Source organism: Rheinheimera sp. MMS21-TC3 (assembly GCF_032229285.1).
Lineage (GTDB): Bacteria > Pseudomonadota > Gammaproteobacteria > Enterobacterales > Alteromonadaceae > Alishewanella.
In genome coordinates, this window is sequence record NZ_CP135084.1 from 1,088,549 (window position 1) to 1,319,234 (window position 230,686).

At 41.1% G+C, this 230,686-nt stretch carries 206 protein-coding genes, 3 pseudogenes and 1 riboswitch (2 of these 210 cut by a window edge); of the genes and pseudogenes, 136 read left to right on the forward strand and 73 right to left on the reverse strand.

Translation table 11 applies throughout. The features are described from left to right. The 22 genes and pseudogenes from RDV63_RS05580 to RDV63_RS05680 all read left to right on the forward strand — a co-directional run. Nucleotides 1-60, forward strand: partial view of a terminase small subunit gene (locus tag RDV63_RS05580; RefSeq protein ID WP_313908519.1) — the end only. It extends 480 nt beyond the left edge of the window; only the last 60 of its 540 coding nucleotides appear in the window; the start codon falls outside the window, past its left edge; its stop codon occupies nt 58-60. Nucleotide 61: 1 nt separating this feature from the next. Continuing rightward, nucleotides 62-1,564: a hypothetical protein gene (locus RDV63_RS05585; protein ID WP_313908520.1), complete on the forward strand. Its 1,503-nt coding sequence runs from the start codon at nt 62-64 to the stop codon at nt 1,562-1,564. A 4-nt stretch (nt 1,565-1,568) separates the two neighbouring features. Beyond that, the gene (locus RDV63_RS05590) at nt 1,569-3,797 is read left to right on the forward strand and encodes a hypothetical protein (RefSeq protein ID WP_313908521.1); all 2,229 of its coding nucleotides are present in this window, start codon (nt 1,569-1,571) and stop codon (nt 3,795-3,797) included. Then, nucleotides 3,797-3,970, forward strand: a complete 174-nt coding sequence (locus RDV63_RS05595) for a hypothetical protein (protein WP_313908522.1) — start codon at nt 3,797-3,799, stop codon at nt 3,968-3,970. Before RDV63_RS05590 ends, RDV63_RS05595 begins: the two co-directional genes overlap by 1 nt. 100 nt (nt 3,971-4,070) lie before the next feature. Next, nucleotides 4,071-4,955: a hypothetical protein gene (locus tag RDV63_RS05600; RefSeq protein WP_313908523.1), complete on the forward strand. Its 885-nt coding sequence runs from the start codon at nt 4,071-4,073 to the stop codon at nt 4,953-4,955. A gap of 14 nt (nt 4,956-4,969) precedes the next feature. Next, complete coding sequence (locus RDV63_RS05605; protein ID WP_313908524.1) at nt 4,970-5,989, forward strand: N4-gp56 family major capsid protein; 1,020 nt, start codon at nt 4,970-4,972, stop codon at nt 5,987-5,989. A 66-nt stretch (nt 5,990-6,055) separates the two neighbouring features. Further along, nucleotides 6,056-6,514 carry a hypothetical protein gene (locus RDV63_RS05610; protein WP_313908525.1) on the forward strand — a complete coding sequence of 153 codons (459 nt, stop codon included), beginning with the start codon at nt 6,056-6,058 and terminating at the stop codon, nt 6,512-6,514. A 5-nt stretch (nt 6,515-6,519) separates the two neighbouring features. Continuing rightward, the gene (locus RDV63_RS05615; protein WP_313908526.1) at nt 6,520-7,164 is read left to right on the forward strand and encodes a hypothetical protein; all 645 of its coding nucleotides are present in this window, start codon (nt 6,520-6,522) and stop codon (nt 7,162-7,164) included. Beyond that, the gene (locus RDV63_RS05620) at nt 7,164-8,771 is read left to right on the forward strand and encodes a hypothetical protein (RefSeq protein WP_313908527.1); all 1,608 of its coding nucleotides are present in this window, start codon (nt 7,164-7,166) and stop codon (nt 8,769-8,771) included. Before RDV63_RS05615 ends, RDV63_RS05620 begins: the two co-directional genes overlap by 1 nt. 5 nt (nt 8,772-8,776) lie before the next feature. Continuing rightward, on the forward strand, nt 8,777-9,403 hold the full coding sequence (locus RDV63_RS05625; RefSeq protein ID WP_313908528.1) for a hypothetical protein: 627 nt from the start codon (nt 8,777-8,779) through the stop codon (nt 9,401-9,403). A gap of 1 nt (nt 9,404) precedes the next feature. After that, nucleotides 9,405-9,866 carry a hypothetical protein gene (locus RDV63_RS05630; RefSeq protein WP_313908529.1) on the forward strand — a complete coding sequence of 154 codons (462 nt, stop codon included), beginning with the start codon at nt 9,405-9,407 and terminating at the stop codon, nt 9,864-9,866. 3 nt (nt 9,867-9,869) lie between these two features. Further along, nucleotides 9,870-10,823, forward strand: a complete 954-nt coding sequence (locus RDV63_RS05635) for a hypothetical protein (protein ID WP_313908530.1) — start codon at nt 9,870-9,872, stop codon at nt 10,821-10,823. A 202-nt stretch (nt 10,824-11,025) separates the two neighbouring features. Further along, the gene (locus tag RDV63_RS05640) at nt 11,026-11,367 is read left to right on the forward strand and encodes a hypothetical protein (RefSeq protein WP_313908531.1); all 342 of its coding nucleotides are present in this window, start codon (nt 11,026-11,028) and stop codon (nt 11,365-11,367) included. Between the two features lies 1 nt (nt 11,368). Further along, entirely contained in the window at nt 11,369-13,174 is a 1,806-nt protein-coding gene (locus RDV63_RS05645) for a LamG domain-containing protein (RefSeq protein WP_313908532.1), read from the forward strand. 95 nt (nt 13,175-13,269) lie between these two features. Then, a complete protein-coding gene (locus tag RDV63_RS05650; protein WP_313908533.1) occupies nt 13,270-14,637 on the forward strand; it encodes a hypothetical protein in 1,368 nt (455 codons plus the stop codon). Next, on the forward strand, nt 14,634-15,086 hold the full coding sequence (locus tag RDV63_RS05655; protein ID WP_313908534.1) for a GNAT family N-acetyltransferase: 453 nt from the start codon (nt 14,634-14,636) through the stop codon (nt 15,084-15,086). Before RDV63_RS05650 ends, RDV63_RS05655 begins: the two co-directional genes overlap by 4 nt. Nucleotide 15,087: 1 nt before the next feature. Further along, nucleotides 15,088-16,029: a hypothetical protein gene (locus RDV63_RS05660; protein WP_313908535.1), complete on the forward strand. Its 942-nt coding sequence runs from the start codon at nt 15,088-15,090 to the stop codon at nt 16,027-16,029. A gap of 5 nt (nt 16,030-16,034) precedes the next feature. Then, a complete protein-coding gene (locus RDV63_RS05665; protein ID WP_313908536.1) occupies nt 16,035-16,589 on the forward strand; it encodes a hypothetical protein in 555 nt (184 codons plus the stop codon). A gap of 105 nt (nt 16,590-16,694) precedes the next feature. Next, nucleotides 16,695-17,537 carry a hypothetical protein gene (locus RDV63_RS05670; RefSeq protein ID WP_313908537.1) on the forward strand — a complete coding sequence of 281 codons (843 nt, stop codon included), beginning with the start codon at nt 16,695-16,697 and terminating at the stop codon, nt 17,535-17,537. A gap of 54 nt (nt 17,538-17,591) precedes the next feature. Then, nucleotides 17,592-18,362, forward strand: a complete 771-nt coding sequence (locus tag RDV63_RS05675; RefSeq protein WP_313908538.1) for a hypothetical protein — start codon at nt 17,592-17,594, stop codon at nt 18,360-18,362. Nucleotides 18,363-20,428: 2,066 nt separating this feature from the next. After that, a pseudogene (locus RDV63_RS15250) lies at nt 20,429-20,947 on the forward strand (hypothetical protein); the annotation flags it as partial. A gap of 243 nt (nt 20,948-21,190) precedes the next feature. Continuing rightward, nucleotides 21,191-27,373, forward strand: coding sequence for an LPD5 domain-containing protein (locus RDV63_RS05680; protein ID WP_409934852.1), 6,183 nt, complete (start codon nt 21,191-21,193; stop codon nt 27,371-27,373). Here RDV63_RS05680 and RDV63_RS05685 read toward each other — a convergent pair. Then, nucleotides 27,363-27,581: a hypothetical protein gene (locus RDV63_RS05685; RefSeq protein WP_313908540.1), complete on the reverse strand. Its 219-nt coding sequence runs from the start codon at nt 27,579-27,581 to the stop codon at nt 27,363-27,365. The two genes, RDV63_RS05680 and RDV63_RS05685, sit on opposite strands and share 11 nt — an antisense overlap. A 132-nt stretch (nt 27,582-27,713) precedes the next feature. Between RDV63_RS05685 and typA the strand changes: the two genes are divergently transcribed. The 3 genes from typA (at nt 27,714) to RDV63_RS05700 (ending at nt 31,501) form a co-directional block, all read left to right on the forward strand. After that, the gene (gene typA / locus RDV63_RS05690; RefSeq protein WP_313908541.1) at nt 27,714-29,534 is read left to right on the forward strand and encodes a translational GTPase TypA; all 1,821 of its coding nucleotides are present in this window, start codon (nt 27,714-27,716) and stop codon (nt 29,532-29,534) included. 144 nt (nt 29,535-29,678) lie between these two features. Next, entirely contained in the window at nt 29,679-30,539 is an 861-nt protein-coding gene (locus tag RDV63_RS05695; RefSeq protein WP_313908542.1) for a virulence factor BrkB family protein, read from the forward strand. 50 nt (nt 30,540-30,589) lie between these two features. Then, entirely contained in the window at nt 30,590-31,501 is a 912-nt protein-coding gene (locus RDV63_RS05700; protein ID WP_313908543.1) for a bifunctional GNAT family N-acetyltransferase/hotdog fold thioesterase, read from the forward strand. Here RDV63_RS05700 and rlmF read toward each other — a convergent pair. From rlmF to hutC, 5 genes are all read right to left on the reverse strand, one after another. Further along, nucleotides 31,491-32,387 (reverse strand): 23S rRNA (adenine(1618)-N(6))-methyltransferase RlmF, encoded by an 897-nt coding sequence (gene rlmF / locus RDV63_RS05705; protein WP_313908544.1) that lies wholly within the window; start codon nt 32,385-32,387, stop codon nt 31,491-31,493. The two genes, RDV63_RS05700 and rlmF, sit on opposite strands and share 11 nt — an antisense overlap. A gap of 84 nt (nt 32,388-32,471) precedes the next feature. After that, on the reverse strand, nt 32,472-34,499 hold the full coding sequence (locus tag RDV63_RS05710; RefSeq protein ID WP_313908545.1) for a methyl-accepting chemotaxis protein: 2,028 nt from the start codon (nt 34,497-34,499) through the stop codon (nt 32,472-32,474). 145 nt (nt 34,500-34,644) lie between these two features. Continuing rightward, on the reverse strand, nt 34,645-36,180 hold the full coding sequence (gene hutH, locus RDV63_RS05715; protein WP_313908546.1) for a histidine ammonia-lyase: 1,536 nt from the start codon (nt 36,178-36,180) through the stop codon (nt 34,645-34,647). 18 nt (nt 36,181-36,198) lie between these two features. Continuing rightward, the gene (hutU, locus tag RDV63_RS05720) at nt 36,199-37,872 is read right to left on the reverse strand and encodes a urocanate hydratase (protein WP_313908547.1); all 1,674 of its coding nucleotides are present in this window, start codon (nt 37,870-37,872) and stop codon (nt 36,199-36,201) included. After that, the gene (gene hutC / locus RDV63_RS05725; RefSeq protein WP_313908548.1) at nt 37,872-38,600 is read right to left on the reverse strand and encodes a histidine utilization repressor; all 729 of its coding nucleotides are present in this window, start codon (nt 38,598-38,600) and stop codon (nt 37,872-37,874) included. Before hutC ends, hutU begins: the two co-directional genes overlap by 1 nt. A 131-nt stretch (nt 38,601-38,731) precedes the next feature. Between hutC and hutI the strand changes: the two genes are divergently transcribed. Then, a complete protein-coding gene (hutI, locus tag RDV63_RS05730) occupies nt 38,732-40,000 on the forward strand; it encodes an imidazolonepropionase (protein ID WP_313908549.1) in 1,269 nt (422 codons plus the stop codon). Nucleotides 40,001-40,133: 133 nt separating this feature from the next. Here hutI and RDV63_RS05735 read toward each other — a convergent pair whose 3' ends face one another. Further along, nucleotides 40,134-41,192: a formimidoylglutamase gene (locus RDV63_RS05735; RefSeq protein WP_313908550.1), complete on the reverse strand. Its 1,059-nt coding sequence runs from the start codon at nt 41,190-41,192 to the stop codon at nt 40,134-40,136. Nucleotides 41,193-41,234: 42 nt separating this feature from the next. Next, nucleotides 41,235-41,720 carry a ribonuclease E activity regulator RraA gene (rraA, locus tag RDV63_RS05740; RefSeq protein WP_313908551.1) on the reverse strand — a complete coding sequence of 162 codons (486 nt, stop codon included), beginning with the start codon at nt 41,718-41,720 and terminating at the stop codon, nt 41,235-41,237. 163 nt (nt 41,721-41,883) lie between these two features. Here rraA and RDV63_RS05745 point away from each other — a divergent pair, with 163 nt between their 5' ends. Continuing rightward, entirely contained in the window at nt 41,884-43,890 is a 2,007-nt protein-coding gene (locus RDV63_RS05745) for a bifunctional diguanylate cyclase/phosphodiesterase (protein ID WP_313908552.1), read from the forward strand. Here the strand turns inward: RDV63_RS05745 and RDV63_RS05750 are convergent. The 5 genes from RDV63_RS05750 to priA form a co-directional block, all read right to left on the reverse strand. After that, the gene (locus RDV63_RS05750) at nt 43,887-44,273 is read right to left on the reverse strand and encodes a DUF971 domain-containing protein (RefSeq protein ID WP_313908553.1); all 387 of its coding nucleotides are present in this window, start codon (nt 44,271-44,273) and stop codon (nt 43,887-43,889) included. The two genes, RDV63_RS05745 and RDV63_RS05750, sit on opposite strands and share 4 nt — an antisense overlap. Nucleotides 44,274-44,275: 2 nt before the next feature. Beyond that, nucleotides 44,276-45,616, reverse strand: a complete 1,341-nt coding sequence (gene hslU / locus RDV63_RS05755) for an HslU--HslV peptidase ATPase subunit (RefSeq protein WP_313908554.1) — start codon at nt 45,614-45,616, stop codon at nt 44,276-44,278. An 11-nt stretch (nt 45,617-45,627) separates the two neighbouring features. Further along, nucleotides 45,628-46,146, reverse strand: a complete 519-nt coding sequence (gene hslV, locus RDV63_RS05760) for an ATP-dependent protease subunit HslV (RefSeq protein ID WP_313908555.1) — start codon at nt 46,144-46,146, stop codon at nt 45,628-45,630. A 61-nt stretch (nt 46,147-46,207) separates the two neighbouring features. Next, the gene (locus tag RDV63_RS05765) at nt 46,208-46,777 is read right to left on the reverse strand and encodes an SPOR domain-containing protein (RefSeq protein ID WP_313908556.1); all 570 of its coding nucleotides are present in this window, start codon (nt 46,775-46,777) and stop codon (nt 46,208-46,210) included. Nucleotides 46,778-46,859: 82 nt separating this feature from the next. Further along, entirely contained in the window at nt 46,860-49,034 is a 2,175-nt protein-coding gene (gene priA / locus RDV63_RS05770) for a primosomal protein N' (protein WP_313908557.1), read from the reverse strand. 209 nt (nt 49,035-49,243) lie between these two features. Between priA and rpmE the strand changes: the two genes are divergently transcribed. Together rpmE and RDV63_RS05780 are read left to right on the forward strand one after the other, a co-directional pair. Further along, complete coding sequence (gene rpmE, locus RDV63_RS05775) at nt 49,244-49,456, forward strand: 50S ribosomal protein L31 (RefSeq protein ID WP_313908558.1); 213 nt, start codon at nt 49,244-49,246, stop codon at nt 49,454-49,456. A gap of 308 nt (nt 49,457-49,764) precedes the next feature. Next, on the forward strand, nt 49,765-51,006 hold the full coding sequence (locus tag RDV63_RS05780) for a malic enzyme-like NAD(P)-binding protein (RefSeq protein WP_313908559.1): 1,242 nt from the start codon (nt 49,765-49,767) through the stop codon (nt 51,004-51,006). Nucleotides 51,007-51,093: 87 nt separating this feature from the next. Here RDV63_RS05780 and metJ read toward each other — a convergent pair whose 3' ends face one another. Then, nucleotides 51,094-51,429, reverse strand: a complete 336-nt coding sequence (metJ, locus tag RDV63_RS05785) for a met regulon transcriptional regulator MetJ (protein WP_313908560.1) — start codon at nt 51,427-51,429, stop codon at nt 51,094-51,096. Nucleotides 51,430-51,793: 364 nt separating this feature from the next. Between metJ and RDV63_RS05790 the strand changes: the two genes are divergently transcribed. The 7 genes from RDV63_RS05790 to argH all read left to right on the forward strand — a co-directional run bounded on the left by RDV63_RS05790 (nt 51,794) and on the right by argH (nt 61,824). Further along, entirely contained in the window at nt 51,794-53,119 is a 1,326-nt protein-coding gene (locus RDV63_RS05790) for a hypothetical protein (RefSeq protein WP_313908561.1), read from the forward strand. Between the two features lie 205 nt (nt 53,120-53,324). Then, nucleotides 53,325-56,324 carry a diguanylate cyclase gene (locus RDV63_RS05795; protein WP_313908562.1) on the forward strand — a complete coding sequence of 1,000 codons (3,000 nt, stop codon included), beginning with the start codon at nt 53,325-53,327 and terminating at the stop codon, nt 56,322-56,324. 109 nt (nt 56,325-56,433) lie between these two features. Further along, on the forward strand, nt 56,434-57,471 hold the full coding sequence (gene argC / locus RDV63_RS05800) for an N-acetyl-gamma-glutamyl-phosphate reductase (RefSeq protein ID WP_313908563.1): 1,038 nt from the start codon (nt 56,434-56,436) through the stop codon (nt 57,469-57,471). Continuing rightward, the gene (gene argB / locus RDV63_RS05805) at nt 57,468-58,265 is read left to right on the forward strand and encodes an acetylglutamate kinase (protein WP_313908564.1); all 798 of its coding nucleotides are present in this window, start codon (nt 57,468-57,470) and stop codon (nt 58,263-58,265) included. Before argC ends, argB begins: the two co-directional genes overlap by 4 nt. Nucleotides 58,266-58,306: 41 nt before the next feature. After that, nucleotides 58,307-59,221 carry an ornithine carbamoyltransferase gene (locus RDV63_RS05810; RefSeq protein WP_313908565.1) on the forward strand — a complete coding sequence of 305 codons (915 nt, stop codon included), beginning with the start codon at nt 58,307-58,309 and terminating at the stop codon, nt 59,219-59,221. Between the two features lie 9 nt (nt 59,222-59,230). After that, nucleotides 59,231-60,439 (forward strand): argininosuccinate synthase, encoded by a 1,209-nt coding sequence (locus RDV63_RS05815; RefSeq protein ID WP_313908566.1) that lies wholly within the window; start codon nt 59,231-59,233, stop codon nt 60,437-60,439. A 5-nt stretch (nt 60,440-60,444) separates the two neighbouring features. Continuing rightward, entirely contained in the window at nt 60,445-61,824 is a 1,380-nt protein-coding gene (gene argH, locus RDV63_RS05820; RefSeq protein ID WP_313908567.1) for an argininosuccinate lyase, read from the forward strand. A 72-nt stretch (nt 61,825-61,896) separates the two neighbouring features. Here the strand turns inward: argH and RDV63_RS05825 are convergent, their stop codons facing one another. Next, a complete protein-coding gene (locus RDV63_RS05825; protein WP_313908568.1) occupies nt 61,897-64,365 on the reverse strand; it encodes a PBP1A family penicillin-binding protein in 2,469 nt (822 codons plus the stop codon). Between the two features lie 306 nt (nt 64,366-64,671). Here RDV63_RS05825 and RDV63_RS05830 point away from each other — a divergent pair, with 306 nt between their 5' ends. From RDV63_RS05830 to RDV63_RS05870, 9 genes are all read left to right on the forward strand, one after another. Beyond that, nucleotides 64,672-65,751, forward strand: a complete 1,080-nt coding sequence (locus RDV63_RS05830; protein WP_313908569.1) for a pilus assembly protein PilM — start codon at nt 64,672-64,674, stop codon at nt 65,749-65,751. Then, on the forward strand, nt 65,739-66,335 hold the full coding sequence (locus tag RDV63_RS05835; protein ID WP_313908570.1) for a PilN domain-containing protein: 597 nt from the start codon (nt 65,739-65,741) through the stop codon (nt 66,333-66,335). Before RDV63_RS05830 ends, RDV63_RS05835 begins: the two co-directional genes overlap by 13 nt. After that, a complete protein-coding gene (locus RDV63_RS05840) occupies nt 66,332-66,931 on the forward strand; it encodes a type 4a pilus biogenesis protein PilO (RefSeq protein ID WP_313908571.1) in 600 nt (199 codons plus the stop codon). Before RDV63_RS05835 ends, RDV63_RS05840 begins: the two co-directional genes overlap by 4 nt. Next, nucleotides 66,928-67,467: a pilus assembly protein PilP gene (locus tag RDV63_RS05845; RefSeq protein WP_313908572.1), complete on the forward strand. Its 540-nt coding sequence runs from the start codon at nt 66,928-66,930 to the stop codon at nt 67,465-67,467. Before RDV63_RS05840 ends, RDV63_RS05845 begins: the two co-directional genes overlap by 4 nt. 18 nt (nt 67,468-67,485) lie before the next feature. Beyond that, nucleotides 67,486-69,552: a type IV pilus secretin PilQ family protein gene (locus RDV63_RS05850; RefSeq protein WP_313908573.1), complete on the forward strand. Its 2,067-nt coding sequence runs from the start codon at nt 67,486-67,488 to the stop codon at nt 69,550-69,552. 165 nt (nt 69,553-69,717) lie between these two features. Then, entirely contained in the window at nt 69,718-70,236 is a 519-nt protein-coding gene (gene aroK, locus RDV63_RS05855; protein WP_313908574.1) for a shikimate kinase AroK, read from the forward strand. Nucleotides 70,237-70,266: 30 nt separating this feature from the next. Continuing rightward, nucleotides 70,267-71,337 carry a 3-dehydroquinate synthase gene (aroB, locus tag RDV63_RS05860; RefSeq protein WP_313908575.1) on the forward strand — a complete coding sequence of 357 codons (1,071 nt, stop codon included), beginning with the start codon at nt 70,267-70,269 and terminating at the stop codon, nt 71,335-71,337. Next, nucleotides 71,324-72,691 (forward strand): SPOR domain-containing protein, encoded by a 1,368-nt coding sequence (locus RDV63_RS05865; protein WP_313908576.1) that lies wholly within the window; start codon nt 71,324-71,326, stop codon nt 72,689-72,691. The genes aroB and RDV63_RS05865 overlap by 14 nt, the downstream gene beginning before the upstream one ends. Before the next feature lie 5 nt (nt 72,692-72,696). Beyond that, nucleotides 72,697-73,533 carry a Dam family site-specific DNA-(adenine-N6)-methyltransferase gene (locus RDV63_RS05870; RefSeq protein WP_313908577.1) on the forward strand — a complete coding sequence of 279 codons (837 nt, stop codon included), beginning with the start codon at nt 72,697-72,699 and terminating at the stop codon, nt 73,531-73,533. A gap of 1 nt (nt 73,534) precedes the next feature. On the opposite strand, the gene RDV63_RS05875 is transcribed toward RDV63_RS05870, so the two are convergent. Both RDV63_RS05875 and RDV63_RS05880 read right to left on the reverse strand, forming a co-directional pair. Further along, nucleotides 73,535-73,732 carry a DUF2970 domain-containing protein gene (locus RDV63_RS05875; RefSeq protein ID WP_313908578.1) on the reverse strand — a complete coding sequence of 66 codons (198 nt, stop codon included), beginning with the start codon at nt 73,730-73,732 and terminating at the stop codon, nt 73,535-73,537. A 7-nt stretch (nt 73,733-73,739) separates the two neighbouring features. Beyond that, on the reverse strand, nt 73,740-73,988 hold the full coding sequence (locus tag RDV63_RS05880; RefSeq protein ID WP_313908579.1) for a hypothetical protein: 249 nt from the start codon (nt 73,986-73,988) through the stop codon (nt 73,740-73,742). Nucleotides 73,989-74,177: 189 nt separating this feature from the next. Between RDV63_RS05880 and rpe the strand changes: the two genes are divergently transcribed. The 17 genes from rpe (at nt 74,178) to RDV63_RS05965 (ending at nt 91,352) form a co-directional block, all read left to right on the forward strand. Then, on the forward strand, nt 74,178-74,852 hold the full coding sequence (gene rpe, locus RDV63_RS05885) for a ribulose-phosphate 3-epimerase (RefSeq protein WP_313908580.1): 675 nt from the start codon (nt 74,178-74,180) through the stop codon (nt 74,850-74,852). Nucleotides 74,853-74,908: 56 nt separating this feature from the next. Next, nucleotides 74,909-75,913 carry a tryptophan--tRNA ligase gene (gene trpS / locus RDV63_RS05890; protein ID WP_313908581.1) on the forward strand — a complete coding sequence of 335 codons (1,005 nt, stop codon included), beginning with the start codon at nt 74,909-74,911 and terminating at the stop codon, nt 75,911-75,913. 62 nt (nt 75,914-75,975) lie between these two features. Next, nucleotides 75,976-76,578 (forward strand): aminodeoxychorismate/anthranilate synthase component II, encoded by a 603-nt coding sequence (locus tag RDV63_RS05895; protein ID WP_313908582.1) that lies wholly within the window; start codon nt 75,976-75,978, stop codon nt 76,576-76,578. Between the two features lie 68 nt (nt 76,579-76,646). Then, nucleotides 76,647-77,774: an HDOD domain-containing protein gene (locus RDV63_RS05900; protein ID WP_313908583.1), complete on the forward strand. Its 1,128-nt coding sequence runs from the start codon at nt 76,647-76,649 to the stop codon at nt 77,772-77,774. A 226-nt stretch (nt 77,775-78,000) separates the two neighbouring features. Then, nucleotides 78,001-79,017 (forward strand): arginine N-succinyltransferase, encoded by a 1,017-nt coding sequence (gene astA, locus RDV63_RS05905; protein WP_313908584.1) that lies wholly within the window; start codon nt 78,001-78,003, stop codon nt 79,015-79,017. A gap of 13 nt (nt 79,018-79,030) precedes the next feature. Next, a complete protein-coding gene (astD, locus tag RDV63_RS05910; RefSeq protein ID WP_313908585.1) occupies nt 79,031-80,500 on the forward strand; it encodes a succinylglutamate-semialdehyde dehydrogenase in 1,470 nt (489 codons plus the stop codon). Nucleotides 80,501-80,582: 82 nt separating this feature from the next. Continuing rightward, nucleotides 80,583-80,930, forward strand: a complete 348-nt coding sequence (locus RDV63_RS05915) for a DUF3802 family protein (protein WP_313908586.1) — start codon at nt 80,583-80,585, stop codon at nt 80,928-80,930. Between the two features lie 78 nt (nt 80,931-81,008). Further along, a complete protein-coding gene (locus RDV63_RS05920; RefSeq protein WP_409934820.1) occupies nt 81,009-81,422 on the forward strand; it encodes an OsmC family protein in 414 nt (137 codons plus the stop codon). A gap of 66 nt (nt 81,423-81,488) precedes the next feature. After that, on the forward strand, nt 81,489-82,295 hold the full coding sequence (gene speD / locus RDV63_RS05925; RefSeq protein WP_313908587.1) for an adenosylmethionine decarboxylase: 807 nt from the start codon (nt 81,489-81,491) through the stop codon (nt 82,293-82,295). Between the two features lie 27 nt (nt 82,296-82,322). Beyond that, nucleotides 82,323-83,348 carry a tRNA dihydrouridine(20/20a) synthase DusA gene (gene dusA / locus RDV63_RS05930; protein ID WP_313908588.1) on the forward strand — a complete coding sequence of 342 codons (1,026 nt, stop codon included), beginning with the start codon at nt 82,323-82,325 and terminating at the stop codon, nt 83,346-83,348. A gap of 171 nt (nt 83,349-83,519) precedes the next feature. Continuing rightward, nucleotides 83,520-83,879 (forward strand): hypothetical protein, encoded by a 360-nt coding sequence (locus RDV63_RS05935; RefSeq protein ID WP_313908589.1) that lies wholly within the window; start codon nt 83,520-83,522, stop codon nt 83,877-83,879. Between the two features lie 246 nt (nt 83,880-84,125). After that, a complete protein-coding gene (locus RDV63_RS05940) occupies nt 84,126-84,323 on the forward strand; it encodes a PspC domain-containing protein (protein WP_313908590.1) in 198 nt (65 codons plus the stop codon). Between the two features lie 115 nt (nt 84,324-84,438). Further along, nucleotides 84,439-84,885 carry a copper chaperone PCu(A)C gene (locus RDV63_RS05945; protein ID WP_313908591.1) on the forward strand — a complete coding sequence of 149 codons (447 nt, stop codon included), beginning with the start codon at nt 84,439-84,441 and terminating at the stop codon, nt 84,883-84,885. A gap of 9 nt (nt 84,886-84,894) precedes the next feature. Beyond that, on the forward strand, nt 84,895-85,872 hold the full coding sequence (locus RDV63_RS05950) for a DUF2333 family protein (protein ID WP_313908592.1): 978 nt from the start codon (nt 84,895-84,897) through the stop codon (nt 85,870-85,872). Nucleotides 85,873-85,880: 8 nt separating this feature from the next. Then, complete coding sequence (locus RDV63_RS05955; protein ID WP_313908593.1) at nt 85,881-86,636, forward strand: TIGR04219 family outer membrane beta-barrel protein; 756 nt, start codon at nt 85,881-85,883, stop codon at nt 86,634-86,636. 54 nt (nt 86,637-86,690) lie between these two features. Then, nucleotides 86,691-88,862, forward strand: a complete 2,172-nt coding sequence (locus tag RDV63_RS05960) for a response regulator (protein WP_313908594.1) — start codon at nt 86,691-86,693, stop codon at nt 88,860-88,862. Between the two features lie 276 nt (nt 88,863-89,138). Then, nucleotides 89,139-91,352, forward strand: coding sequence for an EAL domain-containing protein (locus tag RDV63_RS05965; RefSeq protein ID WP_313908595.1), 2,214 nt, complete (start codon nt 89,139-89,141; stop codon nt 91,350-91,352). Between the two features lie 72 nt (nt 91,353-91,424). Here the strand turns inward: RDV63_RS05965 and ppa are convergent, their stop codons facing one another. Together ppa and RDV63_RS05975 are read right to left on the reverse strand one after the other, a co-directional pair. Beyond that, a complete protein-coding gene (ppa, locus tag RDV63_RS05970; protein ID WP_313908596.1) occupies nt 91,425-91,952 on the reverse strand; it encodes an inorganic diphosphatase in 528 nt (175 codons plus the stop codon). 59 nt (nt 91,953-92,011) lie between these two features. Next, nucleotides 92,012-92,983: a class 1 fructose-bisphosphatase gene (locus tag RDV63_RS05975; protein ID WP_313908597.1), complete on the reverse strand. Its 972-nt coding sequence runs from the start codon at nt 92,981-92,983 to the stop codon at nt 92,012-92,014. Between the two features lie 143 nt (nt 92,984-93,126). Between RDV63_RS05975 and mpl the strand changes: the two genes are divergently transcribed. From mpl to RDV63_RS06005, 6 genes are all read left to right on the forward strand, one after another. Continuing rightward, complete coding sequence (mpl, locus tag RDV63_RS05980; protein WP_313908598.1) at nt 93,127-94,491, forward strand: UDP-N-acetylmuramate:L-alanyl-gamma-D-glutamyl-meso-diaminopimelate ligase; 1,365 nt, start codon at nt 93,127-93,129, stop codon at nt 94,489-94,491. Then, a complete protein-coding gene (locus RDV63_RS05985) occupies nt 94,484-95,128 on the forward strand; it encodes a flavin prenyltransferase UbiX (RefSeq protein ID WP_313908599.1) in 645 nt (214 codons plus the stop codon). Before mpl ends, RDV63_RS05985 begins: the two co-directional genes overlap by 8 nt. A 10-nt stretch (nt 95,129-95,138) precedes the next feature. Next, nucleotides 95,139-96,065 carry an ABC transporter ATP-binding protein gene (locus RDV63_RS05990; protein WP_313908600.1) on the forward strand — a complete coding sequence of 309 codons (927 nt, stop codon included), beginning with the start codon at nt 95,139-95,141 and terminating at the stop codon, nt 96,063-96,065. After that, nucleotides 96,062-96,835 (forward strand): ABC transporter permease, encoded by a 774-nt coding sequence (locus RDV63_RS05995; protein WP_313908601.1) that lies wholly within the window; start codon nt 96,062-96,064, stop codon nt 96,833-96,835. Before RDV63_RS05990 ends, RDV63_RS05995 begins: the two co-directional genes overlap by 4 nt. A gap of 131 nt (nt 96,836-96,966) precedes the next feature. Further along, nucleotides 96,967-98,604 (forward strand): pyridoxal-dependent aspartate 1-decarboxylase PanP, encoded by a 1,638-nt coding sequence (gene panP / locus RDV63_RS06000; protein ID WP_313908602.1) that lies wholly within the window; start codon nt 96,967-96,969, stop codon nt 98,602-98,604. Nucleotides 98,605-98,687: 83 nt separating this feature from the next. Beyond that, nucleotides 98,688-99,326, forward strand: coding sequence for a DUF2959 domain-containing protein (locus tag RDV63_RS06005; protein ID WP_313908603.1), 639 nt, complete (start codon nt 98,688-98,690; stop codon nt 99,324-99,326). A 126-nt stretch (nt 99,327-99,452) separates the two neighbouring features. Here RDV63_RS06005 and panC read toward each other — a convergent pair whose 3' ends face one another. The 6 genes from panC to dksA form a co-directional block, all read right to left on the reverse strand. After that, nucleotides 99,453-100,295, reverse strand: coding sequence for a pantoate--beta-alanine ligase (gene panC / locus RDV63_RS06010; RefSeq protein ID WP_313910387.1), 843 nt, complete (start codon nt 100,293-100,295; stop codon nt 99,453-99,455). Continuing rightward, a complete protein-coding gene (panB, locus tag RDV63_RS06015; protein ID WP_313908604.1) occupies nt 100,295-101,092 on the reverse strand; it encodes a 3-methyl-2-oxobutanoate hydroxymethyltransferase in 798 nt (265 codons plus the stop codon). Before panB ends, panC begins: the two co-directional genes overlap by 1 nt. Before the next feature lie 75 nt (nt 101,093-101,167). After that, nucleotides 101,168-101,662 carry a 2-amino-4-hydroxy-6-hydroxymethyldihydropteridine diphosphokinase gene (gene folK, locus RDV63_RS06020; protein WP_313908605.1) on the reverse strand — a complete coding sequence of 165 codons (495 nt, stop codon included), beginning with the start codon at nt 101,660-101,662 and terminating at the stop codon, nt 101,168-101,170. 2 nt (nt 101,663-101,664) lie between these two features. Further along, on the reverse strand, nt 101,665-103,131 hold the full coding sequence (pcnB, locus tag RDV63_RS06025) for a polynucleotide adenylyltransferase PcnB (protein WP_313908606.1): 1,467 nt from the start codon (nt 103,129-103,131) through the stop codon (nt 101,665-101,667). A 104-nt stretch (nt 103,132-103,235) separates the two neighbouring features. After that, nucleotides 103,236-104,123: a tRNA glutamyl-Q(34) synthetase GluQRS gene (gene gluQRS, locus RDV63_RS06030; protein WP_313908607.1), complete on the reverse strand. Its 888-nt coding sequence runs from the start codon at nt 104,121-104,123 to the stop codon at nt 103,236-103,238. Between the two features lie 2 nt (nt 104,124-104,125). Continuing rightward, nucleotides 104,126-104,575 (reverse strand): RNA polymerase-binding protein DksA, encoded by a 450-nt coding sequence (gene dksA / locus RDV63_RS06035; RefSeq protein WP_313908608.1) that lies wholly within the window; start codon nt 104,573-104,575, stop codon nt 104,126-104,128. A 276-nt stretch (nt 104,576-104,851) separates the two neighbouring features. Here dksA and pepB point away from each other — a divergent pair, with 276 nt between their 5' ends. From pepB to mrcB, 3 genes are read left to right on the forward strand one after another with little or no spacing between them, the layout of a single operon-like run. Continuing rightward, nucleotides 104,852-106,144, forward strand: coding sequence for an aminopeptidase PepB (pepB, locus tag RDV63_RS06040; RefSeq protein WP_313908609.1), 1,293 nt, complete (start codon nt 104,852-104,854; stop codon nt 106,142-106,144). A 55-nt stretch (nt 106,145-106,199) separates the two neighbouring features. Continuing rightward, a complete protein-coding gene (gene hrpB, locus RDV63_RS06045) occupies nt 106,200-108,668 on the forward strand; it encodes an ATP-dependent helicase HrpB (protein ID WP_313908610.1) in 2,469 nt (822 codons plus the stop codon). Then, entirely contained in the window at nt 108,665-110,923 is a 2,259-nt protein-coding gene (gene mrcB / locus RDV63_RS06050; RefSeq protein ID WP_313908611.1) for a penicillin-binding protein 1B, read from the forward strand. The genes hrpB and mrcB overlap by 4 nt, the downstream gene beginning before the upstream one ends. Nucleotides 110,924-111,015: 92 nt before the next feature. Here mrcB and hemL read toward each other — a convergent pair whose 3' ends face one another. From hemL to RDV63_RS06070, 4 genes are all read right to left on the reverse strand, one after another. Continuing rightward, nucleotides 111,016-112,296, reverse strand: a complete 1,281-nt coding sequence (gene hemL, locus RDV63_RS06055; protein WP_313908612.1) for a glutamate-1-semialdehyde 2,1-aminomutase — start codon at nt 112,294-112,296, stop codon at nt 111,016-111,018. Between the two features lie 63 nt (nt 112,297-112,359). Further along, nucleotides 112,360-113,370, reverse strand: a complete 1,011-nt coding sequence (locus tag RDV63_RS06060; RefSeq protein WP_313908613.1) for an aspartate carbamoyltransferase — start codon at nt 113,368-113,370, stop codon at nt 112,360-112,362. A 96-nt stretch (nt 113,371-113,466) separates the two neighbouring features. Then, a complete protein-coding gene (locus RDV63_RS06065) occupies nt 113,467-113,898 on the reverse strand; it encodes a CopD family protein (RefSeq protein ID WP_313908614.1) in 432 nt (143 codons plus the stop codon). Further along, nucleotides 113,895-115,631: a chloride channel protein gene (locus RDV63_RS06070; RefSeq protein ID WP_313908615.1), complete on the reverse strand. Its 1,737-nt coding sequence runs from the start codon at nt 115,629-115,631 to the stop codon at nt 113,895-113,897. The genes RDV63_RS06065 and RDV63_RS06070 overlap by 4 nt, the downstream gene beginning before the upstream one ends. Before the next feature lie 133 nt (nt 115,632-115,764). Between RDV63_RS06070 and erpA the strand changes: the two genes are divergently transcribed. Further along, entirely contained in the window at nt 115,765-116,106 is a 342-nt protein-coding gene (gene erpA / locus RDV63_RS06075; protein WP_313910388.1) for an iron-sulfur cluster insertion protein ErpA, read from the forward strand. A 44-nt stretch (nt 116,107-116,150) separates the two neighbouring features. Here erpA and RDV63_RS06080 read toward each other — a convergent pair whose 3' ends face one another. Beyond that, nucleotides 116,151-116,324 carry a hypothetical protein gene (locus tag RDV63_RS06080; RefSeq protein ID WP_313908616.1) on the reverse strand — a complete coding sequence of 58 codons (174 nt, stop codon included), beginning with the start codon at nt 116,322-116,324 and terminating at the stop codon, nt 116,151-116,153. A gap of 246 nt (nt 116,325-116,570) precedes the next feature. Between RDV63_RS06080 and RDV63_RS06085 the strand changes: the two genes are divergently transcribed. Then, a complete protein-coding gene (locus tag RDV63_RS06085) occupies nt 116,571-116,813 on the forward strand; it encodes a helix-turn-helix transcriptional regulator (protein WP_313908617.1) in 243 nt (80 codons plus the stop codon). A gap of 31 nt (nt 116,814-116,844) precedes the next feature. On the opposite strand, the gene RDV63_RS06090 is transcribed toward RDV63_RS06085, so the two are convergent. The 5 genes from RDV63_RS06090 to RDV63_RS06110 form a co-directional block, all read right to left on the reverse strand. Continuing rightward, nucleotides 116,845-118,173 (reverse strand): AmpG family muropeptide MFS transporter, encoded by a 1,329-nt coding sequence (locus tag RDV63_RS06090; RefSeq protein ID WP_313908618.1) that lies wholly within the window; start codon nt 118,171-118,173, stop codon nt 116,845-116,847. 62 nt (nt 118,174-118,235) lie between these two features. Further along, on the reverse strand, nt 118,236-118,556 hold the full coding sequence (locus RDV63_RS06095) for a hypothetical protein (protein WP_313908619.1): 321 nt from the start codon (nt 118,554-118,556) through the stop codon (nt 118,236-118,238). A 53-nt stretch (nt 118,557-118,609) separates the two neighbouring features. Then, nucleotides 118,610-119,218, reverse strand: a complete 609-nt coding sequence (locus RDV63_RS06100) for a peptidylprolyl isomerase (protein ID WP_313908620.1) — start codon at nt 119,216-119,218, stop codon at nt 118,610-118,612. Nucleotides 119,219-119,221: 3 nt separating this feature from the next. Further along, a complete protein-coding gene (locus RDV63_RS06105) occupies nt 119,222-119,779 on the reverse strand; it encodes a YajG family lipoprotein (protein WP_313908621.1) in 558 nt (185 codons plus the stop codon). A gap of 3 nt (nt 119,780-119,782) precedes the next feature. After that, nucleotides 119,783-120,943: a methyltransferase gene (locus RDV63_RS06110; RefSeq protein ID WP_313908622.1), complete on the reverse strand. Its 1,161-nt coding sequence runs from the start codon at nt 120,941-120,943 to the stop codon at nt 119,783-119,785. A 207-nt stretch (nt 120,944-121,150) separates the two neighbouring features. On the opposite strand from RDV63_RS06110, the gene bolA reads away from it, so the two are divergent. The 13 genes from bolA to RDV63_RS06175 all read left to right on the forward strand — a co-directional run bounded on the left by bolA (nt 121,151) and on the right by RDV63_RS06175 (nt 134,291). After that, nucleotides 121,151-121,465 carry a transcriptional regulator BolA gene (bolA, locus tag RDV63_RS06115; RefSeq protein ID WP_313908623.1) on the forward strand — a complete coding sequence of 105 codons (315 nt, stop codon included), beginning with the start codon at nt 121,151-121,153 and terminating at the stop codon, nt 121,463-121,465. Between the two features lie 110 nt (nt 121,466-121,575). After that, a complete protein-coding gene (gene fabV / locus RDV63_RS06120) occupies nt 121,576-122,769 on the forward strand; it encodes an enoyl-ACP reductase FabV (RefSeq protein WP_313908624.1) in 1,194 nt (397 codons plus the stop codon). Nucleotides 122,770-123,101: 332 nt separating this feature from the next. Beyond that, the gene (locus RDV63_RS06125) at nt 123,102-124,442 is read left to right on the forward strand and encodes a Na(+)-translocating NADH-quinone reductase subunit A (RefSeq protein ID WP_313908625.1); all 1,341 of its coding nucleotides are present in this window, start codon (nt 123,102-123,104) and stop codon (nt 124,440-124,442) included. Nucleotides 124,443-124,444: 2 nt separating this feature from the next. Further along, nucleotides 124,445-125,656 (forward strand): NADH:ubiquinone reductase (Na(+)-transporting) subunit B, encoded by a 1,212-nt coding sequence (locus RDV63_RS06130; protein WP_313908626.1) that lies wholly within the window; start codon nt 124,445-124,447, stop codon nt 125,654-125,656. After that, complete coding sequence (locus RDV63_RS06135) at nt 125,649-126,434, forward strand: Na(+)-translocating NADH-quinone reductase subunit C (protein ID WP_313908627.1); 786 nt, start codon at nt 125,649-125,651, stop codon at nt 126,432-126,434. The genes RDV63_RS06130 and RDV63_RS06135 overlap by 8 nt, the downstream gene beginning before the upstream one ends. Continuing rightward, entirely contained in the window at nt 126,427-127,056 is a 630-nt protein-coding gene (locus RDV63_RS06140) for an NADH:ubiquinone reductase (Na(+)-transporting) subunit D (RefSeq protein WP_313908628.1), read from the forward strand. Before RDV63_RS06135 ends, RDV63_RS06140 begins: the two co-directional genes overlap by 8 nt. 10 nt (nt 127,057-127,066) lie before the next feature. Further along, nucleotides 127,067-127,675 (forward strand): NADH:ubiquinone reductase (Na(+)-transporting) subunit E, encoded by a 609-nt coding sequence (gene nqrE, locus RDV63_RS06145; RefSeq protein ID WP_313908629.1) that lies wholly within the window; start codon nt 127,067-127,069, stop codon nt 127,673-127,675. 18 nt (nt 127,676-127,693) lie between these two features. Further along, nucleotides 127,694-128,926 carry an NADH:ubiquinone reductase (Na(+)-transporting) subunit F gene (gene nqrF, locus RDV63_RS06150; protein WP_313908630.1) on the forward strand — a complete coding sequence of 411 codons (1,233 nt, stop codon included), beginning with the start codon at nt 127,694-127,696 and terminating at the stop codon, nt 128,924-128,926. A 59-nt stretch (nt 128,927-128,985) separates the two neighbouring features. Further along, the gene (locus tag RDV63_RS06155) at nt 128,986-130,011 is read left to right on the forward strand and encodes an FAD:protein FMN transferase (RefSeq protein ID WP_313908631.1); all 1,026 of its coding nucleotides are present in this window, start codon (nt 128,986-128,988) and stop codon (nt 130,009-130,011) included. Between the two features lie 13 nt (nt 130,012-130,024). Next, nucleotides 130,025-130,237 carry a (Na+)-NQR maturation NqrM gene (gene nqrM, locus RDV63_RS06160; protein ID WP_313908632.1) on the forward strand — a complete coding sequence of 71 codons (213 nt, stop codon included), beginning with the start codon at nt 130,025-130,027 and terminating at the stop codon, nt 130,235-130,237. A gap of 121 nt (nt 130,238-130,358) precedes the next feature. Next, nucleotides 130,359-133,004: an ATP-binding protein gene (locus RDV63_RS06165; RefSeq protein ID WP_313908633.1), complete on the forward strand. Its 2,646-nt coding sequence runs from the start codon at nt 130,359-130,361 to the stop codon at nt 133,002-133,004. A 15-nt stretch (nt 133,005-133,019) separates the two neighbouring features. Then, a complete protein-coding gene (locus RDV63_RS06170) occupies nt 133,020-133,436 on the forward strand; it encodes an HIT domain-containing protein (protein WP_313908634.1) in 417 nt (138 codons plus the stop codon). Nucleotides 133,437-133,448: 12 nt separating this feature from the next. Beyond that, nucleotides 133,449-134,291: an HDOD domain-containing protein gene (locus RDV63_RS06175; RefSeq protein ID WP_313908635.1), complete on the forward strand. Its 843-nt coding sequence runs from the start codon at nt 133,449-133,451 to the stop codon at nt 134,289-134,291. A 17-nt stretch (nt 134,292-134,308) separates the two neighbouring features. On the opposite strand, the gene RDV63_RS06180 is transcribed toward RDV63_RS06175, so the two are convergent. Together RDV63_RS06180 and RDV63_RS06185 are read right to left on the reverse strand one after the other, a co-directional pair. After that, nucleotides 134,309-135,208 carry a recombination-associated protein RdgC gene (locus tag RDV63_RS06180; protein ID WP_313908636.1) on the reverse strand — a complete coding sequence of 300 codons (900 nt, stop codon included), beginning with the start codon at nt 135,206-135,208 and terminating at the stop codon, nt 134,309-134,311. Nucleotides 135,209-135,253: 45 nt separating this feature from the next. Beyond that, nucleotides 135,254-137,002 (reverse strand): HAMP domain-containing sensor histidine kinase, encoded by a 1,749-nt coding sequence (locus RDV63_RS06185; RefSeq protein ID WP_313908637.1) that lies wholly within the window; start codon nt 137,000-137,002, stop codon nt 135,254-135,256. A gap of 279 nt (nt 137,003-137,281) precedes the next feature. Between RDV63_RS06185 and RDV63_RS06190 the strand changes: the two genes are divergently transcribed. The 5 genes from RDV63_RS06190 to ung all read left to right on the forward strand — a co-directional run bounded on the left by RDV63_RS06190 (nt 137,282) and on the right by ung (nt 143,380). Continuing rightward, nucleotides 137,282-137,647 (forward strand): response regulator, encoded by a 366-nt coding sequence (locus tag RDV63_RS06190; protein ID WP_313908638.1) that lies wholly within the window; start codon nt 137,282-137,284, stop codon nt 137,645-137,647. 377 nt (nt 137,648-138,024) lie between these two features. Next, nucleotides 138,025-140,445, forward strand: coding sequence for a bifunctional aspartate kinase/homoserine dehydrogenase I (gene thrA, locus RDV63_RS06195; protein ID WP_409934853.1), 2,421 nt, complete (start codon nt 138,025-138,027; stop codon nt 140,443-140,445). A gap of 3 nt (nt 140,446-140,448) precedes the next feature. Next, a complete protein-coding gene (thrB, locus tag RDV63_RS06200; RefSeq protein ID WP_313908640.1) occupies nt 140,449-141,417 on the forward strand; it encodes a homoserine kinase in 969 nt (322 codons plus the stop codon). 8 nt (nt 141,418-141,425) lie between these two features. Then, nucleotides 141,426-142,709 (forward strand): threonine synthase, encoded by a 1,284-nt coding sequence (gene thrC / locus RDV63_RS06205; RefSeq protein ID WP_313908641.1) that lies wholly within the window; start codon nt 141,426-141,428, stop codon nt 142,707-142,709. Continuing rightward, a complete protein-coding gene (gene ung / locus RDV63_RS06210; RefSeq protein ID WP_313908642.1) occupies nt 142,709-143,380 on the forward strand; it encodes a uracil-DNA glycosylase in 672 nt (223 codons plus the stop codon). The genes thrC and ung overlap by 1 nt, the downstream gene beginning before the upstream one ends. A 73-nt stretch (nt 143,381-143,453) precedes the next feature. Here the strand turns inward: ung and RDV63_RS06215 are convergent, their stop codons facing one another. The 3 genes from RDV63_RS06215 to tal form a co-directional block, all read right to left on the reverse strand. Continuing rightward, on the reverse strand, nt 143,454-143,627 hold the full coding sequence (locus tag RDV63_RS06215; RefSeq protein WP_313908643.1) for a DUF3545 family protein: 174 nt from the start codon (nt 143,625-143,627) through the stop codon (nt 143,454-143,456). A 124-nt stretch (nt 143,628-143,751) separates the two neighbouring features. Beyond that, entirely contained in the window at nt 143,752-145,374 is a 1,623-nt protein-coding gene (gene pgi, locus RDV63_RS06220) for a glucose-6-phosphate isomerase (protein WP_313908644.1), read from the reverse strand. Nucleotides 145,375-145,433: 59 nt separating this feature from the next. Then, on the reverse strand, nt 145,434-146,387 hold the full coding sequence (gene tal / locus RDV63_RS06225; RefSeq protein ID WP_313908645.1) for a transaldolase: 954 nt from the start codon (nt 146,385-146,387) through the stop codon (nt 145,434-145,436). A 197-nt stretch (nt 146,388-146,584) separates the two neighbouring features. Here tal and RDV63_RS06230 point away from each other — a divergent pair, with 197 nt between their 5' ends. Together RDV63_RS06230 and yaaA are read left to right on the forward strand one after the other, a co-directional pair. Next, nucleotides 146,585-148,207: a response regulator gene (locus RDV63_RS06230; protein WP_313908646.1), complete on the forward strand. Its 1,623-nt coding sequence runs from the start codon at nt 146,585-146,587 to the stop codon at nt 148,205-148,207. A 14-nt stretch (nt 148,208-148,221) separates the two neighbouring features. Next, nucleotides 148,222-148,998 (forward strand): peroxide stress protein YaaA, encoded by a 777-nt coding sequence (yaaA, locus tag RDV63_RS06235; protein WP_313908647.1) that lies wholly within the window; start codon nt 148,222-148,224, stop codon nt 148,996-148,998. 53 nt (nt 148,999-149,051) lie between these two features. On the opposite strand, the gene RDV63_RS06240 is transcribed toward yaaA, so the two are convergent. The 3 genes from RDV63_RS06240 to srmB all read right to left on the reverse strand — a co-directional run bounded on the left by RDV63_RS06240 (nt 149,052) and on the right by srmB (nt 153,157). Then, the gene (locus RDV63_RS06240; protein WP_313908648.1) at nt 149,052-150,683 is read right to left on the reverse strand and encodes an FMN-binding glutamate synthase family protein; all 1,632 of its coding nucleotides are present in this window, start codon (nt 150,681-150,683) and stop codon (nt 149,052-149,054) included. Between the two features lie 47 nt (nt 150,684-150,730). Beyond that, on the reverse strand, nt 150,731-151,804 hold the full coding sequence (locus RDV63_RS06245) for an LD-carboxypeptidase (protein ID WP_313908649.1): 1,074 nt from the start codon (nt 151,802-151,804) through the stop codon (nt 150,731-150,733). Between the two features lie 141 nt (nt 151,805-151,945). After that, nucleotides 151,946-153,157 carry an ATP-dependent RNA helicase SrmB gene (gene srmB, locus RDV63_RS06250; RefSeq protein WP_313908650.1) on the reverse strand — a complete coding sequence of 404 codons (1,212 nt, stop codon included), beginning with the start codon at nt 153,155-153,157 and terminating at the stop codon, nt 151,946-151,948. 77 nt (nt 153,158-153,234) lie between these two features. On the opposite strand from srmB, the gene RDV63_RS06255 reads away from it, so the two are divergent. After that, complete coding sequence (locus tag RDV63_RS06255; protein WP_313908651.1) at nt 153,235-153,981, forward strand: tRNA1(Val) (adenine(37)-N6)-methyltransferase; 747 nt, start codon at nt 153,235-153,237, stop codon at nt 153,979-153,981. On the opposite strand, the gene fldB is transcribed toward RDV63_RS06255, so the two are convergent. After that, nucleotides 153,965-154,483, reverse strand: coding sequence for a flavodoxin FldB (gene fldB, locus RDV63_RS06260; RefSeq protein ID WP_313908652.1), 519 nt, complete (start codon nt 154,481-154,483; stop codon nt 153,965-153,967). The genes RDV63_RS06255 and fldB overlap by 17 nt on opposite strands. A gap of 136 nt (nt 154,484-154,619) precedes the next feature. Here fldB and xerD point away from each other — a divergent pair, with 136 nt between their 5' ends. From xerD to RDV63_RS06295, 7 genes and pseudogenes are all read left to right on the forward strand, one after another. Beyond that, nucleotides 154,620-155,564, forward strand: a complete 945-nt coding sequence (gene xerD / locus RDV63_RS06265; protein WP_313908653.1) for a site-specific tyrosine recombinase XerD — start codon at nt 154,620-154,622, stop codon at nt 155,562-155,564. Nucleotides 155,565-155,649: 85 nt separating this feature from the next. Further along, nucleotides 155,650-156,372 (forward strand): bifunctional protein-disulfide isomerase/oxidoreductase DsbC, encoded by a 723-nt coding sequence (dsbC, locus tag RDV63_RS06270; RefSeq protein WP_313908654.1) that lies wholly within the window; start codon nt 155,650-155,652, stop codon nt 156,370-156,372. A 5-nt stretch (nt 156,373-156,377) separates the two neighbouring features. Continuing rightward, a complete protein-coding gene (recJ, locus tag RDV63_RS06275; RefSeq protein WP_313908655.1) occupies nt 156,378-158,120 on the forward strand; it encodes a single-stranded-DNA-specific exonuclease RecJ in 1,743 nt (580 codons plus the stop codon). Nucleotides 158,121-158,271: 151 nt separating this feature from the next. Continuing rightward, a protein-coding gene (gene prfB / locus RDV63_RS06280; RefSeq protein ID WP_313908656.1) for a peptide chain release factor 2 occupies nt 158,272-159,370 on the forward strand; the annotation gives its coding sequence in 2 pieces (ribosomal slippage) (nt 158,272-158,346 and nt 158,348-159,370; 1,098 coding nt in all). Nucleotides 159,371-159,419: 49 nt separating this feature from the next. After that, entirely contained in the window at nt 159,420-160,940 is a 1,521-nt protein-coding gene (lysS, locus tag RDV63_RS06285; RefSeq protein WP_313908657.1) for a lysine--tRNA ligase, read from the forward strand. A gap of 344 nt (nt 160,941-161,284) precedes the next feature. Beyond that, nucleotides 161,285-162,120 (forward strand): annotated as a pseudogene (gene aadA1, locus RDV63_RS06290) (ANT(3'')-Ia family aminoglycoside nucleotidyltransferase AadA1). A 554-nt stretch (nt 162,121-162,674) separates the two neighbouring features. Further along, a complete protein-coding gene (locus RDV63_RS06295) occupies nt 162,675-163,763 on the forward strand; it encodes an NAD(P)-dependent alcohol dehydrogenase (protein ID WP_313908658.1) in 1,089 nt (362 codons plus the stop codon). A gap of 10 nt (nt 163,764-163,773) precedes the next feature. On the opposite strand, the gene RDV63_RS15255 is transcribed toward RDV63_RS06295, so the two are convergent. Then, complete coding sequence (locus RDV63_RS15255) at nt 163,774-163,896, reverse strand: helix-turn-helix domain-containing protein (RefSeq protein WP_409934821.1); 123 nt, start codon at nt 163,894-163,896, stop codon at nt 163,774-163,776. Between the two features lie 297 nt (nt 163,897-164,193). On the opposite strand from RDV63_RS15255, the gene RDV63_RS06300 reads away from it, so the two are divergent. The 9 genes and pseudogenes from RDV63_RS06300 to RDV63_RS06335 all read left to right on the forward strand — a co-directional run bounded on the left by RDV63_RS06300 (nt 164,194) and on the right by RDV63_RS06335 (nt 169,851). After that, nucleotides 164,194-164,481 (forward strand): helix-turn-helix domain-containing protein, encoded by a 288-nt coding sequence (locus tag RDV63_RS06300; RefSeq protein ID WP_313908659.1) that lies wholly within the window; start codon nt 164,194-164,196, stop codon nt 164,479-164,481. Nucleotides 164,482-164,517: 36 nt separating this feature from the next. Further along, nucleotides 164,518-164,805, forward strand: coding sequence for a DUF1330 domain-containing protein (locus RDV63_RS06305; protein WP_313908660.1), 288 nt, complete (start codon nt 164,518-164,520; stop codon nt 164,803-164,805). A 325-nt stretch (nt 164,806-165,130) separates the two neighbouring features. Continuing rightward, nucleotides 165,131-165,325 (forward strand): DUF4177 domain-containing protein, encoded by a 195-nt coding sequence (locus RDV63_RS15260; protein ID WP_409934822.1) that lies wholly within the window; start codon nt 165,131-165,133, stop codon nt 165,323-165,325. An 83-nt stretch (nt 165,326-165,408) separates the two neighbouring features. After that, the gene (locus RDV63_RS06310; protein ID WP_313908661.1) at nt 165,409-166,146 is read left to right on the forward strand and encodes a hypothetical protein; all 738 of its coding nucleotides are present in this window, start codon (nt 165,409-165,411) and stop codon (nt 166,144-166,146) included. Nucleotides 166,147-166,253: 107 nt separating this feature from the next. Further along, nucleotides 166,254-167,054: a DODA-type extradiol aromatic ring-opening family dioxygenase gene (locus RDV63_RS06315; RefSeq protein ID WP_278355337.1), complete on the forward strand. Its 801-nt coding sequence runs from the start codon at nt 166,254-166,256 to the stop codon at nt 167,052-167,054. A 106-nt stretch (nt 167,055-167,160) separates the two neighbouring features. After that, nucleotides 167,161-168,051, forward strand: a pseudogene (locus RDV63_RS06320) (DUF4747 family protein). Nucleotide 168,052: 1 nt separating this feature from the next. After that, nucleotides 168,053-168,682, forward strand: coding sequence for a hypothetical protein (locus tag RDV63_RS06325; protein WP_313908662.1), 630 nt, complete (start codon nt 168,053-168,055; stop codon nt 168,680-168,682). A gap of 552 nt (nt 168,683-169,234) precedes the next feature. After that, on the forward strand, nt 169,235-169,525 hold the full coding sequence (locus RDV63_RS06330; RefSeq protein ID WP_141686177.1) for a hypothetical protein: 291 nt from the start codon (nt 169,235-169,237) through the stop codon (nt 169,523-169,525). A gap of 113 nt (nt 169,526-169,638) precedes the next feature. Then, entirely contained in the window at nt 169,639-169,851 is a 213-nt protein-coding gene (locus tag RDV63_RS06335; RefSeq protein ID WP_313908663.1) for a hypothetical protein, read from the forward strand. 100 nt (nt 169,852-169,951) lie between these two features. Here the strand turns inward: RDV63_RS06335 and RDV63_RS06340 are convergent, their stop codons facing one another. Together RDV63_RS06340 and RDV63_RS06345 are read right to left on the reverse strand one after the other, a co-directional pair. Further along, a complete protein-coding gene (locus RDV63_RS06340; RefSeq protein ID WP_313908664.1) occupies nt 169,952-170,356 on the reverse strand; it encodes a ribonucleotide reductase subunit alpha in 405 nt (134 codons plus the stop codon). Nucleotides 170,357-170,568: 212 nt separating this feature from the next. Beyond that, on the reverse strand, nt 170,569-172,827 hold the full coding sequence (locus RDV63_RS06345; RefSeq protein WP_313908665.1) for a nitric-oxide reductase large subunit: 2,259 nt from the start codon (nt 172,825-172,827) through the stop codon (nt 170,569-170,571). 353 nt (nt 172,828-173,180) lie between these two features. On the opposite strand from RDV63_RS06345, the gene RDV63_RS06350 reads away from it, so the two are divergent. After that, the gene (locus RDV63_RS06350) at nt 173,181-174,974 is read left to right on the forward strand and encodes a DEAD/DEAH box helicase (protein WP_313908666.1); all 1,794 of its coding nucleotides are present in this window, start codon (nt 173,181-173,183) and stop codon (nt 174,972-174,974) included. Nucleotides 174,975-175,093: 119 nt separating this feature from the next. Here RDV63_RS06350 and nrdD read toward each other — a convergent pair whose 3' ends face one another. The 8 genes from nrdD to RDV63_RS06390 all read right to left on the reverse strand — a co-directional run bounded on the left by nrdD (nt 175,094) and on the right by RDV63_RS06390 (nt 186,657). Beyond that, nucleotides 175,094-176,902, reverse strand: coding sequence for an anaerobic ribonucleoside-triphosphate reductase (nrdD, locus tag RDV63_RS06355; RefSeq protein WP_313908667.1), 1,809 nt, complete (start codon nt 176,900-176,902; stop codon nt 175,094-175,096). Between the two features lie 18 nt (nt 176,903-176,920). Then, nucleotides 176,921-177,373 carry an anaerobic ribonucleoside-triphosphate reductase activating protein gene (gene nrdG, locus RDV63_RS06360; RefSeq protein ID WP_313908668.1) on the reverse strand — a complete coding sequence of 151 codons (453 nt, stop codon included), beginning with the start codon at nt 177,371-177,373 and terminating at the stop codon, nt 176,921-176,923. A gap of 300 nt (nt 177,374-177,673) precedes the next feature. Beyond that, the gene (locus RDV63_RS06365) at nt 177,674-178,876 is read right to left on the reverse strand and encodes an alginate export family protein (RefSeq protein ID WP_313908669.1); all 1,203 of its coding nucleotides are present in this window, start codon (nt 178,874-178,876) and stop codon (nt 177,674-177,676) included. Between the two features lie 199 nt (nt 178,877-179,075). Beyond that, a complete protein-coding gene (locus tag RDV63_RS06370; RefSeq protein WP_313908670.1) occupies nt 179,076-179,843 on the reverse strand; it encodes a peptidylprolyl isomerase in 768 nt (255 codons plus the stop codon). 100 nt (nt 179,844-179,943) lie between these two features. Beyond that, nucleotides 179,944-180,633, reverse strand: coding sequence for a respiratory nitrate reductase subunit gamma (gene narI / locus RDV63_RS06375; RefSeq protein ID WP_313908671.1), 690 nt, complete (start codon nt 180,631-180,633; stop codon nt 179,944-179,946). A 10-nt stretch (nt 180,634-180,643) separates the two neighbouring features. Beyond that, complete coding sequence (narJ, locus tag RDV63_RS06380) at nt 180,644-181,384, reverse strand: nitrate reductase molybdenum cofactor assembly chaperone (RefSeq protein WP_313908672.1); 741 nt, start codon at nt 181,382-181,384, stop codon at nt 180,644-180,646. Between the two features lie 4 nt (nt 181,385-181,388). Further along, nucleotides 181,389-182,924 carry a nitrate reductase subunit beta gene (gene narH / locus RDV63_RS06385; protein WP_313908673.1) on the reverse strand — a complete coding sequence of 512 codons (1,536 nt, stop codon included), beginning with the start codon at nt 182,922-182,924 and terminating at the stop codon, nt 181,389-181,391. 16 nt (nt 182,925-182,940) lie between these two features. Then, entirely contained in the window at nt 182,941-186,657 is a 3,717-nt protein-coding gene (locus tag RDV63_RS06390) for a nitrate reductase subunit alpha (protein ID WP_313908674.1), read from the reverse strand. 341 nt (nt 186,658-186,998) lie between these two features. Here RDV63_RS06390 and RDV63_RS06395 point away from each other — a divergent pair, with 341 nt between their 5' ends. Further along, nucleotides 186,999-188,786: a HAMP domain-containing protein gene (locus RDV63_RS06395; protein ID WP_313908675.1), complete on the forward strand. Its 1,788-nt coding sequence runs from the start codon at nt 186,999-187,001 to the stop codon at nt 188,784-188,786. 86 nt (nt 188,787-188,872) lie between these two features. On the opposite strand, the gene RDV63_RS06400 is transcribed toward RDV63_RS06395, so the two are convergent. Next, the gene (locus RDV63_RS06400) at nt 188,873-190,489 is read right to left on the reverse strand and encodes an MFS transporter (RefSeq protein ID WP_313908676.1); all 1,617 of its coding nucleotides are present in this window, start codon (nt 190,487-190,489) and stop codon (nt 188,873-188,875) included. Nucleotides 190,490-190,808: 319 nt separating this feature from the next. Between RDV63_RS06400 and narL the strand changes: the two genes are divergently transcribed. From narL to yegQ, 4 genes are all read left to right on the forward strand, one after another. After that, entirely contained in the window at nt 190,809-191,459 is a 651-nt protein-coding gene (gene narL, locus RDV63_RS06405) for a two-component system response regulator NarL (protein WP_313908677.1), read from the forward strand. Further along, nucleotides 191,459-192,706: a molybdopterin molybdotransferase MoeA gene (moeA, locus tag RDV63_RS06410; protein ID WP_313908678.1), complete on the forward strand. Its 1,248-nt coding sequence runs from the start codon at nt 191,459-191,461 to the stop codon at nt 192,704-192,706. Before narL ends, moeA begins: the two co-directional genes overlap by 1 nt. A gap of 36 nt (nt 192,707-192,742) precedes the next feature. Continuing rightward, a complete protein-coding gene (modA, locus tag RDV63_RS06415) occupies nt 192,743-193,507 on the forward strand; it encodes a molybdate ABC transporter substrate-binding protein (RefSeq protein WP_313908679.1) in 765 nt (254 codons plus the stop codon). 123 nt (nt 193,508-193,630) lie between these two features. After that, the gene (gene yegQ, locus RDV63_RS06420) at nt 193,631-194,938 is read left to right on the forward strand and encodes a tRNA 5-hydroxyuridine modification protein YegQ (protein ID WP_313908680.1); all 1,308 of its coding nucleotides are present in this window, start codon (nt 193,631-193,633) and stop codon (nt 194,936-194,938) included. Here the strand turns inward: yegQ and RDV63_RS06425 are convergent. After that, complete coding sequence (locus tag RDV63_RS06425; protein ID WP_313908681.1) at nt 194,918-195,451, reverse strand: DUF924 family protein; 534 nt, start codon at nt 195,449-195,451, stop codon at nt 194,918-194,920. The two genes, yegQ and RDV63_RS06425, sit on opposite strands and share 21 nt — an antisense overlap. A 209-nt stretch (nt 195,452-195,660) precedes the next feature. On the opposite strand from RDV63_RS06425, the gene RDV63_RS06430 reads away from it, so the two are divergent. The 3 genes from RDV63_RS06430 (at nt 195,661) to RDV63_RS06440 (ending at nt 197,591) form a co-directional block, all read left to right on the forward strand. After that, a complete protein-coding gene (locus RDV63_RS06430; RefSeq protein ID WP_313908682.1) occupies nt 195,661-195,855 on the forward strand; it encodes a 4Fe-4S binding protein in 195 nt (64 codons plus the stop codon). Nucleotides 195,856-196,017: 162 nt separating this feature from the next. Continuing rightward, nucleotides 196,018-196,779 carry a thiol:disulfide interchange protein DsbG gene (gene dsbG / locus RDV63_RS06435; RefSeq protein ID WP_313908683.1) on the forward strand — a complete coding sequence of 254 codons (762 nt, stop codon included), beginning with the start codon at nt 196,018-196,020 and terminating at the stop codon, nt 196,777-196,779. Then, the gene (locus RDV63_RS06440) at nt 196,779-197,591 is read left to right on the forward strand and encodes a TlpA disulfide reductase family protein (protein ID WP_313908684.1); all 813 of its coding nucleotides are present in this window, start codon (nt 196,779-196,781) and stop codon (nt 197,589-197,591) included. The genes dsbG and RDV63_RS06440 overlap by 1 nt, the downstream gene beginning before the upstream one ends. A gap of 19 nt (nt 197,592-197,610) precedes the next feature. Here RDV63_RS06440 and modC read toward each other — a convergent pair whose 3' ends face one another. The 10 genes from modC to RDV63_RS06490 form a co-directional block, all read right to left on the reverse strand. Beyond that, nucleotides 197,611-198,690 carry a molybdenum ABC transporter ATP-binding protein gene (modC, locus tag RDV63_RS06445; protein WP_313908685.1) on the reverse strand — a complete coding sequence of 360 codons (1,080 nt, stop codon included), beginning with the start codon at nt 198,688-198,690 and terminating at the stop codon, nt 197,611-197,613. Further along, the gene (gene modB, locus RDV63_RS06450; protein ID WP_313908686.1) at nt 198,687-199,385 is read right to left on the reverse strand and encodes a molybdate ABC transporter permease subunit; all 699 of its coding nucleotides are present in this window, start codon (nt 199,383-199,385) and stop codon (nt 198,687-198,689) included. The genes modC and modB overlap by 4 nt, the downstream gene beginning before the upstream one ends. Nucleotides 199,386-199,441: 56 nt before the next feature. Beyond that, the gene (moaE, locus tag RDV63_RS06455) at nt 199,442-199,888 is read right to left on the reverse strand and encodes a molybdopterin synthase catalytic subunit MoaE (RefSeq protein WP_313908687.1); all 447 of its coding nucleotides are present in this window, start codon (nt 199,886-199,888) and stop codon (nt 199,442-199,444) included. Between the two features lies 1 nt (nt 199,889). Beyond that, nucleotides 199,890-200,165 carry a MoaD/ThiS family protein gene (locus RDV63_RS06460; protein ID WP_313908688.1) on the reverse strand — a complete coding sequence of 92 codons (276 nt, stop codon included), beginning with the start codon at nt 200,163-200,165 and terminating at the stop codon, nt 199,890-199,892. A 16-nt stretch (nt 200,166-200,181) separates the two neighbouring features. Beyond that, the gene (moaC, locus tag RDV63_RS06465) at nt 200,182-200,697 is read right to left on the reverse strand and encodes a cyclic pyranopterin monophosphate synthase MoaC (protein ID WP_313908689.1); all 516 of its coding nucleotides are present in this window, start codon (nt 200,695-200,697) and stop codon (nt 200,182-200,184) included. A 1-nt stretch (nt 200,698) separates the two neighbouring features. After that, entirely contained in the window at nt 200,699-201,241 is a 543-nt protein-coding gene (locus RDV63_RS06470; protein ID WP_313908690.1) for a molybdenum cofactor synthesis domain-containing protein, read from the reverse strand. Between the two features lie 23 nt (nt 201,242-201,264). Next, entirely contained in the window at nt 201,265-201,846 is a 582-nt protein-coding gene (locus tag RDV63_RS06475) for a molybdenum cofactor guanylyltransferase (RefSeq protein ID WP_313908691.1), read from the reverse strand. A gap of 3 nt (nt 201,847-201,849) precedes the next feature. After that, nucleotides 201,850-202,821, reverse strand: coding sequence for a GTP 3',8-cyclase MoaA (moaA, locus tag RDV63_RS06480; protein WP_409934823.1), 972 nt, complete (start codon nt 202,819-202,821; stop codon nt 201,850-201,852). Further along, nucleotides 202,813-202,962: riboswitch (molybdenum cofactor riboswitch) on the reverse strand. Its footprint overlaps the gene before it by 9 nt. A gap of 111 nt (nt 202,963-203,073) precedes the next feature. Further along, nucleotides 203,074-203,943, reverse strand: a complete 870-nt coding sequence (locus RDV63_RS06485) for a LysR substrate-binding domain-containing protein (protein ID WP_313908693.1) — start codon at nt 203,941-203,943, stop codon at nt 203,074-203,076. Nucleotides 203,944-204,030: 87 nt separating this feature from the next. Further along, nucleotides 204,031-204,372 (reverse strand): hypothetical protein, encoded by a 342-nt coding sequence (locus RDV63_RS06490; RefSeq protein ID WP_313908694.1) that lies wholly within the window; start codon nt 204,370-204,372, stop codon nt 204,031-204,033. 179 nt (nt 204,373-204,551) lie between these two features. Between RDV63_RS06490 and RDV63_RS06495 the strand changes: the two genes are divergently transcribed. Then, nucleotides 204,552-206,804, forward strand: coding sequence for a heavy metal translocating P-type ATPase (locus RDV63_RS06495; protein WP_313908695.1), 2,253 nt, complete (start codon nt 204,552-204,554; stop codon nt 206,802-206,804). Between the two features lie 328 nt (nt 206,805-207,132). Here RDV63_RS06495 and RDV63_RS06500 read toward each other — a convergent pair whose 3' ends face one another. Then, complete coding sequence (locus RDV63_RS06500) at nt 207,133-207,696, reverse strand: gamma-glutamylcyclotransferase (protein ID WP_313908696.1); 564 nt, start codon at nt 207,694-207,696, stop codon at nt 207,133-207,135. Between the two features lie 261 nt (nt 207,697-207,957). Between RDV63_RS06500 and RDV63_RS06505 the strand changes: the two genes are divergently transcribed. Genes RDV63_RS06505 through gmhB form a run of 5 tightly spaced genes read left to right on the forward strand, consistent with a single transcriptional unit; the run spans nt 207,958 to nt 212,703 of the window. Further along, nucleotides 207,958-209,010: a hypothetical protein gene (locus RDV63_RS06505; RefSeq protein ID WP_313908697.1), complete on the forward strand. Its 1,053-nt coding sequence runs from the start codon at nt 207,958-207,960 to the stop codon at nt 209,008-209,010. 15 nt (nt 209,011-209,025) lie between these two features. Continuing rightward, complete coding sequence (locus tag RDV63_RS06510; protein WP_313908698.1) at nt 209,026-209,595, forward strand: SIS domain-containing protein; 570 nt, start codon at nt 209,026-209,028, stop codon at nt 209,593-209,595. Further along, a complete protein-coding gene (gene hldE / locus RDV63_RS06515; RefSeq protein WP_313908699.1) occupies nt 209,592-211,037 on the forward strand; it encodes a bifunctional D-glycero-beta-D-manno-heptose-7-phosphate kinase/D-glycero-beta-D-manno-heptose 1-phosphate adenylyltransferase HldE in 1,446 nt (481 codons plus the stop codon). The genes RDV63_RS06510 and hldE overlap by 4 nt, the downstream gene beginning before the upstream one ends. Before the next feature lie 5 nt (nt 211,038-211,042). Continuing rightward, entirely contained in the window at nt 211,043-212,146 is a 1,104-nt protein-coding gene (locus RDV63_RS06520) for a glycosyltransferase family 9 protein (RefSeq protein WP_313908700.1), read from the forward strand. Continuing rightward, complete coding sequence (gene gmhB, locus RDV63_RS06525; RefSeq protein WP_313908701.1) at nt 212,146-212,703, forward strand: D-glycero-beta-D-manno-heptose 1,7-bisphosphate 7-phosphatase; 558 nt, start codon at nt 212,146-212,148, stop codon at nt 212,701-212,703. Before RDV63_RS06520 ends, gmhB begins: the two co-directional genes overlap by 1 nt. A gap of 16 nt (nt 212,704-212,719) precedes the next feature. Here gmhB and RDV63_RS06530 read toward each other — a convergent pair whose 3' ends face one another. Then, nucleotides 212,720-213,088, reverse strand: a complete 369-nt coding sequence (locus RDV63_RS06530) for a c-type cytochrome (protein ID WP_313908702.1) — start codon at nt 213,086-213,088, stop codon at nt 212,720-212,722. A gap of 173 nt (nt 213,089-213,261) precedes the next feature. On the opposite strand from RDV63_RS06530, the gene RDV63_RS06535 reads away from it, so the two are divergent. The 11 genes from RDV63_RS06535 to RDV63_RS06585 all read left to right on the forward strand — a co-directional run bounded on the left by RDV63_RS06535 (nt 213,262) and on the right by RDV63_RS06585 (nt 225,027). After that, nucleotides 213,262-214,029 carry a helix-turn-helix domain-containing protein gene (locus RDV63_RS06535; RefSeq protein ID WP_313908703.1) on the forward strand — a complete coding sequence of 256 codons (768 nt, stop codon included), beginning with the start codon at nt 213,262-213,264 and terminating at the stop codon, nt 214,027-214,029. A gap of 75 nt (nt 214,030-214,104) precedes the next feature. After that, complete coding sequence (locus tag RDV63_RS06540) at nt 214,105-215,280, forward strand: hypothetical protein (RefSeq protein ID WP_313908704.1); 1,176 nt, start codon at nt 214,105-214,107, stop codon at nt 215,278-215,280. A 55-nt stretch (nt 215,281-215,335) separates the two neighbouring features. Beyond that, nucleotides 215,336-215,728, forward strand: a complete 393-nt coding sequence (locus RDV63_RS06545; RefSeq protein WP_313908705.1) for an iron-sulfur cluster assembly scaffold protein — start codon at nt 215,336-215,338, stop codon at nt 215,726-215,728. Nucleotide 215,729: 1 nt separating this feature from the next. After that, a complete protein-coding gene (locus RDV63_RS06550; protein WP_313908706.1) occupies nt 215,730-216,914 on the forward strand; it encodes a cysteine desulfurase family protein in 1,185 nt (394 codons plus the stop codon). Then, entirely contained in the window at nt 216,907-218,589 is a 1,683-nt protein-coding gene (locus RDV63_RS06555) for a fatty acyl-AMP ligase (protein ID WP_313908707.1), read from the forward strand. Before RDV63_RS06550 ends, RDV63_RS06555 begins: the two co-directional genes overlap by 8 nt. 22 nt (nt 218,590-218,611) lie before the next feature. Further along, nucleotides 218,612-218,884: an acyl carrier protein gene (locus RDV63_RS06560; RefSeq protein ID WP_313908708.1), complete on the forward strand. Its 273-nt coding sequence runs from the start codon at nt 218,612-218,614 to the stop codon at nt 218,882-218,884. Nucleotides 218,885-218,888: 4 nt separating this feature from the next. Beyond that, nucleotides 218,889-219,959: an NAD(P)/FAD-dependent oxidoreductase gene (locus RDV63_RS06565; protein WP_313908709.1), complete on the forward strand. Its 1,071-nt coding sequence runs from the start codon at nt 218,889-218,891 to the stop codon at nt 219,957-219,959. After that, nucleotides 219,956-222,289, forward strand: a complete 2,334-nt coding sequence (locus RDV63_RS06570) for an efflux RND transporter permease subunit (protein WP_313908710.1) — start codon at nt 219,956-219,958, stop codon at nt 222,287-222,289. The genes RDV63_RS06565 and RDV63_RS06570 overlap by 4 nt, the downstream gene beginning before the upstream one ends. Then, a complete protein-coding gene (locus tag RDV63_RS06575; RefSeq protein WP_313908711.1) occupies nt 222,286-223,098 on the forward strand; it encodes an outer membrane lipoprotein-sorting protein in 813 nt (270 codons plus the stop codon). The genes RDV63_RS06570 and RDV63_RS06575 overlap by 4 nt, the downstream gene beginning before the upstream one ends. A 32-nt stretch (nt 223,099-223,130) precedes the next feature. Further along, the gene (locus RDV63_RS06580) at nt 223,131-224,309 is read left to right on the forward strand and encodes a hypothetical protein (protein ID WP_313908712.1); all 1,179 of its coding nucleotides are present in this window, start codon (nt 223,131-223,133) and stop codon (nt 224,307-224,309) included. Between the two features lie 40 nt (nt 224,310-224,349). Continuing rightward, a complete protein-coding gene (locus RDV63_RS06585) occupies nt 224,350-225,027 on the forward strand; it encodes a 4'-phosphopantetheinyl transferase (RefSeq protein ID WP_313908713.1) in 678 nt (225 codons plus the stop codon). Between the two features lie 288 nt (nt 225,028-225,315). Here RDV63_RS06585 and RDV63_RS06590 read toward each other — a convergent pair whose 3' ends face one another. From RDV63_RS06590 to RDV63_RS06605, 4 genes are all read right to left on the reverse strand, one after another. Then, complete coding sequence (locus RDV63_RS06590; RefSeq protein WP_313908714.1) at nt 225,316-225,822, reverse strand: DUF3087 domain-containing protein; 507 nt, start codon at nt 225,820-225,822, stop codon at nt 225,316-225,318. 29 nt (nt 225,823-225,851) lie between these two features. Beyond that, a complete protein-coding gene (locus RDV63_RS06595) occupies nt 225,852-228,917 on the reverse strand; it encodes an efflux RND transporter permease subunit (RefSeq protein ID WP_313908715.1) in 3,066 nt (1,021 codons plus the stop codon). Then, entirely contained in the window at nt 228,914-230,008 is a 1,095-nt protein-coding gene (locus RDV63_RS06600; RefSeq protein ID WP_313908716.1) for an efflux RND transporter periplasmic adaptor subunit, read from the reverse strand. The genes RDV63_RS06595 and RDV63_RS06600 overlap by 4 nt, the downstream gene beginning before the upstream one ends. A 205-nt stretch (nt 230,009-230,213) precedes the next feature. Beyond that, a protein-coding gene (locus tag RDV63_RS06605; RefSeq protein WP_313908717.1) for a TonB-dependent siderophore receptor crosses the window boundary here: on the reverse strand, nt 230,214-230,686 show its end. Its footprint extends 1,606 nt past the window's final position; 473 of the gene's 2,079 nt are visible here — the last part of the coding sequence; the start codon falls outside the window, past its right edge; it ends in the stop codon at nt 230,214-230,216.

Below are 230,686 nucleotides of genomic sequence, written 5' to 3' on the forward strand. Positions count from 1 at the left end.
GACAGGCCAATGGTTTACGTTAAAGACATGACGGGCCGTAAGAAAAAAGGGGCTGAATAGTGTGCAGCAAACGTATGAGTTTCATGTTGCAGCGCAAGGTGATGTGCTGCAGCAGTATATGGAGCTTAGGGGTCGCAACACTTTTATTATGGGGCCTATTGGTTCTGGTAAAACATACGGCAGTGCTATGCGTGTGTTTGACCAGATGTGTGAGCAAGAGCCAAACCAAAGCGGCATCAGGCGAAGCAGATGGGTCGCAGTACGGAATACCTACCCTGATTTAAAGGGTACAACGATTAAAGACTGGTGCGACCTTTATCACAACGAAGATGTAAAGCTCGGTAAGCTAAATCAAGACTTTCCACCAACGCATTACTTAGATTTTGATTTACCTGACGGCACAAGAGTCGTATCAGAATTAGTTTTTATGGCGCTAGACAGGCCAGATTCAGTTAGAAAGCTGCGTGGATTACAGGCTACCGGCTTTTGGCTTAACGAAGTTAAAGAATTAAGTAAGTCGATTGTCGATATGTGCGATGGTCGCCACGGACGCTACCCAAGCGCGATTGATGGCGGCCCTAGTTGGCATGGCATGATTGGCGATACTAACGCGCCTGATACAGACCACTGGTACTACGAGCTAGCAGAAGAAGTTAAACCAGCGGGATGGACATTCTTACGTCAGCCTGGCGGTGTAATTGAAAAAGTTACAGGCAGCGGCGTTAACAGAAAGTCGGAATGGCTTGTTAACCCTAAAGCAGAGAACTTAGCTAACTTGCCTGATGGCTATTACATCAATCAGGTTCAAGGCAAAAAAGACGACTGGATAAAAGTTAACCTGGCGAATCAATATGGCAGCGTCAGCGACGGAAAGCCAATTTATCAGGGTTCGTGGGACGACATTAAGCATACGTCGAAGTACAACCTATCCGCTATGCCAATAGTGCCTAAGCTGCTTATGGGCTTTGACTTTGGCCGAACACCAGCTTGTATTATTGGCCAGCTAATGCCTAACGGTAAGCTTAGAGTTATCAAAGAGTTGATAGCTACAGGTATGGGCATTCGCAAGTTTATGGACGAGGAAGTACTACCTTGTTTAAAGAAAGATTTTAAAAAGTTTAAACGCTCAGATATTCAAGCCTTTGGTGATCCGTCTGGTATCGCTAAGTCAGGCAATGACGAGAATAGCCCAATAGGTATTCTTAACGATGAATACAACATAGATACCTACCCAACAAGCACCAACATTCCACTGCGACGGTGGGAGTCAGTTAACGCATTTTTAGATAACGACATTGACGGTAAGCCAGCATTTGAGCTTAGCGCGGATTGTCACATTCTTAGAAAAGGGTTTAACGGTGGGTATCAATTCAGACGGTTAAATGTAAGAGGCGAGAAATACGCCGAAGCTGCAGACAAAAACAGCTTTAGTCACCCGCATGACGCACTTCAATACTTAGCACAAGGCGCACAAGGCGAGATTAACTTTAGCTGGCGTGATGCTCATGTAGATGCAGGCCAGAACAGACAAACAATGATTGCCGACTCGGTAACAGGATATTAAGCACATGAAAATAGCACCAAAAGAATACGGGCATGAATACGACGAAGATAGCCCGTTAGATGCGTTGGCTGTGGAGCTTGAGCGAAAGTTATCGCAAACCATGAGTGACAGAACAGCTATTGATCATGAAATGGTTATCGACCTGCGCAATTACCATGGCCAGTACGATGCCGCTACGCTGGCGGCAATGAAAGAGGCTAAGCGAGCCAACCCGTTTATTAAAATGACTCGCGCTAAAACCAATGCGGCTGAATCGCAAATTGTTGATTTACTGTTTCCTAACGATGATAAGAATTGGGGCATAGCGCCTACGCCAGTGCCAGAACTTGCAGATCAGGCCAGTAACGAACAAGAAGTGCTGGACGACAACGGCGAACCCTACACCACAACAGACGGCGAACAAGTTACCGAAGGCATGTTAGCAGCGCGAGAGCTTGAGCAAATTAAAGAGCGCTGCGACAAGATGGAATTACTGATTGAAGATCAGCTTGTTGAATCGCGTTTTAATGCCGTTGCTCGGCTGGCAATACACGACGGTTGTGTCGTAGGCACTGGCATTCTGAAAGGGCCGGTTGTTGTCAATAAGATGGATAAATCATTTACTAAACAGGGTGATGCCTGGGTAGTTGAAATGCGCCAAAGTATTACGCCAGCGGTTGAGGTAGTGCGGCCTTGGGACTTTTTCCCTGACCTATCTGCATCACGCATTGAAGAAGCTGAATTCATCTTTGAACGTCGCTATATGAGCAAGCAGCAAATTAAAGGCTTGATTGATAAGCGTGGCTTTCCCAAAGCTCAAATCAAAAAAATAATGCAAATGTCACCACAATCTACTCAGCATAGCAGTACCTACATGGACGATGTACGAACGCTAGCAGGGCTAAGTGATAACTTAAACGATACACGCTATGAAACGTGGGAGTATCACGGACCTATTCCTTATTCAGTGCTGTTTGATTTAGGTGTTATTGATCTGCCATCTGATGAAAAAGAAGCGCAACTATTTATTCAAGACATGATGCACGAAGAAGTAATGGCAACCGTGTTTTATTGCGGTGGCATTGTGCTGGGTGCAAAGTTGCACATGATGCACTACGAAAATTACATGCCTTACCGAGTGTGGAATTGGGAGCAAGACGACAGTTGTATTTTTGGTTACGGCTTACCGCGCATTGTGCGTGACGAGCAGCGGATCATTAATAGCACTTGGCGCATGATATTGGATAACGGCAGCATAACAGCTGGTCCGCAAGTGATATTTGATAACAAATACATTCGACCCGCAAATGGTGACGCAACGATAGAGCCGTTTAAGCAGTGGCACCTATTAAAACCAGTGGACGATGTTCGAAAAGTTTTCTCTACGATTGAATTTAATAGCCATTTACCTGAACTGCAGGGCATTTACAGCATGGCTAGGCAGATGATGGATGAAGTTTCCGGCGTGCCAATGCTTAACCAAGGCGAGCAAGGCCAGTCTACGCAAACGCTGGGCGGCATGAGCATGCTAATGAATGCAGCTAATGCGGTACGACGCAGACAGATTAAGCAGTGGGACGACAATATTACAGCGCCACTCATTACTGACTTCTACGCTTGGAATATGGAGTACGAAGAAGATAATGACGTAAAAGGCGACTATCAAGTTGATGCCCGTGGCACTAGCGCATTACTGGTGCGCGAAACGCAAGCCGTTGCATTAACTAATTACCTAAGCATGGCAGGTAGTAATCCTGTGTTCGCGCCAGTTATCCAGCTTAAGGCAATTGAAAACCTACGCCAGTGGGTGAAGCTGCAAGGCTTGCCAGCAGACTTAGTGCCAACTAATGAAGAACTAGAAGCCTACCAGCAGCAGCAAGCAGAGCAGCAAGGCGAGCAGCCACAAGATACCGCCATTGCCGTTGAGCAACTGCGTATACAGCAGATGCAAGCTAAGCAAGAATTTGAGATGCAGATGTTCCAGCGCAAAGCTGAATTAGACATGCAAGAAAATGAAGCTAGCCGAAACTTAAAGGCGCAGCAAATGCAAGCAGATCTAATGGCCAATGCTAGCAAAGAGCGCATAGAAATAATGAAGCTTGAGCAAACCGGCAAAGTGAATACTGAAAAACTATTGGTCGAACTGAAAAAAGTGCAGATGCAAACTGATAAAGAAATGCAGCAGTTTATGACTGAGCTAAAACTTAAACAAGTAACGGGTAATTACCGTGCTAACGATGGGTTGGCACAATAATGATTATTGATACCCGTACCTGGGAAGCCATCACAGCATTACTTGAGTCAGACAGGCAAGATGCTATTCAGCGGCTTATACATTCAGACAGCGACCAAGCCAGAGGCGTGATTAAATTTATTGACGAGATACTAGAGCGCTACCCGTTTGAGCTTAAAAGCAAACCAGATTAACCCCGCTTAGCGCCCGCTAACCGGAGTACCAGAACCCACACATTGTTGTGGGTTTTTTTATGACTGCGATTTAGGTCGCACTCAACCAGCGAGAAAACCCATGACGATTGAAAACGAAAACCCGCATTCAGACTCGCAAGATGATGAAGCGGTCAGCATGTTTAATCAGTTAACTGAACAAGACTCTAATAATGACTCTGATTCGGATGATGAAATGCTGGATCAGGAGAATGACACTGGCATGGACGACGGCGGTGATGATGGTCAAGACGACGGTGAGCAAGAAGCAGATCCGTGGGCTAATGCACCTGAGACACTACGCCAACAGTTTCAACAACTCCAACAAAGTCACCAGCAGCTTAACGCTAACTATAACGCAACCGTAGGACGGTTAGCCCCAACGCAACGGGAGCTAGAAGCCTTGCGCAAGCAAATGGCCGAGCGTGAAAAGCAAAATGGTGGCGCTGATGAAAACTCAGATATGCCAAGTGCAGAGGACTTAAAGGGTAAGTCTTTTTCAGAAGTTGAAGAAGAATGGCCAGAAGTCGCAGAGTTTTTAAAGCATCAAATCCAACAAGCTAAGCAAGAAATCACGCAGCAGCTTACGCCATTGCAGCAGCGTTATGAACTGCAGCAGCAGCAAGAGCAGCAGCAGCAGCAACAGGCAATTATTCAGCAAGAGTATAACCGGCTTGCACAAGCACACCCTGATTATCAACAGGTGGTAAGCAACCCGGCATTTAACCAATGGCTGAGTAAACAACCGCCAGCACTGCAGAAAATAGCGCAAAGCGATAGCGCAGATGATGCCAAGTTTGTGTTGGACCAATACAAAGGCGCAAGCGGTAAGTCTAGCCGCAACAAGCGCAACAACCTTGCAGACCATGTATCACCGCCCCGCCAGGGTGCCGGTCGTGCAGCTACGTCGCAAATCTCAGACGACATTGATCCAGTCGATTTATACAACCGATTAAATCCTAGTTAATTAAGGAGCCTATCATGGCTAATAAATATGGCGACATTCCAGTCGCAGCTGGCGTTAAAGCCGAAATAGAAGCATTAAAACACGCTGCACCAATTCTTGTTTTAAATAAAATTGGTAAAGCAAAAGGCTTAGGCCGCAATGAATCTGATACGTTGAAGTTCCGTCGTATTATTCCATTAGCCCTAGCAACAACGCCTTTAACAGAGGGCGTTACACCTACTGGCACTGACTTTCGTTATGAAAACGTTAATGCTGTATTAAAGCAATACGGCGATTATATGCCTACAACCGACAAGGTATTGGACTTACACGACAACCCAGTCGGTAAGGACATGCTAATCGCAGCGTCAGAACAAGCAGCTCAGACTATTGAGCAGGTTACTTACGGCGTAGTTATTGCTGGCACTAACGTGGCGTTCGCTAATGGCGCAGCGCGTAACGCAGTAAATACATTTTTAACCAAGAGTCTGCAGCAGCGCGTTACCCGTACACTATATCGCAACAAAGGCAAGAAAATGCGTAGCATCTTGTCTGGCTCTACAAATATCGGCACTCAACCGATTGAAGCCGCTTACATTGCGTTAGCACATACTGACTGTGCGCCGTCTATTCGTGCAATGGAAGGTTTTGTGCCGGTAGCTAAGTACGGCACACGCCAAGCATTGTGTGACGAGGAATTAGGTTCGGTAGATGATGTTCGTTATATCCTAACGCCGTGGGCTGCTCCGTTTGCTGATGCAGGTGGCGCAAAAGGTACTGCAGGCGCAGTGGATGAAGCAATGTCAACCACAGGCACTAATGCTGACGTTTACCCTGTGCTTTTCTTTGCAGAAGAAGCCTTTGGTGTGGTTGCATTAAAGGGTACACCAGCTTACGGCGGTGCCATTAAGCCTACCGTTGTTCACCCTAAACCGACGTCTAGTGATCCATTAGGGCAGCGCGGCTCAGTGGGTTGGAAAACGTATTACGATGCGTTAATACTGAACGATTTATGGATGGTTCGCGCAGAAGTTGCGGCACCGCAAAACCCATAAGCTAGCTGTTTAACATGGCAAACCAAGGGCCGTAATTTGCGGCCCTTTTTTATTGTGAGAATAAACATGAAAAAGATTAATGCGTCTAGCACTAAACCAGAAATTACCGCTTATGTATCTGAAACATTTGGTGTTGAGCTTCCAGACTCTATGACTAAAGCAGAAATGTTTGAAGAAGCTAACAAGTTAATGAAAGAAAACGGCATTGCTACTTTTGATACTGACGCGCCAAGCAAGCCAGAGTCTAGCGCAAATGGCAAAGCCGAACGCTCAATTAAAGGTTATGTCATTCAAATTGAAAAGCCAGCCGATACCAGTTTTGAAGAATTTGTTTGCTGTGCCAATGGCCGTAATTACCAGGTTAAATACGGTGAGCCAGTTAAAGTGCCGCCAATTGTTGTTGAGCTATTAAAGCTGGCTGTAATAGATGTGCCAGATTACAAAACGCCGGACGGTAAGCTAGTACCAGCGCATAAAAAAAGCCGATTTGTGTGGGGCATTCGTGAAACTATTTACGCTGAGTAATTGATATGACATTCCTAGAGTTGTGCAATCGCGTGCGGCAAGAGTCCGGTGTTTCCGGCGGTGACTTGCTAACAGTGGTCAACCAACAAGCGATACTCGCTAAAATTGTTGAGTGGGTACGCCAAGCAGACATTGATATAAAAGGCTTACGCAGTGATTGGAATTACTTATGGCGCACGGCTAACACTTCTCTAGTTGTCGATCAGCGTTTATACAGCATGCCAGACCTAGCGTTGTTTGATGCTAATGAACTGCTATCTGTATCAATTAACAGTAACGAGCTAAGGCCGATGGATTGGCAAGAGTTTAAAGCACAAAAGTACCACACTGCACCAGATAAGCGGCAGCCTAGCGTTTACACTTTCAGGCCAGACGGTTTGCTGATGGTATTCCCTGTACCTGATGCGGCTTATGCCGTTGATGTTGAGTACAGCAAAACGGTTACACCAATGCTTGCCGATACTGATGTATCAGATATACCAACGCATTTGCACGACGCCATATTACAAAAAGCGCTGATGTACTACGCCAGCCATGAAGAAGATAACTCTTTGTACGGTGTAGCAAATACACGCTTTGAAGAATATATGACGAAGATGGCAAGCGAGTGTTTGCCTGCAATTAAATTTAACCGCAGCAGGTTATTCTAATGGCTAGCAATACTAGCGTGCCAGCTATTCCCTTAACGGGTGGCTTAAATTTAGCGGTTAACTCGCAACAAATAGCGCCAGGCGAATGTACCGAGCTAACCAATTATGAAGTAACAACCGTTGGCCGGTATCAGCGTACAGGGGGCTATGAGCGTTACGACGGCCAGCAGGCGCCATCTAGCGTATTGGCTGCAAGCTTGCCAGGCTTTCCCTTTGCTACGCCAGAGGAAACGATAGCAGCAGTTAAAGCCGAGCAAGCCGTAAAGCGCGGTTTGATACAGCCCGTGCCTGGTAGTGGTCCTGTGCTTGGCGTGCTGTTATTCAAGGGCGAGCGTTATGCGTTTAGAAACACAGCAGACGGTAGCGCAGCTAAGATGCACAAAGCAACAGGCACAGGCTGGCAAGAAGTTACCACACCAGCATTGCAGCCTAACGGCGTGTATGAATTTGTTGAAACTAACTTTACCGGCTCAGCAAGCACAATTGAAGTTGTTGGCGTAGACGGTAACAATCCAGCCTTTCGCTTTGACGGCACAACCTTTACGCAGATAACCAGCAGTATTACGCCAGATCAGCCTATTCATATTGAGGTGCTACCAAGCCAAGTATTGTTACTCGCGTTCCGTGGTGGCTCATTCTTGCATTCTGCAGTGGGTGATCCAGCCAAGTTTAGCGCAGTCGATGGCGGCGGTGAAATTGCAGTAGGCAGCGAGATAACCGGCATACAAGTACAGGCAGATGCAACGTGCGCGGTATTTACCCGCAACCGCACATTTATGCTTTATGGCAGCAGCGGCGGCACAAGTGGCGACTTTCAATTAAAAGCACTGGCATTGCAATCAGGTGCTATTGCAAAAACATTGCAAAGCATGGGTAGTGCGGTTTATTTAGACGACAGAGGTTTAACTCGGCTAGATAGAGTGCAAAGCTTTGGTGACTTTGATAGCGCCGCTATTAGCCAAAAAGTACAACCCTTGCTACTACTAAAAATACTTAGCGTTAACTGCAGCATGACACTGCGCAGCAAAAACCAATACCGATTGTTTTTTAGTGACAGCACAGTGTTAACTATGACGATGTACGGCAATGAAGTGCAAGGCTTTAGTGAGCTGCGCTATAACTTTATTGCTAACTGCACTTGCTCAGGCGAGGACAATAACGGCAAAGAGTTGTTCTTTGTTGGCGGTGTTGATGGCTATGTATACCAGCTAGACAAAGGAAGCAGCTTCGACGGTGACGCATATTCAAGCTCATTGCAAACCGGCTTTATGACACTAGGCCAGCCCGAATATAAAAAGCGGTGGCGCAAGTTAGTGATTGAAGCAGACAGCGTTACTCGCATTGATGCAACCTATCGCTGCTTTTATGATTTTGCAGATCCGAACATTCCACTTGGTAAAGTGATGCTTGGCTCAGGTAGTAAGTGGGACCTATCCGATTGGGATATTGCCACTTGGGGCGGCAGTTCAACGTCATGGTCAGACTTATACATTGATGGCGTAAGTAGAAGCATAGCGATAAACATTGCCAATACGTCTGATTACTACCCACCACACACACTTAGCCAACTTTACTTACACGCCAGCCCAAGAGGGCGCAGGAGATAAGCACTATGCCGTTTTCACCCTGGCAATTTACAGCGCCTTACATATCGTACACGCCTATTCTTGCGCCTGAAATGAACGGTAATTTAGGCGGTATAAGTGTTAGCTTAAAGTACGTTGCTGATGAATTAAATAACTTTATACCGCGACTACCGCCAAATTTCACGGGTAGCAATAAGCTGCCTGTATCGAGCTATCACAATACCCTGATAGGTATTAGTGGCGAGGGCGACTTAGAGTTAATAGATAAAGCAGCCTTTGGCTTGCTGTCTGGCCGCGACTTAACCATTGTTAAAACGCTAGATGCAGCCCTAAACATTGACGGTAACAGCCACGCGAATTTCTATTACTGCCAGCATGAAGATGCAGATCCTGAAGTGGTAACGGCGGTAACCGTTAATGAAGCCACAGCCACGGTAGAGGGAACACCAACATTTTCTTCTGGTACTGTTGTTTTTTTTACGCAAGTATCAGACACGCCACTGGTTTTTGTTGAAGCGCCTGGCGTTACCGTTATTACACCTGGCTTACTAAAAGCGTTCGGCAAAGGCAGCACGGTAGCGTTGGTGTCAATAGACTTAAATACATGGGTAATGGTAGGTGATGTTTATCCGGCTACGGTAGTGGTGCCTTAGCATGGCTTCTTCTAAGTACATGCAAGCTTTGCTAGGTGTACTGGCAAGCGGTAGGCGCAGGAAGCCTGTTTACATTCGGCAGCAGGCGTTGGTATCGCATCTTTATCCGTATTACATAGAGCCTGACCAGCTTAATATTACCAATGATGTGTTTGATATTGAGCTAACTCAAATTGCAAAATACCTAAATTCAAATGACTCCATTGGGATATTGAATGGGGTGTTTGATATTGAGTTGGTCAGTCAACGTAAAGACATTGACGACTTAACGGATAATTTAAACATAACCAACGGTGTGTTTGATATTGAGCTTAAATCCGTATTGCGACAAGTCCCTGTAAGTGACCAGTTAAATATTACCAACGGTGTATTTGACATAGAGATGCGAGCAGTTGGTGTTTACAGCGAGTCAACAGACGCTATCACCATGACAAATGGTGTATTTGATATTAGTTTGGGGTAAGTTATGATAAAAAATAGAATGAAAGGCGAGTTTCAGTTTTTCAATAAAAGGAACGGTGAGCTTATTCCGTTGCTTGATGGTGCGGTTAGTCGTAACTTGATTGTTGACCAGTTTTTTGAGTGCCTTGGTTCAGGGGTTAACGGGGGGAGTAATTCATATATATCTTTTTCACCGTCAACGGCGTCACTACAAAGTTCCGCTAATCGTTGGTTTATTGTCGGTACTGGCACAACCCCTCCGCAACCTACAGATACTGGCCTAGAAAACCAACTGGCTAGTACAGGTACTGTTATAGATCATACTCATTCATACAGTTATGACGAACAAACAGACGCTTTAATTTTTACCACTGTAAGCACTCGGAGTTTTTCTTTAGGCGGGGTTGTTGGTAATATTTCTGAGGTGGGTGTAGAATTTTACGGACTCACTCCTTGGGACAGCAGGTCATTACAATCACGCGCGTTAATAAAGGACTCGCAAGGGGACCCCACAACAATAAGTCTCGGTGAAGATGATCAACTTGTTGTAGTTTATACACTAACCCGTGTATGTAATCGTAGTTTTACCGGAACAGTAAATGATATAGGTTACGAAGGTAAATTGGTAGGCTACACAAGCGCGGGAAATAACATAGGTCAAGGGACCTTAAATGCTATCTCCCCTACAACCAATAGTAGAGTAACGGATCAGGATTGGGCTTTCCCTGCATTTAATGGTAACACTTTTCCAAATACTACCTCTGTTTCTCTGTCAACTGTATCGGTTCAAAACAGTAACACCAAACACAGCAGGGTGCGATTGCGCTTGCCATTAGCTGTAGGTAATTATGTAGAGGGTTTAAAAGGTGCTTATTTTGGTAATTTAAACCTTCAATTGAAATTCGACCAGCCGATAATGAAAACCAATCAAGATATTCTGGACATTGAGTTTTTCACCAGCTTTGAGAATATGGCATGATTCCGCAGCATCCAAACTGGTCAAGCCTTACAGATGTTAAGGGTTATCCGCACCCCAGTTTTGTAAAGCCCCCTGTGCCTGCAGATATTGCTGCGGTAGCTCTTGGGCCTGTAGAATTAAATGTTTCGCAGGGCAAGCTGAATAGTAGGTACTGGCTGGTAACACAAGAAGCGGGGCAAGTAACAATTAGAGGGTCAATATTATGAGTGATGTAATTCTTTCAGTTACAGCCGCTAACGCTGCCTTAAATACGTTTCAAATTGATCAGGTATCATTACATAGTGATAACCCATCTACTACAGGCGATAACGAACTAAATAGCACAGGCTACGCTAGACAGCCTTTTAGCTTTAACGCTGCAGTTAATGGCCAGCGACAAGCAGAGGTAAATGCTGTATTTGATTTAACCGCAGGTGATGAAGTTAGTTGGGTTAGTTATTGGTATCAGGGTAATTTTACATTGGCTAAGCAAGTAACACCTGCACTTGTGTTTAATCAGGATGGTACTGCTACTTTAGATACTAATACTCTACTGGAGCTTTAATATGTCAGACGCTTTTTGGGATGATGTAATATCTCTACTGAATTTTGAGGATGGTCTGAATGACGTCAAGGGTGGTGCATACACATTAAATTCAGGCGCCGCATTAGTAACCACTCCTGTTAAATTCGGTGAGTGGGCTGTTTCAATCCCTACCGGAAGCGCATCGAATATAGTAAAAAGTATCACCCCAAATTTAAGTACGTCTACTAATTGGACGATAGAGCTATTCCTAAGAGTTTCATCAGTTCCTACATCTTTGATATTAGGTGTCCTGTACTTCGGCAATCCGGCTAGCAATAATAATCGGTTTATGCTGCAAATTAACACATTGGGGCAAATAGCATTATATCTACAAAATGGCTCCGGCACCGGTGCAACGCTAGATGGCCCTGTTATCCCTTTGAATGAATTTAATCATGTCGCCCTAGTTAAAGCTGGCAATACATTCACCTTGTACCTCAACGGCGTAGGAAACAGCATAACGTACTCTTTGCAATCCATAGCAACAGATATGCTTTATTTTGGAACAGCTAGAAGTGGCGGGCAGATGAACCCGCTTCAGGGGTTTATTGATGAAATAAGGGTAACTCAGGCTTTAAGATATACCGAAGATTTTACACCACCAAATGCCGCATACTACACAGGACCACAACAAAGAACCATTACTCAAGTTGTGAATCCTTCAATAGATATAAACCAAGTTGTATTAAAAGCGTTCGATATAAGTGTGCCAAGCAAATTAGGCATTAATTTATCGCAAGTGTTTTATAAAAGCATCCCTGGCTACGGCCCAGCGACGATACTATTTAATGAACCGGAACCGATAGAGCAAATATCACTAACCTTTGACCAACTCGGAAGGTCATTGGTGTTTTACCGTACCGGTGCTGACACGCTTAAACTTTACTGGTACGACCCTGTATTGGCTGAATCTGTTAATGTAGCGATAGCTACAGGCGGGGACCCATTAGCTTGCTTTGATTTTCCGCAAGATACCGGACAGAGCTTCAGTGATGCACTGCTGTTTTATGTGCGTGATCAGCAAGTCTATATGCGAATACAGCGTGATAGGTTTGATATTGAGTATGCTTGCCCTGCTAATCAGCCGGGTATAACTATAACTAGCGCTGGGTTGCGTGTAGATAACCGCTTGCAGGTGGTTTACCAGTACCCTGCAGCGGATTACGTACCGCCGATAGTGCCGCCACCGGTAATACCTGTTACTGGCGATTATTACTACCTGAATAGCTGGGGCAGCTGCCTGATCAGCAACTACCGGCTTGATGTAGTGACACAGCCGTTTAAGCTGGGCTTTAAAGTGCGTGATGCGCATTATCCGCGAGGGCCTTCGCAATATATGTTTGGCTCTGATGATCGGCGACAACTGTACTGTAGTATGGGTTCTGGCTCAGTCACCATATACAGGGGTTATCGCTGGGGAGCTGCTCGACTAATCGTGCCAAACGAAGATTTTAACGGCGAGTGGGAGTTTGAATTTTTTGGACTTAGTGGCAATGTACTCATTAAAAAAGATGGTGCCATACTTTTTAATGACAACCTTGTATACCCACAGCCAGATAGAACCAAGCTAACTAATGTTGTTTTTGCTGGCTCTGGAACTAGCCCAGGCGCAGAAAGTTTATCATTCCACGGCTGTGTGTATGACTGCTGGATAGAACACAACGGCAACCGTATTGACTGGGCGGTGCAAACCCGTGGTGAAGCGGTGCAGCCATCTGTACCGGCTGGTACCGATATGACAATTCATAATCACCGTGTTCAGAACTGGAAGTTTATAGAGAGCTAATAGTTTGCTTTTTAAACGCATTAGCTTATTATTTACTAATACTGCCAATAGACCGCCTTTCTTAAACTTGTATCCTTTTTTGGGGTAACACCACAATGCAAACCTTTAAACAACCAACTGCTAATCAGCAGGGGGCGATTACGCTATTGCCCCAGCAAAAAAAAGTAACTAACCAAGCTTTAATGCCGTCACCTCAACCTATTAGTCAGCCTACACAAAGAACGCAACATACAACCGACAAGCTAGGGCTTGAACCAACAATGCACACTATGGGTCAATCTATACCCGCAACAAGCGGCAACATGAAGCCTGTTATGCACACAACAACAAGTGCTGGCGGCTTGCTTGGCAATGCAAATAAAAGCAGTGCAGCACAAGCTATGCCGCAACCTACTGCAACAGCGCAGCCAACAACTACAGCTACACAGCAGCAAAGCAGTGGAATGACCGGCACCATAACTCAGCCTGTTAAACCTAACTCGCCAGAGTTTACTTATAGCGCGAGTCAATATAATCCTACTGGCTACACGGGTGTGCAAGGAAACACTGAATACAACCATGATCCGCGCAGTGAATCATTGGTACAAAATCAGATAACCGGCCTGCTTGACCCAAACAGCCCAATGATGCGCAAAGCCATTGCGCAAGCGCAGGGTTATAGTGCGGCTCGCGGTTTGCAGTCGTCATCAACAGGTAGCGAAGTAGCATTGTCTAGCATGATTGATAAAGCGTTACCAATCGCACAACAAGACGCTCAAACTTACGGCAATGCAGATCAACTTGGTTGGCAGCAAGGTTTTCAAGCAGACCAAGCTAACCTTGGTCGAACCCATGACGCAAGTATGTTAGATGCGCAAGGCTCACAGCGCATGCAAGAGCTTAATGCACAGCAAGGCTTTCAAGCGCAAATGGCAGACTTACAATATAAGCAGCAACTTGGCGTATTAGATTACCAAGGCCAGCAGCAGCTACAGCAAATGGACCGTAACGCTCAACTAACTAAAGAGCGCGATCAGCTGATGCAAAGCTTTGATATGAGTAAACTAGATAAAACATTCTTAATGGACTTGGAGAAAACCAAAGCCCAGTGGGAGCGCGACGACTTTACTTTTGCGCAGAATGTTGACGCTAACACTCGACTGCAGTATCAGAACGCATCAGCAGAATCGTATAACCGTTATTTAGAGCAAGTTGCAGCAATATACAATAATCCGGAAATGACGCCGGATCAGCAAGATCTAGGCGTTGCACGGCTAAAGCAAATGTTTGAAGCCAAAGTGTCAGCGCTGGAGGCCATTTATGGTTTCGCGGCACCAGTGCAGCCAGGTGGCGGTGGTGGCGGCGGTGACGACGATAACAGTGGCATCAAGCCAGAAGATACCAATGTAATACAATATCCAGATAACCCCAATCCTGGTGGTGGTGGTGGTGGTGGTGGCGGTGGTAGGATGCAGCAAAAATGATCCGCAACGGCACACACGCGGATATACCCGCGATCATCAGCATAGGCCAGCAAGTTATTGACCGCAGTAAAACCTATGACGCAACGGTTGATCCAGCCAAAGCGGCTTACATGCTCAGGCGAGCAATAAACGATAAAAAGATGGAGCTATTTGTAGCAGAGAAAGCCGGACAATGTGTCGGTTTTTTTATTGCGTTAATAGACGAGCATTGGTATGCCAAAAGCTACTACGCAACTGATATAGCTTTTTGTGTACTGCCAGAGCATGCAGAACAGGGCGTGTGGTTACTGCGCAGATTTATGCGCTGGTGCAAAGCTAACAACATTAAGCAGGTTCAGCTAGGACTTAGCACTGGATTAGATGCAGACGGGCGCACAGGCAGGTTATACGAGGCGCACGGATTAACATTAGTTGGCGGTATTTACGCCACAATTAAACAGGTGGTTTGATATGAGCGGTATCGGTAAAGCATTTAAAAAAATATGGCGACCTATTGAAAAATTCCACACCAAGCTAACCAACGTATCAACGTTAGGCTTACACAAGAAGTGGAAAAAAGTTCGACACAAAATTGTGAAATCTAAAATATTTAAAGTCGTGGTTGCAGCGGTGGCTATCTATTTCGGTGGCGCGGCATTGCTCAGCATGGCATGGGGGGGTACGGCATCAGCCGGTATTGGCTCGGCATGGGCAGGTGCGCAAGGTGCAACGTCGGCAGTGATGGCCGGTAACTTTTCTGGTGCAGCATCAGCATTAGGTACGGGTTTTACTGGCGGCTCAGCAGCAGGAGCAGGGGCAGGCTTTGCAGCAGGACAAGCAGCAACGCAAGCGACTATTGCAGGTAATGCAGCGGCAGCAAGCGGAGCGGCAGCAGGCGGAGCTACGGCAGCAACAACTGGAGCAACAACAACCGCACCAACATCGGCGGCATTGCAGCAGCAAATGAGCGCAGGGTTAATGGAAGGCGTTAGTACGGCAGGATTATCTAACGGCACATTAACAGCGGGTGCAGGAAGCGCAACCAGCGGCGCAATGGGTACTGGTGGTGCGTTAGGTACTGGTGGCGGTGGCGGCGCAACATCGGGCGGCGGTTTATTGTCTGGAGCTTGGAATAGCTTAGGTGATGCAGGTAAAAGCGCGCTAATTACTAGCGGAATAAATATGGCTGGCCAAGCGATACAAGGTAAAGCAGAGGGTGAAGCAGCAGAAGAAGAACGCAAGCGGCGGACTTATTGGGGTATGGATGGCGACGGTAATCAAGCAGCAGGTGTCGGCCCTAACTTTTCCTTACTGAACCCGAATAACTTTGCGAGTAATGACTTTACCCCGAAGTTTGAACCGTCGCACTTAGACGACTTAATTGCGCAGCGCAAACAATTATTAGGGGGCTAACAGCTATGCAAAACCAGAAAACAAAACCAATGCCGCAACAACCAATGCAGCAAGGTGGCAGTGAAGAACAAGCAACCGATGAAGAACAGCAAGCGCTTGAGCAGGCTTTTGATATTGCTTTAGAAATGATACACGGCGATGGTCAAGCTGGTGATCAAATAGCAAGCATGGTTCAAAACTCACAAGATATTGTGCAAGGCATTGGCCAAGCCGTTGCTACGGTATTAATCGGTGTAGAGAAAAAAGCAGGTGGCTTAGCGGATGATATGAAAATTCAGCTAGCCACTGAAATAGCCGGTGAACTTACAGAGCTAGCCGTTAATGCTGGTGCTTTAGCAGAAGATGAAGTTAACGACGCTTTCATTCAAGAAATGATACAGGCCGCTTATGCTGCTTATATTGAGTTTAAGGAAAGCATGGGCGAACTTGATCCGCAAGAGCTAGAGGCTAGTGTGGCTGATGCAGAGCAAGTAATGGGTGGCAGTGTTCGCAACCAAGCGCAAGGCCAAGCAATGCCACAGCAACAGCAGCCGCAAGGCCGTGGCTTACTAGGCGTTTAACCAGTAAGCAGTTATATTGCTATTGTGGCTAGGCTGATCCCCGAAAAGCCGGACTTCGCATCCGGCCTGCCACACCAACTAATGCGAATCACTTGCGAGGTGAATATGAAAAACATTCCACAAGATATGCTTCCTGGTAGCGTTCATGAAACCAAGAACTACGGAAGAATAAAAGTTATAAGCTACGAAAATAAAAGAAAGGTTACCGTTAGGTTTGCTTGCACTGGCTATGAAACATCTGCAGAAGCTACACATATAAGAAGCGGTGCGGTAAAAGATTGGTCCAACGTGCAAGTTGGCGCAATATATTCAACCAATAACTATGGAGACATGGAAATTGTTGAATATCACAACGCCTTAAATGTCTCAGTTAGATTTTTAAATACCGGCAACATTGTTAAAGCCAGGCTGTGCAATATAATTATAGGGTGTGTGAAAGACCCCTTGGCCAGAACTGTTTGCTCAGTTGGTTATCTCGGCAATGGTTATAATCAAAACCACAAGGGCGCCCAAACAAGGGCTATCTATTCAAGATGGATAGATATGATTAAGCGGTGCTATGACCCAAAAAAGCAGGAAAGACATCCAACTTACAAAGGTTGCTCCGTCTGCGATGAGTGGCACAACTTCCAGAACTTTGTGAAATGGTTTGAAGCTAATCACCCGAAAGACGGTAAGTATTACGAACTGGATAAGGATATTATAGTTACCGGCAATAAAGTTTATTCGCCTGAAACCTGTGTCTTTGCAACGCGCAGTGAAAACACACTGGAGATGGCTGACAGAAACTACGCCAAGACTTATATCTTCACTAACCCATGCGGTCAAAGAGTCGTAATTAGAAACCTTAGAAAGTTCTGTCGTGAAAATAACTTAGATCAATCTGCAATGATTAAAGTTGCGAAACATGGACAAGCATTTCACAAAGGCTGGCGAACTGCTGCTTAGCCTTACTTAAATAAAACAAACCCGCTACGGCGGGTTTTTTATTGGGAGTTACATATGTCACTTTTACTAGGCTTTGGCCGTGGGCTATCTCAAGCCAGCGGTATGTTAGCAGCCGGAATGCAGGAAGATAGGCAAGTTGCCCGTCAAAAAGAAATTGAAGCTATGCGCGAGGCTAGTATAGAACGTCGATGGGCGCGTGATGTAGCGCTTAGACAGAGCGAGCGCGCAGAAGATAAAGAATTAAGAGCCAGTGAACGCGCAGAAGATATGAGCTTTAGGCAGTCTGAAAGCAACCGCCAAGCAGGTCAGTTTGACAGGCAGCAAACCGTTAGAGAAAAGCAAGTTATTGAGGGGAACCTAGAGGGAATAATGCAGCAAGAAGCACGGTCTGCCGATAAAATACGACAGGCTTACGACAAGCAAATGCAGTCGGGCATGGGCGATCCGCAGCTACTAACCGAACAGTACAACGAAGCGATAAAGAAAAATAGTGAATTCTTTAGTGAACAATTGAATAACATGGTTAAAAGCTATGGTTCGCAGTTGCAAGGCACCGGTTATGAATACTTGTTAAGCGCTCAAGCAGCTGAGGAAGAAAATCGCGACCCTGACAATATAACCGGCACGGAAACCCAAGGCAGCAATGAATTATCAGACTATATAAAGCAGTGGAATTTAGCTAAGCCAAAAAGCTCACAGCCAAGTTACTTACCTAAAAAAATAGAAGCTGACCCGATTAAAGCTAAGCTTATGCCGCAAATAGGTTTAATTGACGGCGTTGGCTCTAGAGACTTTCAAGAATTTTCTTCTTGGCTTAAAAAATAATAATACAGCCGCTATCCAGCGGCTTTTTTAATCCCGCACATAATTAAATCAAAGGGCTTTTCATGGCTAACATTCCTAATTACTTTAAGCGCGAACCACTAGCAATACCTACACCAGCAGCCAGCGCACCACCACAACAGCAAGGCCGGTTCGGTGATGCGGTTGACGCATTTCAAGCAGGTGGCTTGTCGGCCGTAGGCGGTATATTCGACTTTGTTGGTGCCGATGGCATAGCCAAGCAGTTCTATGGCTGGTCAGATGCGCAGCAAGATACAATGTCTGATCGCGGCAAGGCAGCAATGGGAAAGTCTTTCTTTGATGAAGATGAAAACGGCAACCTAAAAATTGGCGAGGGCTTAACCGACCTAGATACTTGGATGCTAACCCTTGCAAATGTAGCTGGGCAGTTTGTGCCAACTGCGATACCAGGTGCGGGTGCAGCGGGTGCGGCCACAAAAGCATTAACACTTGGTTCGCGAGGTAAGGCCGTTGCGCAAGGCGTGGCAATGGGTGCTACAGGTGGTGCAGCCGCTACCGGACAAGGCATGGAAGAAGCACGAAACGAAGTGCGTAACATGCCTAACGCCATCTTGGCGCAATCTGAATTATTCCGTGATGTGTTTCGCGGCATACACGATAGCAAGCCGGACTGGACAGATGAACAGAAATGGAACGCTGCAAAAGATACCATTGCTGCTAAGGTGGCAAGCGATGTGCGTAGTGATCCTAAAGCATTACTGGCAAACTTTGCAGGCTCGGCCATTGGTGATCCGATAATTGGCCGCGCATTAATGGGCGCACGCTTAGCAAAATCTGGTGCCATGCGCTCAGCCGCTAAAGGCTTTGCTGCCGAGGGTATAACCGAAGCAGGTCAAGCGGCGGTTCAGCAGTACGGCATTAATGAAGCGTTACAGCAAGTAGATGGCCGAGACGAATGGCAAGGCGTTAAATCAGCAGCATTAAACGAGGGCTTAGCCGGTGGTGGTTTTGGTGGTGCAGCCGGGTTAATTGGTGGTATTGCAAACAGACAACCAGCGCAGCCTAAACAACCCGCACCAGTGGCAGACCCAACAGCCGACGCGATACGCGACAGCAACCCTGAGTTAGCCAGCGCCTTTGATGATGCAGCAACACAAGCTGCAAGCAACCAAGATGCGCTTGATAGCGTTATCAGTGGCGCTAACGATATTAACTATGACCTACCCACTGCAGCGCAACCCGCGCAAGTAGGTAGCGAGTATTGGCAATCAAATGGCGGCCTGTTATCTGACTTTATGCCACCCGCACAAAACGCACCACAGCAAGAAGCACCGGCAACCAGCACGCTAAACGATGCACGCAAGCAGTTAACCGATAGTTTGGTTGAACAAGCACTAGCTACCGAGATAACGCCAGAAGCTACCGACTTCCAAACTATTGATGGCCGCATGGATAACCGCGCCTTTGGCCAGATACAAAAAGCGATTACTGATGCAGATCAAATGGTTGCTAGCTCCAGTAAGTCGCAGCAGCAGCCAGCACCTGGCACCGTTAACCTGATGCCATCAGGCAAGCCATACCAATCCGAGAAAGGCGCACTATCTAGCAAGAAAGCGCGAGACGCACGAAAGGCAGGCATTGAAATTGAAGCAGTCCCGTTTGCTGATGGTTTTGGTTGGCAGGCAGTTAGTAAGCCAGCAGTCGACTTAGCGGGTGATGCTATTGATAGCGAATGGACAGCCTTTGCAGATGATACCGGAACAAAGAAAATACCCCGCGCTGAAATGCCGCAAATTAAAGCAGAGCATCGTGGCGCTTTAGTTCAGTTTATGAAAGGCCGTGACATTACGCATCAGCAAGAAACAGTGCCAGCTGACTCATTAAAGCCAACACAAACAGAATTTAGCCCAGCCAAAGTTAAAAAAGCTATGGCATTTGAAGGTGGCGATAGGTCTATATTAGTTTCGGCTGACGACTATGTACTGGACGGGCATCATCAGTGGTTAGCTAAACGAGAGAAAGGCGAGCAAGTTAAGGTTATACGTTTAAATGCGCCTATTGATCAGTTAGTGCCATTAGCTAAAGAAATGCCAAGCACAGAAACATCAGCAGATCAGGCAGCAGTGACGCCAAGCCCTGAACCTGTTACGTCCCCGTCAAATGCGCAGGAAGTGCAGGCGAAGCCAGTTGTTAAAGGAAAGACAGCCCGTACATATACCCCATCGAAAAACATTACAGCGGATGTTGAATACCGCATTGTTGAAGTTGACGATTTAATAACCTCTAATGATTTTAGTGGCGCAATTAACCCTAACTACCCGCAAGAATTACAACCAAGAGATCGCGACCAAGATAAATACATTAAACAGGTTCGCAGCATTGCCAAAAATCCAGATCCAGCACGACTAGCCGATAGCCGAGAAACAGATCGCGGTGCGCCTATTGTGCGTGATGGCATTGTCGAATCAGGCAATGGCCGCAGCATTGGATTGCGTGAAGCGTACCGAACAGGTAATGCAAATAACTATCGTCAGTCATTAACCTATATGGCCGGGCAGCTAGGCATTGATCCGCAGTCTTTCGCTAACTTTAAAAACCCTGTATTAATCCGCGAGCGCACGAATGATTTTAATGCTGCACAGCGATTAGAGTTTGTGCAAGACAGTAACCGCAGCGCAACAATGGACCAGTCACCGGTTGAAATTGCTAAGGCTGATGCGCGGATTATTGACGACAACTTAATTAAGTTACTAGCCATACCTGAAAACGGTGATGTACTAGCCGCATCAAACGACCGCTTTTTAAGGGGATTTGCAAACAAGCTTGGCAATAATGAAATTGGCTCTTACATGACTTCGGATGGTCAATGGAACAAAACCTTTAAAGACAGAGTACAGAACGCAATATTTGCAAAAGGCTATGATGATACCGACTTACTAAGCAGTATTAGCGAGTCAACTAACCCTGACAGTAAAAACTTACTAGCCGCACTTATGAATGTTGCCGGTAAGCTTGGTTCAATACGGGCAATGGATGCCGATATTGGCAAAAATTTATCTAGCGCATTTACGCAGGCGGCAAGTTTGTTTGCAAAAGCTAAGCGCGATGGCACAACAGTTAAAGCAATTGACGCACAAGCAGACATGCTAACCGGCCACACTGATGCTGATATTGTTGCGCTAGCCACAGCACTAGAAAGTGCAACGCGTAGCGGCAAGCGAATGACCGCACTATTAAACGATATTGTTTCAACCGTGTTGACCGATACGCAGAATATGGGTCAAACTGATATATTTACCGGCAAGCCAGGCGCACGCCCAAACCCAAATGAGGTTATCCGTAATGCAACAGAGCAACAACAGCAAACCGACACAACAGGAGCGACAGGCTTATTTGACGGCACTCAAGACAGGCAAGCCGACACCACAGAGCAGCCAAGCATTCAACAAGATACTGAATCAAGCGAAAGCGAAAGCAGACCAAGTGAAGTAAGCCCGCAGGCTGAAACAACCAACCAGACCCCGGCCGATGCTGGGGTTTCTGTTTCTGAGTCGGAGCAAATTGAAAGCGCCGAGCAGTCCGCACCTATAGAGGACTTTGGCGAGAAGCTGGGCGGCGCTAGAAAAGATGTCTGGGGTGGTTTTGCTGATGCTGTTACCGATGAAATAAACACTCGCGAACTGCCGCTATCAAAAGCATTCCCTGAGCCGGACTATGTGAAAATGGCCGCTGATGGCGTGCCTATGGAAACGCTGGCAATCATTGCGGCTATGCGTGCAGAGATCCCCGCTAAGCCTAGAGTAGCTTACAAAGTAAACCGGTGGGCTGAAAACGTAGATATTTTCAGAGACTTTGCAAGTCAGCTAGTTAATGGCGAAGTTACACCGCAAGAAGCAATAAAGGCGATGAAGTTAAAAGGCAATCCGCTTAATGAAATTGCTGATGCTATTCCAGCTATAGCCAAAGCTAACCCTGAGCAATTAAAGCTAGCAGCAAAATACCGGGTTGGCTCTGGTTCGTTTGGTATTTTCCGTGGTGTAACGTATAGCCCCAACAAAGTGTTTTACTTTCCTAAGCTTGGCAACACTGAAATGCTAAGTATTGCCAGTGAAAACAAGCAAGATGCGCTGGATAACCTAGAAAGTCTTATAGCAAAAGAGGCCGAAGTTAACCCAACGGGTGCAGCGATAAAGAAAAGTAAGATAAGTGTTTACTCTGATCGCTATACCAAGCAAGTTTATTTAGGTTGGAAAGGCAGTTCTGGCGTGCTGAGAATTCAAGAATTTGACTCAATACAAGCTGCGCGTGATCACCTTAAAAATAATCGCGACGATGTTGAGGCTAAGCTAAAGCAAATAAAAGAAACTCCATCTATGCGACGGCCTGAAAACCAAGACAGAATTGGCCCTGAAAGGTTTGCTGGCAATGTCACACCGTCTATTTTTGCTGATACCTTTGGTTTTAGAGGTATAGAGTTTGGCAATTGGGTAGAGCAAGGCCGTAGGCAGAAAGATTTAAACGAAGCATACGACGCACTAATGGATCTGTCTGATGTACTTGGTGTGCCGCCTAAAGCATTAGCTTTGAATGGTGAATTAGGTATGGCGTTCGGTGCGCGTGGTACTGGGGGTAAGCGTGGCTTTAAAGCGCACTACGAACCTGACTATGTTGCGATCAACCTAACCAAAGGGCAAGGGGCAGGATCATTAGCGCATGAATGGTGGCATGCAACCGATAACTATTTTTCAAGAATGGCTGGCAAGCCTACTCGTTATTTAACCGAGGGCTCTGGTGTTCGCGGTGGTGATTTGCGGCCAGAAGTTCGCATGGCCTTTGATGAATTAATGACAGCCATTAAAAAAACCGATGTCATTGACCGGGCGGCAAACTTAGACAAGCGCCGCAGCAAATCTTATTGGTCAACTAACGTTGAAGCGTCAGCTAGATCATTTGAAGCCTTTATTATTGACGAGTTAGCAAAAAAAGACTTTAACAACGATTACCTTGCTAATATTCTTGAGGCAGAAGCTTGGGATGCCCTAGAAAGCATGAATGGTAATTTGCCTAATCAAACATACCCGTACCCAACTAAAGCAGAACAAGAGACAATAAACCCCGCCTTTAGAAAACTATTCGAAACACTACAAGTAAAAGAAACCGATAAAGGCACGATGCTGTTTAGCAAAGCCAACTACGACAAAATGCGCAACCAGAAAGCCAAAGGCGTACCAGCCGCACAGATTGAGCGCATGGTTAGCCAGTTTATGAAAAAGTTAAACGGTGCCAGTGGCATTAAAGTTAAGGTGCTACGCAACCAGTCGGAAGCAGAGCTTGCTTTTAATATGTCACTGTCTGGTAGCATTGTTCGCGGTGCGTATGACGATAAAACCAAAACCGCATTTTTAATAGCTGAAAACTTTGAAAACTTAGAGCATGCAAAGCGCACTCTGGCGCATGAAGTTATTGCGCATGGTGGCTTGCAATCAGTTATTGGCGTAGCTACTTACAACCAATTTTTGCAGCGTGTAAATAGCACCAGAACCAAGGCTTCATTCCGTGGCAGATGGTCAGGGATTATGAACGACTACGGCGACCTAACACCAGAAAAGCAGGCAGAAGAATTCTTTGCTCGGTTCGTTGAAGATCAGCCAGATAACGGCAGCTTAAAGTATTGGTGGCAGTCAATGTTACGCTGGCTTAACAACCAATTAGCTAAAGTAGGCATTACCCGTGCCGGTGATCCAGATATTGCAGCCATGACAAATATGGTTGATAGTATCGTCCAAGGGTTTAAAAGCGGTAAAGCACCGCGCAGGCAGGTAGGTAAAGCAGTGGCGTTTGATCAGCAAAGTCAAACCAATACCGAGGCATTTAAAAAATGGTTTGGTGATAGTAAAGTTGTGGATGAAAACGGCGATCCTAAAGCTGTATATCACAACACCAACTCAGAATTTTCTACGTTTAAAGCCGGCGAGCGAAGCGGGCTTAGCGGAAAGGGAATTTATTTTTCCGACTCGCCATTACCACAGTTTGGCAAAAGGCAGATTAAAGCCTATTTGAAGATAGAAAACCCTATAACAAGAAAGACTGAATTACCTGGAATGAGGGAGATAAATTCGTCTGGCATGCCCACTAAGTTTATAGATGATATTTTTGAAAAGTTCCCTGAATTTGACGGAATCATTAACAGAAGTGAGATAGTAGTTAAGCATCCAAGCCAAATAAAATCAGCCACCAACAACAATGGCGACTTTGATCCTGACAATCCAGATATTATGTTCAGCCGCACAGCTAACCCAACTGCAGATCAAGACACCAGCTTAGCTGACCGAATTGCCAAAGCGGTAAAGCCTAAAGACCGTTTTGCTAAATCAAAAAAGCCTGAATGGGAAGCGCTAAACGCCAAGCTGCGCGAGTCCGATAAAACACTAGGCAGTAAAATTAAAAAGGAATTATCACGCTGGATTATGCCTGGCGGCAATATGCCAGAAGTGGTTAAACAGGCTGTTCGTGGACGCGACCGTGATGTTACTGTGCATGAATTTGATATTTCAATGTTAGTTGGCAAGCTGGACGAAGCCATAAAAGCAGGTGGCGTTAACCCGAACAAGTTAACCGATGCGCAGTGGGAAAAATATCACAGCTTTATTACTGGACAAGACAGCGTTACTGGCTTGTCTGACGCAGAGCGTAATGCCTTAATACTAATGCGGCAGCATATTGACGGCCTAACGCAAGACTATGTTGGTGCTGTTACCAACAAGCTGCAGCAACGGCTTGAGCAGGACGGAAAAGATGATCCGGCAGAAATGGCAAGGCTGGAAAAAATGATAGGCAACATTGGCAAGTATTTAAACCGAAGCTACAAAGCGTTTGATGATAAAGAATGGTTTAAGAAAATACCGACTGATGTTATTGATAACGCCAGGGACTACCTGATTAATCAGTACACGCAATCAGGTGACAGCCAAGCAGAAGCAGCACGAAAGGCCGAAGTAACTATCAATGAGATAGTAAAAACTGGCACGGCCTACGACAGCCTGGGTGCGTTTATATCTGAAAGCAAGTTAGGCTCTAAAGATTTATCGACACTTATACAGCGCAAAGATATTTCACCAGAAATACGAGCGCTGCTTGGCGAGTACCGCGATCCGCGAATTAACTATGCTAAGTCGGTTTCAAAAATGTCGGCAATGATAGCTAACGACAAGTTGCTTAGCACTATACGCGATATGGGTATGGGGTCGTTCCTGTTTGAAAAAGACAACAGGCCACCAGAAGCAACTGTGCAGCTAGCCGGTGAAAGCTCAGACACTTACGCGCCACTTAACGGAGTGTGGACAACGCCAGAAATTAAGCAGGCGTTTGAAGATGCAATGGGCGGCAAGAAAGGCGAGGGTTGGCTTGAAACAGCTATTAGAGTTAACGGCTTTATCAAGTATGGCAAAACCGTACTGTCACCAACTACTGCTATGCGTAACGTAATGTCGTCTTACTTTTTTACTGTAGCTAACGGCCACTTTAATCAAAAGTACATGAAACAAGCGGTAGCCGCTTTTAATGCACAAGTAAAAGGCAAGGTTACTGATGGCGAGTCTGATTACATGAAGCGCTTAATAAAGCTTGGTGTTATTTATGACTCAGCTAACGCGGGTGAAATGGTCCGCATGATGACAGATGGCAAAGTAAGCGAGTGGCTAGAGGGTAAAAGCGGCGCAGCATTTGACGGTTTGCGCTGGGTAACTAATAAAGCGACTGGATTTTATCGGTTTGGTGATGACTTTTGGAAAATTGTAGGCTTTGAAAACGAAAAGGCTGCATTAATTCGGGCGGGCATGGCAGAGCCAGAAGCCGAAGCGATGGCAGCAGAGCGCATTCAAGACACCTACCCAACCTATAGCCGCGTTGGTAAAGCGGGAGTGAGGCTATCCCGCTTCCCGTTGGTTGGTACATTCGTATCGTTCCCGGCAGAGATAATTCGCACCACTGGCAACCTTATTAAATTGGCCGCAAGTGAAATTAAATCTGATAATCCTGAAATACGGGCTATGGGCGCAAGGCGTATTGTTGGCATAACCTTATCAAGCGGCGGCATGTTTGCTTTGTCTGCATTAAGTGCTGCAATGTTTGGCGTTGATGATGACGACGAAGAAGCACTGCGAGATATGACAGCTGACTGGCAGAAAAACTCTACCTTTATTTATGCAGGTCGCGATAAAGACGGTAACCTAAGATATTTTGATATGTCATTTATTGATCCGTATGGCTACTGGAAAAGGCCAATTGAAGCAATGATGCGTGATCAGCCAGTAGATAAAGCAATAGCATCGTCTATGCGCGATATGTTATCGCCGTTTTTTGGTGTTGATATTTCTGCTGGTAAAATATTTGAAGTGTTAAGCAATAAAAAAGAAAGTGGCGGTAAAGTGTTTAAAGAAAACGATTCTGTTTTGCGTAAATCAAGTGATATTGCCAAGCATGTTGCACTAGGTCTAGCGCCTGGTGCAGCTAATAACGCATGGCGAATAGCAATGGCAGCAGGCGACGTTAAGCGCTCAACCGGGAAGCCTTATAGTATGTCTGATGAAATGCTGGCTTTAATGGGGTTCCGCAGCTCTACTTTTGACCCTAAAGTAAGTTTGTATTACCGGACTTTTGATTTTAATAGTTCAGTAGCAGAAGCACGCCAAGAGCTTAGCGGTGTATTGCGCGACCCTAACAAAGTGTCTGACAACGATATAGCAGCAGCTAAGAAGCGTGCAGAGCGCAAACAAGAGGCAGCATTTAAAGAAATGACAAGGCTGGTTAGTGCAGCTCAAACGGGAGGATCATCAAGAGCAGAGGTAATACAGATATTGCGCTTAGCTGGCATAAGCCAAACTAACGTAGGCTATTTAATGAGTGGCAGAGTGCCACCAGTTAATTTATCTGATACTTCATTTGATAGCGCAGTTAAACGAGCGCAATTAATAATGAACGATGAAGCAGCTAAAGAGGTTAGATCTAGATTTAGCCGGATAGTTAAGCAGTAACCCCACCAAGTAACAAAACAATCATGCAGCCAAGGCCGAGCAAAAAGAATAATCCTTCTTGCTGTTCGCGCCAGGTTGCTGATCCTTTCCCGCCAAACTGAAAACATAGCAAGCCGATTGCTATGACTGGCAAACCTAAAAGCCAACCAACATTCTCACCTAACGAATACCCAGCAATAACTAAAGCCAGCATTAAAATGATGTGCATAGAGTAATTCTCAAATAAATTACAAACAGCATAGCAAAGTAGGGTAAAATAACACAACTAAAGTGATGTACTTCTATATGTGTGTACATACTGGTGTACATAACTAAATTTTAAAGCAGCGAGTAAAAGTAAATGTCTAATGATTTGAATATGTTACGGAATATAGCAATTATTGCCCACGTTGACCACGGCAAAACAACTTTGGTCGATAAATTATTACAGCAATCAGGCACTTTTGATGCTCGCGCTAAATTAAAAGAGCGAGTGATGGACTCCGATGCGCAGGAATCTGAACGCGGTATCACTATCTTAGCCAAAAATACTTCAGTACGTTGGAATGGTTATCACATTAACATTCTAGATACCCCAGGTCACGCCGATTTTGGTGGTGAGGTTGAGCGTGTATTATCAATGGCTGACTCTGTTGTATTATTGGTAGATGCAGTTGATGGCCCTATGCCACAAACCCGCTTTGTTACTCAAAAAGCTTTTGCTCATGGCTTAAAACCAATTGTTGTGGTTAATAAAATTGACCGCCCAGGCGCACGTCCAGATTGGGTAATTGACCAAGTATTCGATTTATTTGATAACTTAGGTGCCACAGATGAGCAGTTAGACTTTCCAGTTGTGTTTGCTTCAGCATTAAATGGTTGGGCTACTTTAGATTACAATGTTAAAAAAGAAAACATTGATGACTTATTTGCTGCCATCGTTAAACATGTTGCGCCACCGGCAGTAGAGTTAAATGGCGAAACCCAAATTCAAGTATCACAGTTAGACTACTCTAGTTACTTAGGTATTATCGGTATTGGCCGTATTAAGCGCGGTACTTTAAAACCAAATCAACAAGTGACTATTCTTAGTGCTGATGGTAAAAAGCGTAATACTAAAGTAGGCCAAGTATTTGGTTACTTAGGTTTAGAGCGAGTTGAAACCGATGAAGCTACTGCAGGTGATATTGTTGCTTTTACCGGTTTAGGTGAGCTGAAAATTTCAGATACAATTTGTGCAACAACTAAACCAGAAGCTTTACCACCACTGACCATAGATGAACCAACAGTAACGATGACTTTCCAAGTTAATACTTCGCCGTTTGCGGGTAAAGAAGGTAAGTTTGTTACATCTCGGCAAATTTTAGACCGTTTACATGCTGAGTTAAAGCATAACGTAGCTTTACGGGTTGAAGAAACTGAAGATGGTGATAAGTTCCGCGTTTCAGGCCGTGGTGAATTGCACTTAGGCGTATTAATTGAAAGTATGCGTCGTGAAGGTTACGAGCTAGCTGTATCACGCCCTGAAGTTATTATGAAAGAAATTGATGGCCAGAAAATGGAACCAATGGAAAACGTTACCATTGACTGTGAAGAACAGCATCAAGGTTCAATCATGGAAAAAATGGGCGAGCGTAAAGCTGAGATTACTAACATGCAGCCAGATGGTAAAGGCCGTATTCGTTTAGACTTTATGATGCCAAGCCGTGGTTTAATTGGCTTTAGAACAGACTTTATGACTATCACTTCTGGTACTGGTTTAATGTACCATAGTTTTGATCACTACGGTCCTTATAAAGGCGGTACTATTGGTCAGCGTATGAATGGCGTTATGATTTCTAATGCTATGGGTAGAGCCGCAGGTTATGCGATTTATTCGCTACAAGAACGTGGCCGGATGTTTATTGGCCATGCCGAAGAAGTTTATGAAGGCCAAGTTATTGGTATTCATACTCGGACTAATGATTTAACTGTTAACTGCTTAAAAGGTAAACAGTTAACTAACGTACGTGCTTCAGGTACTGATGAAGCTATTACTTTAGTACCACCTATTCGTTATACCTTAGAACAAGCGCTAGAGTTTATTGATGATGATGAACTTGTTGAAGTAACGCCTAAGTCTATTCGTTTACGTAAACGTCATTTAACCGAAAATGAGCGTAAGCGCGCTAATCGTGGTTAATTTAGCCTCCTAGCTGTATTTAATATTAAAAACCGGCCTAAGTGCCGGTTTTTTGTTACTTAGCAACCTAAGAAAGATAGAGTTGCTGGTTGCTAGCTAGCTTTTCTTGTATCCTTTTACTGTATTGGAAATAAAGGACACCTTATGCTTCCCGACTGGCAAATTAAATTCGATAACGTTTTGCGTTTTATTAAACTGTATATTCAGCGCTGTCAGCAAGATCAAATTACCATGATCGCCGGTTACCTTGCCTATATCTCACTATTGTCTTTGGTACCTTTTATCGCGGTGATGTTTACCATGCTGCGAGCCTTTCCTATGTTTAGTCAGTTTAGACAGAATATAGAAGACTTTATTTACGCTAATGTTATTCCTTCGCGTGGTGACGAGATCCAGCAATATGTTAGCCAATTTATTGGTAATACAGGAGGAATGACCGCAGTAGGTATTGCAGCCTTAGTGGTTGTAGCCTTGTTACTAATTAATAATATAGATAAAACTTTAAATAAAATATGGCGAGTCAGCAAAAGACCTAGACCTATCATTTCCTTTTCTATTTACTGGATGATATTAACCTTAGGACCAATTTTATTTGGCTCATCCATTGCCCTTAGCTCTTACTTAGTCGGGCTAACTCGCTTTGCTGATGATTATACCCCAGGTTTTTCAACGGCAATTTTAAGCATAGTGCCATCTTTGATGTCATTATTAGCATTTTTTATTTTATATCTAGTAGTGCCTAATATTAAAGTGAGGGTTAACCATGCTATAGCAGGAGCATTTTTGGCAACAGTGCTGTTTGAGTTCTTTAAGCGTGCTTTTGCTTTTTATGTCACAAACTTTCCATCATACGATACTATTTATGGTGCCTTAGCCTTAGTGCCAATTTTATTTGTTTGGGTTTACTTGTCTTGGGTTGTAGTGTTACTAGGCGCAGAGCTAACGGCATTACTGCAACAGCTAGATGCCGATAAACAAGCACAAGAAAGTGATGATACGGCTTAGCGAGTGCGAATAATTTAGTTACTTTTAACCTTATTGATTGGAAAAAAACAATGAGACACTGGCAATTACGCGAGCCACAAACAAGCCAAGAGTGGCAACAATATTATCAGTTACGCTGGCAAGTGTTACGACAACCTTGGCAGCAGCCGCAGGGCTCAGAGCAAGACGACTTAGACGCTACAGCTTATCATTTATTATTGATTAATGAAGCTGGTGATATTGCTGCGGTAGGGCGTATACATCAGTGCCAAGATAAAACCGCGCAAATTCGCTATATGGCTGTGGCTGAGGCTTATAGAGGTAAAGGAGCAGGACGGCGTATTTTACAAGGGTTAGAGCAGCAAGCTGTTTTATGGCAATGTGTAAGTGTTATCCTCAATGCCAGAGAGTCTGCTATCGCCTTTTATCAAGGCTTAGGTTATCAAGCTAAGGGAGAAGCGGAAGCTCTGTTTGGTATTGCTCATACTAAAATGGCCAAGGTAATAAAATTAGCGGCAACTAGGGCAGAATTTTCGCAGTGGTGCCAACAGCTAGGGCAAACCTGGCAGCAGACCATCCCTATGAGCCAGTTTATGCAAATAAGCATTAATGGCTTTGATGGTAATACCTTTAGTTGCCAAGCTCCTTTAGCACCCAATATAAACCTGCATCAAACCATGTTTGCAGGCAGTATCTACACATTGGCAACTTTAACCGGCTGGGGCATGTTATATTTACAGCTACAAGCTCAAAACCTAAGCGGTGATATGGTTTTAGCTGAAGGCAATATTCGTTATTTTGCACCGGTATCGATAAACCCTGCAACTCGTTGTCAATTACAGCACTGTATTGGTGATCTTACCCCGCTGGCTAGCGGTAAAAAAGTATCACAAAGGATAACAGTGACTGTGTTATCTGATAATAAAGTGGCAGCAGAATTTAGCGGCCGTTATGTGGTGCTACCTAAAAAGGCTAGTCAGTAAAACGCCAAGCTAAGAGTAAGCTGGTTTTTTGGCCTTGCTGCATTTTCTGCTGCTTTATAACCACCTTGTTATATTTAGCTAATAAGGCCAATAAAGGTTTATGGTGCTGGCGCTGGGAAACTAGGGTTGTAAACCAACCTACCTGTTTAGAAAATAGATAACTTTCTGCAATCATATTACTAATAAAGTTAAGTTCACCACCTTCACACCAAAGCTCGCTGGCGCTACCTTTGAAGTTGCGGCCTTGATTAGGTTTACCTAGTTTTTGCCACTTTTGTTTATTAACGGCAGTGGCTTCTTTGGCTGAACCATAAAAGGGTGGGTTACAAACGGTTAAACTAAAATACTCATTAGGTTGAATAATGCCCTGAAAAATATGCTGACTTTGTTTTTGTTGGCGCAGCGTGATTTTCTGCTGCAAATTTTTATTGGCATTAATAATAGTTTGCGCCACTTGTAATGCTTTAGCATCAATATCGCTACCTATAACCTGCCAGCCAAAGCTTCGACTAGCCAAAATGGGATAAATACAGTTAGCACCACAGCCAATATCTAACATTTTAATAGAAGACTTAGTTTGGTGAGAAACCGCTGGTAACTCTGAAACTAAATCAGCCGCATAGTGTAAGTAATCGGCTCGCCCTGGAATAGGTGGGCATAAATACTCCTCAGGTAGCTGCCAAAAATTCACTTGATAATAGCTAGCCAGTAAGGCTGCATTTAAACTTTGTACTGCTTGAGGATTGCTAAAATTAATGGTCTTTAGCCCAGCCGGGCTGATTTGGATAAAAGATGTTAAAGCCGGATACTTTTGGCAAAGTAGAGTTAAATCATAGCGGCCCTGATGTGGGTTGTTAGGGTGTAAAAGGCTAGGTTTGATGCTCATAGTTTGCAGTAATAATCACTTTGTCTCTAGTGTAATGGAATGGCTGACAGGCTGCGACTAATATCAGCCTTGTTGGGGCATTAGTTAATGGATTTTAAAGGCACTAGTGTCTTGTTTTAATTGCGTGGCTAACTTCGCCATATCATCACTATGCGTTAAACTGCGTTGCGCTTTTTGGCTACTATCTTCGGCAATCATGACCATTTGCTGCATATTATCATCAATAGCTTGGCCTAATTTGAGTTGAGTTTCTGTTGCAGTGGCCACTTGATTGCTAAGATGCCTTGTTTGTTTTATGGCTTGATTAACTTCAGTTAAAGAAGTAACTAAAGTTGTCATTTGCTCTACGCATTTATCGGCATCTTGTTTACCTTGCATTATGGCAGATACCGCTTGTTTACTTTGTTGTTGCAAGGTTTCAATCATAGAACGGATCTCAGTAGTGGCAAGCTGGGTTCTACTGGCTAATGAGCGCACTTCATCGGCTACTACGGCAAAGCCACGGCCTTGTTCGCCAGCTCTAGCCGCTTCAATAGCGGCATTTAGTGCCAATAAATTAGTTTGCTCGGCAATCTCTCTAATAGTCGCTAAAATGCTACCTATATTATTGGCTTCTTCATTTACACTGTTCATCACGCCGCTAGTATTGGTCAACTGTAGCGCTAAACTATTAATTAAAGTATTGTTTTCGCTAGAAATACCATCAATAGCTGTACTTTGTTGCTGGGCAAGTTGCATAGCTGCTGAGGCCTCTGTAGATCTGCTAGCTATCTCACGGGTACTTTGGGCTAACTGTAAAGTAATATCACTGACTAAGGCAATTTGTTGTTGTTGCTGCTGTAGTGATTGATTAATCTCATCAACTTCAGAGCGAGATAAATTGGTGAACTGATCTAGTTCAAAAGCATTATGTTGAATAGTCACAATTAAGCCGCTTAAAGCTTGGGCTAGACTGTTTACTTTTGATGCTAAAGCGCCAAACTCATCTTTTTGGGTTACATTTAGTAGCCGTGTCAGATCACCTTTGGCTATTTCACCTAATATTTTGTTGATACCAGCAAGGGGTTTAAGCATAACATTGATGGTGAAATAGGCAGTGATAATAGCTAAAATAATTAATATTAGCGTTAAACCTGATGTTAGATTAGTGCCAGAGCTGACAGTACTGGTCATTTGTTGTTGTAAGTGACTAAGTTGGCTATCGGCAGCGCTAAGTAACGAGTCTAAGGCATTAATGGCAAGTTCTACTTTTTGTTCTGAAATAGCAAATTGCTGCCGAGCAAGGCTCTGCTGGATTAATTGCTGAGCTTTCATAGTGGCTAAGTTATTTTTATTTTGTAACCTCTGCCGTATCTCTTTGATTTGCTTTATAAACTCTGGCCATACACCAGCAGTATCTTGTTTTATTAATAAGTTGGCTAAATAGTCGATATTAACTTGCATATCGCTTAAAGAAAAGTTGATATTACGCTCATTACTTTCAGCTTTTTTCGGGTCTGTATCAGTTGTGACTTCTCTTAAGGTGTTCATTAAACCAATCAGTTGGCCATCTATTATATTGGCACTGCCGGAAATTAACTCTGCCAGTTGCTCATCTTTAAGTTCTATATATGAAATATCAAGTAAATTAGCGCCAGCCTTATCTATTAGCTGTTGTAGCTCTGAGTATTCGCTGTTTGTCCGCTGCTGAAAATCAATAGCTGCATGTCTAGCCTTAAACATAGCTAAAGCGGCCGTATTATAGTCTTTATAATGGAGTTGAAAGTTTTTTAGAATATTAACAAACTGCTTTTCGTCTGTTGTTAAGCTACTTAGTGCCGTTAATTGTTTATTTAGAGCTAATTCTGCGTTGTTAAACAACTGTTGATATTGGCTAATCTCAGTAGCGCCATCGGCGGTGTAACCTAAGGCAGATTGCTTGGCAAGTTTTAATAATTGAATTTGGCTGCTGTTGCTGTATTGCTGAATAGGAACGGCAATTTGAGTAACTTGTTGGTTAGAGTCATCTATATGTGAAAAGCTAACTAAAGCAAATCCGCTTGATAGCAGCAGCAATAAGGAAATAAAGCTAAAACCGATAATTACTTTATGGGCAACTGTCAGATTAGGCATTTACACGCTCCAAAATAAACTTACTTAAAGATAATAGAGCTTTGTGCTTGAGGATACAAATACTTAGATGGAAAATAGGTGGAGTTTGAAAACTACCTAAAACGATAGCTAGCTTATTTCGCTACCGTTTTAGGCTGTAAATAACTTAAAAGCTGCATAATACCTTAGCAGGCAATAAGCTATTTAATTGTTGTTGGCGCAGTACTTCTGCACTGCTATCTATGTCTGGTGCAAAATAGCGATCTTGCTGATAAAAACTCACCTTTTCACGCAAAATTTGCTTAGCTTGCTCTAATAAAGGTGTTGTTTTTAAAGGTGCTCTAAAGTCTAAGCCTTGAGCAGCAGCTAAGTATTCAACGGCTAATACACCTAAGGTGTTTTCAGCCATATCCGCTAGCCTGCGAGCTGCGAAGGTGGCCATAGAAACATGATCTTCTTGGTTAGCCGAAGTGGGTAAGCTATCAACAGAAGCTGGATGCGCTAGCGACTTATTTTCTGAAGCTAAGGCTGCAGCTGTGACTTGGGCTATCATAAAGCCACTATTAACACCGCCATTAGGCACTAAAAATGGTGGTAATTTACTTAAGGTCGCATCTATCAATAACGCCATACGACGCTCTGATAAGGCACCTATTTCAGCAATCACTAAAGCTAAGTTATCAGCCGCCATAGCAACTGGCTCAGCGTGGAAGTTACCGCCTGAGATAATGTCATTATCGTCCGCAAATACCAGCGGGTTATCGGTTACGCCATTGGCTTCAACTTCTAATACTGATGCAGCATGGCGAATTTGAGTTAAGCAAGCGCCCATAACTTGTGGCTGACAGCGTAAGCTGTAAGGGTCTTGTACTTTTTCACAGTTCGCGTGCGACAAACCAATTTCTGAGCTGTCTTGTAATAGGTGGCGATAAACAGCAGCAGAATCAATTTGACCTTGTTGGCCACGGGCCTGATGAATACGATCATCAAATGGCGAGCGACTGCCCATAGCTGCTTCTACGCTCATGGCGCCAATAACAGATCCAGCGGCAAATAAATCTTCCGCTCTAAATAAGCCTTCTAACGCAAACGCAGTTGAGGCTTGAGTACCATTTAATAAGGCTAAACCTTCTTTGGCGGCTAGAGTTACCGGCTCTAAATCAGCAAATTTTAAGCCTTCACGGGCATCATAAATTTGCCCTTTATAGCTAACTTCGCCTTCACCAATTAAAGGTAAAACTAAATGGGCTAAAGGGGCTAAGTCGCCTGAAGCGCCCACTGAACCTTTTTTCGGAATACAAGGGTAGACTTCGGCGTTAACCAGTTTAATTAAGGCTTCTATAACCTCTAGGCGAATGCCTGAAAAGCCGCGGGCTAATGAATTTATTTTTAACACTAGCATTAGACGCACCGTGCTATCGTCCATTAAGTCGCCATAGCCTGCCGCATGAGATAATACGATTGAGCGTTGTAATAGCTCTAATTCTTCGGTTTTAATTCGGGTGTTGGCTAATAAACCAAAGCCGGTATTAATACCATAAACCACGCGGTTTTCTTTAAGCACAGTGGCAACGCAGGCGGCTGATTTTTCAATACCTGCAATAGCTGAAGGATCTAAGCTTAATTGCACGGCTTGTTGTTGTACTTGGCGTAACTGGGCCAAGCTAAGCTTGCCTGGTACTAAATTTAATGAAAAGCTCATTCTATGTCTCCGTTACCTTTAACCATTAATCATTGGTAGGTCTAAATTTTGTTGTTTAGCGCAGTCTTTGGCAATGTCGTAGCCGGCATCAGCATGGCGCATAACTCCTGTACCTGGGTCATTCCATAATACGCGGCCTAAGCGGGCTTCAGCTGCATCAGTACCGTCGGCAACAATAACTACGCCGCTATGTTGGCTGTAACCCATACCAACACCACCACCGTGATGCAACGACACCCAAGTCGCGCCGCCTGCGGTATTTAATAAGGCATTTAATAATGGCCAGTCAGATACGGCATCTGAACCATCTAACATGGCTTCTGTTTCTCTATTTGGGCTGGCAACAGAGCCTGAGTCTAAGTGGTCTCGACCGATGACAATAGGGGCAGATAATTCACCACTTTTCACCATGTCGTTAAAGGCTTTAGCGATACGGGCCCGATCTTTTAAGCCAATCCAGCAGATACGCGCTGGTAAGCCTTGGAATTGGATCCGCTCGCGCGCCATATCAAGCCAGTTATGTAAATGCGGATCATCAGGGATCAATTCTTTCACCTTGGCATCCGTTTTATAGATGTCCTCAGGATCACCCGATAACGCCACCCAACGGAAAGGCCCTATGCCTTGGCAGAATAAAGGACGAATATAAGCAGGAACAAAACCTGGGAAGTCAAAGGCATTTTCTACGCCCATATCTTGGGCCATTTGGCGAATATTATTGCCATAGTCTGTTGCCACAGCACCGCGCGTTTGCATAGTTAAAATGGCTTTTACTTGCACCGCCATGGAGTTTTTAGCAGCTGTAACGACTTCATCTGGTGCGACTTTACGTTGCTCTTGCGCCTGTTGCATAGTCCAACCTTGTGGCAAGTAGCCATTAAGCGGATCATGGGCCGAGGTTTGGTCGGTAACCACATCTGGTGTAATGTTACGTGCTACTAATTCAGCAAATACATCAGCGGCATTGGCTAATAAACCGATAGAAATAGGTTTGCCATCTGCTTTAGCTTGTTCAAGCATGGCTAAGGCTTCATCTAGGCTCTGGGCTTTTTTATCGACATAACCGGTTTTTAAACGAAAATCGATCCGGCTTTCATCGACGTCACAAGCTAACATATGGAAGCCCGCCATGGTTGCGGCTAACGGTTGAGCGCCACCCATGCCACCTAAGCCACCGGTTAGGATCCATTTATTGCTAGGATCACCGTTGAAGTGCTGTTTAGCAATAGCAACAAAGGTTTCATAGGTGCCTTGTACTATGCCTTGGGTACCAATATAGATCCAAGAGCCTGCCGTCATTTGGCCGTACATCATTAGGCCTTTTTTATCTAACTCATTAAAATGTTCCCAGTTGGCCCAAGCTGGCACTAGGTTAGAGTTAGCAATTAATACTCTAGGTGCATCTGGGTGAGTAGGGAAAACACCAACAGGCTTACCACTTTGTACTAATAAAGTTTGGTTATCTTCTAAACGGTCTAGTACTTCAACAATTTTATCAAAGCATGCCCAGTCGCGCGCTGCGCGGCCAATGCCACCATAAACCACTAAAGATTGCGGGTGCTCTGCCACTTCGGGATCTAGGTTATTCATTAACATCCGTTTAGCAGCTTCGGTCTGCCAACTTTTCGTGCTGATACTCGTGCCACGGTCGGCACGGATAACACGGCTATTATCAATACGTGGATCAGTCATTAGATATTCTCTCTACTGGTCGGGAGTGAAAAATTAAGGTGACCGCCTAAACGATAGCGGCTACCTGGTGAAGTTAAATAAGCTAAACTCACAGCGCCTTCTCGGCTAAAGGTGCGCCGAGTTAAACGTAAACAGGGTTCAGCTTTTTTCAGTTGTAATTGCTGGCAAGTAAAGTGATCTGGCCAGATGGCTTCAACCGTATGCTCAGCTTCGGTTAAAGGGGCAATAAAGCTTAAATACTGGTGCGGTGTTTGACTGTTAAAATCTTGCTGCACATAGTCTGGCACTAATAAGGGGCTGACATAACGCGCTTCAAGTTGCAATGGCAGTTGATTTTCAATATGCACTATCAAGGAGAAATACACTGGTTGATTGCGCTTTAAGCCTAAAGCTTCAGCAATAACCGCAGGGCAGGGTAATTCCGTTAGTTGTACTAATTTGGCTTGATAACTATGGCCGCGGGCGTTTATTTCGTCTGCGATATTGCGTATTTCTAACAAAGAAGATTGCGATTTTAAAGCAGCAACAAAACTGCCCACACCTTGAGTACGATATAAAATGCCTTGCTCAGTTAGCTCTTGTAAGGCACGTCTTGCTGTCATGCGGCTAACGCTAAATTGGCCGGCTAAATCATTTTCTGATGGCACACGGCTATGTTCAGGCCAAGCGCCAATTTCGATTTGACCTAGCATGTATTCTTTTATTTCAGCATATTTAGCAACGGCCATTGAAGTTCCAATACCTAAAGATGATTAAGACTAAGGCAAAAAATATAGTATCTTGGTTGTATATACAAGTGGTTCGCGGTAATTTAGTTTAAAATAACATGATAAAGCTGACAACTTGATGGCAGATTGTGATGAGCTTTCAAGTTATTGGCAGCCGTTTCAATGTAACAGGAGTGAATATGCAACAGTTTGATGCTGTATGGCTAAATGCCAATATTGCCACTATGCAAGAGACAGAAAATGCTTATGGCACTATTAATAATGCGGCTTTAGCCATTAAAGATGGCGTTATTGCTTATGTTGGGCCGCAAACGAACTTGCCCGAGTTTGAACGTAAGACCACAGCTGTTTATGACATCGCAGGGCAGTGGATTTTACCCGGTTTTATTGATTGTCATACCCATTTAGTTTATGCCGGTAGTCGGGCTAACGAGTTTGAAATGCGCTTAAAGGGAGCTAATTATCAAGATATAGCCGCAGCGGGTGGGGGAATTAAGTCAACTGTTGCCGCTACGCGACAAGCTTCAGAGCAGCAATTGTTTAAGTTGGCACAGCAACGTTTAAATACCTTATTAAGCCAAGGGGTCACTACAGTAGAAATAAAGTCTGGCTATGGCCTAGATTTAGCCAACGAAGAAAAAATACTTAAAGTCGCCGCCTTATTAGATCAACAGCACCCTATTAGCATTAGTAAAACTTTTCTTGGCGCTCATGCTTTACCTACTGAGTATGCCAATGACGCAGATGGTTATATTGATGCTGTTTGTGCCATGCTGCCGATTTTGCAGCAGCAAAATTTAGTTGATGCGGTGGATGTATTTTGTGAAAACATTGGTTTTAGCATAGAGCAGACTCGTAAAGTTTTTGCCGCCGCAACAGCTTTAGGCTTACCGGTAAAAGCCCATGCTGAGCAATTATCGAATTTAGGCGGCAGTGCCTTAGTGGCTGAGTTTGCTGGCTTATCGGCAGATCATATTGAGTTTTTAGATCAAGCAGGCGTGCAAGCTATGGCTAAAGCCGGCACGGTTGCGGTGTTATTGCCAGGTGCTTATTACTTTTTACGAGAAACTCAGCAGCCGCCGATTGAGTTATTACGTCAGAACGGTGTCGCTATGGCTTTAGCGACAGATTTAAATCCGGGCACCTCGCCTTTATGCTCACTACCGTTAATGTTAAATATGGGCTGTACTTTATTCCGCTTAACGCCAGAAGAAGCCTTGTTAGGTGTCACCCGTCATGCGGCAACCGCTTTAGGCTATAAAGATCGCGGTATATTAGCTACCGGTATGCGAGCTGACTTTGCTTGCTATGATATTACCCAGCCAGCAGAGTTGTGCTATCAATATGGTGTAAGTAATTTAAGCCAGCTATTTATAGCCGGTAAAGAAGTAAATAGTTAATTTAGCCAAAGACTCGCCTAGCTAGAATTTATCTACTAGCTAGGCAGGGTAGTTTAAACATCAAGCGGCTAAGCTAGGTTAAACTATGCTAGGTTAAACTAAGCAAAGCTAAGCCAAATTAGACTAAGCCAAGTTAGACTATCGGCGGCTGCTGTTGTTTGCCTTGAATAAATGCAAAGGTTAAAGCCGCTAATACTTGGCCCGCTTCATTCATGCCCGCAGCTAAGCCTGCCGGATGTTGGCTAGGCGCTGCTTCGGCTAAATGTAAATATTGACTGCGCGGCAATTTAGCCAGTTGAAACACAAACTGCTCGGCTGCAGATACGCTAACACCACAATTAGTAAAGGCACTAACGGGCATTGAGCTTATGCTGTCGGTGTCTACTTCAATACCAATAGCATTATTGCCCTGAACAATAGAATCAATGCAGTGGCTCAGCGCTTGATTATAGCTGTATTGTTGGCGAACAAAAATTTGTTGATAACTAATAAACTCAGCACCCGCTTGCGCCATTAAGGCTAAATTGGCCGCTGAATTTTTTAATTCATGCAAGCCTAAAACAAAATAGTGCTGTAATTTTTGTTGCTGCCAAGCATAGCTAAAGCCATTGCCACTGTGTCGGCCTTCTAAAGCGCGAAAATCAGAATGTGGATCAAGATTAGCGCAATTAACCGGCTGTTGACTGACCTTGGCCAGCGCACTGATTATTGGATAACTATTATTATGGCCGCCGCCAATAACGATAGGGTAAAGTTCTGCGGCAAAAATTTCTGCCACGACTTGCTCGACTCTTTGGTCGATAATCTCGACTAATTGACGTAACTGTTCAAGTTGTGCTGTAACATTAGGCTTAAGTTCACTCGCTTGGGCTTGTAAATCGCTACAGTCAATATCACCAAGCAGCAGAATTTGCTTAGCATTAATAAAGTCGTTGCTTTGTAGGTTAAGAAACTTAGCTAAGAAAGCCGTCCAGCCAGCGCTGGCGCCTGCTGCACCTAAGTTAGCTCTGGGGCCTATATCTTCACTAATGCCCACTAAGACATAACGACAGCCTTGTTGTTTGCTTTCTTGTAATTGCTCGGCTAAAGGGCTGCTGCTATTGGGTAGTAAAATCTGCTGACCTAAGCGTTGCTCGCCGGCTCTAGTTTGGCATAGTGCACTAAGTTGTTCTGGTGCAAAAAGTTTAAGCATGACATAACTCTTGAACTAAATTCATCATTCAATATTAATTTATTATTCAATATCTAAGGCGTCTGGTGACATAATAATGCCAGTATTATCTGCATAGAGGTGATCGCCTGGCAAAAAGGTCACGCCGGCAAAATTGACTGGTACTTCAACCTCACCAAAGCCTAGATCATCAGCACCAACCGGAATGGCATTAACCGCTTGAATACCAATATCGAAGTCTTCTAATAGATCTAGATCCCGCACGCTGCCATAACAAACAATGCCTTCCCAGTTATTTTCTGCTGCCATTGCTGCTAATTCGGCATCAATAATAGCGCGTCTAGTTGAACCGCCAGCATCGATCAATAATACTTTACCTACGCCTGGCTCAGATAAAGCTTGACGAACTAAACCATTATCTTCAAAACATTTAATAATAGTAATTTGGCCACCAAATGAACGACGCCCACCATAATTGGCAAAAATAGGCTCTACAACATCAATTAAATCGGCATAAAGATCACATAGCTCAGAGGTATTATATTCCATTGCAAACTCCAGTATTATCGTTGCTGGACACTAGTATACTCTTTGTAACCTAAGGCTCAAACTACTATTAAAAGTAAAAAATATAATAAATAGATTTCTATTTGTTGTAACTAGAAGCGGTAGTTTGTTATTGTATTTATAAATATACTTTAGGGTAATTATAGTGACAGCTGAAATTTTTGCTCTATTTGCCGTCTATTCTACTCAAGTTGCAATTGCTCTGCTTCTTAGTTATTTGCTATGGCACTTTAGCCGTATTTATCAACAAAGTTATATTAAATCTTGGTTTTTTGCTTTTAGCGCATTTTCTGTATACCAAACCAGCTTAATTTTAGCGTCTGATTACTTTGCTAAGCCTATTATTGAAAATATTATTGATATTGTGGTGGTGGCCAGCAGTTATAGCTTTACCATCTTTTTATGGCGAGGCATGGCCCAAACTAGGCCAGAGTTGGCTAAAGTTAGTAAAATCTTAACTAGCCAAGCTATTCTTTATACAACGGTATTAGCTGGTGTTATTACTATATTACCGTTTCTATTTTTACCTGCTCTAGCAACTTGGCAAACTTACTTTCAGTTTGAACTGCGTATTTTTATTATGGGTGTTTTTTTGGCCGTTGCTGCAGCCAGTATTTGGCAGCAATTACAAAAATCACTTGGCCAAAGATTATCAGTTATTGTTATGTTAATTTGGGGCACCTTGTATATTGTTTATGCAGTGTGGATGATAACGTCCCAAGACCGTCACCATTCCTTTCAGTTTCTGCTATTAATCAAAAGTATAGAATTGTTTTTACTCTGTGGTATGGGCTTGGCTTTACTTATATGGCTGCAAGAGCATGAGCGTCATACCAATATGCAATTAACTAAGAAAACCCATTACTTAGATAATCATGATCAGCTAACAGGCGCACTTAACCGCGAAGCTTTATTATTACAACTAGGCGAACAGTTACAATTACAGCAAGATAAACCTGTTTATTTATTAATGTTGGGTTTAGATAAATTTAAAACTGTTAATGAATCGGTAGGCATTAAGCAAGGCGATAAAATATTAAGTTTATTAGTGGAGCGCTTTAGGCAAAGCATTATTAAACCAATATTAATTGCCCGCACCGGTGGTGATATTTTTGCTTTAGTTATTACCGATATTAATAATGATAAACAACTGCAGTTTACTTTAGAGCATATTACTCAATTAGTAGAAAAAAACTTTGTGCTTGATACCGGAATATTACAGTTAAGCTGTAGTATTGGTTTGTCTTGTTACCCGGAACATGCTGCTTCTGCTGATACATTATTGCAAAAAGCCAATATTGCTTTTCATCAAGCGAAACGGATCCAAAACTCTTGGTTAGTTTATCAACCCGGGATGGAAGATGAAACAAGCCGGTTAATTAGCTGGGAAAATGATATTTTTACGGCAATGGAAGAGTCGCAGTTTGTGTTGTATTTTCAGCCACAACTATGTTTGCACCAAGACAAACTAGATGGTTTTGAAGTACTAATTAGGTGGCAGCATCCGACTAAAGGCTTGCTCATGCCGGGTGATTTTTTACCTTTTGTTGAGCAATTAGGGTTAAGTCGGCAACTTGATGTTTGGATATTGCACCAAGCGATTAAGACGTTACAAAACTGGCATCAACAAAATATATTTATTCCTTTAGCGGTTAATATGTCGCCGCTACATTTCCAAAAAGATGGATTAAAAGCCAAAATTCAGCAATTTTTACTGCAATATAATGTATCACCACAAATGCTAGAACTTGAGATTACAGAAAATACAGCTATGCATGATATGGAAATAGGCTCTAACCATGTGATGGAATTACAACAAATGGGAATTAGAGTATCGATTGATGATTTTGGTACAGGATATTCATCTTTGGCTTATTTACGGCAAATGCCAATAGATAAAATTAAAATTGATCGTAGTTTTATTGCTGAGATGGCTAACAATGACTCGGATGTAATAATTGTTAGGACTATGGTCAAATTGGCTCATGGTTTGGGTAAACGAGTATTAGCCGAGGGGGTAGAAACAGCAACCCAGTTAGAGTTACTGCGTAATATGGGCTGTGATTCAATTCAAGGCTATTATTATGCTAAACCGTTACCAGAAGCTGAAGCTATGGCGTTTAATAGTATTCAATTTAAATCGGCGACCTAAAACGGTTTAAATTTAATAGCAATACTAGCTTCACGGTTAGCATTAGCTGCACTAAGTTGTTGCAGATAATCTTGCCAAAGTACTGTTTGGTTAGTTGCTAATTGATGCAAATATTGCCAGCTATAAATACCAGTGTTATGGCCATCATCAAAAACCAGTTTGACCGCATATTGGCCTACAGCGCTAAGCTGTTTAATGTTGACCTGCTTTTTGTTGGTAACTAAGACAGGGTTGCCATGACGGCGAACTTCTGCAGAGGGTGAGAACACCCGCAAAAATTCAGCCGTCAGGCTAGTTTGGCTTTGATCAGAAAATTGAATATCCAGCACACGACTTTGCTTATGATAATGTAGCCTTGTAACTTGGATTTCTGATTGATTCATAATTACAGAATATACCGACTTAAATCATCATCTTTAACTAGTGCGCCTAAATGTTTTTCAACATAGGCAGCGTCAATATTTATCTGTTCACCTGTATGATCGGCAGCGTCATAGGAGATCTCATCTAATAAACGCTCCATAACTGTATATAAACGTCTAGCACCGATATTCTCAGTGGTTTCATTTACTTGCCAAGCTGCAGCAGCTAAACTTTTAATACCTTCTGCCGTAAAGTGTAGCTTTACGCCTTCAGTAGCCAGCATAGCTATGCTTTGCTCGGTTAGTGAAGCTTTAGGTTCTGTTAAAATACGTTCAAAATCGTTAGCACTTAGCGCTTCTAATTCAACTCGAATAGGTAAGCGGCCTTGCAGTTCTGGCACTAAATCTGACGGCTTACTCATTTGAAAAGCGCCAGAGGCAATAAACAGGATATGATCAGTTTTTACCATGCCATGTTTCGTATTAACGGTACAACCTTCAATTAGCGGTAATAAGTCACGTTGCACGCCTTCACGCGAAACATCTGGACCACTACTTTCACCACGTTTACATATTTTGTCAATCTCGTCTAAAAATACTATACCATTTTGCTCAACGGCTTCTAAAGCTTCAGCTTTTAATTCTTCAGGGTTAATTAAGCGGGCAGCTTCTTCATCAATTAATTGCTTTAAAGCATCTTTAATTTTCAGTTTACGCTTCTTTTTTTTGTCGTTACCTAAGCTTTGGAACATGCTTTGTAACTGGGAGGTCATTTCTTCCATCCCAGGAGGTGCCATAATTTCCACACCCATGTTAGCTTGCATTAATTCTAGCTCGATATCTTTATCATCCAGCTGGCCTTCACGCAGTTTTTTGCGGAAAATCTGTCTAGTATGACTATCTGTTTTGCTACTATCACTGCTTGTTGAGTCTTGCCAGTCTGATTTCGCTGCTGGTAATAAAATATCTAAGATCCGCTCTTCAGCCGCTTCTTCTGCGCGATAACGGTTTTTGGCAATAGCTTGTTCACGAAACATTTTTACTGCACTATCGGCTAAATCACGAATAATGCTTTCAACTTCTTTACCTACGTAACCTACTTCGGTAAATTTAGTCGCTTCGACTTTAATAAAAGGCGCATTAGCTAATTTAGCTAAACGACGAGCTATCTCAGTTTTACCTACCCCAGTTGGGCCTATCATTAAGATGTTTTTAGGCGTGATTTCTTGCCGTAACTCTGGGGCAAGTTGCATCCGGCGCCAGCGGTTACGTAAGGCAATAGCGACAGCACGTTTGGCATTAGTTTGGCCAATAATGTGTCGATCTAATTCATGAACAATTTCTCTTGGCGTCATATCAGACATAATATACCTACTTATAATTCTTCAATAGTCTGGTGTTGGTTGGTATAAACACAAATATCACCAGCGATAGTGAGGCTTTTTTCAACGATTTCACGGGCACTTAATTCGGTATTTTGTAATAAGGCTGTAGCTGCGGATTGCGCAAAAGGACCGCCACTACCAATAGCGATTAAGTCGTTTTCAGGTTGGATAACATCACCATTACCGGTGATGATTAATGAGGTATTGGCATCAGCTACAGCCAATAAAGCCTCTAGTTTGCGCAGCATACGATCAGTACGCCAGTCTTTAGCAAGCTCTACTGCTGCTCGCATTAAATTACCTTGATGAACTTCTAGTTTGGCTTCAAAACGCTCAAATAAAGTAAAAGCGTCTGCCGTGCCGCCAGCGAAGCCAGCAATGACTTTGTCATTATAAAGACGGCGAACTTTACGAGCGTTGCCTTTCATTACGGTGTTACCAAGTGAAACTTGGCCATCGCCGCCGATAGCAACTTGGCCATCGCGGCGAACTGAAACAATAGTGGTCATAGTATGTTAAACCCTGTGCATAATTAGCGTAGAGTCTAAATGAGGCTGCTATCGACTATTTTCAAGACCAGTTCCAAATCTGGCAGGTATTAATATTTTGTTGGCGTAAACGGTTGCGATCGGCAGTGGCTTGACGCTTTGATTCATAAGGCCCTAATACAACTCTATACCAGACACCATTAGTGCCCTCGGAGCGGCGAACTTCAGCGGTAAAACCAGAAAAAGCAATTTTGGCTTTCATTTCTTCAGCCTGATTTTGACTGCGAAATGAGCCACACTGCATTTGATAAGGCCCTGCTGCGGCTTGTTCAGTGACTTCAACTTTCACTTCTTTATTTTCTAATTCTTTAATATATTGATAAGGCTCAGATGTTGGCTTTGCCGGTAAGGGGTCTAGCTTGGGTGTAACAGCAACTTGTTTGGCTGGTTCTGGCACAACTTCAACCGTAGGCTGTTGGTTTAAATACCATAAAAAATAGCCAAACCCAGCAACAATTATAGTGGCCAATATTATAGCTAGCCATGGCAAAGGTGTAGTTGGCTGTTTAGCCTTACCACGCTTTGTTGTAGGCTTGCGTTTATTAGTTTTAGGTTTAGCGCGATTGGTCTTTACGTAATCTTTATGTGCCATGAATTATTACATTACCTCTTAATTTATACGTACATTCTACAAGCTTCAGCTATAAAAGACACTGGGCAACTGGCAACTTTAGTTAGCTAAGATCTATTGGGTCTACATCAAGTTGCCATTTAACTTTTCGGGTTAATGGCCAGCTAACTAATTGCGCCAATAATGTTTCTAAAGCGTTATGTAATACGCTGCGACTGACACTATATAACTGTAGCTGCCAGCGGTATTTACCGGCACGTCGCTCTAAGGGGGAAGGAATAGGGCCGAGCAATTGTAAGTTTGGCATGTTATGGATTAAGTCGCCAACCTGAGTTAGCCATTGCTGGCAATGTTGAGAGTCATGAGCTTCAGCCCTGAATAGGGCTAAAAATTGATAAGGTGGTAACTGGGTATGTTGCCGCTCTAATAAAGCGCTGCGAGCAAAAGCGGCATAGCCATTTTGGATAATATCTTGCAATAAGCTGTGTTCAGGGTACTGGGTTTGCAGTAAAACTTTGCCTTGGCTACCGCCTCTGCCGGCACGACCGGCAACTTGGGTTAATAATTGAGCAAGTTGTTCTGGCGCCCTAAAATCACTGCTATATAAAGCGCCGTCTACATCAACAATAACCACTAAACTCACATTAGGGAAGTGATGGCCTTTGGCTAACATTTGAGTGCCAACAATTAGCCTAGCGCCAGGGCTGTTAATATCATCTAGAGCGCTGTTTAGTGCGCCTTTACGCCGAGTACTATCGCGGTCGAGTCGGGTAATTGCGGTATCAGGAAATAAGGTTTGTAGGTTTTGCTCTAATTGCTCGGTACCTTGGCCTAAAGGAACTAACTGGGTGCTGCCACAGCCACCACATTGCCGAGGGATTGCTTTACTAGCACCACAATGGTGACAAATAAGTTGTCGGCTTTGTTTATGATAAGTAGTAAAAGCACTACAGCGGTGACATTCAGTTAACCAGCCACACTCTTGGCAGCTTAATGCGGGTGCAAAGCCACGGCGATTAAGAAATAGCATTACTTGCTGGCCTAAACTTAATTGTTGGCGAATATTCGCTAAGCTAAGATCGGCTAAACCAAATTGTAGTGTTTGTTGCTTTAAATCGACTAATGTGAATTTAGGAAGCTGGTAGCCTGTTGCTCTATCTGGCAGGTCTAAGTGGATAAAACGTTGGCTGGCTACATTATACAAACTTTCTAAGCTTGGTGTGGCAGAACCAAGCACTATAGGGCAATGCTCTAGGGCCGCGCGTTTAATGGCTAGATCTCTGGCATGATAATTAAAGCCATCTTGCTGTTTTAAAGACTGGTCATGCTCTTCATCAATAATAATAAGCCCCAGCCGCATAAAAGGCAGAAATAATGCCGAGCGGGTACCTATAATAATAGCGGCGGCTCCAGAGCCTGCTTGCTGCCAGCAATGTAAGCGTTCACTATCGGTTAGTGCTGAGTGCCAGCATAAAATAGGTAAATCAAACCGAGCTTGAAAGCGAGCTAAGGTTTGTGGGGTTAAACCTATCTCTGGCACTATAACTAAAACTTGTTGCTGTTTGACTAATAGCTCAGCGATACATTGTAAGTAAACTTCGGTTTTACCCGAGCCGGTCACGCCTTCAATTAAAAAACGTGCAAAGCGACCTTGAGCTTGATTAATGGCAGTAACAGCCAGCGCTTGGTTAGCTGTCAGTTGTAAGCCCTTAGTGAGTTGTAGTGGTGGCTCAAAGGGGGCAGCTGGCACAGGGTAGGCTGTCACAAGCTCTTTTTTGATTAATTGATTTAAAATAGCCCGGCTAAATTGTTGCAATAGCATAGATTCGGTTAAATCAGACTGTTGTAATGTTTGCCACAGAGCGTGCTGTTGCCGTGCTCGGCGTAAACTAGTACTGTCTAACGCTTTACCTGTGCTAGTTAAACGATAGGCTAAGGGTTGATAATCAGCTAAATTTCGCCCCTCGCGCAATAAGGCGGGTAAGGCGCTAATAAGCACTTCGCCTAAGGGGTAGTGATAGTATTTAGCGGCAAAACTGAGTAATTCACGCAGTAAGCTTGGTAATACAGGTTTATGATCAATAACAGTAATAACGGTTTTAAGTTTGTCAATCGCAAAACTGCTGTCAGGTGCCACTTGCCAGACAATTCCTACTAGCTGGCGTGAGCCAAAAGGCACTAGCACTCGACAGCCAACAGCCGGTGCTAAATGCTTGGCAGCTAGGTAGTCAAAATGCTGTCTTAGTGGTACTGGCAGGGCGACTCGAATGATAATCACAACAGAGCTCACATTAATACAGAGCTAACAAGTGTAAGGACAGAGCGAATAAATGCCAAGTAAAACAAAAAATCGTATTTAATCTCTACTAGATATTGCAACTTTATTGGTGATGCATTAAGCTACGCGCCCTAAATTAACTGAAATTACGTATGGTGTCTGGCAACTGATTTGACCGGATAGCGATGCGGCCTAACGAGGTAACCCCAATGAAATCAGGTATTCATCCAGAATATAAAGAAATTACGGCAACTTGTACTTGCGGTAATAGCTTCAAAACAAAATCAGCACTATGCAAAGACATTCACTTAGACGTATGTTCAGCATGTCACCCGTTTTACACTGGTAAGCAAAAAGTGTTGGATATTGGTGGCCGCGTAGATCGCTTCAAAAAACGTTTCTCTGTATTGGGTAACCGTTAATTGGTATCCAACAGTCATAAAAAAAGCACCTAAGGGTGCTTTTTTTATGACTGTAATTTGTACAGTACAATTTAATTGTGAGTTATAAGGGCTAAAAATATATATTTAAAGTAAAGCTTGCTATAACTGTATTGTTTTACGGCTAAAGTAGTATTGTCATTATAAAGCCTGTTTGCTGGTACGATCAGAGAGAATCTAGTTCTAATCTGTTTTTGCCCTTATTACACTATGTCACTTTTGCATAATGTACATGGCTAATAATAATAATCGCCTTTACATTAGCTCACTTCAACTAGCAGGATAAAAAGATGTCAGATTTCACAGAACAAGCATTACGTTATCATGCCGAACCTACGCCAGGCAAAATAGGCATCCAGATTACCAAGCCAGCTGAAACAGTGACCGATCTCGCTCTTGCCTATAGTCCAGGTGTTGCTGCCCCAGTTAGAGAAATTGCCGATGATGTCGATAATGTCTATAAATACACAGCTAAAGGTAATTTAGTTGCTGTTATTACAAACGGTACCGCCATCTTGGGGTTAGGAAATTTAGGCCCTATGGCTTCTAAGCCAGTAATGGAAGGTAAGTCGTTATTATTTAAACGTTTTGCCAATATAGATTCAATTGATATTGAAGTTACTCACCGCACCACGGAAGAGTTTATTAATACCGTTGCTAATATTGCTGATACTTTTGGCGGAATTAATTTAGAAGATATAAAAGCACCAGAATGCTTTGAGATTGAAAAAGAATTAATTAAGCGCTGTAAAATTCCCGTTTTTCATGATGACCAACACGGCACAGCTATCGTTACTGCAGCCGGCTTATTAAATGCGCTAGAGATCCAAGGTAAAGATATCGCTAAAGCCACTATTGTTTGTATGGGAGCGGGTGCTGCGGCTATAGCTTGTATGGAGTTATTGATTAAATGTGGCGCTAAACGTGAATATATTTATATGCTAGACACTAAGGGTGTTATTCACACTAGGCGTGAAGATTTAAATAAATATAAAACCTTATTTGCCAATAATACTGATAAGCGTACTTTAGAAGATGCTATAACGGGTGCGGATGTGTTTGTTGGGGTATCAGGCCCTAATGTACTTTCAGCTGAAGCATTAAAGCTAATGGCCGATAATCCGGTTATTTTTGCTTGCTCTAACCCTGATCCTGAAATTGAGCCGGAGTTAGCTCATGCTACTCGTGACGATATTATTATGGCAACTGGGCGCTCTGATTATCCTAATCAAGTTAATAATGTTTTATGTTTCCCATTTATTTTCCGCGGTGCCTTAGATGTGCGTGCTAGTGAAATTAATGCTGAAATGAAAATTGCGGCTGTTGAAGCAATTAGACAAATTGCGAAAGAGCCTGTGCCAGGTGCGATTTTAAAAGCATCAAACGTGGATAAGTTGGAATATGGTAAAACCTATATTATTCCAAAACCAATGGATCCTCGTTTATTATCTCGAGTAGCTAAAGCGGTTGCACAAGCGGCCATTGACTCTGGTGTGGCACGCTTGCCTTTACCTGAAGGCTATATGGATTAACTAAATTGATATTAGCCTGCTGTTGCCAGCAGGCTAATATCATTGTTTTACTGCTTAAATAGATTAATTGTACTTAAAAAGTACTGTTTATTCTTCATCTGGATCTGCGTCAATAATAATTGGAATATCTTTACCCTGACTGGTGAGTATTTCACGAACTTCTTGTGGTATTTGATGCGGGTTATCTTTTCGTAAATCATCATCAGCTGGCAGTGGCTGCCCTGTGAACGCGTGTAAAAAAGCTTCGCATAATAATTCACTATTAGTGGCATGTCGTAAATTATTGACTTGGCGACGAGTGCGCTCATCAGTTAATACTTTTAATACATTAAGCGGAATTGATACAGTTATCTTTTTAACAAGTTCAGATTTCTTTCCGTGTTCCGCGTAAGGGTGGATATATTCACCATTCCACTTAGCCATAATGGTACCTTGTGTTAGTTATTATCAGTTTATTGCCTTAGCAAGTGGCGAAATTCTATCGTGTTATGTCAGCGAGTCAAATAATGCAGCATAAATAATATTTTTAGCTAGTAAAATAGCTTGAACTATAAATTTAGCTGCGTAAAATAAGCCGTCTAGCCGTCTATTTGTGCTGGTTTATAATTTGCCCAAATAAACAATATAACCAGAACTCTATAATAGTGCTATTGATTCAAAATTGGCTCTGTATTAAGCCGATATTAATTGAGAAGCACTAATAGATTAAAGTTAGCAAGCTCGGGTTAAAGTGAGCATCACTAAGTTGATATAAATTAAAGCGTAAAATGCATAATGGTAATGAAACATGTTGAATACAATTAAGCGGGAAGAAAATAGCGAAAATCGAAATGTTGTTGCACAGGTGCATAAGTTTGGCGGTAGCAGTTTAGCAAACGCATCTCGCTTTCATGCCGTGTTAGAACTCATTTTACAGCAAGACAGCAATCAACCTATATGGGTAGTGGTATCGGCCCCTGGAGATTGTACAGATGACTTGCTCGCTATTATTGAACAACCAAACGACGCTGACCGACTCATCGCTATACTTGCATTACAGCAAAAATTAACTCGACTAATTATTGGCTGTTTACCCGCTAAAATTGCCGCCAATTGTAATCTAAAAATTAAAGCTTGGTTGCAAGATATTCCTTTGTTATTAAGGCTAGGGAAGCCTAACGATGTGCTGGCGATAGGTGAAAATATATCTGCGTTAGTGTTAAGTGAATTATTACTGTCAAAAGGTGTTGCTGCAGTTAAGTTAGATGCGCGAGACTTTTTATATTTCAATAATTATCAATTCGAATTTGTCTACAGCCAACAAAAATTAATAGCACATATCCAACCTGATACTATTCATATCGTCACAGGGTATATTGCCAAAGACATGGCTAATAACACTATCACCCTTGGTCGTAATGGTAGTGACTATAGTGCTACTTTAGTCGGTAGTTTAATTAAAGCTAACAGCATTAGCATTTGGACCGATGTACCCGCTATATATAGTGCAGATCCAAGATATTTTACTCATGCCCAGCCTTACGTTGCGGTTAATTGGCAACAGGCTTGTTTATTAGCGCAATTAGGTAACCCAGTATTACATCCCCGAACCTTATACCCACTACAGCAAGGTAAGGCTAGTTTACTAGTGAAAAGTAGTTTTAATAGCCAAAAACGTGGTAGTGCGGTTGTGTTGAATGCTAAAAGCCAAGATTTTCTGACCACTATACCCCAGGCCCAACTAGTCAGTGTGCCTATAAATGATCCTTTGTGCATCGATACGGTGGCGCAGCAGATACAGGTGCCATTAAGTCTATTTGATCAAACTAAGGAGCAACAACGATGGTTAGTGCCTTTAGCGGCAATAACGCTGTTACTGGAATATTTAGCAAAGAAAATGCTAAAAGCGACTTTAGATCCACAACTTTATTTTGCTATTGCTTGGCTAAAAGCAGAACATACTAGTGGCCAATGCGATGCAGATAGAATACTAGAGCCCAATAGGGTTCAGCACCGTACTGAAAATGACGAAAAAATTATTTGGCTGTTAGCTGAGCCCTTAGCGAATGAAGAACTCAATAAGTTACATGATACTATTTTAAACAAGGCAATTTTACACACTACGCTTTTATAAAATGTAACTGTAAAAGGTGTTTTATGTTAACTATTAGTTTCAATGGTTTAAGTTGTTTATTTTCATAAGTTGACGCTAAGTTAGCATTCAAGACTATTACTCTATTGATATAGCTGTTTCAACATAACATAACTTGGCGCAGGGATGGTTTTACGTTAATCTGAGAAATAGCATCAGCTGGCTGTTATTGATTCAAGGATGAAATGTGAACCTGCTAAGCTTTAAATTCAACTATTTATCTGCAACTTTATGCAAATTTTTTATTGTTTTATCTTTACTGACTATAAGCAGCTTTAGTGCGGCGCTACAACCATCTAATACTTTACTTGAAGATTATTTCCAAGAAACTTGGACCACTCGGGATGGCTTACCTCACAATACTATTAATAGTATTACGCAAAGCGATGATGGTTATATATGGATTGCAACTTGGGAAGGTTTAGCCCGCTTTAATGGTCGTAAATTTGAACTTTTTGGTCGTGGTGAAGAAACCGGTTTACCTGATTCTGGTATTCGCTCTTTAAGCAAAACTTTAAATAAAGGTATCTTGGTTACGGCCGCTAGGGGAGGCGTTGCCCGTATAAATAAAGGTGCCTGGCAAAGCTGGCAGCCTTTTGGTGTATTAATTAATACAGCTGTTGAAGATAAAACGGGTACATTATGGCTGGCCAGTGAAGGCAAAGGTTTATTTCGGCAGCTACCTAATGGCGAACGTCAGCAGTTTACTACAGAACATGGTTTACCCAGCAATGTTGTCCATAGTTTAATGCTAGATGCTAAGCAACAGCTTTGGGTTGGTACTGGCCGTGGTTTAGCTTTATTAAATATTGAATCTAAACAGATTAAATTTAATGTTTTTCCAGAACTTATATCGCTACCTGTCTTTGTCATTAAACAACAACGAAATCGCATGCTAGTGGGGACTGAGCAGGGGTTATTTACCATTGAGAATGGTAAGGTTGCTTTTTTAGACTCTACATTACAGCAGCTCGCTGTTTCTGCCTTATCAGTTTCAGGTGATGTTATATGGATAGGTACAACAGATACAGGATTATATAAGTTTACCAATCAAAAATTAGAGCAGTTAAGTATAGCTCAAGGCCTACCTAATAATCGTATTTTGTCTATTTACCAAGATCGTGAACAGAGCGTTTGGATTGGTACTAATGGTGGGTTATTTCGGTTACGTGATGCTCCTTTTATTACTTATACCGCTGATAAAGGTTTAGCTGGTGATTATATTCGTAGTGTTATAAGCCATAGCGATGGCTCTATCTGGGTGGGAAGTAGCCAAGGGATAAGTAAAGTTAAAGGCTCTAACTTTACAAATCTTGACTTAACTAGCCATAGCAGTGCGCAATCAGTCTTAAGTTTAACCGAAGATCCTGATGGCTCAACATGGATTGGTACTTATACTGATGGCTTGTTGCGCTGGAAAAATAACAAAGTTATTGACAGTTATAGTCGTAGCAGCGGACTAGCGGCTAATGAAGTTAGAGCTATCTTAAAAGCGCAAGATGGTAGTTTATGGGTGGGAACTGCCCAGGGTTTAAACCATATCACAGCAACAGGTATTGCAACTATAGGCACTGCCGATGGCTTAGCAGCACCTTTTGTTATAGCTTTATATCAGCATTCTGATCAGCGCATTTTTGTCGGCACTGGTGCTGGCTTATCTATTATTAATCCGGATGCTAGCATTGAGCAGATAGATTTATCTCATTTAGATGGTGCTGAATATGTATTTGGTTTTAGCTATGACAAGTTAGCTAACATTTTATGGATAACCACTGATAGAGGCTTAATTGCTTATTATTTTAATGCAGCTAAAGCAAAAATTATTGGCCGTAATGCTGGCTTGCCAGTAGATAAGTTATTTCAGTTGGTTATCGATAATAAACATAATTTCTGGCTCACCAGTAATAGAGGGGTATTAAGGGTTAGTCGGCAAAATGTTATGGCATTTTTAGACAATAGACTAGCAAAACTACCTTATGAATTATTTGGTGAAAGTGATGGCATGCAAAGTGCGCAGGCTAATGGCGGCTCTATGCCAACAGCAGCCTTAGACTCAGAAGGGCGCGTATGGATAGCCACTTCTAAAGGTGTCAGTGTGGTTGACCCTGAGTTACTAGCACGTTTTTCAACCAATATATTACCAGTAGTTATTGAGGGCATAAAGGTAGATGGTGCCGCTGTTAAACAAGGCGATAATCTATTAATTAAGGCTGGTACAAGCCGTATAGAGCTGCAATTTGCCGGCTTAGGTTATGTTATGGCACAACGTATTTTATACCGCACTAAACTGGTAGGCTTTGATAGTGATTGGGTACAGCGCGACAGTAATAATAATGCTGAGTATACTAATTTAGCACCTGGCGACTATCAATTTAAAGTCAGTGCTTCTTATCCGCAAGGCAAGTGGAGTGATGCCGAAGCCAGTATTAACTTTACGATTGAGCCTTATTATTGGCAGCGGCCATTATTTTGGTTATTTATTTTAGTGGTTATGACTTTGCTTATAGTGTTATTGATCCGCTGGCGCTTAGCTATCCTTAAACAACGTGAAGCACTACTAAAAGCGCAAGTTCAAGAAAAGACTTTAGCACTGCAGTTACAGGCAGATAATCTACAAAAAGTTGATAAAGAACGTTCCGAATTACTCGTACAATTAAAGCATCAAGCAGAAAGCTTTGAAATCCAAGCAAGGCTTGATGTCCTAACAAACTTAGCCAATCGTCGAGCATTTGATGAGGCTTTGGCACAAGAATGTGCTAGAGCTAAACGTACAGGTCAGCCGTTATCAATGGTGTTGCTAGATATTGATTACTTTAAATTAGTTAATGATCAATATAGCCATAGTGTTGGTGACCAAGTGCTAGTGCTGGTGGCCGCCGAAATTAACCAATATTGTCGAGAAGTAGATACTGTTGCCCGGTGGGGCGGCGAAGAGTTTGCTATTTTGCTACCACAAACAAAATTAACGGATGCTGTGGCTTTATGCGAACGTATTCGTCTAGCTATTATGCAAATTGACTGTTCGGACATAGCAGAAAATTTACAGGTCACTATTAGTTTAGGTGTGGCTGAATATAGACAAAACCAACCTTATAACAAACTACTTTCTAGTTGTGATACGGCATTATATAAAGCAAAACAAAATGGTCGAAACCGAGTTGAAGTCTCACAAAGTTTGATTGGGTAATAATTCATAAAAAGTGAATAATAATTCTTGATCGTGTGCTCGGAACATTCTACACTAGGCGCAGTTTAGTGCTATACCTATATGTAGCCTCCTGTATGAGATCAATACTATGTCATTATCTAAGTCATCAAGTGCAAAAGTACGCAGTATAGTGCTGGGTGCCGCAGGTTATAGCGGTGCAGAGCTAGCGGTTATTTTAGCCCGTAACCCTTATTTTGAATTATGCGCTGCTTTTGCTTCAGCAGGCAGAGCCGCACAATCTTTTACAGAGCTCTATCCGCGTTATAAGCATGAATTCGATATTATTATTCAGCCTTGGCATGATGACTTAGCGACTGAGTTAGCCGATAAAGTTGATGTCGCCTTTTTAGCTTTGCCGCATGAGGCAAGTGAAGCTATTACCCCTATTTTATTAAACAATAATATTGATGTTGTGGACCTTTCTGGTGCCTTTCGCTTAAAAAACATTGAGCAGTATCCTCAGTATTATGGTTATAAGCATCAGCATCCTGAATTATTAGCCGAGGCCGTTTACTCGTTAATGGAGTGGCAAACTGCCGACTTACCTAGGCTGATTTCGGTACCTGGTTGTTACCCAACAGCCTGTTCATTAGCCTTAATGCCGTTAGTGCAAGCAGGATTATTAGCAGACTCTTGTCTGCCAGTTATTAATGCCACTAGTGGAGTCTCGGGCGCCGGGCGTAAAGCGGCGCTAAATACCTCTTTTTGTGAAGTTGGTTTAAATGCCTATGGCTTTTTTAAACACAGACATCGTCCTGAAATAGAGCAGAATTTAGGCCGAAAAGTTATTTTTACACCTCACTTGGGCAACTTTAAACGCGGTATTTTAGCCACCTGCGTGGTAACGCTTAAGCCAAATACTAGCGCCGAACAAGTTAAGCAAGCATTCGTCCAAGCTTATGCAGATAAACCCCTGGTTAGACTAGTTGATAGCTCACCCAATGTGGCTGATATTGCCGGTACACCTTTTTGCGATATTTATTGGCAGCAAGATGGCGATCATCTGGTAGTTGTATCGACTGTCGATAATTTATTAAAAGGTGCAGCAGCGCAGGCTATGCAAGCGGCTAATGTTCGTTTTGGCAAGCCAGAAACGGCTGGGTTATTTGCAGGAGTTGCATTATGACAATAAGTAATCTAACTGAGGCGAATAAACAGACACCCTTAGTGTTAAAAATGGGCGGCAGGCTATTACAAGACGATAAGGCGCTTGATGCTTTACTTAATGTTTGCGCGATATTAAAACAGCAATATTCTTTAGTTTTGGTGCATGGCGGTGGTGATCAAGTTGATCAGTGGCTCGCTAAATTTGGCTTTAACACTGAAAAATTGGATGGCCAGCGTATTTCCCCAACCGAACAAATGCCAGTGATTGCTGGCGCTTTATCGGGTGCAGTTAACGCCCATATGGTAGCAAGGGCTGCATTAGCAGGTTTAGCACCGGTTGGCTTAACCTTAGCGGCGGGCAATAGCTGTCGCTTTGAATTAACGCCGCAATTAGGTGCAGTAGGGGTGGCAAAGCCACAAGATGCCAAGCTATTAACTTGCTTACTTGGTCAAGGTTTTACGCCTATTTTTAGCTCTATTGGTCATGGTGAACAAGGCCAGTTATTAAATGTAAATGCTGATTTAGCTGCTGCGGCAATTTGTCAGCTTATTCAAGGCCAGCTGGTTTTATTGACCGATGTACCAGGCATTTTAGATGGCAATGGTCAATTAATCTCAGAATTAACCAGCAGCCAAGCTGCTGAACTGGTTGAACAAGGTGTAATTAAAGGCGGTATGAAAGTGAAGTTAGATGCCGCCTTAGATACGGCTAAGGTACTGCGACGAAGCATCACTGTTGCCGGTTGGCAGCAGTCTGACGATCTTTTAAAGCTGATGCATCAACAAGCTGTTGGTACCCGCATCATTAATTAAACCTTAGATCTGGAAACCGCTTTGGCGGTTAAATAATCAGTATGAATAAATTACAACACCTCTTGAGTTTGGCGGAATTCACGCCGGCGCAATTTGCCGATCTTTTGGCATTAGCATTAAAGGTAAAACAGCAACCTGCTAATTATAGCCAAGCATTAGCAGGAAAAAGCATAGCATTAATTTTTGAAAAGCCATCTTTGCGAACAAGAGTTAGTTTTGATGTTGGTATAAATAAGCTAGGCGGCCATAGCGTGTATTTAGATCAACAAAATGGCGCTATGGGTAAGCGGGAAACGGTTGCTGATTTTGGTCGTAACTTAGCTTGTTGGACTGATGCCATAGTAGCACGTGTTTTTTCTCAAGCAACCTTAGATGAATTAGCTGCCACTAGTAATAAGCCGGTAATTAATGCTCTGAGTGATCGATTCCATCCCTGCCAAGCATTAGCCGATTTATTGGCCTTAACAGAACGTTTTACTGATCTAAAAAAAGTGCATTTAGCTTATGTAGGTGATGGCAACAATGTGTGTCATTCATTAATGCTAGGTGCGGCGTTATCCGGCATGAAGATGACAGTAATAACACCTGAGGGCTTTTTACCCGCAGCAGATGTTGTCACTCAGGCCAAGCAAATAGCACTGCAAACAGGCGCTAGCATTAGTTTAAGCCAGGATTTAAACAGCGCAAACGGCGCAGGTGCTATTTATACCGATACCTGGTTATCAATGGGCGATAAAGCTAATCCTGAACTTATCGCTAAAACCTTTAGCCCTTATCAAATTAATCAACCGCTAATGCAGCAATTAGGTGTGACCTATTTTATGCATTGCTTGCCTGCGCATCGCGAACATGAAGTGACCAGCGAAGTGTTAGATAGTCAAGCATCATTAGTTTTATTACAAGCCGAAAATCGTATGCATGCGCAAAATGCGGTTTTAATCAGTTTATTTTCGTGAGGTTTTTTTATGAGTATTAAAAAAGTTGTTTTAGCCTATTCAGGTGGACTAGATACATCAGCCATAGTGCCTTGGTTAAAAGATAATTATAACTGTGAAGTTATCGCTTTTGTGGCGAACGTCGGCCAAGGCGATGAAGAGTTAGCTGGGGTTGAGCAAAAAGCCATTAACTCAGGTGCCAGTTCATGCCACGTAGTAGATTTACGTGAAGAGCTATTAAAAGAAGTGATTTACCCTACCTTAAAAACCGGCGCGGTTTATGAAGGGCAATATTTATTAGGTACTTCTATGGCGCGCCCGGTGATAGCACGTGCTCAGGTTAACTTAGCGTTAGAGTTAGGCGCAGATGCACTTTGTCATGGTTGTACCGGTAAAGGTAATGATCAAGTACGGTTTGAAGCGGCCTTTGCCGCCTTGGCACCACAGTTAAAAGTAATAGCACCGTGGCGGGAGTGGAACTTTACTTCAAGACAATCACTATTAGATTACTTAGCTGAAAAGAAGGTACCTACCACAGCCTCAGCAACCAAAATATATAGCCGTGATGCTAACTTATGGCATATTTCTCATGAAGGTGGCGAGCTTGAAGATCCTTGGTGCGAGCCAACAGAACAAGTTTGGATGTGGACTAAATCACCAGAGCAAGCACCAGATAAGCCCACCTATATTGAATTAAGTTTCGCTAAGGGTGAGCTCACTCACTTAGATGGTAAAGCGGTCGATCCTATTACAGCCATTGCGCAGTTAAATGCAGTTGGCTCTGAAAACGGTATAGGCCGGATAGATATAGTAGAAAACCGTTTAGTGGGGATGAAATCACGGGGTTGTTATGAAACACCCGGTGGTACCTTATTAATGGCGGCAATTAAAGGGCTTGAAGCCTTAGTCTATGATCGTGCTTCTTTAAAATACCGTGAAGAGGTTGGGCTTGAATTTGCTCAGTTAGTTTATGATGGCCGTTGGTTTACGCCATTAAAAGATGCTTTATTAGCCTCTGCAACCAGTTTAGCCCAAGAGTTAACAGGCGATGTAGTACTTAAGCTATATAAAGGTAATGTGACGGTTGCCAAACGTCGCTCAGCAAACTCATTATATTCTGAAGCCTTTGCTACCTTTGAAGATGATGAAGTTTATGATCAAAAAGATGCTGCCGGTTTTATTCGTTTATTTAGCTTAGCAAGCCGGATCAAGGCTTTACATCAACAGCAAAAAGGATAAGGGTTATGGCTATGTGGGGCGGTCGCTTTCAAGAGGCGACCTTAGATGAATTTCGCCAGTTTAATGACTCATTGAGTTTCGATTATGTATTGGCGTTACACGATATCCAAGCATCACGGGCTTGGGCAAAACAATTAGCCGCAGCGAAAATTATTAGCGCTGATGAGGCGCTACAACTAGATAGCGGCCTAGCTACCTTAGCCCAAGCAGTAGAGCAAGATCCAAGCTTGCCGTTGCAAACCAGTGAAGAAGATATTCATAGCTGGGTTGAATCACAACTTACCCAGCAACTTGGCTCTGTGGCGAAGAAATTACATACTGGCCGCAGCAGGAATGACTTAGTGGCTACCGATCTAAGGTTATGGACCAAACTTAATGCCGAGTCAGTTAAGCAAGCACTACTTGGTGCTATTAAAGCCTTGTTAGTCTTTGCGGAGCAAGCGGGCACTGACGTTATGCCTGGTTATACTCATCTGCAACGAGCACAGCCAGTATTAGTTGCCCATTGGGCGTTAGCTTATGTTGAAATGTTCCGCCGAGACTTAAGCCGACTTGAAGATGGATTAAACCGGTTGGATGTTTGTCCTTTAGGCTGCGGCGCACTTGCGGGCACGGGGGTTAATATTGACCGGCAAGCGTTAGCAGAAAGCTTGGGCTTTACAACAGCGGCTAGAAACAGCCTTGATGCGGTGTCTGATCGTGATTATGTCGTCGAGTTATCTGCTGCAGGCAGTATCAGTATGACGCATTTATCGCGCTTATCAGAAGATGTTATTTTCTTTTGTTCAGGCGAAGCCGGCTTCTTTAAGCTAGGCGATGCCATAAGTAGTGGTTCATCACTAATGCCACAAAAGAAAAACCCAGATGTATTTGAATTGTTGCGGGGAAAAACTGGCCGGGTTTTAGGCCATCTAGTTGCCATTATTCATACCTTAAAGGGCTTACCGCTGGCCTATAACAAAGATATGCAAGAAGATAAACAAGGTTTTTTTGACTTAATGCAAACTTGGCAGCAATCTTTACTGGTACTTGCCACAGTATTACCGCACTTATCCGTTAACAGCCAAAAATGTCGACAGGCCGCCGAACTTGGCTACAGTAATGCTACAGATCTAGCGGATTATCTGGTTAGTAAGGGCATGCCATTTCGTGATGCCCATGAAGTAGTAGGCGAGCTAGTGGTTGCTGCATCTAAGCAGCAATTAGCGCTAGAAGCCATGCCATTAGCTAGCTTACAACAATACAGTAGCTTGATTGAGCAAGATGTATTTGCGGCCCTGCAACTTGAAGCAGGATTAGACAAGCGTAGTGCCCTAGCTGGCACTTCACCTAGGCGGGTGTTAGCAGCACTGGCTGAGGCTAAAACTTGGTTTGAACAACAGTAGTTTGCTAAAGTTGTAGTAATAACTACAGTAAAGGCTACAAATAAAAAACAGCTCTTAAGAGCTGTTTTTTATTTAGAAAAGTTCAATATCCTTTTCTTTCTCGGTTGCTGTCTTTTTACTGTCAAAACTGATGGGCTGGACATCATTACCACTATATTGAGTAGGTTCAGTGCCGCTAATAAAGTATTCAAAGCTACTACTAGTATCGGTTTTACGGCTTAACAATCCAGTTTTAGTATCTATTCTGACTGATGATAAGCCAACAGGCGGTGTCAGAGCATTAACTGGTAACGACGGTGCTATCTGCTGCATATAGCTTAACCAGCCAGGTAAAGCTGTACGGGCACCTGCCTCAGTTCCTGCACTTTGCGACTGGCCCATATTAGCATGCCATTGAGCACGGCCTAAACTGCGATTAGCATCATCAAAACCAACCCAAACAGTAACAGCTAAATCAGCTGTAAAGCCTGAAAACCATGTGTCGATAGAGTCATTAGTTGTGCCTGTTTTTGCTGCAATATCTCGACGTTTTAAGCTTTGTAAGCGCCAAGCTGTGCCATTCCAACCTGTCCCTGCTCGCCAATCACCACCGCCCCAAACACTGGTTGTTAAAGCATCGGCTATTAAAAAACTATTTTGTTTTGATAATACTCGTTCTGCTACTTCTGGTTTTGCAGGCACTTGGCTTGATACTGTAGCTTGTTCTGTACTATCTAAAGTATTAAACAGTCGTTGCATTTCTGCTTCTGGATCTAGCTCAGCGGTTACAGCTGGAGTTTCAGAAATGGCTGCTTCACAAGCATCGCAAGCGATAGCTGGTTTATGTTGATAAACAATATTATGTTCAGCATCTAAAATACTGTCGATTAAATAAGGTTTAACTAAATAACCACCATTAGCAAATACAGCAAAACCCGTTACAACTTCCATAGGGGTTAAAGAGGCTGAACCTAAAGCCAAGGTCTCGTTGCGGGGCAAATCACTGGCTGCAAAACCAAAACGTTGTAAATGTCTAATGGTATTGTCGATACCAACACCACGTAAAAGGCGAATTGATACCACGTTTTTCGATTTAGCTAAGGCTTCTCGGATCCGTATTGGGCCATCATAAACCGCTGGTGAATTCTTCGGTCGCCAAGCTATACCTGCATTATCATCCCACTGATGAATAGGCGCATCATTCATGATAGAAGCTAAAGTATAACCATTATCTAAAGCAGCAGAATAAATAAAAGGTTTAATATTAGAGCCCACTTGACGCTTAGCTTGAGTTGCGCGGTTAAATTGACTTTGGCTAAAACTAAAGCCACCAACTAGTGAGCGGATAGCACCATCATGGGGATCAATGGCTACCAAGGCGCTAGTTGCTTCTGGGATTTGACTTAATCGCCACTGCTGTTGCTGCTGCCTTAATAAAACATGCATGCCAGGAGATAAGATAGCATCAGCAGTTTTGGGAGCAAGGCCTTGCCGACGATCGGTAATAAAGCTTCGGGCCCACTTTAAGCCTTCCCATTCAATTGTTGCTTCTGTACCACCTGGTAAAATAACTTGTACCGACTTGGTGTTAACTTGTGTTACGACTGCAGGAACCAGATCTTCAAGTCCTTGTTGCTTATCTAAATAGGCAATAATTTGTTCGTTATCTAAACGTTTTGGTTGCTCAAACTCAGGTTGCTCTGTTACTTCTGGCTTTAATGTAGCTTGCCATAAAGTTGCAACAGGCCCACGGTAACCGTGGCGTTCATCATAGTCATATAAGTTTTGCTGTAAACTTTGCTTTGCGATAGCTTGCTGTTGGCTATTAATAGTAGTAATAACTTGCAAACCGGCAGAGTAAGCTTCTTCTTCACCGAAACGGTTAACCATTTCTTGGCGTACCATTTCAGCTATATAAGGCGCTGAGGCGGTTATTTGTGCGCCATGCAGTCGGCTGACGACCGGCGCTTTAATAGCCACATCGTAGGCAGCTTTATCTATAGCACCAATATCTAGCATTCTAGTTAAAACAATATTACGACGTGCTTTAGCATTAGCCGGAGAACGAACTGGATTTAATATTGAAGGTGCTTTGGGCAAACCAGCAATAATAGCAATTTCATCTAAACTTAGTTGATCAACGGTTTTACCAAAATAGACTTGGGCGGCAGCACCCACACCAAAAGATCGTTGACCCAATTCAATTTTGTTTAGGTATAGTTCAAGGATTTTATCTTTACTAAGCAATTGCTCGATACGAATAGCTAAAAAAACCTCTTTAACTTTACGTATTATCTTTTTTTCGCGACTCAGAAAAAAGTTACGGGCTAATTGTTGGGTGATAGTACTAGCACCTTGGCTAAAATCACCTGATGTTGCAACAACGGTAGCTGCACGTATTATACCTATGATATCAATACCAGGATGCTCATAAAAGCGAGTATCTTCAATAGCTAAAAAAGCTTGAAGTAATAAAGGCGGCATCTGTTCAAGTGTTAAAGGTATACGACGCTTTTCTCCAAATTGAGAAATAAGCTGGCCATCAGCCGTAAAAACCTGCATTGGGGTTTGCAATCGTACATCTTGCAGCGTGGTGACATCAGGCAGGTCATCTTTAACATATATATAGAGCCCTGCGATAGTTAACAACCCACAAATGAACAGGAAAATGCTAATAATTAAAAGCTTTTTAAGCCAAGACACTGATTAACACCATTTTTTACTCCCAATTCTTTTACAACACTGCTAGTATATATTTATTAGTGCTGGAAGAAACGCTTTTTATTGCTAAATGTTGGTAATTAAGCTAACAATAATGCAAGAATAGCGATAACGATAACGATAACAATAAATTAATTGCAGGATGCTATGATAAAACGCCTGTTTACTAAACAACCCACTGTGATGGTGGGAATTGACATTGGGGCCCACTCAGTCAAGGCTGTGCTGCTTAGTCAGTATAATGGCACGTGTAAAGTTGAAGCGTTTGCTATTGAGCCAATGATTAAAGGCGCCATGTCTGATCGCGAAATACAAGATATAGAAGCTGTAGGTAATGTGCTGAGTAAAATTCGCAAAAAAATCCCTCGCGCAATAAAATTCGCTGCTGCTGCTGTATCAGGCTCTACCGTGATCAGTAAAGTCATCTTCATGGATGTGTCCTTAACTGATGCTGAACTAGAAAGTCAGATAGAAGTTGAAGCCGACACATTAATCCCTTATCCCTTAAATGAAGTCAGTATTGACTTTGAAAAGCTTGATGTTAATGAGTCAGACCCTTCACGGGTTAACGTACTTTTAAGTGCTGCTAGAACTGAAAGTGTAGAAGTGCGGGTATCTGCTTTAGATAATGGCGGATTTACGGCTAAAGTTATTGATATTGAAAGCTATGCTTTAAGCCGAGCGGCTGCATTATGTATGAGCCAACTTCCTGACGATGCATCTAAAAAAATTGTTGCTATGGTAGATATTGGTGCAACAATGACATTGTTGAGCATTATGGAAAACGGTAAAACTGTCTATACCCGTGACCAGTCATTTGGTGGTGATCAATATACCCGTAGTATTTTGTCTTATTATAATAAAAGTTACGATGAGGCTGAATTAGCTAAAGTAAGTGGTGACTTACCGCCAAACTATACATTTGAAGTACTTGCGCCGTTCCAAACTATGTTATTACAACAAGTGCGTCGGGGTATTCAAATGTATCTAACCAGCAGCGGTAAAGATGCAGTAGATTATATTATTATCTCTGGTGGTACAGCGTTAATAGAGGATATCGATAAACTTCTAATCGATGAATTAGGTATTCACACTGTGGTGGCCAATCCATTTAATTCAATGGAAGTATCCACCTCAATCGACAGAGAGCAGTTGAATCGATATGCTTCTCAATTAATGGTTGCTAGCGGATTAGCATTACGGAGTTTTTCACCATGGCATATATAAATTTACTGCCGTGGCGCGAAGCAGCGCGTAAAGAGCGGCAAAAGCAATACTTAACAGTTTTAACTGCAACGGCTTTATTTAGCTTTTTACTGATGTTTTCAATTAACATGGTTTATAACGCAAGAATAGATGGCCAGTTGCAGCGTAATAGTTATTTAGATAATGAAATAAAGGTACTTGAACAACGTATAGTTGAAATCCGTACTTTGAACGACAAAAAGAAGAGTTTACAACAACGAATGTCGTTAATTGAACAACTACAAAGTAGTCGGAATTTAGGTACGCAAATAATGGATGAAATTGCTAAGGTGGTGCCTGCAGGTGTCTATCTAACGCAGTTTGAAAAAAAGGGTGCTTTTTTATTACTTGTTGGTAAAAGTGAATCAAATAACCGTTTATCCAATATGTTACGTGAAGCGGAAAGTTCAGAGTTACTAGCAGACCCTTTATTGGAGTTTATCGAAGCAGGTAAAGACTCATCAACATTATTAAGTAACTTTAAGATGCACCTAACTGTTAGTGGTTTTGATGCAATACATGGTATTTCTCAACCAGAGACACCTGGTAAAAGAGGTGCAAAATGAGTCTGAATTTAAATTTATCTGATATTGATATTAATGAACTAGATATTGAAAATATGGGCTCTTGGCCCCTAGTAGTAAAAGTGTTTTTTGCTTTTATGCTAGCGGCTGCAGTTTGTGCGCTAAGTTACTTTTTTATAATTGATAGTAAAATTGACGAACTAACTAAAGCACAAAGTAAAGAGCTTGAGTTACGGCAAACCTTTAAAACTAAATATGCAGCAGCTGTTAATTTGGAGCTTTATAAGCAGCAGATGGTGGATATGGAGAAATCTTTTTCTTCATTGTTAAAGCAATTACCAACTACTCATGAAACGCCAGGTTTGCTGGATGACGTAACTTATGTAGGTACTACAAGTGGCCTAACCTTTATTCGTATTAACTGGGAGCCAGAAATTGAAAAGGAATTTTATACTGAGTTGCCAATAAAAATAGAAGTTATAGGTGATTATCATCAATTTGGTAATTTTGTTAGTGAAGTCGCTAAGTTACCGCGTATAGTTAGCTTGCACGACTTTACGATACAAACTGAAAAAGATGAACGACTACGTTTTAATGTTGTTGCAAAAACCTATAGATATAAAGAGGTGCAGCAATGATAAAAAGAATAGCTGCTATTGCGGTAAGTACAGTATTGTTAACCGGTTGCTTTGATGACTTAAGCGAAGTTCAGCAATACACTGAGCAAGTGAAAATGAGTACCAAAGCCAGAGTAGATCCTTTGCCTGAGGTAAAAGAGTTTGAGCATATAGCTTATATGGCAGTAAACTCAAGAAGTCCATTTTCTGAGCCAAGGCCTGAAGCAATTCAAGATAAGTTTCTACAAGTCCAGGACTGTTTACATCCAGATCCAAGGCGTAGAAAAGAACCTCTAGAAAAATATGCATTAGATAATTTAAAGATGCGAGGCACTTTAGGTGATGTAGGTAATATATGGGCGCTAATTGAAGCGTCAGATAAAACCTTACACCGTGTAACTTTAAATAATCATATAGGGTTGTTTCATGGCCGCGTTATAAACGTAGAGCTAACCCATATTGAATTATTAGAGTTAATTCCCGATGGCGCCGGATGTTGGAAAGAACGGACGACCATGCTGCAAATGGCGGATACGCCATCTGCTACAAGTAATTGATAAGTATGCGAGTAAATCATGGATAAAATAATCACAACAATATCTGACAGATTCCTGCGCTCATTAGCCTACGTGCTAACGTTAACTTTTCTGTCTTTGCCCGCAGCAGCTGTACCTCTGCTATATGATGTTAAATATAACCCGTTATTAACTGGAGAAACGGAAATTGAATTTGTATTTGACGAAGAGTTATATGCAGATCCCAGTATTCAAGTATTTAATGAACCTGCGCGGATAGAGCTCTTTTTTGATAACTCTGATTATGAAGAAAAACTAGAGCAAGTTCTAATCAATAAAGCTGGGGTTAAAAAAGTAACCTCAGAATTTGTTGGAGATGGTTTTAGAACAGTTATCTATTTAGATTACTTGAAAATATACCGTACCCGAGTAAAGGGTAATGTTTTCTATATGCATATATCGGATAACCCAACTTCAGATATAGTAGGCCAGGCTGCGGATGTAAAACCCACCTATATTAACCGAGTTAATGCTATTGACTTTCGTCGTGGCGATAAAGGTGAAGGGCGCATTTTAGTCTTTTTACGTGATAATACAGCAGCCGTTGACGTAGCTGAGCGGTTAGGCAAGCTTGAAGTTGAATTCCATAATACTGATATTTTAGATGAACTTTTATATCAGTTAGATGTTGTTGACTTTGGCACTATTGTTAAGGGGATTGAAACCTTTAAAGAAGCAGCCTCAACGCGATTAGTTATAGACACTACTGCTGAATTTACTTTTTCATATCAGCAAATTGATAATATATTCACATTAAATGTTGAGCGTGATACTACCAACAGAAGTGTACTGGGTGGTGGTAAAGAGTATAAAGGCAGAGCAATGTCTTTAAACTTTCAAGATATATCAATAAGAACTGTATTGCAGATTATTGCCGATTATAATGGTTTTAACTTAGTAACGAGTGATTCTGTTACAGGAAATATTACCTTACGTCTTGATGGTACACCTTGGGACCAAGCCTTGGATATAGTGTTACGGGTTAAAGGTTTAGATAAGCGTATGGATGGTAATATCTTAATGGTAGCACCAACAGAAGAGCTTGCTGTACGTGAAGCACGTGAGTTAGAAGCCAAGCAAAACGTGTCTAATTTAGAACCGTTATATTCGGACTTTTTATCAATTAATTATGCTAAAGCAAGTGATATAGCAGGCTTGTTAAGTAATAAGGATGCGACTATCTTATCGGCTCGAGGCTCGGTCAATGTCGATGAGCGTACTAATACTATCTTAATTAAAGACACAGCTGAAAATATTGAAAGTGTTAGAAAGTTAATTGAACGCTTAGATGTGGCAGTTAAACAAGTTTTAATTGAAGCTAGAATGGTAACTGTACGCGATAAAGTTGATGATGAATTGGGTATTCGTTGGGGTTTTAGCGATCAACAAAGCAGCAGCGGCACCAATAAAGGAACTTCTGGAAGTGCTGGTGGTGCCAATAATATTGCTAATGGTGTTATGCCTGGTTTAGATAATCGTTGGAACGTAAATTTGCCAGCGAGTAATCCTGCCGGTAGTATAGCCTTTCATATTGCTCGTTTAGCAGATGGTACCTTACTTGATTTAGAGCTATCAGCTTTAGAACAAGAAAATAAAGGTGAAATCATTGCTAGTCCGCGTATAACCACGGCTAACCAAAAACAAGCTCGTATTGAGCAAGGTGTGGAAATACCTTATGTCCAAGCTGCTTCAAGTGGTGCTACTACCGTTGAGTTTAAAAAAGCAGTGTTAAGCTTAACTGTTACACCACAAATTACACCGGATAATAAGATAATTTTAGACTTAATTATTACCCAAAATACCCGTGGTGAAACGGTAGCAACACCAACTGGGCCGGCAACAGCAATTGATACCCAAGAAATTCAAACCCAAGTCTTAGTAGATAATGGTGAAACTATTGTTTTAGGCGGTATTTACCAGCAGCAAATTTTATCTACGGTAAGCAAAGTACCATTTTTTGGTGACATTCCTTACTTAGGCCGATTATTTAAATCGACCAGTGAAGTAAATGAAAAAAATGAGTTACTCATTTTTGTAACACCAAAAATTATCACCGAAGGGCTGTAATTATGCTTTTCAGCCAGTATTCCTCAGGGATACTGGCTGAATTAGAGAATTAGCTTGCCAACAAATGGGCATTCCTGACATAATCCAGCGCTTCAAACATCCGCGGGAGCCATTTGGTCCTTGAATTCAACATTTTAAAGAGTTGGCTGATTAGCAATACGAAATATGGCAGAAAAACGTAATATCTTCCTTGTTGGCCCAATGGGTGCTGGAAAAAGCACAATTGGTCGTCACTTAGCAGACATGCTTCACCTTGAGTTCTACGATTCAGATCATGAAATAGAGCGTCGTACAGGCGCAGATATTGCTTGGGTATTTGATCTGGAAGGTGAAGAAGGTTTCCGAGTGCGTGAAGAAAACGTCATTCAGGATCTTACAGAACTCCAAGGCATTGTATTGGCAACTGGTGGCGGTTCGGTGTTAAGTAAAGAAACCCGTAACCGGCTGTCAGCACGAGGCATAGTCGTATATTTAGAAACTCCAATTGAGAAGCAGGTGGCAAGAACTCAGCGTGACAAGCGCAGACCCCTGTTACAGACTGATGAAGACCCTAAGCTAGTTTTAGAGCGCTTAGCGCAAGAGCGTAATCCTTTATATGAAGAGATTGCTGACTTTACCATTCGCACCGATGACCAAAGCGCTCGTGCAGTATCAAGCCACATTATTGATCAAATTGGTTTTTAAGTAATAAATACATCATGGCGGGGAGCTGTAATGCAAAAAGTTGAAGTACAACTTGGCGATCGCAGCTACCCAATATGCATTAATTCGCACTTTAACGATCTGCTTGCTGAATATAAACTGTGTAAACAGGTCGTTATTGTTTCCAATCCAGTAGTTGCAGAGCTATATTTACCCCCGATAAAACACCTATTTAGCAAATCTCGCTTAGAAATTATTCTAATTCCTGACGGTGAAGTCTATAAAACACTGGAATCATTTGAATTAATTCAGTCGTTTTTACTGCAGCATCAATTTTCTCGTGATGTTTTATTAGTTGCGCTTGGTGGCGGTGTTATTGGTGATCTAACTGGCTTTGTTGCAGCAACTTATCAGCGAGGTGTGCGATTTTTACAAATTCCCACTACTTTATTGGCTCAAGTAGATTCTTCAGTTGGTGGTAAAACAGCTGTTAATCATGTGCTCGGTAAAAATATGATAGGTGCTTTTAAACAACCGGTACAAGTGCTTATTAACACTCAAGCTTTAGTAACCTTGCCAAGTAAAGAATTTGCTGCTGGCATGGCTGAAGTGATTAAATATGCCGTAATTGCTGATAAAGACTTCTTCAGTTGGCTTCTTGCTCAACAACAGGCAATTTTAGCTCTAGATAATTCTGTTCTAGGGCAGATGATTAAGCATTGTTGTCAAATGAAAGCTGATATCGTTAGCCGAGATGAAACCGAGCAAGGTGATCGTGCTTTATTGAATCTGGGGCATACCTTTGGCCATGCTATTGAAGCCCATCTAGGTTATGGTAGTTGGTTACACGGAGAGGCGGTAGCTGTAGGCATGGTGATGGCAGCAAAGTTATCATTAGCACGAGGCTGGTTAGCACAACAAGATATTGACCAGTTAACCGCATTATTAATTGCTTTTTCTTTACCTACAAGTGTCCCGAAAGATATGCATATCACTGACTTTTTACCTTATATGAAAATGGATAAAAAAGTTATAAATGGTAAAATGCGATTTGTACTGCCAATGACTATAGGATCTTGTGCACTAATTGATGATGTAACTGAAGATGAGCTATTGCAGGTGTTTGCTGATGGACTGCATTAAATTACAACATCAAGCTGATGCTTTAAAACACTTATTACCGATTCAGCATGATTGGTTTAATCGTTTACTATTTCAGTTATCTTTTAATGATATCGAGCTTATTCAAACCTTAGGCGCTACTGGCAGTGGTAAGTCTACTTTAGCTTTGGCGCTTGCTGAATTATTGTCTGAACAATTTAATGTTGCTTTACTAACTGCAACAGCAGATTTGAGCAGCACAGCGAGTATTCAACAGCAATGGTTTGGTGAAGTATTTGCTGATAGTGATTTAGCTGCACATGTAGTTGAATATTCTAAAAGCCAAGCTTTATGTTTAATTATTGATGATGGACAAAATCTAAATCCAGAGTTGCTTCAGCAAATTATTGCTTTACCCATCAGGTGCTTTGTATTTGCTACTAAAGCTGTAACTCCTGCCGGCTTAACCTTAACTATTAATCAAGCAACCCTTGTCGATGCCCAGCAGTTATTAGCAAGCCAACAGTTAAGTACAGAGCAACTTGCTTTAGGTTTGCAACAAGCTAATGGTAATTTGCATTCTTTGCTTAATATTGGTTCAACCACAACTTTAGCTAAAGCTAGTAAAGCAGCTCACTCAAAACCGATTAATCGCAAGCTATTAGCCTTAGTGATTTGTATAGCTTTAATTGCCATAATAGCTTTAGTAACTAACTATATTTTTATTAATCAGACAGATCTAACTAACCAAGGGAGTGACTTGGTTCAGCCGAAGCAGAGCTTTCCAGCTTTATCTCAACCGCTAGAAGCCGAGTTAATAGAGAATAACTCTGACTTAACATCTGAGGCTATTATTGAAACTGAAGTAACTGCTAAACCAGTGGAATCAGCTGAGGAAGTGATTGTAAATGATAATATAACCAGCACAGCAGTAGATGTTGAGGCTAAACTAGAGACTCATTCTGAGCCTGTATTGGCAACAAACCCTAGTAGTGAACTTGCCCAACCACCATTGAAATCCATAGCTGATTTAGAAGCTTCAGAGCCATCTATTCCTACTAAGCTATTACAAAAATGTGATTCAGGGGTTTTGCTCGCCGCTGATAAGAATGATGCAGTTTTACAATTAGCGGTATTATCCAATATAACAGCTTTTGAGCGCTTACAAGGGCGATATCCAGAACTAACTATGTATTGCTATCAACGAAGTTGGCAGGGGCAAGCTCAGTTTGTTATTGTATTAGGTCCATTTCCAGATAATAAGTTGGCACGTAATGCAAAAAGTCGTTTGCCTGGCAAATTAGCGACATCAGGAAGCTTTATTAAAAGCATTAAGGCAGTACAAGCTGAAATTGATGCCTTTGCTGTTAGCCAACATCTTAGTGTTGAAGAATAGCCGCAATGTTGCAACCAGAGCGTAAAAGTAGAGCCTTTCTAAAGTGGGCGGGCGGTAAATATAAACTAGTAGATGAAATAAAACAGCATTTACCGCAAGCAGATATACTTATTGAACCTTTTGTTGGTGCAGCATCAGTCTTTTTAAATACTAACTATGCGCATTATCAGCTTAATGACATTAATGCTGATTTAATTAATTTATATCAAATAGTAAAGTCTCGCGCTGAGCAGTTTATTGCTGATGCTAGTAGTACTTTTTGTGATAGCAGCAATCAAAAAAATAGCTATTTAAATTTACGCCAACAGTTTAATCAAAGCCAAGACCAATACGAAAGAGCTATTTTGTTTTTGTATTTGAATCGGCATGGTTACAACGGTTTATGCCGTTATAATCTTTCTGGTAAGTTTAATGTTCCATTTGGCAGTTATAAAAAACCATATTTTCCTTTAGAAGAATTATGGTTTTTCTCCGAAAAAGCACAGCAGGCTGACTTCGTATGTAGTAGTTATCAGCAGGTTATGGAGCAGGCACCGAAAAATGCGGTTATTTATTGTGACCCACCTTATGTACCACTTAGTAAAACAGCAAGCTTTACTAGTTATGCTAAACAAGGTTTTAACTTAGATGATCAAGCGGCTTTAGCTAATCAAGCGGAGCTATTACAGCAACGAGGTAATACTGTTGTGATTAGTAATCACGATACCACGCTAACTCGAAAAATCTATCATCAAGCAAAATTACATAGCATTCAAGTTAATCGGTCAATAAGTCAAAATGGTGCGGGGAGAAAAAAAGTAGCTGAATTATTTGCAGTTTATAAAGGGCATAAGCTGAAGTAAGTTAACTAAGTACCCAATTAATAATTAATAACAGTGTGAATACAAATAATACAGTTAAAATTACCGCGGTAATAATATAAGGAATTGGATTTTTATCGGTAAAGTCATGTTCTCTTTGCTGCTCTGATTGCACACCTATAAGGGCGCCAAATACTGCTTTAAGTACTTTTAAAAATTTAGGGTTGCTCTTTTTAGTCAAGTTTACTCTATGACTTCTTACTTGGTGAGGCACGATTAATCAGCTCAAGTAAATCAACAAAGTGGAATTGGGTTGAACGGCTTTGTCCTTTAAGCCAACTAAACCAGCTTTGGCTGTTAACTGTACTACAAAGGTAAGTACTATCACTATTGCTGCTGGTGCAGCTTTTATCCTTAGGCAGCAGAAAATATAAGCTAGCAATGACGATTAGTATTGCGCTAATCAAAGCGATTTTTAACGTGACTGTTGACTTCATGTTAATTCCATTTTAAAAGCAAGCTTAGTAATAATAAATCATTTGCTACTTTGATACAAGGTGCTCAATAAGCAATCAATTCATGGTTGGGATATTTGTTATAGTAAAATTGTATCTTATACAAAAATTAAGTTTGTAATCGGTTATAATCAAACCAAATTATTTATTATAAATGTTATGGATTAAATTATGCAGCCTTACCTAATTGCACCTTCTATCCTTTCTGCAGATTTTGCGCGCTTAGGCGATGACGTTGCAGCTGTATTAGCTGCAGACGCTGATGTAGTACATTTTGATGTAATGGATAACCATTATGTGCCAAATTTAACGATGGGCCCTATGGTGTGTAAAGCGTTACGAGATTATGGTATTACAGCACCCATTGATGTTCATTTAATGGTTGAACCTGTAGATGCACTAGTGCCGCAATTTGCCAAAGCAGGCGCGAGTATTATTAGTTTTCATCCGGAAGCTTCAAGGCATATTGATCGTACCGTGCAATTAATTAAAGATAATGGCTGCCAAGCCGGTCTAGTATTTAATCCTGCAACGCCGCTAAGTTACCTTGATTATATGTTAGATAAAATAGACTTAGTGTTGTTAATGTCTGTGAACCCAGGCTTCGGTGGTCAAAAGTTTATCCCTGCTACCTTAGATAAATTAGCTGCAGTACGAAAACTAATTGATAACAGTGGCCTAGATATTCGCCTAGAAGTTGATGGCGGCGTGACAGTAGATAATATTAGTGATATCGCTAAAGCGGGTGCTGATATGTTTGTCGCCGGCTCTGCTATTTTTAATACCGACAATTACGCTAAAACTATTGCTAAAATGCGGCAGCAACTCGCTACAGTTGCTCGATAATAAAATATTTGTAGGCATTAGCCTGAAATTAATAACATAAAGAAGTGGATATAAATATGAGTAATAAACCCATTGTTTTAAGTGGTGCGCAGCCATCAGGCCAGTTAACAATCGGCAATTATCTGGGTGCGTTACGGCAGTGGGATAGAATGCAGGATGATTATAATTGTCTCTATTGCATAGTGGACTTACATGCCATTACAGTACGCCAAGAGCCAGAAAAGTTAAGAGCTGCTTCATTAGATAGTTTAGCCTTATATCTAGCTTGCGGTATTGATCCAGCGCGCTCAGCAGTATTTATGCAATCACATGTGCCAGAGCATAGTCAGCTAGCTTGGGTGTTAAATTGCTATACCCAATTTGGCGAGCTTAGCCGGATGACGCAATTTAAAGATAAATCAGAGCGGCATAATAATAATGTTAACGCTGGTTTATTTACTTATCCGGTATTAATGGCGGCCGATATTTTATTGTATCAAGCCAATCAAATTCCGGTAGGGCACGATCAGAAGCAGCATTTAGAATTAGCTCGTGATGTTGCTATGCGTTTTAATGCGTTGCATGGTGAGGTATTTACTGTACCAGAACCCTTTATACCCAGTGTTGCTGCTAGAGTTATGAGCTTGCAAGAGCCAACTAAGAAGATGTCAAAGTCGGATGAGAATCCATGGAATTTTGTTGGCTTATTGGAAGATCCTAAAATGATCAGCAAAAAGTTTAAAAAAGCCATGACCGACTCACAAGATCCACCGCGGGTTTATTTTGATTTAGAAAATAAGCCTGGCGTTGCTAACCTGCTGAGTATTTATAGTGGTGTAACAGGTAAAACGGTTGCAGCGTTAGAGGCAGAGTACGAAGGCAAGATGTATGGTCATTTAAAAACTGATGTCGCTGATGCGGTTATTGCTTTGCTTGAACCTGTACAGCAGAAATTTAAAGCGTTGCGGCAAGACCAAACTACATTAAACGAAGTTATGCGTGCTGGTGCTGAAAAAGCAAGGCAGCGTGCGGCAATTACTTTGCAACAAGTGAATCAAGCGGTAGGCTTTGTCGCACCTTAGTCTGTTTGATTTATAGTTAATGATTTTGTTTAGTTATGCCGTTAAAAATACAGGTGTATTAAGTGTTATTAATAATTGATAACTACGATTCTTTTACTTATAACTTAATGCAGTATTTTGCGGCTTTAGGTCAAGAAGTTGTGGTTAAACGAAATGATCAAATAACGATTAAAGCAATCACGCAGTTAGCACCAGATTATTTAGTCATTTCACCTGGACCTAAATCGCCAGACGATGCAGGGATCTCAATGCCAGCTATAGAGTATTTTGCTGGCAAAATACCTATTTTAGGTGTTTGTTTAGGTCATCAGGCTATTGCACAAGTATTTGGCGCTAAAGTCGTTCGGGCTAAGCAGGTTATGCATGGTAAAAACTCGCTGGTTACGCATAATGATAGTTCGGTCTTTACAGGTTTAGCTAATCCGCTGGATGTGACTCGTTATCATTCACTCGTAGTAGAGCAGGCTAGTTTACCTAAAGAGTTAATAGTTACAGCATGGACAACTAATGCTCAGCAACAACCAGAAGAAATTATGGGTCTGATGCACTACTCTTTACCTATTCATAGTGTGCAATTTCATCCCGAAGCTATATTAAGTCAGCAGGGAAAGCAATTATTAGCGAACTTTTTGCATACTAAAATAATTAATGATTGTTCTGTTTGACTCAGTTTAAATTAACTTGCAGTATTGCAGCTCAGTTATGAAGGCTATTTAAGGATAATGCTGTTGTCATGCAAGCTGTAACACTTGATATAGATACTTTTTATGGCCGCTTTTTAGATCAGTTAATTGGTGTAGATCCCACGGCAAGTCGTTTGTATTATGCTGCCCCTAAAGCTGATATTGAATCTGAACGAACACTGTTGCAAGTTGAAGCTGAAGCACGGCAAGCAAAACAACAACAGCAGAAGATCCAAGCCAAGTACACTGACTTTGCTCAAGCGCATTTGCATGAAGAAGTCTCTGATGAGCTTTTTCGTAAACTGCACAATATAGAGCATGTTGAAGAATCATTATTTGATTTAGGTGCCTCATTCTATTCGCTGCTAGATTTACTTAGCACTAATGCTGTTACAATCAATAAACTAGACAATTATATTAGTAAGATAGACTGGTTAAGCGAAGATTTATTACGCTTAGTTAATCAACCACAATATCGCAAGAAAACAGCTGCGGGTGGTTTAATAAAAGATACTAAAGTTGCTTTGCGCTTATTTGGAATTGAAGCTTTACAGCAATTAATACCTGTTTATGCTTTAAAACGAAGTATTCCACACTCTACAGAGCCTTTTAGCGGCTTAAAAACTCGTATTTGGCAGTATGCACTGGCGGTAGCTATAGCCTCAAGTAAATTAGCTGAATTTGAAAAACAGCAAAGTTTTAGTGCCTTTTGTGTAGGATTGTTTCAAAGTTTAGGTTATATCGTTGTTACACGTTGTTATTTACGCACTTTTCAACAGCAGAAGCAGAAAAAAATACTGAATGCTCGCGCAATGCGAGATAATGCATTAATTGAAGCTTTAGAGCAGTTAGTGCCTGATGCTAGCTTTTTAAGTGATAGCATGGCTGAGTTTGTTGCAGAGTTAAATGCTGATGTGACTTCACGGTGGCAACTTAAGAGCCAACCACTTTTTCAAACTTTAGAGCAAATGGCAGAGGGTATTGATTTTGATGGTATTAGTCCACAGGCAAAAGTAGCCTTACAAGCTCAAACCTATGTTCAGTGGCAATATTTAAAACAAGCTAAGTTGATTAATAATAAAGAGTCTTTACACTGGTTAGCTAATGTTCAACTAACGAATGAAAAAATGGCTTTGTTAACGAAGGTTGATTTAACACGCTTATCTCTCCCAATATAAATATTCACTTCTAGTGAGAATCTATCTATAGGCCGCATAATTGTTGGTTTAGCTTTAAGTTCACAAACAAGACAGTAACCATTTTATCTGTAATAATGCGCTGCAAATAAACACAGTGATGCTTACTAATTAGCAGCGATACCCCCTAATACAGTAGGGGGCTCTAGTTAGCAAAAAGCAAAGCTTAAGTTATAAATTTAATAAAGTTAACCAGGAGTAAGCAACGATGATGGTGGTTCGCCCTATTCGTGCAGATGATTATCCTGCTTTGTATGATATAGCTATAGAGTCAGGCCATGGTTTTACTTCATTACCGGTAAACGATGAATTGCTGATGCGTAAAGTAAGTCGCTCTGAGCAATCTTTTACCAAGCAAGTGCAGCAGCCGGGTGATGAAGGCTACTTGTTTGTGTTAGAAGACACACAAACCGGTGAGGTCTGTGGAACTAGCGCTTTAGAAGCGGCAGTAGGATTAGATGATGCCTTTTACCATTATCATTTAGGTAAAGTGGTGCATAACTCACGTTCACTAGGTGTCTATAAAACTGTTGATATTCTTACTTTATGCAACGATTACACCGGAGTAAGTGAACTTTGCACCTTATTTTTGCGGGAAACAAAACGGCAAAATAATAATGGTCGTTTACTGTCTAAAATGCGCTTTTTATTTTTAGCTGAGTTCCCACAGCGTTTCTCGGATCGGGTAATAGCAGAGATGCGTGGTGTGTCAAATGCAGATGGTAGTTCACCTTTTTGGCAGTGGCTACAAGAGCATTTCTTTTCTGTTGATTTTCCAACCGCAGATTATTTAACGGGCATTGGCCAAAAGGTTTTTATTGCTGAGTTAATGCCGAAATATCCTATTTATGTTAGTTTGCTAAGTAAAGAAGCTCAAGCTGTTATTGGCCAAGTTCATGAGCAAACTAAGCCTGCTTTAGCCTTGTTAAAGTCTGAAGGCTTTGCAAGTCGTGGCTATGTTGATATTTTTGATGCAGGGCCAACGGTTGAAGCTAGAGTAGAGCATATTCGCTCGGTGCAAAATAGCCAGCGCTTACAAGTTGTAATTGGTCAAATTGATAAGGCTGCAACCTATTTAATCTGCAACACTGTTATTGCAGACTTTCGGGCTACTTGTGCTGAGTTAGAGGTGGATTTGCAAAATCAGCATGCAATTATTACTGCCGATGTAGCTACAGCACTTAAGGTATCAGCTGGTGATTGGGTAAGAGTAACCAGTATTTAATTAGGGGATTAGAATGAATAACGCTGTACAATTTATTAATGGCCAATGGCTTGTAGGTAAAGGTGAAACCTTTAGCTCTATTGACCCAGCTAAAAATCAGCCAATTTGGCAAGGCGAATCTGCAACTGCTGAGCAAGTTGAACAAGCAATAGTAGCAGCGCGCCAAGCTCAATATGATTGGGCTGGAGTAAGTTTTGATGACCGCGTAGCTATTATCAAAAAGTTTGCCGAGTTATTGGCCAGCAATAAAGAGCATTTAGCCTTAACTATTGCTCAAGAAACAGGTAAAGCCTTGTGGGAATCGCGCACTGAAATTGGTGCCATGATAGGCAAAGCTGATATTTCTATTCGTGCTTATCAGGAACGTACTGGCAGTAAAGAAAACGCTATGCCGCAAGGTAGAGCCTTTATACGGCATAAGCCTCATGGGGTAGTAGCAGTTTTTGGTCCTTATAATTTTCCTGGCCATTTACCTAACGGCCATATAGTACCGGCACTTTTAGCGGGTAACACTATCATTTTTAAACCTTCAGAATTAACGCCTAAAGTGGCAGAAGAAACTGTTAAATTGTGGCAGCAAGCTGGTTTACCAGCAGGGGTATTAAATCTAGTTCAAGGTGAAGTCGCAACAGGTAAAGCTATCGCAGCGCATAATGATATCGATGGTTTATTTTTTACCGGCAGCTCCAGAACAGGCCATTATTTACACCAGCAATTTGCTGGTCGGCCAGATAAAATTTTAGCATTAGAGATGGGTGGAAATAACCCGTTGATAGTTAAAGATGTTAAAAATATTGATGCCGCAGTACATGATATAGTGCAATCTGCGTTTATTTCTTCAGGCCAGCGTTGTACTTGTGCGCGTAAACTGTTTTTACCGGCCGATGCTAGTGGTGATGCTATTTTACAACGCTTAATTGAAGTAACCCGCAATATTAAAGTTGATGTTTATGATGCTGCCGAACAGCCATTTATGGGCGCGATGATTTCAGTTGCTGCAGCAAAAGGCATGTTAGCTGCACAGCAGCAACTAGTGGATTTAGGTGGGAAAGTATTAGTAGAGATGCAGCATTTAGATGTTGATACAGCACTAGTAACCCCTGGCATCATTGAATGTACAGAGATTAAAGATTTTCCAGATGATGAGCACTTTGGTCCTTTACTTAAAGTATTCCGCTTTACTGATATTGACCAAGCGATAGACGCGGCTAATAATACTAGTTTTGGTTTATCAGCAGGCTTATTAAGTGATAGTGCCACGCTTTATCAGCACTTTTTCCGCAGGATCAGAGCGGGAATTGTTAACTGGAATAGGCCTATTACAGGGGCCAGTTCAGCTGCTCCCTTTGGTGGTATAGGGGCTAGTGGTAACCATAGAGCAAGTGCCTATTATGCAGCTGACTATTGTGCTTATCCAGTTGCGTCGGTTGAACTAGAGCAAGTGGTAATGCCAGAGCAGTTATCACCGGGTTTAACATTTTAAATAAGCTCATAGATGGACGGGGCCTTAACCCCATCCATCTGTTTATCCAAGTTCATTTATTTATTATTTAGGTAGACTGATTATGGTGACAGATAAACCAGGTTACGAACATCTAATAATGTTTATTACTGAACACTTATCGTTATTTGAGCAGCCAACAGGTGAAGTGACAGCTAAAACTATTGGTGAGATATTAGAAGAGTCAATAGCAGAACAAATTATTAATTTGTGTACCCAGCATACTCAGCTTGAAATTAACCATCGCAGTATGATTATTCGTGAGGTTGATAGCATCATGTATGATCTACAAGAATTGCTCGGCCGCGTGTTAGATACTAATGCAACAGTTAAGCAATTTGAGCTAATTACAGAAATTTCTCTACTTATTAAAAACTTATTTGATACCGCCATAGCAGAGTTAAATGATTAGGTCTTTTCTAAGGCCGATTTAACTAGATACCCAGCCCAATTTTTCGTAGAATGTCGCCCTGTTTTTAGCAGGAGCTGAATGATGCAAGCAAAAGTAAAATGGTTAGATAATAATACCTTCGTTGGCCGTTCTGGTAGTGGCCATGCCGTAGTGTTTGATGGTAATGCTGACAACAGCACAGCACCAAGCCCCATGGAAATGGTGTTAATGTCAGCGGGAGCTTGTTCGTCTGTCGATGTTATTAGTATTTTACACAAGGCTCGGCAAAAGGTGCAGGATTGTGAGGTTACCTTAACATCAGAGCGTGCAGATAGCGTGCCCAGAGTATTTAAAAAAATACATTTACATTTTGATGTAACAGGTCAACAGCTTAGCGAAACGCATGTTGAACGGGCAGTAAAATTATCTGCAGATAAATATTGTTCAGTATCAATAATGTTAACAGGCAGTGTCGAAGTAACACACTCATTTAGTGTCCTTAGCACTGAATAATCCGGCGTTTAAATTACAAACCTACTAAGCAGTTAATGCTACTGCTGGTTCTGGAGACATCGATAAGTGGTTAAACCTTTTGAAAAACTGAAATTGCATGGTTTTAATAACCTAACCAAAAGCTTAAGCTTTAGTTTATACGATATATGTTACGCAAAGACTGAGCAGCATAGACAAGAGTATATTGAATATATTGATGAGCAATATAATGCTGATCGACTAACGGATATATTAACTGAAGTGACCGATATTATTGGCGCTAATGTGCTGAATATCGCTCGTCAAGATTATGATCCGCAAGGCGCTAGCGTAACAATACTGGTAAGCGAAGAGCCAGTGTTAGTTAATCCAGACAATACAGAAAATCCAGGGCCTAGACCAGATGCTGTAGTGGCACATTTAGATAAAAGTCATATTTGTGTTCATACCTACCCAGAAGTTCACCCGCATGATGGCATCTGTACTTTCCGTGCTGATATTGAAGTATCCACTTGTGGCATTATTTCGCCTTTAAAAGCGTTAAACTTTTTAATTCATAGTTTTGAAACAGATATAGTGACTATTGATTACCGAGTTCGTGGCTTTACTCGTGATATAAGCGGTACTAAACATTATATTGATCATCCTATTACGTCTATCCAAAACTTTATGGATGAGGAAACTAAACAAGCATTTCAGATGATTGACGTTAACGTTTATCAAGAAAACTTATTTCATACCAAAATGATGCTAAAAGAAGCTGATTTAAATAGTTACTTATTTGGTATGGGTACAGATTCCATGACTGAAGAAGAACAAGAAGAAATAAGCCAAAAAGTCTTCCACGAAATGCGCGAAATTTTCTATGGCCGTAACTTGCCGGATATAAAGTAGCCTTAAAAACTTGAGTAAGTAAAACCTATGGTCATAGATAAAAAGCAATCTAGTAAAAGTCTGAGCACTAAGTTTGTTGATCATAGGTTCTCTGTTGCGCCCATGCTCGATTGGACAGATAAACATTGTCGCTACTTTCATCGCTTGCTAAGTAAACATGCGGTGCTGTATACCGAAATGGTCACCACTGGCGCTATTATTCATGGCAGTGGTGATTATTTAGCTTTTAATGAAGAAGAGCAGCCTGTAGTGTTACAACTAGGTGGCTCTGATCCACAGCAGATGGCGCATTGTGCCAAGTTAGCTGAGCAACGTGGTTATGATGCCATTAATATTAACGTTGGTTGCCCGTCTGATAGAGTGCAAAATGGTATGTTTGGTGCTTGTTTAATGGCGCAACCACAACGAGTAGCTGATTGTGTAAAAGCGATGCAAGATCAGGTTACTATTCCCATCTCAGTAAAAACAAGAATAGGCATAGATGACTCTGACGATTATCAGTTTTTACAAGACTTTGTGCAAACTATGGTGGATGCAGAATGTCAGCAGCTGGTTATTCATGCTCGTAAAGCCTGGCTAAAAGGTTTAAGCCCAAAAGAAAATCGAGATATTCCGCCGCTTAATTATGATCGGGTTTATCAGATTAAACGTGACTTTCCACAGTTAGATATCAGTATTAATGGTGGCATTAAAACCTTAACCCAAGTGCAAGAGCATTTAGCTTTTGTTGATGGTGTTATGGTGGGACGTGAGGCTTATGCTAACCCTATGCTTTTGAGTTCAGTTGATAGCTTAATTTATGGCGATGTAAGTGTGGTTAGAACGCCGCAGCAAGTAGTGTTAGATATGCTGCCTTACATAGAGCAGCAAATGACTCAAGGCGCTAGATTTTGGCATATTGCTCGGCATATGTTGGGGCTATTTCAAGGTATGCCAGGTGCACGACAATGGCGACGCTTGCTTAGTGAGCAAGGCCATTTAACAACTGCAAAACCAGCGTTATTATTGCAAGCATTGCAAAAAATACCCGAGCTTGAAAATATGACTAATTAATAGTTAAATCCACTAAATAATAGTATCAACAAAAAAAGTCCATGCGAAGCATGGGCTTTTTTTGTTATTAAATACTAATTAAATCAACATATTGCAGTTTATTTTACTCTTGGCACAACACTTGAAATACAGTAGTCGTAGTATCGAATATTAACTTTCAAGGAACTTGCTATGAACACTTTAATTATTGCTAGCTTTACATCTTTACTTAGCCTTAGCGCTGTAGCGGACTCTGTGTACCCAGAAACTATAATGATAACTAGTGATACTCCTGTTAGTACGGAGATTAGTACGAAAACTAGTTCTGAGCTTAGAGCTGAGATAGAAATAGGGATACAAGCAGAATTACAGCAATATACAGCCCAACTTTCTACATTAATTACTCAGCAAGCACAGCAGGAGTTATTTGCTACCGCTGCTAATTTACTTATTTTAAATAGTGCTGAACATAAAACCGAACTAGCTACTTTAGTACCACAGATGTTGCTGCTAGCAAAAAAGTTAGCGGCTAGTACCTTAAATGGTGAATAACAATGTTGCTCACGTCGGACTGGTTATTATTACTCTTTATTTTCCCTGTGCTGAGCATGCTGCCTGTATTAGTTTTATGCCATTTTATTAGTGTTCTGATACCGCTAATCCAGAAATTAAAATGGTTAAATTAAAGGAGGCAGCAGTGAGTTGGATAGCCTTAGAGTTACTAAGTTTCTTTAGCTTTATTTTGGTGCTGTTGTGTTGGTGCCAAGCAAATAATATAAAAAAATATAAGGAATAATCATGCATACTGAAAAAAATACTGGATGGTTTTGTCAGCGTCAGCACCGTTTAATTTCGGGTGTTTGCGCTGGGTTAGCGAATAATTATCATCAACCAAGATGGTTAATTAGAGTGCTGGCGGTATTGCTGTTTATAACAGCCCCATTAATAACTATCAGCGCATATTTTGTCGCCGCATTATTATTACCTAAGCGATAGACGCTTTATAATGTTGATTGCTGATTATTAAAATATACGGTGTTGCAGGCAGGTTAGTTGCTGTTAAGTGTACCTAACTGGTGTAATATAAGTTTATATATCAAGGAGCGTGCAAATGCCAATACTGTTATCTAGGGTTTTCTTACCTATACTACTACTGTTAAGTGTATCGTTGTCTGCAGAGCAAGCTACCACTATAAAAGTAACAAACGCAGAAGTGCGACAGCCCATGCAGGGGCGCAGTGTAACAGCGGGTTATTTAACCTTGCATAACACATCTGAACAAAGCAAAAGCCTAATAGCGGTAACAACGGAGGCTTTTCAGCGCATTGAACTGCATCAGCATAGCCATAAAAATGGTGTGATGCGCATGGAGCAGGTTGATGCTATTAACATTGCTGCCCAAAGCGAAGTTAACTTAACACCCGGTGGCTTGCATTTAATGTTATTTGAGCCTAAGACTAAACTTGCATTGGGTGATTCAATAATAATGCAGCTAACATTCTCTGATCAACAAGTCATTAGCATTAGTGTACCTATTGTTGCGCTGCCAAAACGTTAAGGAGTGAAAATGGGAAACTTTAAGTTAATTAGCTTTGGCGCATTAATATTTTTTGTGATTATGTATTTAACTGCTTGGTGGGTGAGTAGAGAGCCAGATTTACTGGTAGATGAAATTTATCAAAGCCGGCAATCCCTAGGCGACAGCGCTCCTGTGGGCTATAGCACTACAACTGCACTAATTCGGGTCAGTGAAACCTTACTTAACAAGAGTGGTGGCTATTTATCAAATGATATTATGCCACCTTTTAGTGTGTTAGATAATATGCCAGCTTGGGAGCTAGGTGTGTTAGAAATGTCACGCGACTTAGCTTTAGCTTTACGTAAAGATTTAAGTCGTTCCCAGTCGCAATCAACAGAAAATAAATTTTTAAAAGTAGCGCAGCCGCAATTTAATATTGATCATAAAAGTTGGGTTATTCCTAGTGCCGAATCTGAATATAAAAAAGCTATAGCGCAATTATACTTATATCGTGATGAATTAGTCGATCCGGCCAAGCCAGATAGCCAGTTTTATGCCCGTGCCGATAATTTACGCGACTGGCTAAAAGCGGTAGAAAAACGTTTAGGCAGTTACTCACAGCGTTTAAGTGCCAGTGTAGGCCAAGATAGACTAAATACTGACCTTGCGGGAGAGGCTAGTGCACGCCAGTCTACTAATGCCCCATCTTTGCGAAATATAAAAACCAGTTGGTGGAAAATTGATGATGAGTTTTATGAAGCGCGGGGTGCTGCTTGGGCCTTATTACACTTTTTAAAAGCAGTAGAAGTCGACTTTGCTGACACGCTAGAACGAAAAAATGCCATGATAAGTTTACGGCAAATTATTCGCGAGCTTGAGGCTACACAACAATCCATTTGGAGCCCAATGATTTTAAATGGTAGTGGGTTTGGTTTGTTAGCCAACCATAGTTTAGTTATGGCTAATTATATTTCTCGGGCCAATGCCGCTTTAATTGATTTATCAGAATTATTAACACAAGGGTAAGATACAATATGATAAAACCAGTACTAGCACTTTCGATAGCAGGCTTGCTTTTTTCACCAGCTATTAAAGCTGACACCTTACTCGGTTTATATATAGGGGCTGATGCCTGGCGCACAAGCACTGAAGGTGGTTTTGCTAATACAGATAAGCTGCAAACACTTAATTTTGATGATAAAACGCAAGCATCCTATTATATTGCCCTGGAGCATCCAATACCTGTGCTGCCTAATGCGCGTATTCAGCATACACCATTAACAGCCAACGGCTCGACAGGTTTGAGCAGTAACTTAAGTTTAAATAACACCACTTTCTTACAAGGGACAGATATAAAAAATCAGGTGGATTTAACCAGTACTGATTATATTTTATATTATGAGCTGTTTGATAATAGTTTAATTAGTTTAGATTTAGGCGTTAATGCTAAATACATTAAAGGTGATGTCTACATTAAGGATACAATAACGGGAGTTGCTGCTGGAGAAAGTGTCTCTAAAATTCTTCCTACCGCCTATGCTGCCGCAACAATTGGTTTGCCATTAACTGGACTAGAGCTGTTTGCTAACGGTAGTTATATGACATACGATGATAATACAATTTACGATGTACAAGCCGGAATTGCTTATGCACTTGTGGATAATATAGCCATAGATGTCAGACTCAGGGCAGGATATCGCGCTGTTAATATTAAGTTGGATAATGTTGATAGCTTATATACGGATATAGACTTTAATGGTGCTTTTGTTGGTTTGGAACTGCATTTTTAACGGCTTTAGTCTTAAATACGCTTTGTTGCCAACAGAGCCTGAGCGGGTGCTATTTTGTTAAATTATTTTCGGCAACTAACCTTACCATGGTTAGTTGCAGTTAGCTTGATGCTAGTCTTTACCGCAACTTGGTATCATTATGAAGCAAAGCTGCAGCAGCAAGAGCAAGTGCAACGCTTTTCTGCAGCTTTGCAAATATCTGTTGTGCCTTATTTAACTGAGCGTAATTATCAAGCATTAAATAAGTATTTAGCACATGCTAGTGCGGTCAGTCGCTTACCCATAAAGGCTAGTGCCCTATTATCTAGTTCAGGTACTGTTTTAGCTGTGTCGCAAGCGCCTTCGGTGTCAGAGCAAAGTATTCGACAGCAATATTTAGCCTCAAAAAATACTAATAGCTTCCAATTACAACAAACTGAACATTTATTAGTTTCTGTGCAGCAAATACCAGGGCTACAAATATCCCCTAATTCTGAGTTAGCAGCTGATAATAATACCAGCCAATATTACTTATTAATCATGGTTGAAAATGATTTAGCTTTTAGTGTCTGGTTTTTACCTATGGTTGTTGTGTTTATTTTTGGTTTAATTGCATTAGTTTGGATTAAAAATACTTTAACGCAGCAACAACAGCGGCAATTAGTCGATATTAATTTGGTTGCACATAAGTTAAGGCAATTACAACAAGGTCAACTTAATTGCCGTATAGATGAGCAATTAATGCCAGATTTAGATTCAATTAGGCAAAGCTTTAATAGTATGGCAGAGCAATCGTCAGAGCAGCAACTAGGAATGCAGCAACAAGTTAGTAGTCAAGAGCTGGCACTTACTCACTCTACAACTGCTTTAGAACTGGCCAATCGTAAAATCCAATATTTAGAGCAGCAGCAATCAGAGCAGCAGCGACTTTTAGCTTACTGCAGTAAAAATTTACAGTTGTTGTGTCAACATAAGTCCGGCTTAGCATCAATAGAGCTAAACCAATTAGTGAGTAATCAAATCACTTTATTACAGCTTTTAGCGCTAGAAAATTATTTTACCTCAGAGCAATTTATGCTTACTGAGTTTATAGCCGAGAAATTACCTCACTGTCAAAGCTGGCTAGACTGTAAGCAAATTAAATTAATGTTATTTGAAACAGCCGCTAATGCTTTATATAAAGTTGATTTAAATCCATTTGCTTTAACTTCTTTAATTTCGGCTTTATTGCAAGTAACTAGTCGTAATGTTGGAGTTAAGCTAATAACGCTGCGTGTTGACTTAGTGGTGAATGAAGCTGGAAATAAGCTTAATATCAGTGTTGTTAGTGATGGTGAAGGGTTGTCGCCGCGGCAACGGCAATTATTCGATATCAAGGATATTACAGACTTACATTGGCAAGATGTTGATTATGCTATTTTAGCGGTGTTAATGAAAAAATTTAACATTACGAAGCAGATTGATTCGATAGAAGGCCTTGGTTGCACCACTAAATTATCAATGCCATTAGCTCAGCTAGAACCATTAAGTACACAATATCAATCGAGCATCTTGTTATTTGATACGGATACAGAGCATTTGCATGAGCGTAAGCAGGCCTTAGCTTTGCTGGCGACAACAGTATCTTATTGTACAGATTTATCAACTTTAGAGTGTAAAGGTCAACAATCTAAACTAGATACTATCATTGTGTTTTTGCCTGTGCCCACTGAGCTTAGTCTATGGCAAAAGACCTTGGCTAAGTTAGCCCTGAAAAGTCGTATTTTATGTTATTGCAGTGCTGATAGTTTTGATGCTTGGCACCAAGCGCTAGGGCACTTTTTGCAACCCGGTATCTTTTATTTAGATACCTTACTAGCAATAACAAGTCAGTATGCAGTTAAGCAGCTATTGGTAGTAGATGATAATCAAACTAATTTAGCGTTTATCCGCGTATTGCTAAAAGACCAGCCCATTCAACTTACTTTAGCTAGTACAGGACAAGAAGCCTTAGATTTATGTCAAGAGCATAACTTTGATGTGATTCTACTCGACATCCAGTTGCCAGATATTAATGGGGTTGAAGTAGCTAAAAAACTCAGAGTTTTAACTAATTATCAAACAGTGCCAATTTTAGCTTTTACTGCCCACGCTTTAGAGGAAGAAAAGTTAGAGTTTATCGCTGCGGGTATGAACGATGTTATTTTAAAACCACTGCAAGCTAATAAGTTACCACAAATCCTACAGTGGTGTGCTGTTAATGAATAGGCCTTTACTAACACTATAAAGCTTTGTTGTTAGTTGCTGATAATTTTCTTGTCTATTGTCTATTCTGCTTTTGTTTGGCATTATCAAGCTTGAACCACCAATAAATATAGTAACGGCTGATTATTTTAAGTTAAGTTGGGCTAATGGTCGTTATTTACTGTTGTTTTTTATGCTTTTGTTAAAGTTAGCTATAATTTACTGTAATAAGTGTTATTTACGCTTATTTGTTGATTTAACGTGACAGTTAATCAGTCGATGCAAAAGGATTGAATCGCAGTGTCTACTATATCAAATGAAGATTTTTTATTTGCCGCTGAAGAAGATGCAAAGGCTGAGGTAACAGAGTCAAGCTTAGAGCCTTGGCGTGTACTTATTGTTGATGATGATAAGGAAGTCCATACTGTTACAACCTTAGCGTTAAATGGTCTACAGGTATTAAATAGAAAACTCACTTTTTTTCATGCCTATAGTGCGAAAGAGGCGCTGCAGTTTTTAGCAAAAAATACTGATATAGCTTTAGTGTTACTAGATGTCGTTATGGAGTCTGATGATGCTGGTCTAATGGCTGTTCAGAGAATTCGTGAAGATCTGCAACAAGAAGAACTGCGAATTATTTTGCGTACCGGCCAACCCGGTTATGCACCTGAAGAAAAGGTTATTAAACAGTACGATATAAATGATTACAAAACCAAAACTGAACTTACCCGAGGTAAATTAGTTACCTCTATTATTGCTGCTATTCGCTCTTATCAACAAATACGTACTATTAATCAAAGTAGACGAGGTTTAACTAAAATTATCACCGCTGCTGCAAGTTTGCTTGAGCATCAGTCATTGCATCAGTTTTCTGAAGGTGTACTAACGCAAATTTCTTCATTAATTGGCTTGCCTGCGGAAGGCGTTGTCTGTGCGCAAATTGAAGATGACGGCTCAGCAACTGAAAGAATCTATGTCTTAGGTGCTGCCGGTGAATATGCTCCTTATATTAAAAGTGAGCTTAATCGTATTGATAATGAAGATATTATTCAGCGAGTTCAACAATGTTTAGAAAGTCGTCAGCATGTGTTCTCTTCTGAATCGACCGTTTTATACTTAGGTAGTAAGCAACATAAAGCTGCGGTTTATATTAAAACTAACCAAGTGATCCCTGAGCATATTCAACAGCTAATAGAGTTGTTTTTAACTAATATATCAACAGGATACGAAAATGCGGCTTTGTTTCAGCAGCTAAAGCATGCAGCCTATACCGATTCACTAACTAAAATGCCAAATCGCAATGAGTTTATCCAGCTTTTACAGCAAACGCGTAACTTTGATGCTGAAAATAAAGTTGTGGTATTGATTGATATTGACCATTTTGCTGATATTAATGACGGCTTGGGCCACGATGTGGGTAATGAACTGCTTATCGCTGTAGCGATGCGTTTAACTAATAAATTTGGTATGCAGTCAGAGCTAGCACGGCTAGGGGCGGATGTATTTGGTTTAATAGGTTATGTTGAAACATTAAGTATAAACGCTATTAATGCTACTTTTGAAGAACCTTTTTTAGTGGCAGAGTATCGATTACAACTCACAGTAAATATAGGCTTATGCCGCTTGCAAGATATCGATTCTAAAGGTTTAAGCATTCTAAAATATGTCACCATAGCCCTTAATCGTGCCAAAAAGAGCTTAACTGCAAATTATCAATATTATCTGCCAGAGATGGAACAGCAGATGGCGACAAGATTAGCTATATTGCGTAAATTATCTCAAGACTTTTCTCAACAGAAATTGCAATTATGGTATCAGCCGCAGGTGTCATTACAAACCAAAAAAATAGTGGGTGTTGAAGCCTTACTGCGCTGGCCACAGGATAATGGTGAATTTATTTCACCTGCGGTCTTTATTCCGTTAGCTGAATACTCAGGGCTCATCGTTGAAATTGGTGACTGGGTGTTGCAACAAGCTTGTCTGCATATTAAGCAGATGACTGGTTTGGGTTTTGCTATTCGCATTGCAATTAATGTATCGGTACAACAATTTAGAACTCATAGTTTTGTACAATCGGTGATTGATGCTATTAATTATTATGAGATTAATGCCCAACAACTAGAAATAGAAATTACCGAATCTATTTTAATGGACGACCCTGAGGCAATGGTGGCTGCTTTACTAGAGTTGAAATCAATAGGGGTTAATATTGCTATAGATGATTTTGGTATAGGCTTTTCTTCGTTAAGTTATATTCAAAAGTTGCCTTTAGATAGAATAAAAATAGACCGGTCTTTTGTGGCTAATATTACCTCAAGTTCAGATGAAGTGATTGTTGAAACAATTATTCGGTTAGGTAAAAAACTAAATTTAGCCACTATTGCCGAAGGCGTTGAAGACGAAGCACAGCAACAAGCACTTATTAATTTAGGTTGTGATGAGATGCAAGGCTTTTATTATGCTAAGCCTATGCCAGAACAAGAGTTACTTGCTTTGCTTAATAAGCAAAATTAAATGTAACAGCAATAGCAGCAAAGATTACTATAAAAAAACCAGCATTTGCTGGTTTTTTTATAGTGTTACTAATTACTTTTTAGCCCGTTCAAACGAGGTTAAAATCTCAGCTTTAGCGGCAGTGATATCGCCCCAACCATTTATTTTAACCCATTTACCTGCTTCTAAATTTTTGTAGTGTTCAAAGAAATGCTGAATTTGTTGTTTAAGCAATTCTGGTACGTCAGAAATATCTTTAATATCATCATATATTTTGGTTAGTTTACTTACAGGCACTGCAATAACCTTAGCATCTTCACCTGCTTCATCAGACATCTGCAGCACACCAACTGGCCGGCATTTAATCACAGCGCCCGGAACTAATGGATAAGGTGTGGGCACTAATACGTCTACTGGATCACCATCGAGTGATAAGGTGTTATTAACATAACCATAATTACATGGATAAAACATAGGTGTTGACATAAAGCGGTCAACTAAAATAGCACCAGTGTCTTTGTCTACTTCGTATTTTACCGGATCAGCATTAGCTGGAATTTCGATAATGACGTTAATTTCTTCAGGTAAGTTATTACCCGCAGTGATATTACTTAAGCTCATCAGCTTTTCCTTAGGTTCTTAAAAAATTGCCGCTATTATAGCGGGCGCGACAAAAATCTCTACGATTGATGATAATTAATACAGGTTTCAACTTCATGTTTAGAGCCTAAAATCACGGCAACACGCTGGTGGATATCTACAGGTATAATATCCATTATACGTTGATAGCCTGTTGAGCTAAGGCCACCAGCTTGTTCTATTAAGAAGCTCATGGGGTTAGCTTCATACATCAGTCTTAGTTTATCAGGCTTGCTGGGATCTTTAGTATCAGTTGGGTACATAAAAATACCACCGCGGCATAATACGCGATGCACATCACCAACCATGGCAGCTATCCAACGCATATTATAGTTTTTACCACGTTTCCCCGTTTTACCTAGCAATAAGTCATTAATATAGTGTTGCATAGGTGGTTGCCAGTAGCGTTGATTCGACATGTTTATAGCGAACTCAGCAGTATACTTAGGAATACTTGCTTGTTCTTCGGTCAGTAAAAATCCACCGTGAGTTTTATCTAAGGTATACATTCTGGTGCCTTTACCAGTAGTAAGCGCCAACATAGTGGACGGGCCATAAAGGACATAGCCGGCTGCTAGTTGGGCACTTCCTGGTTGCAGAAACTGGCTAGGATCTGCAGCGTCTAGATCAGCTTGTGCAGGTAAAATTGAGAATATAGTACCAATTAAACTATTAATATCAGTATTAGATGAGCCATCTAAGGGATCAAAAGTAACCAAAAACTTACCTTTAGGGTTTCCTGCTATGGTATGGTCTTCTTCTTCAGAGCTAATAGCTTTAACTAGTCCGGTCTCTAAAATAACTTCTTTGAGTAGCTCATTGGCAATAATATCTAGTTTTTTCTGGGTCTCACCTTGAATATTCTCAGCTAAGGTAGAACCTAGTACACCAGCTAATTCGCCTTGACTAACACGAAATGATATTTCGCGACAGGCTGCTAATATGGTTTTTATTAGCGATATTAAGTTACTATCAACATTGTCCTGTTGTAGTACGGGGGAAATACGGCGCATTTTTGCTTCCTTTTCTCGGCTGTTAGTCAGGGTAAAATAATAGGGCTAGCCTATTTTAATGAATTTGCCACAAAATTGCAGGTGTCATTACGATTTTGTTGGTAATTGCTGTAAAAAAAAGCAAATTAAGCGCAGGGAAAACTATGCATATTCATATTCTTGGTATTTGTGGCACTTTTATGGGCGGTATTGCAGCAATTGCTAAGTCACTTGGTCATAAAGTAACGGGGGCAGACACCAATGTCTACCCACCAATGAGCACTCAGTTAGCTGAATTAGGAATAAATTTAACCCAAGGTTACGATCCGGCGCAACTGGATCCGGCGCCAGACTTAGTAATAATTGGTAATGCCTTATCACGGGGCAACCCAGCTGTTGAATATGTGCTAAATAGCCAGTTACGCTATACCTCAGGCCCACAGTGGTTAGCTGAGCAAGTTTTACATGACCGTTGGGTATTAGCTGTGTCTGGTACTCATGGTAAAACCACAACTAGCACTATGTTGGCTTGGATTTTAGATTATGCTGGCTTGAAGCCTGGATTTTTAATTGGTGGTATTCCGCAAAACTTTGATTGTTCAGCACGTTTAGGCGAATCACCATTTTTTGTAATTGAAGCTGATGAATATGATACGGCATTTTTTGATAAGCGTTCTAAGTTTGTTCATTATCGGCCCCGTACTTTAGTCATTAATAATCTGGAATATGACCATGCGGATATTTTTCCAGATCTAGCGGCAATTCAACGTCAATTTCATCACTTATTACGTATGGTGCCAAGCAATGGCTTAGTGTTATCTCCAGAAGATACTGTTGCAGTTAAGCAAACCTTAGACATGGGCTGTTGGAGTGAACGGCAAAGCTATGGTAGTGATTGGCAAGCAGAGTTGCTTAATGCCGATGGCAGTGCTTTTACCGTGTTATATCAACAGCAAGCTTTAGGTACTTTGCACTGGGGCTTAAGTGGCCAACATAATGTGGAAAATGGCATTATGGCTATTGCAGCAGCCCGTCATGTTGGGGTACCGATTAATATAGCTATAGAGGCTTTAGCAGAGTTTATTGCTCCCAAAAGACGGATGGAATTAAAAGCAGAGATTAACAAAATTAAAGTTTACGATGATTTTGCTCACCATCCTACGGCAATTAATACCACCTTACAGGGAGCCCGTGCTCAGGCTAAATTAGGTCGGGTGATTGCTGTGTTAGAGCCAAGATCTAATACTATGAGAATGGGGGTGCATGAAGCTACTTTACCTGCTGCACTGGCCTTAGCGGATTATGTTTATTTATATGAAGAGCAAAATGCTAAGGGCTCATTACACACTTTACACCAAGCTTTAGCACCTAAAGCGACTTTATCGCACGATATTGAGTATTTAGTGCGAGTTTTAACCGAACAAGCTCAGCCTAATGATACTATTGTCATTATGAGTAACGGTAGTTTTGCTAGTATTCACGATAAGCTTATTAAGGCGTTACACAACAAGTGGAAAGGTCATGATTAAAAACGTATTAAATAGTCCTTTAACCGAAATTACTTTAGCTTTTACAGGCGCCTCAGGCGCAGTTTATGGCTGGCGCTTGTTAGAACTCTTAGTAAACCAAGGAATTAAAGTTCATCTATTAGTCTCAAGTGCGGCTCGCGTCGTCTTTGCGACAGAAAATAATATTAAACTGGCAGGTTCTGCGGAAAAATGTACAGCACAATTGGTTGAAATATTTGGCTGTGAAGCCAATCAAATTACTGTTTATGGCAAGGATGATTGGTTTTCACCAGTAGCATCAGGTTCAGCAGCGCCACGAGTTATGGTAGTCTGCCCTTGCTCTACAGGTACAGCAGCGGCTATTGCTCATGGTATGAGTGATAATTTAATTGAGCGCGCAGCAGATGTTGTGATTAAAGAAGGCGGTAAGCTTATTTTGGTACCTAGGGAAAGCCCAATGAGTGCACTGCATTTAGAAAACTTACTTAAGTTAGCTCAATTGGGTGTGACTATTATGCCGGCTGCGCCAGGCTTTTATCATCAGCCAACATCTATTAGCGACTTAGTTGATTTTATGGTGGCAAGAATTTTAGACCATTTGCAATTACCGCATCAGCTACTAGCCCGTTGGGGTTATAGTGGCACGATTAATAAATAGGAGAGCAGCGTTGAGCTTAGCGTTAGATATTCAGCAACTTCATAAAGTATATAAAAGCGGTACTGTTGCACTTAAAGGTATTAATTTACAAGTTCAACAAGGCGAGTTTTTTGCTTTGCTTGGACCTAATGGTGCGGGTAAAAGTACCTGTATTGGTATTATTAGCTCCTTAGTAAATAAAACCCAAGGTAGCGTAAAAGTTTTTGGTCATGATCTTGATAACGAGCTAGAGCAAGCCAAGCAGCATCTTGGCTTAGTGCCGCAAGAGTTTAATTTCAATCAGTTTGAAACTGTTTTGCAAGTAGTGGTTAATCAAGCCGGTTATTATGGCGTACCGCGTAAAGTTGCTTTACAGCGCGCTGAAAAATATCTAGGTCAATTAGGTTTATGGGATAAACGCTTTGCCCGATCACGTGAGCTTTCTGGTGGCATGAAACGACGCTTAATGATAGCCCGAGCACTGATGCATGAGCCTAAGTTGTTAATTCTAGATGAGCCTACAGCCGGTGTTGATATTGAGCTACGTCGTTCTATGTGGGATTTTTTGCGGCAAATTAATAAGCAAGGTGTCACTATTATTTTAACCACCCACTATTTAGAAGAAGCCGAAAGTTTATGTCGTAATATTGCCATAATAGATCATGGGAAAATTATAGAAAATACCTCGATGAAAAGCTTGCTAGCTAAGCTAACACGAGAAACCTTTATTTTAGACTTAGCAATAAATCCCGCGCAAATTCAGCTGGATAATGTTAGCTGGCGAGCACTTGATGATCACAGTATTGAAGTAGATATAGAAAAGCAGCAAGGCTTAAATGCCATTTTTAACCAGCTATCTCAACAACAAGTAACAGTATTATCGATGCGTAATAAAGCTAACCGATTAGAAGAATTATTTGTTAGCTTAGTTGAAACCGGTCGTGGGAGTGAGGAATGATCAAGTCTAGTTATTGGGTGGCATTAAAAAGTATTTTAACCAAAGAAACTAATCGTTTTTTACGGATTTGGGTGCAAACTTTAGTGCCACCAGCTATTACCATGGCGTTATACTTTGTTATTTTTGGTAATTTAATTGGTTCGCGGATTGGTGAAATGGGCGGCTTTAGTTATATGGCCTTTATTGTACCTGGCCTTATTATGATGTCGGTGATTACCAGTTCATATTCTAATGTCGCCTCATCTTTTTTTAGCGCTAAATTTCAACGCAATGTAGAAGAGCTATTAGTCGCACCTGTACCTAATTATATTATTGTCTTGGGGTATATAGGTGGTGGCATGGCTAGGGGCATGTTAGTGGGCTTAATTGTTACTTTATTGTCGTTATTCTTTGTTACGATCCAAGTGCATAATATTGCAGTAATTATTGTTACGGTAATGTTAACTTCCATGTTGTTTGCTTTAGGGGGCTTAATTAATGCTGTTTATGCCAAAAGCTTTGATGATATAAGTATCATACCTACGTTTGTGTTAACGCCTTTAACTTATTTGGGCGGCGTATTTTACTCTTTAACCTTGCTACCTGAATTTTGGCAAAAAGTGGCGATATTAAATCCAGTTGTTTATATGGTAAATGCGTTTCGCTATGGCTTTTTAGGTATATCTGATGTCAGCCTGACTGTAGCATTAAGTGTTGTCTGTAGCTTTATTGTGGTGATGTTTAGTTTCGCTTTATATTTAATTAATCGCGGTATAGGCCTGCGTAGTTAAATTAATACAGCATAGCAGCAAATTTTTTAGCTGATTTTTTGCAGACTTTTATTTGTAGTTGCAGTAAAGTGAGCGACTTTTATAATCAGCTGGGCAGTTATTACTCCAGTGTGTAGCGTGGTACTACAAGCATGACAAAACCAATACAGCGGCAGGCAACAGCATCTGAAGAATCGCTTTTGCGTATTTTTACCGTACCTGAAGCGGCTGATTCTACTTTAAGTATTATTGAGCAAAATCTGTCGCAAAACTTAGCTGGTTTTTTGCGTAATAGTATTGTCGCATTAGAAAAGCCGTTATGGCAGATTGAGCGTGACTTTCAAGATCATCAAATTCCAGCTATGCCAGAATTTGTATCGGATTACACTGAACAGTTGATGCGAAAACTAGTAGCACACTCTGTACATACTGCTTCGCCTAGTTTTATTGGTCATATGACCTCGGCGTTACCTTATTTTGTGCTGCCATTATCAAAAATGATGGTAGGACTAAATCAAAATTTAGTTAAAATTGAAACATCTAAAGCCTTTACGCCTATGGAGCGGCAAGTCTTAGGTATGGTGCATCATTTAGTGTATGGCGATGCCGATAGCTTTTATAAAAAGTGGATGCACAGTGCCAACCATTCGTTAGGGGCATTTTGCTCGGGCGGCACTATTGCCAATATTACTGCTTTGTGGATAGCGCGTAACCGCTTACTTAAAGCCGATGGCGATTTTCGCGGCATAGCAAGAGAAGGTTTATTTCGTGCTATGCAGCATTATAACTATCAAGGCTTAGCAATTTTAGTCTCTGAGCGAGGCCATTACTCATTAGGTAAAGCTGCGGATATTTTGGGAATTGGCCGTGATGGGCTAATTGCAATTAAAACCGATGCTAACAATAAAGTTGATGTGGCTGAACTTGCTGCAACCATGGCAGATTTAACGGCGCGTAATATACGGGTAATGGCTGTAGTGGGCGTGGCGGGGACTACTGAAACAGGTAACATAGATCCCTTGCATCAATTAGCAGATTTAGCCCAGCAGTATCAATGCCATTTTCATGTTGATGCAGCTTGGGGCGGTGCCACTTTGCTTTCTGAAAAATATAAGCACTTATTAGCTGGTATTGAGCGGGCTGACTCAGTAACAATAGATGCCCATAAGCAAATGTATGTGCCTATGGGGGCGGGTATGGTGGTATTTAAGCACCCTGCAGATGCCCATGCTATAGCGCATCATGCTGAGTATATTCTGCGTAAAGGTTCTAAAGATCTAGGCAGCCAAACTCTTGAAGGTTCAAGGCCTGGAATGGCAATGCTGGTTCATGCTTGCTTGCAAATTATTGGCCGAGACGGTTATGAAATCCTGATTAACAGTAGCATTGAAAAAGCGCGATATTTTGCAACTTTAATTAGCCACAATATTGATTTTGAGCTAATTACCGAGCCAGAACTTTGTTTGCTAACTTATCGCTATGTGCCGGCTCAGGTACAAAAAGCTATGACCTTAGCTAGCCCAGAGCAACAGCAACGTTTTAATGAGTTATTAAATGGCTTAACTAAGTTTATTCAAAAACGCCAGCGTGAAGAAGGTAAGTCTTTTGTATCACGTACTCGGTTAATGCCGGCTAAATACCAGCGCCAAGAAACAATAGTGTTTAGAGTTGTTTTAGCCAATCCGTTAACAACTAAACAAATTTTGCATGATATTTTAGTCGAGCAAGATCAAATTGCTCAGCAGGATAAAGATTTTTATCCTAAGTTATTACAACTGGCTAAAAAGTAGCTAGTTTAATTACTCAGTTTGTTCTGTGACAATTTAACCGCTATTATTTGCCAAGAGTGTCTCTAATAACAAAGGAAGCTTTTATGCGTTATTTGTTGATTATACTGCCTTTACTCTTCAGCATAACTGCCTGCCAAAGTGCTTATTATTCTGCTATGGAAAAGGTAGGAGTGCATAAGCGTGACATTTTGTCAGATCGCGTTGAAGATGCACAGCAGTCGCAGAAAGAGGCTCAAGAACAATTTAAATCAGCGCTGGAGCAGTTTAGTCAGCTAATCCAGTTTGATGGTGGCGACTTACAGCGAGCATATGCAGCCACAGAGAGTGAGTACCAAGCTAGTAGTAAAGCAGCAGAAGATGTCAGTAAACGGATTAACAGTATCGAAGCGGTAGCGGATGCATTGTTTGATGAGTGGCAAGATGAGCTAGAGCAGTATACTAGTGCTAAATTGAAACAAGATAGTGCTAAAAAGCTAGATAGTACTAAGCGTCAATATACTAGCTTACTTAAAACTATGCGCCGCGCAGAAAAAAGTATGCAGCCAGTGCTGGCTTCATTAAAAGACAATACGTTATATTTAAAACATAATTTAAATGCCAAAGCGATAGGTGCTTTGCAAGGCGAGTTTAGTTCTGTTCAGCGTGACATAAATCGTTTAATTACCGAGATGAATACTGCCATAGAGCAATCAGAGCAGTTTGTCGCAACACTTAAACAGTAGCTAGTTGTATAAAAACACTTTTATCAGCTGCTCTATATTTGTAGTCTTTAAATAAAAAAGCTTTAACCAATGGTTAAAGCTTTTGAGTATTAATCTTTTTCAGAATAATATTGCTAGCTTTAGCGTTTAAATCTCAATATTGTCAATTAGCCTTGTCTTACCAAGCAAGACAGCAGCTAAGATAACTTTGTCTTGCTCAGGGCTGCAAGCTAGGGATAAATCTTGTCGATTGGCAATATTAATATAATCGGCGGTAAAGCCCATGGCATTAAGCTGCAACCTAGTTTGCTGCTCTAAGGAGCGGTAATCGTGATTTCCAGCAATAATAGTATTTCGCAGTTGCTGCAGCACTTGATATAACTTAGGGGCAATAGCGCGTTGCTCTTTGGTTAAATAGCCATTACGTGAGCTAAGCGCTAAACCATCATCAGCACGCTCTGTTGCCACACCGATAATTTTAATAGGCAAAGATAAGTCATTAACCATTTGGCGAATAATGGCAACTTGTTGGTAATCTTTCATGCCAAAACAAGCTATATCAGGTTGTACTAAATTAAACAGTTTACAGACTATAGTAGAGACACCACGAAAATGGCCGGCTCGACTAGCACCACAGTGTAAGTCACCAAGTAGGGGGACTTCAACATAGCTTTGCACATCTAAGCCTCGCGGGTACATCATATCAGGTGTGGGTGTAAATACCGCATCAGCGCCATGTGCAGTTAAGCCGTTACAATCAGCTTTTAAAGTGCGTGGATATTTATCTAGATCTTCATTTTTACCAAACTGCATTGGGTTAACAAAGATACTAACAATAACTCGATCGGCTTTTTGCTTGGCTACGTCGACTAAACGAAAATGGCCATTATGCAGGTTGCCCATAGTGGGGACAAAAGCAATGCGTTCATCATTACGGCGCCACTGGGCAATTTGTTCACGCAGTTCTGTGTTGGTAGTTAATAATTTCATCATGAGTTAAAACTGTGCTCGGCAGAAGGGAAAATACCTGTTTTTACTTCACTTACAAAGGTGCTTATGGCATTGCGGATTTCGCCGGTTTGTTGTAGGTAGTTTTTAGAGAATTTTGGAATGTAGCCGCTGCTTATGCCTAAAATATCGTGCATAACCAAGACTTGACCATCTGTCACATTACCGGCACCTATACCAATAACGGGAATAGTTAAGGCGTCGGTAATACGTTTAGCCAAAGTTGTGGGGATGCATTCTACCACTAGCAACTGAATCCCCGCAGCTTGTAAGGCAAGAGCTTGAGCAACAATAGCATCAGCTTGCTCGTTACTTTTACCTTGTACTTTAAAACCACCAAAAACATGAACAGATTGTGGTGTTAAACCAAGGTGACCACACACAGGGACACCGCGCTCGGTTAAGGCTTTAATGGTAGGAATTAAAAAGTCGCCGCCTTCAACTTTAACCATATTAGCGCCCGCTTGCATCAGAGGTACAACACTTTGTAAGGTTTGTTCCAGCGTGCCGTAACTCATAAAAGGCATATCAGCTATAACAAAGGCAGCAGGTGCTCCAGCACGTACAGCGCGGGTATGGTAAGCAATATCATCAATGGTAACGGGTAAAGTATCGTTATGACCTTGTAAAACCATACCTAAAGAGTCACCGACTAATAAAATTTCTACGCCTTGTTCGGCAAATAATTTAGCAAAGCTGGCATCATAGGCTGTAAGCATAGTAATTTTTTCAGCTTGCTGCTTCATTTTCTGCAATACAGCAGTATTGATTTTGGCCATTATAATCTCGTCTTACTTGTTACGCAGGTTGCGCAAGATCGCACAAACCTAAGGTAGCTGCAACTATTGCATAAGCTAGCTGCAACTATTGCAAAGTATACACAAGCCATTTTTAGGGACTTGCGTCAGTAAATCTTGTAATACAGTGCCGTTGGGCAATATTAGTTCAGGGGCTATTTCAGCTAACGGATATAAAACAAATTCACGTTGGCTTAAGCCGTAATGCGGTATGGTTAAGCGTTCGGAATTAAGAATGTCTTGACCATAGAGTAAAATATCTAAGTCTAGAGTTCTTGGCCCCCAGCGATCTGCTTTACGTTGTCTGCCCTGTTGCTGTTCAATCTGTTGTAAGCGGTTCAATAAGTCAAGTGGAGTTAAAGTAGTGTCCACAGCCACCACAGCATTAACATAATCAGGTTGATCTTGTGGTCCCATTGGCTTAGAGCCATAAAAGGATGAAGCAGCTACCAGTTTAGTGTTAGGTAAAGCCTTAATCGCAACTAAGGCTTGCTGCAGCTGAGTAATAGGTTGGGCTAAATTAGCACCTAAGCCAATAAAACAACGCACCATAATTATTTCTCTGCAGTTGGCTTACGTTTGTAGTTTTTACGCCGCGCTGGCTTTTTATTACTGCCTGTTTTACCAAGTTGTTGTAATAAAATATTCTTTTCGCCTTCATTAGCAAATTGAAACCGTTCCCACCATAACGAAAGTTCGGTCAACTCGCCGGCTTCGGCTTGGGCTCGTAGTTGTAAAAAGTCAAAGCCGGCCCGAAACTTGGGATGCTCTAGTAATTTATAGGCACGGCGACCAGCACGCTTAGTTAAGCGATGCTGTAATAGCCAAATATCACGCATAGTTAAACTAAAACGCTTAGGGATGGCAATAGTACGTTGTACCTCAGCTAAAATATCGGTCATAGCAATATTTAGCGCATCCAGTTCATTTAAGCCGCTGTCTATCATTAAGGTTTGGCTGCGAATTTCAATGGGGTACCACAGCAAGGCTGCAAAAATAAAAGCGGGTGTCACAGGCTTGTTTTCTGCAATACGAGCATCAGTGCTTTGTAAGGCTTTAGTGGCCAATAAGAAAGCTTTGCCTTCAGGCTCTTGATTAAGAGCCTTATCTAATAGGGGTAATAGCTGCCTTAATACCCGCATTTCGCGCATTAGCATAAAGTTGTCAAAGGCTTTGCCTGCCAAAAACATTTTAACCAGTTCATCAAATAAACGAGGTGCGGGCACTTCTTTTAACATTACCGCTAACTGTGAAATCGGAGCAGCAGTATCTGGAGCTATATGCATATTTAACTTAGTGGCAAAGCGGATAGCTCGTAAAATTCGCACGGGGTCTTCCCGGTAGCGGGTCTCAGGATCACCAATTAGCTCTATTTTCCGTTGTTTAATGGCTTCTACGCCATTGGCAAAATCATAAACAGCAAAATCATTAACAGAGTAATACAGAGAATTAATTGTAAAGTCACGGCGCTCAGCATCTTCTTCAATGCTACCGTAAACGTTATCGCGTAAAATTTGTCCTTTGTCGCTTAAGCTAGCTGTTTTATGTTTAGGCGCGACTTCTTCTTCATCGTCAGCACCGCTGTGATGACCACGAAAAGTGGCGACTTCGATTATTTCACGGCCAAACATAATATGAGCCAACCTAAAACGCCGACCTATTAATCGGCAGTTACGAAACACTTGCTTTATTTGCTCGGGATGAGCATTGGTAGCGATATCAAAATCTTTAGGTTGTTGGCCAAGGAGCAAGTCTCTGATACAGCCACCGACTAAATAAGCGTCATAGCCGGCATCTTTTAAACGGTACAGTACTTTTAAAGCATTTGGACTTATTTGCTTGCGTGAAATTGAATGCTGATCACGGCTAAAGCGCTTTACATTAGCTAAAGCGCTGGCGCCAGCAACTTGTCGCCCTGTTTTTGCTTTTATTGCTTGCTCAGAAGATGCCTGCTCTTTAGGCTGAGCAATCTGTTTAGTGGTTTGTTTGCCGGCAAGTGTACGGCGACAAAAATTTAACACACGCGAAATAATGATAGTTCTCCTGAAAAGTAAGCTAGCAAGGATAATGTTAACTTGCTAATAATACCGCAGCTAGCAGTAAAAAAGAATGAAACTGAAGGCGATCAGAGAAATTCAGTATGTAATATCTCATATTGTCGGCTCACTTTGGCTATTTGCCAGTTTTTAATAGCCCAACTTAACAACTCCGTGGCGGGTGCTGCCTTAAGTTCAAGTGGGATAGGGTGGCCAAGAAACTGCAATACTTTAGCTAAGGTATGGGCAACTGGCCAGTTTCTAATATCGGTAGCATGGTTTTGTTTGCTTAATTTCATATTAGGTGCTGAAACGGCTAAAGGGATATGACCATATTGCGGTGCAGCAGCTTGTAACAATTGAAATAAAGCTTGTTGTCTTGGTGTCATCTCCAACAAATCTGCGCCTCGGATAACTTCAGTGACGCCTTGATCCCAATCATCAACCACCACAGCTAGTTGATAAGAAAATAACCCATCCCTGCGTTTAATAATATAATCTTCCGCCGCAATTTCTGCGCTGATAGTTTGCTCACCAAAGACTAAATCGGTAAAGTTCTCTTTAGCATTGGCGCGTAAACGCCAAGCTAAGCGGCCTGTTGTTAAACCCAGACTTGCGCACTGCCCTTGATAAGTACCGCCTTGCTCAGCAATTTGTTTACGACTGCATTGGCAGCCATAGATTAAGTTTTGCTGCTTTAATTGATTGAAAATGTCTTGGTAACGCTCTAAACGTTGGCTTTGATAAATAACTGGGCCATGCCAATACAAACCAAATAGCTCAAGTGTGCGCATAATGCTATCAGCTGCACCTGGGACTGTGCGAGGACTATCGATATCCTCGATACGTAACAGCCAATTACCTTGCTGACTTTTTGCTTGTAAGTAGCTACTTATGGCCGCAATTAAAGAGCCAAAATGAAGAGGGCCGGAAGGCGAAGGTGCAAACCGGCCAGTATAGACAGGAACAATGGGCATTGTTATCCGCCTAGCTGTTTTTCCTTGATTTCAGCTAAGGTTTTACAATCGATACACATATCCGCCGTTGGGCGGGCTTCTAATCGTTTAATGCCAATTTCAATTCCGCAGGTATCGCAGAAACCAAAATCATCATCTTCGATTTGTTGTAATGTCTTTTCAATTTTCTTTAGAAGCTTACGCTCACGATCTCGTGCTCGTAATTCTAAACTAAACTCCTCTTCCTGAGCTGCACGGTCCACTGGGTCTGGAAAGTTTGCGGCTTCATCGGCCATATGGTTTTTCGTGCGATCTACTTCTTCACGTAATTGTTGACGCCAAGCATCAAGAATACGTCGAAAATGCTCTAACTGTTTAGGGTTCATATATTCTTCCCCAACAGCTTCTTGGTAAGGCGCTACGCCTGCTAGGGCTAATAAGCCCAGGGTTTTAGTAGTCTTGCCCTCTGGCATGATCATCTCCTGTATAATGCCAAGCAAAAAATATGGCGGCTATTGATAGCAGAAAATCGCTATTATCGCAATCAGATCTTAAAAGCGCCGCAGTATACATTCGATCTTATAGTTCGTCATCCTTTATTCCTAACGTTTGGTTAATAAATGGTTGTTTAGTCGTTATTTAGTTGCGTTTACTAAGCTTTTATTCGCTATATTCAGTAGTTATTTTATTGCTATGCTACACTAAGCCCCATTTTTATTGCCAACATCAGACAAGAGGATACAGCACATATGACAGATATAATTGAAATCAGTCTGCAATTAGATGCAGTTGAAGCCAAATGGGGCAAAGCATTATTTAGTCCTGTTGCTAAGGGTTTTCAAATCCATTTGACTAATACCGAACAACAAAGAACGGTACAGAAGGTTGCTAGAAGCCTAGAGAATATGGGGTTACGTCAAGTGCAGCTGGTTGGTTCAGACTGGACTTTAGAGTTACAGTGGGTGTTTTATCAAGGATTTTGTACTGCTAAAAAACTCGGTGGGGTTAGCTTTACTGGCGATGATACGACCAAGCAACATTTAGAACATCTAGCCAAATGTTTTAGTTGGGCTAAACAAATCGTTAATGATACACCAGAAAACTTAGCGCCTGTTATCTTAGCTCAGCAAGCTGTTAATTTTATTGAATCTATAGCTAAAAAAGGTACAGTGACGAGCCAAATATTACAAGGTGAGCAGTTATTGGCTAATGGGTGGCAAGGCTTGCATGCGGTAGGTCGTGGTAGTTCTCGTCCTCCAGCAATGTTAATTTTGGACTTTAATCCAACAGGTGACAGTAACGCTGAAACAGCGGCAGCTTTGGTGGGTAAGGGTATCACTTTTGATAGTGGAGGCTATTCCATTAAAGCCAGCGAAGGCATGGCAACCATGAAGTGTGACATGGGTGGTGCTGCTACAGTTACAGCAGCATTAGCCTTAGCTATTTTGCAAGGTTTAAACAAACGGGTTCGATTGGTATTGTGCTGTGCTGAAAACTTAATTAGCGGTAATGCTTACAAATTAGGCGATATTATTACCTATAAAAATGGCACTACTGTTGAAATATTAAATACCGATGCCGAAGGGCGTTTAGTGCTGGCAGATGGCTTAATGTGCGCAACCGAAAGTGGCGCTAAGCTAATTATTGATGCCGCTACCTTAACAGGTGCTGCCATAATGGCCTTGGGCAGTGAATATAATGCTTTATTTTCATTGGATCAGCCGTTAGCGCAAAAAGCTTTAGCGCTTGCTGAGCAAGAGCATGAGTTAACCTGGCAATTACCGCTGCAAAAATGGCATCAGCAGCAATGTCCTTCACCTTATGCCGATACTGCTAATAGCCGTGCTGTTAAAGGTGGTGGCGCCGGTGGTGCTATTAACGCAGCTGCCTTTTTAAGCCGCTTTGTTAATGAAGATGGTAAAGGTTGGTTGCATTTTGATTTAGCAGCAGCATTTAACAGTAGTAGCAATAGTTACTGGTCTGCTGGTGCGACAGGCATGGGGATCCGTACTATTAGCGCAACCTTACAGTCAGAAGCCTGATTTTAAGCGTAAAACAAGGTAAACTGCACAGCTAAAATAATCTTAAGGTTTAGCTGTGCTGCCCGTTGCTGACATTTTTTTAACATTGTGCGAAAAATTACAACAACACAATAGAGTGTTGTTGTCTGCCCCTCCAGGTGCCGGTAAGTCTACCTATTTACCTCTACAGTTATTGCAGCATCCCGATTACATTACCAAAAAAATAGTGATGCTTGAGCCACGACGCTTAGCGGTAAAAACTATTGCTAATTATATTGCTGGCCAATTAGGTGAGCCAGTTGGTAAAACTGTTGGTTATAAGATCCGGCATGAAAGTAAAACCAGTGTTGATACCCGATTATTAATTGTAACTGAGGGTATCTTAACTAACATGTTGCAACAAGATCCAACATTAGAAACTGTTGACCTATTAATATTTGATGAATTTCATGAACGTTCATTGCATGCTGATTTAGGCTTAGCTTTTTGTTTAGAAGTGCAGCAATTAAGAGCGGAACTTAAACTTTTACTAATGTCAGCTACTATCGACACAGATAAGCTTAGCCAGCAACTTGCAGCAGCAGTAGTGCAAAGCGCAGGGCGCAGCTACCCTGTTGATATTAAATACGTTGCAGCACACAGCTCAGCTATTGCTATGCAAGCAGCTGCATTAGCTATTACTGCTTTACAGCAGCATCAGGGCAGTATTTTAGTGTTTTTACCAGGCCAAGCTGAAATTAATCAAGCTGCACAATATTTATCCCAGCACTTAAATCAGCAAGATGCGAAACAAGCGTATGCTGCCAATGTTCAGGTGCATGCTTTGTTAGGCACTCTGTCTTTAGCTCAACAACAAGCTGCTATTGCCCCAGCGCCAAGTGGCCAGAGAAAAATTGTCTTAGCCACCAACCTAGCCCAAACTAGTCTAACCATTGAAGGCATTACTGTGGTGATAGATAGTGGCTTGTATCGCCGAGCCCGCTTTGACCCGCGCCAAGGCATAACCGTTTTAGAAACTGTGGCTATTAGTCAAGCTGCCGCTATTCAGCGTAGCGGTAGGGCTGGGCGATTAAGTGCTGGTGTTTGTTATCGTATAGATACCGCTGAAAAGTGGCAACGACGAGCGCAGTTTGATCTGGCAGAAATAGAACTGGCTGACTTAACCCCCTTACGCCTAGACGTTGCTCGCTGGGGGGCACAAGTAGCCGACTTACACTGGTTAACCGCACCACCTAAGGCTACGATAAAAGTAGCCGAGCAACTATTGCAGCAATTAGGCTTATTAGATAAGGCAGGGCGCCTAACAAGTTTAGGCCAAGCGGCAGAGTCGCTGGCAACAGAGCCAAGATTGGCAGTTATGCTATTGCATGCTCAGCAGTTAGAACGAGCAGGCCAAGCGGGAGTGGCGTGGCTAGCTTGTCTGTTAGCAGCCTTATTAGAAGACACTAGGGTTCTTAAGGGCGATTTATATCAGCAACTGGCTTGTGTTCAAACTAGCTTACCCCAGCAATGGCAACAAGCTGGGCTGTTAAGCCGCCAATTAGGCTGTAAAATAGTCACGCAATTACCGTTAGAGTTAGTGCCCATATTACTGTTACGAGCCTTCCCTGATAGGTTGGCAAAACGAAGGGGGCAAGGCTATCAGTTAGCAAGCGGTATAGGGGCTGTACTTAAAGATAATGATGCTTTACAGCAGCAACCTTGGCTTGTGGTGTTACATTTGCAACTCTTTAGTCAGCGTAATATTATTTATCATGCAGTGGCGATAGAGTTAGAGCAACTGTTACAAGATTGGCGCAATCAGTTAAGCTGGCAGATAATAACCGGCTGGGACGATGTAAAAGGCCATTTTTATGCTGAGCAACAGCTTAATTTTGGTCATTGCCGTTTAGCGTCTAAACCACAACAACTGGTTTTTAGTGCGGCCGAAAAACAACAAGCTTGGCTTAATTATATTACTAAAAACGGTTTAAGTTGTTTAACTTGGTCAGAAACTGCAAAGCAGTTAATAGCCAGACAAAAGTTACTTATTGCATTTTACCCTAAAGATAACTGGCCAGAAGTAACAGAGTCGGCACTGCTTGCCGATTTAGCTAGCTGGTTAGGTAATGCGTTAAGTACTATTAATAAACGTCAGCAGTTAGCAGAAATTCCATTATGCCAATATTTAATGCAACGCTTAACTTATAGTCAACAGCAACAACTGGCTAGTTTGACACCGAGCCATTGGCAAACGCCAACAGGTTCTAAAGTTTTAATTGATTATTTAGCCGAAGGCGGGCCACGAATTTCAATACGGGTGCAAGAAATGTATGGTCAGCTAAGTTCGCCAACTATAATGCAGCAAAGCTTACCTATAACAGTAGAATTATTATCACCAGCAAGACAACCTTTACAATTAACCCAAGATTTATCGAGTTTTTGGCAGAACAGTTGGCAAGAGGTGCGCAAAGAAATGCGCGGCCGTTATCCCAAACACTTTTGGCCTGAACAGCCAGCCCAAGCTATGCCAACCACCAAAACCAAAAAGGCTATGTTGCGATGAGTAGTAAAAGCAATAAAACTAAAGCAAAAGTTAAAAATAAAACTAAATTTAGCTTTAATATCAAGCGATTAATTTTAACTTTACTTAAATTGTTAGCTGTATTAGTGTTGATTTTAGTATTTTATTGTATTTATTTGGACAGTAAAATAAGTAAAAAATTTGCAGGGCAAAAATGGCAGGTTCCTGCACAAATCTATGCCCGCAGTATGGAGTTATTGCCTGGCAAAGCACTGACACAGCAACAGTTACAACAGCAGTTAGATGCTTTGCAATACCAACGTAACCCAGAGCTTAGCTCGCCTGGCCAATATAGTGTTTCGCGTAATCATATTACTATCTACCGTCGACCTTTTACCTTTACGGATGGCTACGAGGCTGCTCAATTATTTAGTGTTGAGTTTAATCGAGGTGGTATTAATCGTATTATGCAACGCTTGCAAAAGCAGCCAATAAATTTTGCTCGCCTAGAGCCACAACTTATTGAGCATTTGGTTTCTCCGCATCAAGAAGATCGTGAGTTGGTTCGCTTGGAGCAGGTTCCTGAGATTTTTAAAGATACTTTATTGCTGGTGGAAGATCGTGATTTTTATCATCATCACGGCGTGTCACCTTTTGCCGTATTACGGGCGCTTTGGGTCAATGTGACCGCAGGACGAACTGTTCAAGGTGGCTCAACCTTAACACAACAACTTGCTAAAAATATGTACTTAAGCAATGAGCGAACCTTATGGCGAAAAGCAAATGAAGCCCTTATCGCCTTAATTTTAGATTATCGCTTTAATAAAGATCAGATTTTAGAAGCCTATCTTAATGAAGTTTTTGTTGGCCAAAATTATGCTACTGCTATTCATGGTGTTGGTTTAGGCAGCCGATTTTATTTTGCTAAACCTTTAGCTGAGTTAAATCATAGTGAGGCAGCGCTATTAATTGGTATCTTAAAAGGCCCTTCATATTTTGATCCTAGGCGCCATCCCGAGCGTGCTTTACAGCGTAGAGATTTAGTATTACGTTTAATGTTTGAACAGCATTTTTTAAATAGACAACAATATGAAGAAGCCGTACAGCAACCGCTGGCAGTGATAGCTCGAGCACAATTATCTAATGCCAGTTATGCTAGCTATATTGATGCGGTAAAAAAAGAGTTACGAGAATTAAATATAGAACAGCAATTACGGCAAAGTGGCATTAAAGTATTTACTAATCTAGATACCTTGGCTCAAGAGTCTGCTGAAGTAGCGGTCAGAGCCGAATTACAAAACTATGATCTTGCATTACAAGCAGCTGTTGTGGTGACTGAATATCAACAGGCTGATATTACTGCTATTGTCGGCAGCCGTACCCAAGTGGAAAGCGGCTTTAATCGAGCTCTAGATGCCAAGCGTCAGATAGGCAGCATAATTAAACCCGTCATCTATTTAGAAGCCTTAGCCCAACGAGGGCGTTATAGTTTAGCCACTAAACTAGATGACACAGCTATTAGATTACGCAGCAATAATCAAGATTGGCAACCGCAAAACTTTGATAAAAAATTTCGTGGTCCTGTAACTTTACTCGAAGCTTTAGCTAATTCATTAAATGTGCCAACAGTAAGGTTAGGATTACAATTAGGTTTGCCAATTATCAGTGAAAGCTTAAATAAACTTGGTTTAAGGCGAGATCTTACCTTGCATCCTGCGGCATTATTGGGGGCTATAGAGTTAAGCCCAATGGAAGTGAGTCAGTTGTATCAGACCCTGGCTAATGATGGTATGCATCGTAAATTAAGTACTTTACTTGCAGTGACAGACAATGAAGGCCATATATTATATCAGCGTCAAGATAGGCTAACACGGCGTTATGGCGAAGAAGAAATATATTTGTTGCAGTATGGGTTAATTCAGGCAGCTAAAACCGGCACAGCCCAAGCCTTAGCTAGAGCTTTTCCGCATGTAACTTTGGCGGGTAAAACTGGTACTTCAAGCGATTATCGTGATAGTTGGTTTGTTGGTTTTGATCAAACTAAGTTAGTAACAGTTTGGTTAGGTAAGGATGATAATAAAGCCATTGGCCTTACCGGAAGTAGTGGTGCTTTGCCTGTTTTTAGTCGATTCTTTCGCCAACAAGGTGTTAATTCCATTTTAAGAGCAGTACCTGAGCATATAAGTATGCAAAGTTTTTCAGTATTAACGGGCTATCCAGTCGGCGAAAATTGCGCTAATGCTGTACTTTTACCCGCATTTACTGAAGAGGGTGTAGTGACAGTTTGTGAACATTAAGCTGTTGCTTAGCGCTTAAATAGAAAAAAGGCCTAGAGTATAATTGCTAGGCCTTAAAATAGATTTAACAGCTAAGAGTAATACTAGTTATCTTAAAGTGCTGCGAAGCTTTGCTCTGCAGCGGCTATAGTGTGAGCTATATCAGCATCAGTATGGGCTAACGAGATAAAGCCAGCCTCATAAGCAGAAGGCGCTAAATAGACACCTTGTTGCAGCATTAAATGGAAGAAGCGGTTAAAGGCAGCAATATCGCACTGGGTAGCTTGGGCAAAGTTAGTTACTTGGGTTTCTTTGGTAAAAAACAAACCAAACATAGCACCAACTTGGTTAGTGCTTAGTGCAATATTGTGTTTTTTAGCCGCGGCAGCAATACCATTGACAAGTACGCGAGTTTTCTCGGTTAACACCTCATAGACTCCAGGCTTACTCAGTTCGGTTAAAGAGGCTAATCCGGCAGCCATAGCTATTGGGTTACCCGATAATGTACCCGCCTGATATACTGGGCCAAGCGGTGCTATATGATGCATAATTTCTTTTTTACCACCAAAAGCGCCAACTGGCATACCACCACCGATAATTTTTCCTAAAGTGGTTAAGTCAGGTTTTACGCCATAAACAGCTTGGGCGCCGCCTAGTGCAACTCTAAAGCCTGTCATCACTTCATCAAAGATAAGCACAGCACCATACTGATCACAAAGTTGGCGTAAGCCTTGTAAAAAGCCTTCAGTTGGAGGAATGCAGTTCATGTTACCTGCAACCGGCTCGACAATAATACAAGCAATATCATCACCATGTTTAGCGAAGGTTTGTTTAAGCTGCTCTAAGTTATTAAATTCACAGGTTAAAGTGTATTTAGCAAAGTCAGCAGGTACACCAGGTGAATTTGGTACGCCTAAGGTTAATGCACCAGAGCCAGCTTTTACTAATAAAGAATCAGCATGGCCATGGTAACAGCCTTCAAACTTAACAATAGTATTGCGATTGGTATAACCACGCGCTAAGCGGATAGCACTCATGGTGGCTTCAGTGCCTGAGCTAACCATGCGTACCATTTCCATGCTTGGTACTAGCTTAGTGACCATTTCGGCCATATCTACTTCTGCTGCGCAAGGCGCACCAAAACTTAAGCCTTTTTCAGCTGCGCTAATAACCGCTTGACGAATAGCAGGGTGGTTATGGCCCAGTAACATTGGCCCCCATGAACCTATATAGTCAATATAGCGTTTGCCATCGACATCAAACATATAAGCGCCATCAGCGTGATCGATAAAAACTGGGGTGCCACCCACACTGCTAAATGCACGAACTGGTGAGTTTACACCGCCTGGGATAGTACGTTGGGCACGGGCAAAAAGTTGCTCTGAAATCGACATAGGTATTAAATTCCAATAATTATATAAAACAGTTAAACACTAAGCTAAAACGAACGTTTGTCATTAAACACTTTTATTACTATACCAAGGTACAGGGCGTTCATAGTCTGTTACTTTATCTGCTACGTCTAAGCATAACGCAAATAAAGCCATTCGCACTAAAATGCCGTTATCGGCTTGACGAAAAATAGCTAAATTTGGATTAAGGTTTAAATCGTTGTCTAGCTCATTAGCTTCATGCCTAGAGTCTCGTGGTAGCGGGTGCATAATTACCGTATTAGATTTGCAATAACGGGTATAAATTTGCTGGTTTAGCCGAAACTTACCCCGATATAAATTAGCTTCTTCTTTGCTGCTAAACCGCTCTTCTTGGATCCGAGTTTGGTACACAATATCGGCATTAAGATTACCTTCTAGGCAGTCTGTAATAGTGACATCATGGCCTGCATTCTCAATAGCACTAATAATATCATCAGGCATAGCTAAGGCGTTAGGTGCAATTAAGGTAAAGCGGATATTTTTAAATAAACACAGAAGCTTAGATAAAGAATGGACAGTACGTCCGTACTTTAAATCGCCGACCATAGCGATATGCATACCATCAACGGTTAAACCGGAGGAGGCCAGTTCGCGCTCTATGGTAAACAAGTCTAATAAGGCTTGGGTAGGATGCTCATTAGCGCCATCACCACCATTAATTACCGGTACTCTACTGCCTAAGGCAAACTCTGTAACAGAGCCTGCTTGTGGGTGGCGCATGGCTATAATGTCACTATAGCTGCTGATAACCCTAGCGGTATCGAATAAAGACTCGCCTTTAGCCAAAGCTGAGCTTTCCATACCGGTGGTTTCTCTTACTTCGCCGCCCAGCAGGTTAAAAGCGCAACCAAAGCTGACGCGGGTACGGGTGCTGGGTTCAAAAAACAAATTACCTAAAATAGCGCCATCTAATACTGTTGTCCGCTTATGGCGGCTAGCATAAGGTGCCATCTTACGGGCTACTTGAAAAATATGTTGGATACTGTCGCGATCAAACTGATGGACAGAAAGAATATGTTCGCCTGTAAAGCTCATACTTAGCACTCTTTTCGGTAAGACGTTATTACTGCCACAACTGGCCAGTTTGTGTTGGCTATTATAGCCAATAACGACGCTGAAAAGCGAGTTGGATTAGAACGGTTTAAGTACAGCTAATAAGATCACAGCTAGCAGTATCAATACCGGAAGCTCATTAAATATACGGTAAAATCGTGAACTGCGCTGGTTTTTATTATGCTTAAAGTTAGCGAGTAATTTAAAACAGTAACCGTGATAAATATATAAAATTAAGACTAAAATTAACTTTAGGTGCAGCCAATGGCTGGCTTTAAGCCAAGCTAAGCCATAGCTATATATAAGTAGAGTACCAAATACTAAGGTTAAAATAGCAAAGGGGGTAACAAAGTAAAGTAGCCGCCGCTCCATGACTTTAAACTGCTTATCACAATCAGCGCTCTTAGTTTCAGCATGGTAAACAAATAAACGAGGTAGATAAAAAATACCGGCAAACCAGGCTACCATAAAAAAAATATGTAAGGCTTTATAAATAAGTACTGTTGTCATAGTAAATTATTCTGTTGTACCAATAAGCTGCGTATTTGATCCCAGCGAATAATACCAATTAACTGACAGGGATCTTGCTGTCGATATATATAGACTGCACCTTCTCTAGCTTGATCTAATATTGAATAGACTTCAGCTAAAGTAACTTGATGGCTAAGTCCTACTAAAGGCGTGTATTGCAGAGGACTTTCACCAGTCATAGATAACTGTACATCATAACTGGCCAGAAAAAACCTGGTTTCCAGCTCTGTACCACGTCTTATTATTAACTGTGCTGGTGGTGTTAAGCTATCTAAGGCTTGCATCACACTAGTATCATCAGGATTGGCTAATAGCTGATAGTTAGTATCCAGCATGGCTAAGGCCCCCACTTTTTGCAACACATCGTCAGCGGGAGATAATTTATAAGGCATTTGTAAAAAATCTAATTGTAATAAGAAAATAGACTTATTATTAAACAGCTGAACCGCTGTAATGTAAGCCGTAGCAATCACCAACATAGCTGGCACAATAATAGTTGGGTTATGGGCTAACTCCATTACAGCTACTAAAGCGGCTAAAGGTGCATGCATAGTTGCAGCCATTAAGCCCGCCATGCCTAATACCGCATAAGTGCCAGCAAGGCTGTTATCGCCAGTGATAAGTGCCGGAACTATGGCTAATAAAGTGCCAACTACAATGCCTATACCAAAAATTGGGCCTATAACACCGCCTGGTACACCTAGTCCTAAAGCAAACAAGGTTAATAACATTTTACCAATGAAGATGGTTAATAAAATGCTGATATTATCTGGCGTATTAATCGCATAGAATATAGCACCAGTCTCAGCCCCCATGGCTAATGGAATGGCGTAGCCAATAGCGGCGGTTATAACACCGGCAAGACTGAGTCGTACTAATAATGGCCAGTTTTTAAATAATTTAAGTAAACGCATTAAGTTGCTATTAAAAACGTAGGCAATAGCACCAAAAATAATGCCACATAACACTAAATAAGGCAGATGCCAGCCACTAATAGCAACAATTTTTAATAAAGCCAGCTCAGAGCTATTATCAAACACCGCTTGGGTGGCTAAGGCTCCTACCACTGAAGCTAGCATAATAGGGATAAAGACGTGGACACGATATTCTCGTAATACCACTTCCATGACAAAAAGTACTGCTGCTAAGGGGGTATTAAATGAGGCTGAAATACCAGCAGCAATACCGCAACCAGCTAAAATGCGAATACTGTTAAAAGGTAACTGCAGATATTTACCAATAGTGCTGGCGCCATAAGCACCAAGATGGACCGAAGGACCTTCTCTACCGACAGAAAAACCACTGCTTAAAGCTAAAATACCGCCAAAAAACTGATTAAAAGTATTACGAAATGGTAAAACACCATACTTTATTTTGATTCGACTAATAACAAAAGGAATGCCTAGCCTGTAATGTTTATAACCCGTAATGGCTGCAATTAAGCCGATTAATAAAGCGCCAATAATAGGCAAGATCCAGCGAATATCGGCAGGAACTGTAGAAAAGTCATCGCTTTTTTCAAGAAAAAACAATTGAATACCAATAATGGATAAACGAAATAAAATAATCAGTAAGGCCGCAATCAGACCACCTAGCATAGCCAATAAGCATAGTTGCCAAGACGTTTGGGCAAAGGCAAGGCGGCGTTGCAGGGCAGGAAGCCAAATTTTCCAGCGTTGCATAATTAACACTGCTAAAAAGGTATTTGACATAAGTGTAACATAAGCAATTGATAGCTTGGCATTAAACCTTACTGGCAAAGCTAAATATGTTATTCTGCTAATACTTGAATATAACAGTCAAGTATTAGATAATTTAAGCATAGCGTTAAACGATGGAGTTAATATGTCAGATCCGGCAGGGCCAATTGAGTTTACTGAAGCGGCAGCAAAAAAAGTCGCGTTATTAGTTACTGAAGAGGAAAATCCGGCATTAAAACTACGGGTATATATTACCGGTGGTGGTTGCTCTGGTTTTCAGTATGGTTTTACGTTTGACGAAAAAGTGAATGATGGTGACTTTGTTGTTGAAAAACAAGGTGTTTCTATGGTTATCGACCCTATGAGTTTACAATATTTAATGGGCGGTATAGTGGATTATACTGAAGGCTTGCAAGGTAGTCGTTTTGTTATTAACAACCCAAATGCCACTACTACTTGCGGTTGTGGATCGTCTTTTTCAGTCTAATCTTGATTAACTAATGCAGTATATAATTAATATAGCTTACCAGGCTAACGCTGAGTAAGCTGTATTAGCGCCGCTAGCATAACCGCAATGGCTATGTTAAATGCAATAATATAAGCAAAACCTTTCCAGCCTTGGCGAATAGTCCAATTATGTGACTTTAAATACCAGAACCATAAACCACACATAATTAATGGTAAAAAATACACTAGTTTAATCATTAGTTAAAATTACTCATCACCAACTAAATACTCTTAAAGCTATACTAGCATTGTTTTGCCTAGTGAATATAGGTGCATTACTGGCAATGGTGCTGAGTTTTTTCTGAGCTTTACTGTACGCTTGTCGTATCCTGTGGTTTAATTAACCGATTTATATTGCTTATTGCAATAGTAATAAGGTTTTTTTGTTAAGCATGGATGCGTACTAGATGTTATAAAAGCGTTAATAGCTGGGAGAATAAAAATATGAAAGGTACAAAAAGTGTCACGTCAGATGAAAATAAGCGCTTATGCATTTGGTTAAAACGACAACGCCAAGAAAAAGGCCATACTATGCGCAGTTTGTCTGAAATATTAGGTACGCCGCATTCATTTATAGGTAAAGTAGAGAATCAAGAGCGAAGACTTGATGTAATTGAATTTGTTCGTTATTGCCAAGCCCTTGATATAGATCCTATAGAAGGTTTAAAGCATGTCTTAGCAGGCTAAAGCTAATAGTCTTTTTTTATTAAAACCACTGCTATTTAGCGGTGGTTTTAATTTTAGGATTAAATTTATAGAGTAGTAAAATTAACACTAATGCAGGTAAGCCTAGTAACGCCGTAACAATAAAGAATTGGTTATAGCCCAATTGCTGCACCATGATGCCAGAGAAGCCCCCTGCAAATTTAGGTAGTAAAAGCATGAGTGAGCTAAAAATTGCGTATTGTGTAGCAGTAAAAGCTAAATTCACTAATGAAGATAAATAAGCAATAAAAGCACTAGTCGCAATCCCCGCGCTTAAGTTGTCGGCAGAAATAACTAAAGTTAACCAAGTTAAGTCATGGCCTATGGTACTAAGAGTGGCAAATAATAAATTGGTTGTTGCGCTTAATATAGCGCCTAAAAATAAGATCCGTAAAATACCAAATTGGTTAATTAATATCCCACCTAAAGCTGCACCAACTAAGGTCATAATGACCCCAAATACTTTAGATATACTCGCAATTTCTTCTTTGCTATAGCCCATATCAACATAAAATGCATTTGCCATTATCCCCATTACTATATCTGATAGTCGATAACAGGAAATTAAGGCTAAAATTAATAATGCTTGCCACTTGTAGCGCTGCACAAAATCAACAAAAGAGGCTAAAACAGCCGTTTTTAGCCAGTTAATAAGCTTAAAGTGACCTGTTTGTTTAGCATTTTGTTGTAAGTGAGTTTGCGGTTCTTTACTTAATAAAGTGGTTAGCAGCCCCGGCAGCATACACAATGCCATAGTGGCATAGGCCAGTTGCCAGCCTAGCAGCTCATACTCTTTACCTGTTGAATATAGTGCTGCTAACCATAAGGTGCCGGCTGAGGCTAAGATCATCGCTAAACGATAGCCGGTTAAATAGGCTGCAGCTAAGGCTGCTTGTAATTTTTCTGGTGCTGTTTCGATGCGAAAAGCATCAACATTGATATCTTGCGTCGCCGAGGCAAAAGCTAAAATGATGGCAAAAACGGCCATCAAAGCCAAATTATGTTGCGGATCCGTAAATGCCATGGCCAATATTGCTGCAATAACGGTTACTTGAGATGCTAATAACCAACTGCGCCGCCGACCTAAGCGCTGGTGAAGAAAGGGCAGTTGAACATGGTCTGCTAGCGGAGACCAAAGCCATTTAAAAGCATAAGCTAAAGCAACCCAACTGAAGTAGCCTATATCGGCGCGAGAAACGTTGGCTTCTCTAAGCCAAAAAGACAATACACCAAATACCAGCATTAAAGGTAAACCGCTAGAAAACCCTAAGATAAAGATACTTAATACACGAGATTGAAAATAAATTTGTAGGCCACGTAGGCTGTTAACTATAAATGACAAAAGAGACACTCGACTGCTTAAACAGCTGTTACTTTACTGCTGATTTAAATTAGGTCAAGTGTTTATGGTCGGATACCGACACAGTTTGCTGGTGCTAGGCCATAGCCCTTCAAATAGCTAAGACAATCCTGAATATTAGTGCGCAGCTGTTGGTCATACAGTAAATATGGCTCTGGCCAATATTCTAATTGGTGCAGCAAATGCCAAAATACTTGCTCTTGGCCACTACATTCTTGCGGGTAGTTTTGTTTGTACTGGGCCCATTCTTCTAGTGTGTCCCAAATAAAAATATGTAATTCAGAATAAGGGATCCGGCCATAAAAATAACCGGAAACATAATTAATTAATTGCTGTGATTTACTATCAATAAAAGGGTTAAGCATAATGCACCTTCGGCTGTCCTAAAACAGAGCAATTAACCTAAGTATAGTCTGTTTTATAATTCTGGCGCGGGTAGTACAGTAATCATTTTTATTACAATGGGTTCAACCGGTACGTTAGGCCAGCCAAGTTCAGTAGAGACATCAGTTGCTTGTTGTCTAATTTTCTCTAATACTGATTCACCTGCTGTAATACGGCCAAATACCGCATAGCCCCAGCGTGAGCCTGGGTCTAAATTCGGGTTATCTTTTAAATTGAAAAAAAACTGACTTGTTGCACTGTGGGGATCATTTACTCTAGCCATAGCTATAGTACCAAATGTATTTTTTAAGCCATTACCAGACTCATTAAATATTGGCTCACGCTCCACTATGGCTTTAAATTCAGTATTATAGCCGCCGCCTTGTAATACATACTCGGATTCTAAGCGATGGAAAATAGTATTATTATAGCGTTTATCTTTGACGTAGCTAAGAAAATTATTAACCGTAATTGGCGCTCGACTACGATCTAGTTCTAGTTCTATATCGCCTAAAGAGGTACTGATAAGTACTTTAGGAAATAAATTATTGGCCTGCACAAATTTCCCAGGATTAGCAAAGCTAGTCATACTGTAGCTTAGCAATACAATTAAAAAAAATGTCGAAAATAGTCGCATTATCATTACTTAACTCCGTAAAAAATTTTGCCAGCTAGTATCTTGTAATAATTGACCTAGCACTTGTTCGGTTAATACTCTTAAATCTCGCTCTACTGCAGCTATATCTATTTTAAAAGGTCCTGTTACGTTACCATCCCCAGAATAGGTTTTAGTAAACTCCTTACCAGAATCAGTTTTAATCATAATAGTTAGCCCTACCTGATTAGTGACGGTATGGTCTAATGTATTTTGTTGTACCAAAGCCTGTAACTGCGCAACTTTAATAGTAACACTAGTGGTGTTGTTACTATTGATAGTGGCGCCTTGCTGGCTTAAAGCTTGCGAAATTGTTGCTTGTAAGTGAGCAATAAGGTCATTACTGGTTTTAAGTTGATAGCCTTTACCCTTTTTTACGACTTTTAGCGTGTAAGGCATAGCTCTACTATCGACTACATGCAAGCTAAATTGAGCCTGACTAAGTGATGAACTTGGGGCTGCATAGGCTTGCGGTGCTAAAATAAACTTAGTTGGATTATTACTACAAGCAGTCAATAATAAAAAAGTTAAAACCAGTAGATAACGCATTGATTAACTCCTTTTAATAGCTTCTAAAATAACAAATTTGGGTCCTGTAGCTAGTAGTCGGCAATTACCAAAAAGGCGTTGCAGCACTTCGCTATAATTTAAATGGCGATTGGCCACTATGCGAAAATAGCCACCTTGTTTTAGAACACGCTTGGCATCTAAAAACATTTTGTTTGCAATATGTCGAGTGACTTCTTGTTGCTGATGAAAAGGTGGGTTGCATAAAATGTAATCTGCTGACTTGTCCGCTTGTTGTTGTAAACAGTCATCAATCACAAAGTCACATTGTGCTAGCTTTTCAGGTAAGTTACTGGCAATGGTTTGCCTAGCTGATTCAATAGCCATATAAGATTCATCGGTAAATATAAGCTTAATATTATTAGTTTGCTGCAGTAGTTTAAGGCCAATGACTCCGTTACCACAGCCAAGATCAATGACAGTTTTCTGCTCTGTTATTTGTGGCAAATGCTTTAGAAATACCCGCGCACCTAAGTCAAGCTTTTCACGTGAGAAGACATTAGCATGATTGACAACTTTAAAGCTTGAGTCTTCTAAAGGCCAAACTAATGGAAACTCTACAAACTTATTTGGTTTTAAATCTTTACTGAATTGACTTTGGATTAAACGACACTTTTTTACTGTTAACGAGGCTGAACTAGGGCCAAGAGTTTGCTCAAACATCGCCATGACATTACGAGTAATGTCTTTAGCTTTAGCGCTGGCATAAATAATGGTCTCTGGCGTCGCTACTTGTGCTAGCTGCTGTAAAATATACTGCAAGTAACTATGATTATTCGGTAGTTTTATTAAAACAATATCAGCATTAGGGTAAGCCTCTAAGCTAGTGAGTTGTTTTAGTTGCTGCGCCGGAAGTTTATTTTGTTCACGATTATATAATGTACCTTGGGCAGCGAGTAATGAGTCATTAATTTGTGTTTGCTGACAATCTGCCAAAGCACAAGACAAGGCGCCATAGCTATCATTAATAATAAGCAGCTTTGGCTGCCGCTTATGCATTGTGGTAAAGCTGGTTATGGCCTGGCTAGCATGGCTAATAAGCAACTCATCAGCCGCATCCCAAGCTTGTAAACTAGAATTATGTTGGTTTAATGGCCAACGTTGTAGTTGCCAAGTACCGGTTACACTTTCAAAAATAATATTCATAACAACACATATAATAAAGTAAGGCACCCATTTTGACATGCCTATGCGATAGCGACAACTAACAAAAGCAGTAGCCAGCATTTAGCGTAAATAACTCAGGAAGTATTCTCTACCTTTCTGCTTAGCTAAGTTTGGCGTATAGTATGCCGCGAGTTATATTAACCAGGCGTATTTAATCGCAGCTTTAATAGCAAAAGGACTTATATAATGGTGATTTATCAAACGATAGAGCAAAAGTTACGTGATAGCTTTAATCCGACATTTTTACAAGTCACTAATGAAAGCTATAAGCATAATGTTCCTGTGGGTTCAGAGTCACATTTTAATGTGATAGTAGTTAGCGATGCCTTTGCTAATCAACGATTACTGCAGCGGCATAGAGCTATAAATGCAGTGCTAGCTGAAGAACTAGCTCAGCATATCCATGCTTTGGCAATGCACACCTATACCCCTCAAGAGTGGAATGAACAGCAAGCGGATAAAGTGCCTGCCTCACCTAAATGTTATGGTGGCGGCAAATAAATTCTGGGCAGCATTAACAGAAAATGGAAAGTCATTGCGCTGATCCGACCTGTTTTTGCTGGTAAAGTTTTACACTAGCGTCAATTTTCGCAATAACAGCAGGAGCTGTCATGGTTATTCAACCTAAAATTCGTGGTTTTATTTGTACTAATGCGCATCCAGTAGGTTGTGCAGAGCATGTCAACGAACAGATTGAGTATGTTAAATCGTTAGGTGACATCACCCAAGGTCCAAAAAATGTTTTAGTTATTGGCTCATCAACTGGTTATGGCTTAGCGTCACGTATTACAGCCGCTTTTGGCTCAGGTGCTAAAACCTTAGGCATCTTTTTTGAAAAAGAGCCCAGTGAAACCAAAACAGCTTCAGCAGGTTGGTATAATACGGTCGCCTTTGAGCAAGCAGCAGATGCAGCTGGGCTGTGGAATAAACATATCAATGGTGATGCATTTACCGATGAGTTAAAAGCGCAAGCCATAGATGTTATTCGTCAAGAGATGGGTAAAATTGATTTAATAGTTTATAGCTTGGCGGCACCTCGGCGTAAAGATCCGGTAACTGGCGATGTATATGGTTCTGTTTTAAAGCCTATAGGGGAAGCCTATACCGCTAAAACATTAAATACTAGCAAGCGTGAAATAGAACATGTGTCTGTAGAGCCTGCTAGCGAACAAGAAATCTTTGACACTATTAAAGTGATGGGTGGTGAAGATTGGGAACGTTGGATAAACCAACTTGACGGTGCAGGTGTGTTAGCCGACAACTGTCAAACAGTTGCTTATACTTATATAGGTGAAAAACTTACTTGGCCTATCTATGGTAAAGCCACTATCGGTCGGGCCAAAGAAGATTTAGATCGGGCAGCAGCGGCCATCACCGGTAAGTTAGAGCGCATTAATGGTAAAGCTTATGTTGCATCACTAAAAGCACTGGTTACCCAAGCTAGCTCAGCTATTCCTATTATGCCTTTATATATTTCATTGCTCTATCGTGTCATGAAAGAAGAAGGCACCCATGAAGGCTGTATTGAACAAATTAACGGCTTATTCCGTCAAGGTTTATACAGTGCTACGCCTACGCTAGATAGTGAAGGACGCTTACGTCAAGATGGTAAAGAGTTAAGTGAGCATATTCAGCAAGCAGTAACAGACTTATGGCACCAAGTTACGACAGAAACTATAGATACTTTAACCGATTACAAAGGCTATCATAGTGAGTTTTTACGTCTGTTTGGCTTTGGTTATGAGCATGTAGATTATGACGCTGACGTGGAAGCTTTGTTGCCATTAACAAACTTGGTTAAATAATTAGGTTTATGCGTTTAACTTTAAAGCTTAACCCTAAATGGATAGGGCTACATAAGTAAACGAGAGCTAAGGCAACAGTTAAAACGCTTGGTTTATTCTGCTGAAGTAACTTTGACTCGACCAAGCGTATATTTAGTCGGCTAATTTGCTATAAAATTTGCGCTTTAGCATAGATAGGTGGTCGCATTAGTGCTAGAATTCGCGACTTTAATACGTGTATCCGCTGATAAAATAACCAGACCAAGGTTTGGATTTATTCTACGGATGCGCTGCGCGGTGAGCAGCTGAAAAACTAGGTCCTGTTTCTTCCAATAATAGTAGTGCAAGTACGTATGATAAAACTCAAAAAAGGCTTGGACATTCCCCTGTCGGGCAGTCCTAAACAAGAGATCAGTACCGGCAATAGCATCAAAACCGTAGCGGTATTGGGCGAAGAGTATGTTGGTATGCGTCCGACCATGGCGGTCGAAGTAGGTGATCAAGTAAAAAAAGGTCAGGTACTTTTTGAAGACAAAAAGAACCCAGGCGTTAAATTTACTGCACCTGTCGCAGGTACTGTCAAAGAAATTAACCGTGGCGCTAGGCGGGTATTACAGTCTGTAGTTATTGCTGCAGAAGGTGATGCTGCTGAAAAGTTTACTAGCTACCCAGCTAATCAGCTGGCTGGTTTAAGTGCAGAGCAGGTTAAGCAAAATTTAGCGGATTCAGGTCTTTGGGTAGCGTTACGTACCCGACCTTACAGCCAATCTCCAGCGCTAGACAGTTCGCCTAAGGCGATATTTGTTAATGCCATGGATACTAATCCGTTAGCAGCAGATCCCAGTGTTATTATTGCCGCTAACTCAGATGCCTTTACGCATGGCTTAACCGTACTTTCTACTTTAACCGCAGGTAATAAATTATATCTGTGTAAAAAAGCTGGCAGTACAGTACCTAGCATATCCCAGGCAGAGGTCGCTGAGTTTGATGGTCCGCATCCAGCAGGCTTAGTTGGCACTCATATTCACTTCTTAGATAGCGCTAGTGCTAAAAATATTGTTTGGCATATTGGCTATCAAGACGTCATTGCTATTGGCAAATTGTTCACTACTGGTGAGTTGTTCAATGAGCGAGTAGTTTCATTAGCTGGTCCTGTAGTGAAATCACCTCGTTTAGTGAAAACCATTTTAGGTGCTTCGGTTAGCGAGTTAGCAGCAGGTGAATTAGAAGAAGGTCAACAGCGTATTATTTCAGGCTCAGTGTTAGCAGGAACTAATGCTCATGGTGTTCATGGCTACCTAGGGCGCTTCCATAACCAAATATCAGTATTAGCTGAAGGTTATGAAAAAGACTTTTTAGGTTGGTTAGCACCTGGTGCCTCTAAATTCTCTGTAACACGCGCTTATTTAGCACATTTAAATCCGAAACGACTATTTAATATGACTACTACTACTAATGGTTCGCCACGTTCTATGGTACCAATCGGTAACTATGAGCGGGTTATGCCATTGGATATATTGCCAACATTATTACTTAGAGATTTAATTTCTGGTGATACTGATGAAGCGCAAGCTTTAGGTTGTCTAGAATTGGACGAAGAAGATTTAGCACTGTGTACCTTTGTTTGTCCTGGTAAATACGATTACGGCACTATTTTACGTGATTGCTTGACGACCATTCAGAAGGAAGGCTAGTCATGAGTTTAAAGCATTTTTTAGAGCGTATTGAGCCCTCATTTGAAAAGGGCGGAAAATATGAAAGATGGTATGCATTATATGAAGCCTTAGCGACAGTATTGTATACACCTGGTCATGTTACCCGTAATGGTACTCACGTTCGTGACAGTATCGACTTAAAGCGGATTATGATCTTTGTTTGGTTAGCGCTGTTTCCTGCGTTATTCTTTGGTATGTATAACATAGGTCATCAGGCTGTTGCTGCATTGCAAGCTGGTTTTGGTACCCCTGATACATGGCAGGTTAGTTTGTTTGCTATGTTAGGCGGCGAACTTAGCATTGATTCAGGCTGGGCTAGTAAAATGTGGTACGGCGCTGTTTGGTTTGTGCCTATCTATGCCGTGACCTTTATTGTTGGTGGCTTTTGGGAGGTTTTATTCTCAACGGTTCGTAAGCATGAAATTAACGAAGGTTTCTTTGTTAGTTCAATTTTATTTGCCTTAATATTGCCGGCAACCATTCCTTTATGGCAAGTCGCCTTAGGTATTACCTTTGGTATTGTAGTGGCAAAAGAAGTGTTTGGTGGTACTGGCCGTAACTTCTTAAACCCTGCATTAGCTGGTCGTGCTTTCTTATTCTTTGCTTATCCTGCAGCCATTTCAGGTGATGCAGTATGGACTGTTGCTGACGGATTCTCTGGGCCTACTTTATTAAGTAAAGCCGCTTCTGGTGAATTGGACTACAGCTGGGCAGCTAGCTCACAACAGTGGTTAGAAGCCTTCTATGGCTTTATTCCAGGCTCTGTAGGTGAAACATCAGTTTTAGCGCTATTAATTGGTGGTTTTGCTCTAATTTATTTCCGTATCGCTTCATGGCGTATTGTAGCTGGTGTGATGATTGGTATGGTAGCAACATCGTTCCTCTTCAATAGCATTGGCTCAGGCAGTAATGCTATGTTTGCTATGCCTTGGCATTGGCACTTAGTGTTAGGAGGCTTTGCAATCGGTATGTTCTTTATGGCAACTGACCCTGTATCAGCTTCTTTTACCAATCAAGGTAAATGGGCTTATGGTATTTTAATTGGCTTAATGGTGGTAATGATCCGTGTTGTTAATCCTGCCTATCCTGAAGGTATGATGTTAGCAATATTATTTGCCAACCTATTTGCGCCATTATTTGATTTCTTCGTGGCTCAGGCCAATATTAAACGGAGGCTGGCACGCAATGTCTAGTAATAACGATAGTATCAGCAAAACCTTAATTGTAGTTATTTCACTATGTTTAGTTTGTGCTGTAATAGTGTCAACGGCTGCTGTGCAATTACGTCCGCAACAACAAGCGAACAAATTGCTAGATTCGCATAAAAACGTCTTAGCTGTAACGGGCTTATTAACTGATGGTGATATTAATCAGTTATACAATAAGCACATTGAAGAGCGCTTTGTTGATTTAGATACTGGTAATTTAGTTGAAAAACCAGAAAACTATGATTACCGCAAAGCAATGAAAGATGTGGATACCAGTGAAAGATTAACAGCGGCAGAAGATGTAGCCTCTATTAAAACGCGTGCCAACATAGCTCCGGTGTATTTTGCTTATGATAAGGGTGTAGCGTCTGGTGAGTTGACTTCAATTGTATTACCTATTCATGGTTACGGTTTATGGTCAACTATGCATGCTTTTTTAGCGTTAAGCAGTGATGGTACAACTATTAAAGGCCTAACTTATTACGAGCAAGGTGAAACTGCTGGTTTAGGTGGTGAAGTGCAAAATCCAAGATGGGTTGCGCAATTCGTTGGTAAAAAATTACTAGATAAATCTGGTGAACCAGCAATAAAAGTGGTTAAGCCTGGCAATGCCAGTGCCGACTCTGCGTTTGAAGTAGACGGCTTGTCTGGCGCTACTTTAACCAGTAATGGTGTGCAGTATACTTTCGATTTCTGGGCCGGCGCCAAGGGCTTTGCTCCCTTCCTGGCTAAAGTTCGTGAAGGAGCATTAAACAATGGCTAATGCAAAAGAAATTAAAACGGTCCTGTTTGGTCCTATCTTTGCTAACAACCCTATAGCGTTACAAGTATTGGGTATTTGTTCGGCATTAGCCGTGACTACGCAGATGGATAAAGCTTTAGTAATGTGTATTGCACTTACGCTAGTAACAGCTTTTTCTAACTTCTTTATCTCGTTAATTCGTAACCATATTCCATCAAGTGTGCGTATTATTGTGCAGATGACGATTATCGCTTCATTGGTAATCGTAGTCGATCAGCTGTTAAAAGCATTTGCTTATGAGGTCTCTAAAGAGTTATCGGTATTCGTTGGCTTAATTATTACCAACTGTATCGTAATGGGACGTGCTGAAGCCTTTGCTATGAAACGCTCACCAGGTATTAGCTTTTTAGATGGTATTGGTAACGGTTTAGGTTATAGCCTAGTGTTGATGATTGTTGCCTTTATCCGTGAGTTGGGTGGTTCAGGTACCTTATTTGGTTTTGAAATTATGCCGTTAGTTAAAGATGGCGGCTGGTATCAACCTATGGGCTTGCTGTTAATGCCACCAAGTGCGTTTATCATTATTGCCGCATTTATATGGATACTACGCGCTTTTCGTACTGAGCAAGTAGAAAAGGCATAAGGGGTTATCGATGGAACATTATATAAGTTTATTTGTTCGCGCGGTTTTTATTGAGAACTTAGCGTTAACGTTTTTCCTCGGTATGTGTACTTTTATTGCCGTATCGAAAAAAATCACTACAGCTTTTGGCTTAGGTGTTGCAGTTACTGTAGTACTTGGTATTTCAGTACCGGTAAATAATTTGGTTTATCAAAACTTATTAGCACCGGGTGCACTGGGTTGGGCTGGCTTCCCTGAAGCTGATTTAAGCTTTTTAGGCTTCTTAACCTATATTGGTGTTATCGCTGCATTAGTACAGATTTTAGAGATGATTTTAGATAAGTTTTTCCCAGCGTTATATAACGCACTAGGGATCTTCTTACCGTTAATCACTGTAAACTGTGCCATCTTCGGTGGTGTCGCCTTTATGGTAGAGCGTGACTATAACTTTAGCGAAAGTGTGGTCTTTGGTATTGGTAGTGGCCTTGGTTGGGCATTAGCGATTACTTTACTTGCAGCTGTTCGTGAAAAGTTAAAGTATGCAGATATTCCGGAAGGTTTGCGCGGTTTAGGCTCAACCTTCTTAATTGTTGGTTTAATGGGATTAGGCTTTATGTCTTTCTCAGGTGTTTCTCTGTAAGGGGTAAAGGAACGCGATATGGAAAATGTAGACATATTTCTTGGCGTTGGCATGTTTACCCTGGTGGTGCTGGCGTTAGTAATTATTATTTTAGCGGCTAAGTCAAAGCTGGTTGCCTCGGGTGATATTACTATCAGTATTAACGATGATCCAAGCAAAGCTATTAAAACTCAAGCCGGTGGTAAATTACTTGGCGCTTTAGCTGATAAAGGTATTTTCTTATCTTCAGCTTGTGGTGGTGGTGGTACTTGTGGTCAGTGTAAGGTGCATGTTAAGTCTGGTGGTGGTGAAATCTTACCAACAGAATTAGGCCATATTACTAAGGGCGAAGCCCGTGATGGTTGTCGTTTATCTTGTCAGGTTAACGTTAAATCTGATATGGAAATTGAAGTTGAAGATGAAGTCTTTGGTATTAAAAAATGGGAATGCGAAGTTATTTCTAATGATAACAAAGCTACCTTTATCAAAGAATTAGTTTTAAAGATCCCTGATGGTGAAACGGTACCTTTCCGTGCTGGTGGTTATATTCAAATTGAAGCACCTGCGCATCATATCAAATATAAAGATTTTGATATTCCAGCGGAATTCCGTGGTGACTGGGAGCGTTTTAACTTCTTTAGTTTAGAGTCAAAAGTAGACGAAGAAACAATTCGTGCTTACTCGATGGCTAACTATCCAGAAGAAGAAGGCATTATTATGCTGAACGTACGGGTTGCAACGCCGCCACCAAATAACTTGACGCTACCTTGTGGTAAAATGTCATCTTATATTTGGAGCCTGAAAAAAGGTGATAAAGTCACTATTTCTGGTCCATTCGGTGAGTTCTTTGCTAAACAAACTGAAGCTGAAATGGTCTTTATTGGTGGTGGTGCAGGTATGGCACCTATGCGTTCGCATATATTTGACCAAATGCGCCGCTTAAAAACTAAGCGTAAAGTAAGCTTCTGGTATGGTGCTCGTTCTAAGCGTGAAATGTTCTATACTGAAGATTTCGATATGCTGGCAGCAGAGAATGACAACTTTGAATGGCATGTCGCTTTATCAGATCCTCAGCCTGAAGATAATTGGACTGGCTATACAGGTTTTATTCATAATGTTATTTATGAGAACTACCTGAAAAACCATAAGGCTCCGGAGGATTGTGAGTTTTATATGTGTGGTCCGCCAATGATGAATAAAGCTGTTATCAGCATGCTGCAAGATCTGGGCGTAGAAGATGAAAACATTATGTTAGATGATTTCGGTGGCTAACATTATGTAATACTAGCAGGGGCAATTTTAAGTTGCCCCTGCTGCTTTTAGGAACATGTATGCATTTTATTGCTTATTATAAAGTTTGGCTAGTAGCTGTTGCGCTGGCCTTTTTAGTTTCATGTAACCCAGCTAAAACCACAACTGATGTTCAACAATTTAGTGGCAACACTATGGGCACTTATTATGTGGTTAAGTTTGTCCATAGCAACCAAGTTGATAGTAAAGCACTACAGCAGCAAGTAGATACAGAGTTAGAGCTTATTAATGACTTAATGTCTACTTACCGACCGACATCAGAGCTAATGCGCTTTAATGGGCTAGCCGCTAATGAAGTGTTCGTTTTAAGTGCGCCTACTCGTACTGTTATCACTGAAGCTATCCGCATGGGTAAGGAGACTAATGGTGTGCTGGATGTGACAGTAGGCCCTTTAGTAGAGCTATGGGGTTTTGGTGCTAAGGGCCGAATTGAACAAGCACCTGAACAATCCCAGATAGATGCTGTCCAACCTTATATTGGCATAGATAAACTTAGTTTGACCTCTGCAGGTTTAACTAAGTCGGTAGCAGAGTTAGCCGTTGATTTATCAACTATTGCAAAAGGTTATGCAGTGGATCGGGTTGCTGAGATATTAGAGCAGGCGAGTATCCATAACTATTTAGTTGAAATTGGCGGTGAGATGCGACTCAAAGGCACCAAGACTGAGCAGCCTTGGCGTATTGCCATTGAAAAACCAGAATCAGCTGAGCGTGCCGTACAGCGAGTAATAGCTCCTGGTGATATGGGAGTTGCGACTTCAGGAGATTATCGCAATTACTTCGAGCATGATGGTGTTAGGTTTTCGCACTTAATTAATCCTCACACTGGGCGACCGATTCAAAATCGAATTGTTTCAACAACTGTTTTTCATCCGTCTTGTATGACAGCAGATGGTTATGCTACTGCTTTAAACATTATGGATAATGAGCAAGAGGCTTTAGCTTTTGCCAATAAACATCAGATAGCAGCTTTACTGGTAGTTAAAACAGATGAAGGCTATATTGAATTAGCGTCTGAAATGTTTAAACCCTATATTACAGAGTAGTAAGGTGGTAAATATGAGTATATTTTTATTAACATTTGCGTTGTTTTTAATAGTGGTAGTTGCGATGGCTTTGGGGTATTTACTGCAACGTAAATCTATTGCCGGTAGCTGCGGAGGTCTAGGTGCCTTGGGTATTGAAAAAGCCTGTGATTGTGACAACCCATGTGAAAGTCGGTTGCGCCGGCTAGAAAAAGAAAAATTTTGGCAAGATAATAAAATTATTTAGAGCTATATTTAGTTAACTCAGGATGAGTTAACTAAAGGTTGTAGCTATAGCTGTTGCTCGTTATGCTGTAGCTATCAGTCTAATCATGAACAGTTAAGTTCATTTAATAGTTAGGACAGGGATGCGGTTACGCCAAACACTCGTTGCTTATATGCTACCTTTGCTGTTATTGCCTGTAATTGGCTTTGGCTATTTAGCTTATTATTTTCAGCAGCAACAGGTGCAGCAACAGACTTTATTTAAAGCACAGACAGCTTTAAATAACCAAGTTAATAGTTTAGATAGTTTTTTACAGAATTATTTTGTTCAATTAGATATGCTGGCAAATAGTGCTAGTTTACGCCAATTTTTACGCCAAACTTCGTCTGATAACCGCAGCCATTTAATAAGCCGTTTACAAGACTTCTCTAACACCGATCGTAATGTAAGCTCTGTAAAGCTGTTGCGGCTTAATGGTGACTATGCAGTTCAGGTACCAGAGCAACGCATTGATTCTACAATTCCAAATCGGTTTCGTAATCGATATTTTTCATCCTTACAGGCTCAAGTGGATGAGATTGGCTTTTTTTTAGCAAAAGAAAATAATGACCAGCCGCTGCAGTTATTCTTCGCACAAAAAATTTATTCTGTTTCTTTAACGGATGCCCGCAATTTATGGGGGTATTTAGTCTTAGTAGTAGAACCATCTTTTTTACAAAATATTATAAATTATCGACATACACCTAATAGTAGTACGCTATTGATTAATAAAGCCGCTACTGTTAGTTATGCCGCTAATACTAATAATATTGGGGGTATGATTGCTCCATCAGACTTTAGAGGGATCCAAGCGAGTATTGAGCAGCAAAGCTTTGAGCATGTCACCTTATTTGGTAAGCCCAGAGTAGTATTGGCTAACAACTTAATTGGTAACTATCAATTAGTTTTAAGTTTAGATGAAAAAGAGCTTTATCCCTCGCTTTTTGTAGCCAAAATGATTGTGGGTTTGATTTTACTGGTCTGTATTTTGATTCCGCTTCTGGTGTATTACTTATTAATTCGAAATGTATTTTACCCAATTAAGCAATTAACTACGGCTAAGACAGCAGTTGGTCGTGGTGATTTTACTATTTTATTAGAAGTAACTAAACAAGATGAATTAGGCGACATGTTTGCCGCTTTTAACGTTATGGTACGGCAATTGCGAGTCTATCGAGAGCGTGAAATGGCTTATAAAGAGCAGTTGGAAGAAAAAGTATTAAAGCGCACTAAAGACTTAGAAAGGGCAAATGATAATTTAGCAGCGCTAAACCAAGAGTTGATTTTAGCTCGAGAAACAGCGGAGCAAGCGAATAAGCTAAAAAGTGTGTTTTTAGCGAATATGAGCCATGAAATTCGTACACCGCTTACAGCTATAATTGGCTTTTCAGAGCAAGCAGTACAAGAGCAGGCGGGTGATAAAAGGCAAAATTATCTAGAACGGGTACTTAAAAGCAGTGAGCATTTATTAAATTTAATAAATGATATTTTAGACTTATCTAAAATAGAAGCTGAAAAGCTAGAGTTAATGCCAGAGCACTTTGATTGTTTAGCGCTTATTGATGAGGTGTTCCAATTAACCCATGCTCAAGCTGAAGCTAAAGGCTTACAGTGTAAACTAGATTTACAGTACCCATTACCGCAGTTTTTATACAATGATATATTACGTTTTAGGCAGGTTTTGCTTAATTTAACCAGTAATGCCATTAAATTTACTAGCAAAGGTAAAATTGTCATCGGTGTTAAGTATGATGTAGCAAGTCAACAATTAAGTATTAAAGTTAAAGATAGTGGCATAGGTATGACTGCGACTGAATTAAGTCGAATTTTTAAACCTTTTGTCCAAGCTGATGCAACAGTAACCCGGGATTATGGTGGCTCAGGTTTAGGTTTATGTATTTCTAAGAAACTTATGGAGCAGATGGGGGGGGATATTGTTGTTGAAAGCGTTAAAGGGATAGGTAGTAGCTTTGAGTTGCGTTTTAATTGCCAGCAGGCTGCAGTAGAATTAGTTGATATCTATCAGCGTGATGCAACTGATAAATCCACCGGGTCGGCAGCATTATATCCTGATGTAGATAAGTTGCATATTCTAGTTGCTGAAGATAATCCAGATAACCAGTTACTGTTGTCTTTAATGCTAGAAAAAGCATCGGTTAGTTTTGTGTTGGTAGAAAATGGCCATCAAGCGGTAGAGCGAGCATTAGCTGAATCTTTTGATATTATATTTATGGATATGCAAATGCCTTTAATGGGCGGCGAAGAAGCAACGCGTCTTATTCGCTATGCGGGCATTACTATACCAATAATTGCAGTCACTGCTAATATTATGACAGAGGATATAGAGCATTATAAGTTAGCTGGCTGCCAATCAGTTTTAGCTAAACCAATAATACAAGCGGAATTAATGTCAGTATTATCAACCTATAGTAAAAAAGTTGAAATTGCAGCAACCAGTTTGGATTTACAGTTGGATAAAGATCCGCAAATGCAAGCTTTAAAACAACATTTTACTGCACAGTTGCCAATGCTGCTTGCAGAGTTTGAGTTGCTTTTTGCCAGCCAAACTTGGGATAAATTAAGTTTTGCTGCTCATAGTTTAAAAGGTAGTGCTGGCAGCATGGGCTATCCAGAATTAACAACCTTAGCCAGTGAATTAGAACAGTCGGCTAAAACGCAACAGCATGAAGCAGTTCAACAACTGTTAATAAAAATTACGCTAATAGTAGAGCAAGCACAGCAACACTAATTAAGGTGGCTACTAATGAAAGATGGATTTGTACTTGATACTAGGCTAGAAAATGACGCAATTTATATTGCAGATTTGCCACTTTGTCAGCTTAGATTAAATAATGACTCTCGTTATCCTTGGTTTATTTTAATACCTAGAGTTAATAACATTACAGAAATTATTGATCTCACTCAGGCGCAACAACAACAGCTTTGGCAAGAAAGTGCTGCATTAAGTCATTGGTTAAAAGCAAACTATCAGCATGCTAAGTTAAATATTGCTGCATTAGGTAATGTAGTTTCACAGCTACACTTACATCATATAGTGCGTTTTGAGAGCGATGATGCTTGGCCCGGACCTGTATGGGGCAAATTTTTACCAACCGCCTATACTGAAGAAAGAAAAGCTACATTAAAACAACACTTTTTAGATACATTTTCTTTAGTTTAATGGGGAGCTTACATGCTAGCACAGCAGCAATTGTTACAGATAATTGAACAGAAGTTAGCTCAAGATAAGTTGGTATTGCCAACTTTACCTGAGGTGGTGCTTAAAGTTCGCCAGCAAGCAGATATGCCTAATATAAGCTTAAATGCTTTAGCTGAGATAATTAGTTGTGATGCTGCTTTAGCGGCTCGGGTTATTAAAGTAGCAAATAGCGCTTTTATGGGCTGTTCTATAAAAGTATCTTCTTTAAACCAAGCTGTCACTAGAATAGGCTTACGGCAAATACGAAATATAGTTATTGCTATGGTGTTAGAGCAAATTTTTACTTCAAAGCATCCTGCTCTACAGCAACAATTAGCCTGGCAGTGGCAGCGTAATGTGCAAGTTACCAGCATTGCTGTGGCTTGTTTAGCTTATTATAACAGTCTAACTACCGATAAGACTTTGTCGTTAGATGTGCTTACTTTAGCTGGGCTAGTGCATAATATAGGGGCATTATCGTTAATTAATGAAATAGGACAAGTGCAACAAACCTTAGGTGAACCGCAATTTTTACAGCATATTAGTGCTAAGTTAGCGCCAGTAGTAAGTGAAAAAATATTAATAAGTTGGCAGTTTACGCAGGACATTATTTATGTTGCAAAACATTGGCGAGCGGTGAAGCCAGAGCCAGAGCAAGTGGGGTATGCAGACTTTATTCGTATAGCAATGATTGCTAAAGATCAGTATGAAGATAAAGAGCTACAACAAAGATTGTTAGATTACTATGTTGCACAAAAATTAGTGCCTAGTGATAAGTTTATGCAACAGCCCGAGATTAATACTGTGTATCAAAATGTTCGGGCTGTTTTTAGCTAAAATAGTGCAAAGAAGTTTTAGCTTTCGCTGCTTAGCTGTTGCTTGATATTTAACAAAGCTTGATTAAGTGCAGAACACATTAAAAGTAAGTCTGCATCAAGGCGAGCAACTAAATCATCCCAACCTAAATCGTCGTTTTGCGTTGTTAGTAAGTCATGAAACTTAATTTTTTTAATGCCACCATCATCACTAACTTGTAAAGATAAACCATCAGGCTGCTGTAGGCTGATGCTGGTAACTAACTTATCTTCTAAATGAGTTTGTACATCTTCTGTTGTTAATAAGTGATTAGAGAATTTCACTTTAGCACCGCCTTCATCAGGCGCTTTAAGTTCAACCTCTACACCTTGCTCAAAGCCTCTTGGTAAGCTTTTATTTTGTAACCAAAGCTGTAATTGTTGGGTGAGTTTATGACTATCTAACCAAGGTAACGCTGGCAGTGAGCCTAAGGCTTTACGTAATAGGGCTAGTACGTCTTCAGCTTTGCTAGCACTGCTACTATTAATGACTAACCATTGATTTGTTGGGTCATAGTAACCTTGAATTAAAGAGGAGCGGCTAAAGGCTCTAGGTAGCAAGGCTAATTGTAATTCTTCTTTTAAGCTTTGCTTTTCTTTACGACTTAAAGGACGTCCTTTTTCTTGCTCCATAGCTTCAACTTTTGGCTGCATCTCTTCATTAATTACGGCAGCAGGTAGAATTTTTTCTTGACGCTTTAAGGCGAAGAAAATTATGTCTTGGCTGACATGAGTATAATGTTTAATACTGGCATGAAGAGGATAGCTAAAACCAATTTTTACTGCCTCTTGAGCAGATAAAGGACTAAATTTAAATTCAGCTAAGGCTTGTTCCCAAGCGTTTAAATCTGATGTTAATGGAGCACTTAGTGTATAAACACGAACATTTTTAAACCACATAATTTACTCTAATCGAAAAGTTCGGGCCGGTTAGTATAACCTAGATTAGGTTATCGCTAATGGATTTTTTGGAAAGCGAATATGGTAGTGTAGGCCTTGACCAAGCTCGCTAGTTACTTGAATACTACCATGTAATGTTTGGCGAACTAAATTATAGATAATATGGGCGCCTAAACCACTACCACCTAAATTTCGGGTCGTAGTAAAAAATGGATTAAATAATTGTGCTAACTGTTCGCTGTTGAGGCCTTTACCGTTATCGCTATATTTTAAATCAATATTGTTTTCTATCTCTTGTATCGATATGCGGATTAATCCCTCTGCCATATTATCAAAGGCATGAAGTAATGAATTCATCATTAAATTCGTAATAATTTGTGAAATAGCACCAGCTGGGCAGTCTAAAACTATATTGTCAGGACAATTTACTTCTATCTGATGGTTAGTCTTTTTAAGGTTAGGCTTTAATGAGTGAGTAATTTCATTGATATACTGGGCTAAATTTATAGTTCTTATGGCATTGCTAGCTTGATCAACCGCAATTTGTTTAAAGCTGGCAATAAGCTCTGCGGCACGTTCTAAGTTTGATTGGATAAGTTCGGCACTCTGACTGGCCGCTTCAATAAAGCTTTCCAGTTGGGATGAGGTTAAGGTTTTTGCTGTAAAGTCATGGTTTAATTGATTAATCTTCTCAGTTAAAAAGCTAGTTGCTGTTACCCCTATACCGACTGGCGTATTTACCTCATGGGTAATACCTGCCACTAAGCCACCGAGAGCGGCCATCTTTTCTGATTGAATTAATCGTTCATGGGCTTGTTTTAAATCTGCAACGGTAGACTCTAACTCATCTTGTTTAATTAATAGTGCTTGTTCGGTTTCTTTCCGTCTATCAACTTCTGTTACTAAGCTTTGCTGTTTAATCTCAAGTTGTTGTTTCTGGTGCTGTAAATCTATCATCGCTTGGCTTAAACCAGATGTTTTACGCGCAACATCTTGTTCAAGCTTTAGATTTTGTTGATCTAACTTATTATTAGCAGTTAAAAGCTGTTGCTGGGCAGTTTTAAGCTGCTGTTGATAATCTTGTACTCTATGAATTAACCGAGTAAAAGTATTGGCCATAATGCTAAGTTCAACCGAGGACTGCTTAGTTAAAGAAATTTTGCTTTCAGCAAGTTGCTCTAATTCAATGGCTTCAATTTGCTCTGTTAATTGCGTTAAGGGTAGGGTGAGATGCTTTCTAAATGCCAGTAAAAATAGCGTAATTAAAAAAGTGGTTTTTATAAAAGCATTAGCAACAATAACATAAATACTATCTTTCACTCGCTGAACTGCAATGGTTCGGCTAGATATTAAGGTTAGGTCGCCCACTTGTGTGCTGCGTCCAGAGTATTTTACTATCAAAGGAAAAGTTGCACCAAATAGGCCTGAATTATTATTCGCTAACGGAATTTCGTAGCGGGAGGAATAGTCAGGAATACTAATTTTGGCTAAAAGCTGCTCACTGACTGGATTAAGCAGCTTAGCATGCTCATCCCTAATTATAATGCCCTCAATTATTGGGATGGCAGACATTTTTTGACTAATAGCAAGCACTTGGTCTGTATTTAACTCCCAAATTGCTTGGGATAAGCTTGTTGTAAGTGTTTGCTGTAAGGAGTTTAATTCTTCATTAATATAGCTTTTAGCCAAAAAGTATTCAGAAAATATTTGACCTAATGACACAATAAAAGTCAGTATAAAATATACCGATAATACTTGAGTTAATAGCTTACGTGATAAGCTTTTAAGTTGCATCAGCCAACCTTGTGTTAATACTTAAACATTTACAAATAATAGGCCACCATAACTAATAAATATACAATTGGAAATAGCCAGTTTATTTTTACTTAGCTTAATTATTGACTGATTTTATAATCTTTACCCCGTTCAGATGCAAATTTAAAACTAAAAGGGTAAAGTAACGTCAATATTGCAAAGAGGGTTAACTTAGTTAACAACAGTTGCTTTATATAGTATTGCTGATATATTTTTTATTAAGTTCCATTAAATGACTAAATTAATAGGCTGCTGTATATGGATTTAACCGCATTAATATGTGATGACTCTATGTTAGCGCGTAACCAACTAAAAAAATCATTACCCCCAAATTTTGATGCTGAAATCGTTACTGCTTCAGACGGGATCCAAGCATTAGAGATTTTAAACTCTCAAGAAATAGGTTTAGTATTTCTTGATTTAACCATGCCTAAATTAGATGGAATTGGTGTGCTAGAGGCCATTCACTCAGCAAAGATGGATTGTTTTGTGATTGTTGTTTCTGCTGATATCCAACCGGAAATGCAAAAAAGAGTGATGGAGTTAGGGGCCTTAGCTTTTATTCAAAAACCAGCGACCTCAGAGAAAATAACCGCCATATTGCAGAAATATGGTTTGATTTAAAGAATTTAATTGTTTTATTTTTGTTAGCGTTTAAATTATTTTTAATACTATTATGTTGCAATTGAGTAGGTGTAAGTATTAGTTGTTTTTACATTGAGTTAGCATTGACAGCCGTCTAAATGTCTGTGTATAGTGGTGTCATGAAAATAAATGTATGCACACTCACCATGATTATTACCACCAACCCTGCGGGGTAGGAGGTCTGTGGTGTGTTGTTATAAAACCCGTGGCCTCAAGTGTCGCGGGTTTTTTTTTGCTATAAAAACTTTGTTCAGCAGTAAATAACCCGTTTCTGCTCTAACTGACGATAACACTATGTAACAGAATAAGGATCTAGTATGAGGGTATTAAAGTTTGGAGGGTCATCGTTGGCGTCAGTGGAACGCTTTAAAGATGTTGTGGCAATAGTCAAACAACAAAGTGTAGTAGAGACTATTTGCTTAGTACTATCAGCACCTCAAGGTGTTACCAATAGCTTAGTAGAGTTAGTCGATATAGCCGCCGAAGGCAAAGATTTTCAACCAGTACTACAACAGCTTATACAGCGTTATCAGCAGTTAGTTAGCGATGCCGCTCAACATTATACTCAGCTTAAAACTGGCAATATTCAGCAGTTAATTAAGCAGCAGCAGCAACTGTTAACAGAGAATTTAACCGGTATTCAATTGCTACGTTATTGTCCAGACCATGTGCAAGCACAAATGCTAGGTTTAGGTGAGCAGTTTAGTGTTGCTTTAATGACGGCCGTATTATCAGCAGCTGAGTTAACGGCAGTAGCTTTAGATGCATTTAGCTTAATAAAAAGCCATGGTGACTACCTAAATGGTAGCGCGGATATAGCTTTAACCGCGCCTTTAGTGAAGCAGGCTATCGGCCAGCAGCAAGGGCAAGTTTATGTTATCGCGGGTTTTATCTCATCTAATAGTCAAGGTGAACTATGTTTATTAGGCCGTAATGGTTCTGATTACTCGGCTGCGATCATTGCCGCTAGTTTAAAGGCGACAGCTTGTGAGATTTGGACTGATGTTAATGGTGTCTATAGTGCTGACCCGCGGCAGGTTAAACAAGCAAAATTAATAGATAAATTATCTTATGACGAAGCTATGGAGCTATCTTATTTTGGCGCTAAAGTGTTACACCCCAAAACTATAGGGCCTTTAGCTCAATATCAGATCCCGTGCTTTATAAAAAACACTTTAAATCCAGCAGCCCCAGGCACTTGTATTCATAATAATGGAATAGGTGATTCTTTAGTTAAAGGAATTTCAAGTTTAGAACATATATCGCTAATCACTGTCTCAGGGCCAGGTTTAAAAGGTGTAGTGGGAATGGCCAGCCGAGTTTTTTCGGCTATGGCTAAAAGCCAAATATCATTAAACCTTATTACTCAATCATCATCTGAATATAGCATTAGTTTTTGTGCATCCAAATTATCATTAAAGGCAGCAAAAAGTGCGCTAGAGCAAGAGTTTGCCCTAGAGTTACAAACCGGTTTATTAAGGCCTTTAACTATATTAGAAGATATGGCAATAGTCAGTTTAGTCGGTGATGGTATGCGTCAGCACAGAGGTGTGGCCGCAAAGTTTTTTGCCTCTTTAGCACAAGCGAGGGTGAACGTGGTAGCAATAGCACAAGATAGTAGTGAGCGGTCAATTTCAGCTGTGGTAGAGCAGTCGGCGTGCCGTAATGCAGTAAAAGTCTGTCATGAAAACTTCTTTAGCCAAGTACCAAGCATAGATGTGTTTTTGGTCGGTTGTGGTGTGGTAGGCAAAGAGTTGTTGCAGCAGTTTCAGCGTCAACAAGCATTTTTACACAATCGTCAAGTGAAGTTAACAGTATATGGTATAGCCAACAGCAAGGCTTTATTGCTGCAAAAAGAGGGGATAGAGTTACAAGATTGGCCGGCGCAACTCACTAAAGCAACAGAGCAGTTTTCTATTACCAAGCTGCAAGACTTTGTGCAGCAGCAACACTTAACTAATCCGGTATTAATAGATTGCACTAGCTCTGATTATATTGCTAATCAGTATGCTGAATTTATTCAGGCTGGCTTTCATATTGTTACGCCAAATAAAAAAGCCAATACCGCTTCGTTAGAATATTATCAGCAACTTCGATTATTAGCTCAGCAGCATCGTCGACGGTTTTTATATGAAACTACAGTAGGGGCGGGCTTACCCGTTATTGACACTTTGCAAGGCTTATTAAATGCGGGTGATGAGCTACAGGCGTTTGAAGGCATTTTATCTGGCTCTTTATCTTATATTTTTGGTGAACTTGAAGCTGGTATAAGCTTATCAGATGTTACTATTAAAGCACGGAGTCTTGGTTTTACCGAGCCGGATCCACGTGATGATTTATCGGGTATGGATGTCGCAAGAAAGTTGCTTATTTTAGCCCGAGAAGCAGGGATGACATTGGAACTAGAAGATGTTGTGGTGGAATCGGTGTTACCAGTAGATTTTGCTAAAGGTTTAGACACTGATAGCTTTTTAGCACAATTGCCAAGCTTAAATACAGCCTTTGCTCAGCGTATTGCCGAGGCTAAAGCTGCAGGGAAAGTATTACGCTATGTTGGTGAAATTCGTGCAGGAAAATGTCAAGTGGCTATTAAAGCGTTAGCTGCAGATCATCCACTGGCAAAAGTAAAAGATGGCGAGAATGCACTAGCTATTCATAGTCGTTATTATCAGCCTATTCCCTTTGTATTACGTGGCTATGGCGCAGGTGCTGCTGTAACTTCGGCAGGGGTATTTAGTGATGTTATGCGCACTCTAGGTTGGCAGCAGCAGGTATAAATTATGTTAGAAAAAACAGTACCTAGTCGTGCAGTGATCAATAAGCGCTATTATGCACCAGCGTCAACAGGCAACTTTTCAGTTGGCTTTGATTTATTAGGGGCGGCTTTTGAGCCGGTTAGTGGTGAGTTGTTGGGCGATGTGTTAGAAATTTGTGCCGAACAAAGCCAAATGAGCTTAGAGATCACAGGGCGTTACCAACATCAGTTGCCAAGTGATAATAGTACTAACTTAGTGCTTAGTTGTTTTTATGCTTTTGAAAAAAAACTTGGCAAGCCACTACCAAGATTAGGTTTACGCTTATATAAAAATCTACCTGTAGGTAGTGGTTTAGGTTCCAGTGCGTGTTCTATTGTGGTTGCTTGTTTTGCTTTTAATGATTATTTTGGTTCACCGCTGGCCAAAACAGAGTTATTGCAATTAATGGCAGAAGCAGAAGGTCAGGTTAGTGGTAGCGTCCATTATGATAATGTAGCCCCATCTTACTTGGGCGGTTTGCAACTAATGTTACCGCAAAGCCAGCAGCTTTGCCGAGCCTTACCTTGGTTTGAGCATTGGCGTGTAGTGTTGTGTTACCCTGGAACTGTATTGTCGACAAAAGCAGCCAGGGAGGTGTTACCAAAACAAATCTCGCTGGCACAAAGTATATTATTCGCCGGCATGTTAAGTCGTTTTATTGCAGCCTTATATCAGCAAGATGAAACAGAAGCATTAGCCGCCTTACAAGATGTGATGGCCGAACCTTACCGTATTGCTCTGATCCCAGAATTAACCAAGTTGCGCTTAGACTTACAAGCTGAAGGTATTGCTCATTTAGGTATTTCTGGTGCTGGCCCTACTTTATTTGCTGTTTGCCAAACACAACAGCAAGCAAGTATTGCAGCGACTTATTTAACGCGGCATTATGCAAAGAATCAAGATGCGATCACGCAAATTTGTACCTTGTCGTCTGTGGGCGCAAGAGTACTTTAGGAAACCTTATGTTGTTAACAAATATTAAGCTTGCGACAGAGCAAGTTAGTTTTTTACAAGCAGTACGACAAGGCTTAGGTCAGCAGCAAGGATTGTTTTTTCCAACATCATGGCCAAAGCTTGATATAGAAAAGCTACTAGCTATGCCATTTGTAGAGCGTAGTAGCCATATACTTAAAGCGCTAATAGGCGAGGAATTAAGCTTTGCTGAAGTAGAGACCATGGTCACTGCTGCCTTTACTTTTCCTGCACCTTTAAATCCAATTAGCGATAGCATTAGCTGTTTAGAGCTTTTTCATGGCCCTACATTGGCGTTTAAAGACTTTGGTGCTAGGTTTATGGCGCAAGCCTTAGCTAAAGCCCAACAAGGAAAAAACACCACTATTGTTACTGCAACATCTGGTGATACAGGCGCGGCAGTAGCTCACGCTTTTTATCAGCAAGCTGGAGTTAAAGTTGTTATTTTATTTCCTAAAGGCAAAATTAGTCATTTGCAAGAAAAGCTGTTTACAACTTTAGGTCATAATATTACTGCCCTTGCCGTAGATGGTGACTTTGATCAATGCCAAGCCTTAGTTAAACAAGTATTTGAACAAACAGATTTAGTCAAACAGTTAAATATTAATTCAGCTAACTCTATTAATATTAGCCGACTATTTGCTCAAGTTTGTTACTACTTTGAAGCTGTAGCACAACTGCCTGTTGCTCAGCGTAATCAGGTTGTTTTTGCAGTGCCAAGTGGTAACTTTGGTAATTTAACCGCAGGTTTAATTGCCAAAGCCTTAGGTTTACCTATTAAGCGATTATTAGCCGCTACAAATGCTAATGACACCGTACCACGTTATTGGCGCAGTGGTCAGTGGCAGCCAAAACCAACGGTTGCCACTTTGTCTAATGCAATGGATGTTAGTGCGCCGAATAACTGGCCGCGGATAGAGGCACTGTTAGCACAAGGGGTAATCCAACGATCTGATATTGAAACCTTTGCTGTAGATGAAGACGATACTCAACTGGGTGTTAAGCAACTTGCGCAAGCGGGTTATACGAGTGAGCCACATGCTGCTGTTGCTTACAAAGCGTTAAAGCGCAGTTTGGCTGATGATGAAGTGGGTGTTTTTCTTGGTACAGCTCATCCGGCTAAATTTAAAGAGCAAGTTGAAAATATACTAGGCACACCTATAGGCTTGCCTGAAACCTTAGCGCGATCTGCTGTAGAACAAAGTTTAAGTGTTGATATTGCTGCAGACTTTGCCGCTTTACGCTTAATTTTGACTGCTTTGGAGCCTGCTTAATGTCTTGGCAGCAACTATTAGCCGCAGAAAAGCAACAAGAGTACTTTGTTCAGCTATTACAAAAAGTACAGCAAGCAAGACTTGCAGGTCAGGTTATTTATCCACCACAAAGTGATATGTTTGCTGCCTTTAAACTGACTAATTTAGCCCAGCTTAAAGTGGTGATCTTAGGTCAAGATCCTTACCATGGCCCTAATCAAGCCCATGGTTTAGCTTTTTCTGTTCGGTCAGGTGTAAAAATACCGCCATCTTTGCGAAATATTTATAAAGAGTTAGCACTAGAGTATGACGATTTTATTATACCAGAGCATGGCCATTTAACCGCTTGGGCAGAACAAGGGGTTTTATTACTTAATACGGTATTATCTGTTGTAGCAACTAAACCTAACTCACATAAAAAGTTAGGTTGGCAGCGCTTTACTGATCATGTTATTGAACAGATTAATCAGCATTGTGAAGGTATAGTGTTTTTACTCTGGGGAGCCAATGCAGAAAAGAAAGTTAAGTTAATAGACCGTCAGCGCCATTTAATTTTAACGGCACCGCATCCGTCACCTTTATCTGCTCATCGAGGTTTTTTCGGCTGTAATCATTTTAAACAAACTAATCAATATCTATCGCAACAGGGTAAAACAGCCATAAATTGGCAATTACCTACAGTATTAAAATAAGTAGTTTAATGGTAATAAAAAGCGCTAGGTTGTATTTTACCTAACGCTTTAGTGATGCTTTATTGAATTATAGTTAAATATCCAGATCAGTTAATGCAGACTCTAGTGTCCAATCTAATTCTGCCAGTTCTTGTTTAAGACGTTGGCGCTCTTTTAACAATTCTATTTCGCGCCATTTTTGCTTTACGGCTTGCGGTTTAACAGCTGGCCGTTCCAACGTATTCAGTAAGTCTTCGAAGCTTTCCATTATTGGCCTCTCTGATAGTTGTTATTGTCAACAAAATGTTTAGCATACTTTTGACGATATTAAAACAATAAAGTGACAACTAAATGACAGCTAGCTAATTAAAAACCTAAGAAATACAAACCCTTTAACTAGTCGCGGCTAAAAAGCGACGAATTAAGCCTTGAGTAGAACAATCTAAGCTTTGGCTAGAGCTACCATTTAACGCCTGTAAAATAGGCTTTGATAACTGTTTACCTAGCTCTACTCCCCATTGATCAAATGAATTTACTTGCCAAATAACACCTTGGCAAAAAGTCTTATGTTCATAAAGAGCAATAAGACTACCTAAATAATAAGGGGAAAGCGTGGGTAACAATAGGGTATTGCTGGGTTTGTTGCCTGCTGAAACCTTATGCACCGCCAAAGCGGCTGCCTGTTCAGGGCTGTTAGTTTCACTTAAACATTCTTGATAGGCTTCGGTAAAGGTTTTACCTTGCATAAGGGCTTGTGTTTGAGCAAAGCAATGGGCCGCTAAACGCTGATGCTGCTCACTGTGTTGGTGTTGTGCTTGCATGGGTAAAATAAAATCAGCTGGAACAATTAAGCCACTTTGATGCAATAATTGATGATAAGCATGCTGACCATTAGTACCGGCATCGCCCCATATTACTGGAGCTGTGGCATAGCTTACGTTATGACCATCTAGTTTTATACTTTTGCCATTAGACTCCATATCCAATTGTTGAATATAGCTAGGAAGTAAGCGCAGATAATGACTGTACGGTAATATAGCTTGGCTTTGACAACCAAAACCGTTGACATACCAAATACCTAATAATGCAAGAATAACCGGCATATTGCTGGCAAAAGGTGTTTCAATAAAGTGCTGATCCATTGCCTCAGCGCCGGCTAAAAACTCATTAAACTGATCATTACCCACCATAATGGCAACCGGTAAACCAATAGCAGACCAAACTGAGAAGCGACCGCCAACCCAATCCCATAGCGGGAGAATATGTTGCTCGGCTATGCCAAATTCAGTAGCCGCTGCAATATTGGCTGTTGCTGCCCAAAAATGTTGGCTAATAGCTGCCGTATTAGCGCCATGATCAGTAAACCATTGCTTAACCATTAAGCCATTAATGATGCTTTCTTCGGTACCAAAGGATTTGGAAGCCACACAAACTAAAGTTGTTGCCGGCGTTAACTTTGCTAATACATCGTGCACTACAACGGGATCTATATTACCAACAAAATGTAGCTTAATATGCTTACAGTGATAAGGCGTTAAGGCTTCTACCGCCACTTGGGGGCCAAGCAAAGAGCCACCAACTCCTATCCAAATTACATCAGTGATAGCTTGACCAGTATAGCCTAGGTATTCTTTAGCATGCAGTTGTTTAACTAACTGAGCCATTTTGTTGCGACAATCTAAAATGTCATTAGCAACCACACTTTGTTCAGGGGTGAGAGCAGTTAGATCTTTTTTACGTAATAGCATATGCCAGACAGCGCGCTGCTCGGTGATATTAATTTTATCTCCAGTTAACATCCGCGCTAAGGTGCTTTTTATTGAACTTTGCTGGGCTAAGTCTTGCAATAGTGCCCAGCTGGTCTGGTCTATTAAATTTTTCGAATAATCAAGTACGATATTACCGGCGGTGACACTAAATTTATCAGCTCGATTAGGATCATCAGTAAAGGCTTGACGTAAAGATCCTTGCTGTTTAGCCTGCCTGGCCAGTGCAGACCAAATATTACCCGACATAAATCACTCCCTTAAATTACGACTGGCTATAATAATACAAGTTGCTATTTGATGCTTGGTTAAAGTGTGTCTTGAATTGATTTTTCTAGCTTAATTTGGTCAATTGCAAACTTTCTAATCCCTTCGGCTAGCTTTTCGGTTGCCATAGCATCATCATTCAGTGCCCAGCGAAACTCTGCTTCTGTCATAGGGTGAGGCGCGGCAGTTTTAGTGACATTAGGCTGTAAATGTACTTGTAACTTACCTTGTTTTTTCGCCAGCTCTGCTAGTAAGCTTGGGCTAATAGTTAAGCGATCACAGCCAGCTAAAGCTAGTACCTCGTCTATATTACGAAAGCTCGCACCCATAACTATAGTGTTAAAGTCATGACTTTTATAAAACTGGTATATTTCTCGTACCGATAACACCCCAGGATCAGTTTCTGCTGTATAGTCTTGCTGAGTATGGGCTTTGTGCCAATCTAAAATGCGGCCAACAAAAGGCGAAATTAAAAACACCTTAGCTTCAGCACAGGCTCTAGCTTGTGCCAAATGAAACAATAAAGTTAGGTTGCACTGGATGCCTTGTTGCTCAAGTTGGCGCGCAGCCTGGATCCCTTCCCAAGTTGATGCGATTTTAATTAAAATGCGCTCTGCGGCTATACCATTTTCTTGGTATAAGGCTATTAGTTTTTTAGCTTTTTCAATAGTGGCTGCAGTATTAAATGACAACCTAGCATCTACTTCGGTTGAAACTCTACCAGGTATCAACTTACTAATAGCAGTGCCAATATCTACCGCAAATTTATCACAAGCTAAATTTAATTGGTCTTTAGGGTTATTATGCTTAGATTTAGCATAAATAATCGCTTGCTTTAGAGTGGGTTTTGCAAAGTCTAATTGACTGGCATTAAGTAGTAAGCTTGGATTAGTGGTAGCATCAATGGGTCTAAATTGTTCAATGGCAGTCAAATCACCGCTGTCAACAACGACAGTTGTTACGGCTTTTAATTGGGTTAATAAATCTATCTGCATGCTTAAATACCAAGAATAAAGAGAAAGAAACACCTAAACTAGCTGATTAGATGATATAAACACAACATAAATATGCTTAATCTGTAATTTAATTATAAAGGCATTGCGTGCCGGCAGCTTAGTTATTATATTGCCATTTTTACTGGGGTTAGGTGCAGTATGCTATTATCGCTAAATAAGATAAAAGATGAGTCAAAATGATCTTTAAAGACAGCTTTTACAATAGTAAAAAAATCTTATTAGTACAAGACAACACCTCTGTGCGCGTATCTATTAAAGGTATGCTGCAACAGATAGGCTTTAGCCAAATAACGGCTGTAGCTGATGCTAACTTAGCTTTACAAGCAGCGGAGCAGAGTAAATTTGATTTTATAGTCGCAGATTTTCAAATAGGTGACAATCAAAATGGCTTGCAATTACAGGCTAATTTATTGCAACAAAAGCTATTAAAGTACAGCTGTTGTTTTGTGCTTATTAATGATGAACCGGTACAGTTAGCGGAACTAGCTTTACTACAAGGTCAGCCAGATGCCTTTATACTTAAACCATTTTCTTACATAAAATTAGAAAAATGTTTAGCTCAAGCATGGAAGCAAAGGTCCAGCTTGCGCAAAGTATATCAAGCGCTAGAGTTACAGCATCTAGAGCAGGTTCATCAAGAACTAGATAGTGTTATTAAATCGGCAGCCACTAGTGCATTACTAGCGTTACGCTATAAAGGGGAAATATTATTAGCTCAACAGCAGTTTGCTGCAGCTAAACAGCTGTACCATAAAATATTACAACAGCGAGATTTTACTTGGGCTAAGCTTGGCTTAGCTGCATCTTTAGTACAATTACAAGAAGTAGAATCGGCCGAAGCGCTATTAAACCAATTAATTGAGCAAGAACAGGCTAAACCAGAAGCTTTGCAGTGGCTGTGCCAGTTGCACCTAACACAATCTAAGGTGAGTGCAGCCCAGTCTTTATTAGCCGACTTACTTCGTTTACAGCCAAATAATGTTAATGCCCATTGCCTAGTTGCCGTTAGCCATGAGCTAGTACAAGATTATGATAAAGCCTGTGATTACTGGCAGAAATTAATTCAACAATATCGTTTTTCTGGTTTTGATAACCCAGAGTACTACCTGCAGCTTAGTCGATTATTAATTAATAAAGCGGCTCAGGCAGATATTGCTAGTTTTAATCAAGTGTTAAAAAAAGCCGAAGATGCCTTAGCAAGTATGCCGCAAAAGCTACAAACGCTGAACTTAAGCTGTGATATAACATTATTACAAATAAGGTTACTCATTCTAAACGGCAATATGGATAAAGCGTTACGAGATTACCAGCGCTTACAGCTAAGTTTAGATAATGTCACTATTAGTAAAACGGCCTATTTTGACTACAGCTTATTATGTTTGGCTTTTGCTGATACCAACTTAGCAGATAAGATTATTCGGCAATTACAAGGTTCCACCTTTGCTATAGATCCGCATAGAGCCAATTGGCAAGACTTACAAGCTAAATTGCTGCTTGAACAGTATCAAAAGTTTAAAAGCAAAAGTCATGACTGGCATAAAGCTGGAATAGCAGATGTTCAAGAAGGGCAGGTTAAATCAGCTTTAGTTAAGCTGCGGCAAGCTTTTTTACTGATCCCCTATAATGTTAAAAATAGCTTAAGTCTATTGCAGGTATTAACAGAAGTGCCCGGCCATAAAGCGCTAAAACAACTCACAGAAGCATTACTAGCTAGCCTTAATACCACCGACTTAACGGTTGCTCAACAACAAAGGCTTAGTAAGTTAATATCAGCATTACCCGTAATTTATTTAAATTAAAATAGGACTTTATTATGCTAATGGTTGTATCACCGGCTAAAGATTTAGATCTAACGCCGTTAGCTGAGCAATATGCTTTTACTCAGCCAAGTTTGCTAAACCAAGCCAAACAGTTAGTTAAAATTTGCCAGCAGTTAACGCCTACTGAATTAGCCTCATTAATGAGCATTAGCGATAAGTTAGCGGGACTAAATGCAGCCCGCTTTGGCCAATGGCAACCTCCCTTTACTTTAGATAATGCAAAAGCTGCTTTGTTTATGTTTAATGGTGATGTGTATCAAGGGCTTGATGCGACAAGCTTATCAGCAGAAGATGTTGATTTTTCGCAACAGCATTTGCGTATTTTAAGTGGTTTATATGGGGTACTGCGGCCACTGGATCTTATGCAAGCTTATCGCTTAGAAATGGGTACTAAACTAGAGAATAACGTTGGAAAAAATTTATATGAATTTTGGGGCGACACTGTCACAAAAGAATTAAATAACCAGTTAGAAAGCTTAAACAGTCAGACTCTAGTTAACTTAGCTTCGCAAGAGTACTTTAAAGCGGTTAAACCTAAGCTATTAAAGGCTAATATAATCACGCCAGTGTTTAAAGACTTTAAAAATGGTCAGTATAAAATTATTAGTTTTTATGCAAAAAAAGCTCGGGGACTTATGGCGCGCTATGCTATACAGCAAAGAGTGACCTCTGCTGAACAATTAAAACAATTCAATCTTGCAGGTTATGCCTTTAGCGCAGAGCAGTCTACAGACAAAGACTATGTGTTTTTGCGCCATAACGAAGAGTAACTCTTGGCATAGCGGTTAAGAGATGGCAATTAGCTACGCTATAATAACAGCGGTTAATTAACCGCTGTTAGGCCTTGCTTAGTTTGCTCTAAAACCTGTATAGGCATAAAGCTTTCAGCACTAGATTCACGCATGCCTTGCTCAAACTTATCGGGTGCCGAGCCGTTTAATAAACTACCTGGCAATAAGTTATTATAAATTTGATCAAAGCGCCTAACTTCTGTTTCACTTATGCGGCGGAAGATGTGAGATCGATTTAACTCAGACATATGGCGTAATCCCGCCGCTGCAATCATCTCCATACTGGCTTTAACGGTTTCTTTATGATACCTAGCAACGCGCTCGGCTTTAGACTCAACAACTAAACCTCGAACCAAAGCAGGATTTTGGGTGGCAACGCCAGTGGGACATTTATTAGTGTGACACTCTAAAGACTGAATGCAGCCAAGAGCAACCATCATGCCCCGCGCGCTATTACAAATATCGGCACCTACAGCTATGTTTTTTACAATATTAAAGCCAGTAAAAACTTTGCCACTGGCAATAACTTTAATATGTTGTTTTAAGTTAAAACCAACTAATACATCACAAACAAAAACCAGGGCTTCCCGTAACGGCATGCCAATTGAGTTAGCAAACTCTAAAGGGGCGGCACCTGTACCACCTTCGCCACCATCGACTGTAATAAAATCTGGTGCTAAATTTAATTCTACCATAGCTTTACAAAGGGCAATAAACTCGCTAACTCGGCCAATAGCTAGCTTGATGCCAACGGGTTTACCGCCAGATAATTCTCGTAGTTGCTGAATAAAGTGCAGCATTTCTTTTGGCGTGCTAAAAGCGCTATGGCTTGGCGGAGAGTCGACTTGGGTATTAGGCTGGACTAAGCGAATACGGGCAATTTCATTAGTATTTTTATGAGCAGGTAAAATGCCGCCATGCCCCGGTTTAGCACCTTGAGATAATTTAACTTCTATCATTTTAATAGATGGTTTAGTGGCTACTTTTTGAAATGCTTCAGGTGCAAAATTGCCTTTAGCATCACGACAGCCAAAATAGCCAGTGCCTATTTGCCAGACTAAATCACCGCCAAATTCTAAGTGATAGTCGCTAACACTGCCCTCGCCAGTATTATGATAAAATCCGCCTAAGGCAGCGCCTTTATTTAAGGCTCGAATCGCATTGCTGCTAAGGGCACCAAAGCTCATAGCAGAAATATTAAAGATACTAGCATCATAAGGTTGAGTACAGTGGGGGCCGCCTACTGTCACTCTTGTGACAGGATCATGAGCACAATGATGTTTAGCTGCCAAAGAATGGCCAATCCACTCATATCCGACCCGCTGAGTATCTAATTTAGTGCCATAAGGGATAGAGTCTAAGCTGCCTTTTGCTCGCTGGTATATTACTGAGCGATGCATACGGTTAATTGGCGCACCATCGGTTTCAGATTCAAATAAATATTGGCGGACAAAGGGACGAATAAACTCCATAGTCCAACGGCCATGGCCAACAACAGGATAGTTGCGCAATAAGCTGTGATGACGCTGGAAAATATCTACTATGCCTCTAATAATTAATGGGATAATTATGATTAAGGCCCATAAAATAGGCTGCCACACCAAGCTAATTAGGCCAATAATAGCCAAAATAATAATAGAGCTAATAACAAAAATACGACGCATAGTAATTCCACTTGTTAAAAGGGTAGTTATCCCTATAAACGGATAAATTATATCGATTGAAATACCGATTGCAGGAGTGTAAAGCTACCCTTATCGGCATCCATTTCCACCTTGGCCCCTACAGGGACTATAAATTGTTGTTTAATATGGCCAATCATAGCTCCACGATAGGCTGGAATATTTAGGGGTTTAATATGGTCGTCAAAAATTTGATCCATAGTTAACCAGCCATAACCACCTATAGGATTACATCCGGTACAGTCACCAAAAATAAAGCCTGCTAATTTATCCAAAGCACCCATTAATTTTAAGGTACTTAACATACGATCAATACGATAAGGGGCTTCTTGAACATCTTCAACAAACAAAATTTTATTACTAAAATCTGGCAAATAAGGCGAGCCAGCCAAAGAAGTAAGCACGCTTAAGTTACCGCCAATAATCTCGCCCTGTGTTTTGCCACCTCTGATGGTAATAATGCGATTAGTTCTTGGGGCTAACTCATCTCGTGCTTCAATTACATTTTCGTAGTGCATTAATTCGCGTTCAAAAAATACTCGTCTAAATTGATCGGCATTAAAGCTGTTCCAACTACCCGTTCCATTAGGGCCATGAAAGCTAATTAAGCCTGTTTGGGCATGAATAGCATTGTGTAGAGCGGTAATATCAGAGTAGCCTAATAAAATCTTAGGGTGTTGTTTAATTAGGGCATAATTAAGTAAAGGCAAGATACGGGCAGCACCAGAGCCACCGCGTAGGCAGATAATGGCTTTTACTTCAGTGTCAGCAAACATAGCGTTAATATCGTCTGCGCGTTGTTGATCGGTGCCGGCTAAGTGGCCACGGCGCGAGGTTAAATGTTGGCTTATTTTTACTTTTAAGCCTAAGGCTTGCATTACTTCGGTAGCTATTTGCACATCAAGTAAATTGTCGGTGGCTTTAGAGGGGCTAACTAAAGCGACGGTATCGCCAGGATTTATTGCGACAGGTAATAATTGTTTATTGGCTAAACTAGACTGATTAGGTTGGTTATTGCCGGCTGCAAATACATTGGCGCAACTGGCTAAAGGTAATAAACTGGTGACAACAGCCCAGCTTTTAATAAATTGACGCTTATCCATTAAACAGCTCCATTAGGGGAATAAAACCTGCGTGTTTATCAATAGCAGTTTTAAGTATAAATTACACTATAGCTGAATAAAAAACGATAGCAGCTGCCCTTACTAAGTGGCAGCTGCAAAGAGTAGAGGGTGTAGCAGTTATTACTTCTTAGCTTTTTTAGCTGCTTTTTTCTTGGCTACTTTTTTCTTTTTAACCGGTATCTTGGCCGCTTTATGTTTAGGTTTTAATCCTTCAATAACTCGTGCTTTTAAACGTTGCTCAGTATAACGCTCTACTTTAGCTAATATAGCCATGTCGTGGGCTTCAACTAATGAAATTGCAATGCCTTTTTTGCCAGCCCGCCCAGTACGGCCAATACGGTGAACATAAATATCGGCTGTGCGGGGCATGTCAAAGTTAATAACATGGCTAATATCATCCATATCTAAACCACGAGCAGCTATATCTGTTGCTAACAAAATAGATACTCGGCCGCTGCTAAAACGCTCAACTGCTTGCATCCGTTTGTCTTGTGGCATTTCGCCTTGTAACCAAGCACAGCGTAAGCCTGCCGTTTCTAATTGACCAGTTAAACTGGCTAAACGCTCTCGAGTTTTAATAAAGACAATAGCTTTAGTAACATCGTCTTGTTGCAGCAAATGAATTAATAAGGCTAACTTATGCTCTGCATCATCAGCTAAGTGAACCCATTGTAATATTTTGGCATTTTCTTTACGTGACGGAATGGCTTCAATGCGTTTAGGCTCTTTTAATGCGTGTGAGGCAAAGCGCTCTAATGCTGCACCTTCTAAAGTAGCAGAGAATAAAAAAGTTTGCCTACGCCGCCGTGCCTCTAAAATAATCCGATTCATCTCGCCAACAAAACCCATGTCTAGCATCCGATCGGCTTCATCTAAAATAAGCAGTTCTACTTCATCGGCTTGAAAGCTTTCTTCATCTAAATATTCTGTTAATCGGCCGGGTGTTGCTATTAAAATATCATTGTTTTTTTCTAAGGTGTCTTTGTGGCTGCCATAATTGATACCACCAGTAATGACGCCAACATTTAGCGTAGTGTGCTGACTAAAAAATTTAAACTCATTATAAATTTGGTAGGCTAACTCACGGGTGGGTGTCATCACTAAAACCCGAGCAAAACCTGGATCTTTGCGGCCAAAGTCTAATAAATATTGAATGGCTGGCAATACAAAAGCTAAGGTTTTTCCGGTTCCAGTAGGTGCGCTAGCTAATAAATCTATGCCGTCTAGCGCTAATGGAATGGCCATTTCTTGGATCATAGTTGGCGCTTCATAGCCTCGAGTAGAAATAGCACGATTTAGCGCATCGTCTAGTTGAAAATCGGCAAAGTTCATAATGTATCCTTTAACAAAAAGTTGCTAGCCAGTGACAGTTACATCTTCAGGCCGTAAACTAGCGGCCGGAGGTGCTGATGTCAGCAGGTTTTCAGTGTAAACAGTTTTATATTGCTCACGACCGTTGTGCGATGAAAGTAGGCACTGACGGTTTATTATTAGGTGCTTGGTCGCCACTGCCTACTCAAGGTAATATTCTTGATATTGGCGCGGGTAGCGGCTTAATTAGTCTTATGCTGGCGCAACGTAGCCAAGGCTTAGTACCCATTACTGCTATTGAGCTTGACGCTGCAGCAGCAGAGCAAGGGCGTGAAAACATTAGCTTAAGCCCATGGCCAAACAGCATTAGCTTAATCACGGCCGATATTCTAGCCTATCGGCCTACAGAACGTTACCGTTTAATTGTGTCTAATCCACCTTTTTTTCAACATTCAATGCCGGCTAAACAATCTGGGCGTCAGTTAGCAAGACATACCGATAGTTTACCCTTTAATAGCTTGCTAAAAAAAGCTGCCAGCTTGCTAGATGCTCAGGGAGTATTCGCTTTAGTTTTGCCGTATCAGGGTATAGCGCAATTTATTCAGTTAGCACAAAGTTTAGGTTGGCAGTTGCAACAACATTGTGTTGTGTTTACAAAGCAAAATAAAGCTCATCGCAGTTTAATTAGCTTAGTGCCCACCTGCACCAGCAAGGTACAAGCTGTCCATAGCCAATTGTTGATCCATAATCTAGATGGTAGCTACAGCACTGAGTATCAACAGTTATTAGCCGCTTTTTATCTGAAGTTTCCAGATGCTATTAAGCGGCCTAGAGTAACTGACTAATTTCTTCTAAAATCTGGTTAATCCAGTCATTTAAGCGCTGATCGGTCAATTCATATTGATTATCGTCATCTAGAGCTAAGCCATAAAACCATTCGCCATCTTCAGTCATGGCTTTAGAGGCAATAAAGTCATAGCCCTCAGTAGACCAAAAGCCAATCCGTTTGGTATTTTGTGGCGCTATTTCGTCATGCAACATACCAACGGCATCAATAAACCACTCGGCATAGCCAACTTGATCACCCATGCCATAAATAGCGATAATTTTATCGGTTAAATTAATAGCTGAAATATCTTGCCAGTGCGCTTCCCAATCTTCTTGAATTTCACCAAAATCCCAAGTTGATAAACCCAAAATAAGAATGTCATAGTCGGCCATTTTAGCTAAGGGAACTTGCTTAATATTACATAGTTCTACATGCTCTGCGCCTATTAATGCCTGAATTTTTTCTGCAACTATTTCGGTGTAGCAAGTAGTTGAGCCATAAAATAAACCGATTTTCATTCTGTTCTCGCAAGCTGGCCAAGTTAAAAGTAATTAAAATAACAAAGTAATCATTATGCAGCGCTAGTGTAACAGAAGCCAAAGCGTGGCAAAATCCTGACTTGGCGCTATTTATAGCTTCAGGTAACATAGCAGGATGAAAACGGATCAAAAAAACAGCTTAACTAAGGCTAAGCAAGCTAAGCCGCATCCAGAAGACTTAGCAATAATTGCTGAATTTTTACAGCATTTATTTTTAGAAAAAGGCTTAAGTCAACATACGCTCAACGCCTATGGCACTGATTTAACAAAATTCGCTCTTTTTTTAGCCAAACAACAACTGTTATTAACGGCTGTAGATAGTGCTGTAATTAATCAGTATTTAGCCCAAAGAGTTGATTTGCAGTTTAGCCCTCGCAGTACTTCTCGCGCTTTAAGTAGTTTGCGGCAGTTTTATGCATTTTTACATCAACAACAACGGATCTTAGATAATCCATTGGCCCAAACCTTAAACCCGAAAATTGGTCGAAGTTTACCTAAAAGCTTGTCCGAGCATGATGTTGAGTTATTGCTTAATGCACCTGATATCAGCGAGATAATACAGTTTCGCGATAAAGCCATGTTAGAAATATTATATGCTAGTGGCTTGCGGGTGTCAGAGCTGACAAGCTTAGCTATGCAACAGCTTAATTTGCAACATGGTTTAATTAGAGTGCGAGGTAAGGGCAACAAAGAGCGACTAGTACCTATGGGTGAAGAAGCCTTGCACTGGTTAAACCGCTATTTAATTGAAGTACGGCCAAGTTTAAGAGCAGGCAGGTCATTAGAAGTGGTGTTCCCAAGTAGTCGAGCGCAAGAAATGACGCGGCAAACGTTCTGGCATCGTATTAAGTTTTATGCAAAGGTAGCTGGCGTAAATAGTGAATTATCGCCGCATACCTTACGGCATGCTTTTGCTACCCATTTACTAAATCATGGTGCAGATTTGCGGGTAGTACAAATGCTACTAGGCCATAGCGATTTATCGACAACCCAAATTTATACCCATGTGGCGCAAGCAAGATTACAAAGTTTACATCAACAGCATCACCCACGGGGTTAACTCGTTAGGTTAATAGGGTACAATTGAACATATTGCGCCTCAATAGCACTTACAGCACAGTGCTAAAATGTATGATAGGAAAATTATGAACAAATTAATGTTGGCTTTAATTGCTTTTGGTCTTATCAATTCTGCGGTAGTGAATGCTAATAATCCAGCACCAGAAAACAACGACTATCAGCAAGTTCAGCAGCAGTTTAGTTTATTAAACTTAAATGTGAAGGCAATTTCAGAGTCACCTGTTGCCGATTTATTACAAGTGTTTACTGATAAAGGTTTATATTTTAGCTCTAAAGATGGTCGGTTTTTTGTTGACGGAAAAATATACGATTTAACTAAGCGTGAGTTAGTAAACGATAGCCTAATGCAACCTTTTATTAAACAGCAATTAGCCGGCATAACCGATCAAGGGATCCTATATAAAGCTAAGAATGAAAAATACATTATAGATGTGTTTACGGATCCAACTTGTGGTTATTGCCGTAAATTACACAATGATATGCAAGCTTATAATGATGCGGGCATCAGTGTGCGCTATTTAGCTTTCCCTCGTGGTGGTGAGCAATCTGCCACTTTCTTACAAATGCAGCATATTTGGTGCAGTAAAGACAGTAAAGCGGCAATGAATGCAGCGAAAAGAGGCGATAAAGTGGCACCGGCTATGTGCAGCAACTCAGTTAAACAGCAGTATCAACTCGGTGAATCTTTTGGTATTAGCGGTACTCCGGCAATAGTGCTGCCAAGTGGTCGGTTAATTCCGGGTTATCAGCCGTTAGCACAATTATTAGCTCAATTAAAACAAGGGTAGGTTAAATGTCTGTAGTAAAAAGGCAGATAGTACAACGTCAGCTGCCTAAAGTACTGCCGCCGTTAGCTGACAATATCCATCCGGTTTTACAGCGGATCTATGCCAGTAGAGGGATTAAAACCCTAGATGAACTTCAGCGCAGTGCGGCGGGTTTATTGCCTTTTCAAGCATTAAAAGGCATAGATACTGCAGTGGCGCTTTTAGAGCAAGCTTTATCTGCTCAACAGCAAATTGTTATAGTAGGAGACTTTGATGCCGATGGCGCTACTAGCACAGCGGTATTATCGTTAGGACTTAAAGCGCTTGGCTTTCGCTTTGTTGAATACTTAGTGCCGAATAGGTTTGAATATGGCTATGGCTTAACAGCAGAAATGGCCGAGCTAGCCGTTGGCCAAGGTGCCGAATTAATTATTACTGTTGATAATGGCATTTCTGCCATAGAGGGAGTGGCACTGGCTAAACAAGCGGGTGTTAAGGTGTTAGTAACAGATCATCACTTAGCCGGGGCCGAGTTACCAAATGCCGATGCTATTGTTAACCCTAATCAACCTGGATGCGAGTTTCCTAGCAAAGCTTTAGCAGGGGTGGGTGTTGCTTTTTATTTATTAATGGCGTTGCGAAGCCATTTACGCCAGCAGCAGTATTTTACAAAGCAAAATATTAGCGAGCCAAATTTAGCAGAACTGCTTGATTTAGTTGCTTTAGGCACAGTCGCCGACGTAGTGCCCTTAGATAGTAATAACCGGATTTTAGTCCATCAGGGGCTAATGCGTATTCGCAGCGGTAAATGCCGCCCAGGTATTCAGGCTTTAATTGATATTGCCAACAGAACCGCCGAAAAATTAACGGCTGCTGATTTTGGCTTTGCCTTAGCCCCAAGGTTAAATGCTGCCGGTCGGTTAGATGATATGTCTATCGGTATTAGCTGTTTGCTAACCTCTGATATTGGCTTAGCAAGACAATATGCCGCCGAGTTAGATGCCTTAAACGTAGAAAGACGCGCTATTGAGCAAAGCATGCAAGTTGAAGCACAAGCTTTTTTATCGCAACTGTCTTTTACCGGCACAGATTTACCGGAATGTTTATGTTTATATCAACATGACTGGCATCAAGGCGTAATAGGTATTTTAGCCGGTAGGATTAAAGAGCAATTTCATCGGCCAACAATTGCCTTTGCCCAAGGTGATAACGGCGAGTTAAAAGGCTCAGCGCGCTCTATTGCTGGCTTACATATTCGGGATTTACTTGAGCAAATATCGAGTCAGTATCCGGGGTTAATCAAAAAATTTGGTGGCCATGCTATGGCAGCGGGCTTAACTATTGATGCTGACCGCTTAGATACCTTTAAAGTTGCTTTAAACTTAACGGCAAAACAACTACTAAGCCCAGAGCAATTAACGGCCATAATTTATAGTGATGGTGAACTGGAGGCTGATTGTTTTGAACTTAACTTTGCTCAAATATTGCAAGACGCTGGCCCTTGGGGGCAAAGCTTTCCAGAGCCAGTGTTTGATGGTGAATTTAGTTTAATGTCACAAAAAATGTTAGCAGATAAACATTTAAAAATGATGTTACAAACCTCTGATGGTAAATTAGTCGATGCTATTTGGTTTAATGCCGATAATAAAACTTGGCCTAATATTAATATCAATAAAGTAAAATTAGCCTATCAGTTAGATATTAATGAATTTCGTGATCGGCAAAACTTACAGTTAATTGTTCGCCATATGGCTGCTATAACAGAGTAAATAAGCCTTCAAAGTTTGGTTTTAGTACAAATTTTAGCTTTACCCTCGCATACCAGTGAAAATAGCTAAATAGATGGCTGCACTGCTGCCAATAATTTTGCTACAATTGCTGCTTATTTTTTAGTCTTGCTTACAAGGTTACAATTAGCACATGTTTGAAGTGAATCCGATAAATAGCTGCATCAAAGATTTAACAGAGCGCACAGATATCCTTCGGGGGTATCTTTGACTATGACGGCAGAAAAGAGCGTTTAGAAGAAGTAACTCGGGAATTAGAAGATCCGGCGATCTGGAATACCCCTGATAAAGCCCAAGCTTTAGGTAAAGAGCGCTCAACCTTAGCTCAAATTGTTGAAACCATTGATAAGCTAGACTTAGGTTTAGAAGACGTGGCCGGTTTGTTAGAACTCGCTATTGAAGAGCAAGACGAAGAAACCTTTGAAGAAGCTAAGGCAGAATTAGCTGAATTAGAGCAGCAATTAGCCGAGCTTGAGTTTCGTCGCATGTTTTCTGGCGACCATGATGCCAGTGATTGTTACTTAGATATTCAGTCAGGCTCAGGTGGCACCGAAGCCCAAGACTGGGCCAGCATTATTATGCGGATGTATTTACGTTGGGGCGAAGAAAAAGGCTTTAAACCAGAGATTTATGAAGTAACAGATGGCGATGTCGCCGGCATTAAAGGCTGTACCATTAAATTTAGTGGTGAATATGCTTATGGCTGGTTACGCACAGAAACAGGTGTTCATCGTTTAGTGCGCAAAAGCCCCTTTGACTCAGGCAATAGGCGACATACCTCTTTTGCATCGGTGTTTGTTGCGCCAGAAATAGATGACGATATAGAAATTGACATTAATCCGGCCGATTTACGCATAGACACCTATCGCGCATCAGGAGCGGGTGGTCAGCACGTTAACCGTACAGATTCAGCCGTACGTATTACCCACATACCAACTAATATCGTTGTGCAATGTCAAAATGATAGATCACAACATAAAAACCGTGACAATGCCTATAAACAATTAAGGGCTAAGTTATACGAATTTGAAATGCAAAAGCAAAATGCTGAAAAACAAGCATTAGAAGACACTAAGTCAGACATAGGCTGGGGTAGCCAAATCCGCTCTTATGTTTTAGATGACTCACGTATTAAAGACTTACGTACCGGTGTAGAAACACGTAATACCCAAGCTGTATTAGACGGCGATTTAGATAAATTTATTCAAGCCAGCTTAAAAGCCGGCTTATAAACCTTTTATAGACTATGCAATCAGTGCACTTTTAAATCAGGAAAACACTATGTCTGAACCAGTACAACCGCAACCAGAAATCCAAGACGTAAATAAACTGATTACTGAGCGAAAAAACAAGCTGGCAGCACTGCGCGAAGCCGGCTTTATGTTTCCTAATGACTTTCGTCGTGACAGCATATCAAGTGAGCTTATTGCAAAATACGAACACTTAAGCAAAGAGCAGCTAGAGCAAGAAAAAATAACGGTAAGTCTAGGTGGCCGTATTATGACCCGCCGTATAATGGGTAAAGCCAGCTTTACCACTATTGCCGATATGGGCGGTAAAATTCAGCTATATGTTGCCCGCGATAGCCTGCCAGAAGGTGTATATAACGACCAGTTTAAAAAGTGGGATCTAGGCGACATTATTGGCGCGACCGGCCATTTATTTAAAACTCAAACTGGCGAGTTAACAGTATGGTTAAGTGATATCAGGTTGTTAACCAAAGCGTTGCGGCCATTGCCAGATAAGTTTCATGGTTTAACCGATAATGAAGCGCGCTATCGTCAGCGTTATTTAGATCTTATCTCTAATGAACAGTCGCGCCATACCTTTTTAATTCGTAGTAAAACGGTTGCTTATATCCGTCGTTTCTTTAATGACGAAGGCTTTTTAGAAGTTGAAACCCCTATGCTGCAAGCCATTCCTGGTGGTGCATCGGCACGTCCGTTTGAAACCCACCATAATGCCTTAGATATGCAAATGTTTTTACGTATAGCGCCAGAGTTATATTTAAAGCGCTTAGTGGTTGGCGGCTTTGAAAAGGTATTTGAATTAAACCGTAACTTTAGAAATGAAGGTGTTTCAACACGGCATAATCCAGAATTTACCATGTTAGAGTTTTACTGGGCCTATGCCGATTATAATGACTTAATGGACTTAACCGAAAAGTTATTCCGCGGCTTAGCGCTAGACGTACTAGGCAGCACTGAAGTGCCATATCAAGGCGAAGTGTTTGACTTTGGTAAACCTTTTGCGCGTATGTCAGTGACAGAGTCTATTTTACACTATAATCCAGAGCTAACCATCGAGCAGTTAAACAGCCGTGAAGCTGTTGCCGCTTTAGCTAAGTCATTAAATATTGAAGTTAAAGACAATTATGGCCATGGCCGTATTCTTATGGAAGTATTCGACGAATTAGTAGAAACGAAATTACGTCATCCTACTTTTATTACCGAATACCCAGCAGAAGTATCGCCATTAGCCCGTCGTAATGATGATAACCCTGAAATTACCGACCGCTTTGAATTCTTTATTGGTGGCCGCGAGCTAGGTAATGGCTTTAGCGAGCTTAACGATGCAGAAGATCAAGCAGCGCGTTTCTTAGAGCAAGTAGCTCAAAAAGACGCCGGTGACGACGAAGCCATGTATTACGATGAAGACTTTGTAACCGCATTAGAGCATGGTTTACCACCAACAGCCGGCCAAGGCATAGGTATAGACCGTTTAGTTATGCTACTAGCCGACGCCGCGTCTATCCGTGACGTAATCTTGTTCCCGCATATGCGCTTACAACAAGACAAGTAAATAAGCCAAGCCCAGCAAACGCTGGGCTTTTTTATACCTGATATATTATACCTACCAGCAGCTGCTTATTATTAATATATAACACCCCATTAATCACTCAGTTTAATTCCAATACAATTTTTACGTTAACTGGATAAACATACAGCTTTAGGTTAAATTTATGTTGCAAATTTAATAGGCGGCATAAAACACGCTTTCACACCAAGGTTTTTCGCAAAAGAGCAAAGATGTTATTGATTTAACGAAAAATGTGAGTTAATTTAGCAAGATGTAAAATCGTGATAGAAGGCGCGCATAGTAGAGTGAAAGCGTGCGTTTTGCATTATATTAAGCTGTTAAACATCATGAGGGAAGCGGTGATCGCCGAAGTATCGACTCAACTATCAGAGGTAGTTGGCGTCATCGAGCGCCATCTCGAACCGACGTTGCTGGCCGTACATTTGTACGGCTCCGCAGTGGATGGCGGCCTGAAGCCACACAGTGATATTGATTTGCTGGTTACGGTGACCGTAAGGCTTGATGAAACAACGCGGCGAGCTTTGATCAACGACCTTTTGGAAACTTCGGCTTCCCCTGGAGAGAGCGAGATTCTCCGCGCTGTAGAAGTCACCATTGTTGTGCACGACGACATCATTCCGTGGCGTTATCCAGCTAAGCGCGAACTGCAATTTGGAGAATGGCAGCGCAATGACATTCTTGCAGGTATCTTCGAGCCAGCCACGATCGACATTGATCTGGCTATCTTGCTGACAAAAGCAAGAGAACATAGCGTTGCCTTGGTAGGTCCAGCGGCGGAGGAACTCTTTGATCCGGTTCCTGAACAGGATCTATTTGAGGCGCTAAATGAAACCTTAACGCTATGGAACTCGCCGCCCGACTGGGCTGGCGATGAGCGAAATGTAGTGCTTACGTTGTCCCGCATTTGGTACAGCGCAGTAACCGGCAAAATCGCGCCGAAGGATGTCGCTGCCGACTGGGCAATGGAGCGCCTGCCGGCCCAGTATCAGCCCGTCATACTTGAAGCTAGGCAGGCTTATCTTGGACAAGAAGATCGCTTGGCCTCGCGCGCAGATCAGTTGGAAGAATTTGTTCACTACGTGAAAGGCGAGATCACCAAGGTAGTCGGCAAATAATGTCTAACAATTCGTTCAAGCCGACGCCGCTTCGCGGCGCGGCTTAACTCAAGCGTTAGCAGGTGTTCGGGTTTTAACGGTTTCAGTCAGTAGTTTTATTCCGGCATTGCTCGCGTTTGGTTTTCATAGCGGCAGCGCAAAAAGTTAATGTTCGCCAGTTTGTCGGTCTGCTGCAAACGGTGGTGGCGGTAGCGTTGTTCTTCGTGGCTTCGCTTAACAGTTTTACAGGTTCCGGTTGGCTCGCCGTATCGCAGTTAACGGGTTTAGTTTTTAATTAAAAGCAGCTTGCCGTTGTTCGGGTTTGCCAGTGCGGCAAGCCGCGAAAGTCCGGTGTAGGCTGCTAACAAGGCCAGTCAAGCGACGCCAAACAGCGTCGCGCTTGCTGGCAGCGTTAGCCGTGGGAGAGAATTGAGATCGTGCGCGAATATCTAGAGTCATCGGAGTGCATAGACTGGAAAACACCAGAGGTGTTGGCCAACGCTTAATCCCTCCGTCCCCTTTGTTTTGCGCTGGTGGTCCAATGATTGCGCTAGACTAGTAATTAACAGACAACATCAAACTGCCTGTTTCAGGCCACGTTGCACAACCGGAGGAAACCACGATGAAAATAAAAGCGGCCGTCACCCATGCCCAGGGTAAGGATTTCAGCATTGAGGAAGTCCGCCTTAGCGGACCCAAGTCCAATGAAGTGCTGGTGAAGGTGGTTGCCACGGGGGTCTGCCATACCGACGCGGTTGCCCGGGATCTCGCCATCTCACCCTATCCCATTGTGCTGGGCCACGAAGGCTCAGGCATTGTTGAGCAGGTGGGGGAGAATGTCACCAGCTTGGCAGCCGGAGATCACGTCGTGATGTCTTTTGCCCACTGTGGCCAGTGCGAAAATTGCCTCACTGGCCACCCCACGGTTTGCGCGGCATTTAACGACCTGAACTTTGGCGGCCGCATGGAAGACCAGACCTATCGGTTGCACCAGGGCGACACCGACCTGGGCACTTTCTTCGGACAGTCGTCCTTTGGTACCCACGTGGTGGCCCACGAGCGAAACGTGGTTAAAGTGGACAAGGACGTGGATCTGGCGCTGCTGGGACCATTGGGGTGTGGCATCCAGACCGGCGCGGGCACCGTACTTAACCGCCTCAAGCCGGAGTTCGGCACTTCCATCGCGATCTACGGCTGCGGAGCGGTGGGGCTGAGCGCGATCATGGCGGCGAAGATTGCGGGCTGTCAGCAGATCTTTGCCATTGACGTCCACGACAACCGGCTGGAGTTAGCCCGAGAGCTGGGGGCGACTCATACCCTCAACGGCAAGAACGTGGATGTGGTGGGGGAGATCAGGAAGGCCGCTGATGGCGGGACCCACTACGCGGTGGAAAGCACTGGTGTGCCGCCGGTGGTGCGGCAGTGCCTGAATGCGCTACGCCCCCTGGGCCAGGCCGCCATCGTCGGGGTGACACCGGAGATGAACATCGACGTCCACAATGACCTGATGGCCGAAGGCAAGAGCATGATCGGGGTTATCGAAGGGGATTCAGTACCACGGGTGTTCATCCCCAAACTGGTGGAATTCTACAAGGCCGGCAAGTTCCCGTTCGACAAGCTGATCAAGTTCTATCCCTTCGACCAGATCAACCAGGCTTTCGAAGACTCCCAGAAGGGGGTTGTGGTCAAGCCGATTCTCAAACTCGCCTGAGCGCAATCGCTCAGGACCGGGCCTCGTGCCCGGACGCCTTGCCCCTGCGTTTGAGCCGGTAACTGATCTGGGCCCGGCTCATACCAACCATGCGCGCCGCCGCCTGTGTAATGACCCAGCCCTTTCTGCACACCTACGCTGCTAATTGATAGATCATCATCGACGCCCAAGCCTTCGGTGAAGGGCAGGAACATCACCGGTGTTTTTCAAGATAGTTGGCACTGTTTTTCCGTCTAAGCTGCGTCTTTTTCCATCATCGAAACCCCTACATTCGAAGCAGATGCCAGAAGGATCTGGACTGAGGAGGAACGGAATGCGTTCTTTGCCTAGTTGGCAAATGGTGAGATCTGGTTGTTGGTGATCTACAAGAAGGCCGTCAAGGAGAACATACCCGCGCACATCCTGAAGTCGATTCGTGAGGTATTGGAAAATGAGTAATGAGACTCTGAGTGCTGAGGAGCTTGGCAACAAGCTGCTACAATCTGTTAAAGAAATGAAAGCGCGCAACGCTGCGCGCGTCAGTCGTGTGGAGCCAAATGAGGTCGCAGAGGCGCGCGGTAAGACTGGCCTTACACAGCGAGAGTTTGCCGAGGTACTCCATATTTCTCCGCGCACGTTGCAAGAGTGGGAGCAGGGGCGACGTAAACCTTCCGGGCCAGCAAAGGCGCTTATCGAGATTGCGTTTCGCTGCGTTGCCGCCCATTACCACTGGCGTTAGAGCGCACTGACACATTCACTATGATTGGAGCAGTTTATGACCGCATATGCCGTAGCTGTGATACGCGAAACCCGGTTTGGTGACGAGATCAGAGAGTATTTGCAGCGCATTGACGAGACGCTGGCGCCTTTCTCTGGCAAGTACCGTGTTCATGGCGGGCCGTATCATCCGCTAGAAGGCGCCTGGTCGGGCGATCTGGTAGTCATCGAATTCCCCTCCATGGAGCAGGCTCAAGGCTGGTATGAGTCCGATGCCTATAGGGCAATTCGCGCCCGTTGCGAATCAATAACACAGAGGGCGACGTACTCTTGGTTCAGGGCGTAACAGAGGGCCACAAGGGCGCAGATATCCTCGGCTGAAAAGGCCGCGGTGGGCTCTAATAATTCGTTCAAGCCGAACTTGCTTCGTTACACCAAAGCAAGTCGGCTTAATTCAGGCGTTAGCCATTACTGGAAATCTATTTTTGTGCGATGATCTCGCGTACCCAATGGAGGATGTAATCATGAGCCCAGGTGTAGCAGGTGCAATCGTAGTGGTTTTTATCGTCATCATCGCAGGCGTTTTTTCAGCGCGTGCCATGAAGAATAAAAAGAAGGAGTGAAGTCGCCTCAAAATATTACGCTCTAGACTATGAAGAAATGGGAAACGTATGAGCCAGTATGAATACAAGACATTGTCGTTGGACTATAGTCACGGACTCTTCCGTCGAAAAGATCCAGATCTGGAAAGCGCTCTAAACCGCGAGGCTGAGGATGGGTGGCGGCTCAGAAATATTTTGGTCCCGGCACAAAATTTCGGGGAAACCGAGAAGTTTCTGGTTGTGCTGGAAAGGGTCGTTAGCTAATCGTTGGAGCCGCTAAATGCCAAGCCATTGGCTAACATTGCGCTGCACCTGACCGCTTTAGCGTTATATTTCAAGGAGGATTGGTGAAGCATTTAGTTTTAGTTTTTTCTTTTCTGGTCGTTGGTTGTACTAGTTTAAATAATGCTGGTGAAAGTAGCCAAAATGCTGAAATTTATGTTGGTATCAAAAACGGAAATCTCATTTATCAGGGCAAAATAACTGAGGCTTCAAATAACGCAATTTTCTCATTACTTAATGATGCTGAATTAAAACCAAGTCGTCTTGTTATAACCAGCAATGGCGGTGAGATAGGTGCGGGGATGGATTTAGGGCGTTGGGTCAAAGATAACAAGTTGGATGTTGAAGTTAATGGCGTATGTGCATCATCTTGTGCAAACTACGTATTTCCAGCTGCTCATACAAAGTACTTAAGAAAAGACTCGGTTTTGGTATGGCATGGGAGCGCTTGGCAATCCGATTGGGATGTTGAAGAAGAATTTGTCGACATGTTTAATACTCACATAACTTTAATGCGGAAGCAGGAAACTAAATTTTATTCAGATATCGGCATTGATAATCTAGTTACCATCTATGGTCAGACCAAATTTAATTTCTGGGATTATATTCAGAATTTTTTGGGCAAGGGAGCGGTTGGGTATGACTACTCGTTGGCTGACTTGCAGAAATTTGGACTTACTAATATCATACTCTTAGATGGCGAATGGGATTGGAGAAAATATCGGCCTGATAGAGCAAATCTGGTTAAGCGTATCAAGGTTGACGATAATTTTGAGTTTGAGCTCCGTAGATTTGAAATATAACAAAAAAATTTTATCGCCAGCAAAAAGCGCTGGCTGCGACGTCAACCCGCTGCGCGGCTTTCCGCGCTAAATTTGGGCGTTAGCATTCTCCTATTAAGAGGATCGTGATGAACACTAAACCTCAAATATTATTTTTGTCTCATGGCGGCGGGCCGATGCCACTTCTAGGTGATGTTGGGCATAAAGAAATGATTGATTGCTTGCAAAAAATCTCATCTATTTTGCGTAAGCCATCAGCCATTTTAGTGGTAAGTGCGCACTGGGAAGAAAAAATCCCAACCATTACTTCGGGCGCCAACCCTTCCCTTATTTACGATTACTATGGATTTCCAGAAAAGTCTTATAGTATTACCTATCCTTGTCAGGGAGAGCCATCACTGGCGGAGCAGACCTATAAGCGGCTGGAGCATTCAGGTATTTCCGCAAAACTTGATGAGCAGCGCGGTTTTGACCACGGTCTATTTATTCCTCTGAAAATCATGTACCCGGAGGCAGATATTCCGTGCATTCAGCTCTCTCTTGTCGATAATCTCAGTCCAGCAGCTCATATCGGGATAGGGCGAGCAATCCAAGACTTGGAGTATGAAAATTTACTTATAATTGGTTCTGGTTTCTCCTTTCATAATATGAAAGCATTTTTTTCATCTGAAACCAGTGAATCAAAAACTTTAAATGAATCTTTTGAAGCGTGGTTGCTAGAGACTTGCACTAACAGTAGTATTACTGAAGAAGAAAGAGAACAAAGATTTATCCAATGGGAAAAAGCCCCCGGTGCTCGTTACTGTCACCCAAGAGAAGAGCATTTATTGCCGTTGCACGTTTGCTATGGAATAGCTAATAGTGTTTGCACTAAGTCGTTTGAGCTAAAGATTCTAAATAAAAAATCGAGCATGTACATCTGGTCATAAAATGCTAACAAACGCGTCAATTAGGACGCTCGCAAGCTCTCGCCTATTACCCAGGCGTTAGCCGTACCACAAGTTTCGCAGTCAAGTTGTATAAAGGATTAAAGTAATGACAAGAAAAAGAACCGTTTCCTATACTGCTTTTAATATAAGAACACACCCTCACTCTCCTCAAACGTATGTGGATTTATTTGACCGCCTCTTTGATTTGAAAAGACAAATCAAGTTAAGAGGTGACACGTATTGCATCCTCACTGAAATAGAGCCGCTTCAAGATGATCCTTTAAAAGGTATTTCAGGTGAGATTGCTAAATTTACAAAAATTGAAGTTGGAAAGTGGTTTAATATTGAAAAGTTGCGTGCTGCCGAAGAGGACGAAACTAAAAGAATACAAATACCAGAAGACTTAAGACCAAACTTTACCAGTTTTAATTTTATTTTTTAGCCGGAAAGCCACTATCTAGTTATTGAATGTAAAGACAAGTTTGGCCAAATAAGCCCTAAGATACTAGAAATATACTTTCGCAATTTATTTGATTCAGAAGCGATTATTGAAGAGTTTAATACTATTGAGTTAACTCTAGTTCCAAGTACTGATCAGCTTGAATCTGTTCTTTCATTAAAGCAAATTAATAAATTAGAAATAGTACTTCGCAGGCCAAATACCGATGGGCTAGAAAATTTAGAAGATGAAGTCCTTGAAAGACTAAATCAACAAAATGTCGAAGAAGAAATAATTATTTTAAAAGCGCAAAAAGGATTATCTGTTGAAGCTGATGAAAGGACTGTTGCCTTAGGCCGCATTGCTCAACTGAATGGTGAAGTAAAAACTATTGGGCATGACAAAAATGGTAAACGTGCAGAGAAATCCACTAGACAGCACCCCTTTGTTGAAGCAGGCTCGTATGTCCCTGGTGAGATAACAGCGAAAGACTTTTTAGCCGTTATGGCTAATACTATAGTTAATAAAGTCAAGCGTATGGCTAGAGCAGGAGCCTAAAATGGCAAAGAATGGGCAATATGTAGGTGTAAGAAAGTTATTTGCTCGCTATTGGATCGCTTATGGTGGGTTTAAGTCTATTGTTGGCTCACCATATATGCATGCATCTTTATTCATTACGCTAATATCCTCTGGTATTTGGTTAAAGTATGACTGGGTTGAAATTCCAATTTCCGTATTACCTAACATTATTGGTTTTTCTCTAGGTGGATATGCAATTTGGTTAGCATTAGGTGATGATAAGTTTCGAGCCAGTATATCTGGAAAAACTAAAGACGGTGGAGAATCGCCATTTATCGTTGTTAACGCAACATTTGTGCATTTTATTGTATTGCAAATATTGGCTTTGGTAGCGGCACTAATTGGTAAATCACAACCAATTTACAATAGCCCGCTATTTGTACAGAGGTTTTTACTTGATTTGGCGCCTTGGCTATATGATGTCTCTCAGGTGATTTCAATTATCAGCAGTTTTATTGGTTACTTTCTCTTTATTTATGCTGTTTTTTCAGCTGTTGCTGCAACAATGGCAATATTTAGAATTGCAGGCTGGCTAGAGTTTTATCACGTAAAACAAGTTAAGAATAATAGTGCGCAAAGTACGGCTAACAAGCAAATCAACAAGGACTAAAACTAGTTGGCTTTAGCTTCTTCGTCGCCATTATAGCCAGCCAGTTTTACCCTGTTATTTGGGCGTTATGCTATTGAAGCGTGAGCATCAAGAAGGGGAAGGTATGAACAAGTTTATTACCGCTATGACAATTTCTGGCACCATGATCTTGACTGGATGTGGGGGCAATGCAGAGCTTAGGAGGCTCTGTGAGCAGGCTATCAAACGTGACCTAGCTAACCCAGAGTCCTTTTCAGTGATTGAAACGCGAGACTACCGAGTGCGGGATGGTGGGCACGGTATAGTCATCAAGTATCGAGCTTCAGGCGCATCCAGCGTAACCGGCGGCACGCCAGTCACTACATGCACTGTTCCATATCAGCAAACTCCTACCTCTGGCAACATCAAGGTGCTAAAAGACTTTGACCCCTATAGATATAGGCAAGGCAGTAAGTGAAGCATAACAAGGCGCTGTTGTCGCCGCTATCGCGGCTGGGACGGCCTACACTGCGTTCCGGCCGCCCCAAAGCTTATCGTTAGAGCTACTGTGCAATTTGGATTTTGGAGAGAAAATTGAATTGGTTAGATGTGAGAAGTTTCGTATTTGTTGCTATATCGGCGTTATCTTTAACGGGATGCGGCAGTCAAGAGTATGTAGATGCTTGCCATCTAAAAGTTCAGCAGCAAGCTACTCATACCGCTGAAATAGTAAGCACTGAAGTTGAGCGACAAGGACTGGATTACAAACGTGTATATGGCAAAGCAAAACTGCAAAATGGGTTTGGTGCATGGACAAATTATACGTATCGATGCAGCTTTACAGGTATAACTGTAACTGACTTTAAACTTAAAGAAGGCTGGTAATCATAGCTCTAACAAGCGCAGTCACAAACGGCCACTGCGTGACCTGGACCTCAACCGCTGCGCGGGTTTCGGCCTGTGCTGCGAGCGTTATATATTTTCAAAGGGTTTGAATTATGAGTCGTAATCAAAGAGTTGCTTTCTGGTCATTATTTATTGGGTTTTGTTTTATCGCTACAATAAGTATTTATCCTCAAGGTGCATTCGATAATATTAGTGTTATAGGTGCGTTTATTCTTACTATTTTCTATCTAGTTGTGGGCTTCTTTATTCACTTGTTTGTAAAAACAAACCCTAAAGAAATAGATAAATGGTTTGGTATTCTGTGAACAAGCTGACACCGAATATTGAACACCCTTTTAAAAGATTATTGTTGATTGCTGTGTATTAGTGGCACATTAGTATGCGCTCTACAACTTTCTAGTTAGCTTAGTACAGCGCGACTAGTTCACCGCTTTTATTGAAGGTTAAAAACTCTGCAATCATACCGTTTTGAATTTTTTCCATCATCATTTTTAACGGTTGTGCTGCTTCGTCGCTGTTGGGAGCAAAGCCACCGCGGCCACCTAAGGCTGCTACAAAAGCGATATCCCAATCTATGCCGGTATGAGTAGACTCTTCAACCAGCACTGAAAAGTCTGCAATTTCTTCTGGTAATTTATCAACACAAAGCACAGGCGCTAAAGTGCCACCTTGTTGCTGGGCAAACCTTTTTTGTTGCTCTTCAGTGTAGCCTTTAGGTAATTCGGCTTTGGCAAACACAAACATTAAGCGTTGTGGTTCAGTTTGAGCGTTAGCTTCGCGGATTAAGTCGGCATAAGATTCAATATTCATATTTAACAAGCTCTATCACTATTTTGTTTAGTTTATCAAACCTATTTGTGGTTTACATTGACCATCTTGGGGGGAGCGATGTAACCATTAATAGGTAGATTATCGGTTAAGCGCTGAATAACGATTAAGCATAGAACAACTAAATTCAGTTCGAACTAAAGCGAAAAAAGCACCACAGCAAAGCTGTAGTGCTTTTTATTAGTTTGTTTAACTTAGCTGCTAATTTGCTTAGCTGCTTTAGTGTCAAACACCCCTTTAACAATTTGCCAGCTTACCGCTAAGGCACCTATGATAAAGACCACGTCACCTATAGTGCGGATCCAACGTAGTGTATGCAGTAAATCACTTTGCATAAAGGCTTCACTTCGTGCATACCATAAGCCTTCTGTGGCACTAGCATAAAACTGGATAAAGCCTATTGGTAATAAACTAGTGAATAGCATTAATACTAAGCCCACGTTTAACCACCAGAATGCGGTCTTCATTAGCTTTTCGTCAAACTGCAACTGTGGCCGAATGTAGCGCAATATTAATAAACAGAAGCCTAAGGCTAAGAAGCCATAAACACCAAATAATGCGGCATGAGCATGAGTTGGCGTGGTGTTTAAGCCTTGAATATAATACAGCGCTATAGGTGGGTTAATCATAAAGCCAAACACGCCAGCGCCTAACATATTCCAAAATGACACGGCAACAAAGAACATTAATGGCCATTTTAAATCTGCCATCCAAGGCGCACGGTTTTTCATCCGCCACTGTTCAAAGGCTTCATAACCTAATACCACTAAAGGCACTACTTCTAAGGCACTAAAAGTTGCCCCAACGGCCATAACCGGGGTAGTGGTACCTGAGAAATATAAGTGGTGGAAAGTACCAGGAACACCGCCTAGCATAAATAAGGATGCCGAGGCTAAGCTAGCACTAGTTGCCATAGTGCGTGACACTAAGCCCATACTATGGAAAATAAAGGCTAAAGATACAGTAGCAAACACTTCAAAGAAGCCTTCTACCCATAAATGAACAACCCACCAGCGCCAGTATTCCATTACTGATAAGTTAGTCCGTTCGCCGTAGAATAAACCAGCACCATAGAACAAACCAACACAGATAACCGAAGCACCAAATAAGGCTAATAAGTTTTTATCACCTGGGGCTTTAAAGGCGGGCACTATGGCGCGTAGCATAAGCACTAACCAGAATAAAATGCCGATGTATTTAATGATCTGCCAAAAGCGACCAATATCAATGTACTCATAACCTTGATGCCCAAACCAGAAGCTATATTCATGCGGCATAATTTGCATAATGGCAAAGTAGTTACCGGCAAAAGAACCTGCCACTAAAACCACTAAGGCCCAAAATAAAACATCGACACCAAGTTTTTGGAACTTAGGATCTTTACCGCCATTAATAATAGGTGCTAAAAATAAACCTGCGGCTAAAAAGCCAGTAGCAATCCAGAACATGGCCGCTTGTAAATGCCAAGTACGAGCTAAGCTGTAGGGTAGCCATTCAGTTGTATTTAAACCATAGAAACCATCACCTTCAATGGTATAGTGAGCAGTAAAGCCACCTAGGAAAACTTGCAGAGTAAATAGCGCAACCACCACCACTATATACTTACCCAACGACTTTTGTGAGGGGGTAAGTTTAAGGCTTGCAATAGGGTCGTGCTCTGGTGACACAGGCTCTTCATCATCGTGCTTGCGTAAGAATGCCCAAGCCCAAACTAAGGCTCCGACACCGGCAATTAATAAAATAATACTAATTAAAGACCAAACTAAGTTTTCAGCTGTAGGCTTATTATCAATTAAAGGCTCATGGGGCCAGTTGTTGGTATAAGTGGCTGCATCTGGAGTACGCTCAGTTGAAGCAGCCCAAGCCGTCCAGAAGAAAAACTGTACCATTTGCTCTCTGCGCTCTAGTGAAGGCAGGGTGTTGTTTTTCATTGCATAGTTAGCACGGGTTTCGCTTAACGACGGATCATTACCAAATAATTTAATATAGTGATCAGCAGTTGTTGCAATGGCCTGTATACGGCGACTTGACAGCACTAGGGTGTCAGTGGCTTTATCATAAGTGTTAGTACGATAAGCTTCTTTTAACGCAAACTGTAAGCCATTTTGCTCAGCTGGCGTTAAACTGTCATAAGCTTTGTTATATTGATCTTGAGCGGCAAGCTCTAACCAAGCCAGTAATTCACGATGTAACCAATCTGCAGTCCAATCTGGTGCTTGGTAAGCACCATGGCCCCAAATAGAACCTAGCTGCATACCCCCTACAGATTGCCAAGCGGTTTGACCATCTAAAATACTTTCATTGGTCATTAATACCTTACCGTCTTGGCTAACTACCTGAGCTGGAATAGGTGGAGCAGAGCGGTAAACTTCTGCACCAAAATAGCCCAGCACACCAAAGGTAATTGCTAAAACCGCGATTAATGCCCACCAGAGTTTACGATATCCAGCCATAATCCCTCCAAAAACTACTAATAAAGCGCCAACAAGCCATTTAAAACTCCTATTATTGTAATAATGCATTAGATAGCTATCTAATACTCTAGTAGCAATACAAGAGTTAGGCCAGTTTTTAATATTATGTTTTAAAAGTATTTTTGTTTATGTTTATATAGATTGGGTAAATTAAACCTAACTTGAGATGGGTTAATTTTACCTTTATTGGTTTTTTTTACCCTGACTTATAAATAAGCCTGACAATTGCGATTTTACTGTAACCAGAAAATAGTTTTTAATGGCTGGCAAGCAATGACAGTATAATTTGTTAGTATGTCTGCTTTTAACATTATTATATTAAGCCATGCCAGATGAATGCGCCTTTTAAACTACGGCCATACCAACAGGAAGCTGTTGATGCCACTTTACGTCACTTTCGTAAATCTGATGAATCCGCGGTAATAGTGTTGCCAACCGGTGCCGGTAAAAGTTTGGTTATTGCCGAATTAGCCCGTCTGGCAAGGCGAAGAATTCTGGTGCTGGCTCACGTTAAAGAGTTAGTTGAGCAGAATCATGCTAAATACCAGAGTTATGGCTTAATAGGCGGTATTTTTTCTGCGGGGTTAAACCGAAAAGAAAGCCGCTATCAGGTAACTTTTGCCAGTGTCCAGTCAGTGTCGGCCAATTTAGTGCAGTTTAAAGATGAATATTCCTTAGTTATCATCGATGAGTGCCATCGCGTTAGTGGTAAAGACACCAGCCAATATCAGAAGATTATTGAGCAACTACGCCAGCAAAATACAGGCCTTAAAGTGTTGGGGCTAACTGCCACACCCTACCGTTTAGGTATGGGCTGGATCTATCGTTATCACTATCGTGGTTTTGTTCGTGGTGCTAATAGCGAGAGCGAGCAGAGCAAGCCTTTTATCCATTGTATTAATGAGCTATCGCTAAACTATATGATTAATAAAGGCTATCTGACTAAGCCTAAGTTGATTGATGCTGCAGTGGCGCAATATGATTTCTCTGTGTTGATCCCAAACCGCTTTGGTGAATATGCTGAACAAGAAGTTAATCAGTTATTGAGCAAACACCAACGTGTTACCCAAGCTATTATTGAGCAAGTAATAGAACTAGCGGTTAAGCGCCAAGCTGTGATGATCTTTGCCGCAACTGTGGATCATGCCAAAGAGATCACTAGTTATCTGCCGCCAGAACAAACGGCCTTAATTACTGGCGCAACAGTTCAGCGTGAGCGAGATCAGCTTATTCAAGACTTTAAACAACGGCAATTAAAATATCTGGTTAATGTGTCTGTACTTACCACAGGTTTTGATGCGCCCCATGTTGATTTTATTGCTATTTTGCGGCCCACTCAATCGGTTAGTTTATACCAGCAAATAGTAGGTCGTGGCCTGCGTTTAAGTGCAGGTAAACAAGATTGCTTGGTAATTGATTACGCCGGCAATAATGTTAATTTATATCACCCAGAAGTTGGCGAGAAGAAACCCAACTCTGACAGTGAACCGGTACAGGTATTATGCCCAGGCTGTGGCTTTGCCAATATATTCTGGGGCAAAACAGACAGCAAAGGCCAGATAATTGAACATTATGGTCGCCGTTGCCAAGGACTGTTACTGGCAGATGAAGATGATGAGTCTAAAGCGCAGAGTCAGCGCCCAGAGCAGTGTGATTACCGCTTTCGCTTTAAAGAGTGCCCACATTGCGGCAGCGAGAATGATATTGCCGCCCGCAATTGTCAGCAGTGTAAAAAAGCCATTATTGACCCAGATGATCAGCTACGCAATGCGTTAAAGCTAAAAGATGCTATGGTAATTCGTTGCGCCGGCATTAGCTTAAATGCTGACGCAGCGAAAACTAATAAGCTGAAAATGACTTATCACGGTGAAGATGGCGAAGAGCTTAGCGAGTGGTTTGATTTTACTAAGCCAGCACAGCGCAAGATCTTCAATAAGCTATTCGCACGACGTTTAGCTAATAGCCAGGCACCACAAGAATTTAGTAAGTTAGAACAGGTGCTAGCTGTGCAAAGGTTATTACCCGCTCCAGATTTTGTTATTGCCCGCAAAAAAAAGCACTACTGGCAGGTACAACAGCGGATTTTTGATTATCAAGGTAGTTATCGTAAGGCGAATCAGACGTAAAGATCGTTGCTATGGGCTGGAGTACCCTCTATTTATAGGAAGACTGTCAGATTTAGCTAAATAGTAAACCTGACAGTTTAAGTTAAGGCTTATTTCCTTGTATTTACTTTAGTTGTTGCTTAGCTAGTACGGTGATAATGGCGCAGTTGGTGTTCTACTCGGCGGCCTTTGCTAAAGGCGGATACGCGTTTTAAATAACCTATTACGCGGGTGCCGTAGTCTATATCTGCACTGCCACAGCTAGAGCAGTTGGTTAAGGTGCGTTTATCTATGGCTTCACAGCTATTGCAAATGGTAATTTTAACGTTGACGCAAAAGTAATTACAGCCAGTTTGAGCGGCTATATTTAATAATTGGATATAACCTGCTTTATCGAGCTTTTCTTCTAAATTTAAATGTAGCGCTGAGCCGCCATCTAAATAATCTAGTAACTGCCGGCCATGTAATTGAAACTTATCTAGGGTGTTGCAGTTGGCGTCTTCTACCACATAAAAATACGAGTTATAGCAGTCACGGTTAACTACATAACCGTCACTTTTATCCCATTTCGCGTTTTTAACGCCAAGGTTTTCAGCTGGCACAAACTCGGTATTAAACATGTAGCCATATTCAGCTTTGGCAGCTTTGTTGGCATCAAAGATAATTTTTAAGTTCTGTTGCACAAACTCAATGTACTGTGGATTATTATCGGCGATTATGCCTTGCGATTCTGCCGCTTCAACCATGCCGTTTATGCCTATGGTTAAAAACTGCTTTTCTAATGAAATAAAACCAGCGTCATACACTGTTAATAATCCAGCGTCTTTATACTCTTGCATTAATTGACGGTAGGCGACTTGGTATTTATGAATTTTGCTAACTTCTGTAGCTAAATCACGGCCATCTTGAATTAAACGGTTCATATTAATGGTAATAACATTAATAGAGCCTGTGGCCACGCCACCTGCGCCTAACGAGTACGAAAAAGTATTGTCACTAATTTCGCTGCGTAAACGACAGCACGAGGCTAATGAGTCGGCATTGTCAGATTGATAAACAAAAAACGAGCTACCCTCGGCTAAATGCTCGGCTATTTCGTTAGCAAATAGCTGATCTTTGCATTTACCTTGTTCTGTTAGCATAGCAACGGTTACAACAGGGAAGGTTAAAATGGTTTTTTCACGCTCTTGGTTAAACCAAGTTAAAAAGAAATTTTGCAAGGCGCTAACAGAGTGCCATTCTGGTTTTATAAAGCTGTCTTTACCAGCGCTATCTTTAACCATATCAGGAAATACAAAGTCGCCAAACATACTTTCAAAGTAGTGCTGATCGTAAATAGAGATATTCCAAAACACACTTTGATAACCGCGTGCTGCTGCTGGTTGGTTTAAGGCATAAACCACATGCTGCAAATGATTGGCTATTTGGTTAGGGTGAGTGTGTAAGTAGTTGTCGCCATAATCTTTGCGAGCAAAATAATCAAAATAAGTTAAAAACTCTACAGTGGCAACTGCACCAGCAAATTGGCTGCTTACAGCAAACACAAAGTTAACAAAACAGCCGCAGAAAGACTCTAAATGCTTAGGCGCTTGTGACTCGCCGCCAAGCTTAGTTAAGCCATCTCGCAAAAAGGGGTACATAGTGACAGATACGCAGTATGGTTTTAAGCTGGTTTCATCATGAACATAAATTTCATGGTCTTTAATTTGTCGCTGATATTCTTTGGCTAATTCAGTGCCAAATAACTGGCTAATTTTATTGCTAACTAAGCTGCGGTTTACTTGAATAAAATGATCTTTCATTAGCTCTGATTCTAAGGTTGCAATATTTTTTTGGGTTACGTTAGCGTTAGCATCTAATGTCGAGCCATCTGCAGCGTTTTCTGCCTGTAAATACTGCTTGATAAAGTTAAGCTTTTGCTGAAGTTGTAGTTCATTAAGCGCAATCATTAGTATATTCCTTTGTCATTATTGCTTTATAAAACGGTGGTTTAAGCAAGCACCGTTGCGTAAGTCGATAAAACGTTGATTGGTAGTGGGGCTATTTAGGCCGCCAAGCTCTGGCTGCCAGCGACCGGTTTTTAAGTAAGTTAATTCAGTTTTTATGGGTTCAGAAATGCTGTCTAAGCCAGTGTATAAGCAAGTGTGCAACTGATGCTGACGGGCTAGCTTTAATAAGTTGATTAATTTTGTTGGTTGCCATTCACCGCCTAAAAACAACACGCAACTAATCAGCCCTTTATACTGCTGTAGCCGTTGCTTTAAATAGCTTTCTGTTAACTCAGTGCCAGAGTGAGCAGGCCAGCTATCTACGCTATGGCAACCTTTACAGCCAAGTTGGCAGCCAGTAATGGTAAAGGCTAATGACACTTCACTTGGCACCTCTTGAAACACAATTTGCTCGGCACTAAAGTTAAACATCTAGGTCACCTTTTTACTTTATATGGTGTGTTGTTTTTAATTTGGCACTATATGTTGTGGTTAAGCTTAGGCTGAGCAGAAATTTAAAGTTTGATCTGGATCAAGTTTTAGGCAGGACTTAACTTGCTGCTTGCGCCAAACAAGCATCAGTTAAGGTTTTATTACCCCATCAGAGGTAGTAGCTTTTTATCAGCAGGCAATAAAAAAGCCGCAGTGTTTTAGAGCTGCGGCCTTTTTATAAATGGGTTTTATACAAGCTGTCTATATAAGCGACTTAGACAAACAGATTTGCCTAGTTAATTACTCTAAGTGGTAACTCAGCATAAACCAGACTTTAGTGGTATCTACAGCTAAATCTTTGGCGTCGTAATAGGCAAATTTAACTAAACCAGCTACACCATTACTAAACTTGTAGCCGGCGCTTAAATTCCATTCATCACCGTAATGTTGATTACCTGTATCACTGTCAAATCTGTGCCATGCCAGATTGAGCTTAACTGCTTGTACCGGTACGCTTAGTTGCAACCAATGATCGCGTAAACCAGCATTAGGGGTATTTAAAAACATATCAGTAAAGCCTTGAAAGGCATGTAAAGTTGCTAGCGGGGTTTGAAAGGCGCTAGTGCCATCACCGGCTAAGCGCTCTTGGCCAGCTTGTAAGCTAAACTGCTGTTGCTGCCAGTTAACACTAATACGATGGTAATGGTGCTTGTAATCTATAGGGGCATTATGCTGATCTTGTTGCTGAGCCAAGGCTAAGTGCCAGCTTAGATTAGGCACTTGGCTAATGCTACCTTGGTAATCTAGAGCTAGAGTAACACTGCTGCGAGCAGCCCAGTTGGTGAAGTCTAAGTCATAACCATAGGCACTAAGCTTATGTTGTGGGTGCAGTTGCCAACTCACTAACGCGGTATTAAAGCTGCCGTCTTGATCTGCTGCGGCACCTTTGGGGCCAAAAATACGGTTAATGTTATAAAAATGACTTATTTCTGCACTGATGTTTTGCTTAAAATTATGCTGCAAGCGATAGCCATCAAAAGTTTGTTCGTTTTGGCGCCATGCCACACCACCTAAAAATCGCTGGTTTAGATGGTTTACTTGCTGCCGACCTGCGGTAAAAGTAGTGCCGGCAGTGCTTTGGTAGCGGATAAAGGCTTGATTAATATCAGTGCCTTTAGGATCTGCAATAACACTATATTGGCTATTACCGTTTACTGTGCTGTTGTAATGGTCATTGCCAATTAGGCTAACATTGTCTAGTTGAATAAAACCACTAAAGCCAGAAACAGTGCCTGACTGTATATTCAAGCGGCTTTTTAAGGTTGAGCCGATAGCCTCATCGAGTAAGTTATCTTGATCAACATATTCTAAGCGATAACGAAAATCAGCGCTAAGGCTAGAGTCCTTTAAAGCTTGGCTTAGTTTGCTAGTTAAATCATCAGCATAGCTGGCGTGAGATAAGGCTGTTACTACTGATAACGCGATGAGATTGCATGTTTTCATCAAATAACCCTTTTTGGTAAAAAACCTAGGGTAATTTTAACCCTTATCAGGTTTTTTAATAATTATGACAAAGAGTTACTTACTAGAGGGTAGCTAAAACGCAAAATGAGTAGGGAAAAAAAACGAGCTAACGTATTAGCTCGTTTGATTGTGACTTAGCGGCATGAAACACATGCTTGTTGCGCTATTGATGCGTAATCTATTGCATTAACGGCGAGTCAGATAAATTAAAGTCATAACCTTTGATTTCGGCGTCGACTATTAAAGTATGAATATATTGAGCAACGGCTTTGCGGCGAACTTTCTCGTTTAAATATTCAAGGATTTTTTGCTCAACAGCGCTAAAGGGTAGTAAGTTACCTGCTACTTTACGGGCGATATACACCACATGAATACCATAACGGCTTTCAACTCCTTGCGGCATTAATCCTGGCTCGGCAGTGAATATTTGCCGTTCAAACTCGGGTACGGTTTGGCCTTTACTAATTTGGCCTAAGCTGCCATTGGTTTGCTTAGAAGGGCAAACCGAAAACTGTTTGGCTAGTTCGGCAAAGTTAGCCCCTTGTTGTAATTGTTCTATTAGCTGTTCAGATAATACTTTAGCTTCAATTCTACCTTTATGATCTTCAGGTGCGGCAGCTAACAGAATATGACTGACTTCTAATAAAGGCGAGCTGTGGAAACGTTGTGGGTTTAAGTTGTAATATTGCTCGCATTCGGCTTGGCTAGCAGTGGGGATATGCACTTCTTGTTCTATTAACGCATCTAAAAAATTGTCATCACTGGCAACATTAAGCTCGCTTTTTACTGTTAGCCCTAGTGTTTTTGCCCGTTGGCGAAATAGCTCACCAATAATTAATGATTCAGCAGCCTTTAATATTGCTGAACGCTTGTCGGGTGCAGGGTGATATTGTACTTCTGCCATCACAGTCGCTTCAGGTATGGTGGTTTGGTTAACTTGGATCATATAAACCTCTATTGGCTACTATAGAGTCGGATATAGCCAGACAGTAATGAATACTGCCTGGCTGATACTGCTCTTAACATTGATTATTTAGCATGGTTAATTAACGGACAAAGCGTTGGCGTACAATTTGGTGCTTACGGCTAATATATTGAACCGGTACACTTAACATATGCACTAAGCGACTAAATGGGAATACCACAAATAAGGTCATACCCAAGAAGACGTGGAGCTTAAATATCCAATGGACACTGCTAATAGCGGCCACGGCGGCTGTGCTATTAAAGGTCATAGTATTTTGCGCCCAAGCCATAAGTTTTAGCATTTCTGTACCATCCATATGACCTATAGATACGGTAATAGACAGTAAACCAAGAATTAACTGAGCATAGAGCAAGAATAAAATTACTATATCCATAGTATTGCTAGTCGCGCGAATGCGTGGGTTAAATAAGCGGCGTTTAATTAATATGGTTAGACCATAAAAACATAGTAAACCAAAGAAACCACCAGCACCAATTGCTATTAGCTGCTTCATTTCCGAGGTTATACCAAATAAATACCACACTTTAGCTGGCATTAATAAGCCAGCAAAGTGGCCTAAAAATATACCAATAATACCAATATGAAATGGAATACTGCCGCGGCGTAATTGCTTAGTTTCAAGCATTTGGCTTGAGCCGGTTTTCCAAGTGTATTGTTCACGGTCATAACGGATCCAAGTACCGATAAACATTATTGCCATGGCAATGTAGGGGTAAATACCAAAGGCAAACAAATTAAGGTGTGCCATTTTGTGCTCCTTAAGCGCGCGGGTTAGCGGCTTCTTTAAATAGTTCAGTGGTTAGTGCATCAGTGCTAAGCGGCACATATTGATCTTTGCGCTGCGTTTCACTTGGTTTGTTGCTACTACCACAGGCCGAATCAGTCTGGTCATTACCCATAAAGGTAACCATTTCTTCTTCCCACACTTTGTCTAGCTCTTTGGCGGTATCATCACGCTTCTCATTAGCAATTTGCGCTTTAATATCGCTTAAATCGACTTCTGCATTAGATAATGCCAGTAAGGTATGGAATAAAGTGGCATAGCTGGTTTCTCGCTGATCGGCGCGACAGGCCAACACAGCAAGAATAGGGGCTATTTCCTCTAAACCAATTTGGCCATTCTCTTCACCTTGGGTAGATAAAAATTCAAGGTAAAGTGGAATGTAATCGGGCAATTCTTTTTTATCTAAATCAAGGCCAGCTTGTTTATATTGGTCAAGTAAATTAACCATAGCTTGGCCACGGTCGCGTGACTCGCCATGAATATGCTCAAACAATAATAATGACAGTGAACGACCGCGCTCAAACAAACCATCATACTCAGACTGCCAATCCATTAAATCACCGGCGCAGCGTGTAGTAATAAAGTCACTTAGCTGAGCTTTTAACTCAGCATCTAGCGTTGATTCAGTCACGACATCAAGCAAGTCTTGTTGTGCTTCAATTAACGCTTCTGTTGGGTAGTCTAATAATAACGATATAACCTGAAAAATTTTCATCTGCTTAATCCTTAATCTCAACAGGAATAACTTGACGTACCCCTTTAGCTTTAGTGCCAAATAAGTTGACGCCGTTATTACCGTCGCCACAGCCATTACCAAAGCTAAAGCCACAGCTGCTTTTTATGTCATAAGCATTTTCGGCATAAGCACGGTGGCTTGTTGGGATTACAAAGCGATCTTCGTAGTTAGCAAGTGCCATATAACGGTACATTTCTTCTACTTGTACTGGTGTTAAACCGACTTGAGTTAACACATCTGCATCTTCGACACCGTCTACTTGTTGTGCGCGTTTAAAGGCACGCATGGCGATTAAACGTTCTAAGGCTCTTGCTACTGGCGCTTCATTACCTGCTGTTAGCATATTAGCTAAATAGCGTAGTGGAATACGCAGCGATTTTACGTCTGGAATTTCGCCATTCATGCCAACATGGCCGGCTTGTACTGCACCTTGAATAGGTGACAGTGGTGGCACATACCACACCATAGGTAAGGTGCGGTACTCTGGGTGTAAAGGCAGAGCAACTTTCCAATCCATTGCCATCATATACACTGGTGAGCGCTGGGCTGCGGCAATCCAGTTATCAGCAATGCCTTCGGCTTTAGCGGCGGCAATCACTTTTGGATCATGTGGGTCTAAGAAAATATCTAGCTGAGCTTGATATAAATCTTTTTCGTTGGGTGTATTAGCCGCTGATTCAATTTTATCAGCGTCATACAGCAATACACCTAAGTAACGAATGCGGCCAACACAGGTTTCAGAGCAGACTGTCGGTTGCCCAGCTTCTATGCGTGGGAAGCAGAAAGTACATTTTTCTGATTTACCGGTTTTCCAGTTGTAGTAGATTTTTTTGTACGGGCAGGCCGATACACACATTCGCCAGCCACGGCATTTGTCTTGGTCTATTAATACAATGCCGTCTTCTTCGCGCTTATAAATAGCACCTGATGGGCAGGCGGCCACACAAGCTGGGTTTAGGCAGTGTTCACATAAACGAGGCAAGTACATCATAAAGGTCTTTTCAAATTGACCATAAATGTCTTTTTCAACTACTTCGTTAAAGTTAGTGTCTACTTTACGTTTGGCGAACTCAGTACCAAGAATTTCTTCCCAGTTTGGACCCCATTCAATTTTTTCCATCCGCTTACCGGTAATAAGTGAGCGCGGGCGAGCTACCGGCTGGTGCTTTAAATCACCAGCGGTATGTAAGTGTTGATAGTCAAAATCGAACGGCTCGTAATAGTCGTCAATTTCTGGCAAATCTGGGTTAGCAAAAATATTGGCTAAAATACGGCGTTTACCACCAATTTTTAGCTCTAGCTTGCCGGCTTTATTGCGTACCCAGCCGCCATTCCATTTTTCCTGGTTTTCCCATTCTTTTGGAAAACCAATACCAGGCTTACTTTCTACGTTGTTAAACCATGCATATTCAACCCCTTCACGCGAGGTCCAAACGTTTTTACAGGTAATGGAGCAAGTGTGACAACCTATACATTTGTCTAAATTTAGCACCATACCAATTTGGGCTCTAACTTTCATATTGCTTACTCCAACCTTATTTCGTATCTAGCCAGTCAACGTTGTGCATTTTACGCAAGACAACAAATTCATCACGGTTACAACCAACAGTGCCGTAATAGTTAAATCCGTAAGCTTGCTGGGCATATCCACCTATCATATGGGTCGGCTTCATTACTGCGCGTGTTACCGAGTTATGAATACCGCCACGGGTGCCGGTTTGCTCACTGCCTGGAATGTTCACTATACGTTCTTGAGCGTGATACATCATGCTAGTGCCTTCTGGAACCCGTTGTGATACTACGGCGCGTGCTGCAATTGCACCGTTCACGTTAAAGACTTCAATCCAATCGTTATCTACTATGCCGGCAGCTTCGGCATCAATTTCACTGATCCAAACAATAGGGCCACCACGGGATAGGGTTAGCATTAATAAGTTGTCTGAATAGGTACTGTGAATGCCCCATTTTTGATGAGGAGTTAAAAAGTTCAGCACTATTTCAGCATTACCATTGGGCTTTTTATTTAATACCGGTGCCACCGTTTTTAAGTTGATAGGCGGCTTGTAGCTACAAAGTTGTTCGCCAAAGTCACGCATCCACTCATGGTCTTGATAAAACTGCTGGCGCCCGGTAATAGTACGCCAAGGAATAAGCTCATGAACGTTGGTATAACCCGCGTTATAAGACACATGCTCATCTTCTAAGCCAGACCAAGTAGGGGATGAAATAATCTTCCGCGGTTGGGCGACTATGTCGTTAAAGCGGATTTTTTCATCTTCTTTAGGCAAGGCTAAGTGAGTGTGATCTCGTCCAGTAAATTCGCCTAAGGCTTGCCATGCTTTAACGGCAACTTGACCATTAGTTTCTGGGGCTAAAGATAAAATCATTTCACAAGCATCAATGGCAGTATCAATTTTAGCCATGCCCTTGTTAACGCCTTCAGCAGTGTGGGTTCTATTTAACTGGCGTAAAAAGTCTACTTCATCTTTGGTATCCCAACTTATGCCTTTGCCGCCGTTACCGATAGACTCTAAAAGAGGGCCGATAGAAGTAAAACGGGCATAGGTATTAGGGTAATCACGCTCTACAATATTAATGTGCGGCATGGTTAAGCCAGGAATAGCTTCACATTCGCCTTTCCACCAAGCTTTAACACCGTAAGGTTGAGCTAGCTCTGCTGGGGTGTCATGATGCATAGGAGTGGTAACAACGTCTGTTTCAACGCCTAAATGACCAACGCTGGCTTTAGAGAAGGCTTTAGCTATGCCTTTGAATATTTCCCAGTCACTACGTGCTTCCCATACGGGATCGATAGCTGCAGTTAACGGATGAATAAACGGATGCATATCCGAGGTGTTCATATCGTCTTTTTCATACCAGGTTGCGGTAGGTAGTACGATATCGGAATATAAACAAGTAGTAGACATGCGGAAGTCTAGTGTGACCCATAAGTCAACTTTACCTTCAGCACCGTCTTCGGTCCATTCTACGTCTTGTGGTTTATTACCACCGAAACTGCCTAAGTCTTTACCTAATAAGCCATGTTTAGTGCCTAATAAGTGTTTAAGCATATATTCGTGACCTTTACCTGATGAACCTAATAAGTTCGAGCGCCATACAAACATATTACGCGGGAAGTTTTTTGGATCTTCAGGGTTTTCACAAGCAAATTTAATTTTGCGTTCTTTTAATTGCTGTAACACATAATCTTTAATTTCAACACCCGCTGCTTTAGCTTCTGCAGCTAACTTTAATGGGTTAGTGCCTAATTGTGGTGCAGAAGGTAACCAGCCCATACGCTCGGCACGAGAGTTATAGTCAATAATGCTGCCAGACCATTTCTCTTTATTCGCTAAAGGTGAAATGATTTCGGTCATGCTTAGTTTTTCATAACGCCATTGGCTAGAATGGTTATAGAAAAATGAAGTACCGTTCATATGACGTGGTGGCCGCTGCCAATCTAAGCCAAAGGCTAGTGGTGTCCAGCCAGTTTGCGGACGTAACTTTTCTTGGCCAACATAGTGCGCCCAGCCGCCGCCGCTTTGACCAATACAGCCACACATCATTAGCATGTTAATGATGCCACGGTAGTTCATATCCATGTGATACCAGTGGTTTAAACCAGCACCCACTATCACCATAGAGCGACCACGGGTTTTATCGGCATTACGACCAAACTCGGTAGCAATACGAATAACGTCTTCAGGTTTAACGCCAGTAATAGCTTCTTGCCAACCTGGTGTGTTAGGAATGTCGTCTAAGTAACTAGTGGCACGGTTAGGATCGTTAACACCGTTATCAACACCATAATGGGCTAACATTAAGTCGTATACAGTAGCGACTAATGCTGTGCTGCCATCAGCAAGCTGAACTCGCTTAGCTGGTACTTTACGCATTTGCACATCGTCATGAGAAGTGTGTTGGAAGTACTTATATTCGTGTGGTGCGCCACCAAAATACGGGAAACCAACATCGGCAAATTCATCACAATTATCTTTTAATGATAAATGTAATTCTACTTCGCCGTCTTTGTCTTCTTGTTGTAAGTTCCACTTACCTTTTTGGCCCCAACGATAACCAATAGAGCCGTTCGGGCTGGTTAAGTTACCCTCTTTATTAATACCGATGGTTTTCCAATCAGGGTTGTTTTCTTCACCTAAGTTATCCACTAAATCGGCAGCACGTAAGAAGCGACCTTGCGATAAATGCCCCTCAGACTGCTCTAACATAACTAACATAGGCATATCGGTATAACGACGGACATAGTCAGTAAAGTAAGAGCTTGGGTTTTTAACGTGGAATTCAGTTAAAATAACATGGCCAAATGCCATGGCTAAAGCCGCATCTGTACCTTGACGAGGTGCTAACCAGGTATCACCAAATTTTGACGCTTCAGAGTAATCAGGGGTAATTACGCAAGTTTTTGTGCCTTTATAGCGAACTTCAGTTAAAAAGTGCGCATCAGGCGTACGTGTTTGCGGTACGTTTGAACCCCAAACAATAATGTAATTAGAGTTATACCAGTCAGCTGATTCAGGTACGTCAGTTTGCTCGCCCCATACTTGTGGTGAGGCAGGTGGTAAGTCACAGTACCAATCGTAGAAGCTTAAACAGTTGCCGCCCATTAATGATAAATAACGCGCACCTGCAGCATAAGACACCATAGACATAGCAGGAATAGGTGAGAAGCCGGTTACACGGTCTGGGCCATATTCTTTAGTGGTATAAACGTTTGCAGCTGCGATAAGCTCATTAACTTCATCCCAGCTGGCACGAACAAAGCCACCTAAACCACGGCGTTCTTTATAGCTTTTCGCTTTTACTGGGTCGGTAACAATAGAGGCCCAAGCCGCCACAGGATCTTTATGAATAGCTTTAGCTTCGCGCCATAACTTCATTAAATGCTTACGCATTTTTGGATATTTTAAGCGGTTAGCGCTGTAAATATACCAAGAGTAACTAGCACCACGCGGACAGCCACGCGGTTCATGGTTAGGTAAGTCTGGGCGAGTACGTGGGTAGTCAGTTTGCTGCATTTCCCAGGTTACTAGGCCATCTTTAACGTAAATTTTCCAGCTACATGAGCCTGTACAGTTAACGCCGTGCGTTGAGCGAACAACTTTATCGTGCTGCCAGCGTTGGCGATAACCCTGTTCCCAGGTTCTGTCTTCATTAGTTGTAATGCCGTGGCCATCGGCGAAGGGCTCTTTGCGCGTTTTAAAAAAGCGCAATTTGTCTAGAAGGTGGCTCATGGTTAACTCCTGGTCTTATCTTGCATATAGGCGATCTTTGTTTTGATATGGTTACTATAGAAATTACTACAGAATAATGCTTGATATAGATCAAGACGGCTAGTTGCCTAAGTTGTTGTTTAAATTCAAAAATACCTACAAGTAGGTAGTGCCTAATTGTGCTAAAAGCTTGAAAATACAGGGGTGTTGGTGATAGTGACAGATTAGGTTATGCTTTATTTACCTCAGCTAACGCAAAAGGGGTAGCTCGAATTTTCTGGGCTATTTATCAGCTTTGCTGATTAGAATTAATATAAATTTGCTTGCGGATGGCCAAATAGCAAAAGCATTTAGGAGAAGCAATGCAAAAGTTTTCTATAGTGGCTCGGATTAGTGTTGCTTTAGCCTGCATAGTGTCATTAGCTATTGCCACTATTTTAGTGTCTTATTGGCTGTCAGATAAACTGGATAGCCATGCCCAAGCTATTAATACGGCTGGCTCATTACGAATGCAAACTTACCGTTTAGGCTGGTTAACGGTTGAGCCAAATAATCCGCAACTTGAAGCGGCGATTGAAAATATCCAGTTAAGTTGGCACAACGCGATTTTTAAACGAGTGATTCAAGATAACGCTGAAATTACCCCGCTGTATAATCAAGCAGAGCAGCAATGGCAGCAGTTATTACCGGTATTAAGTCAGCTTAATTATAGCGATTTAACTATGCAGCTTGAGCAACACATTAAACAGTTAAACGAATTAGTGCTGGCGATACAGCATGATGCCGAGCATAAAGTGAAAACCTTACGCTCTGTTCAATTAATTGCGTTGCTTTTAACGGTTATGTTGGCGTTAATAATTACTCATTGGTTAAAAGTGAAGGTTGAGCAGCCATTAATAGAATTAACGCGGGCGGCAAGACGAATTGGTCATGGCGATTTTACGGTTAGAGTTAGGCCTCAACAGCCGGATGAATTAGGGTTACTGGCTGAAACTTTTAATAAAATGAATGATGCTATTGGCCATATGTATGGCAACTTAGAGCAACGAGTTGATAAACAAACTAAAAAATTACAACATCAAAATACCCGATTAAATTTTTTATATACCATTTCACGGCGCATGAGTGAAAGTGTGCCGCAACATAAAGATTTTCAACAAGTAATAGATGCACTAAAAAGCATAACTCAGTTAGATAATATCGAATTATGCTTAGTTACCGAGCAAGGACAGCAGCCTTATTTTCAGGTGCAGCCTGGTGCTAATGAAATTGATCCTTGTCAGGAGTTAGACTGCAGTGATTGTTTATCAACTAAAACGATTAAAAACTGCGATAACTTATTAATTTATAATTATCCGTTAAACCGAGACAAGCGTAATTTTGGTGTTTTAGTTGCCCGTAAAGAAAGTAATCATGCGTTAGAGCAATGGCAGCAGGACTTATTAAACTCGGTAGCAGATTTAATGGCTATAGCATTAAGCTTAAAGACCGAAGAAGAGCAAATTAGGCGCCTAGCCTTAATGCAAGAGCGAACGGTAATTGCCCGTGAGCTGCATGACTCGCTTGCCCAAGCGCTGTCATATTTAAAAATTCAAGTCGCGCGGTTAAATAAAGCGTTAGTTAAACAAGATCAAGCAACGATAGATGACGTTAAAATTGAACTAAAACAAGGATTAGATTCTGCTTATCGGCAGTTACGTGAATTACTGACAACCTTTAGGTTAAAAATTGATGGCACTGGCTTATTAGATGCGTTGCACACTACAGTTAAGCAGTTGATGGAGCAATCATCATTACTAATTAAATTAGATTATCAATTAGTTAGTGTGCCCTTAGCGCCAAATGAAGAGGTGCATCTATTACAAATAATCCGTGAGGCCAGCCAAAACGCCATTCATCATAGCCAAGGTAGCTTATTGCAAATTACTTTATTACAACAAAGCGACAAGTCTATTTACTTAGCTATAGAGGATGATGGGGTAGGCATAGATAGCTCACCCGAAAAACTAAATCATTATGGCTTAGCTATTATGCAAGAGCGAGGCAAGCACCTAGGTGGTGAATTAACGATTAAACGCCGAGAGAAAGGCGGAACCGGCGTTTATTTTAGCTTTGTGCCCAGTTATTGGCAGGAGCAAAATGTAAGTTAAACAAAACGGCGCTTTGATTTTATAAACAGAGCGCCGTTTTAGTTTCTGGCTGAAAATATTCGCTTTTTATATAAGATAGCTAATGACTAAGGATTATAAAACTCGCCATTTTTACGTAGGTAATAAAACCAGTTAACTAACAGACATAAACCATAGAAGATAGCAAAACCTATCATGGCATATTCAGGAGTAGTGGCTTTTATCTGCTCGCCTAATACTTGTGGAATATAAAAAGCACCATAAGCGGCTACTGCTGATGTCCAGCCTAATACAGGGCCCGCTTGTTCTTTAGGAAACACGACAGCAATAGTTTTAAAGGTTGAGCCATTTCCAATACCACTGGCGGCAAATAAGCCTAAAAATATTAAGAAGAATGGCACAAAGTATTGCTCTGGCGTTTCAGATTGATAAGCCAATTTCATGTAGTAACCGGCACCTAAGGCACAGGCAATCATAATTGCTGAACAAATTTGCGTTACTAAAGCACCACCTAGCTTATCTGCAATCCAGCCACCAACAGGGCGAATCAAGGCTCCAATAAAGGGGGCAATCCAAGCATAAGTTAAGGCACTTGGCCCATTAGGGTTGGTAGTTTCATGGGTCATTACACCGTCAACCATAATATGGCTATAGCCAAATATTACTTTAATTGACAACGGGAAAGCTGCCGCAAAACCAATAAAAGAACCAAAGGTCATAACGTATAAGACACTCATTACCCAAGTATGCTTGTTATTAAAGATCCGGTATTGCCGATCAAGGCTAGTGCGAATAGCGCCAGGTAACAGTTTTAACAACATAACCGTGCCAAATAATACCGCTAATAATACAATTTCTTTAGGTATGCCAAAACCAGAGCCATTAGCCGCCTCTGGTAAAATTAACCATAAACCAATAATTGACGTGAAAAAGCCTATGCCCAGCATGGCTAAAATAATACTGAAAGCCGTAATAGCTTTAGGCAATTTGGGTGTGACTTCTTCAGTATGGATATTGTTAGTAGCAAACCACAGTAAAAAAGCTAAAGGAATTAAAGTAATTAACCAAGCAAAACCCGAGTTTTGGATCCAGGTTTCTGTGCCGGCTGGAATGGTACCCGTTACTGTGCCACTAGGTTTAAGTAGTGTCATAGGCTCGCCACCGCCTAACAAACTAAAGACACCATAAGACATAAACAGAGGCACTAAAATTTGCACCGTAGTGACACCAAAGTTTCCTAAACCTGCATTTAAACCTAAAGCTAAACCTTGTTGTTTTTTAGGATAAAAAAAGCTGATATTAGACATTGATGAAGCAAAGTTACCGCCCCCGATACCGGATAATAAAGCCATTAATTGAAACACCCATAGTGGCGTATCAATGCTTTGTAGCGCTAACCCAGTGCCTACGGCAGGTATAAGTAGCATAGTTGTGGTTAGAAATAAGGTATAACGACCACCGCATAGACGGACAAAAAAGCTAGAAGGGATCCGTAAGGTTGCACCAGTAAAACCGGCAATAGCGGTTAAGGTAAATAACTGGGCTGTAGTAAATGGGTAACCCACGTTTAGCATTTGAACGGTAACAATACTCCATAGCATCCAGACACCAAAGCCGCAGAGTAAGCTAGGGATAGAAATCCACAAGTTACGACTAGCAATGGCTTTACCTTGGGTTTGCCAAAAGCTCTCATCTTCAGGCAACCACTTTTTTAGGTCAGACATAACAAACTCCTTAAAGGAACAGCAATATAATTACCTGAACTATGAAGTGATGTTGCTAATGCAGCAATGCGCCTTGAGAGTTAGTTAATTAACTCGCTTGAGTTGTTAGGGTTACTCCTAAGGGGGTAGTTTTAGTTAGTGGTAAATAAAAATTAAATTAAAAACAATGACTTATAAGTGTTGTTTTTAATGCTATAGTAAAGGCTTTAGTAAAGTATCCTGTAAGATAAGTTTACTTAATATGATTTATATCAAAGTTTCAACGTCGTTAATGTAAGCTAATATAGCGAAAAACTTTGTAACGCTTTGGAGTATCACTATGTCGGAACAAATGGCCAGCATAATGCTAGTTGATGATCATCCTTTATTACGCAAAGGTATGAAACAATTGCTGACGATGGAAGAGGGAATTGAGGTTGTAGCTGAAGCAAGCAGCGGCGTTGAAGCAATCAAAATAGCGGTAGACTTAGATCCAGATTTAATTATTCTTGATTTAAATATGCAAGGCATGGACGGTATTGAAACCTTAAAAGCCATGCGTGATGAGGGAGTAAGCTCGCGGATTGTTATGCTTACCGTATCAGATGCAGATGAAGATGTTGTTAATGCCATTAGTAATGGCGCTGATGGTTATTTACTCAAAGATACTGATCCTGACGTTTTACTAGAAAATATTAAACGTGCTTTAGAAGGTAAAATGGTGTTAAGTGAAACTATTACCCAAGTACTAGCAACCGCCTTGCGCAGACCAAGCGTTAAACCAGTAGCAGAACTAAATAGTTTAACTAATCGTGAATATGAAATTTTAAGCCTAATTGCCAAAGGTATGAGCAATAAAGTGATAGCCCGTGAGTTATCTATTTCAGATGGCACAGTAAAAGTGCATGTTAAGCATTTATTGAAAAAGTTAGGTTTACGCTCACGCGTAGAAGCCGCTGTGTGGATGGTTAATCAGCAAGGAGCAAAATAGTGTCAGCGAATCAATTCAATCAACAGAAGCCATTAATGCCAATTGCTGAGGCGCTATCGACTATGCTGGCCTTAGTTCAACCAATAGCTAATACTGAAAGTGTTAATATTTTACAAGCCTTAGATCGGGTATTAGCTGAAGATATTATTTCGGCAATAGATGTTCCAGGTTTTGATAATTCGGCTATGGATGGCTATGCCTTTCGTGCTCAAGATGCCTCATTAGAGCAACCCTTAGAACTAGTAGGAACTGCGCTCGCTGGCCAAGCTTATGCTGGAACCGTTACAGCAGGACAGTGCGTTAGAATTATGACCGGTGCTGTAGTGCCCGCGGGCGCTGATACCGTTATTATGCAAGAGCAAGTTACATTTAATGCCGATCAACAACAAATCTGTTTAACTAAGCTGCCAAAAGTGGGCGACAATATTCGCCGCGCAGGTGAAGATATTGCCAAACAACAACAAGTTTTGCCAGCGGGTAAGCGCTTAACTGCGGCTGATATTGGTCTATTAGCCTCTTTGGGTATTGCTGAGGTTATAGTAAAACCCAAACTTCGAGTGGCTATTTTATCTACCGGTGATGAGCTAACGCCACCAGGCCAGCCATTAGAAGCCGGCCATATCTATGACAGTAATCGCTATGTTATGCATGCTATGTTGCAGCGTTTAGGGGTGGATATTATTGACCTTGGCTTACTGCCAGATGATCCTGACACTATAGAAACAGCCTTTAAACAAGCGATGTTGCAAGCGGATGTGTTGATTACCAGCGCAGGGGTATCAGTAGGTGATGCCGATTACACTAAGCAAATTTTAGTGAAATTAGGTGAAATTGATTTTTGGAAGGTAGCGATAAAGCCAGGCAAACCTTTTGCATTTGGCAAGCTAGAAGACTGTTGGTTTTTTGGTTTACCGGGTAACCCTGTTGCGGCAGTAGTAACCTTAGAGCAGTTAGTGCAGCCAGTATTACGTAAAATAGCTGGCGAAACTATGTCTGCTATACCTGAGTTATTAACCGCAACCTGTGAAGTGGCACTGAAAAAGCGCCCTGGCCGTGCTGATTATCAACGTGGCTGGTACTGGCAGCAAAATAGCCAACTTTTTGTTAAAACCCTAGGTAGCCAAAGTTCAGGTATGTTGACCTCTATTGCTAACGCTAATTGTTATATTGTATTACCCCAAGACGCTGGCTCTTTAGAATCAGGCAGCACAGTGGATATTCTGCCTTTTTCAAGCATGTTGCGTTAATTTGCCAGCTAAAAGTGCCATTTTTCAGGATAATATATGTTTAAACGGCTTAGTATTAAATTAGCAACAGTACTTATTAGCGGTAGTCTTTTATTATCTACAGCTGTTATGGCTGAAAATACTAATATTGCAGCTGCGGCCAGTTTACGCTTTGCACTTTCAGATATAGTGGCACTATTTAAAAAACAACACCCTGAATATTCGGTACAAGTAACTTATGGCGCTTCAGGTAAACTTAGCCATCAAATTATCAATGGTGCGCCTTTTGATTTATTTTTATCAGCAGATATGCAGCGACCTTTACAGCTTGAAGCTGCTAAAGTTACAGCTTCGCCTATTCAAGCTTATGCTTTAGGCCGAATTGTTATTTGGCAAGCGGATGAAACAGCTCCAGCGTTAACTTTGGCTGATTTAATCCGCCCTGAAATACATAAGTTGGCTATAGCGCAACCGGCTCATGCCCCTTATGGTAAAATGGCGCAGCAAGCGCTAGAAGCTGCAGGTATTTGGCAACAAGTGCAAACAAAACTAGTCTTTGGTGAAAATATTGCCCAAACAGCGCAAATGACCCAATCAGGTGCGGCTGATGCGGGCATTATTGCGCTATCTTTAGCTAAAAACCCTAATATTACTCGCGATAACTATTCTTTAATTGATGCAAGCCTACATCAGCCGTTATTACACGGCTTAGTGTTAACTAAGTCTGGTGCTAATAACCATGCAGCCAAATCTTTTGCTAACTTTATGCAAAGCGCTGCAGCGGTAGAAATTTTACAACAACATGGCTTTGAACGGCCTTAATCTTACCCTAATTATATACCTCTTTTGCCTTAGTCATTAATGTAGCCTTGTTGATATACATCAATAATTAAAACTATACAGGCGCTAAACTAGCGCCTTATTTTTGTTTGTGGGCGCTTTGTTATGTTTAAACCTGAATTACTCTCGCCAGCGGGTAGCTTAAAAGCTATGCGGGTGGCTTTTGCTTATGGTGCCGATGCGGTATACGCCGGCCAGCCACGTTATAGCTTACGAGTGCGTAATAACGAATTTACGCTGGCAGAATTAAAAATAGGCATAGAAGAAGCGCATCAGCAAAATAAAAAATTCTATGTGGTGGTTAATATTGCCCCACACAATAGCAAGCTTGGCCGTTTTGTTGCCGATATGGCCGCTGTGGTAGCGTTAAAGCCAGATGCGTTTATTGTTTCTGATCCTGGCGTGATTTATTTACTGCAGCAAAATTTTCCTAATATAGCTTTGCATTTGTCTGTGCAAGCCAATACCGTGAACTGGGCGGCAGTGAAATTTTGGCAGCAACAAGGCGTAGAGCGAGTGATAGTATCGCGGGAACTGGCTATTGAAGAAATAGCTGAAATACGCCAACAAGCACCTGATATGGAAATTGAAGTTTTTGTGCATGGTGCTTTATGTATGGCTTATTCAGGCCGCTGCTTACTATCGGGTTATATTAATAAACGGGATCCAAACCAAGGTACTTGCACCAATTCCTGCCGTTGGCCTTATAGCGTGCAAATGGCTGAAGAAGACGAAGTAGGCCAGTTTAAACCTATTAGCACACCGGCATTAATTGAAGAGCAAGGCCGACCTGGTGAACTAATGTCATTGGATGAAGATCTTCATGGCAGCTATATTTTAAATTCTAAAGATTTACGTGCCGTACAGCATGTCGAAAAACTAAGCGCCATGAAAGTGCATTCATTAAAAATTGAAGGGAGAACAAAGTCTGTTTATTACGTGGCGCGTACCGCTCAGGTTTATCGTCAAGCTATAGATGATGCTGCGGCAGGTAAAGCCTTTGATACTAGTTTATTAGATCAATTAGAAGGCATGGCAAATAGAGGCTTTACCGAAGGCTTTTTACGCCGTCATGTGCCGCAAGATACCCAGAATTATGGCACTAGTCATAGTCAGGGCGAGCAGTTATTAGTTGGCGAGTTTATTGGTCAGCAAGATAACCAAGGTTATGCCTTAGTTGAGGTTAAAAATCGCTTTGCTATTGGCGATAAGCTGCTATTGATGACACCTAGTGGCAATCTTAGCTTTACTTTAACCGGTTTAAAAGACAGCCAATATAATGACATTTTACTTGCGCCTGGCTCTTGTTATAAATTATTAGTGAAGCTGCCTGAACCGGTCGATTTAGCTTTTGCCATGCTAATTAAGTACGCTAATCATATTGAGCAGCCCTTAGAAACTAGAGTCGGGTAAGGTAAGAAATTCAATTTCTTGCTCTGTCGAGCAGCGGCCTAAGATCTGGTTACGATGCGGATAACGGCCAAAGCGATCTATGATAACTTTGTGTTTAAGCTCTGCCTCATAACGGAAGGGCGCATAGTGTTTAAATAAGGCTTCTGCTTGAATGTGAATTGGCCTAGATTCGCTATGCATATAGGGCATAAGCAAAAAACCGCACTCTTGGTCATTAAGTTCGGCTAGTAGATTCGCAGCGACAACTTCTTGCGCTAAAACTAACGCCATAGGATCTTGAGCAAAAGCTAAAGGTGTGTCGCGATAAATATTGCGTGAAAACTGATCTAAGATAATTATCTCAGCTAAGCGCCCCTTTGCTGTGCTGCGCCAAGTGTATAATTCGCCAGCAGAAGCTTGTTGTAATAAACTTAAATAGCGCTTCTTAAGCAAAGCATCAAATGCAGGATCAAACTTCTTCCATTGATCTGGATCAATTTCGTTAAACCAAAATGTAAGTATTTCTTCTAACATTCGTTACCTTATTCATTGCCAGACATTGAGTCTAATTCTTAGTAAAGACTAATGATTGTGGCCTATAACTAGATAAATAACTACCGCTTAATATGGCTGTTACCACTATTTAATATAAGCATAGCGGCGATATTGTTGATAGAGATCAAGGCAAGCTGCTACTAATCTGTTTAAATAGACTGCTCTATCCCATTTAGGAGTAATTAAGCTTGCCAGCACTAATAGAGGTATCCTGTATCAATTGTGACATGTGCGTGCCTGAATGCCCAAATGATGCTATTAGTATGGGCGCAGTGCATTATCAGGTGACTGCTGAGCTTTGTACTGAATGTGAGGGCTTTTATGATAAGCCTACTTGTATTGCCGTTTGCCCTATAGATTGCATTGAGCTAATTCCAGCTTAGTTAGTAGTTATGTAACTAACTTTTTACCTATCTAGTTGAAATATAATTGTTGAACAGTCGTTCTACTGCCAATTAAGGTAACATAGGCTTATTCTGAGCCTTTATTTAGGCTTAAAGCCCTTTATATAGCGCTGTTAGCTATACATTTAATTGGAGACTAGAATGACATTTTCTCGCTATATCGCGCTAATTGGATTTACTGCAAGTTTAAGTCAGGCTGCCTTTGCAGCTGATAAAACACCAGAAGTGATTGAGTTTTTACAAAAGCAAGGCTTAGAGGTAGTAGATACCTTTAAAACTGATGCTGGCTTAACAGGATATGCAGTGACGGTTAATGGTCGTGCCTTAAGTGTCTATTTAACACCTGATAATAACTATGCTTTGATAGGCAATTTAATAGATGCCAAAGGTAATGACCTAGGGGCCGCTGCCATTCAGCGCTTGATCTCTGGCCCTGCAAATGACAAAGCTTGGCACTTATTAGAAAAATCTAATTGGGTTGCAGATGGTAAAGATAGCGCGCCACGCATTATTTATACTTTTACTGATCCTAATTGTCCTTATTGCCATAAGTTTCGTGAAGCTGCGGCTGCCGAGATAGCGGCAGGTACAGTGCAATTGCGGCATATTATGGTTGGTATTATTCGCCAAGATAGCCCATCTCAAGCTGCTAATATTTTAGGCTCGTCTGATCCGGTCAAAACCTTATTGCAACACCATACAATGTTAGGCAAAGGTGGTATTAAGCAAGATCAAACTGCGATTAAAAATGGCCATGCTGCTGTTAATAATAATACGCAGTTATTACGCCAATTAGGTTATTCAGCAACGCCAACCAGTTTTTATAAAGATGAAAACGGTCAAGTGATTAGCGTGCAAGGCTTACCTAGACCCGATGCGCTGAATAAAATGTTAGGTAAATAATGATAGCCGTTAATCTTGGGCCTTTAGCCTTGCCAGTATCTCCTTTATTAATGTTAATAAGTGTCATTATTGGTTTTACGGTGACCTCATTAGTTGCTAAAAAAGCAGGTGAACAGCATAAGGAAAGTGCTTCTAATGCTTTATTTATAATATTGCTAACAGCCTTAGTTGTGGGGCGTTTCGTTTTTGTGCTGCGGTTTGCCGATAGCTATGACAGCTTTTGGCAAATGCTGGATATACGCGATCGCGGTATTGATTATATGGCGGCCTTATTTAGCGCAATAGTCGTGCTATTTATTCAATTAAAGCAGCGTCAGCTGCGCAAAGCCTTGTTATCTGGCGTAATAACTATGATAGCGTTATTTACGCTTTTTACTTTAGTCATCACAGCAGGTCAGGCGCAAGCTGTGCTGCCCGATACGAGTTTTATGCAACTAGACGGTAAAAAAGTAAAGATAACTGATATTAGTCAACAGCGGCCTACCGTAGTTAATTTATGGGCTAGCTGGTGTCCACCTTGCCGGCGTGAAATGCCTGTTTTGCAAAAAGCTGAACAGCGTTATGCTGATATTAGCTTTATTTTACTTAACCAGCGCGAGCCAACCGCCACTGTAGAACACTTTTTACAGCAAAATGGTTTAAGCTTTAAGCATGTATTGTTAGATAATAAAGGCGATATGGCAACCGCTATGGCCGCCTTTGGTTTACCTATAACTTTGTATTTTGATGCCAATGGTCGCTTAGTTCATAGCCATATGGGCGAGTTATCAGCGGCTAGTTTGCAACAAAGTATTGAGCAGTACTTAAAATAGCTAAACACTAAACACGCGCTTAGTGCAGAGCAACGGCTTTAATTTGTACATATAACGGCATATTTATGGCAAGTTTTAGCCGCTGTGCTGATTGTTTAGTAATTAAGGCTTGTAGCGGTTGTTGTTCAACCTTTAGCTGCACTAATACTTCGGCAGGGTGCTCGGCATCACGCAAACCGGTAATAGTAGCTTGTAGCTGATTATTCACCGAGCTGTGTTCTAAAGGTTGTAAACTCAGGGCGACATCTCTAGCTTGAATGCGCAGCCTGCAGCTATTTTGCTCAGGCAGTTGAGCGCTAGTTTGCCCTTGCTGGCTTAATGGCTTTGGTACTTGTAATTGCTGCTTACCTAATTGCAAACTTAACAAGTTAGGATCTTGGTTAGGCTTAATTTGGCAGTGCAAAACAGACATAGCACCAAAGGCAGCAAACGGAGCTAAGTTTAGCTGTTGCTGTAACTCCCCTTGGCTAATGACTTGGCCTTGATCAACAAGCACTATATAGTCAGCTAGTTGCACTATATCTTCGAGTTGATGGCTGACTAATAACATAGGAATTTTGCATTGCTGGGCAACCTGCTGCAAATAAGGCAATATTTCTTGTTTACTGGGGCCGTCTAATGCGGTTAAGGGCTCGTCTAACAATAATAGCTGTGGGCTAGTTAATAAGGCGCGTCCTAAGGCAATGCGTTGGCGCTGACCGCCTGATAGCTGGGCTAAATCTAGGGCGAGTAAAGGCTCAAGTTGCAGCATAATTATTACCTGCTCTGGCTGTAACTTTTGTTGGGCTTTAGGTGTGCGTTTATAGCCGTATAATAAATTATCTCTTACCGATAAATGGACCAATAAACTGGCTTCTTGAAACACCATGCCAAGACGGCGTTTATGGATAGGCACTGAGGCTCTACCCTGCAGCCAGTTTTGCTGTTGAAAACTAATCTGGCCTTGGCTGTTTGGCTCTAAGCCGGCAATAGCACGCAGTAAGCTGGTTTTACCACAACCTGAACGACCAAAAATAGCCGTTACGCCTGTGCTGGGAAGTTGGCAATTAACTTGCAGCATAAAATGCCGCCGCGGCAAGCTAAAATTTAAATTAATCATAATCTTACCAATGAAAAGCGGCGCTGAGCAGTATACACCAGCGATAACACTATAAAAGCGGCGATCAACATACCTAACGACAAGGTATGGGCAGCGGCATAATCCATTGCTTCGGCATAATCATAAATTAACACTGATAACACTCGGGTTTCGCCAGGAATACTGCCCCCCAACATTAAAATAACGCCAAACTCACCTAAAGTATGAGCGAAACTAAGCGTCGTGGCGACAATAAAACCACCACGACAAAGCGGCAAGGTTACAGTGAAAAACCTGTCGAGTTTACTCGCGCCTAAACTGGCCGCAACTTCAAGCGGCCGGCGGCCCATATCCCGAAAGGCTTGCAATAAAGGCTGCACAGCAAAGGGTAAAGAGTAAACAACCGAGGCAATTAAAATACCGGTAAAGCTAAAAGCTAAATGGTTTAAGCCTAAACTTTGTAAGGTGCCGCCAACAGCACCATGCGGACCAAGTAGCATTAGCATATAAAAGCCTAATACAGTAGGGGGTAATACTAAGGGAAGGGCAACAATAGCTTGTACTGCTATACGCAACTTACTATGGCCGGAAGCCAACCAAGAGGCGATAGGGGTGGCGATAATTAATAAAATTAAGGTGGTATAACTACATAACTTAATGGTTAGCCAAATAGCCTGCCAATCGGCTGCGGTTAACTTAGTTAAGCTAAGCTCCATATTTACCTATCCCTTGCGGTTACTGTATTCGCTACTATCACAACTACTAGTACAAGCTACCAGCGTTTAATGGCAGCTTGATCACTGGCTTTGGCGGCTACCCAGTATTCTTGTTCTGTAGTGTGCTCTTTTTTCCAAAATGGCGCCGTATTTTTTAAGTAATCCATTATAAACTGGGCTGCTTCAAAAGCTGCAACACGATGTGGGCTAGTAACGCCGACAAAGACTATTTGCTCATTAGGCAATAAAGTGCCCACCCGATGAATAATACGCACACCACCAAGCTGCCAGCGCTGTTGAGCCTGCTTAGCAATATCCTCTAAGGCCCGCTCGGTCATGCCTGGGTAATGCTCTAAAGTCATGGCTTTTAAAGTGCTGTTGGCAAGTTCACGCACTAAACCGGTAAATATAACCACAGCGCCACAGCTGACATTAGTACTTAAGCTGGCATATTCATCAGCCATATTAAAATCTGCTTGTTGTACGCTAATAGATAGTGTCATGTTAGCCGCCAGTAACAGGTGGGAAAAAGGCGAGCTCATCATTAGCTTTTACTTCTGTGCTTGTAGGCACCAGTTGCTGATTTAAAGCGCATAATAAATCTGCTTGACTTAATGCGTGTTGCCAAAGACTATCTTTAGCTTGTAATTGGGCTAATACAGCGGCAATAGTTACTGTTTTTGCTGCTGAGGCATTGCTAGTTAATGAGCTTAAGTTAAATTCTAGTTGGCCGCATTGTAAGCGCTCGCGCAGGGCGGCAAAAAATAAGATCTTAATCATGGTAATACCTTTTTACTTAATTATCTTCTAACAAATAATGGCCTGACTTGCCGCCGGTTTTTTCAATTAAACGAATATCGGTTATTTGCATGGCTTTATCAACGGCTTTGCACATATCGTAAATGGTTAAAGCCGCTACCGATACTGCGGTTAAGGCTTCCATTTCAACACCAGTTTGGCCACTTAATACGCAAAGGCTTTGCAGCTTAATCTGGCCATTGGCAGCATCTAATGTAAAGTCGATACTGACTTTACTTAACATCAGCGGATGACAAAGCGGGATTAAATCACTGGTTTTTTTTGCGGCCATAATACCGGCAATACGGGCGGTGGCTAACACATCCCCTTTTTTAATTAATGCTTGTTCAATAAGGGCAACTACTTCTGGCTGGGTATTAATAGTGGCTGCAGCCCTAGCTTCACGTTTGGTGCTAACTTTATCTGATACATCCACCATGCTAGCTGCGCCATCTTTATCCAGATGAGTTAGCTGTAAATCACTATCGGCTTGGTTAAAAAAACTATCCTTCATATTAAGCTCCATTACAGCTATTAAGTGGGCTATTTTTAACGTGGGCAACAAAGTTACATGGCCCAGTGCGGCTATCTAGTTGCGGTAAAATTAACTGCTCCATGGCTAAGCGACAGGCGCCACCTGAACCTGGCATAGCAAAAATTAAGCTATGATTAGCAAAGCCCGCTAAGGCACCAGACTGCATAGCCGCCGAGCCTAATTCCGCAAAAGAAAGCTGGCGAAATAATTCACCAAAACCTGGAATAGGCGTGTCGATTAAGGCGCTAACCGTGCTAACAGTGCAATTACCCGCAGCAAAGCCGGTGCCACCGTTGATTAAAATAACTTGAATGTTTTCATCTTGGCTCCACTGGTTAAGGGTGGCAGTAATAGCCGCAATATTATTTTTATGAATAGCCCGCGCTGCAACAATGTGGCCAGCTTGCTGGCATAGGTTAGCAAGTAAGTCGCCACTAGTGTCACTTTCAGCGCTGCGGCTGTCAGATATAGTCATTACGGCAAGCTTAAGGGCGTAAAACTGATTTAATTTGGCTTTGGCCATTATCTTAACTCCAAAATAGATGGCTAATTGCTAGATTTACTCTGTTTTTGAGCAGTCTGCAAAGAACAGCTTAATGTTGTTTGTTGCTGTAAAAACGCCTGCCAGTCAGCAGGGGTATTGGTATTGAGCAACTGTGTTTCATCAATGTCGACTGAACTAGCATTTAAAGCGTTTAATAACTGCTTAATTGAACGCTGCTGTTTAGTTAGTTGTTGGCTAATAACGTGCTGTAATTGGCTGTTAATCGTTAGCAAACAGGGTAAGGGGCTTTGGTTAAAGCAGGCTGCAGCTGCGCTTTGTTGCAGTAATAGTTGTAACGCCTGAGTACTCAGTAAAGGTGTATCTATAGGCAATACTAATAACCGCTTATGCTGACAGTGCGGCAGTGCTGCTAAAATACCTGCTAAAGGCCCTTGCTCAGGTTGCAAATCTTGAATATAACCTTTTTGGTTGCGGCTAATTAAAACTTGGCTAGCTCCAGCCTGCGTAGCTAATTGCTGCATATGTTGCAATAAGCTTTGACCTGCGAATTGCAAGCAGGCTTTATCTTGGCCCATACGGCTTGATTTACCGCCAGCTAAAATTAAGACACTAAATTTACTCATTTTTTAGCCGCCAATCATAGCTAAATGGCGAGTTGAGCCGCTGTTGTCATCTAATAAATAATGGGTTTGTGCTTTGGTTAAAATAGCGGCTTGTAAAAACTGCATAACGGGCTCTGGATCGTCAGAGGCGAGTAAATGACGTAAGTTTTGATGCTGCTCGGTAAATAAGCATAAAAATAACTTAGCTTGGCTAGACACTCGTAAGCGATTGCAATCAGCACAAAAGTCTTTGCTATAAGGCATAATTAAGCCAATTTTACCTTGATAATCCGCATGGCTATATTCTAATGCTGGGCCATCAGAGATACCTTTAGCCTGTAGTTGCCAACCTTGCTCTAATAAAGTTTGTTGAATGCTGCTGCCACTTAAATGCTGCTTTTGATAAAAAGCGGTATTGTCGTTAGTGCGCATAAGCTCGATAAAGCGCAGTGATACCGGCCGGTCTTTTACAAACTGCTGAAAGTCAGGTAAAGCCAGTGCATTATGTTGCCGTAACAAAACCGTATTAATTTTTACTTGTTTAATGCCAACCGCTTTTGCATGTTCTATACCTTCTAGAATGTCGGCTAGTCTATCTTGGCCGGTTACCAAATGAAAAGTAGCTGGATCTAAGCTATCAATACTGACATTAATAGCATCTAAGCCAGCTGCCTTTAATACCACAGCATCGCGTTTTAAACGATAGCCATTGGTGGTTAAAGCAACCTTTTCAATACCAGGTATAGCTTTACAAGTCGCGATAATTTCACATAAATCTTTACGTAAAGCGGGCTCGCCACCGGTGATCCGCACTTTTTTAGTGCCTAACTTTGCAAAAGCTGTCACTAAGCGTTTAATTTCGGGTAAGGTAATTTCACCTGAGCGTGAGTTACAATCATTGCCATCGGGTAGGCAGTAGGTACAGCGAAAGTTACAACTTTCGGTGATAGAGAGCCGCAAATAGGTAAAGCGGCGCGAGAATGCGTCTACTAACATTGAATACACCTTTCCAAATAGGGGAGGTGAAGCCGTTTCCAGCAGCACCCGGTGGCATTATTGCCACGGCTTACCGTTCATACCTACAACCTATGTAGACAGGGTAGGGGTAGAGCCGGTAGCTCGGCGTGATGCATTGAGTGTAGCCTAGTCATTATGAAGTTGAAATTGCCAAAAAGGAGTGCTTATAAGCTACCTATAATGAGGTAGCTAGTAGTTTGGCAAAGCTTATGTAAGCATTTATTTAACCGCTTATTCTGTTAACTCTTTGGCTAAATAATCAATTAATAAACGAATTTTGGCTGAAAGTTGGCGGTTATGTGGATATAAAGCCCAAATGGTTTCATTGGGTATTTTATAGTTATCTAATAAGGTTATAAGTTGGCCACTATCTATGTGGGGCTGCAAATAATAATTGGGCAATTGCACTATACCTAAGCCTTTTAAAGCGGCATCGGCTAAGGCAATACCACTGTTATAGCGTAAGCGACCGCTAAGGCGAATATTGCGCTCTTTACCGCTATCAATAAAGCGCCAATAATCATTAGAGCCCATGAGGCAACTATGTTGCTCTAATTCAGATAAGCTGTGTGGCATACCGTGTTTTTTAATATAGCTAGGCGCTGCGCAGACATAGTTACTGCGTTGGCTAAGTTTTTTAGCAATAAGAGTGGAGTCGGCCAAATTACCTATGCGAATAGCTAAATCAAAACCGTTTTCAACTAAATCCATTTTTTGGTTAGTTAAAAAGGCGGTTACTTCAACCTCGGGGTATAGCTGAATAAAGTTATTTATTAGCGGTAAAATTTGTTGCTCGCCATAGGTAACAGGAGCAGTCAATTTTATAGTGCCTTGCGGTTTAGTTTGTAAATTAGTAATGGCGCGTTCGGCGGCTTCTAAACCGTCTAATACACCACGACAATGCTGATAAAATATCTGGCCTTCTTCTGTTAGCGACACTTTACGCGTAGTACGGTAAAACAACTTAGTGTTTAAGCGTTTTTCTAAGGCTGTGATTTGTCGGCTAACCTGAGCCGTTGAAATGCCAAGTTGTTGCGAGGCTTGAGTAAAGCTGTTTTTCTCAGCTACAGAAACAAATTCGCTAATTCCTTCCCACAACATTTCACTACCTTTACGCCTGTGCTGATATAAGTATAAAGTGCCAGAATTTTAGCGCTATAGCAAAGCAAAAGGCCGCTAGCAACTGTCTTAATTTTCATTATTAATCCAGTGCTCTAGCAAGGCTTTGGTTAGGCCCCATTGAGCTTGATAACCACATCCACAGTTAGTGCTAGCTATTAGTTGCACAGAAAAGTCAGGGCTGAGTTGCCAATACTGATTATGTTGATGCAAAATATTTAATTGCTGTAATTGGCTTAACTGCTCAGCAATATTTGCTTGTGGCTGATTAGGCAGCACTGTTGCTAGCCTAGCTTGGATTAAAGGCTCGTCTATATCGTCAGTATCAGCCGCTGCTGCTCTTATAGCTATGAGTAGCCAAGCTAAATCTGCAATATTTAGATCAGTATTAATGTTGTTGTGTTGTGCCATTGCTTTACCTCTTTGTTGCTTTATAAGGGCCTATTCATAACATGCCGCTTGCAATATGCTAGTATAAGCAGCACAGCCAATAAACAATGTTAACTTTATCTCTTATTATACGCTTTAAATTAGAAAGTACTAATCTAAAACTGTATCTGACTATTTTTTATATTTGCTTAGGAGTCAAAATGGCCTTATCTGAAGCAGCTAAATCTAAACAGCCCATCATGTTGTTAGTAGAAGGCACCAGCTGTGCCAGTTGCGTAGCTAAAGTGGAAAAAGCCTTACATGCGGTAGCAGGTGTAGATAAAGCAGAAATGAATTTTGCCGATCGTTCAGTGTTAGTTAGCGGTAATGCTAAGGCGACAGCACTAATTAAGGCTATAGAACAAGCAGGCTATCAAGCTAAGTTACCCGATACCGACCAAGAAGAGTTATTGCTAGAAGAAAGGCAGCAAGCGGATGCGGCTAAATATAAGTTATTGATGCGCGATACTTGGTTAGCTTTAGCCTTAGGTGTGCCGCTGATGTTATATGGTCTAATAACCAATGATATGACGGCTGATACCACTATAGAGCGCTGGTCATGGTTAGCTGTTGGTTTATTAACCTTTTTATTAATGGTATTTCCAGGCCGTCATTTCTATGTTGGTGCTTGGCAAAGTATAAAAAATCATTCTGCCAATATGGATACCTTAATAGCCTTAGGTACAGGCACGGCTTGGTTGTATTCAATGGTGGTCGTGTTAGTGCCTGAGGTAATGCCCGAGATGACGCGGCATATTTACTTTGAAGCCACCGCTATGATTATCGGTTTAGTGAATTTAGGCTTAGCGCTTGAGCTTAAAGCTAGGGGCCAAACCTCTGCCGCTATTGCCCGTTTAATTGGCCTACAAACCAAAACTGCTTTAGTTATACGTAATGAGCAAGAGCTTAGCATTAACATTGATCAAGTTATTTTAAATGACATAGTTAAAGTGCGCCCAGGTGAGAAAATTCCGGTTGACGGTGTCGTGATTGAAGGCCGTACTGCAATAGATGAATCTATGCTAACGGGCGAGCCGATGCCGGTAGATAAACAGGCTAAAGATAGCGTTTCTGCAGGTACTTTAAATAAAACCGGTACTATTTTATTTAAAGCGACCCGTGTTGGCAAAGACACGGCGCTGGCGCAAATTATTCAAATGGTAAAACAGGCACAAAATGCCAAGCCGGCTATAGGCCGCTTAGCTGATGTTATTTCTGCTTATTTTGTGCCAGCCGTTATGATTATTGCCGTTTTAACCGCACTGGCTTGGTTAAACTTTGGCACCGAGCCAAGTTTGGCTGTGATTACCGCCACCACAGTGCTGATTATTGCTTGCCCTTGTGCCTTAGGGTTAGCAACACCTATGTCAGTGATGGTAGGGGTAGGCAAAGCCGCAGAAGCGGGCGTTTTGATCCGTAATGGTGAAGCTTTACAAACGGCGTCTAAAGTACAGGTTATGTTGCTAGATAAAACTGGCACTATTACCCAAGGTAGCCCTAAGTTAACCGATATCAAATTAGCTGACGGCTTTGAGCAAGCCGAAGTATTGCAGTTAGCGGCAAGCTTAGAGTCAGGCTCAGAGCACCCGTTAGCTCAAGCTATTTTAGAGGCGGCCAAACAGCAAAATATTAGTTTAGATAAGGTAACAGACTTTAATGCCATAGCCGGCCATGGTGTGAGTGCTAACTTAGCTGGCCAAAGCTTATTATTTGGTAATGAAAAGCTAATGCGTAAGCATAATATTGATATCAGTGCCTTTATTGAACCTGCTCAAGCGTTAGCCGAGCAAGCAAAAACACCGATGTATTTTGCTGTAGCGGGCAAATTTGCTGCAATATTAGCAGTGTCAGATCCGATTAAAGAAGACTCTATCGCTGCCATTAAACGCTTACAGCATAATGGTATTAAAGTGATGATGCTAACGGGCGACAATAAAGCTACTGCTGCTGCTGTGGCTAAAGCTGTGGGCATCAGTGAGTATTTTGCCGAAGTATTACCTGAGCATAAGTCTGATAAAGTTAAAGAGTTACAGCAACAGGGCTATATTGTTGGTATGACAGGTGATGGCATTAACGACGCACCGGCTTTAGCCTTATCTAACGTTGGTTTTGCCATTGGTACTGGTACTGATGTGGCAATAGAAAGCGCGGACATTACCTTAATGCGCGGCTCACTGCACGGTTTAGCCGATGCTATTGCAATTAGTAAAGCCACTTTAACTAATATTAAACAGAACTTATTTGGTGCCTTTATTTATAACGTAGCGGGTATTCCAATAGCGGCAGGTATTTTGTATCCATTTTGGGGTATTTTGCTAAACCCTGTGGTTGCAGGCGCAGCTATGGCGCTATCATCGGTAACAGTGGTAACCAATGCTAATCGGCTACGTTTATTTAAGCCAAAACAGCATTAAAGCCAAAACAGCATTAAAGCCAGTTGCTTGCTTTGTTAATACTGGCCAACTGCTAACCTAATGCTGTTAATCAAGCTGAAGCTATTAATAACAATAGTGGTTAACTAATGACTATAACGATAGCAATGACTATGGCTATGGGGGAATAAAAAATGTGGTTAATTAATTTACTGGGTTTGGCACTGATTGGCTTAATTGTTTGGTGGTTTTGGTTATACCAGCCAAACACAGCGGCCGCTAAAAAGCAGTCTGATGCTAAGTAATAGTGCTAAGTGTTTAGTGCTAAATGTTTAGTGCTTAGTTGTGAGTTATTAGTGCGTTAGCTTAGTTAGCTAATCTTCAATAGCCAATTTTCAATAGCAAAGACATGCGGATCATCAATTTTTAATTGTCGTAGCGATTGGGCTAACTGTAATAAATACTCACTGTTTTCACCACTGGCTCCTTTAGAGCTGGCTATATGCTTAGCAATATCCTGCTCTGATGCTGGGCCTAAATAAGCGCTGTTATCTGCAGTGGCAATATAGGTTAAACCTGTACTTACTTGATTATCAGCAAAATGCAATTCGGTATTAACCCGTAAGTAGCCATTTTTCTCACGGTAATCTAATTGAGTGAAAACGCTTGGGCTAACTCTATAGGCCATTCCCTCGCAACTGGCACCTGGAGTTTCTATTAGTGTTGCTACTCGACCGGGGGCTTCTGGTGTGCCGCGATGATCATGCGAGCCTTGCCAAAATCGGCGTTGCCAATTAAATATCTTAGCTGGCCGTCGCTCTAGGTACGGAAAATCAACTTTATAAATTAAGGACCCATAACCGAACAACCAAATATCATCGTCAGTTTCGGGTAATTTTTGCATTGCATTTAGTTGGCGAGTATCCGCAGACATTTTATAACTCACTATTTTTAAACTGTATTTATTTACTTTATCATTAATAGGGCAATTTTGTTTATAATGATTAGCACTAAGCTAGTCACTTTTATATTTTATCCATTTACAATGGACGGCATCTAATAGGCCAAAAGTTTTTGATTAAATATTGTAAAATAAGCCCTTTCTAAGCGTAATTTTTTGCTGATATAACGCCTAAAACGAGCGTTTTAAAGTATAGTTGGTATACTTCTCTACCTTTGGACAAAGTATTTATTAATGTTAAATTCTAGCGCTACTATTTTGATGATCCCAGTCTCTAGCCCACAAGGCATTGGCGAATATATGCGATCATTGATTATTGCCCAAGCATTGAAGTTGCAGTGGCCTAATCTAGATATTCAATTTGTATTGAATCGCCATGCCCCTTCAGCAGCAACTTGTCCTTTTCCAGTACATTTGTTAGATAACTCAGCGACAAAAGAAACGCAAGCCGTAAAGACTTTACTGCAGCAGATTAAGCCTGATTTAGTCATTTTTGATTGCTCCGGAAGGGCAGAGCAAGCCCGTTATACTAAAAAGCTAGGTGCTAAAGTAGTTTTTATTAGTCAGCATAAAAAGAAGCGGGCTAAAGGTTTTGCTCTAAAACGGTTAATTGCACTTGATGCCCATTGGATTACTCAATTTAAGTTTGTTGATGGTGATTTAACTTTATTAGAGCGGTTAAAACTGGCTTTATTAAATAAAGCGGCGCCGATTTTTACTGGGCCAATATTTAGCCCACCGCAAGCTGAATTAGCCGCAGAATTTATTGATTTACCTCAGCAAAACTTTAGTGTCTGGGCCGCAGGTGGTGGTGGCCATACTGTGCAGGGTAAAAGTGCGACAGAAGTGTTTTACCAAGCTGCACTAGATTTAGCAACGCTAGAGCAGCCCGCTATTGTGGTTACTGGTACTAATTTTAGCGGTGAGCTAGCCAGCACCCAAGCTGTTCGAGTTGTAAAGTCGTTACCTAATCAGCAATTAATGAGTTTATTAGCGCAGGCCAAGTTTGTTGTCTCTGGTGGTGGCGATATGATGGGCCAAGCAATAGTGCTAGGTAAAAATATAGTGGCGATAGCTGTGGCCAAAGATCAACCTAATCGGGTGCGTGCTTGTGCTGAGCAAGGCTTAATTTATCGCGCAGACTTAACCACATCTAGCATTGTTCAGCAATGTCAAAAGGCCTTACAGCAGCCGCTTAGTAAAAAGTATCCAGCCGAACCTGGGTTACAATTAGTACTGGCGGATATTGCTCGATTATTACAACTGCCAACAGCAAGCTTACTTTAAAAAGGAAATATATTAATGACTAAATCTAGTTATTTTGCTGCGCTGGAGCGACATCGCAGCGTTTTTTCATTAGTTGAGCAGTATGAGCAACAAGCTCAACAGTTATTAGCTGTTGTGAGTGCAAGTTTAAAACGTGGTGGCAAGATTATTTGGATGGGTAACGGCGGTAGCGCCGCTGATAGCCAGCATTTAGCGGCTGAATTTATGGTACGTTATAAATTGGAGCGAGCGCCTTTGGCGTCTATTGCTTTAACTACGGACAGCTCAATATTAACTGCACATTCTAATGATTATGAATTTGCAACTGTGTTTTCTCGGCAGGTACAAGGGTTAGCTAAGCCAGAGGATGTGGTAATTGGCTTAACTACTTCAGGTCAAAGTGACAATATCAACTTAGCTCTTGCAGCTGCAAATGAGTTGGGCGCTTATAGCGTGGCTTTAACTGGCCGTGATGGCGGTAAAGTGAAAGATATTGCTCAGCTGCCTATTATAGTGCAGTCGGATGAAACAGCACGTATTCAAGAAGTGCATATGTTTATTGGCCATTGGCTATGTGAGGCTTTAGATTTGGAGCTAGCGTTATGATTGATATCACTAAACTAAACAACCTACCTAGTGCTAAAGTTTTGGTCGTTGGTGATGTGATGTTAGATCGCTATTTTAATGGTGATTCACAGCGGATCTCCCCTGAAGCACCCGTGCCGGTAGTAAATGTTAATAAAGTGGAAGACAAAGCAGGTGGTGCTGCTAACGTAGCGCGCAATATTGCTTATTTAAATGGTCAAGTCGGCTTGTTAGGCTTGATAGGTGACGATAGTGAAGGCCAAAGCTTAAATAATATTTTATCGGCTGTTGGCGTGCAATCTGCATTAGTAACACAAGCAGAATTACCCACTATTACTAAAATGCGGGTTATCTCGCGTCATCAACAAATTGTCCGTTTAGATATAGAGCAAAAGTTCAGCCCTGCACATAGTGACATGTTGGCAGATAAATTTATGCAGACATTTGCAGATTATGATTTTGTTATTATCAGTGACTATAACAAAGGTTCATTATATGCAGTGTCGCGGATGATCACTGCGGCTAAAGCCGCAGGCAAAACGGTCTTAGTCGACCCAAAACAAGCTGATTTATCGGTTTATCGTGGCGCCGATATTATTACACCTAATTTAAATGAATTTAAATTAGCCGGCGGTGATCCTAGTAGCGAACAAAGTATTTTGTCTTCAGCTCGTACTATTTTACAACAAAGTGGTATTGCAGCTATGGTATTGACCCGCTCAGAGCAAGGCATGATGCTAATTACTGCTGAGCACAGCCATCATTTTCCTGCCCAAGTGTTAGAGGTGAGTGATGTAACCGGAGCTGGTGATACAGTAATTGCTACTTTAGCTACTATGCTTGGTGCCGGCATGACACTAGCTGATGCAGTTGAAACAGCTAATTTAGCAGCGGGTATTGTAGTGTCTAAACTAGGCACTAGCGTTGTCTCGGTGGTGGAGTTGGCCGCTAAAGTTAACAAATATTTATTCTCGCAAGGCGATGTTTATCAAACCCCTTTTGATAAAGTATTGCAGCATATTAAGTTTGCTAAGCAAAATGGCGAACGCATAGTATTTACCAATGGTTGTTTTGATATTTTACATGCAGGCCATGTTAGGTATTTAGCTCAAGCTAAAGCCTTGGGCAATCGTTTAGTTGTTGGTATTAATACTGATGATTCTATTAAGCGCTTAAAAGGGGCTAGCCGACCAATTAATTCATTAGCCGACAGAGCAACAGTACTTGCCAGTTTAGCCAGTGTTGATTGGATTTTACCTTTTGGCGATAAAGCTAGCGAGCAAGATACCCCCTTGGAACTTATTTTAAAGGTTATGCCAGATGTATTGGTTAAAGGCGGCGATTATACGGTTGATACCATAGTAGGAGCCGAGCAGGTTATTAGTGCCGGTGGTGAAGTTAAAGTACTGCAATTTGTTGAAGGCTCTTCAACTACCGCTTTGATTAAAAAAATTCAAGGATAAACATAGTGCTTAGATCCTCGAAACAGGATGTTTGTGCCATAGAAGCACCTCAGTCTATTTGTATTTTACGTTTGTCTGCTATTGGTGATGTTTGTCATGCCGTAGCAACAGTCCAAGCAATACAAAATCATTACCCTGCAGCAAAAATAACTTGGATTTTAGGCAAAGTAGAAGCCATGCTGCTACAAGGTTTGCCTGGGGTAAACTTTGTTATTTTTGATAAGAAAAAAGGCCTGCAAGCCTATCGCGATTTACAGCGAAATTTGCAAGGCCAACAATTTGATGTTTTGTTGCATATGCAAGTGGCATTGCGGGCTAATTTAGCGTCTTTAGTCATTAAAGCAAAACGTAAAATAGGCTTTGATAAAGCCCGGGCTAAAGAGCTACATAGCTTTTTTATGCGCGATAGCATAGCACCTCAAGAAAATGCCCATGTACTAGAAGGTTTTGCCGCTTTTGCCCGCAAAATTGGCGTACCATTTTTGCAAGATGCTGCTGATAAACCACAGTGGCAGATGCCAATAACTCAGCAAGATTTAGAATGGGCTAAGGCGACTTTACAGCCTTATCGTACAGACACTAGTCGTGGTTTTTTAGTAATAAGTCCAGCCGCATCTAAAGCTGAGCGTAATTGGCTAGCTGAACGTTATGCTGCTGTGGCGGACTATGCCACTGAGTTAGGATTTAAAGTGGTACTCTGCGGTGGCCCGACTGAAATGGAACAACAATTAGCGGCTAATATTGTCCAGCATAGCCAAGCTAGCCTTGTCAATTTAGTAAGTAAAACTAGCTTAAAGCAGCTACTTGCAGTATTACAACAGGCAGCTGTAGTTATTGCGCCTGATACTGGTCCTGCGCATATGGCCGTAACCGTTGGTACACCGGTAATTGGTTTATATGCTCATAGTAATCCAGCCCGAACTGGCCCTTATTTATATCAAGAGTATGTGGTAGAGGTTTATCATCAAGCCTTATTGCAACAAACAGGTAAAACAGCAGCTGAGCAAAAGTTTGGTAAGCGTGTTAAAGGCGCAGACTTAATGGCTAATATCCAGATAGAACAAGTTAAAACCATGCTAGACACTGTAATTAAACAACAAGGAATATAATGACCAAGCTAGATAAAGCCGCTTTTATTGATCGTGATGGTGTAATAAATATTGATCATGGCTACTTATACCAGCCGGAACATTTTGATTTTATTGATGGCGTTTTTGCTGCTTGCCAGCATTTACAAGCCTTAGGTTACTTATTGATAGTTGTTACTAATCAATCTGGTATTGCTAGAGGTTATTACTCTGAGCACCAATTTGCATTATTAACCAGTTGGATGAAGCAACAATTCGCCGATAAAGGCATAAAAATAGATGCGGTATATTATTGCCCACATCATGCAGAAAAAGGCATAGCACCTTATAATATTGACTGCGACTGTCGCAAACCCAAAGCCGGCATGTTGCAACAAGCAATGCGTGACTTTGCTATAGATCCTAAACAAAGCTTAATGCTGGGTGATAAAAGCTCTGATATGCAAGCCGCAGCAAGTGCCGGCATTGCTAGAAAAGTGCTAGTGCTCTCTGGTCAAACACTTAGCCCTGAACAACAGCAAACCGCCGATGAAGTTTGGCCTTCTATAGCGTCAGCTTTAGTTGAAGTAACTCAGTAGTAAAACAATAGCTTATTTACTGTGCAGCTAAGGCTGCATAGTATTTGGCTAGTAAATCAATATCTTCATCTGATAGTGATTTAGCCTGCGGTGACATCAAAGGGTTAGTTTTTTCACCAGAGCGATAAGCTAACAATAGCTGTTTCAGCTCTGTGGCATCACGTCCCGCTAATGAAGGGTAGAGTGCTACATTCGAAATACCTTTTTGGCCATGACATGCTGCACAACTCATAGCACGACTTTTACCTTTATTTAGTAATGCTTGTTTGGCTGCAGCAACAGGATCAGCGGCTGTGCTCGTGTCCTGTAAACTGGTATCAGCTTGTTCAGAGCAACCTATAACTAAGATACTAATAGTGGCCAAGATTAACGCTAATTTTGTCATAGTTAAACCTTTATAGTTCTACTTTAAATACAAATTAACACATAAATAACCAGATGACTCTACCCATAATAGTGTAATTAGCTAGTGCTAGACCATAGCCATGCAATAGAAAATTTATTTTTAACTGAGTTATGTTAAAGTGCTGATACTTTTTTTGGTTGCAAGTGTAATTAATGAGTAAATCAATATCTACAGTTTTAAAGCCAAGTTTATGGCTAAAAGATAACATTATGATTTTTTATGGCTCGGCAATTGACGCTAAAACACATAATCATCATGCAATTCAAGTTGTATGGGAAACCCAAAATGCCCATTGTGTTTGGCCAGAAGGGGAGTTATCTGGAAGTTTTATTATAGGTCCAGGTGTTAAGCACCAAGTTAAACTTAATGAGGGGTGGATATTATTAATTGAGCCATCAAGCATTTTAGGCTTGAGTTTAAAAAGGCTATTAGGTAGTTCTGGGGTTATTTCAATTAATAATATGGTTAAACGCTATAGTGTGGCGGCTACACCTATTCTACAACCAATAGCTGAAATCTCACAGTTGTTTGAACAGCTAAATATTGATGTGAATTTTGCCGTAAATGACCAACAAATTACGGATAATCGTATCCAAAAGCTAATGGATAAATTAAATTTATGTTTATTGGATGAGTGTCAAAAACCTGCAAATTGGCGCGCGGCTAATGTGGCGGCCGAGCTTTATTTATCTGAAAGTCGTTTTTTGCATTTATTTAAGCAGCAATTAGGTGTTGCATGGCGTCCCTATTTAAGATGGCGTCGTTTATCTTGTGCTTGTAATGCTATTGCTAAAGGCGCCTCTGTCACTGAAGCTGCTTATATTGCTGGTTTTTCTGATGGACCACACTTAAGTAAAACGTTTAATTCAATGTTTGGCCTAACAATTACTGACGCAAAAGCAATATTTTTTAAAGACTAGCTAGTTTATACATGTGAAAAATTAACAAACCATTAAAATCACGGCATCTTTTGGTTGGCAAAATGGATGTTTTTAATGGAATTACATAACGCATTAAAAAAAGCAGGACTAGATCCTGTTAAAGTAGCATTATCGTCAGTTAAGCAATTATATGCTATGACTGAGTCACAACTGTTAGAGTTTAAATATTCGCTTATAGCAGATGCTTTTCAGTTTCATTATTCAAATAATGCCTTCTATCGTTCAGCTTGTGAAGATAAACATATAACACCAGAGGTTATAAAATCAGCTGATGATCTAATTAAAATTCCACTCATTCCTATTAATTTATATAAAGCTAATGATAGCCATAAATTATTATCTAAAAGCTTAAAGAGCATTGAGCTTGAAATGCGTAGTACCGGTACTTCAGGTATCCCTAGTGTTTCACGTCGCTGTAGCGAAACAGTTGATAATGCTATTTTGGGTATTTATGCCATGTATCGGGAGTTCTTTGAGATATCTAAAGGCGCCGGTTTATATTTATGCCCATCTAATGAAGAAATTCCTGAAATGGGGATGATAAAAGCGCTAAATATGATGGCAGGGATGCTAGATACCCATCAGTTTATGGTTAAAAATGAAAGCTTTGCACCTGAAGATGCATTAGAGCAATTAGCTAGATGGGAAAATAAGTTTGATCGACACATTATTGGCCCACCATTTTTAATTAACCGCTTTATTCGTTACTTAAAAGCGACTAATAAAAAAATTAAACTAGACAAGAACACCTTAATTATCACTTTAGGTGGCTGGAAGCGCTTTAGCGGTGAAATGCTTTCTAGAAAAGAATTTAATGATGAATGTATAGAGTTCCTTGGTGTACAGCAGAATCAAATTCGTGACATTTATGCATTAGTTGAATCTAACGTTGTTGCTATCGATGATGAGCACGGTGTTAAACATGTCTCTCCCTATATACACTTTTCTGTACGAGATCCTAAGCGTTTAGAACAAGAGGTTGCCATCGGTGAAGTGGGGCAATTGGCTATTCTAGACCCATTATCTTGCTCAACCCCAGGATTTATTTTGACTGAAGACTTAGTGCGCTTGCTACCTAAAAAGCAAGGTGACCTTCGCAGTGGTCAGCGTGTTGAATATGTTATGAGATTACCTGAATCTTTAGAGTTTGGCTGTTGTGCAGTAAATCTTGATAAACAACTTGATGATACTGAAGAGCTCCATACAGAAACTTGTCCTGTTATCGCTTAAGTTTTAAATGTTTCTTGTATAAGCACCTAAATTTACATTTAAATCCAGGTGCTTAATGAAAAAAGATATAGGTACCTTAATGTACAACGATATTATTATTAAGAACTTTACTGAACCACATAATGTAGGTGATTTAGAAAGTGCAGACTATGAAATAGAGATTGGTAATCCGGTTTGTGGTGACCGAATTAAAGTGCAATTGCTTGTAACTGATAAGGTTATAAATAAAGCAGTGTTTAGGGCTTGGGGCTGTGCCACTTCAGTAGCAACTGCAAATATCTTTTGCAGTTCAATTGCTGGCGAAGCGTATGACAATATTTCTCAGCGACAGCCTTTAGAAATAGGGCAAATGCTTGGAGAGCTAGAGCCATCACAACAACATTGTGTAGAAATATTAGTAGAGCTACATCAAAAGTTAGCTGACACCATCAGTAGCGGAGTTGTGTAAGATGGATCAGCAACATATTTCTGGTTATTTTGACTATAACGCAACTACACCAATTTCTGATGAAGTTGCGCAATCTATGATCCCTGTACTTACACAGTTTGCAAATCCTTCAAGTAGTAATAGTTACTCAATATTATGTAAAAGTGCAATTGTTGAAGCTAGAGAGCAAATTGCAAGATTAATTAATACTAAAAAAGAAAAAGTGTTTTTTACATCTGGCGGCTCTGAAGCAAATAACTGGGCAATTAAAGGCGTATTACTGCAGCATATAAAAAAACCAGGGCATATTATTACTACTGCTATCGAGCATGCCTCCGTGCTGGATACCATTAGGTATTGTGTAGAAAGCTTTGGCTTTGAGGTTACTTATTTAAAACCAGACGAACAGGGAGTCATTAGGCTCAAAGACTTTCAAGATGCACTTAGAGCAGACACTCAACTTATAAGCATCATGTACGCCAATAATGAGACCGGCGTAATACAACCGATTGAAATTATATCTAGATTAGCTAAAGAAAAAAATATTCCACTCCATGTTGATGCAGTACAAGTGATCGGTAAACGAAAAGTTGATGTAGAAAGTTTAAACATAAACTACCTGTCTATTTCGGCTCATAAGTTTTATGGGCCTAAAGGTGTAGGTTGTTTATATATAAAAGATGTTAATAGCATAGGGCCATTAATTCACGGTGGTGGTCAAGAGCAATCTATGCGGTCTGGCACAGAAAACCTTGTTGCTCTAGTAGGAATGTCTAAAGCGGCTCAAGAGGCATCACTAAATGTAGCACAGTGGGATAAAGATAATTGGCAGTGTAAGCAGCATATGATCAATTTACTTAAGTTGGCGCCAATAGAGATTAAATTTAATGGCCATATTGGTTTTGCCGCTGCGTTATCAAATACCTTAAATATCTCAATAAAAGGGGTAAGAGGGGAGGCATTAGCTGCTCGAATGGAAATGCTACACAATTATATTTTTTCAATAGGATCAGCGTGTAGTAACAATAAAACTAAAAAATCATCACATGTTTTACAGGCAATGAGCATGCAGGAAGAGGATATACAAAACTCAATTAGAATTAGTTTTGGTCGTTTTACCTCAATCCAAGCAGTAGAAAAGTTTATAGAAACTTTGATTATAGAAGCCCAAAAATTATTAATTATAAGTGGGAGTCGTCATGGTTAACAGCAAAGGTAAATATGTCTTATTAATGGATGCAATTAAAGACTATGCTAATAACCAGCCGGAACATACCGCTTGTGTTTTTCAAACTAGAGGTATTGAAACAGCTAAAAAATTAACTTATCAAGAGTTGATTTTAGCCGTTAACACTAGAGCCAAGTTATTAATTTATTTAGGTTATCAGCATAAATCAGTAGCTTTACTTTATCCTACCGGACTTGATTTTGTTATCAACTTTCTTGCTTGTTTATTAGCAGGGGTTATAGCTGTTCCGCTTAATGTTACCCGTAATGCTAAGCAGTTAGAGCGAACAATTAACATAATTGAAGATGCAAATGTTCAAGCGATACTAACAACAGAAGATACTAAAATCATGCTATCTGAGCAGTTAGCAGAATTACTGCTAGCAGATTCGTATGCTGTGGCTTGGATAACTGAAAACACTGCTGGTAATGATAATGTTAGCTTGCCAAATATTAAGCCAAGCAGTCTTGCCTTTATTCAATATACATCTGGCTCAACAAGTAACCCTAAAGGGGTGATGGTTAGCCACGATAATGTTGTCAATAACATGGAAGCCATTAAGCAAGCTTGTAGCAATAAGCATGGGGTAGTTATAGGAGGTTGGTTACCACAATTTCATGATATGGGATTGGTAGGCCATATGTTGCATCCCTTGTATATGGGCGGCACTTATATCTTTATGCCACCTATGAACTTTATACAGCGGCCTAGTCGCTGGTTGCACTTAATATCGCACTATAAGATAGAGTGTTCAGCATCACCTAACTTTGGCTTTGAACATTGTGTTAATTTAATAAGTGATAAAGAAGATTTATCAGACTTAGATTTAAGCTGTTGGAGAGTTGCTTTAAATGGCTCTGAACCTGTAAGCGAAACAACTATGTCTGCTTTTGCTGAAAAGTTTGCAGCCTATGGCTTTAATGCAAATTCATTTTTTCCTACCTATGGCATGGCAGAAACGACTCTCTTTGTATCAGGAGGGCCACATAGTCGTGGTGTTTCAACAGTAACATTAGATAAAGAACCGTTTACTCAAGGCAAGATTATAGACGCTGAAACCGGCATAGATATTGTTAATTGTGGTGCTATTGCCGCAAGTTTAACGGTAAAAATTGTTAATCCTGAAACATTAGTTAGCTGCAATGATAATACTATTGGTGAAATCTGGGTATCCGGAAGTTCAGTAGCAAAAGGCTATCTAAACAACCCAATAAAAAACCAGTCAGACTTTAATGCGCAGGTTATTCCGGCTGATGGTAAACGTTATTTACGAACTGGTGATTTAGGCTTTATTAAGTCAGGAATGCTTTATGTAACAGGCAGAATTAAAGAATTATTAATTGTTCGAGGTAGGAATTTATATCCTTATGATATTGAACGGACTTGTAATAGTTATCAATTTTCTTCAGGTGGTAACGGTAGTTCAGTATTTACTTATCAGCAAGATAATAAAATAAAATTAGCTGCGATTATAGAAATAAAAAAGCGGGCTTTGGCAACAGAAGATCATGTTCAAATATCAAATGATATTAAATCTTTAGTATTTATGCAGCATGAAATTGCATTTGATAAATTGTTGCTGGTAAAACCTGGCACCATTCCTAAAACGACTAGTGGCAAAATTAAGCGTTCAGCTTGTATAGATCTTATTTAAATAATGTAATTAAGGATAGTTTATGAATAATATATTTTGTAAAGACACACTAATATCTAAAATTGCAGAATACGTAGCGGAAAGAGTCGACGGATTTTCTAAAGACCTGCATATAGATACTTCATTTTCACGGTTAGGCTTGGATTCAGCAGCTCATGTGCAGTTGACGGCTGTTATTGAAGATTACTTGCAAACCGATGTATCACCTACTTTAGCATTTGATTACCCAACAATTAATGCCTTAGTTAATTATTTGGTTAATGAATCACAGAATAATATTAATAAGGCCTCTTAATATAATGCAAATATTTGATGCTGTTATTATCGGTGCTGGCCAATGTGGTTTGTATACGGCTAAAAAGTTACAAGATGATAATAAACATTATGTCGTATTAGAGCGACATGCTGTAGGACAGGTTTGGCTGCGACGTCTGGAAGGGATGCGTTTATTTACCTCTCGTCAATTTAGTCAATTACCTGGCTTAACCTTTACAGGAGATGGCAATGGTTTCCCTGATGTAAAAGAAATGGCTAATTATTTGAAAGCATATGCGGCAAAATTTAAGCTGAATATTCGGGAAAACGCAGAAGTTGAAACTCTGACTAAAGTTGACGGTAAATTTTTAATAACCTTGCAAGGTGGCCAAGAAATACAGGCTAAAACAGTTATTAATGCAACAGGTTCTAACCAAGTACCTATTGTACCAGAAATGAGTAAGTCATTATCTGAACACATTATCCAGTATACAGCCGATATAACATCATTAAATACAATAATAGATAATAGCCGTGTAGTGGTCGTTGGAGATGGTGCCACCGGCCGGCAAATTGCCGCTAGGTTAGCGAATAGGTGTCAAGTAGTCTTGGCTACTGGTTCGAGTAGAGGCTTACCGCCTAATACTATTCTGGGTAAAGATATATTTTGGTGGTTAAAAAAGATTGGTATTTTAGATGCTAGCAATACTAGTTTAGTCGCAAAAATATTAAAGAAAAGAAACCCTGTTCCCTGTGCCGAGTTTAATAATACAAAACTAAAAAAACTAGGCGTTACAATTAAGCCAAGAGCAATAAACTGCGATAAAGATACTATTATTTTTAAAGATGGTGAGATTGAAAATGTCGATATTGTAATTTGGGCGGTGGGATATAAAGATGAAACTAGTTGGCTAAAAATTTACAGCTGTTTTAATAAAGATGGTTTTATTCATGATAAAGGAGTGACGCCAGAGCCAGGTTTGTTTGTTATTGGCCGCAAATGGTTGAGTAGTCGTGGTTCTGAGTTGATATTGGGTGTGGAAAAAGATGTTAACTCTTTGATGTTAGATTTTTATGATTTTGAAAATAAAAATTTAGATAAGGTGAAGTCATGAATAATACCTTTATGTATAAACTATTAAATTCAAAATTTAATATTTGGTTACTTTCCTTAACGCTATTGTTTACGGTGGTATCTATTGTTGGCTTGAAAGATATTGGTTTAGCTAGTGATTATAAAATTTTCTTTGATCAAGATGATAAAGACTTAAAGATATTAGAGACTATGGAAAGTCGATATAGTACTACTGATAATGTTTTTATTATGATTAAAGCTAAAGAAAATAGTATTTATAATACTAATACGATTAAATTGATTTATGATCTTAGCCAAGCTTTATGGCAAGTGCAGCATGTCAGCCGAGTGGATTCATTAACAAATTTCCCTTATAGCCGAGCAGATGGTGATGATATTGTTATTGAGGAGTTTGTGTATGAAGCTGAGCAAATTACTCCAGACTATGTACAACAAGTAAAGCTTGCTGCAGAAAAGGAACGGGATCTTGTTGGTAGTTTAATAAGTGCAGATGGTCAATATAGTGCAATTAATATTACTACCCTTTTACCTGGGGATGACCATAAGTTAGAAACATTAGCCGTAAGCGCTGGTATTGATCAGCTAGTAGAGAAGTTTAGGTTAACTCACCCTGAGCATGAGTTTTATGTAACGGGTTTAGTCGCAATGAATAGTGCATTCTTTGTAGCAGCTAAGAGCGACTTTACAACATTAATCCCGTTAATGATTGTATTTGTTTTAATTGCTGCTGGTATCATATTAGGCTCTATCCAAGCTGCGTTTTGTATATTAACAGTTTTGCTATTATCTATGTTAGGGGCATTAGGTTTAGCCGGTTGGTTTGGAATAAACTTATCTGCACCTTCTATATCTGCACCTATTATTATGTTCACAGTAATAGTTGCATCTAGCATTCATATTATAAGTTATGTTAAACGCCAACTGATGAAAGGTGATTCTCAGTTACAAGCCGTTCTATCTTCATATAAACATAATACTAAACCAGTAATAGTCAGTCATTTAACTACTATTATTGGATTTTTAGCAATGAATGCGAGTGACTCTCCACCATTTAGAGATTTGGGTAATATTGTCGCTTTTGGTGTTATGTTTTCATTGTTACTGTCTTTTACAGTAACGCCTACATTACTTTTAAAAGTAAAGTTGTCTAATAAAGAAAGTTACTCGGTAAAAGTATTTCAAAATATGCACTGGCTTTCTAGTTTTGTAATATCAAGAAAAAAGCAGATACTTTATATCGTAGTACCTTTAACATTAATATTTTCTGGATTGAGTTTTTTAAATAAAGGTAATGATGATTTAATTAAATACTTTAATGAGTCTGTACCTTTTAGATTTGAATCAGAAGTTATAGATGAGCAATTTTCAGCTTTGTATAATATTGGTTACTCTTTAGATAGTGGCCAAGCAAGTGGAGTATTTTTAGTAGAGTTCCTTGAATTTACTGAAAAGTTTGATAATTGGTTGATGCAGCAACCTGAGGTTATGATTACCAATAGTCCTTTGCATAGAATAAAGCAACTCAATCGATTAATGAATAATGATGATCCTAATTTTTATATTATACCTAGCAGTCCCACTATGGCTGCGCAACACTTTTTGTTATATGAGATGTCGCTACCTTTTGGTAAAGATGTAGGAGATATGCTTAGTTTTGATAAGTCTGCATTAAAGCTTACCGCTAGATTACGTAATAGTAGCTCTGTAGAAATGATTAAGTTTGAACAAAAAGTTGTAAGTTGGATAGATAACAATAAACCAAACTTTATTAACTATACTTATTCAAGCCCTTCTTTGATTTTTGCTCATATAGGCCAAACAAATATTTTAAGTTTACTAAAAGGAGCTTTTTTAGCCTTTATTGTTATCTCAATAGCTTTATCTTTTGTTTTTAGATCATTTTATATTGGAGTATTAACTTTAATACCTAACTTGCTACCTGTCGGTATGGCTTTTGGCTTTTGGTACTTTATTCAAGGTGAAATATCTATGGGATTAGCTGGTGTTTCTGCAATGGCAATAGGGATTATTGTAGATGATACTGTCCATTTTTTATATCAATATATTAATGGTTTAAAGAAAGGGTTAACGCCAGAAGAAAGTGTTAAATACACTTTTGATCGAACCATGGGGGCAATAGTTATTAGTTCTATATTATTGGTTATAGGTTTTTTATTGCTGTCTTCTTCTTCATTCGAAAAGAATGCACAAATGGGATTGTTAACCAGCGGTACAATAGTTTTAGCCTTATTATTTGATTTAGTTGTGTTGCCAGTATTGGCAATGCGCTTTATTCGTAATGTTCCATCACATTCAACAGAGAATAAGCTTAGGAGTGAAACGATATGAAATTAAAGAATATGTTGTTAGCATTATTTATTGTTACGCTTAGTTTGGTTTCAAACTTTACTAATGCTGAAAATATAGCAGCAAAAAAGGGTTATGATATAGCCTTAACTCTTGAGAATAGGGATAACGGCTTTAAAGATAGCAGTGCCAAATTAACTATGAGATTAAAAAATGGACTGGGCGCTGAGGCGCTTAGAGAGCTGGACATAAAAATATTAGAAGACTCTGACGAGGGAAATAAAACACTTATCATATTTGATTTTCCAGTGGATATAAAAGGAACTTCACTATTAACACATCCTAAAAAGGCGCGTTCAGATGACCAGTGGTTATATTTACCCGTTGTAAATCGTACTAAGCGTATTTCTTCAAGAAATAAATCGGGTTCATTTATGGGAAGTGAATTTTCATTTGAAGATATGATTAGTAAGGATGTGGATGATTTTAATTATAATTTTATTAGTACTGAACCTTGCAATAATTTAGAAGGTGTTGCTAGCGAATTTCAATGTGATGTTATTGAAAAGTTTCCTCTTGATAAACACTCTGGCTATAGCAAACAAAAACTATGGATTGAGCAAGATAGTAATAAGGTTTATAGAATTGAATACTATGATCGTAAAAAATCATTACTGAAAGTTTTAACTGCCAGTAATTTTAAACTATATCTTGATAAATATTGGCGCGCTAATGTAGTTAATATGCACAATGTTCAAACTGATAAAGTAACGGTTTTAGAATACAACTCAATATCATTCTCTTCTGGATTAAATGATAATGATTTCCATCGTAGTGTTCTGGGAGATTAAGGTTGTTCTCACTGGTATTATTAAGAAATGTTATGCTTAAATCGCGTTACATGTTTCTATTTATGGCATTAGTTTTATTAAGCATTAAAGCTAATGCCGATACTATATTTGATTTTATTGATTTAGATTTAGCTACAACAAGTAGATACTACTATGTGGCGGCTGAGGGTGATTCAAATAATAAATATAGTAAAGGGTTTAAGGCAGAAGCAAAATTTAATTATAAGTATGAAAATATAAGGTTTAACGGTTTGGCTTTTACTAATTGGGATAGCACTGATGACTCTCGGAGTTATTCTAATATTAGACAAGCAAATATTTATGTTAACAATAATATTTTTACTTTTGGTTTAGGTGTTGATACTTTCTTTTGGGGAGTGTCTGAATCTATTAATGTGGTAAATGTATTAAATCAATCCGATATTATGGAAAGCCTTGACGGTAAAGTTAAATATGGCCAAACCTTTGTTTCTATTAATACTCGATTTTCTAATGGTGATTTTAGCTTTTATTATTTGCCTTTGTTTCAAGAGCAAAGCTTTCCTGAGCGGCCATCCTATGGCTTGGCAATATCTAAAAATGCAGTATTTGAACATGATAAAAAGAGAGGTGGAATTGCTGCTCGAGGTTTATTTTATTTTGACCGCCTAGAGTTTGCTTTATCCTATTTTAAGGGAACTAGACGTAGTGCTTTATTGGCCCGTCATGCAACGGAAATGGCAGTATTAACACCATATTATATCCAAACTGTGAACTATCTTGTTGACGGTGTATATATAGCAGAAGACTTTACCCTTAAGTTTGAAGCTAAAACGGGGCTAGAACAAAACGCTGGTTTTACGACTTTTAATTTAGGCATAGAGTACCCCAGTTATGCATTTTCAAAACTGGTTGAAGAAGTTATTTTTATTGCAGAATATGCGTTTGATGATAGAAAGTTAAGCGCAGAAACACATGGCCAAAATGATATTTTTTTAGGGGGTAAGTTTAACTTTGGCTACAGCGAGCAAGGTAATGTGCGCTTTTTATATAGTTATGATTTTGACTATCGTAGTCAGTATGCAGAGTTAAGTTATGAATACAGGCTCAATGACTATTTTAGGTTTAAAGCCAAGGCACTCAAAGTTTTATCGGCACCAGAACGAGACCAACGTTTATATGCACTTTCAGGTGAAGAATTTATTAACTTGAGTTTGCATTATGCTTTTTAATGTATGTTATGTTTAGAGCTAACCGTTTTATGAGTTGGAATTGATTGCTTTACCTAGTTTTCAAGAAATAATTTCGCATAGAGTTGAGTTAAGTATCATTCATGATCTTAACTATCAAAAAAAACTACTCGGTCATAATCTTTATTTACCTAAGCAAATGCAGTCTCTGCTTTTAAAGCGTAAATGTGAATTTTTAGCTGGAAGATGGTGTGCAGTTAAAGCTATGCAACTATTAGGAGTACAGGGAGTCAGCCAGCCTTTAATAGGCAAATATAATGAACCAGTCTGGCCAAAAGGGGTAATGGGGAGTATTAGCCATACCCATAGAACAGCCGTTGCAATTACAATACATACTCATTCCCAGATCCAAGGGATAGGTATAGATCGCGAAAAACTAATTAATATAGCTATGGCAAACCGGTTTGCCAATAAAATACTTTCTGCAAAAGAGCAGACCTTGGGTTGTGCGTTTTTTAATTTTGAGTTATTTGTTACTATTGGTTTTTCCTGCAAAGAAGCATTGTTTAAAGCCATATTTCCACAGATCCTGCGAGTTGTTAATTTTGACGTTGCTCAGATCACTCAGATAAATTTAAAAGATAAAATGGTTGAGTTAACTATAAAACAAAATTTGAGTGAAAATTTATATATAGGACGAAAAGTCCAAGCCTTTTACCAAGAGTTTTCAGGCGCAATAGAATCTTATGTAATTGTTTAAAGTTTATGTCTATAACTGGCGTCTGTAGGGTATACATAACAGCAACTACACCTTTTGGTGAGCTCAGAATGGCAATAGCGCCGCCAGTTTTCCTAGGCGTTAGCGCAAGGTAACCCTTTGAACAATGTAGCGAGGTGATTATATGGCTCTAATCCGTTGATGTTTTTTTACGGTTTCAAAGATGCTGAACTCGGAGAAAGAGCAGTTGCAGAAGGTAGAAAAACAGGCCGCTTAAAATGGTCAGTGGTGATAACTAACTTGAAAACACTGAGCTTTTAGCTGTATAAACTAAAACTGTTGTAAAATTTGCTCGTTATAATCATCAGGGTTTAGACTTACCTGATATTTTTCAGCTAAGCGATCTAGTTCTAATTGGGCAAGGCTTAGCTCTTCCATACTTATAGTATTATCGTCTAAATTCCATAATAAACGTGAGCCAGCATAACTGTATTGTATAGCTACTAGTGCATCTATATTACCAGCTTGGCTAGCAGCTTTTAACTTAGGCATTTTGCGGGTTATTTTGTTTAGAGCTTGTTTTAAATCCCACACATATACTACTTCTGTCATAAAAGGATGGCTGCGGTATTTATTTAATAACCAGCCAATAGTGATTGTGGTTACTACTACACCAAGCAAGTTCCAATGAAAATGGCTGCCACTGTCATCCGGAAACAGCAAAATAAGTGTTTGAGCTATGGCTAAACTGCCTATAACTAACATAGCAATACAGCCGGTAATAACACGGTTTAAATGCTTACGGTATCGCGCTTTATCAATTTTAATCAGTTGCATAGTGAGTTAAAACCATCCCGTAATATTAGTTAATCTTTGCTTGGCTTAGCTTTGCGTAAGTTGTCGCCAAGTACCAGCATGCAGGGCGTTAAAAATAGCGTTAACAAAGTAGCAAAAGTTAAGCCTCCAGCAATGGCGCTAGATAACTGAGTCCACCACTGTGTTGATGGTGCCCCAAAGCCTAAGCTTGGTTCTAGTAGGTTAACGTTTAGAGCCAGCACCATAGGCATTAAACCTAAGACTGTAGTGACAGAGGTTAGCAACACCGGGCGTAAGCGTAGGCAACCTGTTTCTAATGCTGCCTCTAATGCAGATAAACCACTACTTCGCATTTCATTATAAGTATCAATTAAAACAATATTGTTATTTACAACTATGCCGGCAAGGCCAATAATTCCCATACCTACCATAACAATACCAAAGCTTTGGCCGTTAATAAGTAAGCCTAATAATACGCCAGCAGTAGAAAACACTATGGCCGATAATACTAACAAGCTTTGATACCAGCTATTAAACTGCACCAGCAGAATCATTAACATTAAAAAGATAGCAGTTGCAAAAGCGCCCATTAAAAAGCTCATAGCTTCTTGCTGATCTGCACTTTCACCAGCAGTTTTAACTTTAACATTTTCTGGCAGTTTAATATCACTGGCCAGCAGTGCAGTTAAGCGCTCACTGACCTGTGCGCCCAGCGCGAGGTCACTTTTAATAGTAATAGCACGATTACCATCAATACGTTTAATTACACTGGTTTTGGCTGCAGGTACTAACTGAATAAAGTTACTAAGCGGCACTTGGCCCCTAGGGGTTTGAATAGTTAAGCTGCCTAGTTGATCTAAGGATCGCCATTGCTCTGGAAACCGTACTCTTATATCTACTTCATCACTGGCATATTCTGGCCTAAATTTAGCTAGCAATAAACCATTACTGACCATTTGCACAGCATTACCAACGGTTAAAACATCAGCGCCAAAGCGGGCTGCGGCAGCGCGATCTACTTCTATGCGCCATTCAATGCCGGGTAAGCTGCGATCATCTTGAATATCAACAAAACCGCCCATTTTCTCCATTTGTTGAATAATTAGGCTAACAGCTTGTTCAGTCGCATGAGGATCATCACTGCTTACTTGCAGCTCTATTGGTTTACCTGCAGCTGGGCCTTCTTGCTGTTGGCGAAACTCTAGAATAATCCCCGGTAGATCCTGGGTTAGGCTGCGCATATCATTTAAGATTGCATCTGCTTTGCGTCGTTCAAACCAGTCGATAAACTGAAATTGCAAAATACCAATAACATCGGGGGCTAACTCGCCACTGCTACTGGCTAACGAACGAGCATATAAGGCTTTAACTTCGGCTAAACCTAATAAGCGTTGCTCAACTTGCTTTAATAAAGCATCTTTTTCATAAATCGACATATCGCCACGGGCTCTTACCCAAACCTGAGCCGACTCGGGCTCTACTTTGGGGAAAAACTCCATGCCATAATTATATTTACCATAGGCAACAAAAATAAGTGCCATAGCGGCCAGTAATCCGGTTAAAGTTTTGCCAGGGTGGCGTAATAACCGGCTAAGCAAAGTACGATAAGCTTTACCCGCAGTAGTCGCCTTTACCTGATGCGGGCTAGACTGGACGCGGCCAATACCGCCCATAACTGGCAGAAAAATAAGTGCCATAAACATAGAGGCGACTAAACAAAGGATCACCGTTGCCGGTAAGTACTTCATAAATTGACCAACAACCCCAGGCCAAAATAATAACGGCATAAAAACTACAACAGTAGTAGCAGTAGAGGCGATAATAGGCCAAGCCATACGGCCTGCCGCATTAGCCCAAGCTTGTTTAGGTCTTTGCCCTTCACTTAGGTTTCTATCGGCTAGCTCACTTACTACTACAGCACCATCAACTAGCATGCCGGCAACTAAAATAAGGGCAAACAGCACGATAATATTCATGGTATAGCCAAGGGCGAAAATCATTAAAATTCCGGCGAAGAAAGCACCAGGAATAGTAATCCCTACAAGCACTGCCGAGCGTACACCCATAGTTGCTACAATTAAAATCAGAACTAAAACCACAGCGGCCAATACATTATTAAGTAAGTCAGACAGCATGTTTTTGACTTCTTTAGACTGATCCATAATGTAGTTAATATGTATACCCTCTGGAAACAGAGTACTGGCTTGGTCAATTAATGCTTTGGTTTGTTCTATGGTAGAAATAATATTAGCGCCAGAGCGTTTTTTTACTTCTAGCACTACGGCAGGTTGGCCATTTATACGGGCAAAGCCAAGCGGATCTTTAAAGCTACGGCTAATAGTAGCAACATCGCCAAAAGTAATAACAGTATCGCCGTCAACCTTAATTGGCATGGATAACACATCATTTAAATCTTCAATAACACCCGGCACTTTCATGGCTAAGCGGCCAGCACCTGTGTCTAAGCTACCGGCAGCAACTAATCTATTATTATTAGATACCAGCCTAAATAGTTGCTGGTAATCAAGGCCATAGCCTTCAAGCACTTGGGGATCAACCACAATTTCTAATAAGTCTTCACGATCACCGCCAATATCTACCTCTAGCACTTCAGGGATAGCTTCAATATTCTCTTGTAGTTGTCGTGCTATATACACCAGTTGGTTTTCAGAGATGGGCCCAGATAAACCTATGGAAAGTACCGGAAATAACGCAACGTTAATTTCATTGACAGTAGGCTCATCTGCTTCACTGGGTAACTTAGCGCGTGCGGCATCAACTTTAACCCGAACATCAGCCAAAGCTTGCTCGGCATTAAAGCCAGCATCAAACTCTAGCATTACCGAGGCATGGCCCTCGCTAGAGGTCGAGGTCATCTTTTTAATGCCTTCAAGCGAGCGCAACTCGTGCTCCATAGGCCGAACTAATAACCGCTCACCATCTTCAGGGCTAATGCCATCAAGCGACATTGAAACATACATCATGGGTATGGCAACGTCGGGGTTGGCTTCTTTAGGTATTGTTTTATAGGCGGTAATGCCGGCAATAAATAAAAATAACAGCAGCATTAAACTGGCGCGGCTGCGACCAATAGCGGCTTGGATTATGGCGTTCATGCTTTAGTCCCTGCCGCCTGTGTTTGTAATTGCACTTGAACTTTAGCGCCGGCCTTAACAAAGCCAGCACCTTGGGTAATTATTTGCACCCGATCGGGCAAGCCGCTCACTTGGGCGCCGTCGTTAGTTGCAGATAAAATTTGTACTGGATAAAACTCTACTTGCTGTTGCTCATTGACGACTGCCACAGCTAAATTACCTGTGCTGTCTAGGCTAAGTAGGGCAGGTGAAATAAAATGGGCAGGCACTGGCGCTAATTGCACTTCGACAGTGGCACTACCGCCGGCTATGCGCCATAACTCTGGGTTGGGCACTGTTACTTCAATATAAAAACTGCGGGTAGCTGTATCAGCGGTATAACTGATAAAACTAAGCTTACCGCTAAGTTCTCGGCCGTCTAACAAGCGTAACTTTACCGCTTGGCCTTGCTGCAATGCTGCTATATGTTGCTGCGGAATTTGTGCGCTGACTTTTAACTGGTCAATTTGCACCAGTTGCATTAAATCTGTGCCTACTTGAACCACATCTCCCAGTTCAATATGACGGCGATCAACCACACCATTAAAGGCCGCTATAGGCTGAATTTGGCTAAGGGCTAATTGTGCGCGTTGATACTCAGCTTCTGCTTTTGCCAATTCACTTTCTAAGCGGGTTAGTTCAGTGGCAGATAAAAACTTAGCTTTACCTAAGGTACGAGCACTAGCTAACTCATCTGTTTTTAAGGTTAAATTTGCTTTAGCTTGCTTTAATAGTGCAGTACGACCTTCATCAGATAAACGTAGTAACTTATCACCTTGCGCCACTTTATCGCCTTGTTGTACTAACAACTCAGTGACAGTACCGGCTTGCTGAGATTTTATGCTGACATTGCGCCAAGGCATAATATGGCCTTGAGCCACTTGGGTTAGCTGGTAAGGCGAAGCTTGTGACCAGCGAGTTTCAACTAATGGTAATTGTTCGGCTGCTATTTGCTGCTCAGCTGGCGGCTGTTGTTTAGCGCTGTAGTTATCACCACTAAGCAACCATAATAGTAGTACTACCGCGATAATAATGGCGATAAAAACAGGAGAAGCAGCGAGCTTTTTAAACATGAGCGTTCCTTGGTGAAATAGCAGACAGTTATAATGGCAGCTTAATTGAGCTGAGAATACCTATATCAAGGAATACCAGCAAGCTGATAACTGTAAGTAAGTTTTGCGATCTTAACATGAAGTTATAAGCAAAGTGGTTATAGTTAAATAAAGCACGGCAAAAAAAAGCCCCTGTTATGCAGAGGCTTTTTACCACAGGCTATAATTAGAAGCTGTAACTTATACCTAGTTCAAAAGAACGCTCTGGGCCAACATAAATACCTTGGCGTAGACCTGTTATGTAACGTTTATCTGTTAGGTTTTTAACCGAGCCAAATAGTCGAGTATTGTCAGCTAAGTTATATTGTGCAGTTAAGTCTAGTACCGTGTAAGAAGGCATTAAGCCACCCCAGATCCCACCGGCTGCATTTGCTGGTATATCAACTCTATTGCTGGCATCACCATATTGCTCGCCACGGTGATGGGCTGTTAATGCTGTACTTAGTTTTTCGTGTTGATAATTTAGCGCTAGATTTGCAATGATTTTGGGTGCATAAGGCAAACGATTACCTTGATTATCACCACTAGTAAACTCTGATTTTGGCACCCAAGTAGCGTTAGTATCGATACTAAAACCGCCACCTAGCTCATAACCTAACATAAATTCCATGCCGTAATGTTCAGTTTTACCGCCATTAG

Bases quoted from the DNA above. Each gene is read 5' to 3' on its own strand.
- RDV63_RS05750 (WP_313908553.1), bottom strand. From the start codon at position 44,273: ATGAATCAATCAGAAATCCAAGTTACAAGGCTACATTATCATAAGCAA.
- RDV63_RS05850 (WP_313908573.1), top strand. From the start codon at position 67,486: ATGGATAAAATAATCACAACAATATCTGACAGATTCCTGCGCTCATTA.
- gluQRS (WP_313908607.1), bottom strand. From the start codon at position 104,123: ATGCCCATTGTTCCTGTCTATACTGGCCGGTTTGCACCTTCGCCTTCC.
- RDV63_RS15260 (WP_409934822.1), top strand. From the start codon at position 165,131: ATGAGCCAGTATGAATACAAGACATTGTCGTTGGACTATAGTCACGGA.
- mpl (WP_313908598.1), top strand. From the start codon at position 93,127: ATGCATATTCATATTCTTGGTATTTGTGGCACTTTTATGGGCGGTATT.
- rpmE (WP_313908558.1), top strand. From the start codon at position 49,244: ATGAAATCAGGTATTCATCCAGAATATAAAGAAATTACGGCAACTTGT.
- RDV63_RS05605 (WP_313908524.1), top strand. From the start codon at position 4,970: ATGGCTAATAAATATGGCGACATTCCAGTCGCAGCTGGCGTTAAAGCC.
- hutC (WP_313908548.1), bottom strand. From the start codon at position 38,600: ATGGCCGTTGCTAAATATGCTGAAATAAAAGAATACATGCTAGGTCAA.
- RDV63_RS06255 (WP_313908651.1), top strand. From the start codon at position 153,235: ATGTCAGCAGGTTTTCAGTGTAAACAGTTTTATATTGCTCACGACCGT.
- RDV63_RS05700 (WP_313908543.1), top strand. From the start codon at position 30,590: ATGAGACACTGGCAATTACGCGAGCCACAAACAAGCCAAGAGTGGCAA.
- srmB (WP_313908650.1), bottom strand. From the start codon at position 153,157: ATGAACTTTGCCGATTTTCAACTAGACGATGCGCTAAATCGTGCTATT.
- argB (WP_313908564.1), top strand. From the start codon at position 57,468: ATGACAATAAGTAATCTAACTGAGGCGAATAAACAGACACCCTTAGTG.
- dusA (WP_313908588.1), top strand. From the start codon at position 82,323: ATGGTCATAGATAAAAAGCAATCTAGTAAAAGTCTGAGCACTAAGTTT.
- RDV63_RS06535 (WP_313908703.1), top strand. From the start codon at position 213,262: ATGAGTAAATCAATATCTACAGTTTTAAAGCCAAGTTTATGGCTAAAA.
- RDV63_RS05640 (WP_313908531.1), top strand. From the start codon at position 11,026: ATGAGTGATGTAATTCTTTCAGTTACAGCCGCTAACGCTGCCTTAAAT.
- argH (WP_313908567.1), top strand. From the start codon at position 60,445: ATGGCTATGTGGGGCGGTCGCTTTCAAGAGGCGACCTTAGATGAATTT.
- RDV63_RS05670 (WP_313908537.1), top strand. From the start codon at position 16,695: ATGAAAAACATTCCACAAGATATGCTTCCTGGTAGCGTTCATGAAACC.
- RDV63_RS06595 (WP_313908715.1), bottom strand. From the start codon at position 228,917: ATGAACGCCATAATCCAAGCCGCTATTGGTCGCAGCCGCGCCAGTTTA.
- RDV63_RS05590 (WP_313908521.1), top strand. From the start codon at position 1,569: ATGAAAATAGCACCAAAAGAATACGGGCATGAATACGACGAAGATAGC.
- hslU (WP_313908554.1), bottom strand. From the start codon at position 45,616: ATGTCTGATATGACGCCAAGAGAAATTGTTCATGAATTAGATCGACAC.
- RDV63_RS05815 (WP_313908566.1), top strand. From the start codon at position 59,231: ATGAGTATTAAAAAAGTTGTTTTAGCCTATTCAGGTGGACTAGATACA.
- narH (WP_313908673.1), bottom strand. From the start codon at position 182,924: ATGAAAGTTAGAGCCCAAATTGGTATGGTGCTAAATTTAGACAAATGT.
- RDV63_RS06180 (WP_313908636.1), bottom strand. From the start codon at position 135,208: ATGTGGTTTAAAAATGTTCGTGTTTATACACTAAGTGCTCCATTAACA.
- nqrF (WP_313908630.1), top strand. From the start codon at position 127,694: ATGGAAAATGTAGACATATTTCTTGGCGTTGGCATGTTTACCCTGGTG.
- RDV63_RS06065 (WP_313908614.1), bottom strand. From the start codon at position 113,898: ATGACAACAGTACTTATTTATAAAGCCTTACATATTTTTTTTATGGTA.
- RDV63_RS06560 (WP_313908708.1), top strand. From the start codon at position 218,612: ATGAATAATATATTTTGTAAAGACACACTAATATCTAAAATTGCAGAA.
- RDV63_RS05975 (WP_313908597.1), bottom strand. From the start codon at position 92,983: ATGCGCCGTATTTCCCCCGTACTACAACAGGACAATGTTGATAGTAAC.
- RDV63_RS05665 (WP_313908536.1), top strand. From the start codon at position 16,035: ATGCAAAACCAGAAAACAAAACCAATGCCGCAACAACCAATGCAGCAA.
- fabV (WP_313908624.1), top strand. From the start codon at position 121,576: ATGGTTATTCAACCTAAAATTCGTGGTTTTATTTGTACTAATGCGCAT.
- RDV63_RS06095 (WP_313908619.1), bottom strand. From the start codon at position 118,556: ATGCTTAACCCTTTTATTGATAGTAAATCACAGCAATTAATTAATTAT.
- astA (WP_313908584.1), top strand. From the start codon at position 78,001: ATGATGGTGGTTCGCCCTATTCGTGCAGATGATTATCCTGCTTTGTAT.
- RDV63_RS06600 (WP_313908716.1), bottom strand. From the start codon at position 230,008: ATGTTTAAAAAGCTCGCTGCTTCTCCTGTTTTTATCGCCATTATTATC.
- RDV63_RS05915 (WP_313908586.1), top strand. From the start codon at position 80,583: ATGGTGACAGATAAACCAGGTTACGAACATCTAATAATGTTTATTACT.
- hutU (WP_313908547.1), bottom strand. From the start codon at position 37,872: ATGACTGATCCACGTATTGATAATAGCCGTGTTATCCGTGCCGACCGT.
- moaC (WP_313908689.1), bottom strand. From the start codon at position 200,697: ATGAAGGATAGTTTTTTTAACCAAGCCGATAGTGATTTACAGCTAACT.
- RDV63_RS05675 (WP_313908538.1), top strand. From the start codon at position 17,592: ATGTCACTTTTACTAGGCTTTGGCCGTGGGCTATCTCAAGCCAGCGGT.
- recJ (WP_313908655.1), top strand. From the start codon at position 156,378: ATGTCTGTAGTAAAAAGGCAGATAGTACAACGTCAGCTGCCTAAAGTA.
- RDV63_RS06370 (WP_313908670.1), bottom strand. From the start codon at position 179,843: ATGATCCAAGTTAACCAAACCACCATACCTGAAGCGACTGTGATGGCA.
- RDV63_RS06555 (WP_313908707.1), top strand. From the start codon at position 216,907: ATGGTTAACAGCAAAGGTAAATATGTCTTATTAATGGATGCAATTAAA.
- rlmF (WP_313908544.1), bottom strand. From the start codon at position 32,387: ATGAGCATCAAACCTAGCCTTTTACACCCTAACAACCCACATCAGGGC.
- RDV63_RS05900 (WP_313908583.1), top strand. From the start codon at position 76,647: ATGCAAGCTGTAACACTTGATATAGATACTTTTTATGGCCGCTTTTTA.
- RDV63_RS06165 (WP_313908633.1), top strand. From the start codon at position 130,359: ATGCGGTTACGCCAAACACTCGTTGCTTATATGCTACCTTTGCTGTTA.
- RDV63_RS06575 (WP_313908711.1), top strand. From the start codon at position 222,286: ATGAAATTAAAGAATATGTTGTTAGCATTATTTATTGTTACGCTTAGT.
- astD (WP_313908585.1), top strand. From the start codon at position 79,031: ATGAATAACGCTGTACAATTTATTAATGGCCAATGGCTTGTAGGTAAA.
- RDV63_RS06185 (WP_313908637.1), bottom strand. From the start codon at position 137,002: ATGCAACTTAAAAGCTTATCACGTAAGCTATTAACTCAAGTATTATCG.
- RDV63_RS06155 (WP_313908631.1), top strand. From the start codon at position 128,986: ATGCATTTTATTGCTTATTATAAAGTTTGGCTAGTAGCTGTTGCGCTG.
- RDV63_RS06130 (WP_313908626.1), top strand. From the start codon at position 124,445: ATGAGTTTAAAGCATTTTTTAGAGCGTATTGAGCCCTCATTTGAAAAG.
- mrcB (WP_313908611.1), top strand. From the start codon at position 108,665: ATGAGTAGTAAAAGCAATAAAACTAAAGCAAAAGTTAAAAATAAAACT.
- RDV63_RS06135 (WP_313908627.1), top strand. From the start codon at position 125,649: ATGTCTAGTAATAACGATAGTATCAGCAAAACCTTAATTGTAGTTATT.
- narJ (WP_313908672.1), bottom strand. From the start codon at position 181,384: ATGAAAATTTTTCAGGTTATATCGTTATTATTAGACTACCCAACAGAA.
- metJ (WP_313908560.1), bottom strand. From the start codon at position 51,429: ATGGCTAAGTGGAATGGTGAATATATCCACCCTTACGCGGAACACGGA.
- hslV (WP_313908555.1), bottom strand. From the start codon at position 46,146: ATGACCACTATTGTTTCAGTTCGCCGCGATGGCCAAGTTGCTATCGGC.
- panP (WP_313908602.1), top strand. From the start codon at position 96,967: ATGACAAAACCAATACAGCGGCAGGCAACAGCATCTGAAGAATCGCTT.
- RDV63_RS05680 (WP_409934852.1), top strand. From the start codon at position 21,191: ATGACTTCGGATGGTCAATGGAACAAAACCTTTAAAGACAGAGTACAG.
- RDV63_RS06300 (WP_313908659.1), top strand. From the start codon at position 164,194: ATGAGTAATGAGACTCTGAGTGCTGAGGAGCTTGGCAACAAGCTGCTA.
- RDV63_RS06245 (WP_313908649.1), bottom strand. From the start codon at position 151,804: ATGGATAAGCGTCAATTTATTAAAAGCTGGGCTGTTGTCACCAGTTTA.
- RDV63_RS06490 (WP_313908694.1), bottom strand. From the start codon at position 204,372: ATGGCACAACACAACAACATTAATACTGATCTAAATATTGCAGATTTA.
- RDV63_RS06140 (WP_313908628.1), top strand. From the start codon at position 126,427: ATGGCTAATGCAAAAGAAATTAAAACGGTCCTGTTTGGTCCTATCTTT.
- RDV63_RS05610 (WP_313908525.1), top strand. From the start codon at position 6,056: ATGAAAAAGATTAATGCGTCTAGCACTAAACCAGAAATTACCGCTTAT.
- RDV63_RS06510 (WP_313908698.1), top strand. From the start codon at position 209,026: ATGACTAAATCTAGTTATTTTGCTGCGCTGGAGCGACATCGCAGCGTT.
- RDV63_RS05625 (WP_313908528.1), top strand. From the start codon at position 8,777: ATGCCGTTTTCACCCTGGCAATTTACAGCGCCTTACATATCGTACACG.
- hutI (WP_313908549.1), top strand. From the start codon at position 38,732: ATGAGCTTTCAAGTTATTGGCAGCCGTTTCAATGTAACAGGAGTGAAT.
- RDV63_RS06530 (WP_313908702.1), bottom strand. From the start codon at position 213,088: ATGACAAAATTAGCGTTAATCTTGGCCACTATTAGTATCTTAGTTATA.
- fldB (WP_313908652.1), bottom strand. From the start codon at position 154,483: ATGAAAATCGGTTTATTTTATGGCTCAACTACTTGCTACACCGAAATA.
- RDV63_RS05655 (WP_313908534.1), top strand. From the start codon at position 14,634: ATGATCCGCAACGGCACACACGCGGATATACCCGCGATCATCAGCATA.
- xerD (WP_313908653.1), top strand. From the start codon at position 154,620: ATGAAAACGGATCAAAAAAACAGCTTAACTAAGGCTAAGCAAGCTAAG.
- RDV63_RS06070 (WP_313908615.1), bottom strand. From the start codon at position 115,631: ATGTCAAATACCTTTTTAGCAGTGTTAATTATGCAACGCTGGAAAATT.
- RDV63_RS06570 (WP_313908710.1), top strand. From the start codon at position 219,956: ATGAATAATACCTTTATGTATAAACTATTAAATTCAAAATTTAATATT.
- panB (WP_313908604.1), bottom strand. From the start codon at position 101,092: ATGGCCAAAATCAATACTGCTGTATTGCAGAAAATGAAGCAGCAAGCT.
- RDV63_RS06085 (WP_313908617.1), top strand. From the start codon at position 116,571: ATGAAAGGTACAAAAAGTGTCACGTCAGATGAAAATAAGCGCTTATGC.
- yegQ (WP_313908680.1), top strand. From the start codon at position 193,631: ATGTTTAAACCTGAATTACTCTCGCCAGCGGGTAGCTTAAAAGCTATG.
- dsbC (WP_313908654.1), top strand. From the start codon at position 155,650: ATGAACAAATTAATGTTGGCTTTAATTGCTTTTGGTCTTATCAATTCT.
- RDV63_RS05650 (WP_313908533.1), top strand. From the start codon at position 13,270: ATGCAAACCTTTAAACAACCAACTGCTAATCAGCAGGGGGCGATTACG.
- RDV63_RS06550 (WP_313908706.1), top strand. From the start codon at position 215,730: ATGGATCAGCAACATATTTCTGGTTATTTTGACTATAACGCAACTACA.
- gmhB (WP_313908701.1), top strand. From the start codon at position 212,146: ATGACCAAGCTAGATAAAGCCGCTTTTATTGATCGTGATGGTGTAATA.
- ung (WP_313908642.1), top strand. From the start codon at position 142,709: ATGTCTTGGCAGCAACTATTAGCCGCAGAAAAGCAACAAGAGTACTTT.
- RDV63_RS05710 (WP_313908545.1), bottom strand. From the start codon at position 34,499: ATGCCTAATCTGACAGTTGCCCATAAAGTAATTATCGGTTTTAGCTTT.
- RDV63_RS05880 (WP_313908579.1), bottom strand. From the start codon at position 73,988: ATGAAGTCAACAGTCACGTTAAAAATCGCTTTGATTAGCGCAATACTA.
- RDV63_RS06295 (WP_313908658.1), top strand. From the start codon at position 162,675: ATGAAAATAAAAGCGGCCGTCACCCATGCCCAGGGTAAGGATTTCAGC.
- folK (WP_313908605.1), bottom strand. From the start codon at position 101,662: ATGGTGCGTTGTTTTATTGGCTTAGGTGCTAATTTAGCCCAACCTATT.
- RDV63_RS06105 (WP_313908621.1), bottom strand. From the start codon at position 119,779: ATGCGTTATCTACTGGTTTTAACTTTTTTATTATTGACTGCTTGTAGT.
- RDV63_RS05600 (WP_313908523.1), top strand. From the start codon at position 4,071: ATGACGATTGAAAACGAAAACCCGCATTCAGACTCGCAAGATGATGAA.
- RDV63_RS05835 (WP_313908570.1), top strand. From the start codon at position 65,739: ATGGCATATATAAATTTACTGCCGTGGCGCGAAGCAGCGCGTAAAGAG.
- RDV63_RS05735 (WP_313908550.1), bottom strand. From the start codon at position 41,192: ATGCTTAAACTTTTTGCACCAGAACAACTTAGTGCACTATGCCAAACT.
- modA (WP_313908679.1), top strand. From the start codon at position 192,743: ATGTTTAAACGGCTTAGTATTAAATTAGCAACAGTACTTATTAGCGGT.
- RDV63_RS06125 (WP_313908625.1), top strand. From the start codon at position 123,102: ATGATAAAACTCAAAAAAGGCTTGGACATTCCCCTGTCGGGCAGTCCT.
- RDV63_RS05940 (WP_313908590.1), top strand. From the start codon at position 84,126: ATGCATACTGAAAAAAATACTGGATGGTTTTGTCAGCGTCAGCACCGT.
- RDV63_RS05790 (WP_313908561.1), top strand. From the start codon at position 51,794: ATGTTGAATACAATTAAGCGGGAAGAAAATAGCGAAAATCGAAATGTT.
- dsbG (WP_313908683.1), top strand. From the start codon at position 196,018: ATGACATTTTCTCGCTATATCGCGCTAATTGGATTTACTGCAAGTTTA.
- RDV63_RS06590 (WP_313908714.1), bottom strand. From the start codon at position 225,822: ATGCAACTGATTAAAATTGATAAAGCGCGATACCGTAAGCATTTAAAC.
- RDV63_RS06500 (WP_313908696.1), bottom strand. From the start codon at position 207,696: ATGTCTGCGGATACTCGCCAACTAAATGCAATGCAAAAATTACCCGAA.
- thrB (WP_313908640.1), top strand. From the start codon at position 140,449: ATGTTAGAAAAAACAGTACCTAGTCGTGCAGTGATCAATAAGCGCTAT.
- dksA (WP_313908608.1), bottom strand. From the start codon at position 104,575: ATGCCAGAGGGCAAGACTACTAAAACCCTGGGCTTATTAGCCCTAGCA.
- RDV63_RS05945 (WP_313908591.1), top strand. From the start codon at position 84,439: ATGCCAATACTGTTATCTAGGGTTTTCTTACCTATACTACTACTGTTA.
- moaE (WP_313908687.1), bottom strand. From the start codon at position 199,888: ATGACACTATCTATTAGCGTACAACAAGCAGATTTTAATATGGCTGAT.
- RDV63_RS05660 (WP_313908535.1), top strand. From the start codon at position 15,088: ATGAGCGGTATCGGTAAAGCATTTAAAAAAATATGGCGACCTATTGAA.
- RDV63_RS06230 (WP_313908646.1), top strand. From the start codon at position 146,585: ATGATCTTTAAAGACAGCTTTTACAATAGTAAAAAAATCTTATTAGTA.
- RDV63_RS06475 (WP_313908691.1), bottom strand. From the start codon at position 201,846: ATGAGTAAATTTAGTGTCTTAATTTTAGCTGGCGGTAAATCAAGCCGT.
- tal (WP_313908645.1), bottom strand. From the start codon at position 146,387: ATGCAGATAGATTTATTAACCCAATTAAAAGCCGTAACAACTGTCGTT.
- RDV63_RS05920 (WP_409934820.1), top strand. From the start codon at position 81,009: ATGATGCAAGCAAAAGTAAAATGGTTAGATAATAATACCTTCGTTGGC.
- RDV63_RS06495 (WP_313908695.1), top strand. From the start codon at position 204,552: ATGGCCTTATCTGAAGCAGCTAAATCTAAACAGCCCATCATGTTGTTA.
- RDV63_RS06390 (WP_313908674.1), bottom strand. From the start codon at position 186,657: ATGAGCCACCTTCTAGACAAATTGCGCTTTTTTAAAACGCGCAAAGAG.
- narL (WP_313908677.1), top strand. From the start codon at position 190,809: ATGTCGGAACAAATGGCCAGCATAATGCTAGTTGATGATCATCCTTTA.
- aroB (WP_313908575.1), top strand. From the start codon at position 70,267: ATGCAAAAAGTTGAAGTACAACTTGGCGATCGCAGCTACCCAATATGC.
- RDV63_RS06395 (WP_313908675.1), top strand. From the start codon at position 186,999: ATGCAAAAGTTTTCTATAGTGGCTCGGATTAGTGTTGCTTTAGCCTGC.
- thrC (WP_313908641.1), top strand. From the start codon at position 141,426: ATGTTGTTAACAAATATTAAGCTTGCGACAGAGCAAGTTAGTTTTTTA.
- moaA (WP_409934823.1), bottom strand. From the start codon at position 202,821: ATGTTAGTAGACGCATTCTCGCGCCGCTTTACCTATTTGCGGCTCTCT.
- RDV63_RS06505 (WP_313908697.1), top strand. From the start codon at position 207,958: ATGTTAAATTCTAGCGCTACTATTTTGATGATCCCAGTCTCTAGCCCA.
- RDV63_RS06460 (WP_313908688.1), bottom strand. From the start codon at position 200,165: ATGATTAAGATCTTATTTTTTGCCGCCCTGCGCGAGCGCTTACAATGC.
- RDV63_RS05765 (WP_313908556.1), bottom strand. From the start codon at position 46,777: ATGGCACATAAAGATTACGTAAAGACCAATCGCGCTAAACCTAAAACT.
- ppa (WP_313908596.1), bottom strand. From the start codon at position 91,952: ATGAGCTTAAGTAATATCACTGCGGGTAATAACTTACCTGAAGAAATT.
- hldE (WP_313908699.1), top strand. From the start codon at position 209,592: ATGATTGATATCACTAAACTAAACAACCTACCTAGTGCTAAAGTTTTG.
- RDV63_RS05620 (WP_313908527.1), top strand. From the start codon at position 7,164: ATGGCTAGCAATACTAGCGTGCCAGCTATTCCCTTAACGGGTGGCTTA.
- RDV63_RS05810 (WP_313908565.1), top strand. From the start codon at position 58,307: ATGAATAAATTACAACACCTCTTGAGTTTGGCGGAATTCACGCCGGCG.
- RDV63_RS06060 (WP_313908613.1), bottom strand. From the start codon at position 113,370: ATGAGCTTTACAGGCGAACATATTCTTTCTGTCCATCAGTTTGATCGC.
- RDV63_RS06215 (WP_313908643.1), bottom strand. From the start codon at position 143,627: ATGGAAAGCTTCGAAGACTTACTGAATACGTTGGAACGGCCAGCTGTT.
- RDV63_RS06100 (WP_313908620.1), bottom strand. From the start codon at position 119,218: ATGATAATGCGACTATTTTCGACATTTTTTTTAATTGTATTGCTAAGC.
- RDV63_RS06350 (WP_313908666.1), top strand. From the start codon at position 173,181: ATGAATGCGCCTTTTAAACTACGGCCATACCAACAGGAAGCTGTTGAT.
- RDV63_RS05635 (WP_313908530.1), top strand. From the start codon at position 9,870: ATGATAAAAAATAGAATGAAAGGCGAGTTTCAGTTTTTCAATAAAAGG.
- RDV63_RS06325 (WP_313908662.1), top strand. From the start codon at position 168,053: ATGGCAAAGAATGGGCAATATGTAGGTGTAAGAAAGTTATTTGCTCGC.
- RDV63_RS05595 (WP_313908522.1), top strand. From the start codon at position 3,797: ATGATTATTGATACCCGTACCTGGGAAGCCATCACAGCATTACTTGAG.
- aroK (WP_313908574.1), top strand. From the start codon at position 69,718: ATGGCAGAAAAACGTAATATCTTCCTTGTTGGCCCAATGGGTGCTGGA.
- RDV63_RS06565 (WP_313908709.1), top strand. From the start codon at position 218,889: ATGCAAATATTTGATGCTGTTATTATCGGTGCTGGCCAATGTGGTTTG.
- modB (WP_313908686.1), bottom strand. From the start codon at position 199,385: ATGGAGCTTAGCTTAACTAAGTTAACCGCAGCCGATTGGCAGGCTATT.
- RDV63_RS06170 (WP_313908634.1), top strand. From the start codon at position 133,020: ATGAAAGATGGATTTGTACTTGATACTAGGCTAGAAAATGACGCAATT.
- modC (WP_313908685.1), bottom strand. From the start codon at position 198,690: ATGATTAATTTAAATTTTAGCTTGCCGCGGCGGCATTTTATGCTGCAA.
- RDV63_RS05830 (WP_313908569.1), top strand. From the start codon at position 64,672: ATGATAAAACGCCTGTTTACTAAACAACCCACTGTGATGGTGGGAATT.
- RDV63_RS06335 (WP_313908663.1), top strand. From the start codon at position 169,639: ATGAGTCGTAATCAAAGAGTTGCTTTCTGGTCATTATTTATTGGGTTT.
- rraA (WP_313908551.1), bottom strand. From the start codon at position 41,720: ATGGAATATAATACCTCTGAGCTATGTGATCTTTATGCCGATTTAATT.
- RDV63_RS05955 (WP_313908593.1), top strand. From the start codon at position 85,881: ATGATAAAACCAGTACTAGCACTTTCGATAGCAGGCTTGCTTTTTTCA.
- pgi (WP_313908644.1), bottom strand. From the start codon at position 145,374: ATGTCGGGTAATATTTGGTCTGCACTGGCCAGGCAGGCTAAACAGCAA.
- RDV63_RS06425 (WP_313908681.1), bottom strand. From the start codon at position 195,451: ATGTTAGAAGAAATACTTACATTTTGGTTTAACGAAATTGATCCAGAT.
- RDV63_RS06240 (WP_313908648.1), bottom strand. From the start codon at position 150,683: ATGCGTCGTATTTTTGTTATTAGCTCTATTATTATTTTGGCTATTATT.
- RDV63_RS05845 (WP_313908572.1), top strand. From the start codon at position 66,928: ATGATAAAAAGAATAGCTGCTATTGCGGTAAGTACAGTATTGTTAACC.
- typA (WP_313908541.1), top strand. From the start codon at position 27,714: ATGTCTAATGATTTGAATATGTTACGGAATATAGCAATTATTGCCCAC.
- RDV63_RS06345 (WP_313908665.1), bottom strand. From the start codon at position 172,827: ATGGCTGGATATCGTAAACTCTGGTGGGCATTAATCGCGGTTTTAGCA.
- RDV63_RS06190 (WP_313908638.1), top strand. From the start codon at position 137,282: ATGGATTTAACCGCATTAATATGTGATGACTCTATGTTAGCGCGTAAC.
- narI (WP_313908671.1), bottom strand. From the start codon at position 180,633: ATGGCACACCTTAATTTGTTTGCCTTTGGTATTTACCCCTACATTGCC.
- RDV63_RS06365 (WP_313908669.1), bottom strand. From the start codon at position 178,876: ATGAAAACATGCAATCTCATCGCGTTATCAGTAGTAACAGCCTTATCT.
- yaaA (WP_313908647.1), top strand. From the start codon at position 148,222: ATGCTAATGGTTGTATCACCGGCTAAAGATTTAGATCTAACGCCGTTA.
- argC (WP_313908563.1), top strand. From the start codon at position 56,434: ATGTCATTATCTAAGTCATCAAGTGCAAAAGTACGCAGTATAGTGCTG.
- nqrM (WP_313908632.1), top strand. From the start codon at position 130,025: ATGAGTATATTTTTATTAACATTTGCGTTGTTTTTAATAGTGGTAGTT.
- RDV63_RS05995 (WP_313908601.1), top strand. From the start codon at position 96,062: ATGATCAAGTCTAGTTATTGGGTGGCATTAAAAAGTATTTTAACCAAA.
- hemL (WP_313908612.1), bottom strand. From the start codon at position 112,296: ATGTCGATTTCAGAGCAACTTTTTGCCCGTGCCCAACGTACTATCCCA.
- pepB (WP_313908609.1), top strand. From the start codon at position 104,852: ATGACAGATATAATTGAAATCAGTCTGCAATTAGATGCAGTTGAAGCC.
- RDV63_RS05870 (WP_313908577.1), top strand. From the start codon at position 72,697: ATGTTGCAACCAGAGCGTAAAAGTAGAGCCTTTCTAAAGTGGGCGGGC.
- RDV63_RS05630 (WP_313908529.1), top strand. From the start codon at position 9,405: ATGGCTTCTTCTAAGTACATGCAAGCTTTGCTAGGTGTACTGGCAAGC.
- RDV63_RS06400 (WP_313908676.1), bottom strand. From the start codon at position 190,489: ATGTCTGACCTAAAAAAGTGGTTGCCTGAAGATGAGAGCTTTTGGCAA.
- RDV63_RS06080 (WP_313908616.1), bottom strand. From the start codon at position 116,324: ATGATTAAACTAGTGTATTTTTTACCATTAATTATGTGTGGTTTATGG.
- RDV63_RS06540 (WP_313908704.1), top strand. From the start codon at position 214,105: ATGGAATTACATAACGCATTAAAAAAAGCAGGACTAGATCCTGTTAAA.
- RDV63_RS05780 (WP_313908559.1), top strand. From the start codon at position 49,765: ATGTCAGATTTCACAGAACAAGCATTACGTTATCATGCCGAACCTACG.
- RDV63_RS06580 (WP_313908712.1), top strand. From the start codon at position 223,131: ATGCTTAAATCGCGTTACATGTTTCTATTTATGGCATTAGTTTTATTA.
- nqrE (WP_313908629.1), top strand. From the start codon at position 127,067: ATGGAACATTATATAAGTTTATTTGTTCGCGCGGTTTTTATTGAGAAC.
- trpS (WP_313908581.1), top strand. From the start codon at position 74,909: ATGAGTAATAAACCCATTGTTTTAAGTGGTGCGCAGCCATCAGGCCAG.
- hutH (WP_313908546.1), bottom strand. From the start codon at position 36,180: ATGAGCTTTTCATTAAATTTAGTACCAGGCAAGCTTAGCTTGGCCCAG.
- RDV63_RS06470 (WP_313908690.1), bottom strand. From the start codon at position 201,241: ATGGCCAAAGCCAAATTAAATCAGTTTTACGCCCTTAAGCTTGCCGTA.
- RDV63_RS05840 (WP_313908571.1), top strand. From the start codon at position 66,332: ATGAGTCTGAATTTAAATTTATCTGATATTGATATTAATGAACTAGAT.
- RDV63_RS06175 (WP_313908635.1), top strand. From the start codon at position 133,449: ATGCTAGCACAGCAGCAATTGTTACAGATAATTGAACAGAAGTTAGCT.
- RDV63_RS06110 (WP_313908622.1), bottom strand. From the start codon at position 120,943: ATGAATATTATTTTTGAAAGTGTAACCGGTACTTGGCAACTACAACGT.
- RDV63_RS06305 (WP_313908660.1), top strand. From the start codon at position 164,518: ATGACCGCATATGCCGTAGCTGTGATACGCGAAACCCGGTTTGGTGAC.
- nrdG (WP_313908668.1), bottom strand. From the start codon at position 177,373: ATGTTTAACTTTAGTGCCGAGCAAATTGTGTTTCAAGAGGTGCCAAGT.
- bolA (WP_313908623.1), top strand. From the start codon at position 121,151: ATGGTGATTTATCAAACGATAGAGCAAAAGTTACGTGATAGCTTTAAT.
- RDV63_RS06545 (WP_313908705.1), top strand. From the start codon at position 215,336: ATGAAAAAAGATATAGGTACCTTAATGTACAACGATATTATTATTAAG.
- nrdD (WP_313908667.1), bottom strand. From the start codon at position 176,902: ATGATTGCGCTTAATGAACTACAACTTCAGCAAAAGCTTAACTTTATC.
- rpe (WP_313908580.1), top strand. From the start codon at position 74,178: ATGCAGCCTTACCTAATTGCACCTTCTATCCTTTCTGCAGATTTTGCG.
- RDV63_RS06005 (WP_313908603.1), top strand. From the start codon at position 98,688: ATGCGTTATTTGTTGATTATACTGCCTTTACTCTTCAGCATAACTGCC.
- RDV63_RS06340 (WP_313908664.1), bottom strand. From the start codon at position 170,356: ATGAATATTGAATCTTATGCCGACTTAATCCGCGAAGCTAACGCTCAA.
- RDV63_RS06485 (WP_313908693.1), bottom strand. From the start codon at position 203,943: ATGTTGTGGGAAGGAATTAGCGAATTTGTTTCTGTAGCTGAGAAAAAC.
- RDV63_RS05615 (WP_313908526.1), top strand. From the start codon at position 6,520: ATGACATTCCTAGAGTTGTGCAATCGCGTGCGGCAAGAGTCCGGTGTT.
- RDV63_RS05685 (WP_313908540.1), bottom strand. From the start codon at position 27,581: ATGCACATCATTTTAATGCTGGCTTTAGTTATTGCTGGGTATTCGTTA.
- RDV63_RS05950 (WP_313908592.1), top strand. From the start codon at position 84,895: ATGGGAAACTTTAAGTTAATTAGCTTTGGCGCATTAATATTTTTTGTG.
- RDV63_RS05935 (WP_313908589.1), top strand. From the start codon at position 83,520: ATGAACACTTTAATTATTGCTAGCTTTACATCTTTACTTAGCCTTAGC.
- RDV63_RS06440 (WP_313908684.1), top strand. From the start codon at position 196,779: ATGATAGCCGTTAATCTTGGGCCTTTAGCCTTGCCAGTATCTCCTTTA.
- RDV63_RS05865 (WP_313908576.1), top strand. From the start codon at position 71,324: ATGGACTGCATTAAATTACAACATCAAGCTGATGCTTTAAAACACTTA.
- RDV63_RS05825 (WP_313908568.1), bottom strand. From the start codon at position 64,365: ATGCAGGTTTTTACGGCTGATGGCCAGCTTATTTCTCAATTTGGAGAA.
- RDV63_RS05985 (WP_313908599.1), top strand. From the start codon at position 94,484: ATGATTAAAAACGTATTAAATAGTCCTTTAACCGAAATTACTTTAGCT.
- lysS (WP_313908657.1), top strand. From the start codon at position 159,420: ATGTCTGAACCAGTACAACCGCAACCAGAAATCCAAGACGTAAATAAA.
- RDV63_RS05645 (WP_313908532.1), top strand. From the start codon at position 11,369: ATGTCAGACGCTTTTTGGGATGATGTAATATCTCTACTGAATTTTGAG.
- panC (WP_313910387.1), bottom strand. From the start codon at position 100,295: ATGAAATTATTAACTACCAACACAGAACTGCGTGAACAAATTGCCCAG.
- erpA (WP_313910388.1), top strand. From the start codon at position 115,765: ATGTCAGATCCGGCAGGGCCAATTGAGTTTACTGAAGCGGCAGCAAAA.
- RDV63_RS05695 (WP_313908542.1), top strand. From the start codon at position 29,679: ATGCTTCCCGACTGGCAAATTAAATTCGATAACGTTTTGCGTTTTATT.
- RDV63_RS06315 (WP_278355337.1), top strand. From the start codon at position 166,254: ATGAACACTAAACCTCAAATATTATTTTTGTCTCATGGCGGCGGGCCG.